We start from the raw sequence: 208436 nt of genomic DNA on the forward strand, positions 1-208436 counted from the left end.
ATGCGCAGGCCAAAGCAAAAGCCGATACACAGGCCAAAGCAAAAGCTAACGCTGCTGAAAAAGCCAAAGCCGATGCACAGGCCAAAGCAAAAGCTGACGCTGCTGCAAAAGCCAAAGCCGGTGCGCAGGCTAAAGCAAGGGCTGATGCTGCTGAAAAAGCCAAAGCCAATGCGCAGGTCAAAGCAAAAGCCGACGCTGCTGAAAAAGCCAAAGCCGATGCGCAGGCCAAAGCAAAAGCCGATGCCGATGCCAGAGACCGGGCTGAGGCTGAAGCGAAAGCATCAGCTGCAAAAAAAGCAGCTGAAGAAGCGGCTGATAAAAAAGCTGAAGCTAAAAAAATTGCTTCATCTGCCAAACGTGATTTTGAAAATAAAATTAAACGTGCTTGGGATATACCTAATGGCTCTTCTGGTAACAAGGCAACAGCACGTGTAACTTTAAGTGATAGTGGAGCTGTTCTCTCAGTGGTAGTGAATTCAAGTGACCCAGATATGAAAGCCAGTGTAGAAGCTGCGGTAAGGGCAGCCGCTCCTTATCCAATGCCATCTGATGCCGATGCACGACGTGAAGCACGTACCTTTACCTCTACATTTACTGCTAAATAAAAAAACCACCCTCTTTTGAGGGTGTTTAAATAAATTGACCGAGTTTTATTTTTTATCGATAGGATTGGGTTATTTTGATTTTAATATCAATATATTAATTTTACTCTTTATAATTTTCTGAAACCTATAACTTGGGGTATCTATTTCTTTAGTTATAAGATGGTTCTGACTTCTCACGAGATAGTCATATTTACATGCTTTAAATAGATTTAAATTATGTCATCATGTTACAAATTAGCATTCCCATACCCCAGAATCATGGAATTGAGCGCCCTGCGATTATGAATATGACGCGTAAAACTCTTTTAGCCCTTGCCTTAACAGCTGTTTTTAGTCCGGCCATCACCACTACAGCTTTTGCCCAGTTACACCTTGAAATTGCAAAGGCTCCTGAAGAAGCTCCAAAAATAGCAATTGTACCCTTTGCAAATGATCAGTCTATTTATCCAATAGTTGAAAGTGACTTGAATCGTTCAGGGCGCTTTACCAGTTCATCAAAAAATCTTCCGGCTAGCGCTGCACTCAATAATATTAATGCGCAAAGCTGGCAAGCGACTAAAATCCCTTATGTAGTGACAGGTAGTATCAAGTCTGTCGCAGGTGATTCGTATGAAGTGCATTACCAGCTTTATGATGTCGAGAAGCAGACCTATCTGTTAAATGAACTTTTAACTGTCCCCGCTTCACGTATACGTCAGGCTGGCCATATGATCAGTGATGCAATCTATCAGGCCCTGACAGGTATTCCTGGTGATTTTAGTGGCCGTATTGCTTATGTACTGCGCAATCCGGCAACCCCAGAACAGCGTTATACCTTACAGATCGCTGACACTGATGGTGAACAGCCGCGTACTGTCCTTTCTTCACGTGACCCGATTCTGTCTCCAGCTTGGACACCAGATGCAAAAAAACTGGCTTATGTCTCGTTTGAAACCAAGCGCCCTGCGATTTACGTGCAAGATCTGGCTACTGGGCAACGTGAAGTACTGGCCAGTTTCCGTGGTCTTAATGGTGCACCAAGTTTCTCTCCAGACGGACAGTCTATGCTCTTCACAGCGTCCATGCATGGAAACCCTGAAGTTTACCAGATGGATTTGACTACCCGTCAGCTTAAACGTATGACTAATGATTCTGCCATCGATACAGAAGCCCGATATGCACCAGACGGTAAATCTTTTATTTTTACTTCCGATCGTGGCGGTTCAGCACAGATTTACCGTTACAGCTTTGCAGACGGCTCAGTCAAGCGGTTGACTTTTAAAGGTGCATTTAATGCGCGCGGTACCTTAAGTGCAGATGGCAAAAAAGTCGCACTGGTACACCGCCCAGCCGGAAGCAACTATAAAGTTGCCATTCAGGATATTGCTACTGGCATTACCAACATTCTTACCCCAACCAGTCTAGATGAATCTCCAAGTTTTTCTCCAAATGGCCAGATGGTCGTTTATGCTACCCGTGAAGGTAACCGGGGATTACTGGCAATTATGTCAACTGATGGGCGCTTCCGGATGAATCTACCAAGTGAACAAGGCGAAGTTCGTGAGCCTGCTTGGGCTCCCAAATAATTTAACTGGCTATAACAATTTTTTCATGGAGATTAAGATGAACGCAGTAAAATATTTAACTCTTCCCTTACTGGCTGCCAGCCTAGTTATTACTGGTTGTGCCAACCGTAAACCTACTTCAGATGTTACGACCACTACCACTCCAACTACAGCGGGTACGAGTGTTAACACAACCGGTCTAAGTGAAGACGCGGCACTAAATGCACAGAATATGGCTGGTGCTTCAGCTAAAGGTGTTACAGCAGCGAATCGTGCTTATTTAGCAAAACGTGTTGTATACTTTGACTATGATAGCAGTGATCTGAGCAATGAGGATTATCAAACCCTACAGGCTCATGCCCAGTTCCTGATGGCAAATGCCAATTCAAAAGTTGCTTTAACTGGCCATACCGATGAACGTGGTACACGTGAATACAATATGGCATTGGGTGAACGTCGTGCCAAAGCAGTACAAAGCTATTTAGTGACAAATGGTGTAAACCCCAATCAGCTTGAAGCTGTGAGCTATGGTAAAGAGATGCCAATTAATCCTGGCCATGATGAAGCAGCCTGGAAAGAAAACCGTCGTGTAGAAATCAACTACGAAGCTGTACCGCCATTACTCAAATAATTAAACGCTCAAATTTCCAAGAGCAAAGCGCACAACATCTGTTGGGCGCTTTTTTAATTCTCCAACTTTTTATCTTCTTCATTTTTTTGCATGGCTTCAATCATGTCATGCTTATTAAATTCTTTGTATTCAGGTTTCGCTTCATAACTTTCCCAAGCTTCTTTCACTTTTTCAGTTGAGATATTATCCAGCTTAATTGGCTCATTTGGAGTTGGAGTCGCATCAAAATGTTTGGTCGTCATAGATCTACTTCCTTTTTTATGAACATAATTCAACATAGCATGTTCGTGTAGAGTTGCAAGCGCAAAAACAACACATCTCATCACGCAATAAAATTGTTAATTACATTGGTTCTCCTCTAAAATAGCCCAGTTCTTTTTATACATCTATTTTCTCTTTGCTGGAGCTTTTTGGTATGACCAATTACACCTTGTCCCAATATTTACAACAACAAACTGGGAATTTAACGCCTGAGCTGGCTCAAGTTATCAGCACTATTGCCGATACCTGTAAAGTAATAGATCAGACTTTACAAAAGGGTGCACTTGCAGGTGTTTTGGGCAGCGCAGAGCATGAAAATGTACAAGGTGAAACCCAGAAAAAACTTGATGTTATTTCTAATGATTATTTGATTGATGCATTAAAAGTACATCCCCAAGTAGGCGGGCTGGCTTCAGAAGAGCTTGATGAATTTACGCCTGCTCAGGAAAATGGTCAATATCTGGTATTATTTGACCCGTTAGATGGTTCAAGCAATATTGATATCAATATGTGTGTAGGAACTATTTTTTCAATTTTACCTGCAAAAAACCATATAACTCAGGCTGCTGACTTCATGCAGGCAGGGACTCAGCAGGTTGCTGCCGGTTATGTTCTATATGGCCCTTCCACAATGCTGGTACTGACTGTGGGTGCAGGCGTTGTATTCTTCACCTTTAATCCAGACAGCCAGGAATTTGTTTTAACCGCAGAGAATATTCAGATCGCAGCTGATACCCAGGAATTTGCTATCAATACCTCAAATCAGCGCCACTGGGAAGAACCGGTTAAGCGTTATATTGATGAACTGCTGGCTGGAAAAACTTCTACACGTGCTAAAGACTTTAATATGCGCTGGGTTGCCTGTATGGTTGGCGATATTCACCGTATTCTCTGCCGTAGCGGGATTTTCCTTTATCCATATGATTTAAAAGATCCTAAAAAAGCGGGCCGTTTACGTCTGATGTATGAAGCAAATCCAATGAGTATGCTTATTGAGCAGGCTGGTGGTGCTGCAACTACAGGTCGCGTACGCATTTTAGAAATTGAGCCGACCGATCTGCATCAGCGCGTGCCAGTGATTATTGGTTCCAAAAATGAAGTTGAGCTGGTTACAGGCTATCACCAATAATTTATTTATACAGAGATGGGTTTAACTACTCATCTCTGTGGATTCTTTACTTATGTCAATTATTTTTCTTGAATCTAAAGATAACCCTAAAATTAAACATTTACGGGGACTTATTGAACAGAACAGTTACCGTAAAAAACAGCGGCAAACTATTCTTGAAGGAACCCATCTCTGTCTGAGCTGGCTCCAGGAAAATAAAAAAATTCACTCACTGTTCAGTACTGAACAGGCATTAAATCACCCAGACTTTGAACAGATCCTTGAATATTATCAGGGTCATGTATTTGTCTTGAGTGAAGCTCTTTATCGTGATTTAAGTACCTTGGGTACAAGTTTGGCCTGTCTCGCAATTATTGATCTGCCGACGAATACTCAACCCCTGCAATATCATCTTGATACACTTATTTTAGAGAATGTACAGGACCCAGGAAATGTAGGCACATTATTACGTTCTGCTGCCGCCGCTAATATTCAGCAGGTTGTATGTACCCAAGGCTCAGCTTCACTCTGGTCACCACGAGTACTGCGTGCTGGTATGGGAGCTCATTTTTCTTTAAATATTTATGAAAATGTCCAGCTTGAAGACATACTGGAGAAGTTTGAAATTCCTGTATTCGTAACCAGTTCACATCAGTCTGAAAGTATCTATCAGCAGGACCTCACACAACCTTGTGCATGGATTTTAGGAAATGAGGGACAGGGTGCGTCAGCATATGCGTTACAGCATGCAAAAGCTGTCGTGATTCCCCAACCAGGTGGTCAAGAATCATTGAACGTGGCAGTTGCAGGCTCTATCTGTTTTTTTGAAATGGTTCGCCAGCGGCTCTAAAAGGTTAAATTATTTTAATAAAGGGCTAATTGTGGTTAAAAATCCTTTAAACTCTTAAAAAATAATTATCTACTGTGTCAACCCAAACATTATTTTTGACGTTATTTAAGTGATGACCAACAAAATAATGAGTGGGTGTCCAATGACGGGATTTTCCATCTCTATGGATTTAGTACCGAAACAGCCTGATGCAGAACATCTCAGCAGTACACATGCCAGTACGGCTGAGCAGCGTCTGAAGTTTTTTATGCAGGATGTGACGGGCCGTGCTCTGGTCATGATGGAAAGCGCAACACAGGGGCAACAAGGCATAGCTATGGATCTGGTACAGGAAGCATTTATTTCCCTACATAAATCCTATCGTGATAAAAGTACTGAAGAATGGTACCCCCTGTTCTATACAATTTTAAATAACAAATTACAGGACTGGCGTCGTAAGGAAGCACGCCGTGCCCAACCTTTTTCATTTTTTAGAAAAGTCAGTCTGGATTCAGGTGAAGAAGAAATGATGGATATCGTGGATGAATCGAGTCCAAACCCTTCTGATTTTCTGGATCAAGCGGTTACTGCAGAAGAAATACAGGCCGCTGTTTCAAAACTTCCAGTTCGACAGCAACAGGCTTTTATGTTGCGGGCATGGGAGGGTTTTGATACCCAAACTACTGCGGAAATTATGGATTGTACCGAGGGCAGTGTAAAAACTCATTACCATCGGGCAATTCAGGGATTAAGAACAGCTTTAGCGCATTTAAATCCACATATGGGAGGATCATCAGATGAATAAAGATGATTTCACAAAAAAAGTGACTTCCAAGCTTGATACACTGGCTACTCATCATAAGGCTAAACCTGTAGTGATGAATCATGTACTCGAAACCATACAGGATCGTCCATCACCACATTACAGCATGTGGCGGATGACAGGTTTTGCTCTTGCTGCAGCCATTACTGGTTTTGTCATATTACCCAACTCTATGGAAATGACAGAGCAGCCACAAAATCAGGTTGCTGTTACTCCAAAACTTTCACCCCAAATGGTGGAAGATTTGGAAATGTTACTGGTTTTAGGTGAGGATAGGGTCGGTCATGGCAGCTAAGAAACTGGCTTTAGCTTTATGTACCTTAAGCTTTTTACAAACCAGCTTTGCAGGGTTCGAACGTTTCTGGATTTTTTCTAAAGATGCCGGGACCCAGATTAATGAAACTTGGGACACCTTGTCCGATGAAGAACAGCGCGCCCTGATTAAACGTTATCAGACTTTAAAAGAATTACCTGAAGAACAAAGTGTCGCTCTACAACAACGCATGGACTGGTTTACCCAGCTGCCAGAGCAGGAAAAACAGAAAATGCGTGAAACTTGGCAACAGATGAGCAGTCACGAACGGCATGATCTGAGACAAAGAATGCAAAAGGCAACTACCGCAGAGCAACGGGCATCAATCCGCCAAGAATATATGAATAAATACATGCCTGCTGCACTTAAGGCAAACTAGATAAAAATCAATCAATTCAATAAAAAAGCCTCTTACGAGGCTTTTTTTTAAACGTTAGGGCGAAACCGATACATGCTTAAAGCTAATAGGCTTAATATTCCCCATATTCCAAAGCTTCCTCCTCCACCGGCGGTATTAGTATTCTTAGCTGTATTTTCTAGCAAGATAGTTGCCGTATTAGATTCCTCACCTTCAGCATCAAAAATATTATATTCAAATCGATAGTTAAACTGGCTGAAATTATTTTTGGCCTGGATATGGATCTGTCCACCATAGCAGGTCTCTCGAATATAATTACCCGGACATGGACCGGTACGGTCTGCACTGACCGTTACACCTGGAGGAATAACGCTAAAACGTATAGGTAATTCCTGTCCGTCTGCATCATGAAAGAAGACTGGTTTATTTGTATTGAGCTTTAATTGTGATGTAGGACCATCACCATCATCACTGTCATTTTCTAGCGGATTAATACTGACTTTTAAGTCTGAGCCATACTGTAATGTATAGGTATCATCTTTTGCAATTGGAGCAATATTAATAAAATCTGCTTTAACAAGTCCTGTTGAAGACTCACCCGTTTTTGCCTTGATGGTATAAGCACAATAAGCGCTACCGGTATTAGCAGATAACTGGTCATCTGTCCGATAAATCATAATACGCTTTAACTCAGGCACCCATTCACAAAACAGATGTTCATCTTGCTGCCCATTAAACTTAAAATCTGCACCATTACCAGAAACTGAACCTACACCGTATTTATGCGTTTCGATACTATACTGATCTGTACTGAGTTCTTTTGGACGCAATTCAAGCTTGCCATTTTCGTTGAGAAATTCTTCTTCACTTGGTAAAGCCAGCGTAAAAGGATCAATGTAAATGGTACGATACTTCTGTGTTAACTTGATATTGGCAATTAGACGTTCTAATTCGCTCAACTCTTTTTGATAAATAGCCTGCTCTTCAGTATCTTCTATTTCTTTTATGCCCTCTTTCAAGTTGTCAGCTTCTTTTTGATAGGTATCTAGAACTTGTACAATAGACAGATTCTTTAAATCTGTAATATCAGCTGCTGTTAGGCGCATGCGCTCTACAGAACCGATTTCACAGGTATTTTTCATCTCAGGATTTAAAGTTAAAGTACCATTTGTAATCCGGGCCAGTCCGCGCTGATCAAGTGTACTGCAATCCTGTGTTGCGCCTGTGTTCACCAGATCTGAAGCATTCTGATTGTCCTTAGGATAATAGAGCGGTAGATAGAGATTGTATTTTGAGGGTTGCTGATAATCAGATAGAACGCTTTGACGTGAGATATTGCTCAGGTCTACCGTTGTCTGTATTTTTAATAGTTCTTCAGGCAATACACATTGACCTTCCACATTGCCAAGTTGTAGTGCATTGTATGCCAGAGTTAGCCCCAGTGTCTTATTCTGGCTATTACTGTCTTTACGGACAAAGTCACAGGATTTGCCTGTATTGAAAGCTAAAACATTAAAGGCTAAAGCCTTGGTACTGTTTTCATCAAAATAAAACGTACTATTGGCCTGATTTTCTACAATGGTATTACTGATTAAAGCGAGAGATGAGGCGGAGTATAATGGACGGCCTAGCTCAGATACCGCACGAATAATATGACCATCTACCAGATTTGCTTTATTCCGGGCAATAGTATTGGCACTTAAGGAAACACGTGTTAAGCCGCATAACTCAATCGTACTGCGGTCATTTATTGTACCATTTTGAACCAAGCTACTACGCTCTACACTGATAGCAGGCTGGGTACCCAACAGATTTGCTGAACAGTCCATGGCAAAAGCACTTCCAATTTTTGCCTGATTTCCTTGAATTAGGGTGTTTACTAAAGTCATCTGTTTTTCTAGGTTTTGTGCAATGATATAAACAGCACCACCTGCTTTATCCGACTTAGAATCTTTAATAGCCGTATTTGTCATATTTAGTGGGCCAGCTATGAATAATGCTCCTCCTTCAGCAGAGGAATAACCATTTTTCAGTTCAATATTTTCAAGAAAGATACTGGCTTGGGTTTCTGAAGTATTGAAAATTCGGGAGGTATGATTTCCGTTGATAACTGTTCTTATAGGCCCACGTGCCGGATACTGGTGTGTTAAAGGATCTTTTGTCTTGTAATCGAACGGTGTTTCTCCATAAATCTTGACCGCACTTTCTGGCCGCAACTCTCTCTTAAGTATATATTCTCCGGCTTGCAATTGAATTCTGTCTAGCTGACCAGTTCCAGTATTTCCTGCTGCACACCCGCCATATGCAATATTTTTACGGGCTGCAACCAGGGCTTCACGTAGCGAACACTTATTCAGGTTTTCACCATCTTCATCTTCAAACGTATTGACATAAATAGTCTTGTCTTCTGCAGCCATCAAAGTCATGGCCGTCAGTATCATCAGGCTCAATAGCCCCTTTTTATAAATTTTCATTATTTGGCCCTAATTATTTTGTATACCGACGTAGCCCGACTAATGCTAAAAGCGTAAATAAACTGAACATTCCGAGTGCCCCACCGGAAGTTTTAATTTTGTCACTTTCCATGTGGTTTTCAGGTTCTTGTCTGACCTGTACATTAATTTCCATATAAGGAATATTCTGGTTAAAGCGCGTAGAAGTAGTCACCAGACGGATCTTAAAAATATCAGTTCCATGCCAGCCACCATTCGGGGTATAGACCAGATTACCTTCCTCATCAATCTTTAATGTCCCCTTAGATTGAGTCACTGTTTGTACAACTTGTATACAGCCAGCCTGCCATGCTTCTCCAGATGGATGAGGGCCTAAGATTGCGTTACATTGTTCTTTAGGAATCAGGTCGCTATCTCCAAGTAAATCGGCAACCGAAATTTTGGCCTGACCACCAGTGCGTATATCTTCACCCACCAGACTTACTGTCGTTGGGACAATAATTTCAATTGCTCCACGGTCGCAAAATATATTATTTGAATCTCGCGCCTGTTTGCGCTGGTCAGCAGCTTCACAGCCCACTATTTTGATATCAGGATTAAATGAATTTTTACCTTTATTGACTATAGGTGAATCCGCCAGACTGTTATAACTTAGCAGGATACGGGGACGAAAATATCCCAAGAATGTATCTTTAGGCTGACTATAGGGACATAACAGGCTATTAGGGTCCTGCGACATACTCTTACACGCACCTTGTAAGGTCTCTCCCGCAATCAGCTGTGTACCGGACCAATATTCATTAGGATAATGGGTAGCACCTAATCCACATTCCTGACTGACCAGATTATTCTGTAGAGTGCTTTGGTCATTTTCGGCAAAAGTACAGTTAGCCTGCTGACCACTAGGATAAGGATTTCCTAAAATGATACTGTTGGCCAAGTATCCTTTACCTAAAGGTGCATCGAATAAAATACCAGCCTGATTACCGACAATGGTCAGATTGTTTAACCCGATCCCGTCACGCAAGTTAATAATATGGCCCTGATTTTTTAAAAAAGTACTACTATTTACCCAAGCCCTAGCTTGAGGAAAATCAGTAATCTTATTTTCTTCTAGACGGCTGGCCGAATAAATATTGCTGGAACCTGTCTGAGTTGTATTATTTTCACGAAATACTGAATTTGAAATCCGGAACTCAGGAGCATGAGTATATAAAATAGCACCTGCCAGAGCTTTATTGTTTTCAATAAGGCTTGATTTTATTTCAACTATACTGGCAGCAATTTCAGCCTCTGGCTGGCCCATATTATATATTGCTCCGCCTTGGGCTGCTGATCCATTATATAGACGGGTGTATTCCAAAGTCAGATATTCATTATTATAAATTAGCCCTCCCTGTTCGGTACATTGACTGGCCCCACATCCCTGCAAAGTAATTTCTCTTAGACTGACTGTCGCTAAAGTTTTTTTACTATCATCAATGCGGAAAATATTATCATTACCCAGCATCTGAATTGTGGCGTTATTTAAACCGGGTACATCCTTATCATTAACATCGGTGGTATAACTGGTTCTGATCGACAGGTCAGCCTTGATGTTAATATGATTGCTGAGTTTATAGACTGCTTTTTTTTCAAGCAAAATCGTAGAAGTAGATGATTTCCCACCACATCCATTATAGCCAGCTTCAGGTAAACCCAGATTGATATATTCAATTGCTTCCCGAAGCGAGCATTGTTTATCATTTGCAGAGGATATATCTTCAGTTGTTGTTACCACAATGTCAGCACTATAGGCCTGCCCCGCAATGCATAACATAGCTATGCCTATGCTCTGTTTGAGCATATCCATCTCCTTATACTTTATTTCTATTTTTTATTCTTAAGCTGCAGTTCCGTGCAACATCGAATTATTTTTCTGTACTGTGTCACAGCTTGAGTAATTACTCAAGATTTTTCCGTTTACCGGCCATACTCATCAATTAAGGCAAATATCTGGCGCAAAGTCATATTTGAAAGCCGTGTTCGCTCTCCCTTGAGCAAGGTTTCCAATTGTTCTAAAGTTTGTAAAAGACGTGCTGCCTGATGTGGCCCATGTAATAAAAGATAATCAATAATCTGTTGGTCTAGCTGTACGCCCCTGCGTGCTAGTACTGAATGAACTAGTGCTTGACGATCTGCATAGAGACTACCGTTGGGCACTTTTACACTGACCGCCTGAGTTAGCCGTGACTGCAAATCAGGTAGTTCAAGTTTCAATTCCATTGGTGCAAACCGTGAGGAAAAAATCAGCTGCCCTCCCTCTTCATTATTATAATTAATAAGATGAAAAACGGCACGCTGCCAATGTGGAACACCACTTATAGCTTCGATATCATCCAGTGCAACCAGATCATATTTTTCCAGTGATGTAATTGCTTCAATAGGCGCATCCAGGAGTTCAAGGAGTGAAACTTTAATGGCAGATTTACCTACCTCCATATAGGAATCGCAAATCGCAGACAGAAGATGGCTTTTACCTGAGCCTGCTGCACCATAAATATAAAACCGGTTCATGAGACCAGCATGCAACTGCCGGACTGCATCTACTACAGGCCCCCAGCTTGGCCCGGAAAAATCACTGATCCGGGCATCAAGTTGAAGTTCTATATCCAGTTGCAGCTGACGCATATATTTGGCCATATCCTATCGTTATTTAGTATCAATATGAACTGTCTTTTCAGTATCTTGCGACTTTTCAAGCTCAATATCAAGGTTTACCTGTTCGGCATCTATAATGAGACTGTCCGTACCTTTATCTCCCATCAGATTAGGTGGACCATAGAATGTACTGTGTTCATAGTATTCACGTAAATGTCTAAGCAGTACTACAATCACTGCAGCCATTGGCAAAGCAATGAGCATACCGAAAAAACCAGCTAGCTGTGCACCGGCCAACACAGCAAATACAACAGCAACAGGTGATAAACCTATCTTATCACCGAGTAGGAAAGGCTGCAGGATATAGCCTTCTACCGCCTGACCCACCATAAAGACGACACCAACCAGAATTAGCTGGGTCCAGTCCAAACCGAACTGGAACAATGTCGCAATGACTGCGGCAATAATCCCTACGGCAAAACCCAGATAAGGAATAATACTGGCAAGCCCGGCAACCATTCCAATGATCAGCCCGACTTCAAGACCAATCAGCTGTAAACCTACTGCGTAAACAATTCCCAGCAGGATCATGACCAAGAATTGCCCTTTAACAAAGGCACCTAATACATTATGGCATTCATGAACTACCTGAATAGTATTTTTTTCATAAGGCCGTGGAATCAGGCGACGCATACTGTTCAGCATCCGGTCCCAGTCCAGCAGAAAGTAAAAAGCAATAATTGGTATCAGAACAATTGTACCGCCAATCTGGATGAAATTTAATCCGGATTGCGCCAGACGTAGCAACATGGTCTGAATACTATCTGCACTATAATTGGTCTGAATATAATCCATGACTACAGTAGAAATCTGTTCAGTATCAATTTCCATCTGCTCGACATTAAATGTATTAGAAACCCAAGGTAAAAAGGTCGCGTTTAACCAATGTATACCTGCTGGAATACTGTCACGCGCATAAACCAGTTGCTGCCAGACCAAAGGCACCACATACCAGATTGCCAGTACCAGGAGAATACCAATTCCAATAAAGACAATACTGATCGAGAGCCAGCGCGGTAAATGATATTTGTGGAGCCATGCCACTAGCGGACTAAATAGATAAGCAATCAGAAAGGCCATTAAAAATGGTATGACTACCGGTTTTAGCAGGTAAAGCACCCAAAGTAATAATGCAATCGCCGCAAGAATAAAAATACGACGTAAGGTACGGTCGACCATGGAAACACGCCTTTTATAAGTATCTAATCATTATGAAAAAAGAAATATTTTAGTAAAATAGCATTTTAGAGCATAAATAACATAAGAGTTTCGTATATTCAGGTTATAATCCCCCGCGCGAACGCGGAGACTTCATTATGAGCAACTCAACTTCTACCCCAAATACTGGTTTAAGCTACAAAGATGCAGGTGTCGACATTGAAGCGGGAGACGCATTAGTCGATCGAATCAAATCTGTTGCCAAGCGCACCTCACGTCCTGAAGTGATGGGCGGACTTGGTGGTTTTGGTGCACTTTGTAAAATTCCTAAAGGTTATGAAGAACCTGTTCTCGTATCTGGCACGGATGGTGTGGGTACCAAATTACGTTTAGCACTGAATTTAAACCGTCATGACACGATTGGTCAGGACCTGGTGGCAATGTGCGTAAATGACCTTCTTGTATGTGGTGCAGAGCCATTGTTCTTCCTTGACTATTATGCAACAGGCCACTTAAACGTAGAGGTTGCTGCAAATGTTGTTACAGGAATTGGTGCAGGTTGCGAACTTGCTGGCTGTGCGTTAGTGGGTGGTGAAACTGCTGAAATGCCAGGCATGTATGAAGGTGAAGATTATGATTTGGCAGGTTTCTGCGTAGGTGTAGTTGAGCAAAGCAAAATTATTGATGGTTCTAAAGTTAAAGCTGGTGATGTACTGATTGGAATTGCATCTTCAGGTGCGCACTCTAATGGCTACTCTCTGCTTCGTAAAATTTTAGATGTAAAAAATGTTGACTTAACTCAAATCGTTGATGGTCGCCCACTTGCAGATACTGCAATGGAACCTACCCGCATTTACGTCAAGCCAATCCTTGAATTACTCAAACAGGTTGATGTGCACGCAATGGCACACATCACAGGTGGCGGTTTACCGGGTAACTTACCGCGCGTACTTCCAAATGGTGCTCAAGCAGTCATTAATGAATCTTCTTGGGAATGGCCAGAATTGTTTAAGCTTCTTCAAAAGGAAGGTGGTGTTGAACAATTTGAAATGTACCGCACATTTAACTGTGGCGTAGGTATGGTATTGGCTGTTGATGCGGCAGATGCTGAGAGAACGGTTAACACGCTAAATAACCTCGGCGAAAAAGCATGGATAATGGGTCACATTGTTGACAATGCTGAATCTGTTGAAGGTGCAGATGAAAAAATTCGTGTGATCTTCGCGTAATTTCATATGATTAAAATTGCTGTACTCGTTTCGGGCAGTGGATCTAACTTGCAGGCCCTGATCGATGCCAAACTATCAGGCCAAATTGTTGGTGTACTGTCCAACCGGCCTGATGCTTATGCTCTAGAACGTGCTAAACAGGCAGGAATTAAGACTGCTCTTGTTGAACATAAACAGTATCCAAGCCGGGAAGCATTTGATGACGTTATGCATCAGCAGCTGCTTGACTGGGGAGTTAATCTGGTCGTGCTAGCAGGCTTTATGCGGATTTTAAGTGAAAAATTTGTCAAAGCCTGGGAAGGGAAAATGCTGAATATTCACCCTTCCCTGTTGCCTTATTATAAAGGTATGCATACTCATCAGCGTGTAATTAATACAGGTGATGTATATCATGGCTGTACAGTTCATTATGTGACAGCTGAATTAGATGCGGGTCAGGCACTAGCGCAGGGAATACTTTCGGTTAAAAGAACTGATACAGTTGAGACTTTAGCAAACCGTGTACATGAGTTAGAACACCTGGTTTACCCTCAGGTGGTTGAATGGATCTGTACTGGCGCCGTTCAGCATCTAGAAGATGGCTCTGTACTTTATAGAAACTCTCTACTAACTGAACCAGTGCAGTTCTGCAAGTTATAATACAATTTATGCCAATAAAAAAAGCGCCTAAGTATAGGCGCTTTTTTTATTGGCTCATCATTTATGCATGGATCAGCTGTTTTACCAATCGGCCCACCTCAACAGGATGTTCTAACGGGAACATATGGCCGCCCTCGGCTATGCTAAAAGAAATACCGATTTTTTTCTTGGCTATGTGTGGAAAACGCCGTTTAAGAAAAACACTTTGATCTCCGACCACAAGATGCACCGGTATTTTCGGTTTTGCCATCGGTAACCACCAGAGCGAAGGATTCTTCCTAAAGATTTCTACTTCATCATTTTTAGGGATGGTCAGAGTTACGCCACCCCTTACCGGATCTTCAGTTAATGCATATTCCAGATAGGCCTGAAAACAGTCTGCATCAAAATCTTTATAGAAACCTTTAGTGCGAAGTAACTCGCCTGCCTGCTCGCGCGACTCCCAATGATCACGTCGCCGCACCGATAACCCTGCTGGAGTCATCTGATCTACCAGTTGGGGTTTAAAGCATTTAGCCATATGGAAAACAAAAGATGCTTTTCCCATAATCAACGGCGGGTCTAGCATAATGACCTGTGAAAATAACTCGGGACGTTGATAAGAAGCCATCATCGTGAGAACTGAACCTAGCGAATGTCCAAGCCCGATAACTTTGCGACCATGAGCCTGCCGAACGATGCTGTCGATGATCTGCTCTACCAGATGAGGCCAGTGATTGGTAATTGGATAACGTTTATCTGGGCCAATCAAAGGCACATAAATAATATCGTATTCATCACGCAACTGTTCAAACAACTTTTCATAAACTTTTGAAGGCACGCCATTGGCATGTGCAAAGTGTATTAATGGCTTCGTCATATATCCCTTTATATTCATTATTGCAGCTTGGTATCCTGCTGAATTTTAAGTTGCTGGGTAACTGATTCACTAAAGCCCTGGCCTATTTCAGAACCTACCTGGCCAAGTACCGATTCAAATGGGCTACGCTGAACTGTATAATCCAGAACATTATCCAGTTTAAGCTCACGTTTAAGACTGTTCATGCTTCCGGTACGATCTGCAACGCCCAGTTTAACTGCCTGCTCACCGCTCCAGAATAATCCTGAAAAAATTGCAGGGTCATTACTCTTCAGGCGCTTGCCACGACCTTCTTTTACAGCAGCAATAAAGTGACTATGCACATTGTCCAAGACCGCCTGTACATGCTCCCTCTGTGCAGGATTGACTGGTTTAGTCATGCTCAGAATATCTTTATTGTCGCCTGAAGTTAATGTCCGGTCTTCAACACCCAGTTTCTGCGCAAGGCCAACCACCCCATAGTTTGGCATGATCACACCGATTGAGCCGACCAAACTGGATGGATTAACCCAGATTTCATCAGCAGCCGAAGCAATATAATAAGCGCCTGAGGCTCCCATATCACCAATTAATGCATATACTTTCTTCTCAGGATACTGCTGTTTGTAATAGCGAATTTCCTGCCAGATCTCATCTGACTGGACAGGTGACCCCCCAGGTGAATTGATATTGAGCACAATTGCCTGACTGTTTTTTGCTTCAAATGCACGTTTCAAAGCTTTATTGGTATCTTCACTATTTACGGAACGGTCACTAGAGTCAATCGTACCAATAATATCGATCACAGCCAGATGAGCATTTGAACTTGAACCTGCCCCACTGGTAGTTGCCGTAGTACAGCCCCTACCCATCATGAGCAAAAGCAATAGAATATAGGCAAAAGTCAAACACTTAAAAAATATTCCCCAGCGACGGCTACGGCGCTGTTCTTCAACAGAAGCCAGTACAGCTTTTTCTAGTATCTGCCACTCTTTACCGCTTCTGCTGTCTGAACTTGGAACTTCATTATTAGGTTTTGGCGGCCAATCCGACATATATATTTATCCGAAAAGTAAAATATCTTCATTATATACACTGGAAAATGAAAAACTGTCTAAATAAAGCTTTTTAACTTATAATATTTTTTCTTTTACGTTTGTTAAGCAGAATCCTACATTTAAATAATGACTAGCTCAAATTCCCAGCCTTTATCTTATCGTCTTTTGAAAATCATTAGTCGCCAGCCTATACGAGTATCACGCTTTATTGCTCGTATACTTGCAGGTCTGGTGAATACTTTAAAACTGTCGAATACCTCAAAAACAATAAATCTGAATCTGGAGATTGCTTTTCCATATCTGCTGACCGAAAAGCGTAATCAGATCATTCGTCAGGCTATACGTAATGAAATACAGTCATACTTTGAATTTTTTAGTATTTGGGGCTCAAGTACAGAGAAGAATATTTCAAGAATTCATAAAATTGTAGGCGAGCATTATTTTCATCAGGCGGTGGCAGCCAAAAAAGGATTAGTCCTGATCGTTCCGCACTTTGGCACATGGGAGATTATGAACTCCTGGTGTTCGCAATATACATCAATGACCATTCTCTATAAACCGGTCAAAGACCCATATGCAGATCAGTTCGTCCGCGAAGCGCGCAGCCGTGAGCAGGCCAATCTGGTTCCTACAGATGAAACTGGTGTTCGCCAGATTTTTAAGGCGCTTAAACAGGGAGGCACAACTGTTATCTTGCCTGACCATACACCCAATGTGGGTGGTGATCTGGTGGAATACTTTGGTGTACCCTTAGCCTCAAGCAGCCTGAGCGCCAAGCTGATTCAAAAAACCAAGGCCAGTACTTTGCTTCTTTACGCCATCCGTAATGAACAGGATGGCTTTAATATGTTTATTGAACCAATTGATGAGAAAATTTATGAAGGCAGTGCTGTAGAAGGTACCCAAGTTATTCATCATGTGATCGAAGATTTGATTACACGCTATCCCGAACATTACCACTGGAGCTATAAACGTTTTAAGGCTCACCCAGAATTACGCTCCATTTATACGCTTGATAAAGCTGAGGCACTACAAAAAGTGGATCAGCTGCGGCAGCACAACAGAAATCTTACTTAATCCTTAACCATTTCCACTGCTCTCTATAGAGCGTGTAATTTATTTGTCTGTCAGCTTCTTGATAAAATTCGATATTACCGGTCTGGGCAGTTAAAAGAAGTGGAATATCAAGTGCCTTTAGACGTACCTTAACTTTTTTGGTCGGGTGACCATAACGGTTATTCTGTCCTGCTGAGGCAATTGCCAGCTTAGGATGAAAATATTTTAGAAAACTGTAAGCAGAACTGTGCTTACTGCCATGGTGACCCAGTACTAGTACGTCGACTTGAAGCTCGGGATACTTTTTCATGAGTTCATATTCAGTTGGCCAGCCAGCATCTCCCATAATCAAGAAATTCCGGTAAGGCTGGGCCTGGTTTAATTGCACATATAACACACATGAATATTCATTCGGATTGGCTTCTACCATTGATTGGTAAGTATTTAAGCCAGGTGATAATACCTGGACCTTAAAATTCTGATAAGACCAGCTTTGTCCTTCCCGGCATGGTGATGACTGTTTTATATTCCATGTTTCAGGTAACTGAGTATTGGCTATTACTTCATCGATTTTAATTTTTTGGCTTAATGGTAAGAGTGCCCCGCTATGATCCTGATCCAGATGAGTTAATAGCACCCGATCTAAGCGAGCTATCCCTTGGGAAAATAAAAATGGTGCAAGAATTTGCTGGCCTATACTGAATTTGGTTTCATCATAGTAACCGCCTGTATCTAACATTATTTTTTGCTGACTACTCTGAAGTAGAATGGCTTGGCCCTGCCCCACATCTAAAATGGTTAACTTAAAATCCGAGTCTGGTGCCCTACTCGTAAAAACTGGTACAAAACATAACAGCGCCCAAGCTTTAGGAATAACAGATCGAGGCAAATATAAAATAATCAGGCCGATACTGAGGCTCACAATAAGCAGCGGTGTAAATGCAATCCCCTGTAATTGGGGATTAAACAGATGGTCCAGTATTTCTAATATCCACAAGCCTAAATTCAAGCCTAAATCGCTACAATGAAATAAAAGCAGGCCCAAAGGAGAAATAATATAGGAAAGACATGCAGCCAGTATATCTAGCGGCACTACGACAGCACCTAATAATGGAATGACAAGAATATTGGTCAATGGCGCAATCCAGCTTACCTGTTTGAAAAAAATCAGTACTAACGGAAAGAGAGCAATAAAAATTTTCCCTTGTGATTCAATCAGTAACTTTCCAGCAGTTAAAACTCTTTGCTTCCAGTTAAAAGCCGGTTGGGCAGGCTGCCGATTTATACTTTCATAAATACGCAACAGAATAAAACAGGCCCCGAAAGAAAGCCAGAAAGCTGCCGAGAGAACACTAAAAGGATCTATCCATAATAGTAAACTGGCACTTGCCAGCAATAAGCTTAATGCCTGGATTTTTTGTCTTAATAAAAGCAGGCTACTCCCTAGCAGAGTAATGAGCAGTGTTCGTAGAGCCGGAATCTCGAAACCGACAAAAGCGCTGTAAAGTAATACACAAAAACAGAAAGGGAAAACCAGCAGATAAGGACGAGGCAAGCTTAAATAGAGTTTTGGACAATACAGCCGTATCAGGGTTTGCAATACCCAGCTGACCAGAGCTGCGAAAATTAATACGTGTGGACCAGAAATTGCCAGCAGGTGACTGATTCCCAGCCGCTGAAATTGTTCTTCTGTTTCAGAGGAAAGTAAGCTTTTATCACCTGTAAGAAGTGCTAAAATCAGGCCTTTATTTTTCAGTGTGCTATTTTGAATAAAAGTACGAAAATGATAGCGCTGCCGCTCCATCAATAATAAAAAACCATTGATCCAACCCTGTTGATTATTTAGATATTGATTAAAACCAAGCCGGTAAACTGCATCATGGTCCAATTTCTCTATTTTCCAGATTTTTACACTGGCCATGATATTCTGCTGAATAAACCATTTTTCCTGATCAAATACTCCCGGCATGGCATAGCCATGAGCAGGCATAACTTCCCCATAAATCCGGTAATATTCTCCTAACTCAAATTTTATAGGTTGCTCAGGTATATTTTTAAATGTGAGCCACCATTGAACAGGCTGTTTTTTCTGGTCAAGTACTTCCACTTTTTGCCTGATCTGCTTTTCAGAACGCTCATCAATATGTCGTATATAAACAACTGCTTCAATATTTCTTGTTTCTGTTTCCCTGTTATCTAGACGTTGTTCTAGCGCATGGTCAGCGTAGCGATAACCCAATGTGCCTGTCAGGATGCCCAAGGCTAGAATAAAAACTGCTCTAGATAACCATGGAATCGGATGGTGCGACTCTAGCTTACTATATTGATACCAATATAATAGCCCTGAACCTACGCTGAAGATCATCAGTACAGGTAACAGAAAAACAGGTAAGTTAAAAGTTTTCCCCATGACCGAGATTCCAGCAATCCAGGCCAATAAAATAATTTTCCACATGATTTTTATATTTATAACTTATTAAAATAATTAAAGCCCATACTGATGGGCTTTAACAAGGTTAATGATCAGATTATCTCCGACTTACGCGTTCACCCATAAGCCATCCTGCATATGCAGAATTGAATCGGCAGCTTGGGCCAGCTGCTCATCATGAGTCACAATCAGCATTGCCATGTTCAATTCCTGACGCAGTTCGCTTAATAACTCAAAGATACCTACAGCAGTTTTACGGTCCAGGTTACCTGTCGGCTCATCAGCCAGCATTAAAGCAGGTTTGGTTACCAATGCCCGCGCCAAAGCTACACGCTGACGCTCACCACCAGATAATTCGCCTGGTTTATGGGTTATCCGGTGTGACAGGCCGACCCGTTCCAGCAAGTATTCTGCTTGCTGTTTGGCTTCTTTAAATTGTGTTTTTTTGCGCAGCATCAGGGGCATTGCTACATTTTCGAAAGCAGTAAACTCTGGCAGTAAATGATGAAATTGGTAGACAAACCCAAGATACTGGTTACGCATAAAACCACGTTCAGCTTCACCTAAATTGTCAAAGCGCTGTCCATTTAAAAACACCTCACCCTCAGTTGGTCGGTCTAGACCCCCTAAAACATGTAGCAAGGTGCTTTTACCAGAGCCACTGGCTCCGACAATCGACGTAAACTCACCCGCCTTGATCTCTAAAGATAAGCCTTTAATCACCTCTACGGTTGATTTCCCATCCGTGAAATGCTTATAGATATTACGGGCTTCAAGTACTGTATTATTCATAACGTAAAGCCTCGGCAGGTTGAATTTTAGCTGCACGCAGTGCCGGATAAATAGTTGCCAGAAAGCTTAAAATCAGAGACAGACTGACGATGACTACGACATCTTGCCATCTGAGATAAGAAGGCAAATAATTAATAAAGTAGGCATCAAACAGGTGCAGACCAAAAGCATTATTCAGCCATGAAATAAAGCTGCTGATACTTGAGGCAAAAATAATTCCTAAAATTGCGCCTGATACTGTCCCGATGACTCCAATTACTGTTCCCTGTACCATAAATATACGGGTAATTGTAGCGGGTGATGCACCTAGTGTTCTTAAAATAGCGATATCAGATTTTTTATCGGTCACTACCATGACCAGAGAAGAAACAATATTAAATGCAGCAACCAGAACGATTAGAAACAGGAGCAGACTTACCATCGCTTTTTCCATCTGGATGGCACTAAACAGGTTCCCATGAGTATAGGTCCAGTCCGAAGCATAGAAATTCCCTGGTAATTCACGGGCTATCGAGCTAGCTACCTGAGGTGCACTGAAGATATCATCCAGCTTCAGACGTACACCCTGAGCACCATCCGGCAAACGTAACAAAGTCGAAGCATCATTTAAGGCAATATAGCCCATCATAGAATCTACTTCAGCCCCAATACTGAAAATGCCTACAATTTTGAAACGTTTAAAGCGAGGCACAACCCCTGCCGGTGAAGGTGTGGCTTCAGGTAATACTAAAGTGACACTGTCATTCAGCCCGAGGCCGAGTGCATCTGTCATCTGTTTCCCCAGCACAATACCAAATTCACCTTTTTTCAGGCTATCAATGCTTCCCTCAACCATATGGTCCTGAATAATAGAAACCTTTTTTTCATATTGGGGTTCTATTCCGGTTACCATCAGACCTGCAACTTGGCCTTGTGCAGTTAGCATCCCCTGTAACTGGGTAAATGGTGCTGCACCAGTAACATGTTCGTGGCTCTCGACTTTTTTTGCAAGTTCGGGCCAATCTGTTAAAATCTGGGTTGAAGAAACTGTGGCCTGAGGTATCATGCCCAAAACACGGTTTTTTAACTCTCGGTCAAAACCATTCATGACAGACAGAACTGTAATAAGAACTGCTACACCCAAGGTCAGGCCGATCATGGAAACTAAAGCAATAAAAGAAATAAAGTGATTACTACGCCGTGCGCGAGTGTATCTCAACCCTATATACAGCGAGATTGGTTTAAACATACCATCTAGTCCGAGGTAATTCATTATGGAAACATTACAGCATCAGGGCGCTTCGAACGAACGTCGCGTGATGTCCCGCATTGATGCTGCTTTAAGGATTAATTATCAGATTATCTCTGATGATGTTGCTCTTAACGATCCTTACGACCCTAATTTTGTATTGCCGCGTTATTTTCTACTACTTGCAGAATTAGATCAATTTGATCATGCTATTAACTACGAATTAGAACAATTAAATCAAAAAGATCAACAAATTGCTCGAATACTATCCTTATTTAACCAGAAAATGAATCTGATTACAGGGTCTCTTTATGACGCTATCGTCCAGACTATGCTACCTGTGCCTGAACAGGTTAATATCTCAGAAAGTGGAATTAGTTTTTATACAAATCAACAACTTAAAGATGGAAGCTATATTCATTTAACATTAAGTCATCCTGATAATTTCTTTCATGTAGCAACAATTGCCCAGGTGGTTTATAGCAAGCCCAAGGATGAAACAGGCTTCCGGACAGGAGCTTATTTTGTGACACTGCATCCTCAAGATCGTGCCAAGCTTGCTGAATGTATTAATTCTACTCAAGGTGTAGCAAGCTAGACTAAAGTTCTAATTACTTTTAATTTTCTGGGCAAGTTCACGACTTGCCTTAATATCACGATAAAAGTAAAGAAAAAGTCCTGATAACAGTACAGTAGCGCCCACAAAAATCATGACTGTGAGTTTTTCATGATTTAATACTGAACCAATGAGAATAGCCAGCATCGGTGTCATGACGTTTGTTAAAGACAGAGTAGTTGCCTGAATGTTCTGGACCAGTTTGAAATAACAGAACATTGCAACCAGAGATGCCATAATCACCGTATAGAATAAAGCCATTAACGATTTGGTATCTGGAATATGGCTTGGTGCATACTGCCAGATGAAAGGAAGCAGCAGCATACAACCGAGCACGGACACGATAATCGAACCAGTCGCCTGTGCCATTGGTTCAACCTGCGCATTTACTTTCTTTACCCAGAAAATAGATAAAGCATAATTAAAAACACTCAGCAACATCAGGAGAATGCCTACAGGATGAACCTGCTGGCCTGTATTTCCTCCCAGACAAATAATCGCAAGCCCTGCTACTGCGATCCCCATTCCCAGCCATTGCATACTATACAAATGCTGCTTAAATAAAAAACGGCCAATTAAACCTGCCATAATTGGTGCCAGCCCAAACATCAATGCAATAATGCCTGAACTGAGATAACCCGTCGCTGCATAGGTAAAAATTTGCGAACCAATCAAGCTAAAGGAACCCGCGATATAACTGTGCAGCGCTACTTTATGAATGGGAAGCTTTACTCTGAGCAAGAGCAGCAAAAGAGCTGCTAGTGGTAAAGCTATAAAAAAACGAATGACCATTGCCCACATGACATGCAGATCATGGACGCTCCAGACGATTGCCAGTGGAGTTGTAGCCCAGATGAATACCAGAATAGTGTAGGTAAACACAATATTGCCGCGAGAGACCGGCACCTTCTGATTCATGAGGCTGTCTTACGCTTCTGCTTTAATATGGTCTGATCCAGGCTACTGGCAAACTCACGTTTATCTCGGTCTGAAATAGGTGGTGGGCCACCTGTCTGAACCCCAGCTCCGCGCAAGGTATCCATAAAGTCCCGTAAATGCAACCGCGCTTTAATATTAGCTGTAGTGAAAATCTCTCCACGCGGGTGAATAGCGATACCCCCCTTTTCGATGACCTGTGCGGCCAATGGAATATCTTGTGTTACCACAATGTCATTACTTTGCATCCGGTTGACAATTTCCTGATCGGCTTGGTCAGCCCCACCCATGACCTGAATCGAATTAATACGTACTGATGGAGTAATCCCGACATTCTGGTTTGCCACAAAAGTTACTTCAAGCTGATAACGATCTGAAGCCCGCATAATCACATCACGTAAAATACGCGGTAGAGCATCCGCATCAATCCATAATTTAAAGGGCAGCACCTGAAAACTCCGTAAATATAAGATTCTCAGTTTAACAAAGTTCAGTTATTTTTTAGGAACAATCTTTATAAATTATCCTGTATTGCTATATTCTTCACCCTACTGATTGCAAGTATTTAATAGGCATTAAAACGTACCAGATCTCTGGTCTTTATTTACAGTTTAGTTTCAGATAAATTAGTTTTGCTCCAAATGCTGAATTTAGAAGTAAAAGAGCGTAATGATGGGCTTGAAAAATACAAGTTACCCTCGATTTAATAGATATACTCACGCGATCCCTAATAGTGCATATGAATAATCAGAACAGCCCGGAAATTATCCTGATCGATGATCAGAATTTTGGTAGTCACGTTGAACACTGGAATTTATTAACTGACCAGCCTGAAACTGAAGTCCCTAAATGGTTAGGTATGTCACTTGACTCACCGATGATGCCTATGGGTTTATGTCAGAATGAACAGGAAATGGATGCCTCTGTCTGGCTGATCCAAGGTCCGGATAAATCACCTGTTCGTCTAGCACAAATTATTGCAGTAGAAAATAATAAGCCAAAAGCACTCAAGACTGCATTTCCTGTATTTGATAGTCCTTATCGCTATAATGCAAAAATAGAGCGTATTATTAGTTGTAAATCAGGTACTCAGGCAGTTCTGCGTCTGCAACTTGGTAATAATCCGAATACTGTAGTGTATGCATTTGACAGTTTATACAGTGTTAATCATCAGTGTTATGAAAAAGGTCAAAGCTATCAGGTTCAGCTTAATGCTTGGGCATATGAACTTGAAGCTGTTTCTGCTCATGAAGAACTGGTAGTCGATGACCCGGCATCGATTCGTCAGCACCGGGCATTAAATGATATTTTACAGCAACATAATGGTGTTGCCCCAGCCAATCTTCAGGAATTGATTGATGCATGGGAACCAAAGTCTGAAGAAGATACTGCGCCTGTAACAGTTGATTTTTCTAAAATGGTAGCCTATCTGTATGGAGAGACAATCGGTCAAGAAGATGAAGCCTGGTTTCAAGGAAATATTGTAGGCAAGACCAGTATGCAGTTTATGGACCAGGATTATACTGTTTATGATGTAACGCTTATTTTAGAAGAAAACACACCAGCTACTCTTATCCGGATCGCGACTCGCAATAAACAGTACGAAAACTTTGAAATTGGCCAATATATTCGAGGCAATATCTGGATTCAGGCGAATATTTATGCTAAAAATAGCAGCAATTGATAGGATTTAAAAAATAATAGCATTATTTAGGCTCCTTGATGAAAATTATTCCAGAACAGACGACTACACGAATTGTTGAACATAGCGGTCTACGTATTAAAGTTGATACGGGAGCCTTATGTTTCTTTCTTCTCGGTATGTTTATTTCTGCCATTATTATTCATCAACTGGGTATAATCCAATTCTAAAATTTTTATTAATTAATAAAAAACCCTCTAATTTATAGAGGGTTTTTTATTAATTATATGTATCAGTTTAAGCATTGTGTTTGGCAAAGTCATCCATAAAATCAACTAATGCCTGAACACCCTCTAATGGTACAGCATTATAAATGCTTGCACGCATACCACCTACTGAACGGTGACCGGCCAGATTTAATAGATGGTTTTCTTCAGCTTCTTTCAAGAAAAGTTTTTCCAGTTCCGGATTTGCCAGAGTAAACGGAACATTCATGAGTGAACGGTTTGCTTCTGCAATCGGATTCGCATAAAAATCACTGGCATCAATATAACCATACAGCAGTTTAGCTTTTTCCAGATTAATTTTATGAATTGCTTCTACACCGCCCTGCTCCAGCAGCCACTCAAATACCAATCCAGATAAATACCAGGCATAGGTTGAAGGTGTATTTACCATAGAGCCATCTTTAGCTTGCGATGAATACTTCAAAAGACTTGGAATTTCAGGTTTAGCCTGATCGAGCAGGTCATCACGTATAATAACCAGAGTCAGACCAGCAGGACCAATATTCTTCTGTGCACCCGCATAGATCAGTCCAAATTTGGAAACGTCCAGCGGCGCAGATAAAATACTTGAAGAAAAATCAGAAACCAGTGGCGCATCTACCTCAGGAACACTTGCAAACTGTAATCCACCAATGGTTTCATTATCTGCATAATGCACATAAGCTGCATCTTTAGATAGGTTCCAGTGAGCCTGTTCACTAATCGCCAGTTTGCCATTCACCGTTGTGCCAGCTTGTATTACATTAATATCGCCATAACGCTGTGCTTCTTTATAGGCTTTTTCAGACCAGATACCTGTAGAAATATAGTCGGCCTTATTATTTTTACCCAGTAGATTTAGCGGAATAGCAGAAAACTGTAGGGAGGCACCACCTTGTAAAAATAAAACTTTATAGTTTTGAGGAATGTTCATGAGTTTACGCAGGTCTGCTTCTGCCTTTTCGGCAACAGCGACATAATCTTTACTTCGGTGGCTCATCTCCATGATGGAAACGCCTTTACCCTGCCAATTCAACAGTTCCTGTTGAGCTTTTTCTAAAACAGCAGTAGGTAATGCAGCAGGACCAGCACAGAAATTGTACGCGCGCATGATTTTTCCCTTCAAGAAATTAAAAAAAATAAAATCAAGGCATTTAATCACATATTGGCAAATGATGCAGTAAATTCTCGAACCGATATTTCAATACTTACTTAAAGATAGAACAGTTTATTCAATAAAAATAAGATGTTAGTTTAATTAAGAACTCATATAATAATTCAACCTTTCTAAAGTTTATTTAAAAAATCATAGAGAACTATTTATCAATACATTTGTAAATTAAATACTAAAAAGATTATTTGCTTTTAGCTAAATTCTCTGCAATTTTATATAATATTAAAATTAGATTTACCTGTTAAATTTTATTTTAAACTATAATATAAAGGATAAAGACAAACTTTAGCCTTAAAAGACAACTTCAACAGAAACAATGTAGTAATAGAAATATTGATATAAAAGATTAAACTACCTAAAAATTTTGAAAAGCTGTTTAATATATGCAGATTTTAAGAAAATTAATATTCAGATCTTCTGATTTAAAACTAGTTCCTCACTATTTTTATAAAATAGGTTTTATTACAACTTTCCTATTATATACAGGAACTGGCTTTGCACAGACGTTTAGTTATGAACAAGCTGAACAATATATCCTTCAAAACTCTTATAGTTCACAGGCAAGCATGGCTTTGCAGCAGGCTTCACAGTTAGAAGCTGAAGCCACTAAAGGTTTAGGCTTACCCCGCATTGATTTAAATGTACGGGCCTATGCCTTTCATAATGAAATTGATCTTCCCCTCAAATCTGTAAAAAATAACCTTGAACAAACTCTTTCACAGGGTGTGAATGAGCGTATCGACCAATGGCAAGGAGAAAATGGTTTACCTACAGATATTACTGACCCATTGCGTAACGGTATAGGACAAGTTATTCATGGGGGCATTGGCCTTATACCGGATACCGCAAATGTTGTGCTTGAAGATGAAGTGGTACGCCCAACTATATCATTGATGATGCCTTTATATACGGGCGGTCTTACCCAAAGCGCCAAACAAATTGCTAATATTCAGGCACAGCGTAGTCAGCTTGATAGCCGGCAACAACAAGATATACAACGCTTTGAAATCATCCAGGCATATTTTAATACTCAGTTACAGCAAGAATTGAATGGCATTAGTCGTACTAATCGTGATGCAATGCAAAATCATTATAATAATGCCCTCAAGCTGGAACGTGCCGGGTTTATCAGTAAAGGGCAGCGCATGCAATTTGAAGTTGCCCGCAATAATGCCGAACGTGCCCTGCAAAACAGTCAAGCCAATCTTGAGGCTAGCCGTTTTCAATTACAGAATTTACTTAAGCAGCAAACTGTAGACAGTCTTAGTACGCCTTTGTTTATAAATTCACAGCAGTCACCAGTTCTGGCTCAACTTATGGCGACTTATCCTGAACAATCCACTCTCATTCGCAAAATGCAGACTGATACATTATTAGCTGAAGAAAATGTACGTGCTCAAAATGCTGCAAAAAAACCCAGCATCTTTGCTTTTGGTGAATACAGTTTAGATGAGCAGCAAAATTGGATTATAGGTATGGCTGCCCGTTATAATCTATTTTCGGGTATAGATAAACAGAAAAAAGTGCAAGCAGCGGAACTACAACGTTACGCCGCTGGTCTTGCTACCGAACGCACCAAACAGGAAATCGAGAATATTCTGTTCAAATCTTATAGTGAATTAACCTCTGCGCAAAACAGTCATCGACTGTTACAGCAAAACATGCGTGCTGCTCAAGAAAATTTTCGTATACAGGAATTATCATTTAAAGAAGATATGGGAACAGCCACCCAAGTCATTGATGCCCAAAACAGTTTAAATATTTTAAAAGGTGAAATGGCTTTAAATGCTTATAAATATGTTATTTCACTGGCAAGTCTGTTACAGGGCCATGGCTCGATTGAACAGTTTAAAAGCTATATTCATCAACCTGATACAGTCTATATTCGCTAAGGTCGACAGGATATGAGTATGAATGAAGAAAAAAAACTACCTGCACAAAATACTGCATCTTCTCAAGATAATATTCATGAGCCAGCCGAGCCGAGTCAAACTGAGCCAGATTCTGCTGATACCGAACAGAAGTCTGCAACAAGACAACGGCAGCCTCAGCATAAAAGAGCCTGGCTTAAACCTGCAATTATTATATTGGTTATTATTTTACTGGCTACTATTGCGTTTGGATTATGGAAAAGTTATCAGCCACAAGATATTGAAATTCAAGGCCGGGTTGAAGCAGAAACAATCTATGTCAGCACCAAGGTCCCTAGCCGTATTGAAGAAATTTATGTATGGGAGGGCCAGAAAGTAAATAAAAACCAGCCACTGGTTCGTCTGTTTAGTCCCGAAGTAGATGCAAAAAAGCAGCAGGCCTTAGCAGCACTGCAGTCTACTCTTGCTTTACAGTCAACTGCTGAACGTGGCTCTCAAGAAGAAAATATCGCAACCTTATATGCTAACTGGCAAAGTATTAAAGCTCAGGAGCAGCTGGCTCGAACGACCTATAAGCGTGGTGAAAACCTGTATAAGGAAGGAGTAATTTCAAGGCAGCGTCGTGACGAGTTGTATGCTGCTCAAGTTTCTGCACAGGAGCTGACTGAAGCAGCCTATCAGCAATATGCGCGTGCCAAACGCGGCAGTACTGAACAGCAGCGCTCTTCAGCAGATGCACAGGTCGATATAGCCAAAGCAGCGGTAAGTGAAGCAGAAGCTTTAGAGGCAGAGACCAAATTATACGCACCTGTTAGTGGTACAGTGTCTAAAACTTATGGTAAGCCAAGTGAACTCGTTGCGATTGGCGTGCCTGTAGTCAGCCTGATTCAGGATGACAGTTTATGGATAAGCCTGAACATCCGTGAAGATCAGTATACACAGATTTATAAAGCCCAAAAACTGGAAGGTTTTATTCCGGCACTTAACCGGCGGGCAACTTTCAATATTGAGAATATTGATGCAGAAGGTGAGTTTGCCACTATTAAGACTACCCGGCAAACTGGTGGTTATGATATTCGCAGTTTTAAAGTACACCTGACACCTGCCCAGCAGATTCCTGATTTAAAAGTTGGCATGAGTGTTCTTTTTAAGATTAAAGAGGACCACTAGTGTTGTATGGAATCTGTCGTGAACTGAAATATCTACTCACCCACCGCTGGGATTTATGTCTGGTCACAGTGGCGCCACTATTTATTATCATTTTATTCAGCAGCATGTTCTATCAGGGTAAGCCTGAGCATTTGCCTATTGCAATTATTGATCAGGATCAGAGCCAGCTCAGCCAAAATATTGATAAATATCTGTCTCATAATAGTGCGCTAGAAATTGCAATTGTTTCACCTAATCAAGATGAAGTTGAACGCCTGCTGAACCAGACAAAAATTTGGGGATATGTGATTATTCCGGAAGGCGCAGAGCAGCGCCTGGTTCAGGCACAGGATAGCGGGATTGCAATAGCATTCAACCAGAGTTATTTCAGTATTGGAAATACTATTTCTTCTGCCATGCTGATTGGTACATTAGAAGCAATCGCAGATTTTATGGGCAGAAGCTATCTGGCCAATCAACTGCCCTATCTTGAGGCTCCTACTCCCCATGTAAAGATTTCACCTTTATATAATCCGGGACTGAGCTACGAATTTTATCTGGAACCTTTTATGGTGCCGGCCATTTTACACTTGTTGCTGTGTTGCTGTGTTGCATTTGCAGTCGGCCAAGAACTCAAAAACCGGAGTGTTAAAAGCTGGGTACATCATCAAACGATTTTTAGTGCACTTATTTCTAAAAACATAACCTATGTAATTATTTTTACAGCTTGGACTTGGTTGTGGATGTTTTGGCTTGCTGGTATCCGTGGCTGGTTTATAGCTGGACATTTATGGTTAATTTTACTTGGCCAAATCCTGTTATATAGTGCTTACGCTTTGATTAGCAGTACTGTGGTACTTGCTACGCAAAATCTAGCAAAGTCATTTGGTTTTATTGCAGTTTATGGCGGGTCTTCCTTAAGCTTTGCTGGCGTTACCTTGCCTTTAAATAATGCCCCACTTTTTACAAAATTCTGGGCAAATATTATTCCTTATACCCCTTATGCCAAACTACAGACAGAACAATGGGTAGTCGGTAGCCCGCTTACTGTGTCATGGCTTCCTGCACTGATACTTGCGGTCTATTGTGCCTTCTATGCAGTAATCAGCTATCTGCTTTTGAAAAAATATTTAAAAGGAGCGGCCCTATGAAGCAGTTCCTGTATTTTTATTTAACAACATTTAAGGATATTGCCAGTAATAGCTCAATTTTAACTACCCTCATTCTTTCTGTGTTTTTCTATAGTTTTTTCTATCCAACTGCTTATAAAGCTCAGACAGCAGAAGCTTTACCCATTGTTATCGTAGATGAAGAACAAAGTCTGGTTACTTCCAGTATTATTACTGAAGTTGCAAAAAGTCCAAACGTCAAAATCCAGGCAATAACCGGAAATTTCGCTGAAGCGAAATTAATGATCCAGAAACAGCAGGCAGATGGAATATTATTGCTGCCGGATCAGCTCTCCAATAGTATACGCCGCGGCGAGGTAGGAGGTATCGGACTATATTTAAGTGCAGCTTATTTTCTAAAAACCAAGCAGATTGGTTTAGGCCTTGCAACTTCTGTCGAAAATGCTATTGCTCAACAGGCTGAAAAATTTGGTGAAATTGCACATTTTTCTCCTGCTGTACCTATACATCAGATTCCTTTATTTAACACTCTCTCTGGCTATGGAAGCTATATTTTTCCAGCGATTGCGCCATTAATTATCCATCAAACTATTGTTCTGGGTTTAAGCATGTTAATTGCAGGCTATCGAGAAAAACTGTGGCGCCCAGTAAAATCCGAAGTATCTGGTCTATTTTTTGCCATTTTAACGATTGGTTGTCTAGGCTGTTTATATCTGTTCGGTTTTACATTCTGGTTTTATGACTATCCGCGTGGTGGTAATTTTTGGGGAATGCTGCTCGGCGTTCCTATTTTTATTAGTAGTGTTATTGGCCTAGCTATATTGGTGGCTTCTTATTTAGACATGCCAGAACGTGCTGGCCATGTTATTGTTTTCACTTCAATCCCATTATTTTTACTCTCTGGTACCGCATGGCCGCACGCGGCTATGCCGGAATGGATGCAATGGCTAGGAGTCGCTTTACCCTCTACACAAGGCATTCAGATGTTTATTCAGCTTAACCAGATGGGTGTGCCGACCAGCTTGGTGCTTCCCAAAATGATTTATCTGGCTGCCTTTGCAGCCGTCTGTCTGGTTTGGGGAAATTATCGTTTAAGTTATAAATAATCACCTAATAAAAAGGACGCCGAAGCGTCCTTTTTAACTATCAGGCTTTAATCTTCTTGAGGTTGCTGATGTTCTGTTTCAGTTTTCTCAACTTCCAGTTGCTCAGTACTTTCAACTGTTTCGAAAGCTTCTACTTCATCTTCTTCAACGGCTTCAATAGAAACCACACCAACCAGTGTTTCTCCTTCGCCTAGACGAATCAGACGCACGCCCTGAGCATTACGCCCAGTTTGGGCTACTTCTGCTGCACGCGTACGGACCAGCGTCCCCCCATTAGAAATCAGCATCAGCTCTTTGGTTTCGTCAATTGCAACCGCACCCACCAGTTCACCATTACGTTCAGAGGTCTTAATTGCAATAACCCCTTTACCGCCACGTTTTTTGGTTGGGAAATCATCTACAGGGGTACGTTTGCCATAACCATTTGCAGATGCGCACAGTACTTCTCCAGTTTCTGGTACAACCACCAGTGAAACTATACGGCTGACTACATTTGAATCTGAAGAGTCTTCATCTTCCGAGTCAGTATCAGTATCTTCCGTATCCTCTGCCTGGGCAGCCAGTGCGACACGCATGCCACGCACACCTTTAGCTGAACGGCCCATGGCACGTACATCAGTTTCTGCAAAACGGATAGCCTTACCTTCGTTAGAGAACAGCATAATTTGCTGTTCACCATCAGTAATAGTCACACCAATCAGGGTATCTTCTTCATTGAGTTCAATTGCTCGTAAACCATTCGAGCGCACATTACTGAACTGCTCAAGCTCAACACGTTTTACTGTACCGGAAGCTGTGGCCATAAATACATAATAGTTTTTACAGACACTTTCGGCCTGCTGGGCAAACTCGATAATGATCTCATCATCCAAATCTGTTACAGCCAGCTCTACACATAACTGTTTTAGCTGGGTACGCAGTTCAGCTGAGAGCTCGTCAGCATTATCATCAAGCGTTGCCAATGCTGTCTCAAGTTCTGGCAAATGCACGGAAATGACCGGATTATCCTGAAGTTTTACAGTATTCGTTTTTATAAAGTTTTTAAAGGCTGCCAAGCGTTCAGTAAATTTCTTCGGCGCATCAATGACAGGTAAAATGGCAGTAATGGTCTCATTTGCATCGAGCGGCAACAAGTTAATCATTGGACGACCACGCGAACCACGTGATGCCTGCGGTACTTCAAAAACTCTCAGACGATAAACCTTACCAACATTGGTAAAGCACAGTACGGTGGCATGATTTGAAGTCACGATCAGATGCTGAATAAAATCATCTTCTTTCATTGAGGTAGCTGACTTACCCCGTCCACCACGACGCTGAGCTGCATAATCAGACAATGGCTGAGTCTTGGCATAGCCAGACTGGGAGACCGTCAATACAACCTGTTCCTCAGGTATCAGGTCTTCACGTGAAAAATCGATCCGTGATTCTACAATTTCTGTGCGCCGCGCATCACCATACTGTTGCAATACTAAAGCCAGCTCTTCTTTAATTACAGCCATTAACAGGTTGAAATCATTTAGAATCGCAGTCAGTTCAGTAATCTGCCCCAGAATTTCTGAATATTCAGCATGTAATTTATCTTGTTCCAAGCCGGTTAAACGGTTCAGGCGAAGTTCAAGAATAGCTGCAACCTGTGTTGGAGACAGGCGATAAATGTCGCGATCTAGCCCGAATGGACGACTCGGATCTTCACCTTCAATTTCATCTGGACGAATTGAAACCGAGCCTGCTCTTTCAAGCATTGCCCCGACCCCACCTGCAGCCCAATCTGCGGCAAGCAGACGCTCACGTGCTTCTGCCGGATTCGCAGAAGTTTTAATCGCATCGATAATATCGTCGATATTCGCCAATGCGACAGTCAGGCCTTCTAAGATGTGACCACGTTCACGTGCCTTACGTAGCTCATACATGGTACGACGCGTGACCACTTCCTGACGGTGGCGAATAAACGCTGCAATAATATCTTTCAGATTCATCAGTTTTGGCTGGCCATTGTCCAGACAAACCATGTTAATGCTAAAAGAATTTTCAAGCTGAGTATTTAAAAACAGGTTATTTACGACAACTTCAGCATTTTCGCCACGTTTTAAATCAATCGCGATACGCATACCGTCTTTATCGGATTCATCACGCAGCTCAGAAATACCTTCCAGCTTTTTCTCTTTAACCAGCTCAGCAATACGTTCGATTACTCTTGCCTTGTTAACCTGATAAGGAATCTCGGTAAATACAATGGTGGTACGGCCAGTTTTTTCATCTTCTTCAAAATGATATTTACCACGTATATGCAGGCGTCCCTTACCTGTACGGTAAGCGTCTACAATCCCTGACTTACCATAAATAATGCCACCAGTAGGGAAGTCTGGACCAGAGATATACTCCATTAATCCTTCAACACTGATATTGGTATTGTCTGCATAGGCCAGACAGGCATTTACCACCTCAGTCATGTTGTGTGGCGCCATATTAGTTGCCATACCGACTGCAATACCGGCTGCACCATTAATCAACAAGTTAGGAATACGGGTTGGCATGACCTGAGGAATACGCTCAGAACCATCGTAGTTGTCTTCCCAGTCAACGGTATCTTTTTCAAGATCAGCCAGAATCTCATGGGTGAGTTTGCGCATACGTACTTCGGTATAACGCATTGCGGCGGCACTATCGCCATCGACAGAACCGAAGTTACCCTGGCCATCAACCAGTTGATAGCGCAGACTGAAATCCTGCGCCATACGTACGATAGTTTCATAAACGGCAGAATCACCATGCGGGTGATATTTACCGATAACATCACCGACCACACGGGCAGACTTTTTATAAGCTTTATTGTAGTCGTTACCCAGCTCGTGCATAGCATATAGCACACGACGATGAACAGGTTTCAGACCATCTCTCACATCTGGCAAGGCACGCGATACAATCACGCTCATTGCATAATCTAGATACGAGTGCTTGAGTTCATCCTCAATGGCAATCGGGCGGATTTCCGATACGCTCATGCATACTCCTCTTCATACCGGCGGCCTAAAAACCACAGATATTTATATATTAATCTTGCGAAAAATTAGCCTAAAAAAACTTCAGGCCAAAATTAAAAATTAGCGAATGAGTATAGCATAAAACTGCTTGGTTTTGTTTGTTTGAACATCGAGTTCTATTGAGTTATTTCAGCTATTTACTGTTCAAATAAGGAGCGTTTTGCAACATGGCTTGACGCTATTTTATTTTTTATGGTTGGCTCAAAATTTCCAACTTAAATTTACTTTATTTTTCATTTTTTTATTAGGCTTAGCAATTCTTGTATTTAATTTAGAGTGCCCTGACTTAAAAATAAAAAACGCCCGAAAACGGACGTTTTTTGATACATAAATGCTTAAAGCTTAGAAACCAACTCAGGAATGACCTGGTTCAAGTCACCTACCAGCCAGTAGTCAGCAATAGCATTGATTGGAGCTTCTTCATCTTTATTGATCGCTACGATCACTTTAGAATCTTTCATACCAGCCAAATGCTGAATCGCTCCAGAGATACCTACAGCGATATAAAGCTCAGGTGCAACGATCTTGCCAGTTTGACCCACCTGCATATCATTTGGTACAAAGCCTGCATCAACTGCGGCACGTGAAGCACCTTGTGCAGCACCAAGCTTGTCAGCGAGCGGATCAAGGATTTTATGATAATTCTCGCCTGAACCCACACCACGACCACCGGATACTACAATACGTGCACCAGCCAGTTCAGGACGTTCAGATTTGACGATCTCTTCATTTACGAATGACGAAACACCAGCATCTTTCACTTCACCAATCGTTTCAACTGTTGCAGAACCGCCTTCAGCAGCTACTGCATCAAATGCTGTACCACGAACTGTACCTACAATAATATCTTCTGAAGATTCAACAGTCGCAATCGCGTTTCCTGCATAAATCGGGCGACGGAAGGTTTTAGGGCCTACCACAGCCACGATATCAGTTACCATGCTGACATCAAGCAGAGCTGCCGCACGTGGTAAAATATTTTTACCGGAAGTTGTAGCAGCAGCAAGAATATGCGAATAGTTCTTGCCAATTTCTGCAATCAAAGAAGCAACATTTTCAGCCAGCTGGTTGGCATAAGCTGCATTATCAGCAAGTAAGACTTTACTTACACCAGCAACTTTAGCAGCAGCATCAGCAACTGCCTGAGCACCAGAACCCGCAACCAATACAGTGATATCACCACCGATTTCTTGAGCCGCAGCAACAACATTTAGAGTCGCAGCATTCAGGGTGTTATTGTCGTGCTCAGCGATAACTAAAATACTCATGATTTTTATCCTTCTGTATTAGATCACTTTCGCTTCATTTTTAAGTTTGTTGACCAGTTCATCAACAGACTTCACTTGCACCCCTGCCTGACGTTCAGCCGGAGATTCAACCTTAACAGTTTTCAGCTTAGAAGCTGCTGTTACGCCATAATCTGCTGGAGACTTGGTTTCAAGCGGTTTTTTACGTGCTTTCATAATGTTTGGCAAAGCCGCATAACGAGGTTCATTCAAACGCAAGTCAGTGGTAATAATTGCAGGAAGTGATAGCTCAACAGTTTGCAGACCGCCATCAATTTCACGGGTTACCTGAACCTTGCCACCTTCAACTTTAACTTCTGAAGCAAAAGTACCTTGGCCCGCACCAAGCAGTGCACCCAGCATCTGACCGACCTGATTACTGTCGTCATCAATAGCCTGTTTACCCAAAAGGATAATTTCTGGTTGTTCCTGCTCCACGATCCCTTTTAAAATTTTGGCAACTTCGAGCGCCCCAATTTCATCAGTCGCAGTTTCTACTAAAATTCCGCGATCAGCGCCTAGAGCCATAGCAGAACGAATTTGTTCCTGTGCTTCTTTAGGACCGATAGAAACCACTACGATTTCTGATACTGTTCCTTTTTCTTTTAAGCGAACCGCTTCTTCCACTGCGATTTCACAAAATGGGTTAATTGACATTTTAACGTTAGTAAGGTCTACCCCACTATGGTCCGGCTTAACGCGAACTTTAACGTTGGCATCAACCACACGTTTTACAGCAACAAGAGCCTTCATGTAATCCTCGGCTGTTTTAGCAAAAGTAAATGTTGAGAAAAGCTATGATAACTCTTCAATTAAAATTTTTTAGGTGCCTTATCTTGCAATGGGTATGGCATTTGGGTCAAGTCACAATTACCTTTGGAGACGTAAAAAAGCGTAAAAACCGTGAAATGCAGAGTTCATAAAAAAATGTAACAGGGATCTTAGGGCAATTACTCTACTAGTTAACTGATATTTATATATTTATTTTTATTAAAATTTTATGATTCAAATTCGGGTATTAAAGTCAGAAAACCTGAACCGGTACTGAAGTGATTTAAAGACTGGTAGCTTAAGTTTTAAAGTATGACTGTACAGATCAAATATGTCATTTAAGACACAACCAGAACAGTTTATTCAGCTTTTAGCTTATAAGAAACCAGTCTTATGGCCTTAAGACGCTTGAACACAATCAAATTTTCTAATGTACTTTAAATCTAAAAAGCATGCCCAGATAGCATGCTTTTTATATTCATCAGTTCACTAGAAGCCAAGTGGCCGCCATTGCAAGCAATCCACCCGAGGTTCCATCAATCCATTTCTGTTTTTTTGCATCAATGGAAGTTTTTTGTGTAATTTTGGCAAAGACCATACTTAAACTGCAATATACAATAAAAATGAGCCCAATAAAGATAAAGGATAAAATTAAGCCCTGACTTACTGTATTTTGTGTTTTATCAATGAACTGGGGAAGAATAGCAAAATAGATCAGCATTCCTTTTGGGTTTAGTAAAGCCGTAAAGAACCCCTTCCTGACCGGATTTGTATGAGGTATCTCTTCAACTGTCACTTTTTTCTGATTAAACACAGACTTTAGCAAATTAAAGGCCAGATACAACAGATAGGCAATTCCTATATAGCGGATCGTATCAAACAGCAAAGGTGAAGATACAATAATTGCTGCGATTCCTAAAGCAACCAGAACCGAATGAATCAGATAGCCAAAACATATACCAAAAGTTGCCATCATGCCTGCTTTTGCATCTTTACCCATGACTTGTGACAAGATAAACAGCATATCTGGTCCAGGTGTGAAAATCAGGGGAAGCACGGTCAATGCAAAGAGTACAAATACAGACATTTTCTTTTTCCTGTTGAATGTCCTGAATCAGGGAAATAAGTATCTACGAAAAGCTGTAAAATAGGATTTCAAATATTTTATAATAAGAATTAATTTTCGAATAAAATTCTAATTTATGAAAAAAGATTCTAAATTAATTCGGATAAAGCTAGATCGCATCGACAGAAATATCATTCAGGCATTACAAAAGAATGCCCGTATCCAAAATAATGATCTGGCCACAGTCATTGGACTATCCCCCTCTTCGTGTTTGCGACGAGTCAAACTGCTTGAAGAAGCTGGCATTATTCAGCATTACACTACTGTCGTAGATATGCAGAAAATCGGTTTTCAACTGATTTTATTTTCACGAATCTGGCTGGTTGGGCAGGATGCTGAAACTATCGATACTTTTATTTGTGCAATGAAGGAACTGCCCCAAGTAATGGAGTGCTATATTATTTTGGGTGAATGTGATGCAATGCTTAAAGTTGTAGTACCTGATCTGGAGAGTTACCGAAAATTTCAATCTACACATCTGACTAAAAAGAATGGTATTACAAGCGTAAAAACAGATTTACCTAGTCAAATTATTAAACAAAGTTTTCAGTTGCCTCTTGATGACCTTTGATTTTAGCTTACCTTAGATTCCTGAATGATGGCATATGGCAGTATTTATTTTGCTTCATCTAATGACTGTTCCTTGAAGCAATATTTTCCTCTTACATTATTGAAGGAATTCTGTTTTGTGAGGATATAAATCAGCCACTCTTTCTCTTAAGAGACAATCAAAAACTGCTCTTTTAAATAATTATTTTAGTCAAAATATGGGGCATGTTTTGTATAGGGGTATCCTTAAGTAGCATCCTTGCCCGATGCTCAGTTGAAAGTTTCATCAATAAGCTTAACTACTTTTTTCCTTTATAGCTTACTGTTCAAATCCAATGTCTATAATTTCAAGCAATATGATTTTCTAAAAAATCCCGATGTATATGACTCAAAGCAATCAATTCATATTGAGACAGCCCAAATATTCTCCATACTTCTATAAAGTCTTCTTTTAAGTCTATAGGCATTGGAGCATGAGCAGTTTCTTGCCACTTTTGATCTGAAATCCAGAGATAAGTTTGCAAGGTATCAGAATGCATAGCCTGAATTTTACCCTCGGCATTGATTCCCTGAACCAAGGTATGAGCAGGCAGCGCCGCTTCAATAGTAGGTAAACTGATTTCTACAAAATGTTTGACCTGACGTAAGCCATACCCAGCAAATATATCTTTCTGTGCCGGACTTAGCTCATCATATTTCTGTTGAATATTGACAATCATTTTAGGTCCCCATTTCTATTAAAATATTCCGGTGATGAGAAGAGAAACCGGTCATTTTCCTATCTCGATCACTATAAAATTAAGCTGTTTTTATACTTGAAAAATTAAGTTTTGATTATTCTACAATAGTTCTAGTTTTAGGTCAGATGGATTTTAGCTATTCTTTTTAGAAACTATTTATTTAATTTTAACAGCTCTGGGATGGGCCTGATCATAAATTTTGGCCAGATGGTCAAAGTCAATATGGGTATAAATCTGGGTGGTACTCAAATTACTATGGCCCAACATTTCCTGAACTGCTCGAAGGTCACCACTATTAGAGAGCATATGACTTGCAAAACAATGCCGGAGTAAGTGTGGATGCAGATCAATATTTACTCCAGCCCGCAGTGCTTGTAACTTGACCCGGTTCTCAATTTGCCGGGGACCCAGCAGGCCGCCTTTTTGACTGATAAAAACTGCCGAATCTGCATTAAATTGGCCTTGCCAGAGCCGATAGACTTCGAGCCACTTCAGCAGACTCTCATAAGCTTGAGTACCAAATGGTACAATCCGGGTCTTGTTACCTTTACCTGTAATACGCAATAGTCGTCGATTAAAATCGATATCCTTCATACACAGACTCTGTAATTCTGTTAGGCGTAATCCGCTAGAGTAAAGTAACTCCAGCATGGCTTTGTCACGCAGCCATAAATACTGGTCCTGAAGTTTTTCAGGTGCCGGCTGGTCCAGAATCTGCTGCACCGTTTCAATATCTATCATGCCGGGCAGTGGCCGTGGCTGCCGTTTAAGCTGAAAGTCATCTGCAGGATTAAAACCGAGATATTGACCCTGCTCAGCCCATTTCATGAACTGCCGTATGGCGGATAAATGGCGTTGCAGGCTGCTAGAGCTTAACTGCTCTTGTTCTACCTTTAAAGCCAAGTATTCACGCAAATCTGAAGCTTCAATACTGTTCAGCGGTAACTTCTTAACAGCACAGAAATCCAGAAAATCTTTTACATCACGTGCATAGGCACTTAAAGTATGGGCAGATTGATTCTGGATCTCCCGCTCTTTGAGCCACATAGAAAGCAAGTGTAATGCTTCAGGCTGCATCCTGCCCTCTCTGGGATTGAATAGAACTTTTAATACTATTTAATTCGGTTTTAATTACTTTGAAAATAACGCAAATCCAAACGGCCTTCATAAACATTTGCTGTAGGACCTGTCATCCATACCACATCACCCTCACGCCAGCCAATCTGTAACTTGCCACCCGCCAGCTCGACTTCCACTTCTGGGGCAAGCAGACCACGGCGCATGCCACTTACCGCAGCAGCACAAGCACCTGTACCACAGGCCAGTGTTTCTCCAGAGCCACGTTCAAAAACACGTAAGCGCACCTGTTTTTCATTCAGGATCTGCATGAAGCCGACATTCACACGTTCAGGGAAGCGTACATGTGATTCTACTTGTGGACCAATAGCTGCGACATCAGCAGTCAGTACATCTGGCACAATAGTTACTGCATGGGGATTCCCCATATTCACCACATCAATTTTAAGCAGTTGGTTGTTGTTCAGCTCTAGTGCATATAAAGGATCAGTTTCTTCTGTTACAAACGGAATGAGCTCTGGAGCAAATTTCGGATAGCCCATATTAACCCGAACCCAGCCGTTTGGCCCCAGTTCCGGCTCGACAATACCAGATTTAGTCTGTACTTTAATTTTGGTTTTCGTGGTTAACTGGCGCTCATGCACAAAACGTGCAAAGCAGCGCACTCCATTACCACACTGCTCTACTTCTGACCCATCTGCATTAAAAATACGGTATTTAAAATCAGCAGTAGGTATGTCTGGTGGCTCAACAATCAGGAGCTGGTCAAAACCGATACCAAAGTGACGATCTGCCAGGCGCTGAATAGTAAGCGTATCGAAATAGGCACGCTGGGTAATCAGGTCCACGACCATAAAATCATTACCCAGCCCATGCATTTTAGTAAATTCCAGCATGTTTTTTACTCACACTTCTGGTAACAGATGTTCACGTTCCCACAGCGACTCAATAGTCTCACGTTCACGCACCAGATATGCCTGATGATTATTTACCATAACTTCTGCTGCCCGTGCTCGTGTATTGTAATTAGAACTCATCACAAAGCCGTAAGCACCAGCACCCAGAACGGCCAGAAGATCATTCTCTGCCAGCGCCAGTTTACGCTCTTTCCCTAGAAAATCGCCTGTCTCACAAATAGCGCCCACGATATCCCATTCTTGTTCCTGAATATCCTGATGTGGTTCTACTGGTTGTATATCCATCCATGCTTCATAGAGTGCAGGTCGAATCAAATCATTCATTGCAGCATCAATGATAGCAAAATTACGGTGATTGGTTGGCTTGAGTAGATCTACTCTGGTAAGCAGTATACCTGCATTGGCTGAAATACTGCGGCCTGGTTCCATATAAACTTTCAGCCCCAGCTTTTGCAAAGCCGGTTTCAGGGCATCTGCATATTCCTGTACAGTCGGTGGCACTTCGTCTTTATAAGTTACGCCCAATCCGCCTCCAATATCGATGTGCTTGAGCTGTATCCCCAACTTATTAAGCTGTTCAATCATCAACATGACGCGCTCCAGGGCGTCTACAAACGGTTTGGTTTCAGTCAGCTGTGAACCAATATGACAGTCAATCCCCACAATATCCAAATTAGGCAGAGAAGCTGCATACTGATAGGTTTCAAATACGCTATCTGAAGGTATACCAAACTTATTTTCTTTTAAGCCCGTTGAGATATAAGGATGAGTTTTTGCATCGACATCCGGATTTACCCGTAGGGAAACAGGCGCCTTCTGACCCAATTTTTCAGCAACTTTTTGAATACGGTCAAGCTCGGCATGAGACTCAACATTAAAACAGGCAATTCCAACATTTAAGGCTTTTACAATATCGGCTTCAGTTTTTCCAAGACCTGAAAATACTACTTTGGCCGGATCACCGCCAGCAGCCAGAACACGAGCCAGCTCACCACCAGTGACAATGTCAAAACCGGCACCCAATTTGGCCAACACACCCAGAACCGCAAGATTGGAGTTAGATTTCACGGCAAAACAGATCTGATGATCAATGAAGTCAAATGCACGGTCCATATCTGTATAATGTTTTTCAAAAGCCTGTTTTGAATAAACATACAAAGGTGTACCAAACTGCTGTGCAAGCTGCTTCAGTGAACATTGCTCTGCATGCAACACCCCATTGATGCGGGTAAAACTCATGAATGTATCCTTATCTGTTCTGCTTATGGTGTAGGTTGAGTAGCTGGTTCAGCATCAGGTGATGCAAAAGTCTCGCTTACTGGCTCGTCAGATTGCTGGGCTTGATGGGTATCGCTGGGCTTGCTTTGCTCGGGCGCAGTATTTGGATAAAGCAGATATCTTGCACGTTTATCATAATTGGGATCATTGGGTAGCTGTAAAGCCCCTGACTGACCGCAACCGGCAAGTAGAGTCGCCGTAACCAATACACTGATGTAGCAAACGACAAGACGCATCTGGCCACCTATTCGATAATTTCCATAAAGTATACTGTGATCAATATTTTGACCATAGTGTTTCAGGCTATAGAGATTAAAGCGAGATGAAAAAAAACGCCAGTTCTAAACTGACGTTTTTTAACAGTTACTGCAAATTATGATTTCTTGCTTTTAGTAAAGAAGTAGCCAATGGCCAGAATAATCAGCCACAACGGGCTAACCTTGAGCGCCTGGAATGTATCTGCTTCCAAGGACAATACATAAACCATCCCAATAAAGAAAATAATGACCACCCAGCAGGTAAATACTCCACCTGGCAATTTGAAAATTGACTTGGCATGCAATTCCGGACGCTGTTTGCGGTAGTTAATATAACTCCACATAATGATGATCCAGACACAGATGAACAGAATAGTTGACAAGGTTGTTGCCAGCGTAAATGCCTGAACTGCGTTTGGAACAAAATACTGTAGAGCAGCTCCCAACAACAGACAGACAGCTGAGAAATACAAGGCATTTGCCGGAATAGCGCGTGATGTCAGTTTACCAAACCAGCGTGGTGCCTGAGCTTCACGGGACAGGCCAAATAGCATCCGGCTGGTTGAAAACACACCACTGTTCATTGATGACATGACCGAAGACAGCACTACGAGGTTCATAATAATTGCAGCTGCTGCTACGCCTGCTTGACTGAACAGGTTTACAAACGGGCTGATATTAGGATCAATCTTATTCCAAGGAGTAACTGACATGACAATCAATAGCGCCAGCACATAGAAAATAATAATCCGTATTGGAATTGAATTAACCGCTTTAGGTAAATTACGCTCCGGGTCTTTAGTTTCAGCAGCTGTTGTACCGACCAGCTCCACGCCAACAAAGGCAAAAATTGCAATCTGGAAGCCTGCCAGGAAACCGCTCATCCCTGTGGGGAATAGACCATCATGTGACCACAAGTTAGTAAAGGAAGCTACTTCACCTGCTGTTGAAGTAAAGCCAGTAAAGATCATCCACAGACCTACGGCAATCAGTACTACAATGGCAATAATCTTGATCAGGGCAAACCAGAATTCCATCTCGCCAAACAGTTTTACGGTAACCAGATTCAGCCCCATAATAAAGACAATTGACGCAATACTGATCAATACACCTTCTAATGGTGTAAAAGGTAGGCCATTATTAAAGAATTGCAGGTAGTAAATAATTGCGGATAAATCAGCAATCCCTATAGTGATCCAGCATAGCCAGTAAGTCCAGCCAACAAAATAACCTGCCCAAGGACCGATCAGATCAGCAGAAAAATCAATAAATGATTTATAGTGCAGATTAGAAAGTAGCAGTTCTCCTAATGCACGCATCACTAAAAAGACCATTACCCCGATGATCATATAAATGAATAAAATGGATGGTCCTGCCAAACTGATCGTTTTCCCTGATCCCATGAATAAACCGGTACCAATAGCACCGCCAATGGCGATCAGCTGCAGGTGACGGTTCGATAAACTCCGTTTTAGCTCTCCCTCCTCTTCTGGAATAGAGCTATGCATTTGGTTAGACATTTTTGATTTCTTCTTAAAACATTTTGCAACAAACTTAGCTCAAAACTCATCTAAAACAAAAATTATTTTTCACTCGGCAACATTCTTTTGAACATTAATTAACCAAAGAATTGATTTTATTTTTTCATATAGTTTAAATTTCATATAATATTTAATAGTCTTTTTTTAAATTTACTATATTAATTAAATAGTTATATATAAATTATCCTTGTATTTTCATTAAAAAATAACTTTAAATCACTTCGACTAATTATTGTGTTTTTCCTAACATAATGATGGGAAAAATTTACTGCTATTTCGTATATCAAACACTCCTATTGCCAGACATCCTATAAGACAACTTCTTTGTGCCCCACTTGGGTAGAATCCTTATAGTTCTGAAGAATATATAAATTGCTTTCTGACGACATGATCTAACGTTCTATATGTACGAAGCTTTCCGTTTCAGCAGCTTTATCTCTACAATAGAACCCTTTTCCAAAGGTTATATATTTCGATTATGGCTAAAGCAAAAACGGTTTATCGCTGCGAACAGTGTGGAGCAGACCATTCAAAATGGGCAGGTCAATGCTCAGAATGTGGCGAATGGAACAGCCTGACAGAAGTTGTGGTAGAACCTGCCGTGAGTCACCGTGCCAAACCGAATTTAGGAGGCGGCTATGCCGGACAAGCTGCCAATATCACGACTTTAAACAAGGTCTCGGTCTCTCATGAAACGCGCCTGCCGACTGGTATTGGTGAGTTCGACCGAGTCCTCGGTGGGGGTCTGGTTACAGGCTCTGTCGTCCTGATCGGTGGTGATCCGGGTATTGGAAAATCTACTATTTTGTTACAGACCGCGACGCACATGGCAAGTGCGAACAGCGCTGCGCTCTACGTTACAGGTGAAGAATCACTTTCGCAGGTTGCGTTACGCGCTCAGCGTCTAGACCTGCCGACTGACCGGCTAAAGGTTATGGCTGAAACATGTGTTGAAAGAATTTGTGAAGTTCTTGCCCATGAGCGCCCGGCGGTTGCCATTCTTGATTCTATCCAAACTTTATACACTGAGACCTTGCAGTCTGCCCCAGGCGGTGTCTCGCAAATCCGTGAATCAGCTGCCTTATTGACTCGTTTTGCTAAAAATAGTGGAACAGCATTATTTTTGGTTGGTCATGTGACTAAAGAAGGCGCATTGGCCGGGCCTCGTGTACTTGAACATATGGTCGACTGCGTACTGTATTTTGAAGGTCAGTCAGATTCACGTTACCGCATGATTCGTGCAGTCAAAAACCGTTTCGGTGCTGTCAATGAGCTGGGCGTATTCGGGATGACAGATAAAGGCCTGCGGGAAGTAGCCAACCCCTCTGCAATTTTCTTGAGCCGTTACGATGAAGCTATTCCTGGATCAATTGTTATGATTAGCCGTGAGGGCACCCGACCTTTATTGGTCGAGGTACAGGCTTTGGTCGACGACGCTCATGGGCAGCCACGGCGGGTTGCTCTGGGTCTCGAGCAGAACCGTTTAAATATGCTGCTGGCAGTAATGCACAGGCACGGCGGTGTACAAACTTCGGGACAGGATGTTTATGTGAATGTAGTGGGCGGTTTAAAAATTACTGAAACAGGTTCTGACCTGGCAGTACTTCTGGCATGTGCGTCGAGTTTACGTGGTAAAGCTCTTCCCCAACAACTGGCTGTATTTGGCGAAGTCGGCTTGTCTGGGGAAATCCGTCCAGTTCCCAATGGTCAGGAGCGTCTTAAAGAAGCAGCCAAACATGGGTTTAAGTACGTAATTTTACCTCGAGCCAATGCACCACAGAAACCGGTACCTGGTGTTCAGGTGATTGCGGTGGCCCGGTTACATGAGGCTTTAAGCGAAGCGCTACAGCTGAGTGATGAACTGTCTTAATATATGGTAATCATTTAATTTGAAAAAATACCGATCTAGCATTGAATTTCTATATAAAAGCCGGCATAAATAACATATCGAAATCGTTTAGATATAGGAAATTTTGATGGAAGTACACCAGCGTGGCTTGATGGCCGGTATTTTAATGGCGGCCTTGGTTATGTCACCTTTGGCTGAAGCAAAACGTGCCGGCGGTGGTAAGAGTATGGGTATGTCACGTTCTGCGGCACCTACCCAGTCTTATCAACAGCCTCGTCAGGCAGCTCCGGTTCAACAGCCTGCAACTGCGCCTCAGCGTTCTGGTCCGGGTGTAGGTTCAATGGTTGCTGCAGGTGTAGCAGGTGCTGCAGTAGGTGCAGTAGCAGCGAATGCTTTAGCAGATGACAACAATACCAACCCAAATGCACAGACAGCGGCAAATGATCAGGAACTGGCTGCACAGCAACAGGCTGAACAAGAGAAAGGCGGTATTCCTGGCTGGCTCTGGGTTTTGCTTGCAGCCGCAGTTGCATTTTTTGTATTCCGTAAATTCGGAGCAAAAAAAAAACTAGCTACTAACAATCCGTATGCACCAAACTCAGCTGGACCAAATCCATCACCATTTGGCCAGCATAATGCAGCACCGCGTACTCAAGACAATACCAATATTTTCGGTCAGTCAGTTGGCGGCAGTTCAACTGCAGCGAACACGGCAAATAATGCGCCATTTGGTACGGCTTACACGAATAGTGGCCAACAGTTACCAGATGGCACTGAACCGGCAGCATTCTTGCGTATTGCGCGTCAACGTTTCAACCATATTCAGTCAATGAATACGGCGAGTAATATTGAAGAGATCCGTCGTTATTTAACTCCGGAACTTTATAATGCAATGCGTAGTGACATTATGGCCAATCAGGACCAAGATGTTGCCGAATTCAGTAACCTAAATGCTATGGTAGTCGACAGTGGAACTGAGAATGGCCAGTATGTGGTCAGTGTACGGTTTACAGGTACAGTGAGTGAAGACTTAAACAGTCTGCCACAACCTTTCTCTGAAACCTGGCATTTTGTTAAACCTGCTGGTTCTCAGCAAGACTGGGTAGTTGCAGGCATTCAGCAAGACTAATTGCCTTTGCTCATAAAAAAACCGCTTTTTCGAGCGGTTTTTTTGTTTTAAACTCAAGCAATCTGTGCAGGAAATGTAATGACATTTTCCAGCCGCATCTGTCGGGTTGCTATCATTAATAAGCGATCAATTCCCAAGGCAATTCCTGAACATTCCGGCATATACTGTAGAGCGGACAATAAATTTTCATCTATTGGCATGATAGGTAGGCCAAGTGTACCTCGTTCTGTATTGTCAGCTTCAAAGCGTTCCCGCAACACTTTGCTATCAATTAGCTCATCATAGGCATTAGCCAATTCCAGTCCTTCAATATAAAGCTCAAAACGGGCCGCTACCTGTTCCCCATCCTCATCAGTTTTCACTTTGGCCAGAGAAGCTAGCTCTGGTGGAAAATCGGTAAGAAATACGGGTGCATCAAAGCCTAAACTTGGCTCGACGAAATGTGAGAATAGCAGATCAATATAGGCAAGCCGGTCATCACCTAAATCCAGGTTTATGCCTAAACGGTTGGCAGTATCTTTCAGGTTTTTTACAGAAGCTTGTAATGGATTAATATCCAGATGATCTTGAAATGCATATTTATAACTTATTACCACCGGGCGCATTTCACCAAAACGTTGCGCCAGACATATATTTAAAAGCGCTGTGGTTTCATGCATCAAATCAAGAAGACTAAAACCTGGCCGGTACCATTCCAGCATGGTAAATTCACTATTATGTTTGCGGCCATGCTCATCATCACGAAACACCTTGCAGATCTGGTAAATCGGACCGCTTCCACTCGCCAACAGCCGCTTCATGGCAAACTCGGGCGATGTCTGCAAATAATGTATCTGCAACTTCCCTTCTACATGGCGCTGCGCTGATACAGACGCAAGATGTACATCAGTGACTCCAGCCTGTGAAAGTACAGGTGTTTCAACTTCCAGCACATTCCGTTCAGCGAAGAACTGACGAATCTGGGTGTACATGGTAGCACGTGCCCGCATTACTTCTAATGTACAGGTGGGCTGATAACTATGTTTCATGCCTGAGGCCCCCCATGCGCAGACCATTCACGGCGCAGTGGGTAAGTCTTACGCAAGTGATCAAAAGCCTGCTGATCAATCCTGCCGTTCTTTAGACAGGCACGTAAATTTTGGTCATCTCGCGCTATATCATAAATTTTGCCGAGACAAGTTTTGAGAACAGTTTTAATATCTGTCTGTTCAGTAAAATATTGTTCGCATACGGGTAACTGGCTTATAAAAGTCTTGCTGGCCATAAAACCAAATTTTTCACAGAAAGCTTCATAAATCATTTGTGTCCCTCTGGCTTTTCCTTCCAGACTATAACCAGCAATATGCGGTGTAACCAGCCTTACCCATTTTAGGAGCTCTTCAGAGATCACGGGTTCATGTTCAAATACATCCAATACCACCAGACGATGTGTGGTTTGTATATCATGGATTAAAGACTGCTCTTCAATAACTGGTCCTCTTGCCGAGTTCACCAGAATTGCCTGAGTTTTCATAAGAGCCAAAGTTTCGGCATTAATTAAATGATGAGTAGGATAATGCCCTGTTTTAGTTAATGGTACATGGAGAGAAACTGCGTCCGCTGAAACCAGCAACTCGTGCAATGGAACCTGTGTAACCGCCAAGTGATTAACCAGAGGATCATAACCGATTACTTGCCAGTCTAGCAGTTCTGCCATATAAGCCAGCCGTGAACCGACATTACCCAGACCAATAATCCCCAAGGTAAACTGTTTTCCAGCATCCAGTAACTCTGGTTTTAAATACAGCAATGCCGTAATTACATATTCAGCAACGGCCTGTGCATTACAGCCCGCTGCATTTGACCAGCTAATCTGCTGCTTTTCTAAAGCAGGAATATCCAGATGATCTGTTCCGATTGTAGCACTACCAACAAATTTTAATTTTGTATTTTCAATAAGCTGCTGATTGACACGTGTTACAGAACGTACCAGTAAAGCATCCGCATCCTTCACATCCTCATGCATGAGGCTACGGCCAGCACGATGGTCAATTTCAGCAAAATCTGAAAAAAAGTAGTCTGTAAAAGCAAGATTCTCATCTGCTACGATCTTCATCTTCAGTCATCCGGGCATTAAAATATTATTATCAACCGAGATGAGCTGGATCACAATCCATCCTGTTTTTTTATTAAGCAGTAGTGAGGATAGAACTTCTAGCTATCCCAATAGAGATTTTCAGATCTTAAATGTATTTTAAGGTAATTATTTTTATATTTGATTTAATTAAAACATATACTTTTTTATAGTAAAAATGATATCTACGCTTTAATTCCTTATATAAATAAATTATTTAATTACATCAATAGAATTATATAAAAAAATGAATTTATTATTTTTAAACGCTTACAATCTAAAAAATTACGAACTCTTTACGTAATAATTTTTTGTACTCATCTACTATTTTCTTATCCTTATAAAAAAGGTTCTAAGCATGAGTAGTATTAGCGTTCCAACCCAAGAAAAAGATCTAAATCCTTTTATTAAAATTAAAGAGAATTTACTCAACAAGAGACCAGAATATTTAAATATTGATCATCCAGAAGATTTATTTTCCAGCGAAGTCAATGAATATTTAAGCCAATATCCCCTTACCCGACATATTGATATCTGCCTGCATGATCTGAACGGACATGTCCGTGGCAAACAGATTGATGTTCAAAGTTTGAAGAAGATTTATAAAGGCTGCTATTTTCCCTTGTCTGTCTATGCTATGGATCTAGATGGCAAAGTGGTTGAGGAAACAGGTCTCGGAAAGTCAATCGGTGAGCCTGATATGCTCTGCATACCGATTTCCGGTACATTACAACCTTGCGCTATTCAGCCTGAGACACATGCACAGCTTTATCTGACCATGCAAGATGAAAATGGTGAGGGCTGTAAATATGAACCCCGCAATCTTTTAAGCCATATTATCGCTCAGCTTCATCAGCAGGACTATTATCCGGTGATGTCGGCTGAGCTCGAGTTCTATCTCTACAAGCAAAATGCAGATGGGGAAGATGAGGTTTTATCAAGTCAGTGTTTTGACCTGAATACGCCTGACGACTATCAGTATGTACTTGAAGAAGTAGAGCAGATTGCACGTTTACAATCTATTGAAATGATCGGTATTGTTGCAGAAGCGGCCTCTGGTCAGTATGAAATCAATATTCAGCATACTTCGAATATTTTACGGTTATGCGATCAAATCATGGCGTTAAAACGTATTATCAAGCAGGTGGCCAGAAAACATCAGCTGCATGCCAGCTTTCTTGCCAAGCCCACCCTGCTAAAAGCGGGTAGCGGTATGCACTTTCATATGAGCTTGTGCAATGCTTCCATGCAAAATCTGTTTAGCTCAAATGATCTGTCCACACCATCAAAAATGTTGTTAAAAACGATTAGTGGCATGATTCAGCTAATGCCTGCATCAATGGCTATATTAGCCCCCAACATTAATTCCTACCGCAGATTTACACTTGGTCATCATGTTTCACTGGAAGCAAACTGGGGAATTAATAACCGCAATGTTGCCATCCGTATACCTTGCTCCGATCAGGAAAATCAGCGTCTAGAATACCGTGTAGCTGGCGCAGACTGTAATCCTTATCTGGCTATTGCTGTCATACTGATTGCTACCTTACATGGTTTAGAACACCAGTTAGATACTCCGCAGCCAGTCCATCTTGCGAAATCAAAACATGAGCATATTAATTTACCCAAGTATCAGCTCGAGGCATTAAATCTTCTTAAGAACAATCCGGTATTAAAAAAATATTTAGGTAAAGAATTTATAGAGGTATGGTGTACAGTAAAATCTGCTGAATATTATAATGTTTATAACCAGATTACTGAAACCGAACAAAACTGGGATATTTAATTTTAATTATAGTTAATACTCCAAATATCAAGTTTAAAAAGCTAATATACCTATTAGCTTTTTATTTATATAAATAAAATTCAGCTAATTAAAAAATAAGTGCTGAGAAATTTTATTTGCCCAGAAAACGCAGCCCAACCCCAGGTTCAGTGATAATATATTGAGGATGAATTGCATCTTCGCCTAGTTTATTTCTAAGCTTAGCCACCAGTATTCTAAGATAATGTGTATCTTCCTGATGGGTAGGTCCCCATAGCTCCTTTAAAATTTGTGGTTGAGTCAGTAACTGCCCCCGATTTCTAGCCAGTAATGAGAGCAGATGAAATTCTTTTCGGGTAAGAGCAACCGCCTGGCTGTTGATATAGGTCTGTCTCTGTACAAAATTGATTTTTAGATAACCATCGTCATAGTCATGGGTTTCAGTCTGGTTTAGCCTGCTCCTCAAGACCACACGTATCCTGGCCATGAGCTCTTGAACGCTAAACGGTTTGGTTACATAGTCATTGGCTCCGGCATCCAGCAAGGTCACCTTTTCTTGTTCATCTGAGCGTACCGACAGCACAATAACTGGAATTTCACTCCAGGACCTGAGTTCTTTCAATATGTCCTGACCATCCAGATCAGGGAGGCCCAGATCCAGAATAACCAGTTGCGCACTTTGGGAAGAGAGATATTCCAGTCCCTGCATAGCGGTGCCAAATAGCTGGGTCTGGTAGCCCTCCGACCTTAATGCGATTCCTAAAAATTTCCGGATTTGCGGCTCATCATCAATCACTACGATTCTGGTTTCTGCTGGGTGTATATTCACAGTTATTGCCTTTTAATCTTGTGAAATATGAACAGGTAAAACAATCTGAATATTGGTACCTTTATTTTTGAGACCAATCTGCGCCTTAATACTTCCTATATGTGCGGAGATAATGGCTTTAACAATCGCCAGTCCCAAGCCTGTCCCAGTAGGATTACGGTCGCCATGCATGGTATAGAACATATCAAAAATTTTTTCTCGGTCAGCAATATCGATACCTTTACCTTGGTCACTAATATCAAACTGGATATGTGCGGTATCAGGTTGTGAAAGAATAATATCAATTGGCTGATCTTCAGGATTAAATTTGGCAGCATTTTCCAGCACATTAAATAATGCCTGTTCAATCAGCGCAGGATGTACATAAATTTTCAGCTCTTGCGGCAGGCGTTGAATATTAAATTCAACTACAGGTTTATAACGTTTTAAGCGTCTGGTTGCTGTATCCACCAGTTCATTGACCTCAATCCAGTCACGCGTCAGTTTCAACCCCTGATAGCCCAGTCGGGTCATGTCCAGCAAATTCTGTATATAACGGTCTAGACGTTCTCCTTCCAGCCCTATGGTCTCGAGTAAAGTAAGCTGGTCTTCTTCGGTCATAGTAGACTTGTAAGTAGCAATGGTATCTGCTGCTCCTATCATAGCAGCCAAAGGTGAGCGCAGGTCGTGAGACACCGAAGAAAGTAAAGCTGAACGAAGTTTTTCAGTTTCAGAGCTGATATTGGCATATTCCAGTTCCTTGCTGAGCTGCGTCCTGGTAATAGCTTGGGTAATATATTCCACCATAGCTTCAGCCAGACGTCTTTGTTCAATATTCATTTCCCTCTGATTTTCTGAAATATTGAGCCCGATAACACCTATACATTCTTTCGAAGCCAATAAAGGCAGAAACCACCAAGCACTTTCACTCAAAGTCTGGGTAAAACGCCCGGAAGGCTGGTGATTCTTCAATGTCCAGTTTGCCGAAATTTTTTCTTTTTCGGTCAGCAGATTTTCATCTGAGCTTAATGCTGTTTCATCACTCAGCTTAAACCAGACCTGAACATTTAAACTTTTTTCCAGACTGTTCTGTCCGATTTCAATTACTTGCTGCAGGTCAACCGCAACAGAGAGTTTCTGCCCCAAATCCTGCATAATACTGTTATAGCTGTTTGCCGATCTTAGGGCGACCACCTGTTCACGCAAGCGTGATGCCAAACGGCCCGCAATAAGTGCTGCTGCCAGAAACGCCACTACAGTGACCACACTTTTATGAGCCGAAATCTGGAAAGTTAATGTCGGTGGAATAAAGAAAAAGTTATAGGCAAAGAAAAAAAGAATAGCTGCAAGCATGGCAGCAGTCATTCGGGTATTGGCTGCAACAAAAATAACCGCAGTAATAAAAATCAGTGATAGCTCTTCAACTTTTAAGTATTGCACACTTAGTTTTGCAATCAGAATACTAGTTATCGTTGTGATCAGTACAAAAATCAGTTCTTTTAAATTTAAGACATAATTTTGCCTGTTAAAACGGTAGGCTTGCGGCTTACCTTGCTGAACCGGAACAATACTCAGTTCAAATGCGGGTTGATATTTTAACAGCTGATGGGCTAAGGGCGGCCTTAACCAGCTGTAAAATAGCGGCCGACTTTCCTGTTCTAGTACCAGTGTTGAAATTCCCCGTTCACAGGCAAAATTATACAGTGACCCTGCATAGTTTTTTCCATATAAAATATCAGTCATTCCCCCTAGCTGCCGTGCCAGATGAAGCGCCCGCTCAATTTCCCTGCCTGTACTGTGAGTTTCAAATGAGATCGGGTTATGACCGGATGCTGTAGTTAAAAATGCGGCTACAGTCCATTTTGCATTACGGCGTTCGGCAATACGGCTTCCTATCCGTACCAATGCTTCAGAGTTCTGGTTACCCTGAATCATGATTAACACATGATTATTCAGGGGCGTTAGCGAAAGACCCTTTACATCAAACTGCTCCCGTGCGTCTATATCAATATGATGGGCCACCGTCTGTATGGCCAGTTCACGTAATGCTGTCAGGTTGGCAATATTAAAAAAGCTTTTTAAGGCATGCGCCGCCTGATCAGGTACATAAACTTTACCCTGATTTAAGCGCTCTAGCAGCTCATTTACCGGCAAGTCGATGAGGCGTATATCACGGATACGCTCAAAAATCTGATCTGGTACGGTTTCTTTTACCCGTATTCCCGTAATCTGGAATATGACATCGTTCAAGCTTTCCAGATGCTGAATATTCATGGTGGTAAAAACATCGATACCGGCATCAAGAAGCTCATTAATATCCTGCCAGCGTTTTTTATGGCGGCTCCCGGGTATATTCTGGTGCGCCAATTCATCTACCAGTACAATGTCTGGATGGATCTGTAAAATACTGTCCAGATCCATCTCTTCAAGATTATGGTTTTTGTATTCAACTATCTTTCTTGGAATCACAGGCAGGCCGGCAACCAGCTCCTCAGTTTCCGGACGCCCATGAGTTTCAATATAACCAATTGCTACATTCTGGCCCTGTCCATATAGCTCATGCGCACGTGACAGCATGGCAAAAGTTTTTCCCACTCCTGGTGCTGCGCCCAGAAAAATTGTCATGTGCCCCGTCTGATGACGCTTGACCTGCTGTAACAGTATATCGGCCTTATTTGTTTGTATATTTGTCATTTTTCATTCTTAAAACAGAGGATCATCTATCTCTTGAGCAAGGTATTGATGATCCTGAACGTGCATATTTCAGTATAAATGAAATCTTGAAAACTTATTTTCGTTTTAGCTGATCAAGTGCAAGATTCAACTCCAGTACATTTACCCGGTTTGAACCTAACACTCCAAATGTTGGCTGCTGGGCGTATTTAAGGACAAGTTCCCTCACCTGCTGTTCAGGCATACTATGCTGTTCAGCAATACGCTTTACCTGTATGAGAGCTGCCTGTACGCTAATTTCAGGGTCAATCCCGCTTCCTGAAGCAGTGACCAGATCTTTAGGGATCTGATCTGGCTGAATTGCTTCAAGGCTGGCAACCTGAACAATACGTTCAGCGATCACTTTCTGAAGTTCGGGATTGGTTCTGGCCAAATTACTCCCCGCCAGCGCCATGGGGTCATAATTGGCCACTGATGGCCGTGAATGGAAATAAGAAGGAGCAGTAAAAGGCTGCGCCACCAGTTTAGAACCAACAACCTTGCCTTCATATTTAATCAGGCTGCCATGAGCCTGCTCTGGAAAAATTGCTTGTCCGATCTTTGTTGCAATCGCACTATAACCAAACCCGCATACTACTAAGGCGAACAGGCTTAAACCGATTGCTGGCCTGATTAAAGCACTCATGGCTGGCTGTGTAACAGGCTGAGTTAATATTTGCATATGATTCTCCTTAAACACCCATAATCAGGCTGACAATCAGGTCAATGCCCTTAATAGCAACAAAAGGCAATATGACTCCCCCCACGCCATAAATCAGCATATTTCGGCGTAATAGCTGAGTTGAAGTGGAAGGCGTAAATTTGACACCGCGCAATGCTAGTGGAATCAGTAATGGAATAATAATGGCATTAAAGATCAGTGCAGAAAGAATGGCATTTTCCGAACTGGCGAGTTGCATGACATTGAGTACTTGCATTTGTGGAATAGCCAATACAAATAAAGCCGGTAATATTGCAAAGTATTTAGAGATGTCATTTGCCAGCGAGAAAGTTGTCAATGCACCGCGGGTAATTAGCTGCTGTTTCCCAATCTCAACCACTGCCAGCAGTTTGGTCGGATCTGAATCCAGATCTACCATATTACCGGCCTCTTTAGCAGCCTGAGTTCCAGAATTCATAGCCAGACCAATGTCGGCTTGTGCCAATGCCGGTGCATCATTAGTACCATCCCCTACCATTGCCACAAGATGACCATTTTGCTGCTCGCGGCGAATACAGGCCAGTTTGTCTTCTGGTTTAGCCTCGGCGATATAGTCATCTACGCCAGCTTCAGCTGCAATTGCAGCCGCAGTCAGAGGATTATCACCGGTAATCATAACGGTCCTGATTCCCATCTCTCTCAGGCGTGCAAATTTTTCTTTAATGCTGGGTTTGACCACATCAGACAGTTCAATCACTCCAAGAATATTCTGGTTTAAACTGACTACCAGTGGCGTTGCACCTTTGGAGGCTACCTGCTCTACCCGTGTTTTCAGTTCAGGATTATTTTCAAGAGACTGAGAGGTAAATTTCAAGATTGCATCTATGGCTCCTTTGCGGACTTGCTGGCCAGTTTCCAGATTAATCCCAGAAATACGGCTGGCGGCATTGAAAGCAATAAATTCGGCCTGTTCTGGCTGGTGCACATGCTCGCCCAGTTCTTTTGCCAGAGACACCACAGATTTACCTTCTGGTGTAGGGTCAGCAAATGATGTTAATACTGCTGCCTGACGTAGCTCAGATGGTGTTACGCCAGTTAGTGGATAAAATGCAGTTGCCTGACGGTCTCCATAAGTAATGGTTCCGGTTTTATCCAGTAATAGCACATCGACATCTCCCGCTACTTCAACCGCCTTGCCAGATTTGGCAATCAGATTGGCTTTTAATGCGCGGTTCATGCCAGCAATACCAATGGCAGGCAATAAACCGCCAATCGTTGTCGGAATCAGGCAGACCAGTAAGGCCACCAGTACAATCGGATCAAGAGTAATACCCAGAGATCCGGCTATGACTGGCAGGGTTGCTACCACCAGCACAAAGGTTAGGGTCATAACCGTCAATAAAATCCCCAGAGCAATCTCATTGGGAGTTTTCTGGCGGTTTGAGCCCTCAACCAGTGCAATCATCCGGTCCAGGAAACTATGTCCAGTTTCAGCAGTGACCTGTACAATAATGCGGTCAGTCAGAACTTTGGTTCCTCCGATCACACCAGAACGGTCCGTCCCTGCTTCACGCAGTACGGGTGCAGATTCGCCAGTAACCGCAGCTTCATTAATCGTGGCAAAACCATACACAATTTCACCGTCTGCAGGAATCAGCTCCCCTGCCCGGATTTCTATTAAATCATTTAGAGCCAGTACGGTAGCAGCAATCTGTTCGCCGTCCTTATCCTGCAAGGTTTTTAAACGTCGGGCCGTGAGGTTCTGACGAGCTTGCCGCAGGGAAGCTGCCTGCCCGCGTCCTTTGGCCTCTGCTACAGCTTCTGCATAATTGGCAAATAAGACCGTAATAAAAAGAATAAAAGTAACAGCCATCCCAAAAAACAGCTGGGTCTGTCCGAACACTGTACTGAACAATGTAATCAAGGTTCCCAGCCATACCACTGCCATTACCGGATTTTTAATCATGTGCTGTGGGAGCAGTTTAATAAAGGCATTTTTCCAAGCAGCGCTCTGGTATAGAGCAGGAACTTTTTGTGTTTGATTCACAGATTTCATTATTTTCCCCTTAGCCCTGAACCAGTAGTAAATGGTCAGCAATGGGTCCCAAGACCAAGACAGGCATGAATTGTAAAAGAGTTAGCACGACCACAATGGCAATCAGTGTTAAGGCAAATGTGGGCGTTTCTACTTTCAGACTGCCTGCACTTTCAGGCGCCTGCCGTTTAACTGCCAGACGGGCAGCAATCAGTAAAGGAATAATCAGTGCCGGAAAGCGGCCTGCCAGCAGCGCAATACTACAGCTGATATTCCACCAGACAGTATTATCAGCCAGTCCTTCAAACCCAGAACCATTATTGGCAAAGGCCGAAACATATTCATAAAATACCTGGCTGATTGCATGGCTCCCGGGATTACTGTTACCAGTAAGTTCAGGAAAGAACAGGCTTATTGCAGTGAACAGTAAAATAACTGCTGGCTGAATAAGAATAACTACAGCCAGTAATCTGATTTCAGGTGCTTCCACTTTTCGGCCGAATAGCTCTGGTGTACGACCTGTCATCAGCCCGGCAATAAATACCGCCAGGAACAGATAGACCAGAAACTGCTGTAAGCCACAGCCAATTCCACCCCAGATGGCATTGATCAACATGTTTGACAATGCAACCAGTCCGGTCAATGGTGCGGATGAATCATGCATCATATTGACAGAACCATTATTTACCTGCGTTGTCACAGCAGCCCAGAGTGCCGAAGAACTCTCAGCAAAACGGACTTCTTTACCTTCCATTGATGAGATATTTGTGGCTGTATCAGATAAGCTCTCTGACCAGATTGCACCAGTCGCCGAGATGACTGACATCAGCAGCATTGAACCAAATACAAAGCCTGCAAATTTTGGACGTCTGGTCAAAAAACCCAGCATGACAATAATAGAAACTGGAATAAGCAAGATTGCCAACATTTCCAGAAAATTGGAAAGTGGTGTCGGATTTTCTAAGGGCACACTACTGTTTGGCCCATACCAGCCGCCGCCATTACTACCAAGCTGTTTAATTGCCACCATCGGTGCCACAGGCCCTAATGGAATTTTCTGAGTGGAAAGTTCAGCATTAGGTTGAACTACCTGAACCTCTGGCCCGCCCTCAAAAGTCGAAGGTACACCCTGACTGTTCAGCAGCAGCGACCAGAGTAGACAGAGTGGAATTAAAAAACGGAATGTTGGCCGAATTACATCTGCCCAGTAATTTCCTACATTTAGTCTGGCCAGCGCTGAACTGTTATCACATTCGATAGGTCCTGGCTGTTTCAGATTAAACAACGCACGCAAGGTAGCAACTACCATAGCCAGCCCCATCATAGGTGTAATTATCTGCAAGCCCACAATACCGACCATTTGTGACAAATAAGATAGCTGTGTCTGACCAGAATAATGCTGCTGGTTAGTATTAGTCAGGAAAGAAATCATGGTGTGTAAAGCCAGGTCCCATGACATACTAGGTGCATGGTTTGGATTAAGTGGTAGCCATGCCTGTACCATAAAGAGTATCCAGACCAGCATGCCTACAACAAAACAACTTAAGACAAAGCTCAATATATAGGTTCTGGCACTCATTTCCTGTTGAGGCTGGGTGCCCAGTACGGCGTAAACAGGTTTTTCTATCCAGCTAAACAGGATGTCACTTCTCATTTTGTGATATTGCATCACGTCTGATAGATATTTCCCCAAAGGAAAAGCAAAAATTACTACCAGCGCGATCAATAAAAAGAATTCCAACATGCCTCTTTCCCCTATTTCAATAAATTAGAAGACAGAAAGAGCATCTGGTATTTTTTCTTATTTAATAACGCGTCCCCATGATGACTTATTCTCATGTACGCATCATCTGCAAATTGGGTAAACATTTTTCGAACCTTGATCATTGGAAAATTCCACTATCAAGTATGAAAAAGGGTACCGTAAATTTTCTATTGATAAAGCACTAAAGGGCGTAAATTTTGCGTAAATTCTAATTCCTACGCACACTTTTAAAAATAAAATAAAAACAATAATTTAATATTATTCTATATTTATTAAAATGAATATCCTGGAGAATAATCTAACTCATATAAACCATTTTTTATTAATATATTTATAGCCAGATTACTAAAAATAAAGCTCAAAAGTACGCAGTCATACTTTTGAGCTTATCGCATCTTAAAAAGCTTTGGTAAGGGTAAATACTGCGCCAGTATCTACACCGCGCTTGCCAGCATGATCTAACGCATCTGTATCCAGATTAGTACCCACTACAGCAAGTTCTGCGCTTGCATCAGGGAAAGAAGCGAAATTATAAGTCAGGCCAGCTTTATAGTCGAAATAACTATTTTCACCTTGCTGATTAAAATCATAGTCATCTACAGTGGTATAGCCAATACTGGCCACCGCACCGAAATTAGTCTGGGCAAGCGGTACAGCATACCCTAGCGTAGCATTCCAGCTATTCTTGTCTTGACCTGCATAGTCATTGGTATAGCTCAGACTTGTTAATAGACTGTCATCATTTATTAATATACGTTCAAGAATAAGTCTGGCATATAACTCTGCATAATCACCCTCATTACCACTAATATAATTATAGTAACTTGCACCTATATCTAAAGTTACAGGTACTGAACTTGATAATTTGAGAGGCGTGCTATAGCCAATTGATGGATCAAGTTCCATATGAGGGTCTGCAGTACCATAATCTACATTCGAGGCAAAAGCACTGAAATATAATCCACTTTTATGTGTCAGAGTTGCGGTTCCCTGAATAGCTGGGTCAGTTTGGGTTTGAGTAATCCCACGGAAACGGTAATCGCTGGTAAGGGTAATATTACCACTGAGTTCAAAGCCTTGGGTATTTTCAGCTGTTTCAGAAGCAGCAAAAATCTGATTTGAACATATACCAACAATTGAAAAAGCTATAACCTTTTTAAAGATTAAATTGGAGTTAAAAAGCATAATACATCACATAGATACTAAAATAAGTTATAAGATTAATTAGGCAGAGCGTAAAATTTATAGCATAAATTACTTGAAAAACATAAATTTTATATAAAAATATTTAATTAACTTTAGTATAATATATATTTTTCTTATTTGCATTATATTCCATAATTTACGATTACTTAAAATAATTAACTTAGAATAAATATTTTATTTCTTTACTCAGAATTATAAAATACACTATTTATTCAAAAATTATATTTCTTTAAAATTAATTAATTTTCTATTTTAAAATTAATAACATTAATTTAACTATACTATAATTATTATACAATTTTATAAGAACAATAATTTTATTTATATCACACCCATCATTAACTTAATACAAACCAATAACTATAATATATCCAAAAAAATTTAAATTAAAAATCTATTTTTCAAAAAATTTTATAAACTATTATTCTAGCAAATTAATGATAAAAGTTATACTTATTAAGCCCCATACCAGATTAAAAAATTTTAACCTTTTAATATTAAAAAAATTAAAACCCCCTAAATTTAAAAATATTAAACTAAAAGAGACTACCAAGAAATCTCTTTTAGCTCAGAAAAATATTTAGTCATTTACAATTTTGACTTATTCTAGATTTTACTTAAAAATATTTTTAAATATTATCAAGATTTTTTGGCTTATCTGATGAACTTGTTGGCACTTTAAATTCAATACCTGCTTTTTTAAGTAATTTAGGATATTCCACTAAAGCCATAGTCGAATTTTTAGCAATACCAGTTATATCATTAACTAAGCCTTTAGCATCAATTAAAGTCATTCCTGTATTGGTCAAGCCAGTTGGGTTTGAAATTAAGTTGGTGCTCACTTGTTTAGCCCCTAAAGCTAATTCACGAGCAGTTAAACTTGCAATAGCAAAATTAGTTGCAGAGTTCAATAAATGTTTCTTCTGCTCAACATTTAGCGCTGAAAGTTTAGCGACTGTTGCTTCTTCATCTTTTTGAGAAGTTTCTAGAACTGTATTTGACAGTGCTACAATTTGTTTTTGAATCGCTTCTTTTTCTTTCAAATCAGAGGTCGTTTTCAAAATTTTTTGTTTTATTTTTAATTCATCTGAGTCCTGTTTACTTGCAAGTAATGATGCTAAAGCCGTACGGCTCTGAATAAACATTGCGTTAGTTGCTTTAGCTTGCGTGAAAAAACCATTGAGGTCCATATTTGAAGAAGATACGCCAGTTATAGATTCAGATAATGATGACGAAAGATTACTCAACGATCCGAAACCTGCATAGATACTTGATGTACCCATTGAAGCAGTTACAGCTAAAACAATTGCAATTTTTTTCATATCCTGTTACCCCTATTGTGAAGAATCGGCTTTTTGCACGATTTGATTTAAAATTTTTGGTAAAGCCTCAAACAACTGAATGTTATACATTTCATGACGATGCTGATATTCGATACCCTTCAATCCAATTTCTTGTTGCAAACCATAAGCCCCTATTTTTTCAGCCTTTTGGTTAAATCTGCGTGCACCACTAGCTATAACTAATGTGGCATCACAATTACTTTTGTCTGCATTACATCTAATACTGTCTTGTTTAACTTCGAGCTTAAGCACTGGCTGTAAACATTCATCTGTTGGAATATGAAAGTTAACTTTCATATCTTTTTTAAACCCAGCATTTTCAGTCATAGCAATCACTGAGTCTTTTAGTAAAGTCTGTCCTTTAAAGCCTGAACCTGTCGCATAGAATGGTCGTTTCGATTGCCTGGTAAAAGCGTGATAAATCAATGGACCAAAACCATAAAATGGAATTTCACCAACTTGCTCAGTATGTAGCCCTAAACATAAAACACGAAATTGCTTTGAGTCTCCTACTGGGGCAGAGCTATCTAGCAAAACACTGTCTCCAGAACGTACGGGTAACCGATCACTACTGTTAACTGGAAAATCTAATTGTGCATTAACTTTCGTGCCTTGACGCCCTAAAACAGTTGCTTCCCATGTTGGAATTAAAATATTACGTCCTGCTGCTTTATCTGAGTGATAAACATGAACTTTCATTCCTGTACTTAAGCGCTCGCCAGCATCATCAATAACTATGTTCTGATCACTTGATCCAGAGACTTTTAAATCAGAACGAGTAAATTGAATCCCTTTTTGAAATTGTTGGCCTAATTTCAAAAGTGCATTTTTCAATACAACTTCTTTACGAGCCTCGAGAGAAAATCCCATTCCATCTGAAATCACATCCTTGATATCATCGGTCGCATGCGCGGAGTATATTACCCGACCAGAACGATCAATCATTTCGGCAAAGACTTCACTATGAAAAACCTGTTGCTGCGTTATTTTTCCAATTTGTTGCTGATAAGCAATTACAGGGATGACATTTATCCGAATGAAAAATTCAGGTAATTCACGTTGGTTAATGTCTTCACTTTGCGCTAATCCAGTTTGCTCACTAATACTTTGTGCCATCGCACTATAACGTCGATTGACTGGTGTTAGAGTAAATGAGGTTTGCTCACCCACTGCATCAGAAAAAATTTGTTCTATTAAATCTTTCGATTCGCCTTGATAAGTCAGCACATCGACCACCAAAGTTTTGGGCTTATTCATAGCCCGTCGTGTATTGGTTGAAACTTTACTAAAGTGCTTACTACTGCTCTGCATCAAGACTGGTACAGCCACAGCATAATCACTGTCAGCATGCACAACACGAATCAAATCACCATCTGCTGAGCTGAGCTCATCTTGTGCAGCAATCCCTTGCTTAAAGCCTTTATCTAAAACAAGATAGGATTTCCACTGATCAATCACTTGAGTTTCTATTTCAGAAACTTTAAGTTTTGATTTTAATTCTTGAGTCACTTGTTGCGTTAGCATCAACAAAGTACTTTGAAATTTTTGCTTAATTGCTGTTTTGGTTACGCTAGAATCAATCTCTGTAGCAAGTACTTGAATTGGTTGTGACAAGGTTTTACTGTCACTATATATAACCTCTCCTGATAACACATTGGTGAGTTTTAGACTTAAGGTCACTGGAAGAAAAATTTCGGCGGTCGAATCCTTCCTCACAATGTATTCACTTGCACGCAAAACTTCTATTGATGCGATATAAGTGCGATTTTTCGTTTTTTGTGAAATGATATCGACAATCTGTTCATCGAAACTTTGCTTTAAACTTTGTACAAAAAGTTGCTCAACTTGTTTACGAATACTTTCATTGTCAATCGCTTGACTGAAGTCACATACAATTGAAGACCCATTCGCTTCGTATTTGCCAGGATCATTACGACAAGGTTGCTCTAGACCAAAAATTCCTTTCGATGGGTAGATTTGAATATTCGCGTTTGCCCATGACGAAATAAGCATCGGCATAGCTAAACATAAAGCTTTTAACTTTATTTGCATTGTGTACCACCAATACAAAGTGTAATCGTATTGCCAGCTTGTAAACGCTCAGCACTTGATAGAGTTGGATTTACTTTACGTAGTGCTTTAGCCAATTCGGCACTAACAGGTTTCTCACTCTTATAGGTCATAGTCATTTCGACCAATTTTCCATCCTGAGTGCGAATATCGATATTTCTTGCACCATCCATTTCATCTAAGGCAATGTATAAATCATCTCCTAAACGAGAAGAAACTTTACCAGAGACACTTTTCACAAAAATGGTAATTTCTTTACCATACATAGAGCGATTTTTTGCATAACCCAGAATCTGTGGCCCTACTTGGCTAACGGCTAATTCGCCAAGTTTCTTAGCAACATTCGTACGGCAAGAATCTGTAGTCGCACCTGTCGAAGATTCTGTACGAGTTTCCCCACCTATTAAAGTTGAATCATCGACTGAATAAATTTTAAAACTAACAGCACCATCACAGACAAATTGCCCAGTAGCACTCGAACGACCACGATCATAAATATAAGAGCTACCCGCCATAAACCAATCGGCTTTTTCTTTTCGTGCAGCGATTACAAGTTTGTTCAGCTCTGTATCACTCATCAATTGCTGAATCGACATACTCCGACCATTCAAATACTGACTTCTAAAACGGTCAGAATCGAGCAAACGTAAATCATAGCGTGATGCAGAACTAGCAATTGAATTTAAGGTTTGATTATCACGCTCAGCTTTAGTACTTGGAGTTTGATATTCCACATATTTCACAAACCTTTGAATATCATTTTGTCGTTCGGATTGGCTGTATTTAGCCGATTCGCTAGCATTATAGCTGCTTGAAGATGAGGATTTACCTGAATTATTGTGGCTTGCTGAACGAGAAGATCCTCCAACCCCTGCACCATAGTAATTATCATAAGCATAACCTGATGCAGCAGATGAGCGACCTTTTGAAGAATAATAATCTGAAGCACTGGCTTTGGCACTTTCACTGGCTTTGTAACTAGCATCTTCATCATAGTTATAGCTACGATCAGAAAAATATGATGTGAACTCTTTAACAGGTTTTGAGTTATTTTTCGGTATCCCAAAATATTCATCCATTACAATCATAATTGGACTAGTACGGCTATTTTTCTTTGCTAGTCCTAAATCATTGAGAATTAAACGGAATTCCTGATCATCTATTTCAAGACTAACTTGGGTAACTAGCTCATTGTTACTATTGGTATTACTGCCTCGGTTTAACACGTAACTGTTATCGATTTGTTTTACAATATCATCTAAATATTGATTCGCTTCGTTCATAGCTTGAGGGCCATTAATACGTTTAATCAAAGTAATCACTGCATCTTTTTTTGCATTATTGAATGCTTGGTTACGTGTACTATTTAGGTCTTTTTTAATGATAGGTGCACTCCCTTCCCCATTCACTTTAACGATTTCAGCAGTGCTAACTTGAACAATACCCATGCACAATAATGTTAATATAGCCTTTTTCATAATTTCCTTCTTCATTAAAGCTTCAAGCTAGAACTATAATTTCTTTATTAAATTTTAAAGTAATCTTTTATACATACAAAAAACAGACAGATAATAAACAAAATTTAATAATAATAATACTATTATCTTGTTTTTGCTTTTATTGATTTTTCATAAAAAATTAGAGATCTGAAGCTCCTACTGTCTTAATATTAATTAAGTTCATTTCAATTTTAATGAATTTTCTGGGCCAATAAGCTGATACAGTTTTGAGTACTTTTTACTTTTTTAGGAAAACTCAAGTCAGGTGAGCTTATTCCTCATTTTATAGATTATTGGATACCCTAAGTATTTTGAATTGAATGACCTATTTAATACTAATCAGTTAGTTTATCTGAAAAGTTAGACCTATAGACATAATTCATGATTCTTATAGCTAATGATTGATACAATAGTTAATTTATTTAAATCATAACCCTTCCTATAAAAATTAATTTAGATGGATTCAATTCACTGCCCTTAAACTTTTGTATTGATTGCTGAAAGTTTTGAACCTGTAATAGGTTATACCTCTGTTTTTATTTTTCTATTAAAAAATGCTCCTCTATCACTTTTTAATTTATTTTTCTTTTATCTTGATCTAAATTTTTAAAGATATTTTTTTCTTCTAAAAAATGAATGTCAATACCCTCATCAATTATCTTATAGAATTAAATAATTCTAAGCTGTTAACCTTAAAAATTACTTAAATATTTAAAACATTAGTATCTAATACATTAATAATAAGACTCATTTTACTGAGCTTATGGACAAACTATTTTGTATTGCTAGTTATACTAAATAATATAGTTTTTTAAAATTTTAAATGATTGTTTAAATTTTAGAAATTTGAGGACAAAATATTCTTTAAGATGCTTAATTATGATATGAAAAATTTTAAATAGTTTAGAAATTATTTGAATCAGCCTATTAATTTTTCGCACAGTCTTAAATTATCCTGTTTTCACTTTTTACAACCAAAATCTGATACAGAATAAGTTGAGGAGTAACCTATAGTTAAAAAAAATAAGCCCTTGTAAATACAAGGGCTTATTTAAATATCTGGCGGAAGCGGTGAGATTCGAACTCACGGAGGGCGTGAACCCTCGTCGGTTTTCAAGACCGGTGCATTAAACCGCTCTGCCACGCTTCCATGCCGCTAAGAATACAAAGCCTCTTCATTTTATTCAAGAAAAATTTTAGTGCTTTATAGTCAAATGTCTATTGTTTCATCATTTAGTTAGAGCTTTGCAGCCAATTCAGCACCTTCACGAATAGCGCGCTTGGCATCAAGCTCTGCTGCCAGCTTTGCTCCTCCAATAATGTGATAGTTAGCCAGCACTTTCTTTCCACCCTGTGGCATCAAATCTTTAACTGATTCCTGTCCAGCGCATACTACAATCGTATCGACACGGAGCAGCTGGTCATGCCCATCGTGAGAAATCCATAAGCCTTCATCAGTAATTGCTTTATAATTTACACCGCGCAACATGCGTACCTGATGCTTTTTCAGTTGTGCACGATGCACCCAGCCTGTGGTCTTACCAAGCCCTGCACCTAAAGGCGTAGGTTTGCGCTGCAGTAAATAAATTTCCCGAACGGGTGTTTCCAATTCGGCCGAAACCATTCCACCTTTCGTATGGTAATGAGATTCTGAATCTACGCCCCACTCACGTTGCCATTCAGTTAAAGGTTTTGGCTGAGGCTGTGAGACAGGTTTGAGTAAAAATTCAGAAACATCAAAACCAATTCCTCCTGCTCCTATCACTGCAACCCTGTATCCCACTTTTGCGCCCTTAAGCACTTCTGCATAAGACAAAACCTGCGGCGCTTCACTGCCAGCAATTTTAAGCTGACGCGGTATAACACCTGTGGCAACCACAATTTCATCATATCCTTCACGTTCAAGCTGTTCACGATTTATACGGGTATTTAAACGCAGTTCGACGCCGGTTTTTTCAATTTGAACCTTAAAGTAGCGAATGGTTTCATGAAACTCTTCTTTGCCTGGCACAACTTTGGCTAAATTAAACTGTCCCCCGACTTCATCACTTGCTTCAAATAAAGTCACTTGGTGCCCTCGTCCCGCAGCAACTGTAGCTGCAGACATTCCGGCAACCCCAGCCCCCACTACAGCAATCCGCTTAGGTTTTTTTGTACGCACGTAGACCAGTTCAGTTTCATAAGCTGCCTGCGGATTGACCAGACAGGTTGCACGCTGCCATTTAAATGTATGGTCTAAGCAGGCCTGATTACAGGCAATACAAGTATTAATTTCATTGACACGGTCTGTAGCAGTTTTATCTACCCAAAAAGGGTCGGCCAGAAATGGGCGTGCCATTTGTACCATATCGGCTTTTCCTTCAGCCAGAATGGCTTCGGCAGTCTCCGGCATATTAATACGGTTTGAGGCAATGACCGGTATATTCACATACTGCTTCACTTCAGCGGTATAATCGACGAAAGCAGCACGCGGTACAGAGGTAACAATGGTCGGAATGCGCGCTTCGTGCCAGCCAATCCCGGTATTTAGCAAAGTTACACCTGCTTTTTCTAACGCCTGGGCAATCTGGATGACTTCATCCATGGTATTACCGTTATCAACCAGATCCAGCATTGATAAACGAAAACAGATAATAAATTTCTCCCCCACTGCCTCACGGATAGCTTTTACAATTTCAAGTGAAAACCGCATCCGGTTTTCCAGTGTGCCGCCCCATCGGTCTTGACGCTGGTTGACATGCCGACTCATAAACTGGTTTAACAGATACCCTTCCGAGCCCATAATTTCAACCCCATCATAGCCGGCCTTTTTTGAAAGGCTGGCAGCATGTGCATAATCCTTAATAGTACTCAGGATGTTACGCTCACTCATTTTTCGTGGTTTAAACAGGGAAATAGGTGATTTAACCGGACTGGCAGAAACGACCAGTGGCTGATAACCATAACGACCAGAATGCAGAATCTGAAGCAAAATTTTAGCGCCATGTTTGTGTACAGCATGAGTGACCAACCGGTGATGGGGAATGTCGGCCAGACTGTTCATAGTGCCTCCCATTGGCGATAGCCAGCCCTCTCGATTAGGTGCTATACCTCCGGTAATAATGAGACCAACTCCACCTTTGGCACGCTCGGCAAAATAGGCCGCAAGCTTCGGATAATGATAAAAACGGTCTTCCAGCCCGGTATGCATAGACCCCATTACTATCCGGTTTTTAATTGTAGTAAATCCCAAATCTAATGGCTTTAAAATATTTGCATAGCTGGTCATAGGATATCCTTGTAATTAGTGGGCTTTGCAATTTGTTGCATCTACTTTAACTGATTTTTTTATATTGTTTATGGCTGTTTATTTGAAGGATAAAGACTTGAACGTCAATTTTAAGCTTAGGCTATTTTAAAAATTTAAATATAAATATAGGGTGGCTTTAAAAGTATTGCGGGGAAGAATTTAACTGTGCTTTTAATAAATAGTTCTTAAAAGCACAGTTAAAAGAATTTGGTTTATGACCAATATTTTTTTCTGGAAGTATAACCAATGCCCACATTGAAACTGTTGGTTGGATCAAGCTTTTGATAGTGTTGTTTTAAAGCAGGCTTGGCTACATATAAATGTCCAACATTATGTTCGGCCGGATATTCGGCACCACGCTGATCTAGCAATTTCCACATGGCATGCTCCATGGCTAATGGGTCAACCCCTTTCTTGACGATGTAATCCTGATGAAAAACATGGCACAAGAAATGACCGTAGTAGAGTTTATGTACAATCTGCTCTTCCATTGACTCAGGCAAGGTTTCCAGCCACGCCCGGTCATTGCGTTTTAGGGCAATATCGAGCGCCACAATGTCTTCGACCTCCCGGCGATGTACATCACGGTAACGTATAGCTGCTCCTGCAATGGCAAATCGGTGTAAAAAAGCTTTACGACCTTCTTCTTCATTACACAGAAAATAGTTGCCTGTAGAGTGTATTTTAAAATACTCCTGCAAGTAACTTTCTACCTGTGCTATATCCTGATCTTCGATACGAAGTAGTAAATGATGTTCATAACGGTTACGGAACTCGGCCATACGCTGCGGTAAATGGGGTGGCAAAACGCCGGTTAACAGCTGTAAAACCTTGTCGGTTAATCCTCTGATTTTGACTTTTTCCAGCATGCCATCAATTTTGTCTTTCATGGCAAAAGCTTTAGGGACCCGCGCAGTTCCAAATTTTTCGATAAACAGAAAGGTATCCTTTCCATATTTCTCGCCAATGTCATACGCTACCCGATGAATATACTCACCTGCAATCGGCAGACGCGGCAATTGAGTCAGTAAATAGCGTCGAATTGCGGTCAGGTCATCCTGACTATTGGTTCCAATATAAAACACCTGACTTGGTAGTTTTTCAAAAGTATCCAGCCGCACTGCGAAAACACAGACCTTGCCGGCAGAACCTGAAGCTTCAAACAACCGGTTAGGGTCAGCATTAAAACGCGCCGGTGTATCAAGATCAACTTGACGCACGTCATGACCATAATGAGGATCGGAAGCACGGTGCTGCGGACTGTAATCAATATCCTTTTCCTGATACTCACCATTTTGCAGACGTATCAGAATCTGTTCTGGCTGGGTACCTAAACTTATTCCCAAGTGATTAACCAGATGCAGTTGTCCCTGTTCATCAACCTGAGCATATAAGGCCAGTTCGGTGTACGCCGGCCCACGTCTTACCAGTGCACCGCCGGAGTTATTACACACTCCCCCTAATACAGAGGCACCTATACAGGAGGAACCAATCACTGAATGCGGTTCCCGGTTAAAGGGTAACAGGGCTTTTTCTAATGCATCTAAAGTCGCACCCGGCAAGCATATAACTTGTTTCCCTGAATTGATAACCTGCATACCGGCTAACCGCCGGGTGCTGATCAGTACTACTGGACGGTCATAATCATAACCATAAGGTGTAGAGCCTCCAGTCAGGCCAGTATTGGCGGCCTGCATAATTACAATACAGTCTGCAGCCACTGCAATCTGTAAAATACGCCATTGTTCAATCAGGCTACCGGGAGCTATTACGGCTAAAACCTGTCCTTCACCAAAACGTCGACCCTGCCGGTAAAGACGGGTTTCCTGCTCATCGGTAAGTACAAATCTTTCTCCGACCACTTGCTGAAACTGCTGTATAACTTTAGAGGCGGTGATAGACACGATTTTACTCCATGATGCGCTTGACCAGACATTCAGAAGAAATATCCTGAATAGTTTTAGCGCCAGTTAGTGTCATGGCAACTCGCATTTCCTTGTTAATCAGCTCAAGTAGATGATTTACACCTTCACCGCCGGCAGCACCTAATGCATAGACAAAAGCACGACCCAACAGACATAAATCAGCCCCAAGCGCAATCATACGTACTACATCAAGTCCGTTACGGACTCCCGAATCGACCATAATTTTCAGATCGCCTTTAACAGCATCTGCAATAGCCGGTAATGCACGGGTAGTAGACAATACGCCATCTAGCTGGCGTCCACCATGATTAGATACCACAATTCCGTCAGCGCCAAAACGCACCGCATCTTTGGCATCTTCAGGGTCCAGAATACCTTTAATGACCATTGGGCCATCCCAGTATTCACGGATCCATTCCAGATCTTTCCAGGAAATGGACGGGTCAAAGTTTGCCCCTAACCAGCCAATATAATCTTCCAGGCCGGTTGGTTTACCCAAGTATTTAGAAATATTGCCCAGATCATGTGGACGTCCCATCAGTCCAACATTCCATGCCCAGTGTGGATGCATAAAGGACTGCATATAGCGGCGCATGGCAGCATTAGGTCCGCTCATGCCTGAATGAACATCACGGTAACGTGCACCTGGTACTGGCATATCTACGGTGAAGACCAGAGTCGAACAACCTGCAGCCTTGGCACGCTCCAATGCATTTTTCATAAAGCCCCGGTCACGCAATACATAAAGCTGAAACCACATCGGGCGCTGGATGGCTGGTGCAACTTCTTCAATTGGACAGACTGATACCGTTGACAGAGTAAAAGGTATGCCATTTTTCTCTGCAGCAACTGCGGCCTGAACCTCCCCACGGCGAGCGTACATTCCGGTCAGGCCAACTGGTGCAAGAGCAACTGGCATCGACAGGGTTTCATTAAACAGCTTGGTTTCCAGACTCAGTTCGGACATATCATTTAAGACACGCTGCCGCAAAGCGATTTTGGAAAGGTCTTCTACATTTCGTTGCAGGGTATATTCCGCATATGCCCCGCCATCAATATAATGAAACAGAAATGGAGGTAAACGGCGTCGCGCTGCTTCACGATAATCATTAGAAGATGAAATAATCATTTTAAATCCTGTTTAAGCGACTGGCACGCTGATGACGGGCTTCTTCCTCATCAATCGAGCGTACCTGTTGTATAACAAATTCGATATGGCCACAAACTGCCATGCGGGCTGCCTGCGGATCTTTACGGTCAATTGCATCCATGACCTTGAAATGCTGTAAATGCAACTGGTCAAACCGGTCTGACTCTGAATAGACTTTACGGCGACCCAGCACTACGTTGTATTGCAACAGATCAAACAGGCCACGCATGGTCTGTATCAGGACCAGATTATGAGATGCTTCAGCAATTGCCAGATGAAACTTGGCGTCTGCTACCGAAGCCTGATCCGGATCACCAATTGACTGGAAATGGCTGATCTGGTCATAAAAGTGATGAATCTTGATACGGTCCTCAGCAGTAGAGCGTAAAGCTGCATACCAGGCTGTTCCCCCTTCCAATACTAATCGTGCTTCCTGCACATCGAAGCGGTAAAGTGGATCTTGGTCAATCAGTCCGCTTAGAGGCTGAACAATTTTATGCTGTGACCAGGTAACAGGCAGTTGGCAAATATAAGTACCATCTCCTAACCGGCTCTGCACTATACCTTGAGTATTTAACTGCTGTAGGGCCTCCCGTAATGAGGAGCGCGATACACCAAGCTGTTCACATAGCTTACGCTCAGAAGCGAGGCGATCTCCGACTTTCATTCCTTGCTGTTCAATCAGCTGATACAAACTTTGTATAACTTTATCGGAGACCTTCACCCTGCACTTCCTCTTTCTATCCTATGGAATCATCCACGGGAACACATATGCCTGTAGAGTGATAATGATACCAATCATTACGGTAAAGGTTATACTGTGTTTAACCGTAAAGCGGAACAGATCGGACTCTTTACCTACCAGCCCTGCTGCTGCACAGGCAATGGCAATCGACTGTGGAGAAATCATCTTGCCGGTGACTCCACCGCTGGTATTGGCAGCTACCAGTAAAACTTCTGGCACACCAATCTGCTGAGCAGTAGTTGCCTGTAATGCTGCAAACAGTGCATTGGCAGAAGTATCTGAACCTGTGAGGAACACGCCCAACCAGCCCAAGAATGGTGAGAAGAAGGTAAAAGCATTACCAGTATGGGCCAAGGCTAATGCCAATGTTGCCGACATTCCTGAGTAATTCGCAATAAATGCAAAGGCTAGAACCATGCCTATCGAGTAAATCGGGGTCTTTAATTCATTTACTGTTTCACCAAAAGTCACCAGTGCTTCACGTGGCTTCATTTTCAGATAAACAATCGTAATAAGCGCCGCAATAATAATTGCTGTACCGGTTGCTGAGAGCCAGTCAAATTTGAAGATAGCATCATAGTCCTTAACTTCGGGCGCCACTGGAGGCACTTTCTGAACCAGCTGATGCAAATAAGGAACCTTGATCGAAATCACCCAATCCTGCATTGGGCCATCTTTAGCAAATAGATCTTTAAAAGGCTTGATACTCCATAGAGTTACCATCGCTGTCAAAATCACAAATGGTGACCAGGCTTTGGCAATCTGGCCTATACTGAATTTCTGCTTCTGTGAAGCCAGCAACTCGGCATCCACCTGACTGTCGTTTTCATCTTTAAAACGAAAGATATGCTTAGGCTTCCAGTATTTTAATAAGATTGTCAGGCTCACCAGTGACGCAATGGCCGCAGTAATATCTGGCAATTCAGGCCCTACAAAGTTTGAGGTCAAGTACTGTGCCAGTGAAAATGCACCGCCTGCTACAATTACAGCCGGCCAGGTCTCTTTAATTCCGCGCCAGCCATCCATAATGGCCATAATCCAGAACAGTACGATTGGCACCATAAACGGTAACTGGCGGCCTACCATCTGGCTGATTTCCATGGTATCTACACCAGACACCTGCCCCGCCACGATAATTGGAATACCCATTGCGCCAAAGGCAACGGGTGCGGTATTCACAATCAGGCACAGACCGGCAGCATACAATGGCTTAAAGCCCAAACCGACCAGTAATGCCGCAGTAATCGCAACCGGTGCACCAAAACCTGCTGCACCCTCAAGAAAAGTACCAAAAGCAAATCCGACCAATAGCATTTGCAAACGCTGGTCTTCAGTAATAGATAAAATTGAAGAACGGATTACATCGAACTGACCTGTTTTAACAGAAACTTTATACAGGAATACTGCACCAATGATGATCCAGGATATTGGCCATAAACCATAGAAGAAACCATAAATCACCGAGGCAAATGCCATATCGGTCGGCATGCCATAAGCAAAAAGTGAAACCAGCAAAGCCAGTACCACCGTAATTGTTCCCGCTACACTTCCTTTTAAACGGAAAACTGCCAATGCCAGAAAAAAGAAAATAATTGGAATCAGGGCGACTAAGCTGGAAATCCATAAATTCCCCATCGGATCATAAATCTGTTGCCATTGTGAAAGCACATTCTTCTCCTTGATATGCTCACGAGATATTAACTGGTCTAACACCACAATAATTGGTCGGACCAATATTTACTTTAAAGAACAATAAATCCTTTAATTACTTTAATTATCCTAAATTTTGCTTATTTAAAGATCAATATAAAATTTTATCTATAAAATTGGTCATACCAATTTAAATTAGAAAATGTTTAATTTCTGGCAAAGTCAATTCAAAATAAAAACCCTCTATTCTTTCTTAATATATTGTTTAATAAATAGAATAGCTAAATTTAAAGTATTAAAAAATGTACTTTTAATGCTCTTGTAAAACTTTAGTCTTATAGATTTTTTAAAACTTAAAATATGAAGAAATAGAGTCAAGAAAACCAGTATTATTTTCTGCTCTAAATAAAACCTCCTTATTAATTTCTATGAACTGAGTTAACTCATAAAAGCGTAATTATAAATTTAGCGCCCCTATAATTTTTAAAGTTTGTCTTTTTTTTAAGAAAACATGTTCGTTTAAAAGTGTTACAATAAAATGTTTATAGATTTTTCAATGGCAGCCAATTCGTGGTGCCTGTTTTATAGTTAGGACTAGCAATGACTGATAATGCAACCATTTTGCAGCATGTACCAGTAGGCAAAAAAGTCGGAATTGCCTTCTCTGGTGGCCTGGATACTTCTGCTGCTTTATTGTGGATGAAACAAAAAGGTGCAGAGCCTTATGCGTATACTGCAAATCTTGGTCAGCCTGATGAAGATGACTATGATGCCATTCCAAAGAAAGCTGAAAATTATGGTGCGGTAAAAGCTCGTTTGATCGACTGCCGCCTGCAACTTGCGCTTGAAGGTATTGCTGCAATTCAATGTGGCGCATTCCATATCAGTACAGGCGGTATGCCTTATTTTAATACCACTCCATTAGGTCGTGCAGTCACCGGTACTATGCTGGTAACGGCCATGAAAGAAGATGATGTCAACATCTGGGGTGATGGCTCAACTTATAAAGGCAACGATATTGAGCGTTTTTATCGTTATGGTCTGCTTACCAATCCTAACCTGAAAATTTATAAACCTTGGCTAGACCAGACCTTTATTGATGAACTTGGTGGCCGTGCTGAAATGTCACAGTTCCTCATCGATAACGGCTTTGACTATAAAATGTCAAAAGAAAAAGCCTACTCGACCGACTCAAATATGCTGGGTGCAACTCATGAAGCCAAAGATCTTGAATACCTGAATGCCGGGATCAAGATTGTCGAGCCAATTATGGGTGTAGCGTTCTGGAAAGATGAAGTTGAAGTTAAAGCTGAAGAAGTTTCTGTAACTTTTGAAGAAGGTATGCCAGTTGCATTAAATGGCCAGCGTTTTGATAACCCGGTAGAACTTATTCTTGAAGCGAACCGTATTGGTGGACGTCATGGTCTGGGAATGTCCGACCAGATTGAAAATCGTATTATTGAAGCCAAGTCTCGTGGTATTTATGAAGCACCTGGCATGGCGTTGCTGCATATCACTTATGAACGTCTGGTAACGGGTATTCATAATGAAGATACCATTGAACAATACCGTATCAATGGCCTGCGTTTAGGTCGTCTTCTTTATCAAGGCCGCTGGTTTGACTCTCAGGCACTGATGTTGCGTGAAACTGCCCAACGCTGGGTTGCTAAAGCAATTACGGGTACAGTCACGTTAGAGCTGCGTCGTGGTAATGACTACACCATCATGAACACTGAATCTCCGAACCTGACCTATGAAGCTGAACGCTTGACTATGGAAAAAGGTGATTCAATGTTTACACCAATGGACCGTATTGGACAGCTGACTATGCGTAATCTGGATATTACAGATACACGCGCCAAACTGGGTCTTTATACTGACTCTGGCCTGCTATCATTGGGCCAGGGTTCAGCTTTACCCCAGCTTGAAAATAACAAGAAGTAATTTTTAATCTGTTTAAAAGCCGCCTGATTCTGGCGGCTTTTATTTTTACAAGTATTAATGGTTATGCAACTTTTGTTGAACCGACTGACTGATAGAAAATCTGGTTACGGCCCAACTGTTTGGCTCGATAGAGTGCCTGATCAGCAGACTCAAGCAAAGCCTCCTGTGTTACAGCCGCTTCTCCCCTATAAATTGTAATACCCAGGCTTACAGTGATATAGCTGGCAATACATGAACGTTCATGAGGAATAGCAAGCCGCTCAATTTCCCTATAAATATTGGACGCAACCGCATAAGCACCATGCGCCTCGGTTTCAGGAAGAAGCACTACAAACTCCTCTCCACCATAACGCGCCACAAAATCCCTGTGCCGAATCGAATTTTTAATTGCTCTGGCAATACTATAAATCACTTTATCGCCCATCTGGTGACCATAAAAATCATTATAATTTTTAAAAAAATCCACATCGATAAACAGTAGAGATAAGGGCGTTCCTTCTTTACGTGACTGCCTATAAAAACTGTCCAGAGTCTCATCAAAATTACGGCGGTTAGAGATCTGGGTTAACTCGTCATGTTGGCTTAAATGCAAAAGTTCAGAAGCATGAATATACTGAATTTTTTCATTAAGCTGTGCAAGCTTGGTATTTAAAAACAGTATACGTTCCCGCTTGATCAGCATGGTACTTAAAGTAAAACCAAACAGACAGCTTCCCAACAGTACCCGGCTCAAAATGATCACTTCAAAGGAAATATGAAATACGAACAGTAAATAAATAGATATAACCGCGGCCAGTGTCCCGACCAAAAGCATATGGAGCGGCCGCACCCCACTGATCATAAACCCCAGCATATATATAAAACACAACACAATTGCTGACTGATACTTGAGTGCAGGGGTCGCGAAACTCATACTCAGCAGACAGCTTGAAATAATAGTCCAGAGCATTAAACCTAATGCAGCCTGATAAAAGTAAGGCTGAAGCAGTTTACTTCTAGCAAAGCCATAAAGGGTCAACAGGCTTACTGCGCCATTAAGCATGGCAACAACACACAGCAGGAAATCTACAGAGAAAAAACGCTGACCGGAAAGCCAGTAATCACCTGGCAACACTAAAGCCGTAAATAAAAGGTAAGCCCACACACCTGCAGCAAAAGATTGTGAGATATTGATCTGGGCCCGTTCAGTATTCTGCTGCCAGAACTCTTGTTCAAGTGCCTGCGGCAACGAACTACTGGTACGATGAGAATGCAGGGCGACCAGAGTTTCAATTTTTTCTTTTTGTTGCTGCAACGTTGTAAGGTAATATTTATATTCCATAACATCGTGCATAGTTTTTATAGTTCTATAAAAATAGCATACCCTTAGGGCAAATTACGAACTTTATTGTGCCTTTTATCCATAATTGTCGTTATCATTTTTAGAGTTTATCGATTATCATCTATTTTATTTTTCTTGCCTGAACACTTTGAATACGATCACTCTTCTCCAACCAGATGACTGGCATGTCCATTTACGTGACGGCCTAGCCCTTAAACGTACCGTGCCTGATCTGGCCAGACAGTTTTCCCGCGCCATTTGCATGCCCAATCTGGTTCCACCAGTAAAAACGGTTGATGAGGCTCTGGCCTATCGTGAACGGATTATGGCTCATGCGCCTGAAGGGGTAAATTTTGATCCGCGTATGGTTCTTTATTTTACTGACTACACTTCACCTGAAGAAGTTAAAAAAATTAAAGATTCAGAATATGTTAATGCCATCAAGCTTTATCCGGCTGGTGCAACTACCAATTCAGACAATGGTGTCAGCGATATCCGTAAAGTATATGCAGTCATAGAGCAGCTTGAAAAATATCAGGTGCCTTTACTGTTACATGGTGAAGTTACTCACAGTCATGTAGACATTTTTGACCGCGAAAAGCGTTTTCTGGATGAAGTGCTTTCTCCTCTCTTGAAGCAGTTTTCAGCACTTAAAGTTGTGCTTGAGCATATTACTACCAGTGAAGCAGCACATTTTGTGCTGGAACAGGACCGTAATGTTGCAGCTACCATTACTCCACAACACCTATTATTTAACCGTAATGATATGCTGGTAGGTGGAATCAAGCCGCATTTTTACTGTTTACCAATTCTGAAACGTCAGACCCACCAGCAGACCCTACTGGAAGTGGCAACTAGTGGTAACCCGAAATTCTTTCTTGGTACAGATAGTGCGCCCCATTCTAAAAATGCTAAAGAAAATGCATGTGGCTGTGCAGGCTGCTATAGTGCACCTACTGCTATTGAGCTTTATGCACAGGCATTTGATCAGGTAGGACGTATTGAACGGCTTGAAGGTTTTGCCAGCATGTTTGGTGCAGACTTCTATGGCTTACCACGTAATACTCAAACAATTACCTTGGTTAAAGAACCGCAGGTAATTCCAGCGAGCCTAGAATATCTGGAAAATGAACAGATTATTCCACTTTATGCCGGTCAAACCATTCAATGGAGAAAAGTGTGACACAAGATTCACGACCTGTGATTGGTCAGCGTTTTCGTGGCTTTCTGCCAGTTGTGGTAGATGTGGAAACTGCAGGCTTTAATGCACAGACTGATGCGTTACTTGAAATTGCCTGTATTCCGATTATCTATGATGAGGAAGGAAAATTTATTCCGGGTCCTGCCTATCATGCACATATTAATCCGTTTGAAGGCGCTAATCTGGATCGCCGCTCGCTAGACTTCATTGGGGTTGATCCTTTTAATCCGATGCGTATGGCGATGGCAGAAGATGAAAAGACTGCATTGAAACGTATCTTCAAGTCTATTCATGATATCCGCCGTGAACAGCTGTGTACTCATGCCATACTGGTTGGCCACAATGCCCATTTTGACCTGGGTTTTTTACAGGCAGCTATTAACCGAAGTGGAACTAAAAACCAGAATCCATTTCATAGCTTTTCAGTGTTTGATACGGTCACGCTCAGTGCCTTAATGTTTGGCCAAACCGTGCTGGCTAAATCCTGTCTACAGGCGGGAATTGAGTTTGACGGGAAAGAAGCACATTCAGCATTATATGACACGCAGAAAACTGCCGAGCTGTTTTGCTATATTTTAAACAAACTCGCACCTCAACTGCTTGACACTCTGGTAGCGGATCAATAAGATACCGCTACCTTCTAAACGTCCCTATCGTCTAGAGGCCTAGGACATCGCCCTTTCACGGCGGTAACCGGGGTTCGAATCCCCGTAGGGACGCCATCTTTTATAAATCTTTTATTTTACTCTGATCGCCTAATTAAACTCTCTGGCCTAGGCATAAGTATATCTGCCTATAACTCAAAAATAGAAGTTAGTTGATGTAAAGCATTCATTTGGTTAAAAATAATACTAGCTGCCGTTTGACACATCCTTAAAATCTCCCTATTATAAGCCCACCTCTGAAACGTCCCTATCGTCTAGAGGCCTAGGACATCGCCCTTTCACGGCGGTAACCGGGGTTCGAATCCCCGTAGGGACGCCAATTCTTCTGCTGTTATTTCTCCTGCTTTTTATTTCGATTGCACATTTACATTTTTTCTCTAAAATAGCCGGCTTCATTACTCTTTTCCGTTTAACTCTATGCCGTCATCTCCTTCTCCGAATGATGCGTTGCATCAGGGCAATTCTGCGCCATTAAAACGCGCTATGAGTACCCGACATCTGGTTATGCTTTCTCTGGGAGGCGCAATTGGTACTGGCCTGTTTTTAGGCTCGGGTGAAGTCATTGCACAAACGGGGCCGGTCGGCGCCATCCTTGCTTATGTGCTGGGTGGCCTTATTGCCTATATGGTGATGCTTTGCCTTGGCGAACTCGCTGTACATATGCCTGTTTCAGGCTCTTTTGGTGCCTATGCCAATAAGTTTATTGGTCCGGGTACAGGATATACCATTACCTGGTTATATTGGCTAACCTGGTCAGTAACCCTTGGTACCGAATTTACTGCTGCTGCACTTCTTATGCAGGAATGGTTTCCAGATAGCTCCATGTGGATGTGGACACTGGTTTTTGGTGCATTCGTATTTACCTTAAATATGATTTCCACACGCTGGTTTGCCGAATCTGAATTTTGGCTTGCACTGGTGAAAGTAATCACTGTTGTCGCGTTTATTCTGTTTGGTTTACTGGCAATTTTCGGTGTAATTGGCTACCAAGGTTATGAGTCTGCACCACTCTTTAGTAATCTGACCGCGCAAGGCTGGTTCCCTGAAGGCTTGTTTCCTATTTTCACTACCATGTTGATCGTGAACTTCGCTTTTTCGGGGACCGAATTGATTGGGGTAGCAGCAGGTGAAACCCAAGACCCCGCCAAAAATGTACCCAAAGCCATCAATGCAGCGATTTTCCGTTTATTGATTTTCTTTGTAGGAACAATTTTGGTGGTAACTGCACTTCTACCTCATCAGGAAGCAGGCCTAGCAGCCGAGGGTGTAAGCAGTAGCCCATTCGTTACGGTATTTCAGCACATTGGTATCCCTTATGCTGAAGATATTATCCGTTTTGTTATTATCACAGCATTGCTGTCAGCGGCCAACTCCGGTTTATTTGCTGCCTCACGTATGATGTGGTCATTGTCTTATAACAAGCAATTACCGGCAGTATTCTCAAAAGTAAATGCACGCGGCATTCCTTATGTTGCAGTAATTGTTACCATGATCGGCGGTATGCCGGGTCTGTTGTCTGAGCAGTTCGCCCCAGAAACTATCTTTACTAATCTGCTCGGAATCGCAGCCTTTACCATGGTAGTAGTCTGGATGAGTATCTGTCTCAGCATGTTTAACTTCCGCCGAGACTGGTATAAGCAGGGAAAAACTGCTAAAGATCTTGCGTTTGCTGCGCCGCTGTTTCCTATTGTTCCGATTCTAGGTTTTGTTTTCTGTCTGATTACCTGTATCAGTATGGTTTTTGATCCATCCATGCGAATCAGTTTCTTCGGATGCCTGTTGTTTATTGCAGCATGCTATACAAGTTATTATGTGTTTTACCATCCTAAGTCTTGATGCCGACCTAAAGCACTAAAGAGCGGCAAATGCCGCTCTTTTTTATACAAAAGCATGAATCAGAATATCTTGCAGCAATTTCAAACAAATTATGGCATTTTGCTTTGTTTTTATACGAACGGCATATTTTTAAGGGAAAGATGCCAGAAAAGTGTTTGACACATCCGGGGATTCACCCTAATATACGCCCACCTCTGAAACGTCCCTATCGTCTAGAGGCCTAGGACATCGCCCTTTCACGGCGGTAACCGGGGTTCGAATCCCCGTAGGGACGCCAATTTCAGAACTATGCCTCACTTAAAGTCCCTATCGTCTAGAGGCCTAGGACATCGCCCTTTCACGGCGGTAACCGGGGTTCGAATCCCCGTAGGGACGCCATATTCAAGATGGCAGCATCTTATAAAAAAGCCCAAGCATTATGACTTGGGCTTTTTTTATTCTTATTTTTAAATCTTGTTTTATTCTGATGCAGTGATGAGAGCTGCAATCAGAGCAAGTTTTTAACAGACAGAAGAAGTTCGATATTTTTACTTATTTCCTGCATCTATACTGAATCAATCAACCTGTTTATTTCATTACATACCGAGAATATAAAACAGGCCTGCCCTCAGGTTTGGAAGACCCTAAAGACAGGACTATTTACCACTAGATACAATACATTCATCTATATATACAAACTAGGCCGATTTACGGGAATTAATCTGCCCTTTGACCACAGCAGTCAGATTTCCTTTAAGATATTTAAAAAATACTTTTAAGGGAGAAAGTTTTGGATTAGGTTTTTTACCCTCAGCAATTGCTTTAAACTGTGCCGCATACCAGATAATTTCCATAATTGCCATTTTATCAATCATCGGAATGCCAGTTTTAATTTTCTCTACACCATAACGAACGTCTTTCCCGGCAATCAAATGGTTAGACAAGTCAGTTTCTACCGCAAATGGCCGTGCAATACCAATAAAATCACATGCTCCACTCTCCAGGGCATCATTCATACCTTTTACGGTTCTAAAACCGCCTGTTACCATGAGATAGCATTTGACTTCCTGACGGATCCTTTCAGAAAAATCAAGAAAATAAGCTTCACGGGCAATTGTACTGGCTTTACGTTTACCTTCCTTGACACCAGCCATAGCTGGTGCTTCATAACTTCCTCCTGAAATTTCAATCAGGTCAATACCAGCCGCATCAATTGCTTTGAATACATAGATGACATCTTCTTCGGTAATACCACCACGCTGAAAGTCTGCCGAGTTGAGTTTTACAGAAATAATAAAGTTCTCTGAAGTCCCTGCTCTTACGGCCTTGTAGATTTCCAGCAGGAAACGCATACGGTTTTCAATTGAACCGCCCCATTGGTCCTGACGTTTGTTGGTCAGTGGCGACAGGAATTGACTAATCAGATAACCATGCGCACCGTGTAGCTGTATACCCTCAAAGCCTGCTTTTTCACAGATTTTGGCAGCATGGGCAAAACGCTGGATAATATCCAGAATTTCTTCTTCACGCAGTTCACGCGGTGTACCAAAAGTAGTTGCCAGAACCGGACTAAATGGCACAGCTGAAGGTGCAACTGTTTCTTTGTTCAGGCCCTTAGGACACTGACGTCCCGGATGAGACAGCTGGACCAGTTGAACCATACCATATTCTTTGCCAATTTCTGCCCAGTGCTTGAGCTGTTCTAGATCACGTTCAGTCTCGATTGCTACCACACCTGGCTCATTTTTAGCGCCGATATCAACCATTACATTACCGGTAATGGCACAGCCCAGACCACCTTTAGCCCATGCCTCATATAAGCCATAATGCAGATGATTAGGTTGCCCTGCTGCGTTAGCCAGTGCTTCACTCATTGCGCCCTTAATAATTCTGTTTTTAAAGGTTGTATTACGAATTGTGATCGGTTCAGCAATCAAGCTCATGATATTTTTTCCAATTTACTGAATTAGAGTCCTTACTCTAGTTTAAACGCCTGTCTAGTCAAGGTTTACTCTATTACAATGCATGCCGCAGGAGTCACAAAAAAAGTTCCTGATGACGGTTTTTAATATTGACTTGCAGCTATCAATTGCCGGGTATACTCGGACTGAGGATTTGAAAATAGCTGTTCAGTATCCTGAAATTCGACCAGTTGCGCATGCCGTAGCACCATCACCTGCTGACATAAGGCACGGACTACCTGTAAATCATGACTGATAAACAGATAGCTTAACTGATATTCCTGTTGCAGATTTCGTAATAACTGCACAATTGCCCGCTGGGTGGTACGGTCCAATGCAGAAGTAGGCTCATCTAAAATAATAAGCTTGGGCTTAAGAATCAAAGCCCGTGCCAGTGCTACACGTTGCCGCTGTCCGCCAGAAAGTTCATGTGGATAGCGCTGTTTAAAATGTACAGGCAACTCTACCGTCTGTAGAATCTGGTCAATCTGCTCAGTTACAGCGAGCGGCATATGATGTTTTAAATTCAGCCCTTCACCAATGATTTGCTCGACCGTCATACGAGGATTCAGGCTACTGAACGGATCCTGAAATACAATTTGGAAGTCAGTGCGTAATAACCTTAATTTTTTCTCGGAAAGCAGGTTAAGGTCCTGCTCCATTAAAAAGATTTGGCCTTTACTCTCTATCAACCGGGCAATCGCTAAAGCCAGAGAAGTTTTACCAGAGCCACTTTCCCCAACAATTCCAATGGAGTCACCTTGTCTTAAGACCAGATTTAAAGGCTCAACTGCCACAAAATAATCTTTTACACGGTTAAGCAACCCTTGGCGAATAGGAAAACATACACTGACCTGTTCCAGTCTCAATAGTTCGGAGCCTGCGGAGGATGGCAATGCCTGACCAAAATCATGTGCCAATAAATGCCGGGTATATTCAGCCTTAGGCTGTTTAAAAATTTGTTCGGCACTCCCCTGTTCTTCAACTCTGCCTTGATTCATCACAACCACCTGCTGGGCACAGCGCTTAACTATATTAAGATCGTGACTAATTAGAATCATGGCCATATTTCGGCGATATTGCAGGCTTTGTAGCAGTTTGAGAATTTGTGCCTGTAAAGTTACATCCAGAGCGGTAGTAGGTTCATCAGCGATAAGGATATCAGGATCTAAAGCTAACGCCATCGCAATCATTACCCGTTGTCGCTGGCCGCCGGAAAGCTCATGTGGATAACGTTGCAGTTTGTCTTCCGGATGAGTTATTCCGACATCATGGAGTAATTCTACCACTCTCTGCCGAACCTGATCTTTAGACCAGCCTTGTAAATACAGACTTTCTCCAATAATTTTTTCTACCCGATGCAGCGGGTTGAGTGCAGTCATGGGTTCTTGAAAAATCATGGCAATTTTATGGCCACGAATCTGGCGTTTTGCTATTTCAGACAGATTTAAAAGATTCTGACTATCTAAAATAGCACTCCCCTGAACCTTAAGATTAGCAGGTAACAGTCCAAGCAAAGCCAGGCTGCTGATAGATTTTCCCGAACCACTCTCTCCGACAATAGCTAAGGTCTGTCCGGCATATAGATGGAAATTTAAATTTTCTACCAGAACTTCGCCCTGCCCATTTTGAATATTAAGCTGTTCAACCTGTAGCTTTAGCGCAGCTGACTGGTCACTGGCGTCTTGGGTCAAATGCATCGCGGGTTGCCTCCCCAATATAGATCAATAATGAAAGAACCAGTGCCAGACTGAAGAAACCAGATAAAGCCAGCCAAGGCGCATTAAGATTGTTTTTCCCTTGCAGCAGAATTTCCCCTAATGATGCAGCATCAGGTGGTAAACCATAGCCCAGGAAATCCAGTGCAGTCAGGGCAGTAATATTGGCCGTAAGCATAAAAGGGAGCTGGGACAGACTGGAACTCATGGCATTGGGAAGAATATGCCGGAAGATAATGGCATGATCTTTTACCCCCAACGCACGTGCAGCGCGCACATAATCGAAATTTCTTGCACGCAAAAACTCTGCCCGAACCAGACCAACCAGGGCTGGCCAGCCAAACAGTAACATAATCAGAAATAGCCAATAAACATTTGGAGTAAACATACTGACCAGAATCATGACCATAAACAGCATGGGCAGGCCACCCCATACCTCAAGTACACGCTGCCCGAGCAGATCAATCCACCCACCGTAGTAGCCTTGTACTGCACCTATCACGATGCCAATTAAGGCAGCAAAAAATGTCAGGGCAAATCCGAACAGTAAAGAAATACGCAAACCATATAAAACACGTGCCAGTACATCTCTTCCCTGATCATCAGTACCTAACCAGTTTTGTGCTGTTGGTGGCGATGGCACAGGAACAGCCAGTTCAAGATTTGGCGTCTGATAAGAAAATTCAATTAAGGGCCAGATTGCCCAGCCTTTGGCGTTGATAAGCTGCTGTACCACCGGATCTTTATAGTCAGCTTCCGTTTCAAAAACTCCGCCAAAAGCTGTTTCCGGATATTCCTTTAGTACAGGCACATAATAAGAGTTTTCATATTTCACCAGTAGCGGTTTATCATTGGCGATAAACTCTGCCGCAAGAGAACAAATAAAAATCAGAATAAAAATAATCAGGCAGCCCATACCAAGACGGTTATGGGTAAAACGTTGAAGGCGTGCCCGCATTAATGGAGACATTATTTTGCCCCCCGTGAATCAAAATTGATGCGTGGATCGATAATCTGATACAGCACATCACTGATGAGACGCAAGATCAAACCCAGCAGAGTAAATAAAAATAATGTGCCAAAAATAACTGGATAATCACGCTGTACTATGGCTTCAAAACCCATCAATCCCAGCCCATCCAGATTAAAAATTATCTCGATAAACAGGTTGCCTACAAAGAAAATCCCTATCAGGGCCTCAGGTAAACCGGCAATCACTATCAGCATTGCATTACGAAATACATGGCCGTATAGGACCCGGTTTTCACTTAATCCCTTGGCACGTGCAGCTAATACATACTGCTTGCTCAACTCTTCCATAAAAGAGTACTTTGTCAAGTAGGTTAGTCCAGCAAACCCGCCCAGAATCATGGTGAATAAAGGCAAGGCCATGTGCCAGAAATAATCTTTGATTTTTCCAAGCAGGCTGAGCTCCTGAAAATTTTCCGAGACTAGCCCCTGCAGCGGAAACCACTGAAAATAACTGCCGCCAGCGAAAAATACAATCAGTAAAACACCAAATACAAAGGTCGGTACAGCATAACCAACCGCCAGAAGTAATGAAGTAGACTTATCAAATAGCGTGCCGTGCTGTCTGGCCTTTTTAATCCCCAATGGAATAGACACCAGATAAATCAGTAAAGTACTCCATAACCCCAGAGAAACTGTAACCGGCATTTTCTCCCAGAGCAGCTGGGTAACGGGCTTATCTTTAAAAAAACTGATGCCGAAGTCCAGAGTGAGATATCCCTTGAGCATAATCCAGAAACGTTCAGGTGCCGATTTGTCAAAACCGTATTGTGCTTTGATTTTTTCCACTATTTCATCACTAAGGCCCCGTGCACCCTGATATTCAGATGAATGGCCAGCTGTTTCAGCATGGCTAGTGTTTCCCACTCCCTGGAAATTCTGGGCTTGCTGGATAGCCTGCTCTACCGGCCCTCCTGGCGCTAGCTGGATCACCATAAAGTTAATCAGCAGAATCAAGAATAGAGTTGGAATAATTAACAGAAGTCTTTTTAATATATATGTGCCCATAAAGACGCCATTCCCTGTGACTTCAATTGTTATAAGGTTATTGCCTGCGCAAATAACTGCTCACCTGCTGAGCCTGCTTGCTATCAATCCACCAGTAGTCTAAACCTACAGAAAGTTTTGGTTTCTGTTTTGGCTGATGATACATATTCCAGTATGCCAGCCAGTTTTCCCCTTTGCCATAAGTTGGAATCTGATAGTAGCCCGCACGCAGCAGACGGTCTAATACGCGAGTACGAATAACCAGCTGTTCACGGTCTGGTGCCCGGATGACACTATTAATTACTTGATCAATAACCGGGTTCTTGATACCGGCATAATTATAATTTCCTGCCTGATCAGCTGCAGCACTTCCCCATAACTGTGCCTGTTCATTACCAGGCGTCAGTGACTGCGGCATTACGCTGGTCGTCATGTCAAAATCATAACGGCGCATCCTTTCAAGATACTGAGGGACATCTACCTGACGTAGCGTCACTACAATACCGAGTTTTTTCAGATTACGTACAAAAGGCATTAAGGTACGCTGTAAACCGTCCTGATGAATGAGGAATTCGATTTCAACCGGCTGTCCTTTGGAATCATATAGCTTACCCTCATGAATTCGATAACCGGCCTTAATTAAAATCTGACGTGCAATCAGTAGATTGTTACGATTAAATCCGCTGGCATCTGAAACCGGATACTTCCAGTTCTTGAGTACACCTTGACGCATTACAGTATGCAATTTGGGCAATAGCGGCTGAAGGATCTGCATTTCTTTAGGGCCGGGTGGTCCTTTTGCTTCAAGTTCACTATTGGCAAAATAACTCTGTAACCGCTGATACTGACCATAAAACAGGGCCTTATTCAGCCATTCATAGTCATACGCATCAGTTAAAGCGCGGCGGAACTGAATATCATTAAAGGGGCTACGACGTGTGTTAAACACAAAACTCTGGGTTGCCACCGGATTCTGATGCCGAAAGCGATAGGTCTTGACTATCCCAGCTTTTACTGCCGGAAAATTATATTCTGTCACCCATTTACGCGCTGTCATCTCTTCATGCAAAGTATATTGCCCTGACTTAAAACCCTCAAAAGCAATATCCAGGTTTCGGTAATAAACATATTTTAACCGGTCAAAATTATAACGTCCCTTATTTACAGGTAAATTCTGCCCCCAGTAATGCGGATTTCGTTTATAGGTAACGCTACGCCCTGCATCAATCCGGTCAATCAGATAGGGGCCTGAACCAACAATAGGCTGCATAGTAATTCGAGTAAAATCCCGGTTTTTCCAGTCCTGCCTGGAATAGATGGGTAATGTTCCCAAAATTAGTGGCATCTCTGCGTTGTTATCTGACCTGAAAGTAAATTTGACCTGATATCTAGATAGAACTTCAGTTTTTTCTAGATCCGCCAGATACATCTGCAACCCCGGATTGGATTTGGTCTGATAAGCGTCAAAGCTGAACTTCACATCTTCAGCTGTGACAGGGAGACCATTACTAAAACGTGCTTTAGGATTCAGATAGAAAATAACAAACTTGGTATGTTCTGGATCATAGCTGGCTTTTTCTGCCAATAGCGGATAAAGCACTCCCGGCTCATCCAGAGAACTGCTCATCAGGGAATCAAACAGAAAATTAATCCCATCTACCGAGCTGCCTTTACCATTCATGCTATTTAAGTTATCAAAAGTACCATTACTGGCTGTACTTAATAATCCACCTTTAGGAGCTGCCGGATTAGCATATGGCATGGCATTCAGGCCGCTATACTTGGGCTGGGTGTGAAGCGCGATATAAGGCGTGGTTTGCAATGCAGCAAACCCGCCTTGAGCACATACACTTAATCCAGCCGCAAACCCCAGCTGCTTAGCTTTTGCAAAACTCCAGTGCATACCAGATCCTGTTCAGGTTTTTTTATTATAGATTTGGTACTTTAATCACTTCACCGATACGAAGCTGCGTACTTGGCTGAATATCATTCATTTCTGCCAGTTCACTCGTATTCATACCATATTTGTTTGCCAGACCAATTAATGTATCCCCACGTTTTACCGTATATGAAGTTACTGTTTTTGGAATCAGCAAGTTCTGACCACGTAAAAGACCAGCACGTGACTCCAGATTATTTAACTCTGCCAGCTCTTTAACCGAAATACCGACACGGCTGGCAATGGTATTCAGAGACTCTCCATTTTTTACGGTATAACGCTCAGTATCACGCTGACTGCCAGAAGAATTATTTTTACTATTCTTTGCAGTTACTGTTTCTTTCTCTACAGGTGCAGGTGATACTGGCAGTTCTCCATCAAGCTTGATTTTCTGGCCGACACGCAAGCCTGAATTACGGTTAAGTCCATTTAGGCCTGCCAGAAAATTAACCTGTAAATGATATTTTCCGGCAACTGATGTAAGAGTATCGCCCGGCTGAACAATATATTCATCCGGCATGCTTGCCCCAGCCGGAACTTTTAAAGTCTGGCCAATACGGACTCCACTACCGGTATTGATATTATTAAGCTGTGCCAGCTCGCTTACAGACACTTTAGATTGTGCTGCAATACTGGTGAGAGTATCGCCACGCTGTACCTTATAACTTTCAGTCTTATAATTCGTACTGACTTTGATATTGTCATTCAAAGTTGTTTTCTTATCTTCTTTAGTTTCGACTTTAGCAGAAACACTGGTCTCCTCTACAGGAACATTGATTCTCTGACCTACCAGCAGGCTGCTGGTTGAAGTCAGGCCAGGTGTTAAATCTGCCAATTCCTGATTAGATAATGCATAACGTTCAGCAATCATTTTCAGATATTCGCCACGTTTAACAGTGTAACTCTTGGTCTTGATCCGCTGTTCTGCGGTTACTCTGGTGTCAGCCACCTTAACGGGTTTTGCCACAGCTGCATTCGGATTATCTTTCAACTGAAGTTTCTGTCCTACAAACAGACCACTAGTTACAGAGAGATTATTCCAGTCGGCCAGTTGTTTCAATGAGAGACCAAACTGGTCAGCAACGCTGGTCAGACTATCATTGGCTTTGACCAGGTAAGTTTCCGGCTTGCTGGCTTTTACAGTTTTTTCTTCAACTTTTTGTGGATTGGCATCGTACAGGTATAAAGAGGTTCCTACATATAAGGTAGCACTTGGGTCAATCTGGTTCCATTTCGCCACATCACGCCAGCTCACCCCATTTTTCATGGCGATTACTGCTAGGGTATCACCTGGCTGAACCGTATAGGTACTGCGCTTGCCCTTTGGTGGTATAACTACAATTTCGCTGTCAGTCTTAATATAGTCTTTGCCCTTGTTGCGCTCTAACTCTTCCGAATTTGCCAGGGTATTTTCCGCCACGGCTTTTGGATAAGAGAATCCACGCTTAACCTCTTTACCCTGCTGTTCGGCTACTGAGAGACTGGTCTGGATAGCTGTCAGTTTAATCTTGCCATCATATGGATCTACAATTTCTGTACCTTGCGGAGCCAAGGCTTTTAGCTCAGCAACTACTTCATCTTTTTCAGCCTGGCTGGCTTGAGGCTGGAGTACCTCTTCAACTGACTTTTTCTCACCTTCAGCCTTAACCAGAGCCAGAATCTGGTCACGTTCAGTTTGTGAAATTGGTGGCTCTACACGTACCGGTGTAATATTTGCCGCTGGTGTCACTGCAACAGGTATACGCGGAGCACTTGGTATATCTGCTTTTGCTGCAAATGAAGCCAGAGCATCCGAACCTTTAGGTGTTGAGACTTTAGCTGTAGTTGTTTTACTGCTATTACTTGCCAACACAGGTGCAGAGCTTGATGAAGATGAAGGAACTGTTGCAGAAGCAGCTGGAGTTACCCTGGTCTGGACACTTACCGATGATGCAGGCTTAGAAGCTACTGGCGGCTGGTTGCTTGCCCATAGCCCTCCTGAACCTGAATTCAGGCTGCGCAGCTTTGTATCAATTGCCGGACTAAGATCAGCTGGAATCAGAATACGCATCGGGCTGGCCGGATCTACATATTCACCGCGATGACCTGGATTCAAGGCATAAAGTTCGGCACGGCTTAGGCCAGTAATAGAAGAAACCTGATTTAACCCGACTCCGCCATTTAAATTAACTTCGCGGAAGTGTGGACGGTTAGCAATTGGCGGTAAAGATACCCCATATGCTGACGGGTTTTTAATAATCTGTGCTACTGCCAAGAAACGTGGAACATAATTCATGGTTTCCTGTGGCAGTTTAAGCGACCAGTAATCAGTAGGTAAGCCTGCAGCACGGTTACGGTTAATGGCCTGCTGGATGCGACCCGGCCCGGCATTATAGGCAGCTAGTGCCAATTCCCAGGAACCGAACTGATTATACAGGCTGCCCAAGAACTCATAGGCTGCACGAGTCGATTCAACCACATCTCGACGGCCATCATATAGTGAAGTCTGCTTCAGACCATAAATTTTACCGGTGCTTGGAATAAACTGCCATAAACCTGCTGCTGCTGCACTACTGGTCGCTGCCGGATCATAGGAGCTTTCAATGACTGGTAACAGGGCCAGTTCAGTTGGCAGACCACGACGTTCGGCTTCTTTTACGGTATGGTACAAATAGCGGCTGGCACGTGCACTTAGACGGTCAAGATAAGGCTGACGTGAAATAAACCAGCTACGCTGTGCCTCAATACGTGAGTCCCAGTGATTTAAATCCATCTTGAAGCCTACAGTCATCCGCTTCCACACATCACCGTGCTTGAGAATCAGCAGACGATCGCCTTCAACAGCGCGCATATCAGTCGCAGAAAGCAGATCTTCAAGTGAATCCAGACTGCTGGCATCTAAAAGACCGGACCCAACCTGGTTTGATTTTATTGTTTTTGAATTCGCGGGAGTTGATGAACAGCCTGTCGTCATCCCGAGTGCTGCAATAGCAGAGCCAAGTAGAGTAATTTTAAACAAGATTGACGCAGAAGGCTGCCACACTGCTGTGGTTGGTTTATACATAAAAAATTCCAAACAACTCGCACAAAGTTTATTTTTTAAATAAGCCATTGTAGTGATGACTGCCAATGACACAAGGCAATAATTTAGCGCGATTCCACCTGAAATGTTACAAGAAATTAAAATTTCCCTTTAACAGTAGGTCGTCTTCCAGTTTTTGTGTATACAATAGAAGTCTCAGGTATGTATTTTCCCCTTGTATTTTTTTGACAGGTTTCTGATTTATGTCTCAAACAATCACACTCTATATAGATGGTGCTTGCCGCGGTAATCCCGGCTTAGGTGGATGGGGTGCATATATCATTACCGAGCAGGAAGAACATAAAATCTGTGGCGGTGAACCCCTTACTACCAATAACCGTATGGAATTGACTGCTGCAATTGAAGGCATTTCATTCTGCCCAAAAGATGCCAAGCTTGTCATTTGGACAGACTCTAACTATGTCAAAAAGGGTATTACCGAATGGATTCAAGGCTGGAAAAAGAAAAACTGGAAAGACGTCAAAAATCCTGACTTATGGCAAAAACTGGATGCAACCTGCCAAGGACGCGAAATCGAATGGAATTGGATTAAGGGACATGCTGGCCATGCAGGCAATGAAATGGCAGACCAGCTGGCAAATTTAGGTGCAGATCAAATCATGCAAGGCATCAGTACCCCGGTTCAGGCACAGCTCAATAGTGAGCATACATCAGAAAAAAAGTCTGAAAGCGACTGGTTACTGGATGATCCGTTAGGCTTCGATTTACTTGAATCAGAACCGGAGCATATAGAAGAGTCGACTCTGTTATTGCCAGATCAGGTTGAATTAATGGATGATGAATTAGCTACTGAAATAGAGACGGCTGAGTCAAGCCATCCATATGTAGTCACTACTGAAGCGACCTTGGAGCTACATGGTCCGCGCCAGCTGATTCTTGATACGGAGACTACTGGTTTTTATTTCCAGGATGGAGACCGGATTATTGAAGTCGGTGCCATTGAAATGGTAAATCGTAAACTTACCGGCAGCTCAATCCATATTTATATCAATCCGGAAAAACCGGTGGGTGACTCAGTAGACATTCACGGTATTACTGATGAATTCTTGCAGGATAAGCCACGTTATGCGGAAATTGCAGAGGTTCTTTTTAATTATTTAAAAGGTGCCGAGATTATTGCCCATAATGCCAGCTTCGATATGAACTTCCTTGATATGGAGTTCAAACGCGCAGGATTCCCTGCATTATCTGAAGTGTGTGAAGTAACTGATACCCTGGCACTAGCTAAAAGCAAGCATCCCGGACAGAAGAACTCGCTGGATGCTCTGGTTCGCCGTTATGAAATTCCAGCACGAGACCGTACTTTTCACGGTGCTTTGCTCGATGCCGAGATCTTGTCCGATGTATATCTGGCCATGACAGGTGGACAAGTATCCTTTGATATGGATGCCCTGTCTCAAAGCGAAATAAGTCAGTCACAGGCTTCACGACAAGTAATCAATGTTGATTTGCCCATAATTGTGCCTTCACCCGAAGAGCTTGCGGCTCATGAAGAGTGGGTCCAACACTACCAGGAGAAGAATGGCGAACCCTGTTTATTTGCCCGATAAAAAAAACCACATAAAGTGTTATTTTTTGTATATAAACCTTTTCTAGTTAAGTTATATTAATCTCTAGAAGTAAGGCAGTTATTTATACCCGTCCTTACATGAACAGATATAACACTAGGAAAGGTGCAGATCATATGTCTTACCAAACCTCGATTCATTTTGATCCAACTGCATTACTGATAATAAAAAATGAAATCGACAACTCTATAAAACTGGTTGAATCCGCTGTAAGCACCTTGGCAGAGGACCAGAGTTTACCTTTTGGTATTGAGGATACCCTAGCGCAGTTTCAGCAATGCGCACATGTACTTGCACTGATTGATATACCACATCTGGCCCAGATTGCAGCTTACTCTGCAGAACTGATGCGCAAGATTATGAGCGATCCACAACATATTGATCATGACCAGGTGGTAGCGCTCAGTGAGGGTACAACCATGCTCAAACGCTATGTTGAGTTTATTTGCCTGCGTGAAGTCAAAGTTCCCCAATTTCTACTGGATACATTGAATCAACTTGAAAAAGCACTGGATAAGCCTCTAACCCGTGAAGGTCAGCCACTGGTTCCACTGCTCGACTTTATGTCACCTGAGTTTAAACTGCCTGCTGCGCCACATCTGGAACAATCCAGCTATGTACACCAGCTTTATAAAATGTGTTTGAACAGAATATTAAAACAGCAGGAAACCGAGCTCGATTTACAAGGCATTAAACTGGTAGGAGCATATCTGGCATTTCTAGCCAATAACCAGCCTAGTCAACAGTACTGGAATCTGGTGTATATGGCCTTTAACCAGATAGAAGAACTGATTTTAAATGAACCGCGCCTGCGCACCTTAATCCGTATTGAAACCAGTATTGATAAGTTTTTAACACAACCAGACAGCTTTAGCCCATCAATTGAAGATCTGGCTGACATACTGGTACTGTGTATTAGTCAAGAAGATACACTGTCGCAACATGTCCGTGAACAGCTCAATATTGGTGATGAAATCTTGACTGATACTCAGCTTCAGGTACTGAGCCGTCATCTGTTCGGACCGGACTATGAAACCATTCATGCAATTACTGATCTGATCACCACCCAGATGGCCCAGATTCGTCATGATATTGAATACAATTATCAGAATATGTCGCCAGAAAAAAGTCAGGATATTCAGCAGAACCTGCTGATGCTGGCCAATATTTTCAAACTGCTGAACCTGAATGAAGCTTATATAGAGTTAACGCAGCAGGCCCGGGCTTTAAGTCAGCCGAACGTTCTGACAGATGAAAACTATGCCCAACAGCTCATGAACAGTATTTTATCGGCAATGAACTCTATTGGAATACTGGAACGCCATCACACCTCCAGCCGCCTGCAAATTCGTGTAAATAACATGAGTATCTCTCTGGACCGGCTTGATGAAGCTCATGAAATGCTTTTAACAGAGACCAAATCACTCATCGATTTGGCCAGCCAGAGCCTTACCCTTTATCTGCAAGACCCGAACACCTTAAACATTGAAGGGGTATGTAACCAGTTTAAGGAAATTTCTGGTGCCGTTTTATTCTTGGGAATGGAAAAATGTCAACAGGCTTTACTTGAAGGGGCGCGGTTTCTGGAACATTCAAACAAACATGCGCTGGTTATTGAAGCCCATCATATTGAAGATCTGCTCAATATTCTGGCGAGCGCCGATATGCTGATTGAAAATTTAAAAAACAAACAGCCTGTTTTAGGCTCGATGTTTAATGTAGCATTAGCAAGTAGTCAAAAACTTGTTGCCGCTGCCTAAATGTCTGAACTATCACTTGCTTACATCTTTCATGAACAACAGTTGTTAGTTGATGAAAACTTCCAGCTTCCTGAGGTCGAGAAGCTGGAAGATGATCTTGATTTTATTCCGGGCGATCAGATCATCGCCCGTGATCTTCTTGATATAGATGCTATCCCTGAAGGCCTGCATCTGGTTCCGATCCGGCAATTGATCAGTTTGTGGAGCCGTAGCCAGTTTGAACAGGCTAGCCGTGCTGTGCAGCTATTAGAATGGCGTCGTAATCATAAATTTTGTAGCCACTGTGGACATGAAACAGAGGTCCATCCTCTCGAATACGCCATGATCTGCCCTACTTGCCGTTATCGGCAATATCCACGTGTACAACCTTGCGTGATTACAATTATTACTCGCGGCGAAGATGAAATTCTGCTGGCGCAGTCTGTACGCAATAAAGGCAAAATGTACGGATTGATTGCTGGTTTTGTCGAGGTAGGTGAAACGCTAGAAGATGCAGTACGTCGTGAAACATTAGAAGAGGTAGGCCTGCACCTGAAGAACATCCGGTATCTGGCCAGCCAGCCTTGGCCATTTCCCAGCAATCTGATGCTGGCTTTTCATGCTGAATATGAGTCGGGTGACATCAAGCTTCAGGAAGAAGAAATCAGTGATGCCCGTTTTTTCAAATTTGATGAGTTACCAGAAATTCCGTTCAAAGGCAGTATTGCCCATTCCATGATTATGCACGTACTTCATGGAACGCCAATTATTGAATATTAAAAAAGGCCAGTTAACTGGCCTTGAGTGCTTCATCAAGAAAGTTAAGTATGCTTTGCTTGGTTTGAAAGTGCCAACTGAACAGACTCGATAAGCTCCCTAAAACTGTAATATGTCCAGTTTTAGGGATCATCACGATCTGGCTATAATTGCCACACTGTCGTAATTGCTGGTCCAAGTCATCACTATTACTTTTTTTAACGACCTGATCATTCTCAGCTACAACCAGACAGTGCCGGATCGGGTTATGGTCAACAAAGTAATAAGGCATGACCTCATGATAAGGAATGTTTTGGTCAAACGCATCCTGAGCAATTGGATCACCCTTATAATCAAAATGATAAGGGCCGGCGATTCCAATTACTGCCTTGATTTTTGAACGGCATTCCAAGGTATAGGGTGTAGGATGATAGATTGCCGACATTACATTAAATGCGCCTGCAGAATGTCCCATCAGAATCAGCTGTTCAGTTGAAATATACAATTCCTGCTGATGCTGGTCCAGATAGTTTAATGCTAGGGTCAGATCATCAATATAGCTCGGAAAAATATGCTGGGGGGCCAGATGATAGTTTAAAACTACTACATCATAGCCTTCGCGTGTAAATGCTTCGCCGATAAACACATAATCCTTTTTATCTCCATGCTGCCAAGCTCCTCCATGTACAAAGACAATTAGTGGACGTTGAGGCAGTGGATGTGTAGTACGATAAATATCAAGAAGCTGTCTAGCTTTTGTGCCATATGCTATATCTTGATTCAATTCAAAAGACTGTCTAGGTGTCAGATGATTGAGCATATAACTAGCCGCGTCATACAGGCGAAACTCCTGATAACGAAGCTTCGCCTGTGTAGTTAAACGCTGTAAATTTTGAAGAATCTGCATAAGATTTACTGAATAGAGACCGGTTCAGGCTGATCAGGATCAATGGCAACAGGAGTTTCGACTTCCGGTGCTGCATAGTTGTTTGCTACTGGACTTGCGAGAGAAGAACTGGCAACTGGGCCTGAACCCTGCTCGACATTATCAATCAGGGTAACGATTTTGGTAATATTGCCTACCTGCTGTAAAACCTGATTAAGATCATTTATTTCAGCATTATTCAGACGACCCATTACATAAAGTACGCCATCTTCTGTATGCACCAGTACTTTGCTGTCAGAGACCATTTTGGCCTTCATAATCAGTCCGCGCGTATTTGCGGTAACGGCTGCGTCCTGCATGATAGTGTTATAACCGACTTTATCACCTACTGTAATATAGTTATGCACGGTTTTGACATCAGACATAGCACGTACATTGTCTTCTGCAAGCTGTTTCAGATAAACATCAGGTACTTGTCCTGTAAGCAGGACATTGCCATGAAAGCTTTCGACATTAATACGTGATTGTTTAAAGCGGGGATCAAGTTTATAAAGATTAATGTTGGCAGTACGTTCAATTGAAGAATCAATAAAAACTTGTCCCAATGAACGCACACTACTATCAGTACCAACAGGAGTAGCACCAGTACCATTTGAAATAAAGCTTGCGCATCCAGATAAGCTTGCCACACATAGCAAAGCCAAAGTGAAACGATTAAACACTCAGCAAGACTCCCTAATTTTTAGATCTGATCTTTATTGACAGGTTCATTTTCCCAGACTGTATGACAGAGTAAAGAACTCTCAATCTAAAGTAAATGCATTTTCAATCCACTCAAGATCATACGGTAGCTTATAGAATTCTTGCTGTACCTTTTTTGCAATTTGTGTAGAGAAGTTAAAGCAAATCACGTCAAAACGGCAGTAATAATTTTCATAAACAGGATGTTGGCTTATAAAAGACATTGCCGTCTGAATAATCTTTTTTTGTTTACTTCTGGAAATGACTTCTTGGGCACGTCCATAACCTGTCATACTACGGGCTTTGACTTCAACAAATATTAGTTCCTGGTTCCGGCATACAACCAGATCTATTTCTCCGTACCGGGAATGATAATTCTGCTTTAAAAATACAAAGCTCTGCTGCTCTAAAAATATCTTGGCTTGCTGCTCAGCCCACTGCCCTAACTGTTTAGTAAAAGTAATCATTTTTATAATAATCAAAGGTTTTATAATATTATTCGCTGCAACTTACCCTGAACCTGCTGATAACATTGTGGAGTGCGCTTTATCTGCCGGGACTCTACACGGATCTGTCCTGTTCGTCCTTCAAAACTGAAGTCACCTATGGGAATATTTTTGGGCTGCTGTAAGTAATGCTCTGCCAAGGTCCATGCATCTCCACCAAAAGCCAGTAGACGCTGATAAGCCATGTTAACCGGCTGCTGCTGATAAGCTATGATCATTTCTGGCCATTTTGCTTCATAAAGTGCCGGAGCATCACAGAATTTCAAGCCCTCCGGAATTTTTGCTCCCTCTTCAATCGCAATCGCATGGGCATAAATACCTGTTTTTGGTAATTTAACTATGCTATTGAGCCAGTCAGTCTTACCCAGCAGTAAAAGTGCCTGCTGTTTCGGCAGTTTTTTAGGCAAAACTTCAATGATCTGAACCGGATAATCCAGTTGTGACATCAGTGCAATTAAAAAGATTTCACTATCTGCTTCTATGCCAGGTTCTCTTAAAACTGACACCTGACGGATATTGTCACGAAGCATAAGCGCGGCCATAGTAGCTGCATCTGCATTTTTAGACAGGCTAAACTGTAATACCTTATTGTGATGCTGCCCAATTTCATTTAAAGCCAGTACCTGTACTTTTGGATTAAGCCTGATGGCCTCTTCTACTTTTTCACGGCTCAATGGCCCTACAACTAGCCGAGTCTTGGGTTTTATATGTTTGGCGAACAGGCTTTTCATGTTTTGTCCGTATGAGTTTACGAATTTAAGCTGTTCTTGACTGCCAGATGCTTCATAAGCACTCATAAACCCCTGCTTTACACTGGAGGCAGCTCGCGCGAGCGGGCCGGTTTCAGGTAGAATAACCAGAACTTCTGCCTGCACTGTCTGCATGAAGCTGAACAAACTGATCAACAGCAAAACTTTTTTATTATTAATCATGGAACCACCCTTATGAGTGCTCAATTATTTGTAGTGGCAACGCCGATTGGGCACCTGGATGATATGACCTATCGAGCAATTGATGTTCTTAAATCCGTAGCTCTGATCGCAGCAGAAGATACACGACAGTCTGCCCAATTATTAAAACATTATAATATAACCACGCCTCTTACTGCATGTCATGATCATAATGAAAATAATAAAATTGATTATTTAATTGAAAAATTACAATCAGGTGAAAATATGGCGCTGATCAGTGATGCAGGTACTCCCCTGATCAGTGACCCTGGTTTTAAACTGGTACGTGCGGCTCAAGAAAAAGGTATTCGAGTGATACCGGTGCCTGGCGCCTGTGCTGCAATTGCAGCCTTAAGTGCAGTTGGCCTGCCTAGTGACCGTTTCAGTTTTGAAGGTTTCTTGCCCTCCAAGTCTTCACAGCGTCTGGCGCAGCTGGAAAAACTGAAAGATGAAACGCAAACTTTAATTTTTTATGAAGCACCTCACCGTATTTTGGACAGCATCCAGGATATGGCAAAGGTATTTGGGTCAGAGCGTCCGGTCGGTTTTGCACGGGAAATTACCAAAACCTTTGAAACCATCAAAAAAATGACCCTAGGTGAACTGGTCACTTTTATTGAAGCAGACCATCATCAGCAAAAGGGTGAAATTGTCGTTGTGGTAGGAGGCTCTATCCAGCAAAAAGATATTGATCAAGAGAAACTCGACCAGCTTCTGAGCCGCCTGCTTCAGGATTTATCAGTTAAAGCTGCTTCTCAACTTGCTGCGGACTTGACTGGTATTAAAAAGAAAGTGGCTTACCAGCGCGCCTTGGAATTGCAGTCTCAAACCGGATAGGTTATTGAAATTAATGTCCTAACTAAAAAAGCATCACGAATGATGCTTTTTTAGATTAACTCTGTTCAATGCGATTAGCTGCGTACACCTTCATCAGGCGGGACTTCAGTAATTTTCCCACCACTTGCCAAAAAGCGTGCTATTTCATCTTCCAAAGCTTGACGTTTCTTCTGCTTTGCAGTGACGGTCAGAGTTTCAGCTTCCGCCAGATCTGTGTCGTTAAGAACCGCTTCTTCGTCAACTGCACCTTTCTCAGCTGCTTTTGCTTCATCTTCATCGACTGCTACATCTTCTACATCATCATAATCATTCATATCTGTTTTCTCACTCCCCATAAATGCCTATATTCCATGGTGAACCGTGGTAATTTAGGTTGGAATTTAGCAATCTCTAACGAATTCGCAAAGAGCTAAAAGCAGAAAAAACGTATCTTTTTTAATCAAATTCGTAATCAATTATAAAAGAAATGCACGAAAGTGTTTTTATTCGCCAGTTTTACAATAACGTGTATCTTTTAAGTGAATCAGGCCACTGGCTTGCAACATAAAAAGATCTTTAAGTAATGGCTGCTGATTAACCTGCTTTTTCCCCAGATTTCGTGCCCAGATCACTGGAAACAGCTCTCGGGTTTCAAGCCAGCCCAATACTGACATACCATGCATCATAGCTGCATTCTGTCCTTTACGGCGATGCTCATAACGTAGCAATGTCTGCTCATGTGCCCATACTCCCCGTTTAGCATCATGTAATAATGCATCACAAAGTATGGCAGCATCCAGACAACCAATATTTACTCCCTGACCGGCCAACGGATGGATTACGTGAGCAGCATCTCCTATCAATGCCAGTCCTTTTTTTACATAGCGCTGAGCGGAGCGCGCTTTTAAAGGAAAGCTGGCCCTTGAACGCACTACTTGAACTTCTCCCAGCATATGCTGACTTTCTTTAGTTAAAAGCCGGGCAAATTCTTCATCACTTAGAGCCGAATATTCATCGGCATAATCTTCTGGCAAAGTCCATACAATTGATTGCCAGTAGCCATATTCTTCGGGCTGTATACTGGCCATAGGCAGATAAGCCAGCGGGCCAGTGGGCAAAAAGATCTGGCGCGCTACGTGCTGATGTGGCTGGGCGGTTTTAATGGCACAGCTAAACGCTGATTGTTTGTAGTCCAGCACGTCCAGATCGATCATAGCCTGTTCACGTACAAATGACTGGGCACCGTCTGCCCCGATCAGTAACCGGGTATATACTGCTGAACCATCACCAAGCTGTAGATGCCAGCCATCTATACCCTGTTCAATGTGAGTGACTTTAATTTGGGTACGATAATCCTGTACATTTTCCAGCAATTTTTTCTGAATCGCAAGATTGAGTATACTTGGCTCGACCATTGAGCCAAGCCATTGATCTTCTGGCGGAAAGGTCTGTGATTCATGACCAAAAGCTATTTCGCCATAGCCATTTTTATTCCAGACCTGCATACCGGTATAGGGCATGTGTCTGGCGATTTCTTTCCATACGCCTACTGTTTTTAAAAGATGAATGGTCGCTTGGCTCAGTGCCAATACCCTGGGATTTACTACAGGCAATACCTGCGCTTCTGCCAAGACCGGTGCCGCATCCAGTACAGTAGGCTGGACTCCACCTTGCGCCAATAATAATGCTGTTAGACCACCAACCAGACCGCCACCGACAATAACCACATCTAGAATTTCACTCATGCTTTTAGCCCCATTGCATAATTGGCTACTAGAGGTTTTATTCCCGGGACTATATCAAAAGCAATCAGACCGGTATTGCGTAGCAGTTTCAGAACCGGATTCTGATTACTAAAACCTCGTACTACCGAATCACAAAACTTGATGACCCGTTGCTGGTCGGTCAGGCGGGCCTGTTCATAAGCTTTTAGAACTTCTGGCTCACCCAGATCATCAGATACTGTCAGATGACTGCCGAGAAAACGCAACAAGACATCCGCATCACGCAGGCACAGATTAAAGCCTTGACCGGCCACAGGATGGAGTGTATGTGCAGCATTGCCCATCAAAACTACCCGGCCAACTGCCTGTTTATGGGCCAGAACCTGTGACAATGGATAACTGAAGCGTTTTCCGGTCTTTTCAAATTTCCCTGCCCGGTCACCATAAGTCTGTTGTAAGGCCTTTAAAAAATGCTGATCATTTTCTTCACCCAGCCACTCATGTTCAGTCCCCTTTTTGACTGGCCAGACCACAGAACGTCGATACTCACCCGGAAGTGGCAAGAGCGCCAACGGTCCTAAAGGACTAAAACGCTCAAAACCAACCTGACGGTGCGGTTTGGATGTCTGTACCGCGGTGACAATTGCCACCTGGTCATAATCATGCACATCTACACCAACACCCAAGGCCTGTCGGCAAAAAGAATCGCGGCCATCAGCAGCAATCACCAGTTTTGAAGTAAGTTGCAGTTCTTGACCTTCTCGTTCTGCCTTAATGTAAACCTGTTCTGTATCTTGAGTTAATGCCTTAACCTGTACTCTATCAATTAATTCTATCAAAGGTTGCTGGCGCACTTGAGTTAGAAGTACCCGTCCAAGCCAGGCATTCTCAATCACCTGTCCAAAGCTCTCAACATTTTCCTGCTCAGCTTTCAGACGAGCCTTACCAAAACTTCCCTGTTCTGTAATATGAACTTCCAGAATAGGTGTAGCATGCTGTTGAAGAGCCTCCCACAGCCCCAACTTCTGGTAAATCTGTACACTCCGGCGTGAAAGTGCCGTATTACGCGCATCGAAACTGGAGTGATAGGGAACACTTTCTGTATCGGTGGAGTCAGGATAGCGAATAGCTTCGAGCAACTTGACTCTGATTTTGGCTTTAGCCAACATTAAAGCAAGACTTAAGCCGACCATCCCCCCACCAACAATAATCACTTGTTGCTGCATAACAGTTTCCTTATTTCTGGCAGATTAATGCTGGGCCTGAGCCATTAAATGCTCAATGTCTGCAACTGTTTTTACGACTTCGGCTGTTAAAATCAGTGGACCATGTTCTGTAGCCACTACATCGTCCTCAATGCGGATCCCAATACCCCGCCATTTTTTGTCTACGGTTTCATCGTCTGGAGCAATGTACAATCCGGGCTCAACAGTAACCACCATACCAGCTTCATAACTGCGCCACTCCCCATCTTTCTTATAAGACCCGACATCATGCACATCCATCCCCAGCCAGTGGCCGGTACCATGCATATAGAACTGGCGGTAAGCTTCAGTTTCGATCAGTTCATCTACATTACCTTTTAAAAGTCCGAGTGCTACCAGACCTTCTGTAAGGATACGAACTGCACGCTCATGCGGTTCACGGTAAGAATTCCCGATGCGTACTGCGTCAATAGCAGCCAGCTGAGCTTTTAATACAATTTCATACAAGACTTTCTGTTCAGGGCTAAATTTGCCATTCACCGGAAATGTACGAGTAATATCAGAAGCATAATGCTCATATTCACAAGCCGCATCGATCAGTACCAGATCACCATCTTTAAGCGGCTGGTTATTTTCTACATAATGCAAAATACAGCCATTCGCTCCACCACCAACAATGCTGTTATAGGACGGTACGCAACCATACTGGCCAAATACATAATTTAGCTCTGCTTCCAGAGCATACTCCATCATGCCCGGCCGTACCTGATGCATGGCACGAGTATGGGCCTGTGCACTAATTACAGATGCGGCTTGCATGATCTCAATTTCTTTGGCAGATTTGATCAGGCGCATTTCATCTAAAATACGGTCCAGCTGTAAAAGCTGTGATGGAGAACCATCGCCACGACGCTGCTGGGTATCAGCCTGTTTAATCCATTGACTGACCCGGGCATCAAATTCGGCATTGTGTCCAATACGATAGTACAGACGTGCTTTATTCAGCAACTTTTCAATAATCTCGTCATCAAGCAGATCAATCGCATAAGCTTCATCAGCTTCATAATCTTCAATTGCGCCATCAATACCAGCACGGTATCCATTCCAGATTTCCATTTCCCGGTTACGTTCACGGCAAAACAGGCTGTAGGTGTAGTCATCTGCTGTCTCAAAGGTTTCAATGACTGCCACTGCTTCTGGCTCTGCAAACCCGGTCAGATAGTAAAAGCTGCTGTCGGCACGGAATTTATAGTCAGCATCCCGGTTACGGTAGGCAACCGGACTGGTGGCAATAATGGCGATACTGTTTGGCCCCATATGTACAGCCAGACAGTCGCGACGCTGTTGAAAGTCTTCTTGAGTCAGTTTTATCATGCTGGTAATCTTTAATTGTAAAGTATGGGATATAACACGGCTGGTATTAACCAAACACCAGGTCCGAGTTAACTCGGACGGTGCGGCGTAAACATTTCAACTACATTTTGGCTATCAGATAAGGCGGTCTTTTTAGCCTGAGCCTGAACATGTTGCAATAATGAGCTTTCTGAGACTGTAATTTTTTTACGTCCAATCGAAAGGCTAACCGGTATCAGACGTACAAACTCATATAACTCCTGATAGCTTTCCTCACCTTCTTCATCATCATCTGACTCTTCAAATTCAACTGCAGCTACATCCTGTAAGTGCTCAATCAGTTCTTTTTCGTCAGATCGAATATGTCCTGATGCAAGACCAAACCCCAGCACTACACCTGCACACCAGTCTGCCAGTGCCTGTACCCGATCAGCCAGCATATGCTCATCATCAGGCAGTAAAGGTAAATAGTCGAGGTCATCTTCTGACAGCGCATGAAATACATCTTCTGCTTCCTCTGCCAGCATGGCCAGTGCTTCATCACTTAAAGCAGGTACATGAAGAGTTGCGAGAATATTCATCCACTCATCTCGAGTAGGCGCCTCTGTAACACAAACTATACCTGTGAGTAAGCCATGTAACTCACTTGGGCTCGAAATTTCTTCAATTCCATTAAATTGTTGCTGCCAGTCTGTCCAACCTGAAATATCGTCTTGCATTCGCTTTTCCAATCTTTATACTGCTTATATATTACCTTTGATTGCAATTCTGTGCGACCTCGTTATGTTAGAAGAATTACAGCGTCTACAGGCGCATATTGGTGTTTTAAAAACACGACTTCATCATCTTGAGAGTGAAAATAGTTCGCTCGTTCAAGCCAAAGAAGAGAGTGATCAGCATCATCACGCTCAAGTTGTGCAAAAAAATGGCATCATTACCCAAAAACAAGAAGAAATTGACCAGTTGACAGAGAAACTGGGCAGTGTAGAAAGTCAGTTCAAACAGCTCAATACAGATGCCACTGCTCTGGCAGATCGGTATAGCCGTCTAGAAAAAAGCTGTACTGACCTTAAAAATCGTTTTCAGGAAATTTTAAGCGAACGGAATGAACTCCGTGCGACTAAAGAGCAGTTACAGGCCCAGCAACGTCAGTCCCAGCAGGAAATACATGATCTTCAGCAGGAGCGTGAGCGGCTGCTTCAGAAAAACGAACTGGCTAAACACAAGGTAGAAGCCATTATTCAGCGTCTGGCCATTTTAGGAACCAGTCAGGATCAGCATGCGCAGGAAATTCAGCAGCTTGCCCACCCAAACACGGATATGAGTGAGGAGTCTTCGACATGAGTGAACCGGTAATGGTTGAACTGCGTCTGATTGAACAGACTTTCCGGCTGGCAACTACTGCGGACAAAAAGGAAGAACTGGAGCGTGCCGGGCAATTGTTAAATGAAAAATTTCATGAAATACGCCGTAATGCTCCACGGACTGAACATAACAAACTAGTTATTATGGTAGCGCTTTCCCTAATGCAGGAAGTACTTACTTTAAATAAATCTCTTCAGGAATATGCACACTGTGAACGTTTGCTGAGTATGATTATGCAAGATGTCGAGAAAATTGTCTGACATATACATGATTACGTATAAATACTCGTCAATTGAAAATTAACTTTACACTCCTAAAAGTTTATTCAATTGCCATCAGCTTCAGATCAGTTATACTTAACTTGTCTCTGAGATGTTCGCCAGCGAGTCTATTCCCCTGAGCCGATATCATCACTTTAGGATTGCGTTCTGCATATTTAGAGTGTATGCCTGCCCTAAGCAGGAAACCCAGCAAGTATGCGTCGCGTCCACCTTGAACTTTAGGGTTCAAGGGTAACGACATGCAGCGGCATCACCGGAGACACCAGTTTTCTCTAAAATAATTTAAGCTTTAATAATTTATAAAAACTATCTTTGACTTCTGACTGGAAAAGACAGAAAAGGTTTTATTTCTTTTAATACAAACATACTTTGCATTTCTTTTATACCCGGTAAACGTCTGATCACTGACATTGAAAATTCAGCGTAAGTATCCAGATCGGGAGAAACGACCTGTAATAAAAAATCTGCATCCCCACCAATACTATAACAAGCTACTACATGCTCTAAAGCGATTACTTCTTCTTCAAATTTTCTTGCCTCTTTTTCACTATGGCTATCAATAGAAACCCTTATAAAAACCATCACACCCAGACCTATTTTCTTTCGGTCAATAAGCACGCCATAACCTTTAATAACTTGTGCTTCTTCTAGCTGCTTCACTCTTCTCCAGCACGGCGATGTTGACATACCAATATATTCCGATAGTTCAGAATTGGTAATTCGTGAATCTGCCTGTAAACGCTCCAGAATTCTGGCATCTGTCTTATCGATTTGCATATGGGTATAATATTTCCAATAAATATAATAAAACTTAAATTTATACCTTAATTTTTAATTTTAATAGAATAAATAGATCATTTTTTTCTGTGATTTTATAGAAAAATAAAACCAGGTTCTTATTTGATTCTTTATAGTATGGATATTCTAACCCAGATTTTCACCTACAGTTTAACGCTAGCATTGGCAGCTTTCCTACCTGGACCAGGCATGACGGGGTTAATGTTTAAGACACTTAGCCAAGGCTATTGGAGTGGCATATTGATGCTTCTAGGTCTAATTACAGGAGATATTATTTTTTTATCTATTTCTATTTTTTTTATTTCTTATCTTACTCAATTGAGTTCCAATTTTTCAGCCTATATTGTCATTATCTCATGCTTTTACTTATTATTTATCGCCTATAAATTCTGGATGTTCAATGAAAATCTTGTTCAAGAACAGGCTGTCCTGGATGTAAATAAAACTTTCTCAACCTATAGAGACGGTTTACTGATTACTCTTAGTAATCCTAAAACCATTTCATTTTATCTTGCCTTGGTCCCTGCTATTTTTGGGTTAAACTCGCTTCAACAGTATAGTTTATTACTTATTATTATCACGGTTATTACTCTCTCTATTATTGGCAGTCTCTATATATTTTTCTCATGGAAGATAAAGAAAATTCTTAAAAATATCAAAATACAAAGAATACTGTTGAAAAGCCTTTCTTTAATGATGAGCTTCTTAGCTGTAGTCATGCTTTATAAAGAGGTTATCCTGCTAAATTAACGAATTGATTTATAAATAACTTCTAGATCTTCAGGTTAGCTTTCTATAGACATTGTTTTAAGTCGCTATACAAAGCTAACAAAGCGCCTAGGTATATTTGTTGGCCAGATATAGGTACATGAGGAACAGATTCCAGCTAGCCGACTGATTTAAGCAGTGATTAATCATAACGCTATCGCCTGATCCATTTCTGCTATAAAAGGTCTTCCCATATGAAATACCCTAAACTAAAGCCGATCAGTGCATAAAGCGTAATAATAAAAAATACAAAGCTTGCCTTATTTTTCTTTTTAAAAAAATTCATACTGATACCCCAGCCTTTAACCCGATTTGCACCATCTTAACGCATTTTTACAGATTAGCGCGACCATAAAAAGTCTTGTTCAGTATTTAAATTCTCTGGTCACTTTAGATGAAGCTTAATTTTTTATCTTTAACAGTAGCCACAGACTCAAACTAATCCGTTTTAATTTCAGATTATTTTTTAGGCTATTTAAAAAGCTCAAGGCCCATTCGCCCAATCAAAAATATAAGAAGAACAAGAAAAAAATACGGATAAAACCACTACCATATCGCAATGCCAAGATAGTCCCGACCAGGGAGCCTAAGACATTGCAGATGCCTACAAAGGCACCAATTTTCCATAATACATGGCCTGCAGGAATAAAAAACAATAATGAGGCAGTAAATGTTCCCAGATTTACAAGCTTTGCAGATGCTGAAGCATTAAGGAAATCAAATGAAAAAATTCTAACAAACAGGAAAATTAAAAAACTACCGCTGCCTGGACCAAAAATTCCATCATAAAAGCCAATCAATCCACCAAAAAGTATGCCCAGACCAATTTCTTTTTTACCATACTGTAGCTCAGTATGAGTTTTTCCTAGATCTTTTTTAATAAAAGTATATATTGCAATCAGAATCAACAGACAAAAAACAATATATCTCATTAATTCTTTAGGAATAAGGGAAACAGACATTGCCCCTAGAAAAGCAAAGGTAAAAGCTGAAATCATGATTGGAAATATCAGCTTCCAAACTATTTTCACTCTTTTTATATAAGTAAAAATAGATGAGAAAGTGCCCGCCAGGACAGCAATCTTGTTAGTTCCAAATACGGTAGCCAAGCTATATTGGGGTAAAGCATGTATTAGTGCCGGTAACTGAACGAGGCCACCGCCGCCCACTGCCGCATCAATTAATCCTCCACAAAAGGCAAACAAGCCTAAAAGAATAAGAGTAATATCCAATACAGCCCTCCTCAAATATTAGTTTTTAACTTTTTATGACCAGCCTTTAGCTTTAGTTATTTATAAATATCTTTCTACTTCCCTATATCAATATCGCCCTAGAAGTAAAATTTAATTAAAGCAGGGCATTAAAATATAATAAAAAATCTGAATTTTTATAATCAATATATCTAATTATATTTTTACTTGGTTTATCTCAGAAATCAAAGTATATTAAATATTGCTTTTAAACTACAAAATATTTTACAACCAAATGAATTTAAAAGAAATATTTTATGTTATTTTCTCCTTATGGTTCGGGCTTTTCATTGCCTATATTTTCTGGAAAATAATTTTAAAAGATTTATTTTATAAAATAGTTCTCTATAGAAGAGGAGTAGTTACAATTGCTGAGCTCAGCTATGTACTAGATTCTGCTATTTATGTACAGTATCGCCCTCTATTTTATATGAGATTCAAATTTAAAATATCATCCGGTGTAGTAGAAAGTCCAAATATCAAAGTCATTATAAATAAAAAAAACATCCCACTTTATCATGTCGGAAATAAAGTTAAGATTAAGTATGATCCTAAAAATTTAAGTAATATTAAAATAGTAGACAATATTCTATAGTTTTACTAAAACAATACTTCTATTTCTCTTAAGAAAGACCTTAATTATTTTTAATCACCAGATATTACCTCATAAAAACTATTATTTTTATAAAGGTAAGTCAGTAGCCACTCTTTTAGTGTCTTAAAATGAATGATAAATGTCCGCTAATGAATTTTTCTTACAACCTTTTAAAGTCATACTTGAGTTTATCAATAAATAAAATAACTCATGGAATAGATGATGAATGCAATTACTCAAGTAGACAAGATCACAGAGCCCGTTAAATTCACAGATAAAAAACGTAAACTCTGGCTGTTAGGTCTGGTTGTACCCAATATTGCCAATGCTACCTTTTTGAGTTATCAGTTTGGCCCTAAAATTACTAAGAAATTATTTACTTATATGGGCCCTCTGGCATTACATATCATCATTCCAGCCATTGATAAATATATGGGAGAAGACCCGGAAAATCCGCCTGAAGAAGCTGTAACTGATCTGGAGAATGATCCCTATTATGCACGGGTTGTTAAATTATTTATTCCTTTACAGATAATTGCCAATCTGTATGGTAATTATCTTGTCAGTCAAAAAGCAGTTTCACTGGAAGAGCGTATTCTTTTTGGCCATATTCTTGGTCTGGTCAATGGTGTAGCAATTAATACTGCACATGAGCTGAGCCATAAGTCAGGCAAGCTGGAACATTACCTTTCGCATCTTTGTCTTGCCCCTACAGGGTATAACCATTTCCGTATTGAACATCCTTATGGGCATCACCGTCGTGTAGCTACCCCTGAAGATCCGGCTTCTTCGCAGTTAGGTGAAAGTTTCTGGCAGTTCTGGCCAAGAACTGTAACTGGAAGCTTTAAGTCAGCCATAGAAATTGAAACACGACGCTTGGGCCGCAAAGGGAAAACATTTTGGTCTCTAGAGAACGAGCTGTTTCATGGATGGACAATAACTGCTGCCTATCACATGCTTATGCTAAAGCTGTTTGGAGCAGGAATTATTCCAACCCAGCTTACGCAGTCATTTTGTGGTATCACGTTGTTTGAAGTCGTTAATTACATGGAACATTATGGCTTAAAACGTGAGGATTTAGGTAGTGGCCGGTATGCCCGTACCCGGCCAGAACACAGCTGGAACAATAACAGCAGGTTCAGTAATGTACTGCTCTATCAGCTACAGCGCCATTCGGATCATCATGCCTATCCGACCCGCAGCTTTCAGTCCCTGCGCCATTACGATAATGTTCCACAGTTACCCGCGGGTTATGCCAGTATGGTTCTCCCCGCTCTAATTCCAAAATGGTGGTTTAAATTAATGGATGAACATGTGATTAAACACTATGATGGTCATATAGATAAGATTAATTTTTATCCTAAAGCCCGAGAAAAGGTTTTAGGTAAATATGTGCATTTGTTTAAAACCAGAACTGAACGATCTTAAACTGATTAAATAATACAGAAAATAAAGTTACTGCCAGTTCTCCTTATAGTTTTAGAAAATAATAGAGAGAATTGCTTAAGTTTTTATCGGTATGGAGACCAGAGCTGTTTTAAAATGATTAATAAGAATGTTCCACTTATACCTGTACGTTACTATTTGAAACTGGTCGAACTGCTCATAGCCAGAAATATTCCTATACAGGTATTTCTGGACGAACTGCATATCGATATAGAACAGTATCTGGCTCAACCGGACTTGAAAGTATGTATTTCTCAAGTAGAAAAAATAATTCAGTACTGTTTAAGGTTCCCGGTAAATACTGATCTGGCCTTTGAACTTGGCCGCTCGTTACACTTAAGTTCACATAGCTTGGTAGGTTATGCAATTTTAACTTCCAAGACAGTTGAACATGCTCTTAAGCTGGTGACCAGATACTTCAGTCTGATTATGCCAAGTTTTAAAGCATCAATTTATTTCAATAAAAATCAGCAGGCCGAATGGCTGATTGAGCCTGAATTAGACATGGATCAATCTGTGTTGAATTTTCACATTGAAGCGATTGCTATCGCCCTGCATAATAATCTTAATGACTTAATCGATTCACCTTTCTTATCCTTTTCTATTTTTTTATCTCTGCCTGAACCGCCTCATCTTAAACAAATTAACCAGTTAAAGCAGGTCAGGTTTCACTTTAATGCCCTTAACCGCCCTGGTTTAAAAATTACTCTCGGTCAGGAGCTATTGGCTTATAAACTGCCATTAGCAGATGAAATGACCTTAAAAGCAGTAGAGTTTAAATGTCAGGAACAAATGAAGGAGATTACCCAAAGTCAGGATTTCCCTGAATGGATCAAAATGATTCTCTTAAATACTTATCAAATGCCAACTCTTACCGAATGTGCAGAATTACTGCATGTTTCAACCAAAACCTTACAACGACAGTTACATAGAAGAAATGCTGATTTCAATGGAATAAAAAAACAAGTCATCATATTAAAAGCACAAGAGAGACTGAGTCATTCATCTGCCAGCATTACCCAGATTGCCTATGAACTCGGCTATTCATCTTCTTCTAATTTTTCCCGTGCCTTTAAGGCTTTAGTAGGTCTTACGCCAGAAGCTTATCGACAGCAATTTCAATAAAGAATCTCTATCATCCAAAAAAGTAGCCAAAAATAGGGATCAGTATCTCTATTTTCTGATTTCTATAAGAATTTCTATTATTTTTTCGCTCTCCAGACAGCCTGAACCTGACCGGCAATTTTTGGATAATCCATCACAAAACGTATATGTGAAACTATTCCTATTTTTAAGGTTTTATCATTTACCATAAAGTAGGGACTATGGTTAGGGGCTGCCTTGTGCATGTACTGATCGGTTGGGGTGGCCCCTAGAAATACGAATAAAGCTGGCATAATCTGGCCATAATACGCGAAGTCCTCACTGGCACTTTCATTTTGTTCCAGCACATGAACTTTATTCTCCCCTGCAACTGACTTTAAGCTGGGAGCCATAAGGTGAGTTAAAGTTTTATCATTAAATATCACAGGAGCATAAGCAGAAATTTCTATCTTGGCCTGAACATCATTGGCCTTTGCAGTATGGTCAATCATTTCAGGCAAGCTCTTTAAAATATTCTGGCGAATGTCTTCATGATTGGAGCGGATAGTTCCGGTCATTTATACCTGTTCCGGTATAATATTACCACTGGTTCCTCCCTGAATCTGACCTATACTTATAACGCCCATGCCCTTGCCAAGATCAGTACGACGCGATACCAGTGTTTGCATGTTCTGAATAATGTCTGCCGCAGCAACAATCGAGTCTCTTCCTTTCCATGGCATGGAACCATCAACCTGTTAGCCGTTTAAAGTAATCCGGACACCATCAGCACTATTTAAGACAGCACCATCTTTATAATATAAGTGGCCACTTGGCATACCTGCCATAACATGCAATCCAAAAATCACTTCTGGCTTTGAATTACTCAATGCACCATCTGCGATCATTTTTCTTGAACCTATCTGTTCGCCCTGACTAAAATTATCAATATCTGCTCCCCCTTCTCCGGTAGGCTGGAAAACAAATACAACTGTACCTGCAACTTTTTCCCTATGTTCAGCCAAAACTTGCGCAGTACCCAATAACATAGCAGTATGAGCATCATGGCCACATGCGTGGGCAACTGGCGTTATTTTACCCTCATATAACCCTGTGGCCTGACTGGCAAAAGAAACCGGAGCCTTTTCTTGTATAAGTAAAACGTCCATGTCGGCACGTAGTGCAATGACCGGTCCGGGTCTTCCTCCTTTCAGTACACCTATAACACCTGTTTTTGCGAAGCCTTTTTTAACCTCAGCACCATAGGCATTAAGTTCTTTTTGTACCAGTTCAGAGGTTTTAAATTTTAAATTTCCCAACTCGGGATTTGTATGAATATAGTGGCTTAACTGGATAGTATGAGGTTCAACTTTCATAGCGGCTTGGTTAATCCAGTCTGCATAGGCTAAATGTTGTATACCTAATATAAGATTTATAATTATAAAACTCTTTTTTAAATACATGAAATATTCCTATTTTAATCGTTAAAATTATTCATTTCTCAATGTTTAAGATTAAAGTAAATTAATAAAAAATATCTTACAGCTTTTTATAATGAATTATATTTTATTCTTAACTACTCTTAATACCTTTTATATATAAAAATATAATCACAAGGTTCCAAGATGTATAAGATTAACCAAAAAAAATACAAGGTATTTTTAATAAAAAATTATTATAAATATAATTGAATTATTAATTAAAAATTTTTATAGGAAGATAAAATAGTATTTCTCACATTTATATTGCAATACAATGGAATAGATTCTAGATTATTAATAATATTTATTCAATATAATTCTCAAGACTTTAGAAAAATAATACACATATTTATAATCCTTCAGAGCCATAATTATTAGCTAGTTTTACTTTTCTAATTTTTAGTTTACTATTATAATGAACATTATAACCTTTTTCGATATATAATCATTTTATTTTCACTCCAAGTTTTATAATATTTAGAATATAGCATTATATTATTTATATAAGATTTACTCCAAAATAGATATACATATGACTGATAAAAATATAATGATTCAACTTTAATAATAAAATCAGACAATATATTGTTACAGTCTATCACTTTTTAATCATTGCAGTAGTAGTAGAATTTTTTAGTTGCTCTGTTATAGCTGCGAGCTGATACTAAAATAAGATTGTGATAGTATAAAGTCTGGTTAAGGGTACAGAGCCAAATTATCTTATTGGGACAATATAACATATTAATAATAAGATAGCTGTTTGATCAGTTTATAGATCATCAGTCTTTAAATCGATTTAACTTGGAAAGTAATTGAAATTATTATGTCCATTTCTCTTCACTCTTTACGGCGATCTCTGCGTTCTCAACGCCGCCAAGTCAGTATTTTTGAGCATCGGCAATCTGAACAAAAAGTGCTGACACATCTTATAAAAATGCCAAGGTTTCAACATGCTGATAAAATCGGTATTTACCTGAATGCTTTTGGTGAAATCCATACACGTAAAATTATTGAGTACTGTTTTAAAAAAGGTAAGAAAGTTTACTTACCTATGATCTGCAACATGAATCAAAAACTAGTTTGGGTTTCTATAAGTCGTGATCAGTATCGTAATCAGTGCTTTGCCTATCATCCATTAGGCATGAAGGAGCCCATGGCAGGCCGTGGCTGTAATGTTACTGTATTAGATTTAATTTTAATGCCGTTGCTTGCTTGTGACTCTAGCGGGACACGCATTGGTATGGGCGGAGGCTATTATGATCGTACCTTGGCTCAGGCCGCACAGTATCCGTACCGGTTAGGACTAGCACATGATTTCCAGTTTATTCCCTTAAGATTAAAGCGAGAAAAATGGGATCAACCTTTAAATGCATTAGTTACACCTACGAAAATACATTATTTTTAATCTTAACTATACGTTTAACTTGTTTAAAACTATGAACTTTTCATATCTCATCTAAAAATAAAACAATTTATCTGCATGGGCCCTTGTATTTTTTAAATTACCCATCACTATAAAAGTCATGGCAACACCGTTGTCACTCATTAGGAGTGCCCATGTCCGAATATCTTATGAATGAACAAACCTTAGAGCCTCAGGTTCCAAGTGTATTACCACTATTAGCGCTACGTGATGTGGTGGTGTATCCACACATGCAAATTGCGTTATTTGTGGGTCGTGAAAAATCGATCAATGCAGTTGATGTGGCTCGTAACAGTGACAATTTAGTATTTGTAGTTGCACAAAGAGATTCGCTTACAGAAGAAATTGATCACGACAACCTTTATCAATACGGTACTGTCGCGAAGATTGTGCAAGTTGTGAATCATGAAAATGATGAAAACTGTATTAAAGTCCTGATTGAAGGCCTGCATCGCTCTAAACTTACCCGTATTATTGACTCAGAAGAATATCTGAGCGCTGAGCATACCCTTAGTCCAATGACTGTAGATTCTAGCGAGGAAGAGCAAGATGCCCGCCTGCAAGATTTGCGTACCTTGTTTGCCCAGTATGCTGAAGCAAAATTGCGTAATGCGCGTGAGCTGATTGCGGCGGCCAATAAAATTGAAGATCTGCTGCAACTGTTATTCTTTGTTGCGACTCGAGTTCCACTTAATATTGAAGTGAAACAGAAGTTCCTTGAACATGATGAGTTCGAAGTTCATCTCCAAGAACTGATGACTTATCTGCTTCAGCAATCTGAAGAACAACAGCTAGAACAGACCTTGCATGATTCAGTTAAACGCCAGATGGAAAAGAATCAGCGTGAATATTTCCTGAATGAAAAAATGAAGGTTATTCAGCGCGAACTCTCTGACATGAATGGTGGCGCTGAAGATGATGTGGCCGAGATTGAAAAACGTCTCGCGGAAGCTGATCTGCCAGAACATGTACGCAAAAAAGCTGAAGCTGAATTCCGTAAGCTAAAAGCGATGCAACCGGCTTCAAGTGAAGCGGCTGTGGTACGTAACTATCTGGAAGTTATTTTAGATACACCGTGGAACAAGGCTAGCAAAGTTAGTATTAACCTGAATAAAGCTCAGGAAATCCTCGATGCTGACCACTATGGCCTAGATGAAGTAAAACAGCGTATCGTTGAGTATCTTGCAGTACAGTCGCGTGTGAAAAAGCTGCGTGGACCAATCCTCTGTCTGGTTGGCCCCCCAGGTGTAGGTAAAACCTCTCTTGGTGAATCTATTGCTAAAGCTACAGGTCGTGAATTTGTGCGTATGGCTTTAGGTGGCGTGCGTGATGAAGCTGAAATACGTGGACACCGTCGTACTTATATTGGTGCGATGCCAGGTAAAATTGTGCAGTCCCTGACAAAAGTCGGCGTTAAGAATCCGCTGTTTTTGCTTGATGAAATTGACAAGATGGCACAGGATTATCGAGGTGACCCTGCTTCTGCATTACTTGAAGTGCTTGACCCGTCGCAGAACCACAAATTCAATGACCATTACCTTGATTTGGATCTTGACCTGTCTGAAGTCATGTTTATCTGTACTGCAAACAGTATGGATATTCCGGGCCCATTACTTGACCGTATGGAAGTCATCCGTTTGCCGGGCTATACCGAAGACGAAAAAGTAAATATTGCTGATCGTTATTTGGTACCTAAAGCGATTAAAGATAACGGGTTACGTGCTAAAGAGTTAACAGTACATGAAGAAGCGATTCGTGACATCGTACGTCGTTATACTCGTGAAGCAGGTGTACGTAGTCTTGAGCGTGAAGTTTCCAAAATTGCGCGAAAAGTCGTGAAAGAAGCCGTGAGCAAGAAAGCCAAAAATCTGCATGTCGATGTTACTGCAGAAAACTTGCCGGATTATTTGGGTGTACACAAGTTTGACTTTGGTATGGCGGAAGAAGAAGCTCAAGTTGGTCGTGTAAATGGTCTGGCATGGACTTCAGTCGGTGGTGAATTACTGACTATTGAAGTTGCAGCAGTTAAAGGTAAGGGTAAATTTATTACTACCGGTTCTTTGGGTGATGTTATGAAAGAATCGATTACTGCGGCTATGACAGTAGTGCGTACCCGTGCAGATGAACTTGGAATTGAGGCATCACGTTTTGAAGAAACGGATGTACACGTTCACTTGCCTGAAGGTGCAACACCAAAAGATGGCCCATCTGCCGGTCTTGCTTTAACTACTGCACTTGTTTCAGCATTTACTGGTATTGCAATTCGAGCAGATATTGCAATGACAGGTGAAACCAGTCTGGGTGGTCGTGCAATGCGTATTGGTGGGTTGAAAGAAAAATTGCTTGCTGCTCACCGTGGAGGTATCAAGCTGGTTTTCATTCCACAAGAAAATGTACGTGATCTTGCAGAAATTCCAGAAAATGTGAAGGAAGGGCTAGAAATCAAGGCAGTGAAAAGTATCGATGAGATCTTGCCACTTGCTTTAACCTCTATGCCAAAACCTCTTCCAAAGCAACCTCTGGTAAAACCAGTTGAAGAGTCAAATACAGCCCGCCACTAAGGGTAAATAAGAAAAAGAGAGCTTCGGCTCTCTTTTTTGTGTTAAAAAATGTATATATAGTATGTGTGGCCTTTATTTTAGCTTGAAAAAGCTGAGCAGTTTCCCCATCTTATTCAGTATAGGCATACGGTTCTGTGGGTTTTAATTTTTCTCACAACGTACACTAAATGGCCATCTGTATCTCCAGACGGATGGCCTATTTCGCAGTCCTTTTAGCCCCTTTTAAGGACTGCGTTTTTTTGTCTTAAATACTTTAATTTTAGAAGTTAGATTCAAGAATGGTAGAGGCTAAGCCGTTAATTACCTGAGCCATCTTTACAGTATCAAGCTTATCAATACGGTCCTCTTGTGTATGGTAAAACTTGTTGCGGTATTTTCCGGTATCTGTAATCAGAATTGCCGGAATATCAAATTGCCAATAGTTAAAATGGTCAGAAAAGTCAGCCCCTGCCAGAAATGAAGGTGTTACCATACGTTGGCAATCCAGCTGGTTTAACTTCTGCATTGATGCGCAGTAAGTATTCCCGATTTCACTTGACTGTATATTACTTAAGGTCGCAATAAAATTAGCATGACTTGGATATATCCATTTCATGCCTGCCGGATACTGCTGTACATTTTTAATATCATAGTAGCCTATCATATCAAGTATGAAAGCTGCCTTAATCTGCTCTTTTTGCTGCTGTACCGATTTGGCATGAATATAACTTCCCATTTGTGCAGTTTTAAAAAATGGCTGCTCTTTTAAGGTATAAAAGACAAATTCGATATTATGCTTTAAGGAAGAGCGCTCTGCTGCCAGAATGCGTGCTATTTCAAGTACACCGGCGACTCCGGAGGCGTTGGCATCTGCTCCAGAAGTTTTTTCAAAAGCATCATAATGCGCACCGATAATCATTTTATCTGAGCGGCCAACATTGATATAGCACAAGACATTTCGATAATTTTTTCCGTATACTTCATAAGTCTGATAGTTACAGGGTATACCGAACAGACGCATCTGCTCTTTTAATCCTGCTGAGATCCGATTAAGTTCCTCTACATTTTTATAATTTCGTGCAACTCCCGGCCGAATAATCTGGTTCATGTAAACTGTTAGATTAGAAGGATCTGCCTGCTTAAAAGATGTGCTTAGATCAGCTGCTGCTACACATGAAAAAAAACCGCTTATAATTAAAATTAAGTATCTGTATATCAAACGATTCCACATTCGCTTATTTTTCCATTTGTTATCATGACAGGCATGTTGTTCGTATGGGCAACCTGTCCTTCTGGTTATTTTCCAGCTTCATTATGTCTTTTTGTATCAGTACAGATAGCATTTCAACGTTATAATAATGTTACTTTGATACCAAACAGCAGTTATGAAAATCCGTATTTTAACCATAGGTCAAAAAATGCCAGCTTGGGTTTTGACTGGCTTTGAAGATTACTTCAAACGTATTCAACCGTTTGTACAAACTCAGGTCATTGAGTTACCCATGGCTAAACGCGGCAAGAATGACTCAGACGCAGATATATTAAAATATTGCCAGATTGAGGGTGAAAGTATTCTCGCTACGCTTAAACCCAGCGAAATTCTGATTGCTCTAGAAGTGGGTGGAAAAGAGCTCAGCACCGAGAAGCTGGCTGAAACAATGAAAGGCTGGATGCTTGAAGGACACGATATAGCTCTGGCAATCGGTGGACCGGATGGGCTTTCAGATCAAGTCCGTAAAACAGCAGCTTGGCACTGGTCACTCTCCAAGCTGACTTTACCTCACCCTTTAGTCCGAGTGATGTTGATCGAACAGCTTTATCGGGCAATGAGTATTAATCATAATCATCCTTATCATCGCGCTTGAATGCTCTTAATCCCATAATTGCATTTTTGAAACATACCGTTGAAATAAAGCTTCTTTAATAAGCGGCTTTTTTTCTGCATCATGAAGTTTAATTTAAATTGCTCAGGTCAGGCGCTCATGAATTTACAGACTCTCCCCGGTTTATTTATTTCGCATGGTTCTCCCATGCTCGCTCTTGATCCGGAACAGGTGGGACCTGCCTTAGAACGTTTGAGCATTAACCTGCCTAAACCGGAAGCTATTATTGTAATGTCGGCTCATTGGGAAAGTCAGGCCCTGGAAGTGAGTATAGCAACGCGTCCCGAAACTTGGCATGATTTTCGTGGCTTTCCAGCCGAACTTTATGAAATTCACTATCGTGCTCCGGGTAACCCGGAACTGGCCGAAGAAATTTTGCATCTGTTTGCTGAAGCACAGATACAGGCACACGCAAACAATATCCGCCCGCGTGACCATGGTGTCTGGATGCCTTTATTACACATGTATCCTGAAGCAGAAATTCCGGTAATCGAGATTTCGCTGCCTATGAGCATGAGTGCTGATGAGATTTATCAAATTGGGCAGGTGCTGGCGCCTCTACGTGAACGACAGATTTTATTGATTGGTTCAGGTAGCATTACTCATAATCTGGCCGAGTTAAACTGGCACGGTAATACGTCTGAAGTACCTGAATGGGCTTCGACTTTTCGCAACCATGTGGTGAGTAAACTCAGCCATAGCAGTTATGATGAAGTACTTGAATGGCAACATCTGCCTTATATTGCACGGAATCATCCCACTCTTGAGCATTTAGCTCCCCTTTTCTTTGCTATGGGAACTGGCTCAAGATTCAGTCTGGTTCATAGCAGTTTTTCTATGGGGGCTCTAGGAATGGATATTTACAGGTTTGATTAGTACAAATATTCACTATGATTAGAAAAACTTCATTTGAAACCCTCATTTGAAGTTACAAAACAATACGTTTTAAAACTAAAAACCTAACCAGCCCGGTTTTTATGAGCTGAACGATGCCTTAAGCTATGCTCTAATTTAGTTGTAACAAAAGATTTAAAATGAAATTGAAATATTTGTTTCTTGCCCTGCTTCCTTTTTCTTTAATGGCTTGCCAATCTATTCAGTCGCATCAAAAGCAGCCACATGTCTCACAACAAGCCGATACTGAGCAGCAGCTCTCTGCCTATAGCTGGACTTACCAGAATTCTCAGGCTTCTAAACCTCTAGTCATCAATTTTATAGATAATCATCAGTTATCTATACAGACTGGCTGTAACGGACAAGGCGGCAGCTGGAAAATTGAAGAAGGTAAATTGGTAACTTCTCATCTGATTTCAACCATGATGGCCTGCCAGTCAGACTTAATGAAGCAGGAACAGCTCTCTAGCAGTATCTTCAATGAAGCACGTTCAAATTTTGATATTAGCTTAGCGAATGGTCAGGCCATTTTAACCATTACAGATACAAAGGGACAAAAGCACGTGTTTAAAGGTAGTAAAATTCTTGAACATAGTGCTTTAACTTCTTATAACTGGACCTATCAACCGGAAGGTTCCAAAGAACCTATCCTGTTGAATTTTTCCAATGACCGGATTGGAATTGATACCGGATGTAACCGTCAGGGTACAAGCTGGAAAATTGAAAATGGTCAGCTATTGACTGGTGACTTAGTTTCAACGCAGATGGCATGTGATCCGGTATTAATGAAACAGGAACAGTTCTCCAGTGCCCTATTTCAGAAACGCAGTATTCCTTTTGAACTCAATCTGGCGAACCCTGAACAGCCAACCCTGATCCTGCAAGATACCCAAGGTCAAAGTTATACATTTAAGGGTAACATGACCCCTGAAGCCCAATATCAGTCGCAAGGTGAAACTATTTTTCTAGAAATAGCACCTGAAACCAAGTCATGTACAGGAGTTGCACCACAAACCTGCCTGCAGGTCCGTGAAATCAAATATGATGATAAAGGTATAAAAACGCAGGTCGATAAAGATTGGACACTATTTTACGATCATATTGAAGGTTTTAAGCATGACCCTAACCAGCGAGTCATTGTACGGGTAAAGCGCTATGAACGTAAAAATGTTGCTGCAGATCAATCAAAATATGCATATGTACATGATATGACTGTAGAACAGGAAACTATTAAAAAGCCTTAAATTTATATCTAAATAATAAAAAACCGATGCCAACGCATCGGTTTTTTATAAATAATTTTAGAAAAACTTAGTATACGCCCTGTGCCAGCATGGCATCAGCAACTTTTACGAAACCAGCAATGTTAGCACCATCTACATAATTGACAGTACCATCTTCCTGGGTGCCATATTTTACACAGTTTCGGTGAATCTCTTTCATGATCGCATGCAGACGCTCATCCACCTCTTCAAAGCTCCAGCCTAAACGCAGTGCATTCTGAGACATCTCTAAACCTGATGTAGCCACGCCACCTGCATTTGATGCCTTGCCTGGAGCATAAAGAATTTTTGCTTTAACAAACTCCTCTACTGCTTCAAGGGTAGAAGGCATGTTGGCACCTTCGGCCACACACATCACTCCATTGGCTAACAGTTGACGTGCATCATCACCATCGAGTTCATTTTGTGTAGCACATGGTAGTGCGATATCGCATTTAATTCCCCAAGGACGTTTACCTTCAAGATATTCAAATCCATGCTTGGAAGCGAATTCTGACATACGGCCACGCTTCACGTTTTTAAGTTCCATGACTTCTGCAAGTAATTCATCAGTAAAGCCATCTTTTACGTAGACAGTACCGTTTGAATCAGACAGGGATACTACTTTAGCACCCAAGAACATGGCCTTATCTGCAGCATATTGGGCAACATTACCAGAACCCGAGATTGCAACCACTTTACCCTGGAAAACCTCATTACGGGTTTTAAGCATTTCTTCTGCAAAATACACGGTACCGTAACCGGTAGCCTCGGGACGGGCCAGACTGCCACCAAATGACAGACCTTTACCCGTGAATACAGATGAAGTGTCATTGCTGAGTTTTTTCATCATGCCGGCCATGTAGCCAACTTCGCGACCGCCTACTCCAATATCCCCCGCAGGAATATCGGTATTTGAGCCTAAATGACGATAAAGCTCGATCATTAATGCTTGGCAAAAACGCATGATTTCGCCTTCTGACTTACCTTTAGGGTCAAAATCAGAACCGCCCTTACCACCACCCATTGGTAATGTGGTCAATGCATTTTTAAAAGTTTGCTCGAAACCAAGAAACTTAAGAATAGAAAGATTTACAGAAGGATGGAAGCGCATTCCACCTTTGAATGGCCCAATTGCTGAATTATATTGTACTCGAAATGCACGGTTAACCTGAGTTTGACCTTGGTCATCTACCCAGGAAACACGAAACTGGATAGCGCGTTCTGGTTCGACTAAACGCTCAAGCAGGCCATGTTCTGCATAACTTGGGTTCTTTTCAATAAAAGGCCATAAACTGGTCATCACCTCTTCTACAGCTTGTAAAAACTCTGGTTGATGTGGATCACGTGCTTTGACGTAGTCTAAGAAGTCGTTAAGGCTGTTATATTTCAACGCTTAGTCCTCTGCAGAAAGGTGATTCAAAATTGTGCAAAAATTTACTCAAAGTGATATATTTTGGCGCAAATTATTAAATATCGTTTACACTGCTAGCACAAGACTTTTTTAAAAAAAGTTTAATTAAAATGATAATTAAATTACTTTTTTTTATGAATTACATCACTTTTAATCATAATTCCGATCAGTTAATCACTTGTCAATATTACCCATTTACTGAAACATTACAGTGAAACTCGGCAAATTATAGCGCTGAGATATGTTAAAATACTATTTCCGATCAGGCATTTTTCTGCTTTTCCTGTTTTTTGCTGTGCACTTATGATTTGACCATGAATTCAACTATTTCCATGATTCGCCAAATTGATGCCCTTCTACCACAAACCCAATGCGGACTATGTGGGCATCGTGATGGATGCCTGCCTTATGCGCAGGCTATTGCTGAAGGTGAAGCCGCCAATAAATGCATTCCTGGGGGGCAGCCGGTAGCAGATGCTTTGGCAAAACTGCTCGATCGTGGAGCACTAAAAGCTGAAGAAAGTGTCTGGCCAATTCAGGCGGATGGACGTCCGCAACGCATGAAAGCAGTAATTCGTGAAGATGAATGTATTGGTTGTACCAAATGTATTAGCGCTTGCCCAGTGGATGCCATTATAGGCAGTGGTAAACTCATGCATACTGTATTGACTGACCTGTGTACAGGCTGTGAATTGTGTATTCCCCCGTGTCCGGTTGACTGTATTGACCTGATTGAAGATGTTCAGCCCTTGCCTACAGAAGATTTACGGATTCAGGAGCAGAACGATTTACGCCGTCGTTATTATGCGCATATCCAACGTGAGGAAACTCGACGGATGTATCGGAAAGGTCCTGTTGTACGTGCGGAGATCGACAGTGAACTGTTTGCACGCTTTTCCCAGCAGACTGATGCAGTTCCAGCGATTGAAGTAAAACAGAAAGATATATCTATTCGGAACACGGTAAGTGCACAGACAACAATTGAACTCGCCAAAATACGTACCCAGATTAAAAAACTGGAAAAACAGCTCTCTGTACGTGAAGATGCACACAAACAGACACAGCTGACAGAATTAAACCGGCAGTTACAGGCTCTACAGGAATCGTCAAAATGAGTACAGTAACTAGCAAACCTGTAAAAAAAATGAATAAAAAACAGGTTTATACTTTTTTTGAGCGTTTATGCCAGCAGCGTCCTCACCCTACCACCGAACTCAAGTTTTCTAGCCCTTTTGAGCTACTGGTTGCAGTTACACTTTCGGCTCAGGCTACGGATGTAAGTGTAAATAAAGCAACCGACAAACTTTTTCCTGTGGCTAATACGCCGGAGGCAATCTATGCCTTAGGTGTCGAGGGTTTAAAAGCCTATATCAAGACGATTGGACTTTATAATGCCAAGGCAGAAAATGTGATTAAAGCCTGTAAAATTCTGATTGAACAGCATAATGGCCAAGTTCCAGAAACTCGTGCAGAGCTTGAAGCTTTGCCTGGTGTAGGCCGTAAGACAGCCAATGTAGTACTCAATACCGCGTTTGGGCAACCGACCATGGCTGTAGATACTCATATTTTTCGAGTAGGTAACCGGACTGGCCTCGCACCAGGTAAGAACGTACTAGAAGTCGAGCAGCAGCTATTAAAAGTAATACCGAAAGAATTTATGGTTGATGCACATCACTGGCTGATTTTACACGGTCGTTACACCTGCATAGCACGTAAGCCAAAATGTTTTGAATGTGTGGTGGCCGATGTATGTAACTGGCCGGACCGTTATGCCTTGGGCGCAGAACAAGCCATCACCACATTAATTCCACAACTTTCAGATAAGTAAGATATTTTTATTTCTTCTGCTTTTGCTGTGCCTGAAGTTTAGGATGCAGTCGACGTTTAGGCGCTGGTCTGTTGGCTTTTTCCTGAGCTTCCTGCTTTTCTACAGCACGTAACATTTTTTGACTTTGATAAAGCAAGGCCAGCAAGATAATAAAAAAAACAATAACCAAGATAATCAAGCCAATTTTCAGCATTGATCCATCCTCTGCTCTGCATAAAATAAAAGAGCCCTAATATGGCTTAGGACCCTTTTAAAGTCAAAAGAATCTCGAGCTTACCCGAGTTTTATTTGGTCTGGTCTAAAATAGCAAACAGTTCAGTCTGAACTTCATCAATAGCACGCAAGCCATTTAATTTATTATAAGTTGGCGCATTTTCACCAGAGGCGGCACGGCCTTGATAAAAACCCACCAGCTGCTCAGTTTCAGTATGATATGAACCTAAACGCTTACGAATAGTTTCTTCAAGATCATCCGGACGCTGTACCAGATCTTCACCAGTTTCATCATCCTTACCTTCTACCTTAGGCGGGTTATAGACGATGTGGTATACACGGCCAGAGGCAGGATGCTGACGGCGACCAGAGAGACGTTTTACAATTTCTTCGTCCGGCACATCGATTTCAATGACATGATCGATGGCTATGCCTTCTTTTTCCAACGCTTCAGCTTGCGGAATGGTACGAGGAAAGCCGTCAAAGATACAACCATTTTCACAATCTGGCTGAGCAATGCGTTCTTTAACCAGCCCGATGATCAGCTCATCAGACACCAGACCACCAGCATCCATCACACTTTTAGCTTTAAGACCTAATTCAGTACCTTCACGAATTGCAGCACGGAGCATATCACCGGTTGAAATTTGTGGGATATTGTAGCGCTTACAGATCAACTGAGCCTGAGTGCCTTTGCCTGCTCCAGGTGGTCCGAGTAAGATAATGCGCATAAAAAAACATCCTCATTTTAACAATGTATTCGACATTTACATAATAACTAGCGTTGTAATTGTCATTTCTTGTGGCGACTCTTTATAAGAAGGAAGCCATCAACAATTATAAAAAGGCGACAAACAAATGTATTAAACCAGCGAAAAATCCGGTTACACCGCCCAATACAATCAGAATCCACTCATCTTCCTGAAACGCAGGGCGTAACAGGTTCTGGAATTCTTTAGGCGTCAATTCGCGAATACGGTCTCTAAACATTTGATAGATCTTCTGTGCACGGCTCGCATTGAATGCCGGGTCACACACAGGCACCATCGTAATTTCAATTGAGCGATCGATCAAGTCTGTCTTGAGTCTTGCGTATTCTTTTGGCCCTAAAGACAGCTGTAACGATGTCCGAACCAGCGGAGTTTCCATAATTTCATTAATATGACGTTTTACAATACGACGGGTTTTCTCTCTACGGGTACCGTACATCATTTCGGTCATAATCGATTTTAAAGTAATGAGGTCTTCAGTCACTACTCTTGCAAATACATCAGAAACTTCATCCTGACGCTTCATAAAAGCGCCTTGCATATTATAGCGGCCTATACGCAAGACAGGTACAATCCACGGGAATTTACGGTCTTTAGTTAAACGGAATAACTGTGGATAGCGAATGTAATGTGGCTCTACCGGGTTAAACACCATCCAGATTGCAATCCAGTTGGTCAGGAACCCCCAGATAGATGCCCAGAAAGGAACTGTCCAGTGCCAAGGTACTACAAACCAGACAATCATCTGGAAGATACCAAAAAACATGCCAATCAGGGCACTAATATGCCAGATAAAGTTAATCTCTTTCTGGCCAACTTTCAGAAACATGCGAACCATGAGCAAACGGTCACCTTCCATCTGGCGAACCACCATCTCACGCATATTAACTAGAGATTCTACATTCAGGGTAAGCTCAGTGACCAGGTCATGTAGAACAACCGGAAGCTGCTTGTGGGCCTGTGCGTAAATACGGCGTTTAATTGAATAAGGCAGGTTTTCCCAGAGCACAGCATTACGGTCCAGCATAACCTCATCAATCAGGTGTTCCAGTTCAAAACCAACCTGCTCACCAATAATACGTGCCATATCGGCTGGGTCCATTGCCTCGAGAAACTCTTGAAGCGACCCAAGTTTAGATAAGGTATTGTCAGTGATAATGCCCGAAATACGGCCAGCTTTACGCGGCACAATTCCCTGCCAGCCAATTGGAATAGGACCTAAGTAAAAGCCCCAGAAATTGATTGGATAAAACACCATTTTCAGTGCCATCCAGACATGGGCCCAAGTAACAAAAGCTGTGACAGGAATAATGCTGAGCACGGCCCAAAAATCAGGTCGATTTGAAAAGGTTTGCCACAGTTCACTGACGTACTCTAACATGCATGACTCTCGTATTTATTTCTATTCGCTAAATTATTCACGTTATCAAGTTCGCTATTTTTACTTCAGGCCAAAACTCAGGGTGTAAGAAAATTGTAGTTGAGGTTCAGTATCGGCAGTTACTTCACCCGCCTGGTTCTTAAATTTTTCTGCCGCTCCCAGTCCGACACTTAAGGTACTGATCCGTTCAGGACTGAGCCAGACATATGCTAAATCTATACCAGCACCTAAACGAGACTTGTACTCGTTATTCTTAAATTGACTGTCGAGATGTCCCAGATAGGCACCGATATAGTAACCGTTTTTAGCTTCTCCGGTGAAATAATATGGATAACGGAAGCCAACTTGGGCACCAAACGGATTATCATCGTCCAGAAAAACACCTGCTTTAGTGTAAGCAATACCATATTGATTAACCCATTCAGCATTTAGATGAAGAAGCTCTTGGGTTATCCCTGCGCCTACATTCCAGCTAGCAGCGTCCTCTGCTCCCAGCTTGGCCTGAAGTAAATTTTGGGCATGGGCAGCATTTACCAGCACAAAGAGTGCCAGTAAGGGATAGATTTTTCTCATTATTTTCTCCATTTTCCCTGTAAAAACAACAGCAGTCCAGCTGGCCTAATTCCTGACTTTAACAGAATTAATATGCTTGTTATATACAGCACTTTAGAATTTTGCTGTCTATAAAGTCAAAGAATGGGCAGCTTATTTATTTTTTACTTTATTTAAAAATAACTGATCATTCCAAATGATGATAGGCTAAAATAGCCGGTCATTTGTTCTCCCTGTACGTTTGGTCAAAGTACGCCGTATGAAGCAGCATTTCCCCCTTAAAAATGAACAGCAGGAAAAGCGGATTTATCGTAGCCGCATTTTCATCACAATGGGTATTGTGGCGTTCTTTTTACTTTTACTCGCAGGACATTACGCATATTTGCAGATTGCGCATTATGACGAGTTCAGTACAGCTTCAGATAAAAACCGTATTCGCCTGCAACCGATTGCACCTGCCCGCGGCTATATATATGACCGAAACGGTATTCTTCTGGCTGATAATTATCCGGTATTTTCAGCGACCATGAGCCGTGCAGATATCGAAGATATTGAGGCTACGCTGGCGCGTCTTACTCCAGTTTTAAGTCTGACTCCTGAAGATATTGCCCGTTTTGAAAGCCGAATCAAAGCTTCCAGAAAAACTGAACGTGTGGCAATCAAAATGAATCTGACCGAGACAGATATTGCCAAGTTTAGCGAATTAAAATATCAGTTTCCGGGAGTCAATATTGAAACCCAGATGACTCGTTATTATCCACATGGTGACCTATTTGCCCATGTTATTGGTTATGTGGGTCGGATTAATGATAAAGAACTTAAGAAAATTGATAAAGATCTGTATGCCGGCACCAACCTGATTGGAAAAATTGGTGTTGAAAAGTCCTATGAAGAACTGCTGCATGGTATTCCCGGGAACGAGTCAGTTGAGGCAGATGCACATGGTAATGTGTTACGCAATTTGGGACGTAAAGACCCAGTTCGTGGTAATGACCTTTATCTCTCTATTGATTATGGCCTACAAATGGTTGCCACGGAACAGCTGGCTGGCCGTCGTGGCGCCATTGTTGCCCTTGATCCTCGTACTGGTGAAATTTTGGCGCTGGTTTCCAGTCCCAGCTTTAATCCGAATTTATTTGTAACTGGTATCAGCCATACAGACTATAGCGGTCTCCGTGATAATCTGGACCAGCCTTTATATAACCGTGCCGTACAGGGAGCTTATCCTCCGGGTTCAACCATCAAACCCATGTTTGGATTAGGTGGTATTCATTATGGTTATGTCGACTGGAATACTGCTATTTCTGATCCGGGTTACTTTACTTTGCCCGGTGACAGCCACCGTTTCCGTGACCATAAAAAAACTGGTCATGGCATGGTAAATTTGCATAAAGCTCAAAATGTATCATGCGACACTTACTTCTATGTGCTCTCTTACCGTATGGGTATTGAGAAAATGAATGCCTGGATGCGTCAGTTTGGTTTTGGTGAAAAAACTGGCGTAGATCTGCCTAGCGAAAGCGAAGGTCTGTATCCTAATCCTGAATGGAAAATGCGTACCCGTAAAGCAAAATGGCTTAAAGGTGAAACAATTTCAGTCAGTATTGGTCAGGGTGCATTTACTGCCTCTCCCCTACAACTGGCTCTTGCCACAGCTATTACGGCCAATCAGGGCTCCCGGGTAACGCCTCATGTTTTACGTGAGACCCGCGGGACCAAAACTTACCATGTGCATAACGGCACCAATGGAAAAATCCAGTTTAATGGAACACCTGAAGACTGGATCAAGATGCGTGAGGCTATGGTGGACGTAATTCAAACCGGCACAGGTAAAGGAATCCGTAGTGGCCTGTCTTATCATATTGCTGGAAAAACAGGGACAGCACAGGTTAAAAGTATTGCTCAAGGCAAGCGTTATAATGAGTCTTTGCTTACTGAACGCCAGCTTGATCATGGCTTATTTGTAGGATTTGCACCGGCTGAAAATCCTGAAATTGCCATTGCAGTAGTTTGGGAAAATGGTCGTCATGGTGGTTCCGCTGCACAGCTCGCCCGCCCGATTTTCGATTACTGGCTGGTCAAAAAAGAGAAAAATCCGATCCGCCCAAGCGCACACCAGATCAGCGGTGGCTTGATGACTGCCGGTATTAAACCGGCAGAGCTACCTAGTGGTACTACAGGCCTCCCTGCACCTGAAACAGCATCCGGTACAAACCAGCCTGTTGTTCAATCCAATACGGCCAGCCGCGTACAAAATGTAGAGAGTGATTAAAGATGAAAAACCAGCTCCGCATTATTGGTGGTGAATGGAAACGGCGTCAGCTGCCATTTGCCAGTATTAAAGGCTTACGGCCCACCCCAGACCGGGTACGTGAAACGCTGTTTAACTGGCTCATGTGGGAAATCCAGAATGCTCATGTTCTAGATATCTGTGCAGGTTCCGGTGCACTTGCTTTTGAGGCTTTGTCACGTGGCGCCGCTTCAGTTGTTATGATTGAACCCAACACTATACAGGCCCGCTTCCTTCAGCAAAACCGTCAGCTGTTAAAAGCTGAAAACAGCCAGCTCAAGATTGCGACTGCACAATACGTTTTACCTACACTTCAACAAAGCTTTGATGTAGTGTTTTTAGACCCTCCCTATAGCTTGGACTTGTGGCAGGAACTTGCTGAGCTAGCTGATCCACTCATTAAAGATCAGGCTTATATTTATGTAGAAGCAGATCGGGAGTTACAGCAGCTCCAGTTGCCTGCGAACTGGCAACTGCTTAAGCAAACCAAGGCTGGTACAGTAAGAGCCGGTCTTTACCAGAAACAGAGTAAATAGCGCAGACCTAGTTCTATTGTTATGGCCGTAGGTTGCGGTTTCCCTGTAAACGGCTCCCCCGACCAGACTGGATAAGATTAGGTCGTGGCCGGCCATTTTTAACATCTTCAGTCATCCGGCTGTTTCCAGCCTGTAAATTAAAATGGTACACCGGTGAAGAAGATTTTACAGACTGTTCCGGATAATCATTCATATGCGCCGCAACAGCTCCACTGAATACCGCCATGGTTAACCATAGTAAGAACAGCTGCTTCATCTTACCTCCTGAATTACTTATTAATAAAAAATGAGTATGAAAGGGCTTTATGAAGAATCAGCCAATACAATGTTGCCGAATATTTCAGTCTCTTTAAGCTCTGCAAATTTTCTTCATTTTTTGTTCATTATTTATTTTTATATTAAATTACAGATATTTAAAATATTATTTCTAACTTCTAATTTAAAAGAAGAATTACAATGGCGTATATCAGCCCATTACAGGCCGAATGCGATTTCAACAGGATTTAAAATGGCTTTCATTTTTATCTCTTACCCATAAATTGCCATTTTAACTAAAAAGTTACAGGATAAAGTTATATGAATATTCAAGAACAGGTAGTACTGGTGACGGGAGGAGCCCGTGGTTTAGGCTTAGCGATCACTCAAGCATTAGTGAGTCAGGGAGCCCGTGTAGTAGTTAACTATATGAGCAGTCATGAAACAGCACGACAGTTACAACAAGATTTTCCAGAACAGATTTTTATTTATCAGGCTGATGTAACCAATTCTTCTCAGGTACAGGCCATGTTTAAAGCTGCTAAACAGCATTTCGGGCAGGCAGTTAACTCGGTCATCAATAATGCCTTGGTTCAATTTCAGTTTAATGGCGATGCGCGTCCCAAAATAGAAGAGCTAAGCTGGCAGACAATGCAAAGCCAGTTTGAAGGTGCAGTGAAGGCCGCACTAAATACTACGCAAGCTGCATTTACTGATATGAAAGCCGAACATTTTGGTCGTATTATCAATATTGGTACTAATCTGGTTCAGAATCCGGTAGTCCCCTATCATGACTATACTACTGCAAAAGCTGCATTATTAGCCTTTACTCGCACTGCTTCACATGATTTAGGGTCATATGGTATTAATGTAAATATGCTTTCTGGCGGCCTGTTACAAGCTACAGACGCCAGCCGAGCCACACCAGATGAAGTCTTTCAACTTATTGCAGCCTCTACACCACTACGAAGGGTAGTTACACCTCAAGAATTTGCAGATGCCATTTTAATGTTTTTGTCCCCATTTGCACGCGCAGTGACGGGCCAGAATCTGATTGTAGATGGTGGATTAGTTAAAGGGTAAGACGACTCTGTTTAATAAATTTAGGAATACTGCTGATTTATTCAACAAGCAAACACAAAATCCAGAAAATTTTACTGCTCTCAACAGCAGTATAAACAGGAAGTCGTTACAATACCGCCCTTTTTATGCTGCATGAAAAAGTAATGAAAATTTTAGCATTATTTTCCAGCCTAATCCTTTTGACTGGCTGTTCATTTGGCTCATCCGCTGAGCTTAAACGAGCAGAGAAGCTGTTCAGCCAGTTTGAATGCAATAATATTGAAAGTACTCAGATTACTCACAGCGATATTAATACTTATCACCAGCAGTCTCTTGGAGCCACTAAAGCCAAAGTAAGAAGCTATATAGAAAATTATAAGGATGGAGAAGCAGAGCTCGATATGCCTCTTGATGAAGTTGTAGCACAACAATATCAACTTTATAAGGCGGCTTGCGAATCGTTAGGAGGAATTAGTCCAGATGAATAAAGTGGGAGAATTTATAATTAAGGTTTTAAGACTTAATATCAAGCGCCTATTAAAAAATAACGGATACCATTATTGTTAAGCTCTCTGCTGCTTATACTTGGTGCTGAAATAACGTAATCACTCTTCAACCAACTAAACTGGTTTTATTATGCTAGAACAGGCCATTAGGACTACCATTAAGATATATTTTATAGAAAACAGACTTGAGTCTGTTTTCTATATTCAGGAAATAGTAAACAAAATTAATTCAGATAACGTACATCAACACTGAACTTTTCTGGAAATTTAGGCTCGATATTGGCATAAAACTGCATAATTTCCTGCATGTCCTGCTCATAATTTCCAGTCGGGTAAATGATTTTACCGACTCCTGCCCGTTTCTTTTTATAGTCCATATAAGCAAGAGCAATTGGAACACCGGCAGTCATTGCAATATGATAAAAACCAGTTTTCCAGTTTTCTTGCTTGGCTCGTGTGCCTTCTGGTGTTACCAGCATTACCAGATGAGGATGTTCTTTAAACAGGTCAGCCATCAGCTGCACCATACTTGCCCGGGCTTGCCCTTCTTTTTTTGGACTGCGGTCAATACCAATACCGCCCATAGCACGAACAAACGGTCCTAGAGGAAACTTCATATAACTGTCTTTAATAGTAATACGTACATTAACCCCTAAAACTTTTAAGGCCAGCCGGGCATAAACAGCATCCCAATTACTGGTATGCGGCGCAGCAATCATTACACACTGTTCAAGACCTTGTGGCCATTGGTTATCTGTTTCCCACCCCATCAGGCCCAAGCTATATTCTGCAATTTTTCTTAACACTCAAGCTTACCCACTTTCTAAAAGGAGGCAGATTCTAACAATTTATTCTGTATAAAAGAGGGAGATTCAATCCAAATTTGATCAAAATACATGCAATTAATATATATATGTATAAATTTAATTTTATCTGATCCAAGACTAATATAAGAATAATTTGCGAAATAAAATAGCGTTATTTTAGACCTAACATTGCTTAACACTTAAATACAGATCTCTACTCGTGACACAGACTTAATACTTCTATATTGAATCTATAAAATAGCCATGTTAGAGGTAATTCTTATGACTACACCAAACGCTGCGAATGATAATCCGCATATTCAGCATACGGACAATACTCATGAAAAATTTTCTGAAAAAGAAGAACAACAGAAAGAACAACAGCAGAAAGAAATTGATAAAGGAATTCCTCAGAAGCAGAAATAACTTTGTACCAAGCTTCTATCTAGTTGACCAGATCATTCCAACATAACAAAATTAGTTAAAGACAGGCCAGTTTTGGCCTGTAACTATTTTAGTAGCATTTTATTTACAGTGTTGTAGTAATTTCTAATGATGACCTATAAGTCGAAATACTTACTCTATTAAAATACTTATATCAATTTATCTATATAAATTATTTATTCACGAACTGCCAAGAGGGAATAATGAAAAAGACTATCTGTATTTTTACGATCTCATCTATTTTCTTTACGGCCTGTAGTACAAATGAGCAGGCTACTCAACATTCTGAAAAAGATAATGATCGACATGCTACTACTGTAATGACGCCTACTCCATCGACTTCTCGTAAAGCTCAAATGGCGGATAGCGCCCATAATGTTGAAAACTCACTCGACTGGGAGGGTGAATATGAAGGTATATTACCTTGTGCTGACTGCGAAGGCATTAAAACAGAGCTGGAACTGCATGCCGATAAAACTTATGAATTGACAGAAGAATATTTAGGTAAAGGGCCAAATAACAAATTTAAGGTGCGTGGGCTGTTCCATTTTGATGCTGCCAACCCTTCTTTAGTTGTACTGGATCAGGCTAGTGATCAGCGTAAATATTTTATTGGTGAAAGCTTTGCTGAATTGCGCGATCGCATTACTGGTGAAAAAATAGATAGCAAACTGAATTACACCTTGAAGAAAGAGTTTTAAAAAAATTTATTTTAGTTCTTTAACGTCGACCAAATAAAAACCCCGCAGAAGCGGGGTTTTTTTGAACCAGCTTAAACCTTAGTGGTTAGCAAACTGGTTCATTGTATTTTTCGCATCGTCGCCCGCTTTAAGCGCGTTATCACCAGCGAAAATTTCTTTATGATCATCACCGATATCAGAACCCGCCATTGCTTGGTGTTTCACACAAGCGATGCCACCACGGATTTCTTTGCGCTGTACACCAGCAACATAAGCCAACATGCCTTCAGAACCGAAGTAACCTTGAGCCAGCTCATGAGTAGAGAGCGCAGCTGTATGGTAAGTCGGCAATGTGATCAAGTGATGGAATACACCTGCTTCACGAGAAGCATCTGCCTGGAAGGTACGGATTTTCGCATCAGCTTCGGCAGCCAGTTCAGAATCGTCATACTCAGCGCTCATCAATTTAGCGCGGTCATATGCAGAAACGTCCTTACCTTCAGCAACCCAACGGTCGTAAGCTTGTTGACGGAAGTTTAAAGTCCAGTTGAACGATGGAGAGTTGTTATAAACAAGCTTCGCATTTGGAACAACTTCTTTCACACGGTTAACCATGTGTGCAATTTCTTCAACGTTTGGCGTTGCAGTCTCGATCCACAGCAAGTCAGCACCGTTTTGCAGACTGGTTACACAGTCAAGTACAACGCGGTCGATTTGAGTACCTTCACGGAACTGGTACAGACCAGATGCCAAACGTTTAGGACGGTGTAATTTACCATCACGTTTAATCAGGATTTCATCTTCTTGAGCTTCAGAGATATCAATTTCAGTTGTATCCAGGTAGCTGATGTATTGAGAAGCGATGTCGCCTGGCTCTTTAACCACTGGGATTTTTTGAGTCAGGTCAGCGCCTTCAGAGTCAGTACGTGCAACGATGATACCATCTTCAAGACCCATTTCCAGGAATGCATAACGAAGCGCGTGAATTTTTGCAATAAAGTCTTCATGTGGAACTGTTACTTTACCAGCCTGGTGACCACACTGTTTCGCGTCAGAAACCTGGTTTTCGATTTGAAGTGCACAAGCACCCGCTTCGATCATTTTCTTGGCAAGCAGGTAAGTTGCTTCTTCATTACCAAAACCAGCATCGATGTCAGCAATAATTGGTACAACATGAGTTTCGAAGTTATCAATCTGGCTAGTAATTTCAGCAACTTTTGCAGAATCACCCGCTTCTTTAGCTTTATTTAAAGCACGGAACAGATCATTCAGTTCTTTCGCATCGGCTTGACGCAAGAACGTATAGATTTCTTCGATCAATGCAGGAACAGAAGTTTTTTCATGCATAGACTGGTCAGGAAGTGGACCGAACTCTGAACGAAGTGCAGCAACCATCCAACCAGACAAGTAGATATAGCGACGTTCAGTTGTACCGAAGTATTTTTTGTTCGCAATCATTTTTTGTTGTGCGATGAAACCGTGCCAGCAACCCAAAGATTGAGTATATTTGCTAGAGTCAGCATCATAAGCAGCCATATCACGACGCATAATAGCAGCTGTATATTTAGCAATATCTAAACCGGTTTTGAAACGGTTTTGTAGTTGCATACGAGCAGCATCTTCTGGGCTGATATCACGCCAAGTGTCGCCAAATTTAGCTTTTAATTCACGTACTGCATCTATCGCTGTTTGATATGTAGTCATGATATTTTCCTGTATTCATTTTAGGAGTTCATCAATCGAGGTACTAAATCATACTCGGTATAATTTGTTTAGATTTAGAACACTTCGTTACGATGAACACAGCTTAGTGGTGATAAAAAAATTAATCCAATATTCTCCACTGATTTTCAATATTTTTTTAGAAAATACCTAGATCAAAGTCGTATTATAATTATGTTTCAACATATTATATTATTGTTTTTATTAAATTATTTTAAATAAGATTTGACTTTTAATGTTTAATATTTAGCCATTTTTTGTTTATTAGACTTAAGTGGAGTACTTTTATAGTTCCAAGTAGGGCTTACAAATTAAGAGAAAAAATTATCATTCAAGGTTTTTTATAAAAATACATTTGTATATAAATTAAACTTTTAAATTTTTACTACATCTAAAGTTAAATAATTATTCTAATCAATAAAATTGGATTTTTACTGATTAATACTTTTTAAACTTATTGAGATTATTTATCTGAATTTTTCAGTGCTTTTAGCACAAATATATTTAACTGTGGCATAATTCAATATGATTTAACATTTTTATTTTCGGTATTTATTTTATGAATCTTGAGCGGGTAGACCTGAATCTACTAATTTATCTTGATGTCCTTCTTCGCGAAAAAAATGTAACTCGTGCAGCAGAACAACTCGGGGTAACCCAGCCCGCCATGAGTAATATTTTACGTCGTTTACGTAACCTGTTCAATGATCCACTGCTGATCCGTTCATCTGAGGGTATGACCCCGACTGAACGTGCTTTAGAGTTACAGCCGCGTATTCGTGATGCGCTGGCTGATCTTTCCATGATTCTGGAGCCACGTACCGAATTTCGTCCTTATACGTCTAATCGCGTATTTCGCATTATGACTTCAGATTATGCTGAAGCAACCTTGGTACCACGTCTGGTCAAGGCCTTGCGCTCAGAAGCACCTAATGTTGTGCTGGACTTCTTAACACCAAGCGATGTGTCTTACCGTGATATGGAGCAAGGTAAAGTTGACTTGGCCATTAACCGTTTTAATGAGATTCCACAGAGTTTTCATCAGGTACTGGTGTGGCGTGACAGTTATTCTTGTCTGCTGAATAACAAGCATCCCGCCATGAACAATCTGAACCTGAAAAGTTATCTGGATGCCCAGCATATCTGGGTGTCTAAAACAGGTATGGGCGTTGGTTTTGGGGTGAATCCTGAGAAACAGGCCGGACTGGGCTGGATTGATCAAGCTTTAGAACGTATTGGCCAGAAACGCAAGATTTCAGTTTTTACCCGGCATTACCAGATGCCGGCGCTCTTGGCTGCAAATGTTGATCTGATTGCGACATTACCAACACGTATCGCACGTCTACAGGCGAAAAGCCAAAATCTGATTATTAAAGATCCGCCATTTTATATTCCTGAGTTTGAGCTGAAGATGGCATGGTGCCCGCTTTTGCATCATCACCCTGCCCATCGCTGGTTACGTCAGTTAATTTTATATGTAGCCCGTCAGATGATTGAAGATGAAAACCGAGAATTTCTGATGAATAATTCACAATTATCACCTCATTACTAGAGAGTAAATTTCTTTATTTTCTATTTTTCGGTTTATACTCTAAGGCTTAAGGAGAATTCTTATTCCTTAAGCCTTTTTTGTGTTAAAACAATTTCATAATAACGATGAATCACACAGGTGTCTTGTGAGCCTTTTTCAAAATATTGTCATCATTATTCTCCTGATCATTGGTGCAGGTTTTCTCTCATTAACTGAAATTGCACTGGCTGGCGCTCGTCGGGTCAAGCTCAAGATTCTGGCAGAATCCGGAGACGAGCGGGCAACTAAAGTTTTAATGTTACAAGAGCAGTCGGCAGACTTCTTCGCAGCTTCCCAAATTGGTCTAAATGCGGTAGCAATTTTAGGTGGTATTTTGGGTGAGGCTGCTTTCCGCCCTTATTTTGTAAATCTGATTGACCGTTTTTATGAAGGGCCCTGGACAGAAACGATAGGTTTTGCTCTTTCCTTTACGCTGGTAACTTCACTTTTTATTCTGTTCGCAGATCTCATGCCAAAACGTTTGGCCATGATTGCGCCTGAGAAAATTGCTGTTTCGGTGATTAATCCTATACAGATTTTTATCAAGGTCTGTAAACCTTTGGCTTGGTTCATTAATGCAATTGCCAATACTTTGTTTCGGCTATTTAAAGTAAATACCACCAGGGAAGACAATATTACTTTTGATGATATTTCTGCCGTAATGGATGCAGGTGCACAGGCGGGTGTCTTGCAAAAACAGGAACATCATTTTATTGAAAATGTTTTTGAGCTAGAAGAACGTAACGTACCCTCAAGTATGACCACCCGCGAAAATGTGGTGTACTTTACTTTAAAAGAGTCCGAAGCCAGCATTCGTCAGAAACTGGCAGAATATCCCTATTCAAAATTTCTGGTTTGTAATGAACATATCGATGAAGTAATTGGCTATGTAGACGCCAAAGATATATTGGTACGAATTTTAAATAACCAGTCCCTGCTTCAACTCAATGAAAATACCATACGTACTGTATTGACCATACCAGATTCGCTAACGCTTTCTGAACTGCTTGACCGTTTTCGTTCAACCAAAGAAAAGTTTGCAGTTGTTATTAATGAATATGCCTTGGTGGTTGGGGTAATCACTTTAAGTGATATTATGATTACTGTTATGGGGGATTGGGTGACGCCACTTGAAGAAGAACAGCAAATCATTAAACGGGATAATAATTCCTGGTTAATTGATGGCAGTACCCCCATCGAAGATTTGAAACATGCCCTCGAAATTGATGAAATGCCGGATGAAGACAACTATGAAACCTTAGCTGGTTTTATGATGTACCAGCTCCGCAAGATTCCACGCCCTGCCGATGTAGTAATTTATACCAACTACAAGTTCGAAGTCGTGGATGTTGACCATTTCAAAATAGATCAGCTTCTAGTGACCCGTATGCTGGAACCCAACGCTACGCCTTCTACAGAGCAGGAATAAGAGAATTTTATAGGAATAAAAATAACAGGAGATTTACCTACCTGTATTTCTCTAATTTTTTCTGCCATCTAACGTGTGGCATAAATGATTAGATAAAGAGAAGTTATTTAAGCTTTACGGCTTGCTAGCTCATTTTTCTTGAGCTTCGTTGACATCATATAGCTATAAACTTAAGCAGTTGGCAAATTAGCTTAACCGCCTTAAAGCAATTAACTGGAAGTATATAATTTTCAATTAACTGGCCGATTTAATTATGCAGTTTTTATGAATTATAAATAATTATAAAATCATATTCATAAGGACATTAAAAAAGAGCCAGCTGGCTCTTTTTGCATGAAATGATTTATTGCAGATTCAGCAAAGTATCGAGTACTGCCTCATAATGAATCTGGATATCTTCTGATAAGATTTTATAGGCATTGTCAAACTGTACCATTGGCCAGCCTTCTTTCCAGAATGGAAAGATATTATGCAGGTCATGAGTCACTACTGCTTCTTCGCGGATAATTGCCTGAGCTACTTGTGCCAATACCTGAGCAGTTTGTGCCCCATCAATTGCCATGTAATCGATTCCGTGTGCTTTAAGAATACGAATACGGTCTTTCTTATAGCGAATTTTTTTGGCCTGGGCCTCATTTAGGTTTAGTGCAAGGGTTACCGCTTCAACAAAATTATTTTCAAAAGCCTGATTCAGTGCAATCAGAGCATCCCGATGACTTTCCTGACGTCCAGCCTTGCCACCGGAACGAATGATTTCTTTTGCCTGTGTATCTAAGGCATCATTTTTCATGGCATTTAGAATATCCAGTTTTTCAATATCGCTAAGCTGTTCGGAAGAGTGTTCAGTCATGGAAAGTCCTTGGACAATATACTAAACGCTTATTTTGACATAAAATGACTTCTGAAAATGTGATTTTAGATATGGGACCGTATTTAAATTCATGTTTCTCTCTATTTTAAATTTCATGGTGAGAAAAAACCGCCTAACAGGCGGCTTTTTAATAACAAAAATACAGATTAGAGTACTTCTACTACAACTTTGCCTACATGTTCGCCCGTATCCATTGCTGCATGAGCATCTTGTATCTGATCGAACTTAAAGGTCTGATAAATCATTGGCAAACACTCACCTTTTTCCAATAAAGGCCAAACATGCTGTTTTAGACCTTCAGTAATGGTCTGTTTTTCTGCAGTATTGCGTGCACGCATGGTCGAACCAGTAATAGTCAGACGTTTCATCATAATATGGCCAAGGTTTATTTCTTTGGCTTTACGTCCACCTAAAAAGGCCAGATAAACCAAACGACCATCTTTACGCAGCAGGTTCAAGTTACGTTCAAGATAGGGTGCCCCAACAATATCCAGTATCACGTCTATACCGCTCTTGTCAGTCTTCTCAGTAATGTAGCTTTCAAAGTCTTGGGTTTTATAATTAATCGCATCTGTCAGATGCGCAATTGCTGCAACTTTTTCATCACTGCCGACTGTGGCGAAAGTTTTAATGCCTAGTGCCTTACATAACATTAAGGCTGTAGTACCAATACCACTGGTGCCACCATGAATCAGTACAGTTTCTCCTGCTTTGGCTTTACCCATCTGAAACAGGTTAGCCCAAACCGTAAAAAATGTTTCTGGAATAGCAGCAGCCTGAACTAGGCTGACTCCTTCTGGAACCATCAGGGTCTGGGTTTCAGGTACTACACAATATTCGGCATAGCCGCCACCATTGGTAAGTCCACAGACCTGATCACCTACTTTAAACTGAGTTACGTCTGTACCTACTGCTTCGACCACACCAGCCACTTCCAGACCAGGAACCGGAGTGACCCCTGCAGGCATCGGATAAAGTCCCTGACGTTGCAGGATATCTGGCCGGTTAATTCCGAAAGCATGAACCTTGACTAAAACTTCATCAGCTTTTGGTACTGGAATAGCAACACTTTCATAGGCCAGCTTTTCTGGGCCGCCCGGTTCAGTAATAATGACCTGTTGCATGGTGGTTTGCTGTGACATGATCTTTCCCTATCTGTTACTGTTCAAGTTTCTAGCTGCTATTTGAACATATAAATTTGCCACAATGAAGCTTAGCCGGACTTATGTATACATTTAAACAGTAACCGGCAGATTACCGGTTTTCACTCCACTTATTTACATTCCCCGCATAAAACATTAGCTATCAGCATACTTGTGTCTCATCCATATGAAATTAATAAAACTTTAATATGTAAGAATTTTTTAAATAACTGCTGAATCCATCTACTTGTCATTTTAGTGCTCTAGCCTTCTGGCCCGAACTATAACTAAAACTGAGGTTACTCATGAAATTTGCCAAGTTGAGCTTTACTATCTTGCTGGTTCTGGGCCTTGTCGCCTGTAATGATGATCACGACTCAAGTGGAAATAACGGCTCGAATGATACGCCAGTAGTGACTCCTCCAGCTCCAACTCCCACCGACCCAAGTGAAGAAGTACCACAACCCAAAATTTACATTGATGAAACTTTTGACCAGCTGTCCGCACTTCCGGCAGGCTGGATTGCCCCTAAAGCAAATGCGGGAAAAGTTTATATAGAAAATGGCAGCCTATTTATTGATGGCCGGGCTAATGATACCCAGATGACTTCGGTTATCTTGCCTGAAGAATTGCAGAAATTACGCGACTATCGGATCGATATTGAGTTTAGCTACCCCGAAAAAAATAATGCTACCCGCTGGGGCAGTATTATGTATCGTGCAGCTGATGCTTTAAGTGAACCGGCATTTACACCTTATTACCAGTTTGCAATTCGTGCCGAGGCAACTGGAGCAAGTGGTGTAGAACTGGCATTACGACAGCCTACCAATGCATGGAATGTTTTACAAAAAGGGGCCTATAAAGAAAATATTGAAGGTAATAGAACCTATAAAGCCACGGTAGTCGTATCCGGCAACCGGGTACGCCATTATCTAGATAATAATCTGATCCACGATACCACTTTACCTTACAACCTGAACCAGGGCGGAATAGGACTCTCGACTGCGGGTCTCTTGATGCGGGTAGATAGTATCAGGGTTACCCAACAGTTGGATGCCTTGCCTGAATCAAATAAAGTTACGCCTATAGCCGAGCAGAGCCTGCCGGTTTCTATGGCACCCACTTTGATTCAACCCGCCTCAACTCAAGGAGTGATTTCAAATGCTGTAAGCCAAGTTTATTATCAGCTGGACGATCAGTTAAATATTCTTGATACATCCAATAAAAAAATCACTTCTCTAAAAGATTATTTAGGTGATCCTAAACGTAACACCATGCCCCTGTTCAGCATTAAAAACGAGTCAACAATTGAACATTTAAAGGTATTTTCAGATTCAGTTGATATTGCAGACATTACGTTAAGTTCAGACAACGTCGAGCTACTACGTAAAGCCCGTATCAGCCTGCCCACAGTACGGACTGCACTGGATTATTCAAAACAGCTAAACCTGACCAATAGCGTAAAAGATATTGTCACTATTACTCATAACACCAATACGGCTTTGGCAAAAATTATAATTTTACCTGAGCAGCTTGTGAATGATATCACTGTTAGCCATTTACAACGGTTATTGCTTACACCGTGGGCTTATAGCACCACTACTGATCCGGTAAAGGCTGCCAGGATTCTTACAAGTGGGGTTAATGGAATTATTGCTACCTCTCCTGATGTATTTCAGAACATCATGAAAAATATGAAACCAAATACTCTGCTTCGCAAACCGCTTATTACCGGTCACCGTGGTATACCGGCACTTGATGATGAAAATACTCTAGAAGGTGCATTAAAGGCCGTTGAAGTAGGAGCAGATGCAGTTGAAAACGATATCTATCTGACTACTGACGGTCATATTGTCATTATGCATGATGGGTCAGCGAAACGGACAACTGGGGTAGACCGTAATATTGAAGATATGACATTAGCTGAAGTACGTCAGCTTCGTACACTAGGCTATAACCGTACTGTACCTACTTTAGAGGAATTTCTGGACGCTTTAAAAACTCATAAGAATGTAATGCATTTTATTGAAATCAAAAGTTCCAAACCAGAAATTGTACCTGCATTAAAAGCTTTGTTAGATAAACATGATGTTTATGATCAAGTCGTGGTGATCAGTTTTAATGGGCCTCAACTTTTAAAGATGAAAAATATTTTACCGGGTGTGTCTACCGGTTTTCTAACCAACACTCCTACCGCAGAAAGCGATATAGTCAATACACGTCGTATCCTAGATGCAACGCAGCAGTATTCCTCTACCTTTAATCCATCCTATAATGGGTTGTCTACCAATTTAATGAACATGGCCAAAGACCGGGGTGTAACCTTCTGGCCATGGACTTTCCGTACAAATAAGGCCGATTTCAACCGGATGTATATTGCAGGAACTCATGGTTTAACCACTGACTACGCTCATGATGCATCAGACTTTGTGGTAAAACTCAAAGTCCCTGCTCAGGTTAATGCCAGCACTGGCAAGCCTGTCAGTATTCAGGGTGAAAAGATTACGCAGAAAGGCCAAGTTAGCAATATTACTTTTAGTCAGATGCTGCTATTACCTACTTCCGGAAAATACAGCCAGAATGCGCAAGGGCAACTGAGTTTCTCTGAGAAAGGGACAGCTTACGTTATGCCGAGCTATACCTATAACATTGACACAACCAGTCAATATACAATTTATGCACCACCTGTACAGGTAAATGTTCAGTAATCTTTTTTTTAAATTAAAAACCAGACTGGTTCGCCGGTTTGGTTTTTCTGATGTATAAGTAAAAGTAATCAAATTAGAAATCCATCGATTAAAATAAAAGTTTTCAATACGGAAATTTAATATTTTTATAAGTATGCTTTTAATAAAAAAACCCGCCATTAAGACGGGTTTTCTTAAAATAGTTGAGTCTTATAGACGAACTAATTCGACAATTTTATCAGCCAGCTCTTCAACCGTATCTAAATTGAGCTTAACATCAGCACTTTCTGTAATATCTGTAATCACTACAATACCTGTTTCACGTAACAGGATTGCCTGCTCTGCCGTTAAGCCAACCTTAGCAAGTGCAACTATGCCCTGCTGCATGAGTAGACTTTCCAGCCCTTGAGCATGTTCAAGTACTTGTGTATTTACACTCACAACCGCAGGTTTTTGACCTAAACGTGCAGCACGGTCTTCTGCAGTAACTGGCTTGGCATTGGCATTCCACTCAACGGCAGATTCAACCATACCTGCTCCAACTGTCACATTGCTCAGACGATCAATAAAAATAAATGCACCGGTATAGCGGCTGTCCTGGTAACGGTCAAAGACTACAGGTGCATCAAATTCCACTGTTACATTGGCAATTGCATTAAGTTCAAGCTGTTCCACCTGAGTTTGCTCAAGCGTATTCACATTGACGCGATAATTAATCTCGGTGACTTTGGCTGGAACAGTTTGTGTGCCTAGCTTGATATTATAAAGCTTGCCTTTTACAAGAGGCTGGTCAGTCATCCATACGACAGTAGCACGTACAGAACGTGAGATTTCTGGCTGGTCACCTGCTTTAACAATCAGGTTACCGCGGGAAATATCAATCTCATCATTTAAGGTTAAAGTGACTGCCTGCCCTGCAACTGCCTGCTCAAGATTACCATCATAGGTCACGATTTCTTTAACTGTTGATCGTTTACCTGATGGTAAGGCAATGATTTCATCACCCACATTTACCGCGCCTAATGCAATCGTACCAGCAAATCCACGAAAATCCAGATTTGGACGGTTTACGTACTGCACTGGAAAACGGAATTCCTGCTTAGCAGAATTACGGTTGATCTCTACATTTTCCAGCGTCGCCATCAGGGTCTGGCCCTTATACCATGGGGTATTGGCTGATGGGTTGACTACATTGTCACCATTTAATGCTGAAATCGGCGTAAAGATAATATTAGCCGGTTTACGGTCGCCCAGCTGATTAACAAAATCATTGTACTCAGCCTGGATCTCGTTAAAACGGGCTTCAGAAAAGTCCACCAGGTCCATCTTGTTAATGGCAACAATAATATTTTTAATACCTAACAGGCTGGCGATATAGCTGTGACGGCGGGTTTGGGTCTGTACCCCATAACGTGCATCAATCAGAATAATGGCAAGGTCACAGGTCGAGGCTCCGGTTGCCATATTCCGAGTATACTGCTCATGTCCCGGTGTATCGGCAATAATGAATTTGCGCTTTTCTGTTGAGAAATAACGGTAAGCGACATCAATGGTAATGCCCTGCTCGCGTTCTGCTTGTAGACCGTCAACCAGAAGAGCCAGATCCGGTGCATCCCCTGTAGTGCCGACTTTTTTACTGTCGCGGGTTACTGCCTGTAACTGATCTTCATAGATCAGCTTTGAATCAAATAATAGGCGGCCAATTAAGGTACTTTTACCATCGTCAACATTACCGCACGTCAAAAAGCGTAGAAGGTCTTTTTGCTCGTGCTGTTTAAGGTAAGCCAGAATATCCTGGCTAATCAGTTCAGACTGATGAGACATACATCACGCTCCACAAATTTTTAGAAATAACCTTCTTGCTTTTTCTTTTCCATCGAACCTGCTTCATCATGGTCAATCATGCGACCCTGACGTTCGGAGCTGGTGGTTAAAAGCATTTCCTGAATGATATCCGGCAAGGTTGCTGCTGTAGATTTCACAGCCCCTGTAAGCGGATAACAGCCTAATGTACGGAAACGTACAGATTTCATTTGTGGAACTTCGCCCTCTTTCAGACGCATACGTTCATCATCTACCATAATCAGTGTACCATCACGTTCTACCACTGGACGTACAGCAGAGAAATACAAAGGTACAAGTTCTATATTTTCAAGGAAAATATATTGCCAGATATCAAGCTCGGTCCAGTTTGATAAAGGAAAGACACGAATACTTTCACCTTTATTTACTTTACCGTTATAAATATTCCAGAGTTCTGGTCGCTGGTTTTTTGGGTCCCAGCGGTGTTTAGAATCACGGAATGAATAGACGCGTTCTTTAGCACGTGATTTTTCTTCATCACGACGTGCACCGCCAAAAGCTGCATCAAACTGGTATTTGTCCAAAGCTTGCTTTAAACCTTGGGTCTTCATAATATCAGTATATTTTGAGCTGCCTTGGTCAAACGGATTGATTCCGGCATCGCGGCCTTCTTTATTCTGATGAACAATCAGATCCAGACCCAGTTTCTTCGCCATCTCATCACGGAACTTGATCATGGCACGGAATTTCCAGCCGGTATCTACATGCAGTAACGGAAAAGGAAGCTTAGCTGGATAAAATGCTTTCATAGCCAGATGAAGCATTACCGCAGAATCTTTACCAATAGAATACAACATCACCGGATTTTCAAATTCGGCAGCAACTTCACGAATGATGTGAATGCTTTCAGCTTCAAGCTGTTTTAGATGTGTAAGTCTTTCCTCAGTTGGAGGAACGATTGCCATAACAACTCCGGATGTCTATCTTGATTAAAACTTGGATCGATGCTTATTACGCATCTGACGAACTATATTCATTATAGTGATTTGCCAGTCTAGGCTATTGCTTCTTTTGTGATATATATATTCTTGGTTTTCATATAAGAAGTTATCAATTGTGCATTAAATAAAACCTATACAATGAATTAACTGGATTCATCAGTTATTTAGAATAGGGAACAATAAAAAAGCCTGCATTCAGCAGGCTTCTCTTTATTTTAGTAATCAGACATCTTTACGACGCATGTGTGGGAATAAAATTACATCACGAATACTTGGCGCATCTGCAAAAATCATTACCAGACGGTCAATACCAATTCCCTCTCCGGCGGTTGGTGGCAGGCCATATTCTAAAGCTTCAATGAACTCTGCATCATAGTGCATTGCTTCATCATCACCTGCATCTTTTTCTTCAACCTGAGCCTGAAAACGCTCTGCCTGATCAATCGGGTCATTCAGCTCTGAAAAGCCATTGGCCAGTTCACGACCACCGATAAAAAATTCAAAACGGTCTGTAATATGGGGGTTATCATTATTACGGCGTGCCAATGGAGAGGTTTCTGCCGGGTACTCAGTAATAAAAGTCGGCTGGCGCAGTTTGGTTTCTACTGTTTCTTCAAACACGATTGTTTGCAGCTTACCTAAACCAAAACCAGCTTTCACCTGTTCTTTAAGTTCTTCCCGAATAAATTTTGCCAGGAATTCCCGATCATTAACATTTTCTGGTGTAAATTCCGGATTATGCTCAAGAATGGCATTAAACATCGAGATTTTCTTATATGGTCCTTTGAAGTTAAAAACTTCTCCCTGATAAGGCACATCGGTTGTTCCCAGAATATCGAGCGCCAGTTTTTCTAGCATATTCTCGGTCAGTTGCATCAGGTCTTTATAATCTGCGTAAGCCTGATAAAACTCGATCATGGTAAATTCCGGATTATGTCGGGTCGATACCCCTTCATTACGAAAGTTACGGTTAATCTCAAATACTCGTTCAAAGCCGCCCACAACCAAACGTTTTAGGTAAAGCTCAGGCGCAATACGCAGAAAGAGTGGCATATCCAGAGCATTATGGTGAGTTTCAAAAGGACGTGCTGAAGCACCACCAGGAATGACATGCATCATCGGCGTCTCAACTTCCATGAAACGCTCACTGTTCAGGTAACTACGGATACCTGCAACAACTTTGGCACGAATTTCAAATGTTTTACGGGTTTCTTCGTTAACAATTAAATCCAGATAACGTTTACGATACTTAACTTCAGTATCGTTTAAACCATGAAACTTATCAGGCAATGGACGGAGCGATTTGGTGAGTAATTCAAAATGTTCGATATGAACATAAAGATCCCCTTTACCTGAACGCCCAATGTAACCTTTTACAGCAATAATATCACCAAGATCCAAGCCCTTAATGCTTGCAAGAGTTTGTTCATCTAATTCTTTACGTGCAACATAAAGCTGAATACGGCCAGTCATATCCTGAATGACAATGAAGGAGCCACGATTCAGCATCACGCGCCCTGCTACAGACACATAAACTTTTTCACCAGCTTCAATTTCTTCTTTGGTTTTGCCAGCAAAAAGATCCTGTAGATCCTGCGCATAATGTTCACGTTTAAATGTATTTGGCCAAGGACTCTTACCAGTCTCTTCGGCCTGCTCTTTGATCTGTTTTAGTTTGGCATGACGCTGTGCAATTAAATCGTTTTCGGAAATAGTGTGTTCAGAAGTCGATTGAGCGTTATGTTGCGTCATCTCTGCCTCGATTCAAGTATAAAAAGAAGTCACATAGCATAGCAGATTGGTTACATTTTTCGTATGCCTTGCATCACGCTAAAGCAAAATAATTTCATCAATGCATTTTACTTAGACTTTGATCTAATCTAGACCAATAGCTAACAGCCAAGCGACAGGCGCAAAATTAAACTACCTACCGGAAGGGACAAGAAAAGATAACGGATATCTTGGATATTTCTGGATAGCGATTTGAAGTAAATTAAATGAATAAGTGCACATTAAAGATATTATTTATGCATGGGCTGGATTCCTCACGGGAATCTACCAAGTTCCATGCACTTCAGTCAGAAAATAAATGCTGTATTACAGTGGACTATCGTAATCTGAATTATCAGACAGTTGCTCACTTTTATCAGGAAATAATCCAGAAAATTCAGCCTGATGTGCTGGTAGGACATAGCCTGGGTGCGTACTGGGCATTAAAGATGTCGGCCTTATTCAAGCTACCGGCACTGGTTGCCAATCCCAGTTTGAAACCACAATTCCGGACAGATTATCCATCTATTAATGAGACAGATCTGGATTCTGATGCACCCAAAATTGCATATCTTGAACTGGGTGATGAAGAGCTGAATATGCTGGAAGCACAAGAATATCTGGAACAGTTTATGCTAGTTGAAGCAGTAGAAGGCGGTTGTCACCGCCTGTCTAATCCGGATAATTTAAATCAGCTGTTGCATCATCTGGAGAACCATTTTTTGCAACCTATCTGAATTATCCGGCTTTATAAGAATAAATTTTAGGCGACTTGTGCTTCAGGCTGGGTACGTTCATCCAGAACAGACCAGATATTAACCCCTAAATCACTATGTAAATCTGGCAGGTCAAGTAAAATACTTGCTCCAAGAATATGATGCTGACATTTTTCAGCAAGCTGTTTTACAGCTTTTAAAGTACCGCCTGTAGCCAGCACGTCATCAACAATAATAACTTTCTGTGGTGCAATACCATCAGCCATTTCCAGACGGTCTACGCCATACTCAAGACTATAACCAACACCCACTACTGGAGGCGGCAATTTGCCAGCTTTACGCACCAGTAATAAACCTTTATTTAAACGCTGGGCTAAAAGACTGGCCAAAACAAAACCACGTGCTTCTACCGCCAGGAAACTGTCGACTTCATTTAGTGCTTCAGCCGGAATGCTAGCAATTAAAGCATCTGTTAAAGCGGCAATATTCTGCATGAATAAAGGTGTCAGGTCGTAAAAACATATACCGGGCTTAGGGAAATCTTGTACCGTGCGGATATGAGTCCACAATGTTGTATGCAAACTGGTCATGGGAGAGAATCTGGAAAAACGAAAAAGAATGCATGAATTTTATGCTTTTATTCAGGTTATAGCCAGTTATCTAATGCAGAATATTTAATAATCAAAAAAATAAAAAATATAAGTGTCTGAATTTAATTAATTTTAATTAAAGGTATTTTTAAATAAAATTTTACCTATCTTTAAAATAAATGAATCATCGCTGCCTAGCTAGTAGACTATGGTCTTATTATCTACGCTTCTGCTTTTTTAGTCTCATGTCTGTTATTAGATATTTTATTAAAAATAATGACTGATCCTATATTTGATAATCTTTAAAACAATTAATATTTTTATATCCTTACAGATTCAGTTATTTAGGAATAGATAGTACAAAATATTGCCTGTTTGCCCCTCCTTTTGACCTACTCTGCCATTACCTCAGTTTTCAAACTGGTTAAACTCCGTTATTTGCTTTACTTTGACTGCTGAACAGCGTAAAAATTTATGGCAAGATGAACATTCCTGAATGTTTATAATTTTAAAGATTTAACAATAGTTGCTTGTTTTTCCTGCCAGGTCTTTTGGCCCAGCAGTTTTGGAGATACAGATGAAGAAGTACCAATGCATCGTTTGTGGTTGGATTTATGACGAAGCTCAAGGTTGGCCACAAGATGGCATCGCACCGGGAACAAAATGGGAAGATATTCCGGATGACTGGACCTGCCCGGATTGTGGGGTATCTAAAGCAGATTTCGAGATGATCGAAGTTTAAAGAATACCAAGACCATGCCCGACATGGTCTTTTTCACATCGAGCATAATTTATTGAACATGGAGAAAAATATGGACCCTATCGTCATTATCGGCTCAGGGATGGCAGGCTATACCCTTGCACGGGAGTTCCGTAAATTAAATACTGAACAGGAACTTGTGATGATTTGTGCCGATGATGCAGTAAATTATGCTAAACCGACTCTTTCAAACGCCTTGGTAGGTAATAAATCACCTGAACAGATTCTATTGGGTGATGCACAGAAAATGGCGACTCAGCTCAATATGCAGATTGAGACCTTTACTTGGCTAAAAGAAATTCATCCTGAACAGCATGAACTGCTCATTGAAAAAGATCAGCAGTCCCGAAAGCAGAAATACTCCAAGCTGATTCTGGCCGTTGGGGCTAATCCGGTTCGCCTGAATATTGCCGGGAACGCCAGTGAAGATATTCATGTCGTAAATTCATTAATCGACTACCGTAAATTCCGTGAAAATCTGTCATCGCGTAAAGATAAGCGTGTTGTGATTTTAGGTGCGGGTCTAATTGGCTGTGAATTTGCCAATGACTTGCAGCATACCGGACACGACGTTACTGTGATTGATCTGTCCTCACAACCGCTTGGCAGTTTATTACCTCAGCATGTGGCCAGTTCATTCCAGCATAAACTGGAACAGGCCGGTATCAAGTTTGTGTTTAATACCACTGTAGAGCAGGTTAATAAAATTGAAAATGATGACTATGTTGTGAGTCTTGCAAACGGAAAAGTATTGGAGGCTGATATCGTGCTTTCTGCAATTGGCTTGCAGCCAAACCTTGAACTGGCGAAAGCAGCCCAGATTCAGACCAGTCGCGGTATAGTTACAAATGGCCTGCTGGAAACCAGTCAGCCTGATATTTATGCCATAGGTGACTGTGCTGAGGTAAATGGAACCCTGCTCCCTTATGTCATGCCGATTATGCAACAGGCACGGGCTCTGGCTAAAACCTTAAATGGCGAGCATACTCACGTCCATTATCCGGCTATGCCCGTTGCAGTAAAAACTCCGGCTGCCCCTCTTACTGTTCTTCCTGCTCCTTTAGATATTGAAGTCTCCTGGGAAAATGAAGAGTTTGAAGATGGTCTGATTGCCAAAGCTGTAGATGCTTCAGGAACATTACGCGGTTTTGTTTTACTTGGTCCAACAGCAGGCAAGCAGCGCCTGAACCTGGCAAAACAGGTACCTGACTTGATTCCGCCTCAGGTTTAGCGCATAAATAAGCAGAGTGATTTTCAGTCAATACCGCTGTTTCGGGAGATAAGTGGTTTTATGAATAGTAATTTTCAACTTAAAGCTTCACCTTATTCTTCTTTTATGCATGAAACTCGGGTCGATTTAGGCAACGGAATCGAACTTCATGTAGAAATTGGCGGTAAACCTGAACATCCAACTATTCTGTTAATCATGGGACTAGGTGCGCAGCTTTTATATTGGCCGGATTTCTTTTGTAAATCATTAATTGACCAGGGTTATCGGGTAATTCGTTTTGATAATCGCGATATTGGACTTTCATCAAAGATACGTCATAAAGGACCACGTTTAAATACTTTTAAGCTGATGGGACGTTTTGCGCTTGGTCTACAGAATCAGGGAGCACCTTATACCCTCTATGACATGGCTGATGATGTAGCTTTACTGCTTGAAAGAATGGGGCTGGAAAAAACCTATGTTATCGGTGCTTCAATGGGTGGTATGATTGCGCAGATTCTTGCAGCCCGCTATCCGGATAAGGTCGAGAAGTTAGGCTTGATGTTTACCAGCAATAATCAGCCTTTGCTTCCCCCTCCTTTTCCAAAACAGCTGTTTAGCCTAATTGGCAAGCCTGAAAGCAATGATGAAGAAGGAATTATTAGTCATAGTTTGAAGTTATTTGAGATTATAGGATCTCCCGGCTATATTAATCAGGTTGAAGCCATACAGAGTGCACGTAAACTATATCAACGGAGTTATTATCCAGCGGGTGTACTTCAACAGTTTTTAGCAATATTATGTACAGGTTCATTGCTAAAGCTGGATAAACAGATCCATCAGCCCACATTAGTGATCCATGGATCACGTGATCGTTTACTTCCACCGAGCCACGGCAAAGCTGTTGCGAAAGCAATCCCAGGCGCTAAGTTTGAATTGATTCATGGAATGGGGCATGATATTCCGCCGCATTTTATTCCTAAACTTAGCAGTTTATTTGCTCATCATTTTAATCATACACATTAGGACACTATGGCTGCATTACCCTCTTTAAGACAGCTGTCATATCTTGTAACACTGTCTGAAACGTTGCATTTCACTGAAGCAGCGCGCCGTTCATTCGTAACTCAGTCCACTTTATCGGGCGGAATTATGGAGCTGGAACGTTTGCTTGGTGGGGTTCTGGTAGAACGTGACCGCCAGAATGTACGTTTAACTCCCCTGGGTGAACAGGTGGTCGCACGAGCGCGTGTATTGCTGGCCGATGCTCAGGATTTAATGCGTTTAAGCCGTGAAATGAGCGAGCCGTTGACTGGTGACCTGCATCTGGGCATTATCCCAACCATGGCACCTTTTCTATTGTCACAGCTACTTGAAGAAGTGCATAAACAGTTACCCAAGATTCAGCTACATCTGCATGAAGCTCAAAGCGAGAAAATTGTAGAAAAGCTTGAACATGGTAATCTGGATATGGTTGCTCTGGCTCTACCGTTTGATACCCGTAATTTGAAAGTGGCTGAAATCGCAAAAGAAGATCTGTATCTGGTTTATCATAAGGCTGACCAGAAAGCAGCCAATGCAAACAGTCTGCAAGATCTGGATCTGTCGCGACTGATGCTGCTTGAAGAAGGCCACTGCTTACGTGACCATGCTTTGAGTGCCTGCCCGATTGGTGAACGTAAAAATGATAGTCGCCTCAAAGCCAGCTCATTACCTACATTGGTAGAAATGGTATCTTCTAACTTGGGCTTTACTTTGCTTCCTGAAATTGCCATTCATAATAATATGATTAAGTGCAATGAAGAGCTGATGGTGAAATCGATTGAGGCAGCGCCAAACCGTACGCTTGCACTGGTTACCCGTAAAAGTACACCGTTACAGAGCGAGTTCGACGTCCTGTTACAGATTTTTCAGAAAATCAGCAGTGAGTTACAAGCTCAGGCTCATGTCTGATTATTTTATTTAGTGTAAAAAGGAGCCTTAAGGCTCCTTTTTATCATGATTGAAAAATCTCCAGTAGCGTCTGCTGGGCATTGTAAGGTACCTCACCTTCAGCCAGCTGGGCACGATGCCACTGCCCGTTGCCCTGTAATATCCATGCCTGCTGGTTATCTTTAAGATAGGTTGCCAGCCCCTGTTCATAGATACGTTTTTTCAATGCTGGATCTTCGATAGGGAAACAGGCTTCTACCCGATTAAACAAATTGCGGTCCATCCAGTCGGCACTGGAACAGTAAATACGCGGATTGCCATTGTTTGAGAAATAATAAACCCGTGTATGCTCCAGAAAACGACCTACAATAGAACGGACCTGAATATTCTCCGAAAGGCCTGGCAGTCCCGGACGCAGGCAGCAGATAGAGCGAATAATCAGATCGATCTTGACCCCAGCCTGTGAAGCCTCATACAGTTTGTTAATCAGCTGCATTTCAGTTAAGGCATTGACCTTTACGATAATACGGGCTTTTTTCCCGGCTTTGGCATTAGCAATTTCTTCTTCAATATAGTGAATCAACTGCTGATGAAGTGTAAATGGGGCATGCAGCAGCTTTTTCAGCTTGGCCATTTTACCCATTCCAGTTAATTCCTGGAAAATCCGGTGTACATCTTCACAAAGCTCTTTGTCAGTGGTCATCAGGCCATAGTCAGTATAAATCCGTGCATTGGCTGCATGGTAGTTACCTGTACCCAGATGTACATAACGCACCAGTTTGTTGTTTTCACGGCGGATAACCAGAATCATTTTGGCATGAGTTTTATAGCCCACAATGCCGTATACCACTACCGCACCTGCCTCCTGCAGGACATTGGCTACCTCAATATTGGACTCTTCATCAAAACGGGCACGCAGCTCGATCACTGCGGTTACTTCTTTGCCATTACGTGCAGCTTCTGCCAGAACCTGTACAATTTCAGAATCCGGTCCAGAACGGTATAGAGTCTGCTTGATGGCCAATACCTGCGGATCTCGCGCTGCTTCACGCAGCAGATTAATTACCGGTGCAAAAGATTCAAATGGATGGTGCAGTAAAATGTCCTGTTTCTGCATGGCAGAGAAAATATTTTCCGATTTTTTTAGGACTTTAGGAATTATCGGGGTATGCGAGTTATAGCGTAGATGAGGACGTTTAAAGTTTGACAGCAGCCGGGCCAGATTGACCGGACCATCCACTTTATATAACTGCTCCTCATCCAGATCAAACTCATTTAGCAGGTACTCATAAATATGTTGTGGACAGTTTTCAGTTACCTCCAGACGTACTGCACGGCCAAACCGTCGCGAGCTCAATTCGCCTTTAAGAGCTTTAGCCAGATCTTCCACATCCTCATTGAGTGCCAGATCGGCATTTCGGGTCACACGGAACTGGTAACAGCCGGTAGCTGTCATACCGGGGAACAGGTCTGAAACATGTTCGTGAATAATCGCAGACAGCATGACATGATGCTCTTTACCACCAGTCAGTTCATCGGGTAAACGAACTACACGCGGTAATGACCGGGGGGCAGGAACAACAGCCAGATCAATCTGCCGGCCAAATGCATCTTTACCTTCCAAGGTGACAATAAAATTTAAGCTTTTATTTACCAGTCTTGGGAATGGATGCGCTGGATCTAAACTGATAGGTGTAAGTACTGGAGCAACCTGCTCCTGAAAATACTTTTTGACCCAAGCGGATTGGGCAGGTGTTAAATCACCACGGCGCAGAAAACAGATATCTTCTTCACGCAGCTTGGGTAAAATTTCCTGATTTAATATCCGGTACTGGCGGGCAATGGCCTCATGTGCAGTTTTGGAAATGCTTTCCAGGACCTGTTTGGGAGTTAAACCGTCAGGACTGCGGCTTTCATTTCCCAAGTACAGCTGCTCCATAACTCCAGCAACACGGATTTCAAAAAACTCATCCATATTACGGGAAAAAATCAGCAGAAAATTCATACGCTCCAGCAAGGGATGTATCGGGTCAACAGCCTGTTCCAGTACCCGCAGGTGAAAGTCCAGAATGGACAGTTCACGGTTAATGTAGCGGTCATTATATGTATATTCTGAAGGACTGGCTGGAACTATACTATTCATGCTGCAACCTATACGAATGAGAACTGATATATTTCATTCAAGTATGCGTTAAAATTTTGACAATTTCATAAAAAAAAGCCCAAAAAATGGGCTTATCTTTAAAAAATTATTAAGGAATATGGCTATAGCGCATATATTTACTGATCATGCGCTTGCGATACTGTAATTTCCGGTCATTCCGGTTTTCATCATAGTATTTCGGATTTGGTAAAAGTGCAGCCAGAAAAGCGGCCTGTTCACGGCTTAGGCTATGCGAGCTTTTACCAAAGTAATGCTGGGTCGCAGCTTCTACCCCATAGATATTTTCCCCGAACTCAACCGAATTCATATAAACTTCTAAAATACGCTGTTTGGTCCACATACGCTCCATCATCCAGGTCGCGATAGCCTCCTGACCTTTGCGTAAAAAAGAGCGTTTATTGTATAAAAACAGATTTTTAGCGAGCTGCTGGGAGATAGTCGAACCACCGGCCACCACTTGTCCCTTTTCTCCGTTACGTTCAATAGCGTGCTGGATGCCATCCCAGTCAAATCCATGATGCTGAAGGAATTTGCCATCTTCTGCAGCGACAATTGCATGTTTAAAGTAATCGCTGATCTGGTCATAGTCACGCCACTCATGCTGGATAGGCTGACTTCGATCTGCCCAGTAATCTAGTCGCATAAACATGGTGGTTTCAACCGGATGGGTACGCCACCACACCAGACTGCTAAAAATCCAGAGTTGTACTAAAAGAAACAGACTGACAAGAATTAACAAAGTGCGAACAATAATAGCTTTCATGTCAGAGAGTTACTCCTGTATTCATTTTTTTTCGTGTTAAGCTGTCTTCGACCATATCGTATCTGTTTTTAAAAAAGCATGTCGAACTATTCACCTTTTCCGGTTCAATCCAATACGCAGCTTTGGTGGTGTACAGCGCTTCTGATTGCAATCAATGTCGGGTTGTTCGCCTGGCAGATTTTCGCTGGTGTTGATATTACCCAGCCTGAGATCATTGATGCAATCCGCTGGGGTGCTGATTATGCACCTTTAACCTATTTAGAGGAACCTCAACGGCTATTCACCAGCATGTTTTTTCATTTTGGTCTGATCCATCTTATGTTAAACATGTGGGCCCTCTATATCTTTGGCAGTGTGGCTGAACAGCTGTTTGGACGGTCCTATTTTATAGGTTTATATGTACTGGCCGGTCTTATGGGAAGTCTGCTCAGCGGCTATATTGATGTTCAAAATACATATAGCCTGCTGAATCAGTTTGAACCCGAGCTATTGCCACGTGTAGGTGCAGGCGCATCGGGCGCAGTCATGGGTCTGGGGGCAGCCTTGGCTATACTATCTTTATTACCAGTACTGCCCCGACAGCAGTTTATTCTGGACCGAAAATCATTATTGCTGGTTATGGGGCTTAATCTGGGCATGGGTTTTATGATTAGTGGCATTAATAACGCAGCCCATATCGGCGGCATGTTGATGGGTATACTGTTAGCACTGCTCTGGTATCTCAGCCAGCGTTTACGTGTCAGCGTTATAGGGGGAATGGCTGGCCTATTGATAGGTGCAGCATGCTGTCTGGCCTTGTATCAGTATAATCTGGAGCAGATACAGCAGATTCAGCCCCTCTGGCAGGAAATTTTAAGCCAGATGAAAAACCAGCTTGGCTTTTAAACCAGGCTGGCATTTATCTAAAAACTTTTACTGATTAATCGAGCGCAGACTCTCTAATGGTGGAATATCACAGAGATAGCTCAAGCGATATCGGCCAATGATGGCACATACGACTGTCATGACAAGTGGTAGAAATAGCCAGATTTCAGCATGTAACTGTATCGGCAACTCCATACGGTAACTGGCAATTGCACTGATCACCTCTGCAAACAGACAAGCGACCGCTCCGGAAATAAAACCGATTAATCCAATTTCCAGACTCAGCATCTGTTTTAATTTATGTTTTGAACTGCCAAAAGAACGTAATAGTGCAACTTCCTGCTTACGTTCGTCCATCAGCAGGTTTAGACATGCCAGCAGTACCAGAAAACCAGAGATACTTACCAGTACTGCCAGTACAGTAATAATCTGTACCAAAACATTTACCAGCTGTTTAACCTGTTCCAGAATCATACTGACATCAATAAAAACCGTATTCGGAAATTGTTGAATCAGATTAACCAGTTTAGGCTTGTCTTCTTCAGGTACATAAAAACTGCCCAGATAACTGCCCGCATTTTCATCTATTGTATCTGGTGAAAAAATAAAGAAGAAATTAGGACTGAAACTTTCCCACTCAACGGTTCTCAGATTAATGACCCGGGCGTTTAACAGGCCTTCTGGCAAACTAAAACCCAGCTCGTCCCCGACCCTGATTCCTAACTCTTCTGCTGTTTTTGCTTCAACTGAAACCTGTCCAACCTGGCTAAATGAAGCAGCTCCCTCAATAATCCGGTTATCTGCCGGATATTGCTTTGTCTGGGTAAGATTAAGCTCACGTTGCAAGGAGTTACTTTTCTGAATAAGTTCACTTGAGAAAGGCTGACCATTTTTCTCAGTCAAACGTCCCCGGATATTTGGATAAAGTGCTGTTCCAGCCCAGCCATTTTGTCGAACCTGTTGCTGAAATGGTTCAAGGTCAAAAGGAGGCAAGCCATAAACGAACTGGTTCGGTGTATCTACAGGGAGTTGCTGCTGCCAGCGCTCCAGCATATCGGTACGCAATACGGCCAGCACCGTGATCAGGCTTAAACCCAAGGCTAGCGCTGTTATTTGTAAAGCAGTCTGATAGGGTGTACGCACATAAGCTGAAATCCGGCCTTTTGCTGCTTTTAATATTTTCAGAATAAGCCAGACTAAGCCGTAAAGTACTGTACATAACAGGATAATCGCCAGCATTACCCATGCCGTCAGTCGCAGATTTTCTGTGAGTACCACACTAAAGATCACCAGACTTAATAGCCCGGTGGAAAGCATGACCAGAATGGAGGCAACCGATTTTTCCTGCTGACGAATTACCCGAATAGGGGGAATATTCAAGAGTTGCCATAAGCTTGGTCCGATAAAACCCAACAACACAATGGCACTGGTAAACATGGCTACAGGCAACGGGCCCTGTAGCATGGCCAGTGCCGAAAACTGGATGTTCAAATTAGGGATGAGCTGCAGCATCAACTGAAGCAAGCCATAACCAAGTCCAATTCCCAGTATTGCGCCAAAACTGATGGCAATCAGCATGATAATCACCAGCAGTATAAGATAAGCCCATAAAATACTATGTTTGGAAGCACCCAGGCAGCGCAGCAGCGCCAGATGGTCCTGGTTTTGCATGACATAGCGTTGGCTAGTGAGCGCGATAGCAATACCGCAGAGTAAAATAGTAAGAATATTTGCCAGTTGCAAAAAGGTATCCAGATTCTCAAGCGGTTTCATCAGACGCGTATTGGCTTCACCCGCATTACGCAACTGCAGGCTGGTAGTTTCTCCTTCCTGTTCTGTATCAATTTTATTTTTCTGCTTTTGTCCGGCGAGCTGTTCAAAACCTTTTTCAAAAGCTTGTACCTGTTGTGCTGATCCGGCCATCAATAAACGGTACTGTACCCGGCTACCCACCTGAATAGCTCCTGTACGTGCGATATCTTGCTGGTGAATAATGACAGTAGGTGAAAACCCTGAAAAACCTAACTCCTGATTGCTGTCTTTAACAATTTCTGCTGCAACGTTAAAACTGCCATCTGCAACCTGAATCTGGTCACCTACTTTTACCTTTAATAGTTCCAAGGCACGTGGGCTAAGCCAGACTTCTCCCGGATTGGGATTTTGAGCAGCAGAGGTACTCTGCAGTTCTCCTCTCAAAGGAAATGCCTGATCTATGGCCTTAACATTAACCATAACAAACTGGTCATCCGTATGGGCCATTGAGCTAAATACAGTAACCTTTGACTGTGTCAAACCCAGCTGCCGGGCCTGCTGGAACCATTTTTGCTCGAGCGGCGCGGTATCACTTAGCACCAGATCAGCGGCAAGCATTTCCGCTGCCTGTAAGGCAACCGCCTGCTGTACCTGCTGATTACTGAATTTAACTGCAGTTGTGGCACTGATGGCCAGAACCAATGCAATGATCAACAGATAGATACCACTGCTACGAAAGCTCTGTGTTAATAGTGGTTTAAGCACCGGACTTAACATGGGTATCTCCTGAAGTCTTTTCAATCAGATGGCCATTCACCAGTTCGAAGTGACGCTGGCACTGTCGGGCAAGTTTAGGGTCGTGAGTAACCAGTACCAGTGTAGTGCCCAGTTCATGGTTCAGTTCAAACAGTAACTGCTCAATTTCTTCAGCTGTCTGTCCATCGAGGTTGCCTGTTGGCTCATCGGCAAAAATGATTGCGGGCTCACTGATAAGTGCCCGTGCAATGGCAACACGCTGCTGCTCGCCGCCCGAAAGTACTTTTGGAGTCTGACCGGCCTGTCGCTCAAGCCCTACCCTTTTCAGAATTTTTAAAGCCTTTTGCTCAGCTGTCTGGTAATGGAAGTCTGGCTGTAACCTGAGTGGTAACATCACATTCTCGACAGCAGTTAAGGCTGGCAATAACTGAAAAGACTGAAAAATAAAGCCAATGTATTTCAGGCGCACCTGAGCACGCTGCTCTTCATTTAACCGATGAACTTCTTCTTCGCAGATAATCAGTTCACCAGAACTGGCCTGATCCAGTGTTGCCAGAATACCCAGCAATGTCGATTTACCCGAACCAGAGCGACCTGTAATAGCCACCTGCTCTCCCGGCATAATCTGTAAATTAACCTCTTTTAGAATTGTTAAATTTTGATGCGGCAGTTGAATGCTTTGTGTGATCTGCTGGGCAGAAATAATCGGTTGTGGCATGATGGAAGATCGCAAATTGGCCTGAGTCATAAAATTCCTGATATGCAAAATCGAAAATTGTGGTCTTTAATTCTTAAACGTCTGGCTATTGCAGGCTTGGCTGCAGTTCCGCTAATGGCGTCAGCTAAAACTATTATGGTTTTAGGCGATAGTATCAGCGCCGGTTATGGTATGAAACCGGAACAGGGATGGGTTCAATTATTGCAAAAGCGCCTTGACCAACAGTACCCGAAACAGCACAAAGTGGTCAATGCAAGCGTCAGCGGTGAAACCACTAGTGGTGCACTGGCCCGTTTTCCAAAGCTTTTACAAACCTATAAACCCCATGTGGTCGTGATTGAGCTGGGCGGGAACGATGGTCTGCGTGGACAGCCACCACAGATGATTGAGAAAAATCTTGGACAACTTGTACAGCAGGCAAAAGCTTCAAAAGCCAAAGTGCTGCTATTTGGCATGAAGATTCCACCAAACTATGGCGCGGCTTATAGTCAGAGTTTTGAAAATACTTATAAAAGAGTTAGCCAGCAGTATCAGGTAAAATTGATGCCATTTTTTATGGAAGGAATTGCTGGCAATAAAACCTTGATGCAGGCAGATCTGGTACACCCCAATAGCAAGGCCCAAATGAGGCTACTCAATAATGCTTACCCTTATATTAAGGGCGCACTATAAATTAAAGACCTTGTATGTCATGGCATACAAGGCCTGATTAAATATTTTTCTGTGTTAGAAATCCAAAAACTCTACTTCACCTGTCTCGAGTGAATATTCTGCCCCTACAACAATCATCTTACCTTTTGCAATCAGACTTTCCAGTACGGCTGAACCATGACGCAACTGGTTAACTGATGCAAACACGTTAGAACGTACTGCATGTTTGGACAGTTTTTTAACATCATTTTTAAGTTCGGTCTGCATCAGGATTTCAACTGAAGGCCGTACACGGTTCACAATTGACATCAGGTTCATGGAAGGTTCCTGATCCGGATTATTCAAGGCATTAATAGTGGCCTGAATTGCACCACAATGACTGTGGCCTAGTACCACAACTACAGCACAGTCATAACGCTCTGCAGCAAATTCGACACTTCCTACCTGCGAAGGTGCAACAATATTACCAGCTACACGAATAACAAACAGGTCACCTAGGCCCTGATCGAATACCATTTCTGCCGGAACACGTGAGTCAGAACAGCCCAGAATAATGGCGAACGGATTCTGGTCTTCTGCCATCTCTGCACGTTCCTGATGTGACAGAAGCTTGGGGTGAGTCGTCTCTCCCTTCACAAAACGTTGATTTCCCTGTTTGAGGCGTTCTAAAGCTTCTTGGGCAGTTAGCATTCTATTTCCCATCTGTTTTAAATGTTAAAAAATATTTTAATCCTGCAATTTTTGAATGTCACTGACAAAAAATAGAGTATCGCGTACTTTTTTATCGAACTTCATAAATGAGACGTTTTTATAATGATTGATTCATATAGTTACGTATCAATACTTTGTCAAAATAAAAGACACTGTATGATCAGACCCGCTATTTTCCTGCTGACGGAATTGACTGCATTTTATCTGATTAGTTGTCAGTCAGGTATGCTATCTGTGCCAGAGTCGATAACAATAGCGATTTTTTTATATAATGAGTAACTTTTCAGGGAAGTCCGATAAATGACAGGCTCAAGCATGCAGCGTACTTTTAAATTTTCCTCTACAGTTGCCATGATTTTGCTCGGAAGCTGTTTAAGTATATTAAGTCCAACTGCAATTGCCCAAAATGAAGAATTACAGAAGGAATTTCAGCAGGCCTTACAGGAAGAACGGAGCTGGGCCGGGCTACGCAGCAAAACCCTGAAAGTCGGTGAAGTGACCTGGTCCTACAGTGAAGGCGGGCCGGTTGACAAGCCCACGCTACTCCTCCTGCACGGTCTTTCCGGAAGCCGTGACAACTGGAACCGACTGGCTCATTATTTAACGCCGCATTATCATGTGGTCATTCCAGATTTGCCTATAGGAGGTGAAACCCGGACCCCAGCAGATTTTGATATGTCTGTTCCGCACATTACCGAGCAGTTACGCCGTTTTGTCGAGGCAGCTAATATTCCAAACCAGGTGCATCTTGCTGGGCATTCATTGGGTGGTGCAATTGCCATGCTATATGCAGCCCAATATCCTTTTGAAACCCAGAGTCTATTTTTGGTCAGTAGTGGTGGCGTATTTCGAAATGCCAAAACGCCTTATCTGCATAATCCGGCTTACCTTAAACAGCTGGTGGTTTCTAAACCTGGAGATTTTAACTATCTGCTCAAAACTGTAATGCAGAACCCTCCCTTCTTGCCACGCCGTTACAAGCAGGCGCAAGAACAGATCATGATTGCTCAGGCACCACAAACAGCAAAAATGGTAGACCAGCTGGTGGCTTTAAATCGTACCTATACACCGCAGTCTTTTGCACTCTTAGCCCGAACTATTGATGCACCGAGTTTAATTATTTGGGGCAAGCAGGACAGAATCATTAATGTTGAGGTTGCCGAAGAGTTAAAAACACTATTAAAACACGCGGAACCGCCCGTGATTCTGGACCAGGTCGGCCATATGCCCATCATGGAGGCAGAACAGCTAGTCATCCAGCACTACCTGCCTTTTCTGGCGAAGACCCAGAATCTGAAAAAACCGTTAAATACTCAGCCCACTCAACCTTAGGCCATAGAAAAACGATTATGACAATAGCCACAAAAACCGAACAGCTGATCGAAGCTCATCTTGATTTTTTACAACATGAATTTAGTTTACCTGAAACTATTGCGCTGGAATTTAACAGTTTTTATCAATGGTTCAGAAAGCAGCGTTTACAGGATCTCTGGTCTTTTGAAGAGATTAATCATTTATTACAAAAGCAGATTTTGGCCACACCCGCCAGCAGTTTTTTGATTGAACAGATTGCTGAACATATCCGTTTTGCACTGATTCATCCGTGTAATGATTCGACTAGAATAGAAGATGTTATTCCAGTACTTACAGTTGATCGTATTGCCCAATATGTAGCCAGCAAAAGTAAGCATCGTGAACGCCTCATTAAAAGCGTCGTAAATAGTCCGGCTTTTTCTGCCATGATTACTCAGCTTATTCAGCATGCCATTCAGGATTATCTGGATAACTCTATAGTCTCAAAAAAGGTGCCGGGTGTAAGCCGTTTTATGAAAATGGGAAAATCAGTCCTGGAAACTGTTACTGATAGCAGTCTGGATGATACAATCCATCATTATTTGCAAAAAAATATATTGAAACTCGGCCAGATGAGTGAACATGTGCTGAACCAGCATTTCGATAATGACAAGCTCTATCATTTTCAGGCCAATCTCTGGCATAAAATTAAAAAACAGCCTTTAAGTGTTTTACGGCAATATATTGAAGTTGAGGACTTACCCAATACTGTGAAGCTGGGGCATGAAATCTGGGACTTTATGCGCCAGAGCGAGTACTTGAAACAGCAGATCCATGATGGTGTACATGCCTGGTACGTCCGCAATCAGGAACGTAATTTTGATCTTTTACTCCGTGATCTGAACATTGATGAGTCACTGATCCAGCATGAGTTACAACAACTGTTACAGCCAGTAATTCAGACGATGTGCAGTTCCGAATATCTGCGTAAGCGGGCTAGAGTATATCTGGAACGGTTTTATACTTCCGAATCTGCTCAAAATATTTTAAACGGATAAATTGAAAAAGCCGCTTTGAAAGCGGCTCTTTTAGAGATTTTAGAATTCGTACTTCAAGCTTGCATAATATGCACGGCCAGGTTCGTTATAAGTCTGATTTACTGTATTGTCACGCAGTTTTTGCTCATCAAACAGGTTGCTAATACCAATCCGGCCACTGAAATTGTCATTAAATTTATAGCCTGTATTGATACCGGCCAGACCATAACTTTTAACACTCTCAGTAATTATACCCTGTTTATCTTCAAGCGAAGTTTCTTTATATTGGCGCGGTTTTTGACGGCCATACTGGGTATAAACAAAATTTACATCCCATGCATCAGTAATGTCATAATTGAAAATAGAGTTAATTGTATAATTTGGCACCACCGAGAGAGAATTTCCTGTCTTTTTGTTTACCGAGTCAATCATGTAAGTAAAGTTGTTAGTCCAGGTTACATCCCCCCAATCCAGACTGATACTTCCTTCAAGACCTTGAATAAGTGCTTTAGGAATATTGGTCCATTGCAATACATTATAGGTTGTATCCCCAATAACTACCTGCTGCGTTACTTCATCTCCAGAAGTAATTTTGTCTTCATAATCATTACGGAACCATGCCAGGCTGGCATTTACAATATCTTTCTGAAATTCGAAACCAATCTCTTTATTGATTGAAGTTTCAGGTTTTAGATTGGCATTTCCTTGCAGTACACACTGACTCAGACCAATCGGACAGCCATTTCCTCTTGTACCCAGCAAATATCCTTCCGCATTTTGATAAAGGTTCGGTGCCTTATAGGCTTTGGCAATGCCACCTTTTAAAGTGAAGTAATCACCCAGTTTGTGGCTGAGGTTTAAACTTGGGCTCCAATTGGAACCTGACCGGTTATGGTCATCGAAACGTATACCGACCACCATATCTGTAGCATCAGTAATTTTCATATTGTTTTCAAGATATCCAGAAGCTATGCGCGACTTCATCTTGCTACGGTCTCCCGTAGTTAAATTTTCACCGTACGAGCCATCACCCTGCTTGGTATTTTCCTGATCGCTAAAATCATCTTCAACCCATTCAGCACCTATCGTCAGGTTTTGCGGGACATATAGTTCAAGAGGGACGGTGACTTCTCCATTAAAACGCAATGTATCGAGGGTAGAAGTCACCCGGTCTTCCAGACTGTTAATACGGCCTTCACTTGCTCCTGCTGTTCCTTCGGGTAGTCGCTTGTTTTTGGTACGGTCAAATTGAGCAATAAGCTTGCTATCCCCCCAACTCCATTCTCCTTCATGAGTCAGAGCATAGTTATCGCGATACAACGTATTAGTTTCTTTACCAAATAATTGAGACAAGATGTCATTAGTAGTCGGGTCGAGATTACTGTTCTGTGAATCACCTGCATACAGGTTACCCTGCCGTCCCGAACCTATATCAAAAAACAAATGTTGATGATCAGTCATTTTCCAGGCCAAGCGGGCATTAATATCTTTATTTTCTACCCCTTCACGACCTGCGGCACGATAACCGTTTGACCCCACCACAGGATTGATGTCTGGCGCATCATTATCAGTTTTATTATAATTTCCATAAATTCGATAAGACAGAATATCCTGAATAATCGGTCCACTCAAATTGACACTTATACGATTAGTATCACCTTCTTTACTATTTTCTGGCTGGTTGGTATAAGTTTCAATAGAACCATGTAATTGATTGGTCACTTTTTTAGTTTTAATATTGACCACGCCTCCCATAGCGCCAGAACCGTAACGGGCAGCAGCAGGACCTCGCAATACTTCTATTGACTCGATTGCATTGACTGGTACCCAGTTAGAATCACCTCGCGTATCACGTTCACCTCGCCAGCCATAACGTACAGAATTACGTGAATTTACCGGCTTGCCATCGATCAGAATTAAGGTATTTTCAGGACCCATTCCGCGAATATCGATCTGACGGTTATTGCCACGTTGGCCAGTAGCACTGTTACCGGTTAAGTTTACACCTGGCATACGACGTACATATTCCGAGATATCATTGGTTACGGGTAATTTATTTAAATCTTCTTCTGTAATGATAGAAACGCCCAAAGACTGTTTTACCTGCTCTTCTGCGGTAAGAACCATAGTTTCTAATTTGACAGCATCCTGTGGCTGGCTCTCATTTTCCTGCTGCTGAACCTTGTCTGTTTCAGCTGCATTGGCTACAGATAACATAGCTGAGAGAATCGAAACGGTAAGTACAGACTTCATCATACGGTTAGACATTACTGCCCCCAAATTACGGATTTATGGAGAAAAATGAAATTTAATGTTGCGCAGTGTAACAAAAAACTTTTAAATTAGGAATGATATTGATAACAATTCTCATTATTTATATTTTCTTGTGGTTATAAAAAAACCTCCCGAAGGAGGTTTCTAGATACATATCTGACCTAAAGTAGAACTTACTTAAAGTAAGCACCTTCCGCCTGACTATGGTCAGTCTGGTCGACTACGCGTGACAACTCGGGAATATGCTGTTTCAACGTAGTTTCTACACCCTGTTTTAGGGTTACATCAATTGCTGAACAGCCCTGGCAGCCTCCACCAAATTTAAGTACAGCTGTTAGGCCATGTTCTTCATCTTCTACCACTTCCACCAATGCACAGTTACCGCCATGTCCTGCCAGTCCCGGATTAATCTCTGACTGGAGTACATAGGTAATACGCTCTTCGATTGACGCATCTGGACCGACACGTGGTACTTTAGAGTTTGGGGCACGGAATGTCAGCTGCCCGCCGAAACGGTCTTTATTGTAGTCAATAACCGCATCACGTAGATATGGAATAGACGGGGCATCGATAAATGCAGGAAAATCTGGATAATCCTGTTTGTAGTCAGTAGGAATAATCTCTTCCGGAGCACTATACGCCATACAGCATTCAGCACGTGGTGTTCCCGGATTTTCTACAAAAATACGAACACCAATTCCCGGAGTATTCTGCTTTTCTAGCAAATCATGCAAATACTCTTGTGCATTTGGAGTAATTAACAGGTTCGGGATCTCTTCTGCTACTGCAGTGCTGTTGGTCTCAGTCGACATAACAATTATTCCTCAAGCTATTGCAAGTATTTTAACTGAAGATGCGGGGGATTTCGAAAAAATCAACTAAAATTGTCGGAATTATTATGAAACTCCCATCCACGATCTGTTTTAATGGCATGATGACTTTAAACAGATCCAAATGAATACGAGATTTTATGCTAGGTCTACCTTTTAATCATACCGTTACCCTGATTATTATCACAGTGATCGTTTCACTGCTGGCATTTTCCAATCAGGCCCTGATGAATCGCCTGATTTTCTGGCCACCAGCCATGCAGAAAGGTCAGTATGACCGTTTTATTACTCATGGTTTTGTGCATGCAGATGGCGCTCATCTGCTGTTCAATATGATTACCCTGTTTTTCTTTGGCAGTATTATTGAAAGCTTTTATCGACAGTACTTTTATGATCTGGGCTTTGTTCTGTTTTATCTGGGTGGATTAATCATTGCAATTCTGCCAAGTTACCTTAAACATAAAAATGATAGCCGTTGGGCCAGCTTAGGCGCATCCGGCGCAGTTTCTGCTGTTTTGTTTGCATACATCCTGTTTGAGCCCTGGAAACTGATTTTTGTATTTTTTATTCCGGTACCCGCTATTATTTTTGCAGTTTTATATATAGCGTACAGTATCTGGTCCGGTAAGCGAGGTAACAGTAATATTAACCATAGTGCTCACTTATGGGGTGCTGCTTACGGGGTGATAATGACTGTTATTCTTGAGCCACGCCTGATTCCACACTTTTTGAACAAAATATCACAACTGCCTTCTTTTTAATAATCTGAATGTAGTAATCAATTAAATTTCTTCTTAAAAAAATTGCTTAGTATAGTGAGAATTGTTCTAAGCAATTTTCTTACTTACCAAAGCAAAATTTATTCATTTTTCAACGAGTGGCTTTGTCTTAGGCTTGGCAGCAAGCTTATTGCCACTTGATTAGATTATGAAAAAAATTAAACTATTTTTTACCCTTACCAGTTTGGCACTCAGTTTTTCTCTGTCTGGCTGTAATGATGATAAAAACGAAGACAATAAACAGAATAAAATACAGCAGCCTAATATATTGTTTATTATGGCAGATGACTTAGGCTATTCAGATCTGGGAGCATTTGGCAGTGAAATACACACGCCTAATCTGGATGCATTGGCGCAAGCGGGTAAAATTCTTACCGATTATCATACAGCCGCAACCTGCTCTCCTACCCGTTCCCAATTGATTTCAGGTACAGATCATCATCTGGCCGGAATTGGTGCAATGGCAGAACTCACTCCTACCCATTTAAAAGGTCAACCAGGTTATGAGGGCTATCTGAACGAGCGGTCTTTATCAATTGCAGAAGTCTTGCGTGATCATGGTTACCGTACTTATATCAGTGGAAAATGGCATTTAGGCTTGACGCCTGAGAGTAATGCTCATGTCAAAGGATTTGACCGCTCTTTCACCTTGCTTCAGAGCTTGGATTTACATTTTAAAGACGCACCTGCTGCATTTAAACGCACAGCGACTTATACAGAAGACGGGAAAATTATTTCTATCGCAGATTTACCTGATGACTTTTTTTCAACAAATTATTTTACTGATAAATTACTGGAATATCTGGAAAGTGGCAAAAATAGTGGCAAACCTTTCTTTGCTTATGCAGCTTACACCGCACCCCACTGGCCCATACAGGCGCCTGAAGCTTATAGCAATAAATATAAAGGCGTTTATGATGCAGGATATGAGGTCATCCGCGAAAACCGGATTAAACGCCAGAAACAGCTCGGTATTATTCCTCCTGACTTTCAGTCAGCCACACCGTTGGCAACTGATAAATTAGGTTATGGCCAATGGACTGAACTGAGTCCAGAACAAAGAGCTATAGAAGCCCGTAAAATGGAAGTTTATGCGGGTATGGTAGAAAACCTGGATACTAATATTGGCAAAATTATCCAGTACTTAAAAGCTAACCGTCTTTATGATAACACCCTTATCTTTTTTGTTTCTGATAATGGTGCAGAAGGTACTATTCGCGGAGCAAGCGATCCGAGTTTCGATGCTTCTCTGAATGCTGTCGGTACAGCACAGTCCTATCATTATATTGGTCCACGTTGGGCAGAGGTCAGTGCTGCTCCTTTTCATCTATGGAAAGAAACTGCTGGTGAAGGTGCAACTATTGCCCCTGCAATAATAAAAGTCCCTAATATATTATCAGATTCACAAAAATATCATGGGTTTACTTCAGTACTTGATGTACTGCCTACTGTACTGGATTTCGCCAGCATTCCTGTACCGCAAAGTGAATATAAGGGAAGAAAAATTAACACACCAAATGGCTATTCATGGAAAGCACTCCTACAAAATAAAGCTGCCTCGGTTCGCCCTGCCGATTTCATATTCGGGGATGAATTACATGGCAACAAATATCTACGTTCAGGTGAATGGAAAATAGCTTTGCAGGCAAAACCTGAACTTGGTACAGGCCAGTGGGAACTTTATAATCTGAAAAATGACCGCGGCGAAAATCAGAATCTTGCCGAGCAGTATCCCGATCAGGTTCAAAAGCTGAGTCAAATTTATCAGCAGTATGCACAGCAGCATGGTGTACTGGAATACCGCAAATGAAATTAGCGTTAAGATTAGGGCTGTGCAGTCTGCTTTTTACAGGCTGCCATAACACCGAACAAAGTAGCCTCCCCACAAATAAAAAAAATTTAAATCTGGGAAATATAACATACTGTCAGTCATATTCTGGACTGCCTTCAGGCTGGTTAGAACAAGCACATGCCGGGATGTTATATATTCCTAAAGGCGAAGTGAAATTAGGATCGGAACTGGCTTATCCAGATGAGATCAATTTTGGGGCTCAAAAAAGGAAAGTGAAAGGATTCTGGATTGATCAGACTGAAGTGACTGTGGCTCAGTTTGCAAGTTTTATAGCAGCTACACACTATATTACCGATGCCGAAAAACAGAATGAAGCTGCCATATTTGAAGCAGATGAGTAGTCACCACAACAGTGGTGGAAGCTTAAATCAGGTTATAACTGGCGCTTGCCTGAAGGGCCAGAGGGTCCACCTGCCCGCGCTAACGAAGCAGTACGGTATATTACCAAAAACGATGCTGAACATTACGCGCTCTGGCTCGGCCATGATTTACCTTCTGAAGTTGAATGGGAATACGCAGCCAAAGGTAATGACGAGACAGATGTGCCCTTAAAACATGAACCGCGTAATCATCAGCACCGGCCTGATGCAAATTACTGGCAAGGTGATTTTCCCTTTCATAATAGCCAAGAAGACCATTTTAAAGGTATAGCCCCTGTGGGCTGTTTCAGCCCGAATGCTTTTGGACTTTACGATATGATTGGTAACGTCTGGGAATGGACCAGTTCTGTATATACCGGTGCTCATGATGAGCATATGGGAAATTATTCAGCGTTAAGAACTTCGCAGCATATTCCACAATCCTTTGTGATTAAGGGAGGCTCCTTTCTTTGTGCCAGTCAATACTGTGCCCGTTATAGAAAAAGTAGCCGTCATCCACAAGAATTTAACCTGGCTACGACTCATACCGGGTTCCGTACTATTGACCGTGGTAAATAACTACCTTCACTAGCTCATTTTACAAAGAAAAAACTGAACAGAGTAAAGACCATATATTGTTTTATAAGCTTTAATTCATTGCTTGAGTCACAAGAGCATAAAGCAACCATCATAGTAAATAGTTAAAAATAAATACTATAAAAACAAAATCCAAGATTGAGTTATAAAAGAAGTTTTATTATTTTTCGGTAAACTGCTGAATAGGTTTAAATAGCTGTAAAGCCCATACTGAACAAGCAAGTATTATGTTTGAACCGGCGTGGCTTTTATTATTATCCAGACGATTTCTACTCATCAAAACAGATCAGGCAGATTCACGGTTGATCTATTTATAGAGAAAAGCATTCTACTGTTAGACGGTTTTAATCTCTTTACTCACCAGATCAGTTTTCTTATTTTCTTGCAATTTTGTCACATAATGCCACCCCTTAATCCAATCTGGCATAGATAATGTATACAACTGTATATTAAATCAATGATCCGAAGAGATATTTTGCATGTCTAACCCACTTGAAGGTTTACAATTTCCTGTACAGGAAGGCTCTAACAAGCCAAGTACGACCCGTACCGGTAAAGAAATTATTGCTGAAGCATTATCACTGGTCGATTCCGACAGCTCACAGCAGGCATCTAAAGAAAAAAATTGGCGCAAGACATATCCAAAATATTTTAAAGCGCTGGTGTATCAGGGTATCCGGCAGGTTAATCATCCGATTACTATTGCCAAGCAGGGTTTACATAAGGCACATCATAGCTTTGTATTTTACCGTGCAGGTGAATCCTGTTTACTCAAGGATGTGATGCAGATTCCTGTAGAAAAACAGCTTTATACAGTCAAGTTCCAAGGCAAGAGCGATAACACTCCTGAATGGTATGTGCCTTATCATGGCCAGAACCTTCAGGGCCAGAGTTTGCTCAGCCAGATAGAAAAATGGCTGGCAGCTGGCATCATTGAGGCAAGTCATGCTGAAGCTTTGCAGCAGGCTGTAGCACATCCAGAATGGTTTGACCTGTCTGACCGGACACTGGTTTTGCTTGGTGCGGGTTCTGAAGCCGGCCCATTAACCTGGCTGGCCAAATGGAAAGCCAATATTGTTGCTATTGACTTGCCGCGGGCTCAGGTATGGGAAAGAATTTTAAACATTATTGAAGCAGGAAATGCCACGCTTATCGCACCCAGCGATCAGCCTTTTCCCGAACAGGCCAATATTTCCGAGCTAAAAGAGCATCTGGGAGCCAATCTGTTGACCCAGTTACCAGAGATTGGCCAGTGGCTGGTGACCTTTAAGCAGCAACTGGATTTGGCAGCTATCGCCTATCTGGATGGTGAAAAACATGTACGGGTTTCTATGGCAATGGATGCTATCATGCAATATGTCAGCCAGCATAAACCGGATACCAGCCTGATGTTTATGTGTACTCCGACCGATGTATATGCGGTGCCGGAAGAAGTTGCTCAAGCTGCATCTAACAAGTTTAAACATCGCTCGCAGTTACAAAAGCTTCTAACCAAGGGTATTTCAACCGCTTCTTTGAAACATTTTTTCCAGAAGAACCAGCAAATACTTGTAAAGTCAGATAATGGTAAACATTACGGCATTACCGACTGTCTGGTCTTGGAACAAGGCCCGAATTATGCACTAGCCAAGCGCCTACAACAATGGCGCGCTGTACTCGCACGCCATCAGGGTCAACAGGTCAGTATTAATATTGCCCCGTCAACCACGACGCATTCTGTCACCAAGAATCCATTACTAAAGGCTGCATTTACTGGCGCCAGCTTATTTGATGTAGAAGCTTTTGCACCTGAAACTACCAATGCCATCATGGCAGCCCTATGGATCCACGATCTGCGCAATCCTGATTCAGCAGCACATCCAGACACTGCACTAGAACATCCTTTAGAGCTGATGATGGAAGGTGCTAACCATGGCGGTCTGTGGCGTGTCGCTTATCTGGCACGAACTGCACTACCTTTTGCTGCCTTATATGGCCTGGCTTCAGATAAACTGCCAGTAGAAAAACTTCTTTCAAAATTCAAAAAGAAAAGCTGAAGCTTTTTCTGAACAAACAACAGCAGATACAAAGAAAGCTTTGCCGAGGCAAAGCTTTTTTAGTGTCTATTTTAATTAAACAAATAGCTTGAGAAACAGCCAATATAAACCGCCGGATAAGCAAATGGTTGCTGGCAGTGTAAATACCCATGCGGACAGAATGGTTTTGACAGTATTAAAGTTCAGGCCAGATTTATTGGCCACCATGGTACCTGCAACTGCACTGTTTAAAACATGTGTAGTCGATACAGGCATACCCAAGCCATCTGCTGCAGCAATTGTAGACATAGCTACCAGCTCGGCAGACATTCCCTGACCATAAGTCATATGATGCTTACCAATACGCTCACCTACTGTCACGACAATTCGCTTCCAGCCCACCATAGTTCCAAGGCCCAGTGCCAGGGCTACCGCCACTTTGACCCAAGTCGGAATATATTGCAGGAATGAATCCAGATTATCACGATATTCATCTACCAGTTTATTCTGAGCTTCAGGTAACGCAGGTAACGCCTCTGCCTTATCTAGACGCTTAAATGTAGTGGTACTCAGGTACATGTCATTACGAATTTCGCTGACTACTGCTTCAGGCATGTCTCTTAAATTATCATAGGCTGCGACACGCTCACCCAGATGGTCAGTCAGGCTTGCCAATGCTGGCACTACTTCAGGGCTAATTTCCTTGGTCTGGATATAACGGGTCAGTACAGTCCGTGCCTGCTCATCCGGGATATCCTGATAATTAGCATAAATAGCAGAAGCAGTTTGAGTAGATAACTGTTCAAATGACTGTAAATGTGCCTGATCCAGATTTTTATTCAGAGAGTACGCTAAAGGTACCAGACCAATCAGAATCAGCATGATCAGGCCCATGCCCTTTTGCCCATCATTTGATCCATGAGCAAAGCTAACACCAGTACAGGTAAAAATCAGGATGGCACGGATCAGTGGTGGAGGCGGCTTGTTCCCTTCTGGCGGCTGAAACAGTTCCATTTGTTTCTTAAAGATCTTTTTAACCAGCAGGAACAATACCGCAGCAAATGCGAAACCAATTAGTGGTGAAAACAGTAAGGCCTTACCCACCTTGATGACCTGATCCATATCGATACCACTGGCACCGGTCGCGGCATTTAGAAGATGGTTCATGATACCCACCCCCAAGATTGAACCGATCAGGGTATGCGAACTTGAGGCAGGTATACCAAGAAACCAGGTACCGAGGTTCCAGATGATTGCGGCAATCAGTAAAGCAAATACCATCGCAAAACCGGCACCGCTACTGACATTCATAATCAACTCAACCGGAAGCAGCGCAATAATACCGTACGCGACCGCCCCACTTGCTACCATTACCCCAAGAAAATTACAAAAGCCTGCCCACATCACAGCTACAGGTGCTGGCAAGGCATTGGTATAGATAACCGTCGCTACAGCATTAGCTGTATCATGAAAACCATTAACAAATTCAAAGCCTAATGCAATCAATAAAGCAGTGGCTAGCAGAATAATAGAATATAAACCAAGCGGCGGAACATGAGCCAGATCAGCATTTACCTGAAAGCCAATATAGATTAGCGTGGCAACAATTACCGTCAGGAACACCGGCATAAAAAACTTCGGTGTTGGCACGTGTACATTACTGGATGCCACGGGAAGTACTGGATCTGAATCGGGAGGAATATTCGAATTCATCTAGATGGTTTAAGAGGATAATAAAATCCCCTTATTCTTTATTTAAATTGTGACAATTATATGACAAAAGGGTGTCATATAAAGCCAATTTTCATCTAATTGAGCTTATTCAGGTCATCCTTAGAACCCATATCTTTGTACTCATTCTATTCCTACTATTTTTTATATTTATAAATTCAATAACTTATATTTAAAATGATAAAAAAGAACAAGCTACGGGCTAATAAATTACTTTCATTGAATTATTACAGCTATAAGTCACCAATTGTTTGTTTCATGTTCAGTTAATGACTATGCTGCAAAGATATTGCAATTTCATGAAAAAAATACAGGACCAATCAGGTAAAAGTAGCCGGCTATATCAGGAATAGCCACAATCCTTATAGGAAATGCTTAACATGCAAAGGCATAACTATATAAGTTGAATCTGTTACAATAGCGCCCATTTTACAGTTATCCGCATTGGGGGTCTCTTCATGTCTACGCTTGCCACCCTAAAAGAGCTTCTTGCCAAACGCATCCTGATTATTGACGGTGCGATGGGAACCATGATCCAGCGTCATAGGCTTGAGGAAGCAGATTATCGTGGTGAACGTTTTGCAGACTGGGCCCATGATCTGAAGGGCAATAATGACCTGCTGGTATTGACTCAGCCACAAATTATTCAGGGCATACATGAAGCTTATCTGGATGCTGGTGCAGATATTATCGAGACCAACAGTTTCAACGGTACCCGCGTTTCCATGTCAGACTACCATATGGAAGATCTGGTACCAGAAATTAATCGTGAAGCTGCACGGCTGGCCAAAGCAGCTTGTGAAAAATATTCAACCCCTGATAAACCGCGCTTTGTGGCCGGTGTACTTGGCCCTACTTCACGTACTTGTTCTATATCACCGGATGTTAATAACCCGGCGTTTCGTAATATTACTTTTGATGCCCTAAAAGAAAATTATATAGAGGCGACTCATGCCCTCATTGAAGGCGGTGCAGATATTATTCTGATTGAAACCGTGTTCGATACCCTGAACTGTAAGGCAGCTATTTTTGCGGTAAAGGAAGTCTTTAAAGAATTAGGTTATGAATTACCCTTAATGATTTCCGGCACGATCACAGATGCTTCCGGACGTACGCTGACCGGACAAACTGCTGAAGCCTTCTGGAATTCGGTGCGCCACGGCGATCTGCTTTCAATCGGATTTAACTGTGCCTTGGGTGCAGATGCCATGCGCCCACATGTTAAAACAGTGGCTGATGTTGCTGATGTATTTGTTTCTGCCCATCCGAATGCCGGTTTGCCCAATGCTTTTGGCGGTTATGATGAAACACCGGAAGAAACTGCTGCATTTCTGAAAGAGTTTGCAGAAAGTGGCTTAATCAATATTACCGGTGGCTGCTGTGGTACGACTCCGGACCATATACGAGCTATTTATAATGCTGTAAAAGATATCGCTCCCCGCCAGATTCCCCAGATTAAACCAGCCTGCCGACTGAGTGGTCTGGAGCCGTTTAATATTTACGATGAATCACTATTTGTAAACGTAGGTGAACGAACCAACGTAACCGGTTCAAAGAAATTTGCACGGCTGATCCGTGAAGAGAATTATGCAGAAGCATTGGATGTTGCCCGTCAACAGGTCGAAGGCGGTGCCCAGATCATCGATATCAATATGGACGAAGGGATGCTTGATTCGCAAAATGCGATGGTGACATTCCTGAACCTGATTGCTTCTGAGCCTGATATTTCCCGTGTACCGATCATGATTGACTCATCAAAATGGGAAATTATCGAGGCAGGCCTGAAATGTGTACAAGGTAAAGCCGTAGTAAACTCAATCTCGCTGAAAGAAGGTTATGATGAGTTTGTAGAGAAAGCACGTTTATGCCGTCAGTATGGTGCGGCTGTCATCGTTATGGCTTTTGATGAAAAAGGTCAGGCCGATACGGTTGAGCGCAAGAAAGAAATCTGTAAACGATCTTATGATGTGCTGGTCAATGAAGTTGGCTTTCCTTCTGAAGATATTATTTTTGACCCGAATGTCTTTGCGGTAGCGACAGGTATTGAAGAACACAACAACTATGGTGTGGACTTTATTGAAGCTACTGGGTGGATCAAGCAGAACCTGCCAAATGCCATGATCTCGGGCGGTATTTCTAACGTTTCTTTCTCGTTCCGCGGAAATGAGCCGGTACGTGAAGCAATCCATGCGGTTTTTCTTTATTACGCCATCAAGCAGGGCTTGACCATGGGAATTGTAAATGCCGGGCAGCTGGCAATTTATGATGACATTCCGGCTGAGCTGAAAGACGCGGTTGAAGACGTAGTAATGAACCGCAATCAGGGAGAAAGCGGACAGGAAGCCACTGAAAAGTTACTGAGTATTGCTGAGAAATATCGTGGTCAGGGCGGAACCCAACGTGAAGCTGAAAATCTGGAATGGCGCAACGAACCGGTAGAAAAACGTCTTGAGTATGCGCTAGTGAAAGGTATTACTGCCTTTATTAATGAAGATACTGAAGAAGCACGGCTAAAGTCTGCCCGTCCGCTGGATGTTATTGAAGGCCCGCTTATGGCCGGAATGAATGTCGTAGGCGACCTGTTTGGTTCAGGCAAGATGTTCTTGCCACAGGTTGTAAAATCGGCTCGGGTTATGAAACAGGCAGTAGCCTGGCTTAATCCGTATATTGAAGCTGAAAAAACTGCTGGTGAAGCCAAAGGGAAAATCCTGATGGCAACAGTCAAAGGTGACGTACATGATATCGGCAAGAATATTGTTGGTGTAGTACTTGGCTGTAACGGTTATGACATTGTAGATTTAGGTGTAATGGTGCCGGCAGAGAAAATTCTGCAAACTGCAATTGATGAAAAAGTTGATATTATCGGGCTGTCCGGCCTGATTACGCCAAGTCTGGATGAAATGGTCTTTGTAGCTAAAGAGATGCAGCGTAAAGGCTTTAAAATTCCTTTAATGATTGGCGGGGCAACTACATCAAAAGCCCATACTGCTGTAAAAATTGATCCGCAATATTCAAATGATGCCGTCATTTATGTTGCCGATGCATCACGTGCGGTAGGCGTCGCCACCTCCCTGCTCTCACCGGAAATGAAGCCTGCTTTTGTACAGGGTCACCGTGATGAATATGTTAAGGTACGTGAGCGCCTGGCGAACAAGCAGCCAAAAGCAGCCAAACTGTCTTATGCCGAGTCGGTTAAGCACGGTTTCAAGATCGCTCCGGACTACGTACCACCGCAACCAAATTTTATCGGTGTTCAAACCATTACCCAGTATCCGCTAGAAACACTGGTTGAGTATTTTGACTGGACTCCATTCTTTATTTCATGGAGCCTGGCAGGCAAATTCCCGAAAATTCTGGAAGATGAAGTAGTCGGTGAAGCAGCAACTGATTTGTATCAGCAGGCACAGATTATGCTCAAAGATATTATTGAGAATAAACGTTTTGATGCCCGGGCCGTATTTGGTTTATACCCTGCTAAACGTACGGCTGCCGATACTGTCACGGTATACGATGAACAAGGTGCTGCGACACATCATTTTGAGCATTTACGCCAGCAGTCTGACAAAGTTACCGGTAAGCCAAATTTATCTCTGGCAGATTTTATTGTCACCGAAGAGAACCAGACTCAGGACTATCTGGGGGGTTTTACAGTTTCAATTTTTGGTGCTGAAGAACTTGCCAATGAATACAAAGCAAAAGGTGATGACTATAGTGCCATTCTGGTTCAGTCTTTGGGTGACCGTTTTGCCGAAGCTTTTGCCGAGCACCTGCATGAACGTATCCGTAAAGAGTTCTGGGGCTATCAGGCCAGTGAGCAGCTAAGCAATGAGGAACTGATTAAAGAGAAATATATCGGTATTCGTCCGGCACCGGGTTACCCGGCCTGTCCTGAGCATTCTGAAAAAGCGGTTCTATTCGACTGGCTGGGTTCTACTGACAAGATTGGTACACAGCTCACTTCCAGCTTTGCAATGTGGCCCCCTTCATCGGTGAGCGGCTTCTATTATGCTCATCCCGAATCTCAGTATTTCAATGTTGGTAAGATTTCTCTGGATCAGTTAGAAGATTATGCAAAACGTAAAGGCTGGACGCTGGATGAGGCCAAACGCTGGCTAGCACCAAATCTGGATGATTCAATTGTCTAAGTAAATATCCGGTTTAAAAAATCCCCTCTATTGAGGGGATTTTTATTTTAAACTCTTTTCTTGTACTAGCTTGTTTTAAACTTTACCAGTAGAGTTATATCATTCAAAATTAAAAATATTTTCAATACGAAATACAAGTACTTTTCATTTTTTTTCGTATTTTAAAATACTTATAGAGTCAGATATTAATCTTCAAATACTTTTGCCTGGTTAATCAGTCTTAAAAATATAGGGCTGTCTTGAATCTGGTTTGCACTGAGTAAAGCCAGCTTGACCAGAAACAGCTCACGTTTTTCTGCATCCAGATGATCAATACTTTCTGCCAGATGGTCATATACCTGTTCCAGGTCTTCAATCCGAATATTACTCATGCTGCTACTCCTTTTGTTAGCTGACAAAACTGCTCAAAAGTTTGGGTAATGGCAGAGTTCCTATAATGCAGCCAGCGGCCATGAATATGATGATCAGGACGTATCAGGTAAATTGAACCACTTTGTGCAAAAAAATGTTCTGCTGCAAGTTCTGCAGTGATCTTTAAAGTCATCTCTGCGTTATGTACTGTCTGGCCATCCAGCGCAAGTGCAATAATCTGCACAGGAATAGCACAGGCTTGTAATGCTTTAATTTCAGTATAAAGACCGGCAGGAAGTTCGCCCTGCTCTGTGAAAACCAGAACGTTGAACTTACCATCGATCCGGTCATACAAAAATGAACCATCTACAGTTTTAAGATTAGGAATCAAGGCACCATTTTCAGTCAGTTCATTCATGCTGGCATTGTCATCATTTTGACTGTTCAAAGGTGAATAGCTATAGGCATGTGGCCGTGATGTACGCCAATGATAGAGTGGACGTACAAATTCGTGTTCTAGCGATAAAGACAGTACTGCGTTGCGTAGCAAGCGGTAGCCTTGGGTGGGTGGTGCCATAAAGCGGGTAGATTTCCCGGCCTCAGCAATAATCTCCCGCACTGCTCCAACCCGGTCGAAGGTATAACTTTCTAAAAACTCGCGGGATGCCCAGCCTTGAATTACACCGGCCAGTTTCCATGACAGATCTTTGGCATCCTGAAAGCCGGTATTGGCACCGCGCACGCCAAAAATTGGTAACAGATGCGCAGCATCACCAACAAATATAATGCGGTTATGCACATAATTGTCGAGTGTTAACGCACGTGCCGAATAGACTGTACTCCAGTCCATTTCCCACTGTAAATGTTCCTGTCCAATCATTTTGAGCTGGTCATTGACAGCCTTGCTCAGATTTTCCGGTTTGAGTGCTTCTTCCGGACTGATACTTGGATCAAGCTGATAGTCAAAACGCCAGATATGATCTGGTTCGCGGTGCATGAGAATGGTATTGCCCGGGTTCCAGTCCGGTGAGAAAAAGGCCAGACGTTCGGTCGGATAGTCCAGCTTGATACGAATATCCGCAATAACAAAGCGGCCTTCATAGCTGGCGCCTTGCATCCGCAGCTTCATCTGTTCGCGTAATGCAGAGCGTCCTCCATCTGCTGCAACCACCCAGCTACTTTCATGCTGATATTCACCTTCTGGAGTATGGATGGTTAAAGTGACTGTTTCATCATTCTGTTCATGTGCAATGACCTTATTACCCCAGCGAATCTCAATATTATCCTGCTCATGTATGGTCTCAAGCAAGTAACTTTCCAGCCAGTTCTGCTGCAGATTATTTAATGGTGCGAACTGATCATGTGAGCCAGATGGTGAAGCCATTCGAAAAACCACCTGTCCTTTATAAATAGAGTTGCCATGTGTCCACGGTAGGGCTTTTTGCATGATACGTTGGGCAGCGCCAGCAGACTGTAAGATTTCCATAGAGCGCCTGGTGTATACCAGTGCCCGGCTACCTTCAGATAACTGCTGTTCAGCAGACAGTAGAACGACCTGTATACCTTGTCTGGCTAGCAGTAATGCTGTTGCCATACCAATTGGTCCTGCTCCTACAATAGTTACTGTACCTGTTTGGGCAACAGTCTTTTGCGGACTATGAAAGTAGGGATAAACCTGATAAGGATAATAGAGTGACTTTCTTAGCTGCGTTTCGGGAAAATGCATATTTGAACTCCTTGTCATGTTTTTTAACGCAGCATTGCTCAAACTGCGTGCTTTCTTCTATTTCTTCTAATAGTTTCTGCTTTTTCTTTCTATAGCATTTTTATGCGATTTATAGCATCTTCAAGAGCCCAGTAAATTACGATAAACATAATTAAATTACTTTTACCGTAAAATATAATTTTTAGTATGCTAAGTTTTAGAGTAAAAATCAAGCATTTTAAAAGTCAATCAGGCCTACTACTAAAATCTATAAAAATATATATTTATCAAAAAATTAATATAATATTTTTTTAAATTTAAACAATCACAATCTGTTTTTATTGGTTGATTTTTTATTTATATAAAGGAGCAAATATTATAAGTATCATTCGATGACCGATATAAATAAATAAGTCTGTCGGGTCACATAATTTCCCATAAAGCATACCTAAAATTCAGATTCCTTGCTCATTCTCCCGTTAATTTTATATTGAACTGCCCACCCTCATTTTAATTTCCAAAAATAATATGGCATTTTTGGAACTGAACAATCCGGTTTATCAAACAGTAAAATCGACCAGGCATAGAGTAGACATCTAGTACAAAAATTTATGGTTTAGATCAATAAAATATAAAAAGCCTCCCGTAGGAGGCTATATAGCTTGCTATTATTTATGCCAGATAAATGGCGACTGATTCTGTTCTGCCTCATGATCTGCACCTAGTGGCATGCCGGTACGGTCCTTGAGTAAACAGATGGCTATAAGGGCAAAACTCGCCATCATCATTAAGTAAACAGTTACCAATGTGGTCGAATTTGAAACACTAATGAGCCAGGCTGCAATCAGGGGTGCGAAAGCGCCGCCGATGATAGAACCAAGTGAATAAGTAATTGAGATTCCCGAGAAACGAATCGAGGCAGGGAATAATTCGGTATAAACAATTGCATTGATACCATGGGTAAAGCCAACGCCCATTGACAGCAAAAACAAGGCAATAGCAATACCAGAGTAGGTTGCTGTATCGACCAGAGGGAATACTACAAATGCCGCACCCAGCTGTAGTAATGCCCCTAGAATATACATTTTCTTGCGCCCAAACCGGTCAGACAGGCTGGCAGAAATACAGGTAAATGCAGCCCATACAATCGCAGATAACGTTACGAGCGTTAAAATGGTCGAGCGTTCCAGTGCAATCGGTCCGGCCGGGTTCGTTGTATAATTCTGGATGAAGCCCCCAGTCGTCATATAACCCAGTGCGGTTGTTCCAGCACATAGTAGTGCCGCAAGCAGTACTGAAAGCTTATGATGCTTAAATAGGGTTTTAATTGGATGTGGATTGGCAGACTTACGCTGCTTGATTTCTTCAAATACTGGACTTTCACCAATAGAACGACGTATCCAGTGGCCAATCAACAGTAGCAACAAGCTAAGCAGAAATGGAATGCGCCAGCCCCACTCAACAAAGGCATCCCCTGGTGAGACCCAAGCTGTCATAATCACTAATACCAGAGAAGCCAGCAATAGTCCGAATGGAATACCTAGCTGCGGAAATGAACCAAAACGCCCGCGCTTGTTTTCTGGTGCATGCTCAACAGCCATCAGGACCGCCCCGCCCCATTCTCCACCAGCTGAAATTCCTTGTAGAATCCGCAAGATGATCAGGATAATAGGGGCTGCAATACCGATTGAGGCATAGGTAGGAAGCAGACCGATCAATGCTGTAGCGCCACCCATCAATATAAGGGTAATTACCAGCATGGCACGACGCCCGAGTTTATCCCCATAGTGGCCGGCAATAAATGCACCTAAAGGACGAAATAAAAAGCTGATTCCAATAGAGGCAAATATCAACAAATTGGCCACCACTGGTCCGGCAGGTGCAAAGAATAGCTGGTTAAAGACCAGGCCTGCCACTGCGGCATAAATAAAATAGTCATACCACTCGATTGTGGTTCCAATAATAGTGGCATAGGCAACTTTTTTGTCAGCCTGTGTATGAACCTGTTGAGGTATAGCACTGACATCCGTCAGCGCTACAGATTTAATCTGATCCATTTTAGTTTTCCTTTTATCATTTTCCCTGAATTTGTTGTTATTACCATTTAAAGCTTGAGTTTGAGTTTTCCTTTTCCTCGTGAACAGCAACTGATTACTGATTTCATTCCGTCACGCTCGGCTCGGGTCAATACCTTGTCGCGATGATCAATTTCACCTTCTTCAACCGGAAGCTGGCAGCTTCCACATAAACCCTCGGTACAGTCAAAGCTGACATCAATTCCTTTGTCCAGCAAACAGTCCAATAAGGTCTGGTCCCGGGCTACTGTCAGTGTTAAACCGCTATCCAGTAGTTCAACTTCAAAGTCGGTATCATTTTCATATAAAAAGAGGTTCTTCCCTGAACCAAAATGCTCGACCGTGAGCTGAACCTGTGACAAGTCTTCGGTATAGTTGATCAAGGTATCAAGTAATGCTTCCGGACCACAGGCGCATACCTGTGTACCGGCAGGCAACGCTGACAAGAGCTGTTGCAGATTTATCCGTTTACCTTCAGAAGAAATGTAGAGTTCGGCAGCACTACCATGTGCAGCAACTTCCTTAAGTAATGCCATACTAGCCCGCTGGCGTGAAAGATAAATTAGCCGGTAAGGGCGCCCCTGTTCACGTAAACTGTTGGCCATGCTCAGAATAGGAGTAATACCTATCCCCCCCGCGATCAGCACATACTGGCTCGCCTGTAAATTTAATTTAAAAAAGTTTTTGGGTCCCTTAATGTAGATCTGTTCTCCTGCTTTTAAATACTGATGAATCCATTGTGAACCACCCCGGCTTTCTGGCTCTCTCTTTACAGCAATCGTATAAAATTGATCAGTCACTAAACCGCATAGAGAGTACTTACGGCTCAGGCCATTAGGCAATACCAGTTCAATATGTGAACCGGCACTCCAGCGTGGTAATTCTTCACCGTGTATAGCAGCCAGCTCAATACGTATAATATCTTCTGCTTCAGGATAAACTGCCTGAACACGTACCGGGCGGGTCATGGCCTTGAGATCAGGCGCTCCAATAGGAAAACTGGTAATTTGTCTGGCAGTTTGTTCTGGCTGGGCATGCCACTCAGTCCACAAGGCCTCTGGTCCTCTGAACGAGGTATTGGCCAGATAGGTAAATTCCTGCTCGCAGAGTTTCAGGTCTGGTATACGGCGTGACAGTTCTTCAATGAAAATACACATTTCCATACGGCCGATATTCTTACCCATACACTGGTGTGCACCGTAACCGAATGTCAGATGTTCAATAGCATTATCACGATAAATATCCAGCTCATCGGCATTTTCAAAATGAAGTTCATCATGATTAGCAGAAGCCGACACCAAAAACAATTTATCGCCTTTCTTAAACTTGACTCCACTGACTTCACTCTCGGTAGTGACCTGTCTGCGCCAGGCCACTACAGAACCTGAATGCCGTAAACACTCCTCGACTGCACCCGGAATCAGCTGCGGGTTATCACAGATTTTTTTCCACACTTTCCGGTCAGCTAAAAGTAGTTTTAATGCATTGGCAGAGGCTAGTGCGGTAGTTTCATGGGCGGCAACCATAATAGCCATCATCATTGAATGCAGATAATTGTCTGTCACTACCTCTGGCATTACACGATTTTTAGCAATCATGTCATACATCCAGCCTTTACCTTCTGGATTATGTTTCATTTTCTCCAGCACACGGCCAGAGTACTCCCAGAATTGTCCTACTCCCTCGGCAACTTCCAACTGCTGTTCTAATGTTGGTCTTCCCCAGGTATTAACGGTATGAGCAACCGCAAATTTACGTAGTTCCTGCATGTCATCTTCAGGTACACCCAAAAAGTGTAACGCTACCATTAAGGGTATTTCCCAGAGCATTTCCTGTACCAGATCTGCCCGTCCCTTATAAATAAATCCGTCGACTTTCTTCCTGACCAGTTCTCTGACGAAATATTGATGCTCTTCAAGATTCTGTGGTGTAAAAGCATCCATTAAGGCACGACGCCGTTCCATGTGAACCGGTTCATCTTCATTTACCAGTGTACGATTCATACCATAATTATATTTTTCGAGAATTTTTAATGCTTCAGGGCAAGAAGGCGTCAGTTTCTCGAGTGCATTACAGGCAGAAAAGGTAATAGGATCACGAAAAATTGCTTTGACATCTTCATAACGGGTCACAATCCAGTAACCCATCGCTTCAGAGAAAAAAATCGGGAGCTGTGCACGAAACTCCTTCAGAGCCAATGCAGGGTCTTGCTGATATGGCACTGCAAACATGTCAAAGTTTTTACCCTTCTGTTGTAACTCGGCATGAAAAGGGCATTGCCCATGCATAGGTACTTTTACGTTCATCCTGAACTTCCTGTTCTATTATCGTACATTATGTTCTAATATAGTAAAAGAATAAATAATGAGCAGACATGTTGTCAATTGGCTAAAATGTCTTTTTGCAATTGTTTACTATTTAAGACAGACCCAAATCCGGGTTGACCAAGCGGAGTAGAAAAAGAATTGGAGACCTTACAGACGCTGGAACGGGGCATTCATGCATTAGAACTGATTGCCAGACATCAAGGCCAGTTGACCGTAGCGCAGCTGGCTGAACTATTAGAGATTAACCGGACTATTGCCTACCGTATTACCCGGACCTTAACTCATTTAGGTTATATTAAAACCAATGAAAATCTGGGGCTGGAGCTCAGCAGCAAGATTCAGGATTTATATCACTGCTATGAAATGACGATTCCATCTAATAGCCAGCAGATTCTGAATAGTCTGTCTAATCGGACTCAAGCCAGCGCATCGCTAGTAATTGCTGAAGGATCAGACTGTGTAGTAGTTAAAACTGCATCGACTGGTTCCTCTTATTTACGTATTAATTATCAGCTGGGTTCACGGCATCCGATTGGTACAGCTGCAGCTGGTATTGCAATTGCTACAACCTATCCGCCTCAACCGGAGGAGAAAGGAGAAATCAAGCTAGCCCGCCAGCTTGGTTATGGTTATTCTGAAGGTCGGCTGCAATCTGGAGCCGTAGGCCTGTTTATGCCAATTCCAGAGCGGCATATGGCTATTGGAATTGTCAGTATTGGAGAAGTTAATAAAGAAGCCGTTTTAGAGGCCTTAAATGATGCGGTACGGGCTTTAAACTAAGCCCCCCTGTTCAAGCATAGTATTATCTTTATTTATTTTACCCAGAAGCTGGCTTAAAGAATATTTTAATAATTTTCGTTAGCAGGCTAAAGTTAAAAATAAAGATGCTATGCTCACAGTGTTCGACTTAATAGAAAAGTAAACTAAAATTACTCTTGGCCCATGGAGCTGGCATATAAAATTTTGTTAACTATGCTTTAAAAAAGATTGATTAATCATCTAATTAACATTTTATTACAATCAGTTAAATTTAATATATTTTATGGAATTCAATGCATGGAAGCACATTCAGGTTTAAGTGCGCAGGATAAACGTACCCTTGGATTATCATCCTTGGGGGGCGCACTCGAATTTTATGATTTTGTCATTTATGTTTTTTACGCCAAAATTATTTCAGAGCTATTCTTTCCAATTGGTCTGAGTCCTTTTTGGGCTATGCTGAATACTTATGGAATTTTTGCAGCCGGTTATTTTTTCAGGCCCTTAGGGGGCGTAGTTATGGCTCATTTTGGCGATCTGGTAGGACGCAAACGTCTCTTTAGTTTATCTATCTTGCTGATGGCATTGCCGACTTTAGTCATTGGCCTGATGCCTACTTTTGAAAGTATTGGCTATGCTGCCTCTTTATTATTACTTCTAATGCGGGTAGTACAAGGTATTGCAATTGGTGGAGAAATACCGGCTGCCTGGACTTTTGTATCAGAACATGTGCCCGAGAAAAAGATTGGCTTTGCTAATGGCCTGTTAACCGCCGGACTTTCACTGGGAATTCTACTTGGTGCCCTGATGTCACTATTTATTTCCCTTAAATTTAGTGAAACGCAGATTCATGACTGGGCATGGCGCATTCCATTTATTATTGGTGGTGTATTTGGACTGGTTGCTTTATATCTGCGATCTTACTTGAAAGAGACACCCATTTTTAAAGCCATGCAGGCACGTAAAGAACTGTCTAAAGAGTTACCGGTCAAGCAGGTACTCGCTCGCCACAAGACAGCAGTTGTTATTGGCATGATGTTTACCTGGTTTCTAACTGGTTGTGTAGTGGTACTGATTTTAGCAATGCCTAACTTGCTTACCGGCGCTTTCGGTATTGAACGCTCAGATGCCTTTACCATGCAAAGTGCTACTATTGTTATGCAGATGGCAGGCTGTATTCTGGCGGGACTTTTGGCTGACCGTTTTGGTGCCGGGAAAGTTATTCTGATCGGTTCATTCTGCGTCGCTGCGATTGCAGGAATTTTTTATACCAGTCTGGGTCATGTGTCACAGTCAACCATTTTTATATTGTATATGCTGCTCGGACTGTTCTCAGGTACGGTCGGTATGGTGTCTTACAGTATGGTCAGAATGTTCCCTGCCCAGATTCGTTTTTCGGGAATTTCATTTTCTTATAATGTCGCTTATGCAATTGCAGGTGGCCTGACCCTGCCACTGGTACAGTGGCTGAGCCTCTACAGTAAAATTGGTGCAATGTACTATATTTGGGTGGTATGTCTGGTGGCATTTTTTACTGCCATAATTTACAGATCAAAATTTGAATAAGTCTGTTGTCCCTCATTCTTTTTAAGTTAAATGAATGAGGGACAAGCACCCCTAGGCCTGCAAGTTCTTTCTGAGCTCATCTTCTACAATTTCTATTTCGATATCGCTAAACTTGCGGATTTCACCTTCAGCATGTTTCTCCAGCATTCCACCGATTAATGGCACTTTTACTTTGACCTGCCAGTCCAGTTTTATATGAATCTGCTGGTCATCACCAGTTACACTACGGTCACAACTTGCCTCCAGTGGCAGGTTGGCGCCAAGTGCCACTGTCGAGGTTAGTGCTTCAAGATTGGTAATATCTGTACGTCTCAGACGAAAAGCATCTTTTAATAATTTTTTGGCAATGTCTGGAATATTGACATCCAGATTATAAGCACGCTTGAGTGTATAAATCCCCTGATCAATCCTGGATTCCAGAATTTCCAGCTTATCCCCTGGAATACGTCTACAGACTTTTTCATGCAGTGAAGTATCGGCACTCAGCCGTTTAAAATCACTCAGAGAAACACCTGGAATAGTGGCATAAACAGTAAAACGATGTGCCATGATTTAATCCTTTCTTTTTTATTGTAGACTCTGTCGCAAAGTGATCCATTCAAATTGCGCTGTTAAACCCTTTTGATTATTAAACAGGGTTAAAACATTATAATAGTTCGATTAAATCCTGATTCTTCAGATCTGTCATTGACTTTAATAATACTGATCTTTCCGACTGATGCCAGAACATACCATATTTTGCCCGGTACAGGTCATATTTAAAGTATATTGCCGGTATTCAATTATGGCATAAAATTCTTCGGCTCCATCGTCAAGCCCGCTTGCAAACCAGACCGTACCTTTAGGAAACTCTGCTAGCCATACTGCCTTGTAAAAATCAGAAATTGAATCAAATTGCAGATAACGCTCAGGCTCAGTCATGATTTTCTCTGCAACCCGAAAAAATTGCTGTTCCTGAGTCTGAATAAAATCAATTAGCATATTACTTCTACTTACGACATTAAATGAGCCTAGTACTTATTATATAAACCTTCTTTAAGCTAGACTGCATAATTGTGCTGTTAAAATGATTTAACAGGTGAAGTTTAAAAAGAATTTATGTAACATTATAACAATTTAATACTTCTTTCCGGTAAGCCATGAAAAAAGCACTTCTGACCTCTTTTGTTGCAGCAAGTATTTCTTTTGGCTGTTCCAACCAGACGACTAAACCTGAACAGAAAACCTCTGCGGTTAAAACCGACCAAGGCCAGACAAGCGATCCCAAACTGCAAGCTTGGGTTGGGAAATATGAAGGAATAATCCCCTGCGCTACTTGTATTTCACGTTGTGAAGGCTGTGACAGTATGGGCGTAGACCTTGAACTGCATCCTGATATGAGTTTTAAACTGGTGCGCACCAGCTATAGCATTCAAAGTGCTGCCGAGGTCTACACCGGACATTTTGAATTTTTAGATGGTGATAAACTTAAAATTCAGCTAAATGAAGTAAAAGACCGTAATATTCTGGTATTGGGTGCAGATTATACCGAAATTATAGATACTAAATCCGGCCAGCCCTATGCAGCTTATCCAGATTTTCAGCTGGAAAAGATTAGCAGCTAGACAAGAGTTTAACAGTCAAACAGTACTTAGCTGGCTTGTAGCTGTTTTTGTTCAATCTGTTTCCATTGCCACCAGCCAAATAAAGCCAGCCCGACAAATCCTGCATATAAACCTGCTGTCAGCAGCAAATCTTTATAGATAAACATTCCAACATAAATAATATCAATCCATACCCAGAGCATCCAGGTAGCAATATATCTACGACTGGTCCAGTATGTAGCAAGCAAACTAAAAGCAGCCAGCTGCGCATCTAGCAATGGAACAGCAGCATCTGTCCAGTATTTTAAAATCAGTCCGAGTAGCAGCCCTAAAACTGCTGAGAGTAAAAGCTGTAATATTACCAGCTGCCTGGCAATAGAAATGATCTTGATTTCATGACTCTGCTGATGATCTGTCCACCAATGGTACAAACCATAAAAATTCATAATTATAAATATTCCCTGTAAAAGGGTTTCTCCGTACAGTTTAAATTCAAAAAACAGGTAAGCATATAAGGTACATGCCACAATATTAAAGCCCCAACAGAGTATATTTCGCTGAATGGTAAGAGCTACTCCTATCACACTCATCAGAACAGCAAAGATTTCTAAGGGGGTCATGGTATTTTTCCTATAGGAAAAGGACTATTTTTATTTAACACGGTAAAATCCGCAAATCATCTGTTTAAGCACAACCAAATAAAAAGCCCGCTACCGGGCTTTTTAAAAGCTCTTAAAGACCGCAGTTATTCATCACGGGTTTTCACATCAAATAATTCAATTTCGAATATCAGGTTCGAATTAGCCGGAATAATTTTGCCCATTTTTCGCTCTCCATAGGCTAAATGTGCGGGAACCAGCAATTTACGTTTTCCACCTACCTTCATACCCATAATACCTTGATCCCAGCCTTTAATGACTCGGCCCGTACCAATCACACATTCAAAGTAATTACCACGATCAATCGATGAGTCAAATTTTGTTCCGTCTTCCAGCCAGCCAGTATAATGGGTGGTAATCAGTGCGCCTTTTACTGCTTCCTTACCAGAGCCCACTTTCAAATCTATAATTTCCAGTTCATTGGACATTTAATACACTCTAAATCGTCATATTGCATTTATTATAACTGAAACTTGGTCAGTCTTTTTCCGAGTTCATGCTTTTTGAAGACAAGTTGGAATTCAGAATATTTTGAAAGGCTAGAATTTTATCTAGAAACTTAAACGTTTAATCCGCGGGTCCTGACTCAGTTCTTCAACCAATAAATTATGTCGCTGGCGTTTACCACTTATATTCCAGTGCAAAATAATTTCATCGGGCTTTAGAACCTGCAATACATGCTTGGCCTTCAAGCCATACTGCTTAAAGAGCTGCTCATAATAATGTGATAATCCCTGCTCATAATGACAAATCATTTTATAGTCACGGATTAAATTGAATTCTTCTACCAGTTTTTCAAGGTAGGTTAACAGGCTTAAGATCACCAGTACCAGTATGGTGCCATACAGGCCTAAAGCAATATAGCCTGCGCCAATTGCCATGCCTAAAGCCGCGACCATCCAGATAGTGGTCGCGGTAGTAATACCCGAAATACGGTTTTCATCTTTAAAAATAACGCCAGCACAGAGAAAACCCAGTCCAGTCAAAATATTTGCAGCAATACGGTCATCACTAACCTCCCCAATTTGCCGAGACAATATGGTAAACAGGCAGGAAGCCATACTGACCATAATCATAGTACGTAGGCCGGCGGTCTTATTTTTATATTCCCGTTCCAGCCCGATGACTGCGCCTATTGCTGCGGCACATAACAAATAATAGAGTTCACTGTCCATAGCGCGAAGAATCTTGCTTTTATATTAAACATGATCTAAACAACAGGTCCTGAATGAGGCAAGCCTTTTTAATAAATTTCCATCATGAATAAAACACTTCTATTACTTGAGTTGTTGCCACTCAATTACAGCTTGTGCATGGTTACCAATTAAGGTCCATTCACCATCCATTACATTGAGCTGTAGTTGCATGGTTCGTTCACACAAGGCTTGTAACGCCTCAGTAGAAGCCTCAGAAATCTGCCATACTTCGACATTATCCAAAGTTTTTATCTTGCTGTTCTTTTTCCACCAGTCCGACACCTGGCTGCCATAGGCTATAATGGCGACCTGCTTGCAGCGTGAACTGGCTTTTTTAACTTTATCTTCATCCGGACAGCCTACCTCAATCCATTTTTCCAATTGCCCCGTTAAGTCCTTTTGCCACAAGGCTGGCTCATTGGTCTCAAACAGGTCTTTGGTAAACTCAAGCTGCTCATCAGCAAACCGAGCAAAAGCAGCAATACGTACCATCAAGCGTTCAATGGTTTCAGATGGATGCAAAGCCAGAGTCAGTTGATGGTCACTGTACTGGTGTGTATCCATATTGGCAATATTCAGGTCTGCCTTATATATTGTTGCTTTTAACGCCATAACGGTATCTTCATCATAAAAGTATAAATGGCGCCAAGCATAGCAAAAAAATAGGTCTATTTATTTTAAGTAATGGCCATCTCAAGGAAAATTTTAAATCTGGCTATTTTCCTCGGCTATATTTAACTGTGCAGCCAAAAGGCTCATCTCAAAATTTTCCCAATTACGATTTTCATCTGTAATTATCTCTATCCGGTTATCTATCCCTTCTTCACCTGACTTGTAATTCAGCTGTTGCGGATTGAAGTTAAAATAGATCCAGCCCTGATCAGTATTAAAGATCCCTTTGATTCTCAGCCAGTTTTCGGTTGTACAAAACAGATCCAGCAAAGCATAAAAATCAAATTGCCAGCGCTTAGGTAATTTCCAGCCCGCTACACTATAACCTTGTGCAGTTTCTACATAATGATAAGGTAACTTTTTAATTGGTTCTTCACTCAGCAGTGCTGTTTGTAAACGCTGTACTTTAAGCAAAGGCTGTAACTTGCGCTGTATACCCTGATACAGCAAATCAATTTCTGCCAGATCAAGCTGCCCCTGTTCGGCCATTATCCAGTCTTGGCCATAGGCCGCATATTCCTTTTTGAGCTGTTCTAAAGCCTCCCCATCAGCAAAACTCATCAGATCACCATGTGAAACCACTATGATTTGTGCGGCTTTAAGCTGATCCTGATAAAGGTTTTGGCTTACCCACTCCTGTTCGTGTAAACGTGAACCATCCAGCACTGTCACCAGAGCACGAACGGTAAGCGTCTGTTGCCAATGAGGCTCAGTAAGCTGTTCGAGTAACTGGGCCGGATGTCCAAGCCCAGTAGGTTCAATAAATAGCCGGTCTGGCTTGGTTTCAGATAACAGTCTTGAAAGAGCAATCTGCATAGGAAGCTGGCTGCTACAGCATAAACACCCTCCCAGCAGCTCCTTTATTGCGTACCCCTGCTGCTGAGGTAACAGTTGTTGGTCAACTCCGATCTGACCAAATTCGTTCATTAAAATAGCCCAGGTTTCATGCTTTGGTTTCTGCCTCAACAGATGTTGTAACAGTGTGGTTTTTCCTGCACCTAGAAAACCGGAAATAATGTGGGTTGGTATTGCGGCTGGTGTCTGAATCAACTTCACGAAAATTACTCTGCTTAATGAAAATAGTAGACAAGGGATCTCAATTTTATACTGGTGACCTATTCATACCATAGGTTCAGTTTTTACTTGGACTTGCATTGAAATCTGAACATAAACAAATTATTCAGGCTTAATCTTACTCTTATAAAGCTTGCGAAATCTTTTTAATTTAAGTTTTTACTTTTTAACTGCTCTCCGCCATGTATCTATTCAAATAATCCTCTTTCAAATTTATTTTTCTTTACTATATACAGATGGAAAAATAATTTTCAAAAACACCGTACTACTGTTTTAAAATTCTGAACCATTCTATAGCTGTGTTTTGTTGACCAGATTTATGTGATTTTAAGAGTTTTAGGCTCATATTAAATATAAATGATGAACATAATAATTTTTATTTGCTTACATTTAAGATCAATTTTTAATCAATTTAATTTAAATATAGTTTATTTTCTCAAGATATAAGATTTTTACTGGATTTTTATAATAATTTTTAGAAAAATAAAGAAAGAACCTTAAATTAAGCAAATTATTGAATTGTTTAATAAATTTAATTTCTATGATTGTTAAATTTTATTGATTTATAAAAAATATAAGAAATAACCAATCATTGCTATAAAAATATATCACCTCTATTGTGTATTTAGGTTAATTTATTGATCAAATATTAATCTAATTTACATGATTTTATACATTTTAGTATGATTTATCATTTAATTTTTTACATTAAACTTACATTAAATCCTTAATTGTGTTTTGAGTGTAACCGTAAAGTTACGCTTTGTATGAATTATTGCAGGCTCAGAAAAGGGAACATAGCATGACATCCAACCCAGAAGTCCTGAACATATACACTGTTGAGGGATATGTACTGGGTTCTTTATTGTTTACAAATAAAAGGATGCCAATATGAAACTTGTTAAAACATTACTTGCTACTACTCTTGCTCTAACTGCTGCTACCAGCTTTGCTGCAACTGCTAAAGATCAGTCAGCTACTGAAGAAAAAGTGGTTGTTTCAACTCAGGAACAACCAACTGCTGCTGGTACAGAAAGTGCAGCTGCTCAACCTACAACTGCTCAGCCTGCATCTGAAAGTGCTGCTGAAGAAGCTAAAGATTCTGTTGCTCAGCCACAGTAATTTTATGTTTTAGTGACATCATTTTTTTAAAGCTGTATAAAAGTTTTAAAGAAATAGGTCAAGCCTTGCTGCGGCTTGGCCTTTTGCTTTTTAGTACATTATGATTGAAATATATTTATTTAAGTTTAAATAAGAGATATAAAAAATGATCGCCGGAGCGATCATCTGGTAAATATATTGGCTTAACTTGGGGATGTTGTCTTTTTATAAATACTGCAAGAAGGATGATGATGCTCTTGCAGGCGTAACACCTTACGCTGTTCAGCAGCTTCAAAGCGGCAACGTTTCCAGTCATTGTTCAAATTCAGTGGAGGAACCTGACGTGGTTTACCCTGCTCATCTACGGCAACCATAGTAAAATAACAGCTATTGGTATGGCGCACTGTACGCTTTTGAATATTCTGTGCTTCTACCCGTATGCCAATTTCCATTGAAGTACGGCCTACATGGTTTACGCTGGCCAGAAAAGTCACTAGCTCACCAACATGAATGGGTTCTTTAAAATTTACCTTATCTACAGACAGCGTCACCACATAACTTCCTGAATAGCGGCTGGCACAAGCATATGCCACCTGATCCAGTAGCTTCAGAATCGTTCCTCCGTGGACATTACCTGAAAAGTTAGCCATATCAGGCGTCATCAGGACAGACATTGTAAGTTCAGATTGATCATCTGTAGCAGGAACGACTTGATCTAATGGTGACATTGTCTCTTTGTCTCATCTATAACTGGGATATTTAAGGGACATTATTATATCGCTTTTCACTGAAAAAACATGTTCAAAGCGGCAAATCACCTGTAACAATAAAATAAGTTATTTAAAAACATATTAATAGACGCTTTGAGGCTTTTAATGAGTACATCTGCCTGAATAGAAAAGCCGGCAGATGCCGGCTTTTGTTTAACTTGCCCGATAAAATGGGGCCTGTGATTTGGGTAAAGGGGGCCGGTTACGAATCCGGTCAGCCAGTTTTTCTGCAATCATGATGGTGGTTGCATTCAGATTCCCGGTCATAATCACGGGCATGATAGACGCATCAACTACTCTTAAACCATTTATGCCGTGAACACGGCCCTGACCATCAACTACAGCCATATCATCTTCACCCATTTTACAGCTACAGGAAGGATGATAAGCTGTTTCTGCATGATTACGCACAAATTCATCCAGTTCAGCATCAGATTGTAAGTTTTTACCCGGGCTAATCTCCTCCCCACGATATGCATCTAATGCCGGCTGATGCATAATTTCTCGGGTGATACGGATTGCATCACGAAATTCTCGCCAGTCCTGCTCAGTACTCATGTAATTGAACAGGATACTCGGATGCTCAAATGGGTCTCTGGATTTAAGCTTGATCCGGCCCCGTGAAGGTGAACGCATAGAGCCAACATGGGCCTGAAAGCCATGTTCTTTCACCGGATTAGAACCATTATAGTTAATAGCAACCGGTAAGAAATGATACTGGATATTGGGCCATGTAAATTCATCTGAACTGCGAATGAAACCACCTGCTTCAAACTGATTGCTGGCTCCAATACCTTTTCCTAAAAGCAGCCACTCAGCACCAATTGCTGGCTGATTATGCCACTTTAACGCAGGATAAAGTGAGACCGGTTTTTTGCATCTGTATTGCAGGTACATTTCCAGATGGTCCTGCAAGTTCTCGCCCACCCCAGGCAAGTCATGTACTACCGGTATATCCATTGACTTCAAAAAAGTACTCTGTCCGATGCCTGAGCGCTGTAAGATTTGCGGTGAAGCAATAGCTCCTGCACACAGTAACACTTCATTTCTAGCATATACCTGATGTAGTTGAGCAGTATTTGCACCTTGAATATATTCAACGCCAATAGCACGTTTGCCCTGAAATAAAATTTTGTTAGTCGTGGCATGAGTCAGGATCGTGAGGTTCGGACGGCCCTTCGCCATATCCAGGTAGCCACGCGCTGTACTGGAACGTCGGCCTTGCGGTGTTACAGTACGATCCATAGGACCAAAACCTTCCTGCTGGTAGCCGTTCAAATCATCAGTACGTGGATAACCAGCCTGTACCCCTGCCTCAACCATAGCATGGAATAACTCATTATTGCCCTGTTTAGGGGTGGCTACAGAAACGGGACCTGAATCTCCATGATAATCATTGCCACCAATATCACGTGTCTCTGCTTTTTTATAGTAGGGCAGACAGTTTGAATAGCTCCAGTCTTCTAAACCTTTAAAGCTGGCCCACTGTTCCAGATCCATGGCATTACCCCGGATATAACACATGCCATTAATAAGTGAAGAGCCACCTAGACCTTTACCGCGGCCACATTCCATACGGCGGTTATTCATATGGGGCTCAGGGTCAGTCTGATAAGCCCAGTTGTAACGACGACCCTGCAAAGGATAAGCCAGAGCAGCCGGCATCTGGGTACGAAAATCCAGACGGTGATCCGGTCCACCTGCCTCTAGCAAAAGGACACTGGTCTGCGCATCTTCAGTTAAGCGTGCTGCCAGTACGTTACCTGCGGAGCCGGCACCGATAATGATATAGTCATATTCTTTCTGCACAATATCCTCTCCTGATCAGGCTTTGAAAATAGACTGAAATGGTTGCAGTTCTACCTGTACCGATTTGAGCTGGGTATAATTTTGCAGGGTCTGGATACCATTCTCACGCCCTACACCAGACTGTTTGTATCCTCCAACAGGCATTTGTGCAGGCGATTCTCCCCACGTATTGATCCAGCAGATTCCGGCTTCAAGTTGATGAATCATTCGATGTGCCTGTGCCAGATCTGAACTTACTACTCCCGCGGCAAGTCCGTAATGGGTATCGTTAGCGCGCTGAATGACTTCTTCTTCATTCTCATAATTCAAGATACTCATGACCGGCCCGAAAATTTCCTGCTGCACAATCTCCATCTCGTCATGACAGTCAGTAAAAATAGTGGGTGCAACGAAAGCACCCTTGGCCAGTTCATTTGCAGTAAGCCGATGCCCCCCGGTTAATACACGTGCACCCTGCTGCTTACCGCGCTCAATAAAGTCCAAGACTTTCTGCATATGAGGAAAACTGACAAGCGGACCAAAATTAGTATCAGGTTTTAAGGGATCTCCTATCCGGATATATGGAATCCGCTCCAGAAGCTTTGTTTCAAAAGCTGACTGTAATTTTTTAGGGATAAATACCCGAGTACCGTTAGTACACACCTGACCTGAACTGAAAAAGTTTGCCATCATCGCGATATCGGCAGCCAGATTCAGATCGGCATTTTCACAAATAATCAGAGGTGATTTCCCACCCAGTTCCATCGTTACATCTTTTAAAGAAGAACCTGCTGCTGATGCCATAACTTTCTTACCGGTTTCTACCCCACCGGTAAACGAGATTTTCTGAATATCAGGATGTTCCGTCAGATACTGCCCGATTTCTCCCGCACCAGTTACAACATTAAAGACACCGGCTGGCACGCCAGCCTCAGTATAAATTTCAGCCAGTTTCAGGGTCGTCAGTGGTGTAGTTTCACTGGCCTTAAATACCATCGCATTTCCGGCAGCTAAAGCTGGGGCAGATTTCCATAAGGCAATCTGAATTGGATAATTCCAGGCCCCAATCCCTGCTACCACCCCTAATGGTTCACGGCGGGTGTAGGCAAATGAACCCTCACGTAATGGAATCTGCTGCCCTTCAAGCATCGGTAAAATTCCAGCATAATATTCAAGTACATCGGCTCCAGTCACAATATCGACCGTTGAAGTTTCACTATATGCCTTGCCACTATCGAGGCTCTCAAGCAATGCAAGCTCATCATTACGTTCACGTAAGATGCTGACTGCTCTTGCTAAAATACGTGAACGTTCAACCAAGGTCATAGCTGCCCAGATTTTCTGACCCTTTTGTGCAGATATAACTGCCCGGTCAATATCATCTTTGGTACAGACTTGAACCTCTGCCAGAACTTCACCATTGGCCGGGTTAATGGTCTTAAAAACATCAGGAGAAGAACTGTCTGTAAATTGTCCGTGGATGTAGGGACGTTGCAGATTGAACTTCGACATGAGAAATCTCCTTTTGTTGTGATTTTTAATATGCAAGCTTGTGATCGATGTATTGCTCACAGATCCGGATGGTTTCATCGATCCTGAGCGGTGTTTGGCTTAATGCGCCGCGTAACCAAAAACCATCGATCAGTGCAGCAAGTCCAAGAGCTGCATCTTCGGCCTGTTTTTCATCCAGACACTTGCAAAATTCGTGTTTAAGGCTGGAATACAGCCATTGCTCATTGACTTGCTGTAATTCATGTAAATCCGGTTGATATAAGCTAACCGACCAAAAAGCTAGCCAAGTTTTCATGGCAGCCTGATTTATCTGTGAGGGCGAAAAATTGCCCCGCACGATGGCCATGAGCCGGGCTTTGGGAGAAGCTTCTGTCTGGCTTAATGCCTGTGCCACTGCAGTTTCCAACTGCGCCAGCAAATACTGCATGGTGGCAAAAATAAGACCATGCTTGTCTTTAAAGTAATGACTGATAATACCGGTCGATACACCTGCTCTTTTGGCAATCTGGGAGATTGAAGCCTCAGCAAGGCCTAACTCGTTAATAGCTTCCAGTGTGGCATCAATCAGTTGTTGGCGACGAATCGGTTGCATTCCAACTTTAGGCATCGGTCTTATCTTCCAAAATACAGAACAAGTGTGAACTGCTACATATTTTATCTTTATTTTTATTGAACGTTCAATTAAAAAAAACTATAGTTTTATAGCAAAGATGTACAGCACACTTTATTTTTGGACCCGTTGTAGCTTTAAAACCAAGCTATTTACTTAAAAAAACTGTTTAAAAAAGAATAAAGTGTACTGTAAATCCGAAATTTACATATTCTTTGGAATCTCGAGATTTATGGCGAATAAAACAGTCGAGCAGCCGAGGGACAGCCTGAATAAGGTGGTCTTTTACGTTTCTGCTTCACTCATTCTACTGTTCTCTACTATTACTATTTTATTTAATGAACAGGCAAATTATGTCATTACAGCTGTACTAAACTGGGTATCCAGTACATTTAGCTGGTATTACCTCCTCGCAGCTACCCTGTATATGGTCTTTGTTATTTTTATTGCCTGTTCACGTTATGGCAATATTAAACTTGGACCCAAGCATTCAAAGCCGGAATTTAGTCTGCTCAGCTGGTCAGCAATGCTGTTCTCCGCCGGAATCGGTATCGATCTGATGTTTTTTTCGGTGGCTGAACCACTGTCACACTATATTAATCCGCCAGTAGGTACGGGCGAAACTTATGCAGCTGCGCGGCAGAGTATGGTCTGGACCATGTTTCACTATGGCTTGACTGGCTGGTGTATGTATGCCCTGATCGGTATGTCACTGGCTTATTTCAGCTATCGCTATAATTTGCCTTTAACCATTCGTTCTGCGCTTTATCCCATCTTTGGTAAAAGAATTAATGGTGCCTTGGGTCATACGGTCGATACGGCTGCGGTACTGGGAACAATTTTTGGTATAGCTACCACTTGTGGTATTGGTGTTGTACAGCTTAACTATGGCTTACACGTACTTCTTGGCCTGCCAGAGAATTTATGGGTCCAAACTCTGCTAATTCTAGTGGCTGTAATTATCTGTATTATCTCGGTCACGTCTGGTGTAAATAAAGGTTTGCGGATACTTTCCGAAGTCAACATTTATGTGTCAGTGGGTTTGCTTATTTTTATATTGCTGTTGGGCAATACCCAGTTCCTGCTGAATGCCCTAATTCAAAATTTCGGCGATTATCTTAGCCAGTTTCCAAAACTTACTTTAGAGAGTTTTGCCTTTGAACAGCCAACAGAGTGGATGCAGAGCTGGACACTGTTTTTCTGGGCCTGGTGGGTGGCATGGTCTCCTTTTGTGGGTCTATTTCTGGCACGTATTTCCCGAGGGCGCACCATCCGTGAATTCGTCTGTGGCACCCTAATCATTCCTTTGCTGTTTACCATGACTTGGCTATCCATCTTTGGTAATAGCGCCCTTCATAGTGTAATTTTTGAAGGCAATATTCAGCTTGCCGAGACAGTAATTGCCAACCCGGCCCACGGTTTTTATGATTTGCTGGCCCAGTATCCGGGCTTTCCATTTATTGCTTCAGTGGCCACTATTACTGGTCTCTTGTTCTATGTGACTTCAGCCGATTCAGGAGCACTGGTGCTGGGGAACTTTACAACGAAATTTACCCACATTGACCATGATTCACCCCGCTGGCTCAGCATTTTCTGGTCAGTTGCGATTGGCCTGCTTACGCTGGCAATGCTGATGGCAAACGGTATTACAGCCCTACAAAATGCCACTATTATCATGGGACTGCCCTTTAGCTTTGTAATTTTTCTGGTTATGGCCGGTTTATATAAATCATTACGTCTGGAAGATTTCCGGCAAGCCAGTACCAGTATGAACGCCGCTCCTGTGGTGGGCAATGTCGATATTTTTAACTGGAAAAAACGTCTGAACCGGGTTATGCACCATCCGGGAACTACCGAAACCAAGCGTATGCTGGATGAGGTCTGTTTGCCCGCCATGCAGGCTGTAGCAGATGAACTGATGAAACGGGGTGTTGAAGCCAGTGTAGAACAAAAACTGCTTGAAGATGAACTGCCGCTTTATCATCTGGATATTATTATTCATTTAGAACAGGAACAGAATTTTATTTATCAGATCTGGCCGATACGCTACATCACACCCAACTTTAGTGAACGTGGCAAACGTGGTAAACGCCACTATTACCGTCTGGAAAGCTATCTCTATGAAGGTTCCCAAGGAAATGACCTGGTTGGTTACAGTCGCGAACAGGTGATTAACGATATTCTGGATAAATATGAACGTCATATGATGTTCCTGCACATTAACCGGATTAGTCCGGGTACACGGCCACTTTTCCCAGATCCAGATGCTTAAACTCAATACGGATGACTCCAATGAACCCAGATGCAATCCATTCATTTGCCCTGTTCTTTTCACTGCTCAATCCTTTCCTGATGAGCATTTATATGCTGGGAATTATCCGCACTTCTGAGGCAAAAACGTTTAATACAGCGCTGATTACAGGCAGTCTGATCAGTTTCATGGTTTTTCTGCTTTTTGCCTGGGGTGGTGAAACGGTATTTAACCAGTATCTACATGTGCGTTTTGAATCTTTCCAGATTTTTGGTGGCCTGATCTTCTTAGTAATTGGCTATCGGTATGTTTTTGAAGGTGCAGAAACTATTGGCGTTATGCGTGGAGCACCCGAGCATTTGGCCGGCACAATTGCCATGCCCTTTATGATCGGGCCAGGGACTATCAGTGCAGCAGTCATTACCGGTATGAAAATGTCTATACTAGAGACAGCGGCAGTCATTGCATTTACCCTGTTACTCAGTTGTAGCCTGCTGATCCTGATGAAATATGCACATGATCATTTACAGAAACGTTCGACCCGTTATGTAGATATGTACACTGCAATTGTCGGACGGCTGGCTGCCTTACTCATTGGTACAATTGCAATTGATATGGTGATTACTGGTGTAGTAGGAATCTGGACAGACATGGTTTAAATACCAATTATTTTGGCAGGTAATTTTCAGCTAATTTACTGTGCCTTTTAATAGAAAAACCAGAATTTTTAATTGAGTGTATGGAAAGATACAGATCAGCTCTTATCGTTCCAAAAATGCTACGTTTCGTTATAGCTATACGGGTTTATCGCGCCACTAAAAACAATAAAATAGATAACAGATAAAACAGATATATAGAGGTGTCAAAATGAATGCTTATTTACACCGCAGTGAAAACCGGGGTCATGTGCAGGCAGGCTGGCTCGACACAAGACACAGCTTTTCCTTTGGTCAGTGGTATGATCCAAAATACATGGGTGTCAGTGCATTACGTGTTATCAATGACGACCGGATTGCGGCCCATAACGGCTTTGGTACGCATTCCCATGACAATATGGAAATTTTAACCTGTGTCCTGTCTGGAACTATTTCTCATCGCGACAGTATGGGTAATGAAGGCCAGATTCATGCCGGTGAATGGCAACTCATGAGTGCAGGCCATGGCGTTCAGCACAGTGAAATTAATAATCATGATGAGCCCGTACATCTGCTCCAGATCTGGATTCATCCTAATATCAAAAATGCTGAGCCAAATTATCAACAGATCAGTCTGGACCCGGGCAAACATCCGGACCAGTGGCATCTGATTGCCGGACCAGAAGCAAATGCACCAATGCACATACGTCAAGATGCAGAGGTTAAAACTGCTGTCTTGCAAAAAGATGCTTCTCTAGAGATTGCTGCAAAGCATAAGATCAACTATGTTCATGTAATTGAAGGCTGTGTGCAAATTGGTGAATATACCGTAAATGCGGGTGATGCTTTAGTTTTCGAAGCTGAAACTGAAGTTAAAGCCCTAGCAGACAGCCGCATGATCTGGTTTGATTTACCTTAACTTTTTAAAGTCATAATTAACAAAAAGGAAGGGCTTGCCCTTCCTTTTTTATAAATATTACAAGTGCATAAACTTCTATCTATTTAAAAAATCAGTTTCAGACCGAGTCCGTACTGCCAGTCTTTTTCTGACGAGGTTTCTTGCTGCCAAACTGTAGCTTCACGCTCTTTCTCATAGGCATAAGCCACATTAATAAAAGGCATGACTCGCTTATTAATTTCATAACGGGTCTGCACACCCAGTTGCAAACTGGATAAACCTTTTTTACGCGCATACTTTGAATCATCACTTAACACCAGCTCTGACTCAATATAAGGCTGTAAAATCAGCTTTTGCGTTACTAGCAGATCACGCTCACTCTTCAAGTTAAAAGAGAGTTGCTGGTCTTTTCCAGCATACAGGTAGGCATCTGTTTCAAAGAAATAGGGCGTCAGACCATGCAATCCAAGCATGGCGTCTAGCTGCTCCTGCTGTTCTGGTTGCCGTTCTGTGTAGCGATAACGCACACCGGTCTGTACATCCCAAAAGTCGGAAATAGCCCGGCTATACAAAGCGGCAATATCATAATCTGCCTGTTCTGACTCAGCCTTATGAATATGACCTTTTATAAACAGCCTGTTCTCATCTGTTCCGATTCGGCTTTCAAGTTCAGTTTTTAATATTCCCTGTCCATCCGGATTCCAGATCCAACGATGCTCAAGTTCAGTACGTTGAAAAATTTGTCCACCATGTTCACGTATATGGTTGGCATGAGCTTGTGCTTCTGACGTTACGGTCATGGTTTTCTGCGTTGTAACAGATTGCTGCTGTAACTTGTCCTGATGGTCATGCAAAGTTTCAGCAAGGCTTATATTGCTTAAAAGCAAAATACCACTACCAATTAGCAGATGATTACATAACTTAGTGATGTGCATGCCCAGCTCCTTGTGACGAGTGACTTGCTGCTGGCGTATGAGTTGCTGATCCAACTTGGCCTATTACCAGTTTATTCATCATGCCGGCACTCATGTGATAAAGCAGATGACAATGAATCGCCCATTCACCCAACTCATCGGCAGTGAGTAAAGCCGTGACGGTCTGGCCTGGCGGTACAATCACAGTGTGCTTATTCGGCATATTTGCCAGCGGCTGACCATTTTCCAGCTGCATAAACATGCCATGCAAATGCATCGGATGGGCCATCATGCTGTCATTGATAAATTTTAGCCGGACACGTTCACCATATTTCACCTGTAAAGGCTCAGCCTCAGTAAATTTCTTACCATTCATAGTCCAGACATAGCGCTCCATATTTCCCCCCAGACGGATGACCAGCTCCTGTTCAGGCTGACGCTGGTCAGATTGAGGATTTAAGGATTTTAAGTCTGCATAAGTGAGTGCTTTATGTCCTGCAGGGGTCGAGGCATTAGCCCAGCCATAGACCGGTGTAGTGGTACTTTGTGATAATCTTTGCTCCGTTATATGCGACATAGTCCGCTGTTCTGCTGCTTCCTGTTTTTTTGATGAAGTCATCATTTTGGAATGATCCATGGCAGCATGGTCTGTGCCCGGTACGGGCATTTGGGAATGTATCTCACCCTGAGCGTCGCGATTGCTCATATGTCCGGCATGCTGATTGGCCATATCATTATTATGGCCGCCATGTTGCATCCCCATATCAGCCATGGTCAGCAAGGCACGTGGTCTGGCATCAGGCTGCCGGGTTGCGGGCCGGGCAGAATCCGCCTGATCATGCAATGAGGCAAGTGCAAAGCCGGTACGATCAATTGATTCGGCCTCAATCTGGTAATGACTATCTTTGGGCTCGACAATTGCATCATAGGTTTCGGCTGTACCAATCCGGAACTCATCTACAGGTACTGGCTGAACTGGCTGCCCATCTGCACTCACTACATGCATTTTCAGGCCCGGGATTCGGACATCAAAAAAGGACATGGCTGAGGCATTGATAAAACGTAAGCGGATCTTCTCGCCTGACTTGAACAGACCTGTCCAGTTCTGCTTTGGTGTCTTGCCGTTAACCAGAAAAGTATAACCTGTGACATCCGATAAATCGGTTTTTAGCATGCGCATCCGGTTCCACATAGAACGGTCTTTCCAGGTAGCTGACCAACCTTCACGTTTTACCTGCTGCCAAACATCACCTAGGGTTTCACGCCGGTTCTGATAATATTCTGCTGATTTCTTCAGGTTATTTAGAATCTGGTCACTCTTGCTCTGGTGAAAGTCGGATAGCATCACTACGTAATCACGCTCTGCCTGTTCATGCTTGGCGACAGACTGGTGATCTTTGGGATAGACTACAAATGCCCCATATAGGCCATCCTGCTCCTGTCCCTTACTGTGTGCATGGTACCAATAAGTTCCATTCTGACGAATTTTGAAGCGGTATTCAAAATGACCACCCGGTTTAATACCCTGAAATCCATTAAAGCCAGGTACACCATCCATTAAAGCCGGCAATAACAATCCATGCCAGTGTAAGGAAGAGTCTTCATTTTTAAGCTTGTTATAAACATGAATTACGGCTTCATCGCCTTCTTCAAACTCGAGTAAAGGAGCTGGAAATTTTCCATTTACAGTAATACGTTTTAGTGGCTTGCCGGTTACATTCACCAGCTGTTCATCAATAGTAAGATGATATTCCTTGACTGCCGCCATTAACCAGGTGGATGAGGACAGACAGGCACCCAGTAACAGGGCTTGACTCAGTTTTATAGACATGATTTGACCTTGATAATTAAAAATAATTTTTAATCGTGAAATTAAGGTCAGGCTTTAGGAGGGCGCAGAATTTCTTGCCAGTATCCCGGCAAGTAACGGGCAAAATAATGGCTGTGGCTTGTTTCGGGTAAAGAAAGATTTGGTAAAGATTCAGGCACGTTATCAGCTGCTGCTAAAACCACTTGCAGTGTATTGCAATGTAGTGAGCTGCAATCGTGACAATGAACCTGCTGCACTGTCTTATGACTAGCATCATTGATACAAGAATGATGCGCAGATTGTGATGCAGCATGAGACACTTCGTGACAGCCTGCATGGCCAACATGCTGGTTCACTTGCTGCGTAGGTTGAGATCCGCCGGAATGACTTAGCAGATGAGCAGACACAGTAGACCATCCTGTTAGAAAAACAAGAAAACAGATAAGCCAAGACTGTTTTAAAAGTCTGCCAAGGCGCACGTTCAGGTCCACAAATCGTATATTAGCTATATCAGCATAACGGATTTTTGCCGGGGTGCAAGCGGATTTCAATAGGTCATTCTATATAAAAACCGAAAAATAATGGCTGAGTATTATTTTAATTTCCGCTTATTACGATATCCATAATTAAATTATATATTGTGTAATATATAAAAATAAGTATGATAGAACTAAGATAAAAACAGCTGTCTTAAGCTTTGGAAAATTTGCAGACATTTTAATTTCTGGACATGAACTAACTTTAAGCAAGTAGCCTGATTTCCATAGATACATCAGGTCAGATAAAAGCGGCAGGCTGCCTTCATTTGGACAAAAGGAACAGTTAAATGACGACACAACTTAAATCATTCATCGATGTTGCACCAGATTCAGATTTCCCGATTCAGAACCTGCCTTATGGTATTTTTAGTGAAACAGCTGATGGAAAACGTCGCGCCGGTGTTGCACTAGGTGAGTATGTAGTAGATCTGGCAGTACTTGAACAGGCTGGCTTACTCACGATTGAAGCAGGCAGAAACTATTTTGATCAGTCAACCTTAAATCAGTTTATTGAGTCTGGACGTGATCAGTGGACTCAAGTTCGCTCTACCCTGCAATTCCTTCTTTCCAGTACAAATCCAGAACTACGTGATAATAGCGAACTGCGTGAAAAAGCCTTCTTTAAACGCTCAGAAGTAGTGCTACATTTGCCAGTCCACATTCCCGGCTATACCGATTTCTATTCTTCAAAAGAGCATGCTACCAATGTTGGCTGTATGTTCCGTGATCCCAAGAATGCCTTGCTTCCTAACTGGTCAGAACTTCCGGTCGGCTATAATGGTCGTGCCAGCTCAGTAGTAGTTAGTGGTACAGATATAGTTCGCCCGTCGGGCCAGGTTAAACTGCCAAGTGAAGAACGCCCTGTATTCACTGCCTGTCGCAAGCTCGACTTTGAACTGGAAACCGGTTTTATTATTGGCAAACCAAACCAGCTGGGCGAACCGATCTCCATTGAAAATGCCTGGGACCATATTTTTGGAATGGTACTGTTTAATGACTGGTCAGCACGTGATATTCAGCAATGGGAATATGTACCACTTGGTCCATTTAATGCCAAAACGTTTGCTTCCTCTATTTCACCGTGGATTGTCACGCTAGACGCCCTGCAACCTTTCAAGACCAACAGTCCGGAACAGGAACCACGTCCATTGGCTTATCTGCGTGAAGACAACAGTGCCAACAGTTACGATATCCAGCTTTCTGTTGAACTTCAGGCAGCCGGACAGGTACAGGCCGATGTGATCTGCCAAACCAACTTTAAATATATGTACTGGTCAATGGCCCAGCAACTGACTCACCATACGATTTCTGGCTGTAACGTTCAGGTCGGTGACTTGATGGGTTCAGGTACCATTTCTGGCCCTACCCCCGATTCTTATGGCTCCCTGCTGGAGCTTACCTGGAATACGACCAAGCCACTTACACTCTCAAATGGCGAACAGCGCAGTTTCTTGCAAGATGGCGATACCCTGATCATGAAAGGCTACTGTGAAAAAGATGGTCTGCGTATCGGTTTTGGTGAGGTAAGCGGCAAGGTACTGCCAGCTGTCCAGTTTGATTTTAATACTGATGAATCAGAGGTAGAGCAACGTGAAGCTGTATAGTTACTTCCGTAGTTCCGCGGCTTACCGGGTACGTATTGCCCTGAATCTTAAAGGACTGCACTACGAACTTGTGCCTGTACATCTGCTGAAAAATGGAGGCGAACAGCGTTCTGAAGCTTACTGCCGCATGAACCCAACTGCACTGGTGCCTACGCTCACAGATGGAGACTTCAATCTGGGTCAGTCCATGAGTATCTTAGAGTATCTTGAAGAAACTCATCCTGAAACGCCCCTCTTACCCAAAGATGCACACTCGCGAGCAAGAATTCGGGCATTTTGTCAGAGTATTGCTTGTGATATTCATCCGGTGAACAATCTGCGGGTATTACAGTATTTAAGTCAAACCCTGCAAATTGGTGAAACAGCAAAATCTGAATGGTACGCCCATTGGGTGACTGAAGGTTTTAAAGCACTTGAAGCTTTATTACACGACTCAAATGGCCGCTACTGTTTTAACAATACTCCTACACTGGCAGACTGCTGCCTGATTCCTCAGGTCTATAACGCCAAGCGTTTTAATATTGACCTGACAGCTTTTCCCAAAATTGAAAGTATTTATACACACTGCTCAACATTGAGCGCATTCCAGAATGCTGCGCCAGAAGCGCAGTCGGATGCCGCATAAAAAATAAGGACATTTGTTCATGACTATTCAAATCGAAAAAATTCACCATGTGGCCTATCGCTGTAAAGATGCTAAAGAAACCGTCGAATGGTATAAGAAAAACCTGAACATGGATTTTATTCTGGCATTTGCCGAAGACCATGTACCTTCTACCAAAGCTTTTGACCCTTATATGCACCTGTTTTTAGATGCCGGGAATGGTAATGTTCTTGCTTTTTTTGAACTGCCAACCCAGCCAGAAATGGGCCGCGACGAAAATACACCAAAATGGGTCCAGCATATTGCATTGAAAGTTAAAGACCGTACAGCTCTTGAAGCCGCCAAAGCACATCTAGAGGCAAATGGTGTAGATGTACTCGGTATTACTAACCACGGCATTTTCCATTCAATTTATTTCTTTGATCCAAACGGTCACCGTTTGGAGCTGGCTTATGATGATGAAAAAGCCCCGCAGAAAATTGCCATGATTACTGAAGAAATGAAATATGAGATGCTAGAAGAATGGAGTAAAACCAAGCGTGCGCCTCATCATACTCATTTTTTGCATGCTGACGAACTGGATCAAACTACCGCTTAAACCAGAGGAATTCAACTTATGAATAAAGTCTATGAAAGTGCAACTGCTGCCCTTCAGGATGTAGTCGCAAATGGACAGACTCTGGCAGTCGGTGGTTTTGGCCTGTGTGGTATTCCTGAAGCTCTGATTTCAGCTCTAAAAGAAACCGGAGTAAAAGACCTGACCTGTATTTCCAATAATGCAGGAGTAGATGACTTCGGCTTAGGAAAGCTTCTGACTACCCGTCAGATCAAGAAAATGATTTCATCCTATGTTGGAGAAAATAAAGAATTTGAGCGTCAATACTTGAGTGGTGAACTTGAAGTTGAACTTACCCCTCAAGGTACGCTAGCCGAAAAACTGCGGGCCGGCGGTGCTGGTATCCCCGCTTTTTTTACCCAGACCG

At 41.8% G+C, this 208436-nt stretch carries 173 protein-coding genes, 5 tRNA genes, 1 other RNA gene and 3 pseudogenes; 81 read left to right on the forward strand and 101 right to left on the reverse strand.

The genetic code is table 11. From position 1 onward, the window contains the following. From tolA to pal, 3 genes are all read left to right on the forward strand, one after another. Positions 1–605: cell envelope integrity protein TolA (tolA, locus tag B3R63_RS07700; RefSeq protein ID WP_286729559.1), on the forward strand; the 605-nt coding region annotated here is incomplete at its 5' end. Between the two features lie 281 nt (positions 606–886). Beyond that, positions 887–2170: a Tol-Pal system beta propeller repeat protein TolB gene (gene tolB / locus B3R63_RS07705; protein WP_265761201.1), complete on the forward strand. Its 1284-nt coding sequence runs from the start codon at positions 887–889 to the stop codon at positions 2168–2170. 37 nt (positions 2171–2207) lie between these two features. Beyond that, positions 2208–2780, forward strand: a complete 573-nt coding sequence (pal, locus tag B3R63_RS07710) for a peptidoglycan-associated lipoprotein Pal (RefSeq protein WP_005019302.1) — start codon at positions 2208–2210, stop codon at positions 2778–2780. Positions 2781–2833: 53 nt separating this feature from the next. Here pal and B3R63_RS07715 read toward each other — a convergent pair whose 3' ends face one another. Then, positions 2834–3022 (reverse strand): NF038105 family protein, encoded by a 189-nt coding sequence (locus tag B3R63_RS07715; protein WP_101161797.1) that lies wholly within the window; start codon positions 3020–3022, stop codon positions 2834–2836. A gap of 173 nt (positions 3023–3195) precedes the next feature. Between B3R63_RS07715 and B3R63_RS07720 the strand changes: the two genes are divergently transcribed. The 5 genes from B3R63_RS07720 to B3R63_RS07740 all read left to right on the forward strand — a co-directional run bounded on the left by B3R63_RS07720 (position 3196) and on the right by B3R63_RS07740 (position 6493). Beyond that, complete coding sequence (locus B3R63_RS07720; RefSeq protein WP_248131388.1) at positions 3196–4170, forward strand: class 1 fructose-bisphosphatase; 975 nt, start codon at positions 3196–3198, stop codon at positions 4168–4170. A 52-nt stretch (positions 4171–4222) separates the two neighbouring features. Beyond that, entirely contained in the window at positions 4223–4999 is a 777-nt protein-coding gene (locus B3R63_RS07725) for a TrmH family RNA methyltransferase (protein WP_005019298.1), read from the forward strand. Between the two features lie 163 nt (positions 5000–5162). Next, positions 5163–5783 carry an RNA polymerase sigma factor gene (locus tag B3R63_RS07730; protein WP_286729783.1) on the forward strand — a complete coding sequence of 207 codons (621 nt, stop codon included), beginning with the start codon at positions 5163–5165 and terminating at the stop codon, positions 5781–5783. Next, on the forward strand, positions 5776–6096 hold the full coding sequence (locus B3R63_RS07735; protein WP_005027070.1) for a hypothetical protein: 321 nt from the start codon (positions 5776–5778) through the stop codon (positions 6094–6096). Before B3R63_RS07730 ends, B3R63_RS07735 begins: the two co-directional genes overlap by 8 nt. After that, positions 6086–6493 (forward strand): DUF3106 domain-containing protein, encoded by a 408-nt coding sequence (locus B3R63_RS07740; protein ID WP_005406894.1) that lies wholly within the window; start codon positions 6086–6088, stop codon positions 6491–6493. The genes B3R63_RS07735 and B3R63_RS07740 overlap by 11 nt, the downstream gene beginning before the upstream one ends. A gap of 47 nt (positions 6494–6540) precedes the next feature. Here the strand turns inward: B3R63_RS07740 and B3R63_RS07745 are convergent, their stop codons facing one another. The 4 genes from B3R63_RS07745 to cxpE all read right to left on the reverse strand — a co-directional run bounded on the left by B3R63_RS07745 (position 6541) and on the right by cxpE (position 12804). Continuing rightward, positions 6541–8946, reverse strand: coding sequence for a CSLREA domain-containing protein (locus tag B3R63_RS07745; protein WP_286729563.1), 2406 nt, complete (start codon positions 8944–8946; stop codon positions 6541–6543). Positions 8947–8959: 13 nt separating this feature from the next. Beyond that, the gene (gene rbtA, locus B3R63_RS07750; protein ID WP_286729564.1) at positions 8960–10771 is read right to left on the reverse strand and encodes a rhombotarget A; all 1812 of its coding nucleotides are present in this window, start codon (positions 10769–10771) and stop codon (positions 8960–8962) included. A 116-nt stretch (positions 10772–10887) separates the two neighbouring features. After that, on the reverse strand, positions 10888–11595 hold the full coding sequence (hda, locus tag B3R63_RS07755; RefSeq protein WP_005027080.1) for a DnaA regulatory inactivator Hda: 708 nt from the start codon (positions 11593–11595) through the stop codon (positions 10888–10890). 21 nt (positions 11596–11616) lie between these two features. After that, positions 11617–12804: a chloramphenicol efflux transporter CxpE gene (cxpE, locus tag B3R63_RS07760; RefSeq protein ID WP_286729567.1), complete on the reverse strand. Its 1188-nt coding sequence runs from the start codon at positions 12802–12804 to the stop codon at positions 11617–11619. Positions 12805–12941: 137 nt separating this feature from the next. On the opposite strand from cxpE, the gene purM reads away from it, so the two are divergent. Next, positions 12942–14012 (forward strand): phosphoribosylformylglycinamidine cyclo-ligase, encoded by a 1071-nt coding sequence (gene purM, locus B3R63_RS07765; RefSeq protein ID WP_005406685.1) that lies wholly within the window; start codon positions 12942–12944, stop codon positions 14010–14012. Between the two features lie 6 nt (positions 14013–14018). Beyond that, positions 14019–14651 carry a phosphoribosylglycinamide formyltransferase gene (purN, locus tag B3R63_RS07770; RefSeq protein WP_005404404.1) on the forward strand — a complete coding sequence of 211 codons (633 nt, stop codon included), beginning with the start codon at positions 14019–14021 and terminating at the stop codon, positions 14649–14651. 61 nt (positions 14652–14712) lie between these two features. Here the strand turns inward: purN and B3R63_RS07775 are convergent, their stop codons facing one another. Further along, positions 14713–15510 carry an alpha/beta fold hydrolase gene (locus B3R63_RS07775; RefSeq protein WP_286729571.1) on the reverse strand — a complete coding sequence of 266 codons (798 nt, stop codon included), beginning with the start codon at positions 15508–15510 and terminating at the stop codon, positions 14713–14715. 17 nt (positions 15511–15527) lie between these two features. Beyond that, positions 15528–16544, reverse strand: coding sequence for a signal peptide peptidase SppA (gene sppA / locus B3R63_RS07780; RefSeq protein WP_286729574.1), 1017 nt, complete (start codon positions 16542–16544; stop codon positions 15528–15530). Between the two features lie 129 nt (positions 16545–16673). Between sppA and B3R63_RS07785 the strand changes: the two genes are divergently transcribed. Next, positions 16674–17624 carry a lysophospholipid acyltransferase family protein gene (locus B3R63_RS07785; RefSeq protein ID WP_286729577.1) on the forward strand — a complete coding sequence of 317 codons (951 nt, stop codon included), beginning with the start codon at positions 16674–16676 and terminating at the stop codon, positions 17622–17624. On the opposite strand, the gene B3R63_RS07790 is transcribed toward B3R63_RS07785, so the two are convergent. From B3R63_RS07790 to B3R63_RS07800, 3 genes are all read right to left on the reverse strand, one after another. Continuing rightward, positions 17617–20058: a DNA internalization-related competence protein ComEC/Rec2 gene (locus tag B3R63_RS07790; RefSeq protein ID WP_286729580.1), complete on the reverse strand. Its 2442-nt coding sequence runs from the start codon at positions 20056–20058 to the stop codon at positions 17617–17619. The genes B3R63_RS07785 and B3R63_RS07790 overlap by 8 nt on opposite strands. A gap of 84 nt (positions 20059–20142) precedes the next feature. Then, positions 20143–20826, reverse strand: coding sequence for a lipoprotein-releasing ABC transporter ATP-binding protein LolD (lolD, locus tag B3R63_RS07795; RefSeq protein WP_111281799.1), 684 nt, complete (start codon positions 20824–20826; stop codon positions 20143–20145). Then, positions 20819–22054: a lipoprotein-releasing ABC transporter permease subunit gene (locus B3R63_RS07800; protein WP_005019271.1), complete on the reverse strand. Its 1236-nt coding sequence runs from the start codon at positions 22052–22054 to the stop codon at positions 20819–20821. The genes lolD and B3R63_RS07800 overlap by 8 nt, the downstream gene beginning before the upstream one ends. Positions 22055–22079: 25 nt before the next feature. On the opposite strand from B3R63_RS07800, the gene B3R63_RS07805 reads away from it, so the two are divergent. Beyond that, positions 22080–22652, forward strand: coding sequence for a PilZ domain-containing protein (locus B3R63_RS07805; RefSeq protein ID WP_005019270.1), 573 nt, complete (start codon positions 22080–22082; stop codon positions 22650–22652). Between the two features lie 9 nt (positions 22653–22661). On the opposite strand, the gene B3R63_RS07810 is transcribed toward B3R63_RS07805, so the two are convergent. Further along, positions 22662–23588 (reverse strand): DMT family transporter, encoded by a 927-nt coding sequence (locus B3R63_RS07810; protein WP_414630838.1) that lies wholly within the window; start codon positions 23586–23588, stop codon positions 22662–22664. Further along, a complete protein-coding gene (locus B3R63_RS07815; RefSeq protein ID WP_005406784.1) occupies positions 23585–24055 on the reverse strand; it encodes a YaiI/YqxD family protein in 471 nt (156 codons plus the stop codon). Before B3R63_RS07815 ends, B3R63_RS07810 begins: the two co-directional genes overlap by 4 nt. 290 nt (positions 24056–24345) lie before the next feature. On the opposite strand from B3R63_RS07815, the gene B3R63_RS07820 reads away from it, so the two are divergent. Together B3R63_RS07820 and B3R63_RS07825 are read left to right on the forward strand one after the other, a co-directional pair. Further along, entirely contained in the window at positions 24346–25290 is a 945-nt protein-coding gene (locus B3R63_RS07820) for a hypothetical protein (RefSeq protein ID WP_286729583.1), read from the forward strand. Between the two features lie 38 nt (positions 25291–25328). Next, positions 25329–25478: a hypothetical protein gene (locus tag B3R63_RS07825; RefSeq protein WP_171261067.1), complete on the forward strand. Its 150-nt coding sequence runs from the start codon at positions 25329–25331 to the stop codon at positions 25476–25478. Positions 25479–25545: 67 nt separating this feature from the next. Here B3R63_RS07825 and serC read toward each other — a convergent pair whose 3' ends face one another. Beyond that, entirely contained in the window at positions 25546–26625 is a 1080-nt protein-coding gene (gene serC / locus B3R63_RS07830) for a 3-phosphoserine/phosphohydroxythreonine transaminase (RefSeq protein WP_248133824.1), read from the reverse strand. 446 nt (positions 26626–27071) lie between these two features. Between serC and B3R63_RS07835 the strand changes: the two genes are divergently transcribed. The 4 genes from B3R63_RS07835 to B3R63_RS07850 are packed head-to-tail and all read left to right on the forward strand — an operon-like array spanning position 27072 to position 31944. Next, a complete protein-coding gene (locus tag B3R63_RS07835; protein ID WP_286729587.1) occupies positions 27072–28580 on the forward strand; it encodes a TolC family protein in 1509 nt (502 codons plus the stop codon). An 18-nt stretch (positions 28581–28598) separates the two neighbouring features. Further along, entirely contained in the window at positions 28599–29729 is a 1131-nt protein-coding gene (locus tag B3R63_RS07840) for an HlyD family secretion protein (protein WP_286729589.1), read from the forward strand. Beyond that, positions 29729–30859 (forward strand): ABC transporter permease, encoded by a 1131-nt coding sequence (locus B3R63_RS07845; protein ID WP_034428982.1) that lies wholly within the window; start codon positions 29729–29731, stop codon positions 30857–30859. The genes B3R63_RS07840 and B3R63_RS07845 overlap by 1 nt, the downstream gene beginning before the upstream one ends. Further along, entirely contained in the window at positions 30856–31944 is a 1089-nt protein-coding gene (locus B3R63_RS07850) for an ABC transporter permease (RefSeq protein WP_286729592.1), read from the forward strand. The genes B3R63_RS07845 and B3R63_RS07850 overlap by 4 nt, the downstream gene beginning before the upstream one ends. Positions 31945–31991: 47 nt before the next feature. Here B3R63_RS07850 and gyrA read toward each other — a convergent pair whose 3' ends face one another. From gyrA to B3R63_RS07870, 4 genes are all read right to left on the reverse strand, one after another. Beyond that, positions 31992–34949, reverse strand: a complete 2958-nt coding sequence (gene gyrA, locus B3R63_RS07855) for a DNA gyrase subunit A (protein ID WP_286729594.1) — start codon at positions 34947–34949, stop codon at positions 31992–31994. 374 nt (positions 34950–35323) lie between these two features. Continuing rightward, positions 35324–36256, reverse strand: a complete 933-nt coding sequence (locus B3R63_RS07860; RefSeq protein WP_005406554.1) for an FAD-binding protein — start codon at positions 36254–36256, stop codon at positions 35324–35326. Between the two features lie 18 nt (positions 36257–36274). Further along, positions 36275–37027 (reverse strand): electron transfer flavoprotein subunit beta/FixA family protein, encoded by a 753-nt coding sequence (locus tag B3R63_RS07865; protein WP_005019247.1) that lies wholly within the window; start codon positions 37025–37027, stop codon positions 36275–36277. A 499-nt stretch (positions 37028–37526) separates the two neighbouring features. Continuing rightward, positions 37527–38132 (reverse strand): LysE family translocator, encoded by a 606-nt coding sequence (locus B3R63_RS07870; RefSeq protein ID WP_075040393.1) that lies wholly within the window; start codon positions 38130–38132, stop codon positions 37527–37529. Positions 38133–38247: 115 nt separating this feature from the next. Between B3R63_RS07870 and B3R63_RS07875 the strand changes: the two genes are divergently transcribed. After that, positions 38248–38742: an Lrp/AsnC family transcriptional regulator gene (locus B3R63_RS07875; RefSeq protein WP_101161785.1), complete on the forward strand. Its 495-nt coding sequence runs from the start codon at positions 38248–38250 to the stop codon at positions 38740–38742. 325 nt (positions 38743–39067) lie between these two features. Here the strand turns inward: B3R63_RS07875 and B3R63_RS07880 are convergent, their stop codons facing one another. The 6 genes from B3R63_RS07880 to B3R63_RS07905 all read right to left on the reverse strand — a co-directional run bounded on the left by B3R63_RS07880 (position 39068) and on the right by B3R63_RS07905 (position 44509). Next, complete coding sequence (locus B3R63_RS07880; RefSeq protein WP_286729598.1) at positions 39068–39439, reverse strand: hypothetical protein; 372 nt, start codon at positions 39437–39439, stop codon at positions 39068–39070. Between the two features lie 177 nt (positions 39440–39616). After that, on the reverse strand, positions 39617–40507 hold the full coding sequence (locus tag B3R63_RS07885; RefSeq protein ID WP_286729787.1) for a tyrosine recombinase XerC: 891 nt from the start codon (positions 40505–40507) through the stop codon (positions 39617–39619). Between the two features lie 80 nt (positions 40508–40587). Then, positions 40588–41433, reverse strand: coding sequence for a diaminopimelate epimerase (dapF, locus tag B3R63_RS07890; RefSeq protein ID WP_286729600.1), 846 nt, complete (start codon positions 41431–41433; stop codon positions 40588–40590). 9 nt (positions 41434–41442) lie between these two features. Continuing rightward, positions 41443–42693 carry a diaminopimelate decarboxylase gene (gene lysA / locus B3R63_RS07895; RefSeq protein ID WP_265760881.1) on the reverse strand — a complete coding sequence of 417 codons (1251 nt, stop codon included), beginning with the start codon at positions 42691–42693 and terminating at the stop codon, positions 41443–41445. A 23-nt stretch (positions 42694–42716) separates the two neighbouring features. Beyond that, entirely contained in the window at positions 42717–42968 is a 252-nt protein-coding gene (lptM, locus tag B3R63_RS07900; protein ID WP_286729602.1) for an LPS translocon maturation chaperone LptM, read from the reverse strand. A 137-nt stretch (positions 42969–43105) separates the two neighbouring features. Beyond that, on the reverse strand, positions 43106–44509 hold the full coding sequence (locus tag B3R63_RS07905) for an amino acid permease (RefSeq protein WP_005019232.1): 1404 nt from the start codon (positions 44507–44509) through the stop codon (positions 43106–43108). 499 nt (positions 44510–45008) lie between these two features. Between B3R63_RS07905 and radA the strand changes: the two genes are divergently transcribed. Together radA and B3R63_RS07915 are read left to right on the forward strand one after the other, a co-directional pair. Next, complete coding sequence (radA, locus tag B3R63_RS07910) at positions 45009–46400, forward strand: DNA repair protein RadA (protein ID WP_017400839.1); 1392 nt, start codon at positions 45009–45011, stop codon at positions 46398–46400. Positions 46401–46506: 106 nt separating this feature from the next. Then, positions 46507–47508: a Tim44 domain-containing protein gene (locus tag B3R63_RS07915; protein ID WP_286729606.1), complete on the forward strand. Its 1002-nt coding sequence runs from the start codon at positions 46507–46509 to the stop codon at positions 47506–47508. A 53-nt stretch (positions 47509–47561) separates the two neighbouring features. Here B3R63_RS07915 and epmA read toward each other — a convergent pair whose 3' ends face one another. Then, positions 47562–48536 carry an EF-P lysine aminoacylase EpmA gene (gene epmA, locus B3R63_RS07920; RefSeq protein WP_286729608.1) on the reverse strand — a complete coding sequence of 325 codons (975 nt, stop codon included), beginning with the start codon at positions 48534–48536 and terminating at the stop codon, positions 47562–47564. Beyond that, positions 48533–49603 carry a 4-phosphoerythronate dehydrogenase gene (locus tag B3R63_RS07925; protein ID WP_286729611.1) on the reverse strand — a complete coding sequence of 357 codons (1071 nt, stop codon included), beginning with the start codon at positions 49601–49603 and terminating at the stop codon, positions 48533–48535. Before B3R63_RS07925 ends, epmA begins: the two co-directional genes overlap by 4 nt. Before the next feature lie 376 nt (positions 49604–49979). Between B3R63_RS07925 and B3R63_RS07930 the strand changes: the two genes are divergently transcribed. After that, positions 49980–51407, forward strand: coding sequence for a glutamine synthetase family protein (locus B3R63_RS07930; protein ID WP_248087269.1), 1428 nt, complete (start codon positions 49980–49982; stop codon positions 51405–51407). 112 nt (positions 51408–51519) lie between these two features. On the opposite strand, the gene B3R63_RS07935 is transcribed toward B3R63_RS07930, so the two are convergent. The 15 genes from B3R63_RS07935 to lldP form a co-directional block, all read right to left on the reverse strand. Then, the gene (locus B3R63_RS07935) at positions 51520–52215 is read right to left on the reverse strand and encodes a response regulator (protein ID WP_005019225.1); all 696 of its coding nucleotides are present in this window, start codon (positions 52213–52215) and stop codon (positions 51520–51522) included. A 12-nt stretch (positions 52216–52227) separates the two neighbouring features. Continuing rightward, positions 52228–54888: a sensor histidine kinase gene (locus tag B3R63_RS07940; protein ID WP_286729615.1), complete on the reverse strand. Its 2661-nt coding sequence runs from the start codon at positions 54886–54888 to the stop codon at positions 52228–52230. A gap of 94 nt (positions 54889–54982) precedes the next feature. Next, on the reverse strand, positions 54983–55588 hold the full coding sequence (gene kdpC / locus B3R63_RS07945) for a potassium-transporting ATPase subunit KdpC (RefSeq protein ID WP_286729617.1): 606 nt from the start codon (positions 55586–55588) through the stop codon (positions 54983–54985). 10 nt (positions 55589–55598) lie between these two features. Beyond that, positions 55599–57623, reverse strand: a complete 2025-nt coding sequence (gene kdpB, locus B3R63_RS07950) for a potassium-transporting ATPase subunit KdpB (protein ID WP_286729619.1) — start codon at positions 57621–57623, stop codon at positions 55599–55601. Positions 57624–57633: 10 nt separating this feature from the next. Next, positions 57634–59346 (reverse strand): potassium-transporting ATPase subunit KdpA, encoded by a 1713-nt coding sequence (gene kdpA / locus B3R63_RS07955; protein ID WP_286729621.1) that lies wholly within the window; start codon positions 59344–59346, stop codon positions 57634–57636. Between the two features lie 417 nt (positions 59347–59763). Further along, positions 59764–60552, reverse strand: a complete 789-nt coding sequence (locus B3R63_RS07960; RefSeq protein WP_286729622.1) for a TorF family putative porin — start codon at positions 60550–60552, stop codon at positions 59764–59766. A 650-nt stretch (positions 60553–61202) separates the two neighbouring features. Continuing rightward, positions 61203–61895: a hypothetical protein gene (locus tag B3R63_RS07965; protein ID WP_286729624.1), complete on the reverse strand. Its 693-nt coding sequence runs from the start codon at positions 61893–61895 to the stop codon at positions 61203–61205. A gap of 12 nt (positions 61896–61907) precedes the next feature. Continuing rightward, the gene (locus B3R63_RS07970; RefSeq protein WP_286729625.1) at positions 61908–63968 is read right to left on the reverse strand and encodes a hypothetical protein; all 2061 of its coding nucleotides are present in this window, start codon (positions 63966–63968) and stop codon (positions 61908–61910) included. Beyond that, positions 63959–65479, reverse strand: coding sequence for a hypothetical protein (locus B3R63_RS07975; protein WP_286729626.1), 1521 nt, complete (start codon positions 65477–65479; stop codon positions 63959–63961). Before B3R63_RS07975 ends, B3R63_RS07970 begins: the two co-directional genes overlap by 10 nt. A 1066-nt stretch (positions 65480–66545) precedes the next feature. Next, positions 66546–66635 (reverse strand) — tRNA-Ser (locus B3R63_RS07980). A gap of 87 nt (positions 66636–66722) precedes the next feature. Further along, on the reverse strand, positions 66723–68753 hold the full coding sequence (locus B3R63_RS07985; RefSeq protein ID WP_286729627.1) for an NADPH-dependent 2,4-dienoyl-CoA reductase: 2031 nt from the start codon (positions 68751–68753) through the stop codon (positions 66723–66725). Positions 68754–68986: 233 nt separating this feature from the next. Continuing rightward, positions 68987–70678, reverse strand: coding sequence for a D-lactate dehydrogenase (dld, locus tag B3R63_RS07990; protein WP_286729628.1), 1692 nt, complete (start codon positions 70676–70678; stop codon positions 68987–68989). 4 nt (positions 70679–70682) lie between these two features. Beyond that, on the reverse strand, positions 70683–71828 hold the full coding sequence (lldD, locus tag B3R63_RS07995) for an FMN-dependent L-lactate dehydrogenase LldD (RefSeq protein ID WP_005406852.1): 1146 nt from the start codon (positions 71826–71828) through the stop codon (positions 70683–70685). A gap of 1 nt (position 71829) precedes the next feature. Further along, a complete protein-coding gene (gene lldR / locus B3R63_RS08000; RefSeq protein ID WP_286729632.1) occupies positions 71830–72573 on the reverse strand; it encodes a transcriptional regulator LldR in 744 nt (247 codons plus the stop codon). 21 nt (positions 72574–72594) lie between these two features. Next, a complete protein-coding gene (lldP, locus tag B3R63_RS08005; RefSeq protein WP_286729634.1) occupies positions 72595–74262 on the reverse strand; it encodes an L-lactate permease in 1668 nt (555 codons plus the stop codon). Between the two features lie 582 nt (positions 74263–74844). Between lldP and argG the strand changes: the two genes are divergently transcribed. Then, a complete protein-coding gene (argG, locus tag B3R63_RS08010) occupies positions 74845–76188 on the forward strand; it encodes an argininosuccinate synthase (protein ID WP_005019187.1) in 1344 nt (447 codons plus the stop codon). Between the two features lie 61 nt (positions 76189–76249). Here argG and B3R63_RS08015 read toward each other — a convergent pair whose 3' ends face one another. Continuing rightward, positions 76250–77509 carry a GGDEF domain-containing protein gene (locus B3R63_RS08015; protein WP_286729788.1) on the reverse strand — a complete coding sequence of 420 codons (1260 nt, stop codon included), beginning with the start codon at positions 77507–77509 and terminating at the stop codon, positions 76250–76252. A 148-nt stretch (positions 77510–77657) separates the two neighbouring features. Between B3R63_RS08015 and pyrC the strand changes: the two genes are divergently transcribed. The 7 genes from pyrC to B3R63_RS08050 all read left to right on the forward strand — a co-directional run bounded on the left by pyrC (position 77658) and on the right by B3R63_RS08050 (position 81589). After that, positions 77658–78692 carry a dihydroorotase gene (gene pyrC / locus B3R63_RS08020; protein WP_286729637.1) on the forward strand — a complete coding sequence of 345 codons (1035 nt, stop codon included), beginning with the start codon at positions 77658–77660 and terminating at the stop codon, positions 78690–78692. Further along, positions 78677–79336, forward strand: a complete 660-nt coding sequence (rnt, locus tag B3R63_RS08025) for a ribonuclease T (protein ID WP_005404392.1) — start codon at positions 78677–78679, stop codon at positions 79334–79336. Before pyrC ends, rnt begins: the two co-directional genes overlap by 16 nt. Positions 79337–79356: 20 nt before the next feature. Beyond that, positions 79357–79432, forward strand: a tRNA-Glu gene (locus B3R63_RS08030). A gap of 186 nt (positions 79433–79618) precedes the next feature. Beyond that, a tRNA-Glu gene (locus B3R63_RS08035) sits at positions 79619–79694 on the forward strand. Between the two features lie 98 nt (positions 79695–79792). Further along, positions 79793–81211 carry an amino acid permease gene (locus tag B3R63_RS08040; protein WP_005019181.1) on the forward strand — a complete coding sequence of 473 codons (1419 nt, stop codon included), beginning with the start codon at positions 79793–79795 and terminating at the stop codon, positions 81209–81211. 201 nt (positions 81212–81412) lie between these two features. After that, a tRNA-Glu gene (locus tag B3R63_RS08045) sits at positions 81413–81488 on the forward strand. A gap of 25 nt (positions 81489–81513) precedes the next feature. Then, positions 81514–81589 (forward strand) — tRNA-Glu (locus B3R63_RS08050). A 299-nt stretch (positions 81590–81888) separates the two neighbouring features. Here the strand turns inward: B3R63_RS08050 and B3R63_RS08055 are convergent. The 6 genes from B3R63_RS08055 to B3R63_RS08080 all read right to left on the reverse strand — a co-directional run bounded on the left by B3R63_RS08055 (position 81889) and on the right by B3R63_RS08080 (position 91867). Then, positions 81889–83133 (reverse strand): NADH:flavin oxidoreductase/NADH oxidase family protein, encoded by a 1245-nt coding sequence (locus B3R63_RS08055; protein ID WP_286729641.1) that lies wholly within the window; start codon positions 83131–83133, stop codon positions 81889–81891. A gap of 122 nt (positions 83134–83255) precedes the next feature. After that, positions 83256–84851 (reverse strand): ABC transporter ATP-binding protein, encoded by a 1596-nt coding sequence (locus tag B3R63_RS08060; RefSeq protein ID WP_286729643.1) that lies wholly within the window; start codon positions 84849–84851, stop codon positions 83256–83258. Then, positions 84826–85839 (reverse strand): ABC transporter permease, encoded by a 1014-nt coding sequence (locus B3R63_RS08065; protein WP_005019174.1) that lies wholly within the window; start codon positions 85837–85839, stop codon positions 84826–84828. Before B3R63_RS08065 ends, B3R63_RS08060 begins: the two co-directional genes overlap by 26 nt. Beyond that, positions 85839–86906, reverse strand: coding sequence for a microcin C ABC transporter permease YejB (locus tag B3R63_RS08070; protein ID WP_286729647.1), 1068 nt, complete (start codon positions 86904–86906; stop codon positions 85839–85841). Before B3R63_RS08070 ends, B3R63_RS08065 begins: the two co-directional genes overlap by 1 nt. Positions 86907–86943: 37 nt before the next feature. After that, entirely contained in the window at positions 86944–88788 is a 1845-nt protein-coding gene (locus tag B3R63_RS08075; RefSeq protein WP_286729650.1) for an extracellular solute-binding protein, read from the reverse strand. A gap of 25 nt (positions 88789–88813) precedes the next feature. Next, entirely contained in the window at positions 88814–91867 is a 3054-nt protein-coding gene (locus tag B3R63_RS08080) for a lytic transglycosylase (protein WP_286729652.1), read from the reverse strand. Between the two features lie 221 nt (positions 91868–92088). On the opposite strand from B3R63_RS08080, the gene dnaQ reads away from it, so the two are divergent. From dnaQ to nudC, 3 genes are all read left to right on the forward strand, one after another. Then, positions 92089–93456: a DNA polymerase III subunit epsilon gene (gene dnaQ / locus B3R63_RS08085; RefSeq protein ID WP_286729654.1), complete on the forward strand. Its 1368-nt coding sequence runs from the start codon at positions 92089–92091 to the stop codon at positions 93454–93456. A 134-nt stretch (positions 93457–93590) separates the two neighbouring features. After that, positions 93591–95234, forward strand: a complete 1644-nt coding sequence (locus B3R63_RS08090) for a chemotaxis protein (protein ID WP_286729655.1) — start codon at positions 93591–93593, stop codon at positions 95232–95234. After that, positions 95235–95993, forward strand: coding sequence for an NAD(+) diphosphatase (gene nudC, locus B3R63_RS08095; protein ID WP_005019164.1), 759 nt, complete (start codon positions 95235–95237; stop codon positions 95991–95993). A gap of 10 nt (positions 95994–96003) precedes the next feature. On the opposite strand, the gene B3R63_RS08100 is transcribed toward nudC, so the two are convergent. The 4 genes from B3R63_RS08100 to B3R63_RS08115 form a co-directional block, all read right to left on the reverse strand. Beyond that, a complete protein-coding gene (locus tag B3R63_RS08100) occupies positions 96004–96876 on the reverse strand; it encodes an alpha/beta hydrolase (protein ID WP_286729656.1) in 873 nt (290 codons plus the stop codon). A 5-nt stretch (positions 96877–96881) separates the two neighbouring features. Beyond that, on the reverse strand, positions 96882–97577 hold the full coding sequence (locus B3R63_RS08105) for a BON domain-containing protein (protein ID WP_286729658.1): 696 nt from the start codon (positions 97575–97577) through the stop codon (positions 96882–96884). A gap of 81 nt (positions 97578–97658) precedes the next feature. Continuing rightward, the gene (locus B3R63_RS08110; protein WP_286729659.1) at positions 97659–98063 is read right to left on the reverse strand and encodes a YraN family protein; all 405 of its coding nucleotides are present in this window, start codon (positions 98061–98063) and stop codon (positions 97659–97661) included. 20 nt (positions 98064–98083) lie between these two features. Next, a complete protein-coding gene (locus B3R63_RS08115; RefSeq protein WP_286729661.1) occupies positions 98084–99034 on the reverse strand; it encodes a penicillin-binding protein activator in 951 nt (316 codons plus the stop codon). Between the two features lie 12 nt (positions 99035–99046). Here B3R63_RS08115 and rsmI point away from each other — a divergent pair, with 12 nt between their 5' ends. Beyond that, entirely contained in the window at positions 99047–99889 is an 843-nt protein-coding gene (gene rsmI, locus B3R63_RS08120; protein ID WP_005406719.1) for a 16S rRNA (cytidine(1402)-2'-O)-methyltransferase, read from the forward strand. Positions 99890–99963: 74 nt separating this feature from the next. Here rsmI and B3R63_RS08125 read toward each other — a convergent pair whose 3' ends face one another. From B3R63_RS08125 to B3R63_RS08145, 5 genes are all read right to left on the reverse strand, one after another. After that, positions 99964–100224 (reverse strand): hypothetical protein, encoded by a 261-nt coding sequence (locus B3R63_RS08125; protein ID WP_005019153.1) that lies wholly within the window; start codon positions 100222–100224, stop codon positions 99964–99966. A 147-nt stretch (positions 100225–100371) separates the two neighbouring features. Further along, a complete protein-coding gene (locus B3R63_RS08130) occupies positions 100372–101613 on the reverse strand; it encodes an FAD-dependent monooxygenase (protein ID WP_286729662.1) in 1242 nt (413 codons plus the stop codon). Next, on the reverse strand, positions 101610–102818 hold the full coding sequence (gene ubiH / locus B3R63_RS08135; RefSeq protein WP_286729664.1) for a 2-octaprenyl-6-methoxyphenyl hydroxylase: 1209 nt from the start codon (positions 102816–102818) through the stop codon (positions 101610–101612). Before ubiH ends, B3R63_RS08130 begins: the two co-directional genes overlap by 4 nt. A 24-nt stretch (positions 102819–102842) precedes the next feature. After that, entirely contained in the window at positions 102843–104168 is a 1326-nt protein-coding gene (gene pepP / locus B3R63_RS08140; RefSeq protein ID WP_286729791.1) for a Xaa-Pro aminopeptidase, read from the reverse strand. 71 nt (positions 104169–104239) lie between these two features. Next, complete coding sequence (locus B3R63_RS08145) at positions 104240–104869, reverse strand: UPF0149 family protein (RefSeq protein ID WP_286729665.1); 630 nt, start codon at positions 104867–104869, stop codon at positions 104240–104242. A gap of 64 nt (positions 104870–104933) precedes the next feature. Between B3R63_RS08145 and B3R63_RS08150 the strand changes: the two genes are divergently transcribed. The 3 genes from B3R63_RS08150 (at position 104934) to ssrS (ending at position 106060) form a co-directional block, all read left to right on the forward strand. Beyond that, the gene (locus B3R63_RS08150; RefSeq protein WP_005019144.1) at positions 104934–105494 is read left to right on the forward strand and encodes a hypothetical protein; all 561 of its coding nucleotides are present in this window, start codon (positions 104934–104936) and stop codon (positions 105492–105494) included. After that, a complete protein-coding gene (locus tag B3R63_RS08155) occupies positions 105491–105775 on the forward strand; it encodes a cell division protein ZapA (protein ID WP_119878938.1) in 285 nt (94 codons plus the stop codon). Before B3R63_RS08150 ends, B3R63_RS08155 begins: the two co-directional genes overlap by 4 nt. A gap of 101 nt (positions 105776–105876) precedes the next feature. Next, a non-coding RNA gene (gene ssrS / locus B3R63_RS08160) (6S RNA) lies at positions 105877–106060 on the forward strand. Positions 106061–106102: 42 nt separating this feature from the next. On the opposite strand, the gene B3R63_RS08165 is transcribed toward ssrS, so the two are convergent. Next, positions 106103–106573, reverse strand: coding sequence for an Lrp/AsnC family transcriptional regulator (locus B3R63_RS08165; protein WP_005019140.1), 471 nt, complete (start codon positions 106571–106573; stop codon positions 106103–106105). 138 nt (positions 106574–106711) lie between these two features. Here B3R63_RS08165 and B3R63_RS08170 point away from each other — a divergent pair, with 138 nt between their 5' ends. Beyond that, entirely contained in the window at positions 106712–107344 is a 633-nt protein-coding gene (locus B3R63_RS08170; RefSeq protein ID WP_005027228.1) for a LysE family translocator, read from the forward strand. Positions 107345–107537: 193 nt separating this feature from the next. On the opposite strand, the gene B3R63_RS08175 is transcribed toward B3R63_RS08170, so the two are convergent. Together B3R63_RS08175 and B3R63_RS08180 are read right to left on the reverse strand one after the other, a co-directional pair. Beyond that, the gene (locus B3R63_RS08175; protein WP_016801167.1) at positions 107538–107648 is read right to left on the reverse strand and encodes a hypothetical protein; all 111 of its coding nucleotides are present in this window, start codon (positions 107646–107648) and stop codon (positions 107538–107540) included. Between the two features lie 185 nt (positions 107649–107833). Then, positions 107834–108594: pseudogene (locus tag B3R63_RS08180) on the reverse strand (sulfite exporter TauE/SafE family protein). 835 nt (positions 108595–109429) lie between these two features. Here B3R63_RS08180 and B3R63_RS08185 point away from each other — a divergent pair. Together B3R63_RS08185 and B3R63_RS08190 are read left to right on the forward strand one after the other, a co-directional pair. Beyond that, on the forward strand, positions 109430–110635 hold the full coding sequence (locus tag B3R63_RS08185) for an alkane 1-monooxygenase (protein WP_286729667.1): 1206 nt from the start codon (positions 109430–109432) through the stop codon (positions 110633–110635). A gap of 114 nt (positions 110636–110749) precedes the next feature. Next, the gene (locus B3R63_RS08190; protein ID WP_286729669.1) at positions 110750–111778 is read left to right on the forward strand and encodes a helix-turn-helix domain-containing protein; all 1029 of its coding nucleotides are present in this window, start codon (positions 110750–110752) and stop codon (positions 111776–111778) included. Between the two features lie 77 nt (positions 111779–111855). Here B3R63_RS08190 and B3R63_RS08195 read toward each other — a convergent pair. Continuing rightward, positions 111856–113199 (reverse strand): annotated as a pseudogene (locus B3R63_RS08195) (amidohydrolase). 841 nt (positions 113200–114040) lie between these two features. Here B3R63_RS08195 and B3R63_RS08200 point away from each other — a divergent pair. Next, a complete protein-coding gene (locus B3R63_RS08200; protein WP_286729670.1) occupies positions 114041–114622 on the forward strand; it encodes a 5-formyltetrahydrofolate cyclo-ligase in 582 nt (193 codons plus the stop codon). Between the two features lie 152 nt (positions 114623–114774). Continuing rightward, positions 114775–117201, forward strand: coding sequence for an endopeptidase La (lon, locus tag B3R63_RS08205; protein WP_075040357.1), 2427 nt, complete (start codon positions 114775–114777; stop codon positions 117199–117201). 259 nt (positions 117202–117460) lie between these two features. On the opposite strand, the gene B3R63_RS08210 is transcribed toward lon, so the two are convergent. Next, positions 117461–118411 (reverse strand): M28 family peptidase, encoded by a 951-nt coding sequence (locus tag B3R63_RS08210; protein WP_101161141.1) that lies wholly within the window; start codon positions 118409–118411, stop codon positions 117461–117463. A 154-nt stretch (positions 118412–118565) separates the two neighbouring features. On the opposite strand from B3R63_RS08210, the gene rlmH reads away from it, so the two are divergent. The 3 genes from rlmH to B3R63_RS08225 all read left to right on the forward strand — a co-directional run bounded on the left by rlmH (position 118566) and on the right by B3R63_RS08225 (position 121201). Beyond that, complete coding sequence (rlmH, locus tag B3R63_RS08215; protein ID WP_005019124.1) at positions 118566–119045, forward strand: 23S rRNA (pseudouridine(1915)-N(3))-methyltransferase RlmH; 480 nt, start codon at positions 118566–118568, stop codon at positions 119043–119045. A gap of 117 nt (positions 119046–119162) precedes the next feature. After that, positions 119163–119939 (forward strand): dioxygenase, encoded by a 777-nt coding sequence (locus B3R63_RS08220; protein WP_144745017.1) that lies wholly within the window; start codon positions 119163–119165, stop codon positions 119937–119939. 158 nt (positions 119940–120097) lie between these two features. Beyond that, positions 120098–121201, forward strand: coding sequence for an META and DUF4377 domain-containing protein (locus tag B3R63_RS08225; RefSeq protein ID WP_286729673.1), 1104 nt, complete (start codon positions 120098–120100; stop codon positions 121199–121201). A gap of 67 nt (positions 121202–121268) precedes the next feature. On the opposite strand, the gene gdhA is transcribed toward B3R63_RS08225, so the two are convergent. After that, complete coding sequence (gdhA, locus tag B3R63_RS08230; RefSeq protein WP_005019118.1) at positions 121269–122612, reverse strand: NADP-specific glutamate dehydrogenase; 1344 nt, start codon at positions 122610–122612, stop codon at positions 121269–121271. A 335-nt stretch (positions 122613–122947) separates the two neighbouring features. On the opposite strand from gdhA, the gene B3R63_RS08235 reads away from it, so the two are divergent. Continuing rightward, complete coding sequence (locus B3R63_RS08235; protein WP_286729676.1) at positions 122948–123748, forward strand: RnfABCDGE type electron transport complex subunit B; 801 nt, start codon at positions 122948–122950, stop codon at positions 123746–123748. Next, on the forward strand, positions 123745–124461 hold the full coding sequence (nth, locus tag B3R63_RS08240) for an endonuclease III (protein WP_286729679.1): 717 nt from the start codon (positions 123745–123747) through the stop codon (positions 124459–124461). The genes B3R63_RS08235 and nth overlap by 4 nt, the downstream gene beginning before the upstream one ends. A gap of 7 nt (positions 124462–124468) precedes the next feature. Here the strand turns inward: nth and B3R63_RS08245 are convergent, their stop codons facing one another. The 4 genes from B3R63_RS08245 to B3R63_RS08260 all read right to left on the reverse strand — a co-directional run bounded on the left by B3R63_RS08245 (position 124469) and on the right by B3R63_RS08260 (position 127398). Continuing rightward, entirely contained in the window at positions 124469–124654 is a 186-nt protein-coding gene (locus B3R63_RS08245) for a hypothetical protein (RefSeq protein ID WP_005019115.1), read from the reverse strand. Between the two features lie 91 nt (positions 124655–124745). Beyond that, a complete protein-coding gene (adk, locus tag B3R63_RS08250) occupies positions 124746–125405 on the reverse strand; it encodes an adenylate kinase (RefSeq protein ID WP_005019114.1) in 660 nt (219 codons plus the stop codon). A 106-nt stretch (positions 125406–125511) separates the two neighbouring features. Then, complete coding sequence (locus B3R63_RS08255) at positions 125512–126825, reverse strand: hypothetical protein (RefSeq protein WP_005019113.1); 1314 nt, start codon at positions 126823–126825, stop codon at positions 125512–125514. Positions 126826–126885: 60 nt separating this feature from the next. Further along, positions 126886–127398, reverse strand: a complete 513-nt coding sequence (locus tag B3R63_RS08260; protein ID WP_075040351.1) for a hypothetical protein — start codon at positions 127396–127398, stop codon at positions 126886–126888. Between the two features lie 238 nt (positions 127399–127636). Here B3R63_RS08260 and mrdA point away from each other — a divergent pair, with 238 nt between their 5' ends. Both mrdA and rsmD read left to right on the forward strand, forming a co-directional pair. Continuing rightward, positions 127637–129649, forward strand: a complete 2013-nt coding sequence (mrdA, locus tag B3R63_RS08265; protein ID WP_286729683.1) for a penicillin-binding protein 2 — start codon at positions 127637–127639, stop codon at positions 129647–129649. Positions 129650–129651: 2 nt separating this feature from the next. Further along, a complete protein-coding gene (gene rsmD, locus B3R63_RS08270; RefSeq protein WP_286729685.1) occupies positions 129652–130203 on the forward strand; it encodes a 16S rRNA (guanine(966)-N(2))-methyltransferase RsmD in 552 nt (183 codons plus the stop codon). A 19-nt stretch (positions 130204–130222) separates the two neighbouring features. Here the strand turns inward: rsmD and B3R63_RS08275 are convergent, their stop codons facing one another. After that, complete coding sequence (locus B3R63_RS08275; RefSeq protein WP_005027268.1) at positions 130223–130459, reverse strand: hypothetical protein; 237 nt, start codon at positions 130457–130459, stop codon at positions 130223–130225. Positions 130460–130779: 320 nt separating this feature from the next. On the opposite strand from B3R63_RS08275, the gene B3R63_RS08280 reads away from it, so the two are divergent. After that, the gene (locus B3R63_RS08280; RefSeq protein WP_286729688.1) at positions 130780–131541 is read left to right on the forward strand and encodes a 3-oxoacyl-ACP reductase; all 762 of its coding nucleotides are present in this window, start codon (positions 130780–130782) and stop codon (positions 131539–131541) included. 143 nt (positions 131542–131684) lie between these two features. Beyond that, the gene (locus B3R63_RS08285) at positions 131685–132008 is read left to right on the forward strand and encodes a hypothetical protein (protein ID WP_026055455.1); all 324 of its coding nucleotides are present in this window, start codon (positions 131685–131687) and stop codon (positions 132006–132008) included. 242 nt (positions 132009–132250) lie between these two features. On the opposite strand, the gene B3R63_RS08290 is transcribed toward B3R63_RS08285, so the two are convergent. Further along, entirely contained in the window at positions 132251–132832 is a 582-nt protein-coding gene (locus B3R63_RS08290; RefSeq protein ID WP_101161161.1) for a 1-acyl-sn-glycerol-3-phosphate acyltransferase, read from the reverse strand. A gap of 282 nt (positions 132833–133114) precedes the next feature. Between B3R63_RS08290 and B3R63_RS08295 the strand changes: the two genes are divergently transcribed. Both B3R63_RS08295 and B3R63_RS08300 read left to right on the forward strand, forming a co-directional pair. Next, complete coding sequence (locus B3R63_RS08295; RefSeq protein ID WP_286729692.1) at positions 133115–133258, forward strand: hypothetical protein; 144 nt, start codon at positions 133115–133117, stop codon at positions 133256–133258. 221 nt (positions 133259–133479) lie between these two features. Continuing rightward, the gene (locus tag B3R63_RS08300) at positions 133480–133977 is read left to right on the forward strand and encodes a copper resistance protein NlpE (protein WP_286729695.1); all 498 of its coding nucleotides are present in this window, start codon (positions 133480–133482) and stop codon (positions 133975–133977) included. Positions 133978–134055: 78 nt separating this feature from the next. On the opposite strand, the gene B3R63_RS08305 is transcribed toward B3R63_RS08300, so the two are convergent. Next, complete coding sequence (locus B3R63_RS08305) at positions 134056–135660, reverse strand: isocitrate lyase (protein WP_005027281.1); 1605 nt, start codon at positions 135658–135660, stop codon at positions 134056–134058. 577 nt (positions 135661–136237) lie between these two features. Between B3R63_RS08305 and B3R63_RS08310 the strand changes: the two genes are divergently transcribed. Further along, positions 136238–137230 (forward strand): LysR family transcriptional regulator, encoded by a 993-nt coding sequence (locus B3R63_RS08310; protein WP_005019090.1) that lies wholly within the window; start codon positions 136238–136240, stop codon positions 137228–137230. 124 nt (positions 137231–137354) lie between these two features. Then, complete coding sequence (locus tag B3R63_RS08315) at positions 137355–138677, forward strand: hemolysin family protein (protein WP_005019087.1); 1323 nt, start codon at positions 137355–137357, stop codon at positions 138675–138677. A gap of 343 nt (positions 138678–139020) precedes the next feature. On the opposite strand, the gene B3R63_RS08320 is transcribed toward B3R63_RS08315, so the two are convergent. Then, positions 139021–139527 (reverse strand): hypothetical protein, encoded by a 507-nt coding sequence (locus tag B3R63_RS08320; protein ID WP_248122095.1) that lies wholly within the window; start codon positions 139525–139527, stop codon positions 139021–139023. A gap of 167 nt (positions 139528–139694) precedes the next feature. Further along, a complete protein-coding gene (locus B3R63_RS08325; protein WP_286729700.1) occupies positions 139695–140690 on the reverse strand; it encodes an NAD(P)H-quinone oxidoreductase in 996 nt (331 codons plus the stop codon). 305 nt (positions 140691–140995) lie between these two features. On the opposite strand from B3R63_RS08325, the gene B3R63_RS08330 reads away from it, so the two are divergent. Then, positions 140996–143398 (forward strand): glycerophosphodiester phosphodiesterase family protein, encoded by a 2403-nt coding sequence (locus B3R63_RS08330; protein ID WP_286729703.1) that lies wholly within the window; start codon positions 140996–140998, stop codon positions 143396–143398. A 189-nt stretch (positions 143399–143587) separates the two neighbouring features. On the opposite strand, the gene cysN is transcribed toward B3R63_RS08330, so the two are convergent. From cysN to lysS, 3 genes are all read right to left on the reverse strand, one after another. Then, positions 143588–145201: a sulfate adenylyltransferase subunit CysN gene (gene cysN / locus B3R63_RS08335; RefSeq protein ID WP_286729704.1), complete on the reverse strand. Its 1614-nt coding sequence runs from the start codon at positions 145199–145201 to the stop codon at positions 143588–143590. 20 nt (positions 145202–145221) lie between these two features. Beyond that, positions 145222–146145, reverse strand: coding sequence for a sulfate adenylyltransferase subunit CysD (gene cysD, locus B3R63_RS08340; protein ID WP_286729707.1), 924 nt, complete (start codon positions 146143–146145; stop codon positions 145222–145224). Between the two features lie 258 nt (positions 146146–146403). Then, positions 146404–147933 carry a lysine--tRNA ligase gene (gene lysS, locus B3R63_RS08345; protein WP_248136821.1) on the reverse strand — a complete coding sequence of 510 codons (1530 nt, stop codon included), beginning with the start codon at positions 147931–147933 and terminating at the stop codon, positions 146404–146406. Between the two features lie 245 nt (positions 147934–148178). Between lysS and B3R63_RS08350 the strand changes: the two genes are divergently transcribed. After that, positions 148179–148688: a YqiA/YcfP family alpha/beta fold hydrolase gene (locus B3R63_RS08350; RefSeq protein ID WP_005404380.1), complete on the forward strand. Its 510-nt coding sequence runs from the start codon at positions 148179–148181 to the stop codon at positions 148686–148688. Between the two features lie 26 nt (positions 148689–148714). Here the strand turns inward: B3R63_RS08350 and B3R63_RS08355 are convergent, their stop codons facing one another. Next, positions 148715–149257, reverse strand: coding sequence for an adenine phosphoribosyltransferase (locus B3R63_RS08355; protein WP_005027299.1), 543 nt, complete (start codon positions 149255–149257; stop codon positions 148715–148717). A 577-nt stretch (positions 149258–149834) separates the two neighbouring features. Here B3R63_RS08355 and rubA point away from each other — a divergent pair. The 4 genes from rubA to oxyR all read left to right on the forward strand — a co-directional run bounded on the left by rubA (position 149835) and on the right by oxyR (position 153180). Further along, complete coding sequence (gene rubA, locus B3R63_RS08360) at positions 149835–149999, forward strand: rubredoxin RubA (RefSeq protein WP_005019074.1); 165 nt, start codon at positions 149835–149837, stop codon at positions 149997–149999. A gap of 70 nt (positions 150000–150069) precedes the next feature. Then, positions 150070–151248, forward strand: coding sequence for an NAD(P)/FAD-dependent oxidoreductase (locus tag B3R63_RS08365; RefSeq protein ID WP_286729712.1), 1179 nt, complete (start codon positions 150070–150072; stop codon positions 151246–151248). A 60-nt stretch (positions 151249–151308) separates the two neighbouring features. After that, a complete protein-coding gene (gene estB / locus B3R63_RS08370; RefSeq protein ID WP_005019072.1) occupies positions 151309–152253 on the forward strand; it encodes an esterase EstB in 945 nt (314 codons plus the stop codon). 6 nt (positions 152254–152259) lie between these two features. Next, the gene (oxyR, locus tag B3R63_RS08375) at positions 152260–153180 is read left to right on the forward strand and encodes a LysR family transcriptional regulator OxyR (RefSeq protein WP_005027304.1); all 921 of its coding nucleotides are present in this window, start codon (positions 152260–152262) and stop codon (positions 153178–153180) included. Positions 153181–153223: 43 nt separating this feature from the next. On the opposite strand, the gene ppk1 is transcribed toward oxyR, so the two are convergent. Together ppk1 and mtgA are read right to left on the reverse strand one after the other, a co-directional pair. Continuing rightward, a complete protein-coding gene (gene ppk1, locus B3R63_RS08380) occupies positions 153224–155302 on the reverse strand; it encodes a polyphosphate kinase 1 (protein ID WP_005019069.1) in 2079 nt (692 codons plus the stop codon). Between the two features lie 109 nt (positions 155303–155411). Beyond that, positions 155412–156086: a monofunctional biosynthetic peptidoglycan transglycosylase gene (gene mtgA / locus B3R63_RS08385; RefSeq protein ID WP_005019068.1), complete on the reverse strand. Its 675-nt coding sequence runs from the start codon at positions 156084–156086 to the stop codon at positions 155412–155414. Between the two features lie 78 nt (positions 156087–156164). Between mtgA and B3R63_RS08390 the strand changes: the two genes are divergently transcribed. Continuing rightward, positions 156165–156971: a rhomboid family intramembrane serine protease gene (locus tag B3R63_RS08390; RefSeq protein ID WP_005027306.1), complete on the forward strand. Its 807-nt coding sequence runs from the start codon at positions 156165–156167 to the stop codon at positions 156969–156971. Positions 156972–156998: 27 nt separating this feature from the next. On the opposite strand, the gene B3R63_RS08395 is transcribed toward B3R63_RS08390, so the two are convergent. Together B3R63_RS08395 and B3R63_RS08400 are read right to left on the reverse strand one after the other, a co-directional pair. After that, entirely contained in the window at positions 156999–159479 is a 2481-nt protein-coding gene (locus B3R63_RS08395; RefSeq protein ID WP_286729718.1) for an ABC transporter permease, read from the reverse strand. Then, entirely contained in the window at positions 159460–160206 is a 747-nt protein-coding gene (locus tag B3R63_RS08400) for an ABC transporter ATP-binding protein (protein ID WP_286729720.1), read from the reverse strand. Before B3R63_RS08400 ends, B3R63_RS08395 begins: the two co-directional genes overlap by 20 nt. A gap of 84 nt (positions 160207–160290) precedes the next feature. Here B3R63_RS08400 and B3R63_RS08405 point away from each other — a divergent pair, with 84 nt between their 5' ends. Continuing rightward, on the forward strand, positions 160291–160848 hold the full coding sequence (locus B3R63_RS08405) for an arylesterase (RefSeq protein WP_372410819.1): 558 nt from the start codon (positions 160291–160293) through the stop codon (positions 160846–160848). A 54-nt stretch (positions 160849–160902) separates the two neighbouring features. Here the strand turns inward: B3R63_RS08405 and B3R63_RS08410 are convergent, their stop codons facing one another. Continuing rightward, positions 160903–161517 (reverse strand): carbonic anhydrase, encoded by a 615-nt coding sequence (locus B3R63_RS08410; protein WP_005019060.1) that lies wholly within the window; start codon positions 161515–161517, stop codon positions 160903–160905. Between the two features lie 321 nt (positions 161518–161838). Between B3R63_RS08410 and B3R63_RS08415 the strand changes: the two genes are divergently transcribed. Both B3R63_RS08415 and B3R63_RS08420 read left to right on the forward strand, forming a co-directional pair. After that, positions 161839–162870, forward strand: coding sequence for an alpha/beta fold hydrolase (locus B3R63_RS08415; RefSeq protein ID WP_286729723.1), 1032 nt, complete (start codon positions 161839–161841; stop codon positions 162868–162870). Between the two features lie 17 nt (positions 162871–162887). After that, a complete protein-coding gene (locus B3R63_RS08420; RefSeq protein ID WP_286729726.1) occupies positions 162888–163889 on the forward strand; it encodes a hypothetical protein in 1002 nt (333 codons plus the stop codon). Positions 163890–163928: 39 nt separating this feature from the next. Here the strand turns inward: B3R63_RS08420 and B3R63_RS08425 are convergent, their stop codons facing one another. Both B3R63_RS08425 and nfuA read right to left on the reverse strand, forming a co-directional pair. Further along, positions 163929–166136 carry a TonB-dependent siderophore receptor gene (locus B3R63_RS08425; RefSeq protein ID WP_286729729.1) on the reverse strand — a complete coding sequence of 736 codons (2208 nt, stop codon included), beginning with the start codon at positions 166134–166136 and terminating at the stop codon, positions 163929–163931. Between the two features lie 179 nt (positions 166137–166315). Continuing rightward, positions 166316–166954, reverse strand: a complete 639-nt coding sequence (gene nfuA / locus B3R63_RS08430; RefSeq protein ID WP_005019052.1) for a Fe-S biogenesis protein NfuA — start codon at positions 166952–166954, stop codon at positions 166316–166318. A gap of 158 nt (positions 166955–167112) precedes the next feature. Between nfuA and B3R63_RS08435 the strand changes: the two genes are divergently transcribed. The 4 genes and pseudogenes from B3R63_RS08435 to B3R63_RS08450 all read left to right on the forward strand — a co-directional run bounded on the left by B3R63_RS08435 (position 167113) and on the right by B3R63_RS08450 (position 172595). Further along, positions 167113–167733: a rhomboid family intramembrane serine protease gene (locus B3R63_RS08435; protein ID WP_286729733.1), complete on the forward strand. Its 621-nt coding sequence runs from the start codon at positions 167113–167115 to the stop codon at positions 167731–167733. Positions 167734–167899: 166 nt separating this feature from the next. After that, a complete protein-coding gene (locus tag B3R63_RS08440) occupies positions 167900–169561 on the forward strand; it encodes an arylsulfatase (RefSeq protein WP_286729736.1) in 1662 nt (553 codons plus the stop codon). Next, a pseudogene (locus tag B3R63_RS08445) lies at positions 169558–170541 on the forward strand (SUMF1/EgtB/PvdO family nonheme iron enzyme). Before B3R63_RS08440 ends, B3R63_RS08445 begins: the two are co-directional and overlap by 4 nt. Positions 170542–171038: 497 nt before the next feature. Beyond that, the gene (locus B3R63_RS08450; protein ID WP_111281899.1) at positions 171039–172595 is read left to right on the forward strand and encodes a hypothetical protein; all 1557 of its coding nucleotides are present in this window, start codon (positions 171039–171041) and stop codon (positions 172593–172595) included. Positions 172596–172670: 75 nt separating this feature from the next. On the opposite strand, the gene B3R63_RS08455 is transcribed toward B3R63_RS08450, so the two are convergent. Next, positions 172671–174287: an inorganic phosphate transporter gene (locus B3R63_RS08455; RefSeq protein WP_005019044.1), complete on the reverse strand. Its 1617-nt coding sequence runs from the start codon at positions 174285–174287 to the stop codon at positions 172671–172673. A 476-nt stretch (positions 174288–174763) separates the two neighbouring features. Between B3R63_RS08455 and metH the strand changes: the two genes are divergently transcribed. Beyond that, on the forward strand, positions 174764–178450 hold the full coding sequence (gene metH, locus B3R63_RS08460; protein WP_286729748.1) for a methionine synthase: 3687 nt from the start codon (positions 174764–174766) through the stop codon (positions 178448–178450). A gap of 185 nt (positions 178451–178635) precedes the next feature. Here metH and B3R63_RS08465 read toward each other — a convergent pair whose 3' ends face one another. The 4 genes from B3R63_RS08465 to B3R63_RS08480 all read right to left on the reverse strand — a co-directional run bounded on the left by B3R63_RS08465 (position 178636) and on the right by B3R63_RS08480 (position 184887). After that, positions 178636–178821, reverse strand: a complete 186-nt coding sequence (locus B3R63_RS08465; RefSeq protein ID WP_286729750.1) for a hypothetical protein — start codon at positions 178819–178821, stop codon at positions 178636–178638. Next, entirely contained in the window at positions 178818–180527 is a 1710-nt protein-coding gene (locus B3R63_RS08470; RefSeq protein WP_286729751.1) for an FAD-dependent monooxygenase, read from the reverse strand. The genes B3R63_RS08465 and B3R63_RS08470 overlap by 4 nt, the downstream gene beginning before the upstream one ends. Before the next feature lie 647 nt (positions 180528–181174). Continuing rightward, entirely contained in the window at positions 181175–182563 is a 1389-nt protein-coding gene (locus tag B3R63_RS08475) for an MFS transporter (protein WP_286729753.1), read from the reverse strand. Between the two features lie 47 nt (positions 182564–182610). Then, positions 182611–184887: a cytochrome P450/oxidoreductase gene (locus B3R63_RS08480; RefSeq protein ID WP_286729755.1), complete on the reverse strand. Its 2277-nt coding sequence runs from the start codon at positions 184885–184887 to the stop codon at positions 182611–182613. Between the two features lie 159 nt (positions 184888–185046). Here B3R63_RS08480 and B3R63_RS08485 point away from each other — a divergent pair, with 159 nt between their 5' ends. Both B3R63_RS08485 and B3R63_RS08490 read left to right on the forward strand, forming a co-directional pair. Continuing rightward, a complete protein-coding gene (locus B3R63_RS08485; protein ID WP_017400806.1) occupies positions 185047–185688 on the forward strand; it encodes a helix-turn-helix domain-containing protein in 642 nt (213 codons plus the stop codon). Positions 185689–185964: 276 nt separating this feature from the next. Further along, positions 185965–187233 (forward strand): MFS transporter, encoded by a 1269-nt coding sequence (locus B3R63_RS08490; protein WP_286729758.1) that lies wholly within the window; start codon positions 185965–185967, stop codon positions 187231–187233. A 51-nt stretch (positions 187234–187284) separates the two neighbouring features. Here B3R63_RS08490 and B3R63_RS08495 read toward each other — a convergent pair whose 3' ends face one another. Both B3R63_RS08495 and B3R63_RS08500 read right to left on the reverse strand, forming a co-directional pair. After that, the gene (locus B3R63_RS08495; protein ID WP_005027342.1) at positions 187285–187782 is read right to left on the reverse strand and encodes a DUF2505 family protein; all 498 of its coding nucleotides are present in this window, start codon (positions 187780–187782) and stop codon (positions 187285–187287) included. A 144-nt stretch (positions 187783–187926) separates the two neighbouring features. Continuing rightward, a complete protein-coding gene (locus tag B3R63_RS08500; protein ID WP_286729761.1) occupies positions 187927–188214 on the reverse strand; it encodes a hypothetical protein in 288 nt (95 codons plus the stop codon). A gap of 158 nt (positions 188215–188372) precedes the next feature. Here B3R63_RS08500 and B3R63_RS08505 point away from each other — a divergent pair, with 158 nt between their 5' ends. Further along, on the forward strand, positions 188373–188837 hold the full coding sequence (locus B3R63_RS08505; protein ID WP_284908424.1) for a copper resistance protein NlpE N-terminal domain-containing protein: 465 nt from the start codon (positions 188373–188375) through the stop codon (positions 188835–188837). Between the two features lie 26 nt (positions 188838–188863). Here B3R63_RS08505 and pnuC read toward each other — a convergent pair whose 3' ends face one another. The 5 genes from pnuC to B3R63_RS08530 form a co-directional block, all read right to left on the reverse strand. Further along, entirely contained in the window at positions 188864–189436 is a 573-nt protein-coding gene (pnuC, locus tag B3R63_RS08510) for a nicotinamide riboside transporter PnuC (RefSeq protein WP_075040325.1), read from the reverse strand. 125 nt (positions 189437–189561) lie between these two features. Next, positions 189562–189903, reverse strand: coding sequence for an FKBP-type peptidyl-prolyl cis-trans isomerase (locus B3R63_RS08515; protein WP_005019015.1), 342 nt, complete (start codon positions 189901–189903; stop codon positions 189562–189564). A 123-nt stretch (positions 189904–190026) separates the two neighbouring features. After that, the gene (locus B3R63_RS08520) at positions 190027–190650 is read right to left on the reverse strand and encodes an MgtC/SapB family protein (RefSeq protein WP_286729765.1); all 624 of its coding nucleotides are present in this window, start codon (positions 190648–190650) and stop codon (positions 190027–190029) included. 102 nt (positions 190651–190752) lie between these two features. Further along, positions 190753–191283 carry a YaeQ family protein gene (locus tag B3R63_RS08525; RefSeq protein WP_005019006.1) on the reverse strand — a complete coding sequence of 177 codons (531 nt, stop codon included), beginning with the start codon at positions 191281–191283 and terminating at the stop codon, positions 190753–190755. A gap of 93 nt (positions 191284–191376) precedes the next feature. Further along, positions 191377–192399 (reverse strand): CobW family GTP-binding protein, encoded by a 1023-nt coding sequence (locus B3R63_RS08530; protein WP_005027351.1) that lies wholly within the window; start codon positions 192397–192399, stop codon positions 191377–191379. Positions 192400–193308: 909 nt separating this feature from the next. Here B3R63_RS08530 and B3R63_RS08535 point away from each other — a divergent pair. Continuing rightward, on the forward strand, positions 193309–193539 hold the full coding sequence (locus B3R63_RS08535; RefSeq protein ID WP_005019002.1) for a hypothetical protein: 231 nt from the start codon (positions 193309–193311) through the stop codon (positions 193537–193539). A gap of 182 nt (positions 193540–193721) precedes the next feature. On the opposite strand, the gene B3R63_RS08540 is transcribed toward B3R63_RS08535, so the two are convergent. The 4 genes from B3R63_RS08540 to betI form a co-directional block, all read right to left on the reverse strand. Beyond that, entirely contained in the window at positions 193722–194246 is a 525-nt protein-coding gene (locus B3R63_RS08540) for an acyl-CoA thioesterase (RefSeq protein ID WP_005018999.1), read from the reverse strand. Positions 194247–194441: 195 nt separating this feature from the next. Beyond that, positions 194442–196097, reverse strand: a complete 1656-nt coding sequence (betA, locus tag B3R63_RS08545) for a choline dehydrogenase (RefSeq protein ID WP_414630839.1) — start codon at positions 196095–196097, stop codon at positions 194442–194444. A gap of 15 nt (positions 196098–196112) precedes the next feature. Continuing rightward, positions 196113–197588, reverse strand: a complete 1476-nt coding sequence (gene betB, locus B3R63_RS08550; RefSeq protein ID WP_286729770.1) for a betaine-aldehyde dehydrogenase — start codon at positions 197586–197588, stop codon at positions 196113–196115. Positions 197589–197613: 25 nt separating this feature from the next. After that, positions 197614–198195, reverse strand: coding sequence for a transcriptional regulator BetI (betI, locus tag B3R63_RS08555; RefSeq protein ID WP_248087151.1), 582 nt, complete (start codon positions 198193–198195; stop codon positions 197614–197616). 235 nt (positions 198196–198430) lie between these two features. Here betI and B3R63_RS08560 point away from each other — a divergent pair, with 235 nt between their 5' ends. The 3 genes from B3R63_RS08560 to B3R63_RS08570 all read left to right on the forward strand — a co-directional run bounded on the left by B3R63_RS08560 (position 198431) and on the right by B3R63_RS08570 (position 202003). After that, on the forward strand, positions 198431–200470 hold the full coding sequence (locus B3R63_RS08560; protein ID WP_026443985.1) for a choline transporter: 2040 nt from the start codon (positions 198431–198433) through the stop codon (positions 200468–200470). A gap of 20 nt (positions 200471–200490) precedes the next feature. Beyond that, complete coding sequence (locus B3R63_RS08565; protein ID WP_005018990.1) at positions 200491–201108, forward strand: MarC family protein; 618 nt, start codon at positions 200491–200493, stop codon at positions 201106–201108. A 208-nt stretch (positions 201109–201316) separates the two neighbouring features. Next, positions 201317–202003, forward strand: a complete 687-nt coding sequence (locus B3R63_RS08570; RefSeq protein ID WP_101161222.1) for a pirin family protein — start codon at positions 201317–201319, stop codon at positions 202001–202003. Between the two features lie 83 nt (positions 202004–202086). On the opposite strand, the gene B3R63_RS08575 is transcribed toward B3R63_RS08570, so the two are convergent. The 3 genes from B3R63_RS08575 to B3R63_RS08585 are packed head-to-tail and all read right to left on the reverse strand — an operon-like array spanning position 202087 to position 205113. Beyond that, entirely contained in the window at positions 202087–202917 is an 831-nt protein-coding gene (locus tag B3R63_RS08575; protein ID WP_286729774.1) for a copper resistance protein B, read from the reverse strand. Further along, complete coding sequence (locus B3R63_RS08580; RefSeq protein ID WP_286729775.1) at positions 202904–204727, reverse strand: copper resistance system multicopper oxidase; 1824 nt, start codon at positions 204725–204727, stop codon at positions 202904–202906. The genes B3R63_RS08575 and B3R63_RS08580 overlap by 14 nt, the downstream gene beginning before the upstream one ends. A 47-nt stretch (positions 204728–204774) precedes the next feature. Next, entirely contained in the window at positions 204775–205113 is a 339-nt protein-coding gene (locus B3R63_RS08585; RefSeq protein ID WP_005406790.1) for a hypothetical protein, read from the reverse strand. A gap of 419 nt (positions 205114–205532) precedes the next feature. On the opposite strand from B3R63_RS08585, the gene fahA reads away from it, so the two are divergent. From fahA to B3R63_RS08605, 4 genes are all read left to right on the forward strand, one after another. Further along, complete coding sequence (fahA, locus tag B3R63_RS08590; RefSeq protein ID WP_046205950.1) at positions 205533–206849, forward strand: fumarylacetoacetase; 1317 nt, start codon at positions 205533–205535, stop codon at positions 206847–206849. Next, positions 206836–207474, forward strand: a complete 639-nt coding sequence (gene maiA, locus B3R63_RS08595) for a maleylacetoacetate isomerase (RefSeq protein ID WP_005406698.1) — start codon at positions 206836–206838, stop codon at positions 207472–207474. The genes fahA and maiA overlap by 14 nt, the downstream gene beginning before the upstream one ends. Positions 207475–207493: 19 nt before the next feature. Beyond that, a complete protein-coding gene (locus B3R63_RS08600) occupies positions 207494–208051 on the forward strand; it encodes a VOC family protein (RefSeq protein ID WP_005018974.1) in 558 nt (185 codons plus the stop codon). Positions 208052–208069: 18 nt separating this feature from the next. Then, positions 208070–208436 (forward strand): CoA transferase subunit A (locus B3R63_RS08605; protein WP_286729781.1); only part of this gene is annotated, 367 nt, incomplete at its 3' end.

It is taken from the genome of Acinetobacter sp. UBA1297 (assembly GCF_002307755.1).
Classification (GTDB): Bacteria; Pseudomonadota; Gammaproteobacteria; order Pseudomonadales; family Moraxellaceae; genus Acinetobacter; species Acinetobacter radioresistens.

Coding starts and splice junctions, on each gene's coding strand:
- tolB (WP_265761201.1), top strand. CDS start 887: ATGAATATGACGCGTAAAACTCTTTTAGCCCTTGCCTTAACAGCTGTT.
- pal (WP_005019302.1), top strand. CDS start 2,208: ATGAACGCAGTAAAATATTTAACTCTTCCCTTACTGGCTGCCAGCCTA.
- B3R63_RS07715 (WP_101161797.1), bottom strand. CDS start 3,022: ATGACGACCAAACATTTTGATGCGACTCCAACTCCAAATGAGCCAATT.
- B3R63_RS07720 (WP_248131388.1), top strand. CDS start 3,196: ATGACCAATTACACCTTGTCCCAATATTTACAACAACAAACTGGGAAT.
- B3R63_RS07725 (WP_005019298.1), top strand. CDS start 4,223: ATGTCAATTATTTTTCTTGAATCTAAAGATAACCCTAAAATTAAACAT.
- B3R63_RS07730 (WP_286729783.1), top strand. CDS start 5,163: ATGGATTTAGTACCGAAACAGCCTGATGCAGAACATCTCAGCAGTACA.
- B3R63_RS07735 (WP_005027070.1), top strand. CDS start 5,776: ATGAATAAAGATGATTTCACAAAAAAAGTGACTTCCAAGCTTGATACA.
- B3R63_RS07740 (WP_005406894.1), top strand. CDS start 6,086: ATGGCAGCTAAGAAACTGGCTTTAGCTTTATGTACCTTAAGCTTTTTA.
- B3R63_RS07745 (WP_286729563.1), bottom strand. CDS start 8,946: ATGAAAATTTATAAAAAGGGGCTATTGAGCCTGATGATACTGACGGCC.
- rbtA (WP_286729564.1), bottom strand. CDS start 10,771: ATGCTCAAACAGAGCATAGGCATAGCTATGTTATGCATTGCGGGGCAG.
- hda (WP_005027080.1), bottom strand. CDS start 11,595: ATGCGTCAGCTGCAACTGGATATAGAACTTCAACTTGATGCCCGGATC.
- cxpE (WP_286729567.1), bottom strand. CDS start 12,804: ATGGTCGACCGTACCTTACGTCGTATTTTTATTCTTGCGGCGATTGCA.
- purM (WP_005406685.1), top strand. CDS start 12,942: ATGAGCAACTCAACTTCTACCCCAAATACTGGTTTAAGCTACAAAGAT.
- purN (WP_005404404.1), top strand. CDS start 14,019: ATGATTAAAATTGCTGTACTCGTTTCGGGCAGTGGATCTAACTTGCAG.
- B3R63_RS07775 (WP_286729571.1), bottom strand. CDS start 15,510: ATGACGAAGCCATTAATACACTTTGCACATGCCAATGGCGTGCCTTCA.
- sppA (WP_286729574.1), bottom strand. CDS start 16,544: ATGTCGGATTGGCCGCCAAAACCTAATAATGAAGTTCCAAGTTCAGAC.
- B3R63_RS07785 (WP_286729577.1), top strand. CDS start 16,674: ATGACTAGCTCAAATTCCCAGCCTTTATCTTATCGTCTTTTGAAAATC.
- B3R63_RS07790 (WP_286729580.1), bottom strand. CDS start 20,058: ATGTGGAAAATTATTTTATTGGCCTGGATTGCTGGAATCTCGGTCATG.
- lolD (WP_111281799.1), bottom strand. CDS start 20,826: ATGAATAATACAGTACTTGAAGCCCGTAATATCTATAAGCATTTCACG.
- B3R63_RS07800 (WP_005019271.1), bottom strand. CDS start 22,054: ATGTTTAAACCAATCTCGCTGTATATAGGGTTGAGATACACTCGCGCA.
- B3R63_RS07805 (WP_005019270.1), top strand. CDS start 22,080: ATGGAAACATTACAGCATCAGGGCGCTTCGAACGAACGTCGCGTGATG.
- B3R63_RS07810 (WP_414630838.1), bottom strand. CDS start 23,588: ATGAATCAGAAGGTGCCGGTCTCTCGCGGCAATATTGTGTTTACCTAC.
- B3R63_RS07820 (WP_286729583.1), top strand. CDS start 24,346: ATGAATAATCAGAACAGCCCGGAAATTATCCTGATCGATGATCAGAAT.
- B3R63_RS07825 (WP_171261067.1), top strand. CDS start 25,329: ATGAAAATTATTCCAGAACAGACGACTACACGAATTGTTGAACATAGC.
- serC (WP_248133824.1), bottom strand. CDS start 26,625: ATGCGCGCGTACAATTTCTGTGCTGGTCCTGCTGCATTACCTACTGCT.
- B3R63_RS07835 (WP_286729587.1), top strand. CDS start 27,072: ATGCAGATTTTAAGAAAATTAATATTCAGATCTTCTGATTTAAAACTA.
- B3R63_RS07840 (WP_286729589.1), top strand. CDS start 28,599: ATGAATGAAGAAAAAAAACTACCTGCACAAAATACTGCATCTTCTCAA.
- B3R63_RS07850 (WP_286729592.1), top strand. CDS start 30,856: ATGAAGCAGTTCCTGTATTTTTATTTAACAACATTTAAGGATATTGCC.
- gyrA (WP_286729594.1), bottom strand. CDS start 34,949: ATGAGCGTATCGGAAATCCGCCCGATTGCCATTGAGGATGAACTCAAG.
- B3R63_RS07860 (WP_005406554.1), bottom strand. CDS start 36,256: ATGAGTATTTTAGTTATCGCTGAGCACGACAATAACACCCTGAATGCT.
- B3R63_RS07865 (WP_005019247.1), bottom strand. CDS start 37,027: ATGAAGGCTCTTGTTGCTGTAAAACGTGTGGTTGATGCCAACGTTAAA.
- B3R63_RS07870 (WP_075040393.1), bottom strand. CDS start 38,132: ATGTCTGTATTTGTACTCTTTGCATTGACCGTGCTTCCCCTGATTTTC.
- B3R63_RS07875 (WP_101161785.1), top strand. CDS start 38,248: ATGAAAAAAGATTCTAAATTAATTCGGATAAAGCTAGATCGCATCGAC.
- B3R63_RS07880 (WP_286729598.1), bottom strand. CDS start 39,439: ATGATTGTCAATATTCAACAGAAATATGATGAGCTAAGTCCGGCACAG.
- B3R63_RS07885 (WP_286729787.1), bottom strand. CDS start 40,507: ATGTGGCTCAAAGAGCGGGAGATCCAGAATCAATCTGCCCATACTTTA.
- dapF (WP_286729600.1), bottom strand. CDS start 41,433: ATGCTGGAATTTACTAAAATGCATGGGCTGGGTAATGATTTTATGGTC.
- lysA (WP_265760881.1), bottom strand. CDS start 42,693: ATGAGTTTTACCCGCATCAATGGGGTGTTGCATGCAGAGCAATGTTCA.
- lptM (WP_286729602.1), bottom strand. CDS start 42,968: ATGCGTCTTGTCGTTTGCTACATCAGTGTATTGGTTACGGCGACTCTA.
- B3R63_RS07905 (WP_005019232.1), bottom strand. CDS start 44,509: ATGTCTAACCAAATGCATAGCTCTATTCCAGAAGAGGAGGGAGAGCTA.
- radA (WP_017400839.1), top strand. CDS start 45,009: ATGGCTAAAGCAAAAACGGTTTATCGCTGCGAACAGTGTGGAGCAGAC.
- B3R63_RS07915 (WP_286729606.1), top strand. CDS start 46,507: ATGGAAGTACACCAGCGTGGCTTGATGGCCGGTATTTTAATGGCGGCC.
- epmA (WP_286729608.1), bottom strand. CDS start 48,536: ATGAAACATAGTTATCAGCCCACCTGTACATTAGAAGTAATGCGGGCA.
- B3R63_RS07925 (WP_286729611.1), bottom strand. CDS start 49,603: ATGAAGATCGTAGCAGATGAGAATCTTGCTTTTACAGACTACTTTTTT.
- B3R63_RS07930 (WP_248087269.1), top strand. CDS start 49,980: ATGAGTAGTATTAGCGTTCCAACCCAAGAAAAAGATCTAAATCCTTTT.
- B3R63_RS07940 (WP_286729615.1), bottom strand. CDS start 54,888: ATGACAAATATACAAACAAATAAGGCCGATATACTGTTACAGCAGGTC.
- kdpC (WP_286729617.1), bottom strand. CDS start 55,588: ATGCAAATATTAACTCAGCCTGTTACACAGCCAGCCATGAGTGCTTTA.
- kdpB (WP_286729619.1), bottom strand. CDS start 57,623: ATGAAATCTGTGAATCAAACACAAAAAGTTCCTGCTCTATACCAGAGC.
- kdpA (WP_286729621.1), bottom strand. CDS start 59,346: ATGTTGGAATTCTTTTTATTGATCGCGCTGGTAGTAATTTTTGCTTTT.
- B3R63_RS07960 (WP_286729622.1), bottom strand. CDS start 60,552: ATGCTTTTTAACTCCAATTTAATCTTTAAAAAGGTTATAGCTTTTTCA.
- B3R63_RS07965 (WP_286729624.1), bottom strand. CDS start 61,895: ATGAAAAAAATTGCAATTGTTTTAGCTGTAACTGCTTCAATGGGTACA.
- B3R63_RS07970 (WP_286729625.1), bottom strand. CDS start 63,968: ATGCAAATAAAGTTAAAAGCTTTATGTTTAGCTATGCCGATGCTTATT.
- B3R63_RS07975 (WP_286729626.1), bottom strand. CDS start 65,479: ATGAAGAAGGAAATTATGAAAAAGGCTATATTAACATTATTGTGCATG.
- B3R63_RS07985 (WP_286729627.1), bottom strand. CDS start 68,753: ATGACCAGCTATGCAAATATTTTAAAGCCATTAGATTTGGGATTTACT.
- lldD (WP_005406852.1), bottom strand. CDS start 71,828: ATGATTATTTCATCTTCTAATGATTATCGTGAAGCAGCGCGACGCCGT.
- argG (WP_005019187.1), top strand. CDS start 74,845: ATGACTGATAATGCAACCATTTTGCAGCATGTACCAGTAGGCAAAAAA.
- B3R63_RS08015 (WP_286729788.1), bottom strand. CDS start 77,509: ATGGAATATAAATATTACCTTACAACGTTGCAGCAACAAAAAGAAAAA.
- rnt (WP_005404392.1), top strand. CDS start 78,677: ATGGAGAAAAGTGTGACACAAGATTCACGACCTGTGATTGGTCAGCGT.
- B3R63_RS08040 (WP_005019181.1), top strand. CDS start 79,793: ATGCCGTCATCTCCTTCTCCGAATGATGCGTTGCATCAGGGCAATTCT.
- B3R63_RS08055 (WP_286729641.1), bottom strand. CDS start 83,133: ATGAGCTTGATTGCTGAACCGATCACAATTCGTAATACAACCTTTAAA.
- B3R63_RS08060 (WP_286729643.1), bottom strand. CDS start 84,851: ATGCATTTGACCCAAGACGCCAGTGACCAGTCAGCTGCGCTAAAGCTA.
- B3R63_RS08065 (WP_005019174.1), bottom strand. CDS start 85,839: ATGTCTCCATTAATGCGGGCACGCCTTCAACGTTTTACCCATAACCGT.
- B3R63_RS08070 (WP_286729647.1), bottom strand. CDS start 86,906: ATGGGCACATATATATTAAAAAGACTTCTGTTAATTATTCCAACTCTA.
- B3R63_RS08075 (WP_286729650.1), bottom strand. CDS start 88,788: ATGCACTGGAGTTTTGCAAAAGCTAAGCAGCTGGGGTTTGCGGCTGGA.
- B3R63_RS08080 (WP_286729652.1), bottom strand. CDS start 91,867: ATGTATAAACCAACCACAGCAGTGTGGCAGCCTTCTGCGTCAATCTTG.
- dnaQ (WP_286729654.1), top strand. CDS start 92,089: ATGTCTCAAACAATCACACTCTATATAGATGGTGCTTGCCGCGGTAAT.
- B3R63_RS08090 (WP_286729655.1), top strand. CDS start 93,591: ATGTCTTACCAAACCTCGATTCATTTTGATCCAACTGCATTACTGATA.
- nudC (WP_005019164.1), top strand. CDS start 95,235: ATGTCTGAACTATCACTTGCTTACATCTTTCATGAACAACAGTTGTTA.
- B3R63_RS08100 (WP_286729656.1), bottom strand. CDS start 96,876: ATGCAGATTCTTCAAAATTTACAGCGTTTAACTACACAGGCGAAGCTT.
- B3R63_RS08110 (WP_286729659.1), bottom strand. CDS start 98,063: ATGATTACTTTTACTAAACAGTTAGGGCAGTGGGCTGAGCAGCAAGCC.
- B3R63_RS08115 (WP_286729661.1), bottom strand. CDS start 99,034: ATGATTAATAATAAAAAAGTTTTGCTGTTGATCAGTTTGTTCAGCTTC.
- rsmI (WP_005406719.1), top strand. CDS start 99,047: ATGAGTGCTCAATTATTTGTAGTGGCAACGCCGATTGGGCACCTGGAT.
- B3R63_RS08125 (WP_005019153.1), bottom strand. CDS start 100,224: ATGGGGAGTGAGAAAACAGATATGAATGATTATGATGATGTAGAAGAT.
- B3R63_RS08130 (WP_286729662.1), bottom strand. CDS start 101,613: ATGAGTGAAATTCTAGATGTGGTTATTGTCGGTGGCGGTCTGGTTGGT.
- ubiH (WP_286729664.1), bottom strand. CDS start 102,818: ATGCAGCAACAAGTGATTATTGTTGGTGGGGGGATGGTCGGCTTAAGT.
- B3R63_RS08145 (WP_286729665.1), bottom strand. CDS start 104,869: ATGCAAGACGATATTTCAGGTTGGACAGACTGGCAGCAACAATTTAAT.
- B3R63_RS08150 (WP_005019144.1), top strand. CDS start 104,934: ATGTTAGAAGAATTACAGCGTCTACAGGCGCATATTGGTGTTTTAAAA.
- B3R63_RS08155 (WP_119878938.1), top strand. CDS start 105,491: ATGAGTGAACCGGTAATGGTTGAACTGCGTCTGATTGAACAGACTTTC.
- B3R63_RS08165 (WP_005019140.1), bottom strand. CDS start 106,573: ATGCAAATCGATAAGACAGATGCCAGAATTCTGGAGCGTTTACAGGCA.
- B3R63_RS08170 (WP_005027228.1), top strand. CDS start 106,712: ATGGATATTCTAACCCAGATTTTCACCTACAGTTTAACGCTAGCATTG.
- B3R63_RS08175 (WP_016801167.1), bottom strand. CDS start 107,648: ATGAATTTTTTTAAAAAGAAAAATAAGGCAAGCTTTGTATTTTTTATT.
- B3R63_RS08185 (WP_286729667.1), top strand. CDS start 109,430: ATGAATGCAATTACTCAAGTAGACAAGATCACAGAGCCCGTTAAATTC.
- B3R63_RS08190 (WP_286729669.1), top strand. CDS start 110,750: ATGATTAATAAGAATGTTCCACTTATACCTGTACGTTACTATTTGAAA.
- B3R63_RS08200 (WP_286729670.1), top strand. CDS start 114,041: ATGTCCATTTCTCTTCACTCTTTACGGCGATCTCTGCGTTCTCAACGC.
- lon (WP_075040357.1), top strand. CDS start 114,775: ATGTCCGAATATCTTATGAATGAACAAACCTTAGAGCCTCAGGTTCCA.
- B3R63_RS08210 (WP_101161141.1), bottom strand. CDS start 118,411: ATGTGGAATCGTTTGATATACAGATACTTAATTTTAATTATAAGCGGT.
- rlmH (WP_005019124.1), top strand. CDS start 118,566: ATGAAAATCCGTATTTTAACCATAGGTCAAAAAATGCCAGCTTGGGTT.
- B3R63_RS08220 (WP_144745017.1), top strand. CDS start 119,163: ATGAATTTACAGACTCTCCCCGGTTTATTTATTTCGCATGGTTCTCCC.
- B3R63_RS08225 (WP_286729673.1), top strand. CDS start 120,098: ATGAAATTGAAATATTTGTTTCTTGCCCTGCTTCCTTTTTCTTTAATG.
- B3R63_RS08235 (WP_286729676.1), top strand. CDS start 122,948: ATGAATTCAACTATTTCCATGATTCGCCAAATTGATGCCCTTCTACCA.
- nth (WP_286729679.1), top strand. CDS start 123,745: ATGAGTACAGTAACTAGCAAACCTGTAAAAAAAATGAATAAAAAACAG.
- B3R63_RS08245 (WP_005019115.1), bottom strand. CDS start 124,654: ATGCTGAAAATTGGCTTGATTATCTTGGTTATTGTTTTTTTTATTATC.
- adk (WP_005019114.1), bottom strand. CDS start 125,405: ATGCGCATTATCTTACTCGGACCACCTGGAGCAGGCAAAGGCACTCAG.
- B3R63_RS08255 (WP_005019113.1), bottom strand. CDS start 126,825: ATGTTAGAGTACGTCAGTGAACTGTGGCAAACCTTTTCAAATCGACCT.
- B3R63_RS08260 (WP_075040351.1), bottom strand. CDS start 127,398: ATGAGAAAAATCTATCCCTTACTGGCACTCTTTGTGCTGGTAAATGCT.
- mrdA (WP_286729683.1), top strand. CDS start 127,637: ATGAAGCAGCATTTCCCCCTTAAAAATGAACAGCAGGAAAAGCGGATT.
- rsmD (WP_286729685.1), top strand. CDS start 129,652: ATGAAAAACCAGCTCCGCATTATTGGTGGTGAATGGAAACGGCGTCAG.
- B3R63_RS08275 (WP_005027268.1), bottom strand. CDS start 130,459: ATGAAGCAGCTGTTCTTACTATGGTTAACCATGGCGGTATTCAGTGGA.
- B3R63_RS08280 (WP_286729688.1), top strand. CDS start 130,780: ATGAATATTCAAGAACAGGTAGTACTGGTGACGGGAGGAGCCCGTGGT.
- B3R63_RS08285 (WP_026055455.1), top strand. CDS start 131,685: ATGAAAATTTTAGCATTATTTTCCAGCCTAATCCTTTTGACTGGCTGT.
- B3R63_RS08295 (WP_286729692.1), top strand. CDS start 133,115: ATGACTACACCAAACGCTGCGAATGATAATCCGCATATTCAGCATACG.
- B3R63_RS08300 (WP_286729695.1), top strand. CDS start 133,480: ATGAAAAAGACTATCTGTATTTTTACGATCTCATCTATTTTCTTTACG.
- B3R63_RS08305 (WP_005027281.1), bottom strand. CDS start 135,660: ATGACTACATATCAAACAGCGATAGATGCAGTACGTGAATTAAAAGCT.
- B3R63_RS08310 (WP_005019090.1), top strand. CDS start 136,238: ATGAATCTTGAGCGGGTAGACCTGAATCTACTAATTTATCTTGATGTC.
- B3R63_RS08320 (WP_248122095.1), bottom strand. CDS start 139,527: ATGACTGAACACTCTTCCGAACAGCTTAGCGATATTGAAAAACTGGAT.
- B3R63_RS08325 (WP_286729700.1), bottom strand. CDS start 140,690: ATGTCACAGCAAACCACCATGCAACAGGTCATTATTACTGAACCGGGC.
- B3R63_RS08330 (WP_286729703.1), top strand. CDS start 140,996: ATGAAATTTGCCAAGTTGAGCTTTACTATCTTGCTGGTTCTGGGCCTT.
- cysN (WP_286729704.1), bottom strand. CDS start 145,201: ATGTCTCATCAGTCTGAACTGATTAGCCAGGATATTCTGGCTTACCTT.
- cysD (WP_286729707.1), bottom strand. CDS start 146,145: ATGGCAATCGTTCCTCCAACTGAGGAAAGACTTACACATCTAAAACAG.
- lysS (WP_248136821.1), bottom strand. CDS start 147,933: ATGACGCAACATAACGCTCAATCGACTTCTGAACACACTATTTCCGAA.
- B3R63_RS08350 (WP_005404380.1), top strand. CDS start 148,179: ATGAATAAGTGCACATTAAAGATATTATTTATGCATGGGCTGGATTCC.
- B3R63_RS08355 (WP_005027299.1), bottom strand. CDS start 149,257: ATGACCAGTTTGCATACAACATTGTGGACTCATATCCGCACGGTACAA.
- rubA (WP_005019074.1), top strand. CDS start 149,835: ATGAAGAAGTACCAATGCATCGTTTGTGGTTGGATTTATGACGAAGCT.
- B3R63_RS08365 (WP_286729712.1), top strand. CDS start 150,070: ATGGACCCTATCGTCATTATCGGCTCAGGGATGGCAGGCTATACCCTT.
- estB (WP_005019072.1), top strand. CDS start 151,309: ATGAATAGTAATTTTCAACTTAAAGCTTCACCTTATTCTTCTTTTATG.
- oxyR (WP_005027304.1), top strand. CDS start 152,260: ATGGCTGCATTACCCTCTTTAAGACAGCTGTCATATCTTGTAACACTG.
- ppk1 (WP_005019069.1), bottom strand. CDS start 155,302: ATGAATAGTATAGTTCCAGCCAGTCCTTCAGAATATACATATAATGAC.
- mtgA (WP_005019068.1), bottom strand. CDS start 156,086: ATGAAAGCTATTATTGTTCGCACTTTGTTAATTCTTGTCAGTCTGTTT.
- B3R63_RS08390 (WP_005027306.1), top strand. CDS start 156,165: ATGTCGAACTATTCACCTTTTCCGGTTCAATCCAATACGCAGCTTTGG.
- B3R63_RS08395 (WP_286729718.1), bottom strand. CDS start 159,479: ATGTTAAGTCCGGTGCTTAAACCACTATTAACACAGAGCTTTCGTAGC.
- B3R63_RS08400 (WP_286729720.1), bottom strand. CDS start 160,206: ATGACTCAGGCCAATTTGCGATCTTCCATCATGCCACAACCGATTATT.
- B3R63_RS08405 (WP_372410819.1), top strand. CDS start 160,291: ATGGCGTCAGCTAAAACTATTATGGTTTTAGGCGATAGTATCAGCGCC.
- B3R63_RS08410 (WP_005019060.1), bottom strand. CDS start 161,517: ATGCTAACTGCCCAAGAAGCTTTAGAACGCCTCAAACAGGGAAATCAA.
- B3R63_RS08415 (WP_286729723.1), top strand. CDS start 161,839: ATGACAGGCTCAAGCATGCAGCGTACTTTTAAATTTTCCTCTACAGTT.
- B3R63_RS08420 (WP_286729726.1), top strand. CDS start 162,888: ATGACAATAGCCACAAAAACCGAACAGCTGATCGAAGCTCATCTTGAT.
- B3R63_RS08425 (WP_286729729.1), bottom strand. CDS start 166,136: ATGTCTAACCGTATGATGAAGTCTGTACTTACCGTTTCGATTCTCTCA.
- nfuA (WP_005019052.1), bottom strand. CDS start 166,954: ATGTCGACTGAGACCAACAGCACTGCAGTAGCAGAAGAGATCCCGAAC.
- B3R63_RS08435 (WP_286729733.1), top strand. CDS start 167,113: ATGCTAGGTCTACCTTTTAATCATACCGTTACCCTGATTATTATCACA.
- B3R63_RS08440 (WP_286729736.1), top strand. CDS start 167,900: ATGAAAAAAATTAAACTATTTTTTACCCTTACCAGTTTGGCACTCAGT.
- B3R63_RS08450 (WP_111281899.1), top strand. CDS start 171,039: ATGTCTAACCCACTTGAAGGTTTACAATTTCCTGTACAGGAAGGCTCT.
- B3R63_RS08455 (WP_005019044.1), bottom strand. CDS start 174,287: ATGAATTCGAATATTCCTCCCGATTCAGATCCAGTACTTCCCGTGGCA.
- metH (WP_286729748.1), top strand. CDS start 174,764: ATGTCTACGCTTGCCACCCTAAAAGAGCTTCTTGCCAAACGCATCCTG.
- B3R63_RS08465 (WP_286729750.1), bottom strand. CDS start 178,821: ATGAGTAATATTCGGATTGAAGACCTGGAACAGGTATATGACCATCTG.
- B3R63_RS08470 (WP_286729751.1), bottom strand. CDS start 180,527: ATGCATTTTCCCGAAACGCAGCTAAGAAAGTCACTCTATTATCCTTAT.
- B3R63_RS08475 (WP_286729753.1), bottom strand. CDS start 182,563: ATGGATCAGATTAAATCTGTAGCGCTGACGGATGTCAGTGCTATACCT.
- B3R63_RS08480 (WP_286729755.1), bottom strand. CDS start 184,887: ATGAACGTAAAAGTACCTATGCATGGGCAATGCCCTTTTCATGCCGAG.
- B3R63_RS08490 (WP_286729758.1), top strand. CDS start 185,965: ATGGAAGCACATTCAGGTTTAAGTGCGCAGGATAAACGTACCCTTGGA.
- B3R63_RS08495 (WP_005027342.1), bottom strand. CDS start 187,782: ATGGCACATCGTTTTACTGTTTATGCCACTATTCCAGGTGTTTCTCTG.
- B3R63_RS08500 (WP_286729761.1), bottom strand. CDS start 188,214: ATGCTAATTGATTTTATTCAGACTCAGGAACAGCAATTTTTTCGGGTT.
- B3R63_RS08505 (WP_284908424.1), top strand. CDS start 188,373: ATGAAAAAAGCACTTCTGACCTCTTTTGTTGCAGCAAGTATTTCTTTT.
- pnuC (WP_075040325.1), bottom strand. CDS start 189,436: ATGACCCCCTTAGAAATCTTTGCTGTTCTGATGAGTGTGATAGGAGTA.
- B3R63_RS08515 (WP_005019015.1), bottom strand. CDS start 189,903: ATGTCCAATGAACTGGAAATTATAGATTTGAAAGTGGGCTCTGGTAAG.
- B3R63_RS08520 (WP_286729765.1), bottom strand. CDS start 190,650: ATGGACAGTGAACTCTATTATTTGTTATGTGCCGCAGCAATAGGCGCA.
- B3R63_RS08525 (WP_005019006.1), bottom strand. CDS start 191,283: ATGGCGTTAAAAGCAACAATATATAAGGCAGACCTGAATATTGCCAAT.
- B3R63_RS08535 (WP_005019002.1), top strand. CDS start 193,309: ATGAAACTTGTTAAAACATTACTTGCTACTACTCTTGCTCTAACTGCT.
- B3R63_RS08540 (WP_005018999.1), bottom strand. CDS start 194,246: ATGTCACCATTAGATCAAGTCGTTCCTGCTACAGATGATCAATCTGAA.
- betB (WP_286729770.1), bottom strand. CDS start 197,588: ATGTCGAAGTTCAATCTGCAACGTCCCTACATCCACGGACAATTTACA.
- betI (WP_248087151.1), bottom strand. CDS start 198,195: ATGCCTAAAGTTGGAATGCAACCGATTCGTCGCCAACAACTGATTGAT.
- B3R63_RS08560 (WP_026443985.1), top strand. CDS start 198,431: ATGGCGAATAAAACAGTCGAGCAGCCGAGGGACAGCCTGAATAAGGTG.
- B3R63_RS08565 (WP_005018990.1), top strand. CDS start 200,491: ATGAACCCAGATGCAATCCATTCATTTGCCCTGTTCTTTTCACTGCTC.
- B3R63_RS08570 (WP_101161222.1), top strand. CDS start 201,317: ATGAATGCTTATTTACACCGCAGTGAAAACCGGGGTCATGTGCAGGCA.
- B3R63_RS08575 (WP_286729774.1), bottom strand. CDS start 202,917: ATGCACATCACTAAGTTATGTAATCATCTGCTAATTGGTAGTGGTATT.
- B3R63_RS08580 (WP_286729775.1), bottom strand. CDS start 204,727: ATGTCTATAAAACTGAGTCAAGCCCTGTTACTGGGTGCCTGTCTGTCC.
- fahA (WP_046205950.1), top strand. CDS start 205,533: ATGACGACACAACTTAAATCATTCATCGATGTTGCACCAGATTCAGAT.
- B3R63_RS08600 (WP_005018974.1), top strand. CDS start 207,494: ATGACTATTCAAATCGAAAAAATTCACCATGTGGCCTATCGCTGTAAA.